Source organism: Mycobacterium sp. Soil_C_30, from assembly GCF_057656995.1.
In genome coordinates, this window is the sequence record NZ_JBDGJH010000008.1 from 1 (window position 1) to 228,568 (window position 228,568).

218 protein-coding genes, 2 tRNA genes and 4 pseudogenes (1 of these 224 cut by a window edge) are annotated in these 228,568 nt (G+C 66.3%); 126 read left to right on the forward strand and 98 right to left on the reverse strand.

The window, feature by feature from the left end:
• Positions 1–93 precede the first annotated feature (93 nt).
• On the forward strand, positions 94–651 hold the full coding sequence (locus AC3A6P_RS16520; protein WP_487692745.1) for a YdcF family protein: 558 nt from the start codon (positions 94–96) through the stop codon (positions 649–651).
• Here AC3A6P_RS16520 and AC3A6P_RS16525 read toward each other — a convergent pair.
• Positions 628–1,143, reverse strand: a complete 516-nt coding sequence (locus AC3A6P_RS16525; RefSeq protein ID WP_487692746.1) for a DUF4383 domain-containing protein — start codon at positions 1,141–1,143, stop codon at positions 628–630. The two genes, AC3A6P_RS16520 and AC3A6P_RS16525, sit on opposite strands and share 24 nt — an antisense overlap.
• A 97-nt stretch (positions 1,144–1,240) precedes the next feature.
• Between AC3A6P_RS16525 and AC3A6P_RS16530 the strand changes: the two genes are divergently transcribed.
• Positions 1,241–2,026, forward strand: coding sequence for an SDR family NAD(P)-dependent oxidoreductase (locus AC3A6P_RS16530; protein WP_487692747.1), 786 nt, complete (start codon positions 1,241–1,243; stop codon positions 2,024–2,026).
• Positions 2,027–2,043: 17 nt separating this feature from the next.
• On the opposite strand, the gene AC3A6P_RS16535 is transcribed toward AC3A6P_RS16530, so the two are convergent.
• From AC3A6P_RS16535 to AC3A6P_RS16560, 6 genes are read right to left on the reverse strand one after another with little or no spacing between them, the layout of a single operon-like run.
• Positions 2,044–2,730, reverse strand: a complete 687-nt coding sequence (locus AC3A6P_RS16535; RefSeq protein ID WP_487692748.1) for a response regulator — start codon at positions 2,728–2,730, stop codon at positions 2,044–2,046.
• On the reverse strand, positions 2,730–5,285 hold the full coding sequence (locus AC3A6P_RS16540; protein ID WP_487692995.1) for a DUF4118 domain-containing protein: 2,556 nt from the start codon (positions 5,283–5,285) through the stop codon (positions 2,730–2,732). Before AC3A6P_RS16540 ends, AC3A6P_RS16535 begins: the two co-directional genes overlap by 1 nt.
• Complete coding sequence (locus AC3A6P_RS16545) at positions 5,242–6,093, reverse strand: potassium-transporting ATPase subunit C (protein WP_487692749.1); 852 nt, start codon at positions 6,091–6,093, stop codon at positions 5,242–5,244. Before AC3A6P_RS16545 ends, AC3A6P_RS16540 begins: the two co-directional genes overlap by 44 nt.
• Position 6,094: 1 nt before the next feature.
• Entirely contained in the window at positions 6,095–8,221 is a 2,127-nt protein-coding gene (gene kdpB, locus AC3A6P_RS16550) for a potassium-transporting ATPase subunit KdpB (protein ID WP_487692750.1), read from the reverse strand.
• A 1-nt stretch (position 8,222) separates the two neighbouring features.
• Positions 8,223–9,893: a potassium-transporting ATPase subunit KdpA gene (gene kdpA, locus AC3A6P_RS16555; protein ID WP_487692751.1), complete on the reverse strand. Its 1,671-nt coding sequence runs from the start codon at positions 9,891–9,893 to the stop codon at positions 8,223–8,225.
• On the reverse strand, positions 9,893–9,982 hold the full coding sequence (locus AC3A6P_RS16560; protein WP_487692752.1) for a potassium-transporting ATPase subunit F: 90 nt from the start codon (positions 9,980–9,982) through the stop codon (positions 9,893–9,895). The genes kdpA and AC3A6P_RS16560 overlap by 1 nt, the downstream gene beginning before the upstream one ends.
• Before the next feature lie 298 nt (positions 9,983–10,280).
• Here AC3A6P_RS16560 and AC3A6P_RS16565 point away from each other — a divergent pair, with 298 nt between their 5' ends.
• Positions 10,281–10,970 (forward strand): hypothetical protein, encoded by a 690-nt coding sequence (locus AC3A6P_RS16565; RefSeq protein ID WP_487692753.1) that lies wholly within the window; start codon positions 10,281–10,283, stop codon positions 10,968–10,970.
• Between the two features lie 68 nt (positions 10,971–11,038).
• Here the strand turns inward: AC3A6P_RS16565 and AC3A6P_RS16570 are convergent, their stop codons facing one another.
• Complete coding sequence (locus tag AC3A6P_RS16570) at positions 11,039–11,449, reverse strand: RidA family protein (RefSeq protein WP_487692754.1); 411 nt, start codon at positions 11,447–11,449, stop codon at positions 11,039–11,041.
• A 264-nt stretch (positions 11,450–11,713) separates the two neighbouring features.
• Complete coding sequence (locus AC3A6P_RS16575) at positions 11,714–12,715, reverse strand: LysR family transcriptional regulator (protein WP_487692755.1); 1,002 nt, start codon at positions 12,713–12,715, stop codon at positions 11,714–11,716.
• 208 nt (positions 12,716–12,923) lie between these two features.
• Between AC3A6P_RS16575 and AC3A6P_RS16580 the strand changes: the two genes are divergently transcribed.
• The 4 genes from AC3A6P_RS16580 (at position 12,924) to AC3A6P_RS16595 (ending at position 16,332) form a co-directional block, all read left to right on the forward strand.
• Complete coding sequence (locus AC3A6P_RS16580; RefSeq protein ID WP_487692756.1) at positions 12,924–13,331, forward strand: hypothetical protein; 408 nt, start codon at positions 12,924–12,926, stop codon at positions 13,329–13,331.
• A gap of 55 nt (positions 13,332–13,386) precedes the next feature.
• The gene (locus AC3A6P_RS16585; protein WP_487692757.1) at positions 13,387–14,253 is read left to right on the forward strand and encodes an alpha/beta fold hydrolase; all 867 of its coding nucleotides are present in this window, start codon (positions 13,387–13,389) and stop codon (positions 14,251–14,253) included.
• Positions 14,254–14,538: 285 nt separating this feature from the next.
• Positions 14,539–14,612 (forward strand) — tRNA-Leu (locus AC3A6P_RS16590).
• Positions 14,613–14,853: 241 nt separating this feature from the next.
• Positions 14,854–16,332 carry an HNH endonuclease gene (locus AC3A6P_RS16595; protein WP_487692758.1) on the forward strand — a complete coding sequence of 493 codons (1,479 nt, stop codon included), beginning with the start codon at positions 14,854–14,856 and terminating at the stop codon, positions 16,330–16,332.
• Between the two features lie 107 nt (positions 16,333–16,439).
• On the opposite strand, the gene AC3A6P_RS16600 is transcribed toward AC3A6P_RS16595, so the two are convergent.
• Both AC3A6P_RS16600 and AC3A6P_RS16605 read right to left on the reverse strand, forming a co-directional pair.
• A complete protein-coding gene (locus AC3A6P_RS16600; RefSeq protein WP_487692759.1) occupies positions 16,440–16,688 on the reverse strand; it encodes a hypothetical protein in 249 nt (82 codons plus the stop codon).
• Positions 16,689–16,690: 2 nt separating this feature from the next.
• Positions 16,691–17,839, reverse strand: coding sequence for a hypothetical protein (locus AC3A6P_RS16605; RefSeq protein WP_487692760.1), 1,149 nt, complete (start codon positions 17,837–17,839; stop codon positions 16,691–16,693).
• A 168-nt stretch (positions 17,840–18,007) separates the two neighbouring features.
• Between AC3A6P_RS16605 and AC3A6P_RS16610 the strand changes: the two genes are divergently transcribed.
• The 4 genes from AC3A6P_RS16610 (at position 18,008) to AC3A6P_RS16625 (ending at position 21,239) form a co-directional block, all read left to right on the forward strand.
• Positions 18,008–18,295, forward strand: coding sequence for a hypothetical protein (locus AC3A6P_RS16610; RefSeq protein ID WP_487692761.1), 288 nt, complete (start codon positions 18,008–18,010; stop codon positions 18,293–18,295).
• Positions 18,292–18,951, forward strand: coding sequence for a hypothetical protein (locus AC3A6P_RS16615; RefSeq protein ID WP_487692762.1), 660 nt, complete (start codon positions 18,292–18,294; stop codon positions 18,949–18,951). Before AC3A6P_RS16610 ends, AC3A6P_RS16615 begins: the two co-directional genes overlap by 4 nt.
• A 731-nt stretch (positions 18,952–19,682) precedes the next feature.
• The gene (locus AC3A6P_RS16620) at positions 19,683–19,931 is read left to right on the forward strand and encodes a hypothetical protein (RefSeq protein WP_487692763.1); all 249 of its coding nucleotides are present in this window, start codon (positions 19,683–19,685) and stop codon (positions 19,929–19,931) included.
• A gap of 306 nt (positions 19,932–20,237) precedes the next feature.
• Positions 20,238–21,239, forward strand: coding sequence for an AAA family ATPase (locus tag AC3A6P_RS16625; RefSeq protein WP_487692996.1), 1,002 nt, complete (start codon positions 20,238–20,240; stop codon positions 21,237–21,239).
• 137 nt (positions 21,240–21,376) lie between these two features.
• Here the strand turns inward: AC3A6P_RS16625 and AC3A6P_RS16630 are convergent.
• From AC3A6P_RS16630 to AC3A6P_RS16640, 3 genes and pseudogenes are all read right to left on the reverse strand, one after another.
• Positions 21,377–21,832, reverse strand: a pseudogene (locus tag AC3A6P_RS16630) (IS3 family transposase); the annotation flags it as partial.
• 36 nt (positions 21,833–21,868) lie between these two features.
• Positions 21,869–23,287 carry an IS30 family transposase gene (locus AC3A6P_RS16635; protein WP_487692997.1) on the reverse strand — a complete coding sequence of 473 codons (1,419 nt, stop codon included), beginning with the start codon at positions 23,285–23,287 and terminating at the stop codon, positions 21,869–21,871.
• A 191-nt stretch (positions 23,288–23,478) separates the two neighbouring features.
• Positions 23,479–24,182: pseudogene (locus AC3A6P_RS16640) on the reverse strand (IS3 family transposase); the annotation flags it as partial.
• A gap of 419 nt (positions 24,183–24,601) precedes the next feature.
• Between AC3A6P_RS16640 and AC3A6P_RS16645 the strand changes: the two are divergent.
• Positions 24,602–24,982 carry a hypothetical protein gene (locus tag AC3A6P_RS16645; protein ID WP_487692764.1) on the forward strand — a complete coding sequence of 127 codons (381 nt, stop codon included), beginning with the start codon at positions 24,602–24,604 and terminating at the stop codon, positions 24,980–24,982.
• A 51-nt stretch (positions 24,983–25,033) separates the two neighbouring features.
• Here AC3A6P_RS16645 and AC3A6P_RS16650 read toward each other — a convergent pair whose 3' ends face one another.
• Positions 25,034–25,357 carry a hypothetical protein gene (locus tag AC3A6P_RS16650; protein ID WP_487692765.1) on the reverse strand — a complete coding sequence of 108 codons (324 nt, stop codon included), beginning with the start codon at positions 25,355–25,357 and terminating at the stop codon, positions 25,034–25,036.
• Positions 25,358–25,483: 126 nt separating this feature from the next.
• Here AC3A6P_RS16650 and AC3A6P_RS16655 point away from each other — a divergent pair, with 126 nt between their 5' ends.
• A complete protein-coding gene (locus tag AC3A6P_RS16655; protein WP_487692766.1) occupies positions 25,484–26,566 on the forward strand; it encodes a tyrosine-type recombinase/integrase in 1,083 nt (360 codons plus the stop codon).
• On the opposite strand, the gene AC3A6P_RS16660 is transcribed toward AC3A6P_RS16655, so the two are convergent.
• The gene (locus AC3A6P_RS16660) at positions 26,563–27,555 is read right to left on the reverse strand and encodes a hypothetical protein (RefSeq protein ID WP_487692767.1); all 993 of its coding nucleotides are present in this window, start codon (positions 27,553–27,555) and stop codon (positions 26,563–26,565) included. The genes AC3A6P_RS16655 and AC3A6P_RS16660 overlap by 4 nt on opposite strands.
• A gap of 127 nt (positions 27,556–27,682) precedes the next feature.
• On the opposite strand from AC3A6P_RS16660, the gene AC3A6P_RS16665 reads away from it, so the two are divergent.
• From AC3A6P_RS16665 to AC3A6P_RS16690, 6 genes are all read left to right on the forward strand, one after another.
• Positions 27,683–27,755: transfer RNA gene (locus AC3A6P_RS16665), tRNA-Phe, on the forward strand.
• Positions 27,756–28,180: 425 nt separating this feature from the next.
• Positions 28,181–29,134, forward strand: a complete 954-nt coding sequence (locus tag AC3A6P_RS16670; RefSeq protein ID WP_487692768.1) for a hypothetical protein — start codon at positions 28,181–28,183, stop codon at positions 29,132–29,134.
• A 3-nt stretch (positions 29,135–29,137) separates the two neighbouring features.
• Positions 29,138–29,884, forward strand: a complete 747-nt coding sequence (locus tag AC3A6P_RS16675) for a hypothetical protein (RefSeq protein ID WP_487692769.1) — start codon at positions 29,138–29,140, stop codon at positions 29,882–29,884.
• A gap of 35 nt (positions 29,885–29,919) precedes the next feature.
• The gene (locus tag AC3A6P_RS16680) at positions 29,920–30,834 is read left to right on the forward strand and encodes a hypothetical protein (protein ID WP_487692770.1); all 915 of its coding nucleotides are present in this window, start codon (positions 29,920–29,922) and stop codon (positions 30,832–30,834) included.
• A gap of 137 nt (positions 30,835–30,971) precedes the next feature.
• Positions 30,972–31,586, forward strand: a complete 615-nt coding sequence (locus AC3A6P_RS16685; RefSeq protein ID WP_487692771.1) for a hypothetical protein — start codon at positions 30,972–30,974, stop codon at positions 31,584–31,586.
• Positions 31,587–31,782: 196 nt separating this feature from the next.
• On the forward strand, positions 31,783–32,709 hold the full coding sequence (locus tag AC3A6P_RS16690; RefSeq protein ID WP_487692772.1) for an NAD(P)/FAD-dependent oxidoreductase: 927 nt from the start codon (positions 31,783–31,785) through the stop codon (positions 32,707–32,709).
• Positions 32,710–32,713: 4 nt separating this feature from the next.
• Here the strand turns inward: AC3A6P_RS16690 and AC3A6P_RS16695 are convergent, their stop codons facing one another.
• A complete protein-coding gene (locus AC3A6P_RS16695) occupies positions 32,714–33,754 on the reverse strand; it encodes a PQQ-dependent sugar dehydrogenase (RefSeq protein WP_487692773.1) in 1,041 nt (346 codons plus the stop codon).
• Positions 33,755–34,262: 508 nt separating this feature from the next.
• Between AC3A6P_RS16695 and fucP the strand changes: the two genes are divergently transcribed.
• The 3 genes from fucP to AC3A6P_RS16710 are packed head-to-tail and all read left to right on the forward strand — an operon-like array spanning position 34,263 to position 37,082.
• Positions 34,263–35,513, forward strand: a complete 1,251-nt coding sequence (fucP, locus tag AC3A6P_RS16700) for an L-fucose:H+ symporter permease (protein ID WP_487692774.1) — start codon at positions 34,263–34,265, stop codon at positions 35,511–35,513.
• Positions 35,510–36,778: an ABC transporter substrate-binding protein gene (locus AC3A6P_RS16705; protein WP_487692775.1), complete on the forward strand. Its 1,269-nt coding sequence runs from the start codon at positions 35,510–35,512 to the stop codon at positions 36,776–36,778. The genes fucP and AC3A6P_RS16705 overlap by 4 nt, the downstream gene beginning before the upstream one ends.
• Positions 36,765–37,082 (forward strand): putative quinol monooxygenase, encoded by a 318-nt coding sequence (locus tag AC3A6P_RS16710; RefSeq protein WP_487692776.1) that lies wholly within the window; start codon positions 36,765–36,767, stop codon positions 37,080–37,082. The genes AC3A6P_RS16705 and AC3A6P_RS16710 overlap by 14 nt, the downstream gene beginning before the upstream one ends.
• 115 nt (positions 37,083–37,197) lie before the next feature.
• Here the strand turns inward: AC3A6P_RS16710 and AC3A6P_RS16715 are convergent, their stop codons facing one another.
• Both AC3A6P_RS16715 and AC3A6P_RS16720 read right to left on the reverse strand, forming a co-directional pair.
• Positions 37,198–38,046 (reverse strand): alpha/beta fold hydrolase, encoded by an 849-nt coding sequence (locus AC3A6P_RS16715; RefSeq protein WP_487692998.1) that lies wholly within the window; start codon positions 38,044–38,046, stop codon positions 37,198–37,200.
• 351 nt (positions 38,047–38,397) lie between these two features.
• Entirely contained in the window at positions 38,398–39,954 is a 1,557-nt protein-coding gene (locus AC3A6P_RS16720; protein ID WP_487692777.1) for a molybdopterin-dependent oxidoreductase, read from the reverse strand.
• Between the two features lie 275 nt (positions 39,955–40,229).
• On the opposite strand from AC3A6P_RS16720, the pseudogene AC3A6P_RS16725 reads away from it, so the two are divergent.
• Both AC3A6P_RS16725 and AC3A6P_RS16730 read left to right on the forward strand, forming a co-directional pair.
• Positions 40,230–40,406: pseudogene (locus tag AC3A6P_RS16725) on the forward strand (hypothetical protein); the annotation flags it as partial.
• Between the two features lie 95 nt (positions 40,407–40,501).
• On the forward strand, positions 40,502–41,998 hold the full coding sequence (locus AC3A6P_RS16730) for an amino acid permease (protein WP_487692778.1): 1,497 nt from the start codon (positions 40,502–40,504) through the stop codon (positions 41,996–41,998).
• A gap of 8 nt (positions 41,999–42,006) precedes the next feature.
• Here the strand turns inward: AC3A6P_RS16730 and AC3A6P_RS16735 are convergent, their stop codons facing one another.
• Both AC3A6P_RS16735 and AC3A6P_RS16740 read right to left on the reverse strand, forming a co-directional pair.
• On the reverse strand, positions 42,007–45,465 hold the full coding sequence (locus AC3A6P_RS16735) for a protein kinase domain-containing protein (RefSeq protein ID WP_487692779.1): 3,459 nt from the start codon (positions 45,463–45,465) through the stop codon (positions 42,007–42,009).
• Positions 45,466–45,895: 430 nt separating this feature from the next.
• A complete protein-coding gene (locus tag AC3A6P_RS16740; protein WP_487692780.1) occupies positions 45,896–47,653 on the reverse strand; it encodes an MOSC domain-containing protein in 1,758 nt (585 codons plus the stop codon).
• Between the two features lie 190 nt (positions 47,654–47,843).
• Between AC3A6P_RS16740 and AC3A6P_RS16745 the strand changes: the two genes are divergently transcribed.
• Positions 47,844–48,746, forward strand: coding sequence for an alpha/beta fold hydrolase (locus tag AC3A6P_RS16745; protein ID WP_487692781.1), 903 nt, complete (start codon positions 47,844–47,846; stop codon positions 48,744–48,746).
• Here the strand turns inward: AC3A6P_RS16745 and AC3A6P_RS16750 are convergent.
• Complete coding sequence (locus AC3A6P_RS16750) at positions 48,721–49,602, reverse strand: AraC family transcriptional regulator (RefSeq protein WP_487692782.1); 882 nt, start codon at positions 49,600–49,602, stop codon at positions 48,721–48,723. The two genes, AC3A6P_RS16745 and AC3A6P_RS16750, sit on opposite strands and share 26 nt — an antisense overlap.
• Positions 49,603–49,834: 232 nt before the next feature.
• Here AC3A6P_RS16750 and AC3A6P_RS16755 point away from each other — a divergent pair, with 232 nt between their 5' ends.
• The 3 genes from AC3A6P_RS16755 to AC3A6P_RS16765 all read left to right on the forward strand — a co-directional run bounded on the left by AC3A6P_RS16755 (position 49,835) and on the right by AC3A6P_RS16765 (position 52,996).
• Positions 49,835–50,485: a TetR/AcrR family transcriptional regulator gene (locus AC3A6P_RS16755; protein ID WP_487692783.1), complete on the forward strand. Its 651-nt coding sequence runs from the start codon at positions 49,835–49,837 to the stop codon at positions 50,483–50,485.
• Positions 50,486–50,824: 339 nt separating this feature from the next.
• The gene (locus tag AC3A6P_RS16760) at positions 50,825–51,388 is read left to right on the forward strand and encodes a hypothetical protein (protein WP_487692784.1); all 564 of its coding nucleotides are present in this window, start codon (positions 50,825–50,827) and stop codon (positions 51,386–51,388) included.
• A gap of 225 nt (positions 51,389–51,613) precedes the next feature.
• On the forward strand, positions 51,614–52,996 hold the full coding sequence (locus AC3A6P_RS16765) for a PE-PPE domain-containing protein (RefSeq protein ID WP_487692785.1): 1,383 nt from the start codon (positions 51,614–51,616) through the stop codon (positions 52,994–52,996).
• Positions 52,997–53,042: 46 nt separating this feature from the next.
• On the opposite strand, the gene AC3A6P_RS16770 is transcribed toward AC3A6P_RS16765, so the two are convergent.
• The 5 genes from AC3A6P_RS16770 to AC3A6P_RS16790 all read right to left on the reverse strand — a co-directional run bounded on the left by AC3A6P_RS16770 (position 53,043) and on the right by AC3A6P_RS16790 (position 62,263).
• A complete protein-coding gene (locus tag AC3A6P_RS16770) occupies positions 53,043–54,323 on the reverse strand; it encodes a glycosyltransferase (RefSeq protein ID WP_487692786.1) in 1,281 nt (426 codons plus the stop codon).
• The gene (locus AC3A6P_RS16775) at positions 54,320–54,943 is read right to left on the reverse strand and encodes a TetR/AcrR family transcriptional regulator (protein WP_487692787.1); all 624 of its coding nucleotides are present in this window, start codon (positions 54,941–54,943) and stop codon (positions 54,320–54,322) included. Before AC3A6P_RS16775 ends, AC3A6P_RS16770 begins: the two co-directional genes overlap by 4 nt.
• A gap of 105 nt (positions 54,944–55,048) precedes the next feature.
• Complete coding sequence (locus AC3A6P_RS16780) at positions 55,049–58,246, reverse strand: AAA family ATPase (protein ID WP_487692788.1); 3,198 nt, start codon at positions 58,244–58,246, stop codon at positions 55,049–55,051.
• Between the two features lie 84 nt (positions 58,247–58,330).
• Complete coding sequence (locus AC3A6P_RS16785) at positions 58,331–59,863, reverse strand: lipoxygenase family protein (RefSeq protein WP_487692789.1); 1,533 nt, start codon at positions 59,861–59,863, stop codon at positions 58,331–58,333.
• Positions 59,864–59,884: 21 nt separating this feature from the next.
• On the reverse strand, positions 59,885–62,263 hold the full coding sequence (locus AC3A6P_RS16790) for a peroxidase family protein (protein ID WP_487692790.1): 2,379 nt from the start codon (positions 62,261–62,263) through the stop codon (positions 59,885–59,887).
• Between the two features lie 155 nt (positions 62,264–62,418).
• On the opposite strand from AC3A6P_RS16790, the gene AC3A6P_RS16795 reads away from it, so the two are divergent.
• Positions 62,419–65,640, forward strand: coding sequence for an adenylate/guanylate cyclase domain-containing protein (locus AC3A6P_RS16795; RefSeq protein ID WP_487692791.1), 3,222 nt, complete (start codon positions 62,419–62,421; stop codon positions 65,638–65,640).
• Positions 65,641–65,652: 12 nt separating this feature from the next.
• Positions 65,653–67,005, forward strand: a complete 1,353-nt coding sequence (locus AC3A6P_RS16800) for an FAD-dependent oxidoreductase (RefSeq protein ID WP_487692792.1) — start codon at positions 65,653–65,655, stop codon at positions 67,003–67,005.
• A gap of 48 nt (positions 67,006–67,053) precedes the next feature.
• Here AC3A6P_RS16800 and gjpA read toward each other — a convergent pair whose 3' ends face one another.
• Positions 67,054–68,442, reverse strand: a complete 1,389-nt coding sequence (gene gjpA / locus AC3A6P_RS16805; protein WP_487692793.1) for an outer membrane porin GjpA — start codon at positions 68,440–68,442, stop codon at positions 67,054–67,056.
• Between the two features lie 411 nt (positions 68,443–68,853).
• Here gjpA and AC3A6P_RS16810 point away from each other — a divergent pair, with 411 nt between their 5' ends.
• On the forward strand, positions 68,854–69,240 hold the full coding sequence (locus AC3A6P_RS16810; protein ID WP_487692794.1) for a hypothetical protein: 387 nt from the start codon (positions 68,854–68,856) through the stop codon (positions 69,238–69,240).
• 6 nt (positions 69,241–69,246) lie between these two features.
• Here the strand turns inward: AC3A6P_RS16810 and AC3A6P_RS16815 are convergent, their stop codons facing one another.
• On the reverse strand, positions 69,247–69,543 hold the full coding sequence (locus tag AC3A6P_RS16815) for a DUF7701 domain-containing protein (RefSeq protein ID WP_487692795.1): 297 nt from the start codon (positions 69,541–69,543) through the stop codon (positions 69,247–69,249).
• A complete protein-coding gene (locus tag AC3A6P_RS16820) occupies positions 69,540–70,019 on the reverse strand; it encodes a RipA family octameric membrane protein (RefSeq protein ID WP_487692796.1) in 480 nt (159 codons plus the stop codon). The genes AC3A6P_RS16815 and AC3A6P_RS16820 overlap by 4 nt, the downstream gene beginning before the upstream one ends.
• Before the next feature lie 259 nt (positions 70,020–70,278).
• On the opposite strand from AC3A6P_RS16820, the gene AC3A6P_RS16825 reads away from it, so the two are divergent.
• The 4 genes from AC3A6P_RS16825 (at position 70,279) to AC3A6P_RS16840 (ending at position 75,143) form a co-directional block, all read left to right on the forward strand.
• The gene (locus AC3A6P_RS16825) at positions 70,279–70,797 is read left to right on the forward strand and encodes a hypothetical protein (protein WP_487692797.1); all 519 of its coding nucleotides are present in this window, start codon (positions 70,279–70,281) and stop codon (positions 70,795–70,797) included.
• A 100-nt stretch (positions 70,798–70,897) separates the two neighbouring features.
• On the forward strand, positions 70,898–73,951 hold the full coding sequence (locus AC3A6P_RS16830; RefSeq protein WP_487692798.1) for a TIR domain-containing protein: 3,054 nt from the start codon (positions 70,898–70,900) through the stop codon (positions 73,949–73,951).
• A gap of 122 nt (positions 73,952–74,073) precedes the next feature.
• A complete protein-coding gene (locus AC3A6P_RS16835; protein WP_487692799.1) occupies positions 74,074–74,772 on the forward strand; it encodes a hypothetical protein in 699 nt (232 codons plus the stop codon).
• A complete protein-coding gene (locus AC3A6P_RS16840; protein WP_487692800.1) occupies positions 74,769–75,143 on the forward strand; it encodes a hypothetical protein in 375 nt (124 codons plus the stop codon). The genes AC3A6P_RS16835 and AC3A6P_RS16840 overlap by 4 nt, the downstream gene beginning before the upstream one ends.
• On the opposite strand, the gene AC3A6P_RS16845 is transcribed toward AC3A6P_RS16840, so the two are convergent.
• Positions 75,138–76,499, reverse strand: coding sequence for an alpha/beta hydrolase-fold protein (locus tag AC3A6P_RS16845; RefSeq protein ID WP_487692801.1), 1,362 nt, complete (start codon positions 76,497–76,499; stop codon positions 75,138–75,140). The two genes, AC3A6P_RS16840 and AC3A6P_RS16845, sit on opposite strands and share 6 nt — an antisense overlap.
• A 303-nt stretch (positions 76,500–76,802) precedes the next feature.
• Between AC3A6P_RS16845 and AC3A6P_RS16850 the strand changes: the two genes are divergently transcribed.
• The 7 genes from AC3A6P_RS16850 (at position 76,803) to AC3A6P_RS16880 (ending at position 81,866) form a co-directional block, all read left to right on the forward strand.
• Positions 76,803–77,696, forward strand: coding sequence for a metal-dependent hydrolase (locus AC3A6P_RS16850; RefSeq protein ID WP_487692802.1), 894 nt, complete (start codon positions 76,803–76,805; stop codon positions 77,694–77,696).
• Entirely contained in the window at positions 77,689–78,825 is a 1,137-nt protein-coding gene (locus tag AC3A6P_RS16855; RefSeq protein WP_487692803.1) for a PDR/VanB family oxidoreductase, read from the forward strand. Before AC3A6P_RS16850 ends, AC3A6P_RS16855 begins: the two co-directional genes overlap by 8 nt.
• 112 nt (positions 78,826–78,937) lie before the next feature.
• Entirely contained in the window at positions 78,938–79,327 is a 390-nt protein-coding gene (locus AC3A6P_RS16860) for a hypothetical protein (RefSeq protein ID WP_487692804.1), read from the forward strand.
• Positions 79,328–79,340: 13 nt separating this feature from the next.
• Complete coding sequence (locus tag AC3A6P_RS16865) at positions 79,341–79,676, forward strand: DUF8129 domain-containing protein (RefSeq protein ID WP_487692805.1); 336 nt, start codon at positions 79,341–79,343, stop codon at positions 79,674–79,676.
• A 42-nt stretch (positions 79,677–79,718) separates the two neighbouring features.
• On the forward strand, positions 79,719–80,903 hold the full coding sequence (locus tag AC3A6P_RS16870) for a DUF7373 family lipoprotein (protein ID WP_487692806.1): 1,185 nt from the start codon (positions 79,719–79,721) through the stop codon (positions 80,901–80,903).
• 63 nt (positions 80,904–80,966) lie between these two features.
• On the forward strand, positions 80,967–81,254 hold the full coding sequence (locus AC3A6P_RS16875; RefSeq protein ID WP_487692807.1) for a hypothetical protein: 288 nt from the start codon (positions 80,967–80,969) through the stop codon (positions 81,252–81,254).
• 57 nt (positions 81,255–81,311) lie between these two features.
• Complete coding sequence (locus AC3A6P_RS16880; RefSeq protein WP_487692808.1) at positions 81,312–81,866, forward strand: hypothetical protein; 555 nt, start codon at positions 81,312–81,314, stop codon at positions 81,864–81,866.
• Positions 81,867–81,882: 16 nt separating this feature from the next.
• Here the strand turns inward: AC3A6P_RS16880 and AC3A6P_RS16885 are convergent, their stop codons facing one another.
• The 3 genes from AC3A6P_RS16885 to AC3A6P_RS16895 form a co-directional block, all read right to left on the reverse strand.
• Positions 81,883–82,182, reverse strand: a complete 300-nt coding sequence (locus AC3A6P_RS16885) for a DUF732 domain-containing protein (RefSeq protein WP_487692809.1) — start codon at positions 82,180–82,182, stop codon at positions 81,883–81,885.
• Positions 82,183–82,271: 89 nt separating this feature from the next.
• Positions 82,272–82,943: a C39 family peptidase gene (locus tag AC3A6P_RS16890; RefSeq protein WP_487692810.1), complete on the reverse strand. Its 672-nt coding sequence runs from the start codon at positions 82,941–82,943 to the stop codon at positions 82,272–82,274.
• A 48-nt stretch (positions 82,944–82,991) separates the two neighbouring features.
• A complete protein-coding gene (locus tag AC3A6P_RS16895) occupies positions 82,992–84,497 on the reverse strand; it encodes a PucR family transcriptional regulator (protein WP_487692811.1) in 1,506 nt (501 codons plus the stop codon).
• A 154-nt stretch (positions 84,498–84,651) separates the two neighbouring features.
• Between AC3A6P_RS16895 and AC3A6P_RS16900 the strand changes: the two genes are divergently transcribed.
• Positions 84,652–86,076, forward strand: a complete 1,425-nt coding sequence (locus tag AC3A6P_RS16900) for a cytosine permease (RefSeq protein ID WP_487692812.1) — start codon at positions 84,652–84,654, stop codon at positions 86,074–86,076.
• Entirely contained in the window at positions 86,073–87,599 is a 1,527-nt protein-coding gene (locus tag AC3A6P_RS16905) for an amidohydrolase family protein (RefSeq protein ID WP_487692813.1), read from the forward strand. The genes AC3A6P_RS16900 and AC3A6P_RS16905 overlap by 4 nt, the downstream gene beginning before the upstream one ends.
• A gap of 84 nt (positions 87,600–87,683) precedes the next feature.
• On the opposite strand, the gene AC3A6P_RS16910 is transcribed toward AC3A6P_RS16905, so the two are convergent.
• Entirely contained in the window at positions 87,684–88,496 is an 813-nt protein-coding gene (locus AC3A6P_RS16910) for a CAP domain-containing protein (RefSeq protein ID WP_487692814.1), read from the reverse strand.
• A gap of 336 nt (positions 88,497–88,832) precedes the next feature.
• Here AC3A6P_RS16910 and AC3A6P_RS16915 point away from each other — a divergent pair, with 336 nt between their 5' ends.
• The gene (locus AC3A6P_RS16915) at positions 88,833–91,583 is read left to right on the forward strand and encodes an AAA family ATPase (RefSeq protein WP_487692815.1); all 2,751 of its coding nucleotides are present in this window, start codon (positions 88,833–88,835) and stop codon (positions 91,581–91,583) included.
• Positions 91,584–91,631: 48 nt separating this feature from the next.
• Positions 91,632–91,922: a hypothetical protein gene (locus tag AC3A6P_RS16920; protein ID WP_487692816.1), complete on the forward strand. Its 291-nt coding sequence runs from the start codon at positions 91,632–91,634 to the stop codon at positions 91,920–91,922.
• Positions 91,923–91,931: 9 nt separating this feature from the next.
• On the opposite strand, the gene AC3A6P_RS16925 is transcribed toward AC3A6P_RS16920, so the two are convergent.
• The 3 genes from AC3A6P_RS16925 to AC3A6P_RS16935 all read right to left on the reverse strand — a co-directional run bounded on the left by AC3A6P_RS16925 (position 91,932) and on the right by AC3A6P_RS16935 (position 93,951).
• On the reverse strand, positions 91,932–92,438 hold the full coding sequence (locus tag AC3A6P_RS16925) for a hypothetical protein (RefSeq protein ID WP_487692817.1): 507 nt from the start codon (positions 92,436–92,438) through the stop codon (positions 91,932–91,934).
• A gap of 193 nt (positions 92,439–92,631) precedes the next feature.
• Entirely contained in the window at positions 92,632–92,820 is a 189-nt protein-coding gene (locus AC3A6P_RS16930; protein ID WP_487692818.1) for a hypothetical protein, read from the reverse strand.
• A gap of 102 nt (positions 92,821–92,922) precedes the next feature.
• The gene (locus tag AC3A6P_RS16935; protein ID WP_487692819.1) at positions 92,923–93,951 is read right to left on the reverse strand and encodes a CobW family GTP-binding protein; all 1,029 of its coding nucleotides are present in this window, start codon (positions 93,949–93,951) and stop codon (positions 92,923–92,925) included.
• Positions 93,952–94,054: 103 nt separating this feature from the next.
• Here AC3A6P_RS16935 and AC3A6P_RS16940 point away from each other — a divergent pair.
• The 3 genes and pseudogenes from AC3A6P_RS16940 to AC3A6P_RS16950 all read left to right on the forward strand — a co-directional run bounded on the left by AC3A6P_RS16940 (position 94,055) and on the right by AC3A6P_RS16950 (position 97,218).
• Positions 94,055–94,868: pseudogene (locus tag AC3A6P_RS16940) on the forward strand (acyl-CoA thioesterase domain-containing protein).
• Positions 94,869–94,949: 81 nt separating this feature from the next.
• Positions 94,950–96,314 (forward strand): acetamidase/formamidase family protein, encoded by a 1,365-nt coding sequence (locus AC3A6P_RS16945; protein ID WP_487692820.1) that lies wholly within the window; start codon positions 94,950–94,952, stop codon positions 96,312–96,314.
• Positions 96,315–96,342: 28 nt separating this feature from the next.
• Positions 96,343–97,218 carry a peptidoglycan recognition protein family protein gene (locus AC3A6P_RS16950; protein WP_487692821.1) on the forward strand — a complete coding sequence of 292 codons (876 nt, stop codon included), beginning with the start codon at positions 96,343–96,345 and terminating at the stop codon, positions 97,216–97,218.
• Here AC3A6P_RS16950 and AC3A6P_RS16955 read toward each other — a convergent pair.
• The 5 genes from AC3A6P_RS16955 to AC3A6P_RS16975 form a co-directional block, all read right to left on the reverse strand.
• Complete coding sequence (locus AC3A6P_RS16955) at positions 97,201–97,965, reverse strand: DUF3060 domain-containing protein (RefSeq protein ID WP_487692822.1); 765 nt, start codon at positions 97,963–97,965, stop codon at positions 97,201–97,203. The genes AC3A6P_RS16950 and AC3A6P_RS16955 overlap by 18 nt on opposite strands.
• Before the next feature lie 39 nt (positions 97,966–98,004).
• Complete coding sequence (locus tag AC3A6P_RS16960; RefSeq protein ID WP_487692823.1) at positions 98,005–98,304, reverse strand: hypothetical protein; 300 nt, start codon at positions 98,302–98,304, stop codon at positions 98,005–98,007.
• Positions 98,305–98,438: 134 nt separating this feature from the next.
• Complete coding sequence (locus AC3A6P_RS16965; RefSeq protein ID WP_487692824.1) at positions 98,439–99,200, reverse strand: DUF427 domain-containing protein; 762 nt, start codon at positions 99,198–99,200, stop codon at positions 98,439–98,441.
• The gene (locus tag AC3A6P_RS16970) at positions 99,197–100,054 is read right to left on the reverse strand and encodes an LLM class F420-dependent oxidoreductase (protein ID WP_487692825.1); all 858 of its coding nucleotides are present in this window, start codon (positions 100,052–100,054) and stop codon (positions 99,197–99,199) included. Before AC3A6P_RS16970 ends, AC3A6P_RS16965 begins: the two co-directional genes overlap by 4 nt.
• A gap of 67 nt (positions 100,055–100,121) precedes the next feature.
• Positions 100,122–101,561 (reverse strand): PE-PPE domain-containing protein, encoded by a 1,440-nt coding sequence (locus AC3A6P_RS16975; protein WP_487692826.1) that lies wholly within the window; start codon positions 101,559–101,561, stop codon positions 100,122–100,124.
• 813 nt (positions 101,562–102,374) lie between these two features.
• On the opposite strand from AC3A6P_RS16975, the gene AC3A6P_RS16980 reads away from it, so the two are divergent.
• Positions 102,375–103,583 carry a YncE family protein gene (locus AC3A6P_RS16980; RefSeq protein WP_487692827.1) on the forward strand — a complete coding sequence of 403 codons (1,209 nt, stop codon included), beginning with the start codon at positions 102,375–102,377 and terminating at the stop codon, positions 103,581–103,583.
• A gap of 37 nt (positions 103,584–103,620) precedes the next feature.
• Here the strand turns inward: AC3A6P_RS16980 and AC3A6P_RS16985 are convergent, their stop codons facing one another.
• The 4 genes from AC3A6P_RS16985 to AC3A6P_RS17000 all read right to left on the reverse strand — a co-directional run bounded on the left by AC3A6P_RS16985 (position 103,621) and on the right by AC3A6P_RS17000 (position 105,774).
• A complete protein-coding gene (locus AC3A6P_RS16985) occupies positions 103,621–103,920 on the reverse strand; it encodes a hypothetical protein (protein WP_487692828.1) in 300 nt (99 codons plus the stop codon).
• Positions 103,921–103,994: 74 nt separating this feature from the next.
• Positions 103,995–104,327, reverse strand: coding sequence for a YnfA family protein (locus AC3A6P_RS16990; RefSeq protein WP_487692999.1), 333 nt, complete (start codon positions 104,325–104,327; stop codon positions 103,995–103,997).
• A gap of 65 nt (positions 104,328–104,392) precedes the next feature.
• Positions 104,393–104,542: a hypothetical protein gene (locus tag AC3A6P_RS16995; protein WP_487692829.1), complete on the reverse strand. Its 150-nt coding sequence runs from the start codon at positions 104,540–104,542 to the stop codon at positions 104,393–104,395.
• A gap of 41 nt (positions 104,543–104,583) precedes the next feature.
• Positions 104,584–105,774, reverse strand: a complete 1,191-nt coding sequence (locus tag AC3A6P_RS17000; protein WP_487692830.1) for a lipid-transfer protein — start codon at positions 105,772–105,774, stop codon at positions 104,584–104,586.
• A 79-nt stretch (positions 105,775–105,853) separates the two neighbouring features.
• Here AC3A6P_RS17000 and AC3A6P_RS17005 point away from each other — a divergent pair, with 79 nt between their 5' ends.
• Together AC3A6P_RS17005 and AC3A6P_RS17010 are read left to right on the forward strand one after the other, a co-directional pair.
• Positions 105,854–106,921: an NAD(P)H-dependent amine dehydrogenase family protein gene (locus AC3A6P_RS17005; protein ID WP_487692831.1), complete on the forward strand. Its 1,068-nt coding sequence runs from the start codon at positions 105,854–105,856 to the stop codon at positions 106,919–106,921.
• 37 nt (positions 106,922–106,958) lie between these two features.
• Positions 106,959–107,231, forward strand: a complete 273-nt coding sequence (locus AC3A6P_RS17010; RefSeq protein WP_487692832.1) for a hypothetical protein — start codon at positions 106,959–106,961, stop codon at positions 107,229–107,231.
• Here AC3A6P_RS17010 and AC3A6P_RS17015 read toward each other — a convergent pair whose 3' ends face one another.
• On the reverse strand, positions 107,232–107,543 hold the full coding sequence (locus AC3A6P_RS17015; protein ID WP_487692833.1) for a protein UsfY: 312 nt from the start codon (positions 107,541–107,543) through the stop codon (positions 107,232–107,234).
• Positions 107,544–107,702: 159 nt separating this feature from the next.
• Between AC3A6P_RS17015 and AC3A6P_RS17020 the strand changes: the two genes are divergently transcribed.
• Positions 107,703–108,560 carry a patatin-like phospholipase family protein gene (locus AC3A6P_RS17020; protein WP_487692834.1) on the forward strand — a complete coding sequence of 286 codons (858 nt, stop codon included), beginning with the start codon at positions 107,703–107,705 and terminating at the stop codon, positions 108,558–108,560.
• On the opposite strand, the gene AC3A6P_RS17025 is transcribed toward AC3A6P_RS17020, so the two are convergent.
• A complete protein-coding gene (locus tag AC3A6P_RS17025; protein ID WP_487692835.1) occupies positions 108,557–109,528 on the reverse strand; it encodes a patatin-like phospholipase family protein in 972 nt (323 codons plus the stop codon). The genes AC3A6P_RS17020 and AC3A6P_RS17025 overlap by 4 nt on opposite strands.
• A 46-nt stretch (positions 109,529–109,574) precedes the next feature.
• On the opposite strand from AC3A6P_RS17025, the gene AC3A6P_RS17030 reads away from it, so the two are divergent.
• Positions 109,575–109,943, forward strand: a complete 369-nt coding sequence (locus AC3A6P_RS17030; RefSeq protein ID WP_487692836.1) for a VOC family protein — start codon at positions 109,575–109,577, stop codon at positions 109,941–109,943.
• Here AC3A6P_RS17030 and AC3A6P_RS17035 read toward each other — a convergent pair.
• The gene (locus AC3A6P_RS17035; protein ID WP_487692837.1) at positions 109,933–111,624 is read right to left on the reverse strand and encodes a CocE/NonD family hydrolase; all 1,692 of its coding nucleotides are present in this window, start codon (positions 111,622–111,624) and stop codon (positions 109,933–109,935) included. The two genes, AC3A6P_RS17030 and AC3A6P_RS17035, sit on opposite strands and share 11 nt — an antisense overlap.
• 63 nt (positions 111,625–111,687) lie before the next feature.
• On the opposite strand from AC3A6P_RS17035, the gene AC3A6P_RS17040 reads away from it, so the two are divergent.
• Entirely contained in the window at positions 111,688–112,293 is a 606-nt protein-coding gene (locus AC3A6P_RS17040) for a TetR/AcrR family transcriptional regulator (RefSeq protein ID WP_487692838.1), read from the forward strand.
• Between the two features lie 35 nt (positions 112,294–112,328).
• On the opposite strand, the gene AC3A6P_RS17045 is transcribed toward AC3A6P_RS17040, so the two are convergent.
• Positions 112,329–112,769 (reverse strand): lipoprotein LpqV, encoded by a 441-nt coding sequence (locus AC3A6P_RS17045; protein WP_487692839.1) that lies wholly within the window; start codon positions 112,767–112,769, stop codon positions 112,329–112,331.
• A gap of 119 nt (positions 112,770–112,888) precedes the next feature.
• Between AC3A6P_RS17045 and AC3A6P_RS17050 the strand changes: the two genes are divergently transcribed.
• Both AC3A6P_RS17050 and AC3A6P_RS17055 read left to right on the forward strand, forming a co-directional pair.
• Positions 112,889–113,443: a cysteine dioxygenase gene (locus tag AC3A6P_RS17050; RefSeq protein ID WP_487692840.1), complete on the forward strand. Its 555-nt coding sequence runs from the start codon at positions 112,889–112,891 to the stop codon at positions 113,441–113,443.
• The gene (locus AC3A6P_RS17055; protein WP_487692841.1) at positions 113,440–113,823 is read left to right on the forward strand and encodes a rhodanese-like domain-containing protein; all 384 of its coding nucleotides are present in this window, start codon (positions 113,440–113,442) and stop codon (positions 113,821–113,823) included. The genes AC3A6P_RS17050 and AC3A6P_RS17055 overlap by 4 nt, the downstream gene beginning before the upstream one ends.
• Positions 113,824–113,827: 4 nt before the next feature.
• Here AC3A6P_RS17055 and AC3A6P_RS17060 read toward each other — a convergent pair whose 3' ends face one another.
• From AC3A6P_RS17060 to AC3A6P_RS17070, 3 genes are read right to left on the reverse strand one after another with little or no spacing between them, the layout of a single operon-like run.
• Complete coding sequence (locus AC3A6P_RS17060) at positions 113,828–115,519, reverse strand: alpha/beta hydrolase (RefSeq protein ID WP_487692842.1); 1,692 nt, start codon at positions 115,517–115,519, stop codon at positions 113,828–113,830.
• Positions 115,520–115,528: 9 nt separating this feature from the next.
• Positions 115,529–116,305 carry an enoyl-CoA hydratase gene (locus AC3A6P_RS17065; RefSeq protein ID WP_487692843.1) on the reverse strand — a complete coding sequence of 259 codons (777 nt, stop codon included), beginning with the start codon at positions 116,303–116,305 and terminating at the stop codon, positions 115,529–115,531.
• Positions 116,306–116,312: 7 nt separating this feature from the next.
• Positions 116,313–117,371, reverse strand: coding sequence for an enoyl-CoA hydratase/isomerase family protein (locus AC3A6P_RS17070; RefSeq protein ID WP_487692844.1), 1,059 nt, complete (start codon positions 117,369–117,371; stop codon positions 116,313–116,315).
• A gap of 166 nt (positions 117,372–117,537) precedes the next feature.
• Here AC3A6P_RS17070 and AC3A6P_RS17075 point away from each other — a divergent pair, with 166 nt between their 5' ends.
• Positions 117,538–118,377, forward strand: a complete 840-nt coding sequence (locus AC3A6P_RS17075) for a Bax inhibitor-1/YccA family protein (RefSeq protein WP_487692845.1) — start codon at positions 117,538–117,540, stop codon at positions 118,375–118,377.
• A 130-nt stretch (positions 118,378–118,507) separates the two neighbouring features.
• Here AC3A6P_RS17075 and AC3A6P_RS17080 read toward each other — a convergent pair whose 3' ends face one another.
• Positions 118,508–119,725 (reverse strand): acetyl-CoA C-acetyltransferase, encoded by a 1,218-nt coding sequence (locus AC3A6P_RS17080; protein ID WP_487692846.1) that lies wholly within the window; start codon positions 119,723–119,725, stop codon positions 118,508–118,510.
• 39 nt (positions 119,726–119,764) lie between these two features.
• A complete protein-coding gene (locus AC3A6P_RS17085; RefSeq protein ID WP_487692847.1) occupies positions 119,765–120,724 on the reverse strand; it encodes an SGNH/GDSL hydrolase family protein in 960 nt (319 codons plus the stop codon).
• A gap of 213 nt (positions 120,725–120,937) precedes the next feature.
• Between AC3A6P_RS17085 and AC3A6P_RS17090 the strand changes: the two genes are divergently transcribed.
• The 5 genes from AC3A6P_RS17090 (at position 120,938) to AC3A6P_RS17110 (ending at position 126,204) form a co-directional block, all read left to right on the forward strand.
• On the forward strand, positions 120,938–121,990 hold the full coding sequence (locus tag AC3A6P_RS17090) for an alpha/beta hydrolase fold domain-containing protein (RefSeq protein ID WP_487692848.1): 1,053 nt from the start codon (positions 120,938–120,940) through the stop codon (positions 121,988–121,990).
• A gap of 31 nt (positions 121,991–122,021) precedes the next feature.
• Entirely contained in the window at positions 122,022–123,416 is a 1,395-nt protein-coding gene (locus AC3A6P_RS17095; RefSeq protein ID WP_487692849.1) for a cystathionine beta-synthase, read from the forward strand.
• Positions 123,417–123,627: 211 nt separating this feature from the next.
• Positions 123,628–124,281: an RDD family protein gene (locus AC3A6P_RS17100; RefSeq protein ID WP_487692850.1), complete on the forward strand. Its 654-nt coding sequence runs from the start codon at positions 123,628–123,630 to the stop codon at positions 124,279–124,281.
• Positions 124,282–124,345: 64 nt separating this feature from the next.
• Complete coding sequence (locus tag AC3A6P_RS17105) at positions 124,346–124,993, forward strand: RDD family protein (protein WP_487692851.1); 648 nt, start codon at positions 124,346–124,348, stop codon at positions 124,991–124,993.
• A gap of 38 nt (positions 124,994–125,031) precedes the next feature.
• Positions 125,032–126,204, forward strand: a complete 1,173-nt coding sequence (locus AC3A6P_RS17110; protein ID WP_487692852.1) for a cystathionine gamma-synthase — start codon at positions 125,032–125,034, stop codon at positions 126,202–126,204.
• Positions 126,205–126,252: 48 nt separating this feature from the next.
• Here AC3A6P_RS17110 and greA read toward each other — a convergent pair whose 3' ends face one another.
• Both greA and AC3A6P_RS17120 read right to left on the reverse strand, forming a co-directional pair.
• Positions 126,253–126,747, reverse strand: coding sequence for a transcription elongation factor GreA (gene greA, locus AC3A6P_RS17115; protein WP_487692853.1), 495 nt, complete (start codon positions 126,745–126,747; stop codon positions 126,253–126,255).
• Positions 126,748–126,996: 249 nt separating this feature from the next.
• Complete coding sequence (locus AC3A6P_RS17120) at positions 126,997–127,431, reverse strand: DUF4307 domain-containing protein (protein WP_487692854.1); 435 nt, start codon at positions 127,429–127,431, stop codon at positions 126,997–126,999.
• Between the two features lie 119 nt (positions 127,432–127,550).
• Between AC3A6P_RS17120 and mca the strand changes: the two genes are divergently transcribed.
• The 4 genes from mca to AC3A6P_RS17140 are packed head-to-tail and all read left to right on the forward strand — an operon-like array spanning position 127,551 to position 131,037.
• Entirely contained in the window at positions 127,551–128,417 is an 867-nt protein-coding gene (gene mca, locus AC3A6P_RS17125; RefSeq protein WP_487692855.1) for a mycothiol conjugate amidase Mca, read from the forward strand.
• Positions 128,414–128,695, forward strand: coding sequence for a hypothetical protein (locus tag AC3A6P_RS17130; protein ID WP_487692856.1), 282 nt, complete (start codon positions 128,414–128,416; stop codon positions 128,693–128,695). Before mca ends, AC3A6P_RS17130 begins: the two co-directional genes overlap by 4 nt.
• Positions 128,688–130,658, forward strand: coding sequence for a thioredoxin domain-containing protein (locus tag AC3A6P_RS17135; protein ID WP_487692857.1), 1,971 nt, complete (start codon positions 128,688–128,690; stop codon positions 130,656–130,658). The genes AC3A6P_RS17130 and AC3A6P_RS17135 overlap by 8 nt, the downstream gene beginning before the upstream one ends.
• A gap of 10 nt (positions 130,659–130,668) precedes the next feature.
• Positions 130,669–131,037, forward strand: coding sequence for a nuclear transport factor 2 family protein (locus AC3A6P_RS17140; protein ID WP_487692858.1), 369 nt, complete (start codon positions 130,669–130,671; stop codon positions 131,035–131,037).
• Here the strand turns inward: AC3A6P_RS17140 and trhA are convergent.
• Positions 131,024–131,797, reverse strand: coding sequence for a PAQR family membrane homeostasis protein TrhA (gene trhA, locus AC3A6P_RS17145; RefSeq protein WP_487692859.1), 774 nt, complete (start codon positions 131,795–131,797; stop codon positions 131,024–131,026). The genes AC3A6P_RS17140 and trhA overlap by 14 nt on opposite strands.
• An 85-nt stretch (positions 131,798–131,882) precedes the next feature.
• Between trhA and AC3A6P_RS17150 the strand changes: the two genes are divergently transcribed.
• The 3 genes from AC3A6P_RS17150 (at position 131,883) to AC3A6P_RS17160 (ending at position 134,509) form a co-directional block, all read left to right on the forward strand.
• The gene (locus AC3A6P_RS17150; protein ID WP_487692860.1) at positions 131,883–132,680 is read left to right on the forward strand and encodes a (2Z,6E)-farnesyl diphosphate synthase; all 798 of its coding nucleotides are present in this window, start codon (positions 131,883–131,885) and stop codon (positions 132,678–132,680) included.
• Between the two features lie 4 nt (positions 132,681–132,684).
• Complete coding sequence (locus AC3A6P_RS17155) at positions 132,685–134,028, forward strand: hypothetical protein (protein ID WP_487692861.1); 1,344 nt, start codon at positions 132,685–132,687, stop codon at positions 134,026–134,028.
• Positions 134,029–134,113: 85 nt separating this feature from the next.
• Positions 134,114–134,509: a hypothetical protein gene (locus AC3A6P_RS17160; RefSeq protein WP_487692862.1), complete on the forward strand. Its 396-nt coding sequence runs from the start codon at positions 134,114–134,116 to the stop codon at positions 134,507–134,509.
• An 81-nt stretch (positions 134,510–134,590) separates the two neighbouring features.
• Here the strand turns inward: AC3A6P_RS17160 and coaA are convergent, their stop codons facing one another.
• Positions 134,591–135,529 carry a type I pantothenate kinase gene (coaA, locus tag AC3A6P_RS17165; protein ID WP_487692863.1) on the reverse strand — a complete coding sequence of 313 codons (939 nt, stop codon included), beginning with the start codon at positions 135,527–135,529 and terminating at the stop codon, positions 134,591–134,593.
• A 75-nt stretch (positions 135,530–135,604) separates the two neighbouring features.
• Between coaA and AC3A6P_RS17170 the strand changes: the two genes are divergently transcribed.
• From AC3A6P_RS17170 to AC3A6P_RS17210, 9 genes are all read left to right on the forward strand, one after another.
• Complete coding sequence (locus AC3A6P_RS17170) at positions 135,605–136,804, forward strand: DUF885 domain-containing protein (protein WP_487692864.1); 1,200 nt, start codon at positions 135,605–135,607, stop codon at positions 136,802–136,804.
• A 34-nt stretch (positions 136,805–136,838) separates the two neighbouring features.
• On the forward strand, positions 136,839–138,329 hold the full coding sequence (locus tag AC3A6P_RS17175) for a glycine hydroxymethyltransferase (RefSeq protein WP_487692865.1): 1,491 nt from the start codon (positions 136,839–136,841) through the stop codon (positions 138,327–138,329).
• 110 nt (positions 138,330–138,439) lie between these two features.
• Positions 138,440–139,267, forward strand: coding sequence for an acyl-ACP desaturase (locus AC3A6P_RS17180; RefSeq protein WP_487692866.1), 828 nt, complete (start codon positions 138,440–138,442; stop codon positions 139,265–139,267).
• 193 nt (positions 139,268–139,460) lie between these two features.
• Positions 139,461–140,774 carry an RNA 5'-3' helicase PhoH2 gene (phoH2, locus tag AC3A6P_RS17185; RefSeq protein WP_487692867.1) on the forward strand — a complete coding sequence of 438 codons (1,314 nt, stop codon included), beginning with the start codon at positions 139,461–139,463 and terminating at the stop codon, positions 140,772–140,774.
• Positions 140,775–140,866: 92 nt separating this feature from the next.
• The gene (locus tag AC3A6P_RS17190) at positions 140,867–141,571 is read left to right on the forward strand and encodes a polysaccharide deacetylase family protein (protein ID WP_487693000.1); all 705 of its coding nucleotides are present in this window, start codon (positions 140,867–140,869) and stop codon (positions 141,569–141,571) included.
• Positions 141,568–142,773 (forward strand): cation:proton antiporter domain-containing protein, encoded by a 1,206-nt coding sequence (locus AC3A6P_RS17195; RefSeq protein ID WP_487692868.1) that lies wholly within the window; start codon positions 141,568–141,570, stop codon positions 142,771–142,773. The genes AC3A6P_RS17190 and AC3A6P_RS17195 overlap by 4 nt, the downstream gene beginning before the upstream one ends.
• Positions 142,774–142,838: 65 nt before the next feature.
• The gene (locus AC3A6P_RS17200; protein ID WP_487692869.1) at positions 142,839–143,768 is read left to right on the forward strand and encodes an oxygenase MpaB family protein; all 930 of its coding nucleotides are present in this window, start codon (positions 142,839–142,841) and stop codon (positions 143,766–143,768) included.
• A complete protein-coding gene (locus AC3A6P_RS17205) occupies positions 143,768–144,355 on the forward strand; it encodes a TetR/AcrR family transcriptional regulator (RefSeq protein ID WP_487693001.1) in 588 nt (195 codons plus the stop codon). The genes AC3A6P_RS17200 and AC3A6P_RS17205 overlap by 1 nt, the downstream gene beginning before the upstream one ends.
• Before the next feature lie 20 nt (positions 144,356–144,375).
• On the forward strand, positions 144,376–144,729 hold the full coding sequence (locus tag AC3A6P_RS17210; protein ID WP_487692870.1) for a DUF732 domain-containing protein: 354 nt from the start codon (positions 144,376–144,378) through the stop codon (positions 144,727–144,729).
• A gap of 57 nt (positions 144,730–144,786) precedes the next feature.
• Here the strand turns inward: AC3A6P_RS17210 and AC3A6P_RS17215 are convergent, their stop codons facing one another.
• Together AC3A6P_RS17215 and glpX are read right to left on the reverse strand one after the other, a co-directional pair.
• Complete coding sequence (locus AC3A6P_RS17215; protein WP_487692871.1) at positions 144,787–146,199, reverse strand: class II fumarate hydratase; 1,413 nt, start codon at positions 146,197–146,199, stop codon at positions 144,787–144,789.
• Positions 146,200–146,219: 20 nt separating this feature from the next.
• The gene (gene glpX / locus AC3A6P_RS17220) at positions 146,220–147,266 is read right to left on the reverse strand and encodes a class II fructose-bisphosphatase (RefSeq protein WP_487692872.1); all 1,047 of its coding nucleotides are present in this window, start codon (positions 147,264–147,266) and stop codon (positions 146,220–146,222) included.
• 54 nt (positions 147,267–147,320) lie between these two features.
• On the opposite strand from glpX, the gene AC3A6P_RS17225 reads away from it, so the two are divergent.
• A complete protein-coding gene (locus AC3A6P_RS17225; protein ID WP_487692873.1) occupies positions 147,321–147,983 on the forward strand; it encodes a DUF4245 domain-containing protein in 663 nt (220 codons plus the stop codon).
• A gap of 22 nt (positions 147,984–148,005) precedes the next feature.
• On the forward strand, positions 148,006–148,806 hold the full coding sequence (locus AC3A6P_RS17230) for a dienelactone hydrolase family protein (protein ID WP_487692874.1): 801 nt from the start codon (positions 148,006–148,008) through the stop codon (positions 148,804–148,806).
• A gap of 17 nt (positions 148,807–148,823) precedes the next feature.
• On the opposite strand, the gene AC3A6P_RS17235 is transcribed toward AC3A6P_RS17230, so the two are convergent.
• Positions 148,824–149,543 (reverse strand): GntR family transcriptional regulator, encoded by a 720-nt coding sequence (locus tag AC3A6P_RS17235; protein WP_487692875.1) that lies wholly within the window; start codon positions 149,541–149,543, stop codon positions 148,824–148,826.
• A gap of 185 nt (positions 149,544–149,728) precedes the next feature.
• On the opposite strand from AC3A6P_RS17235, the gene AC3A6P_RS17240 reads away from it, so the two are divergent.
• Genes AC3A6P_RS17240 through AC3A6P_RS17265 form a run of 6 tightly spaced genes read left to right on the forward strand, consistent with a single transcriptional unit; the run spans position 149,729 to position 155,848 of the window.
• Positions 149,729–151,072, forward strand: a complete 1,344-nt coding sequence (locus AC3A6P_RS17240) for an NtaA/DmoA family FMN-dependent monooxygenase (protein WP_487692876.1) — start codon at positions 149,729–149,731, stop codon at positions 151,070–151,072.
• Positions 151,073–151,103: 31 nt separating this feature from the next.
• Entirely contained in the window at positions 151,104–151,562 is a 459-nt protein-coding gene (locus AC3A6P_RS17245; RefSeq protein WP_487692877.1) for a GlcG/HbpS family heme-binding protein, read from the forward strand.
• Positions 151,562–152,509: a dihydrodipicolinate synthase family protein gene (locus AC3A6P_RS17250; RefSeq protein WP_487692878.1), complete on the forward strand. Its 948-nt coding sequence runs from the start codon at positions 151,562–151,564 to the stop codon at positions 152,507–152,509. Before AC3A6P_RS17245 ends, AC3A6P_RS17250 begins: the two co-directional genes overlap by 1 nt.
• Positions 152,506–153,882: an MFS transporter gene (locus tag AC3A6P_RS17255; protein WP_487692879.1), complete on the forward strand. Its 1,377-nt coding sequence runs from the start codon at positions 152,506–152,508 to the stop codon at positions 153,880–153,882. The genes AC3A6P_RS17250 and AC3A6P_RS17255 overlap by 4 nt, the downstream gene beginning before the upstream one ends.
• Positions 153,879–155,099: an LLM class flavin-dependent oxidoreductase gene (locus AC3A6P_RS17260; RefSeq protein WP_487692880.1), complete on the forward strand. Its 1,221-nt coding sequence runs from the start codon at positions 153,879–153,881 to the stop codon at positions 155,097–155,099. Before AC3A6P_RS17255 ends, AC3A6P_RS17260 begins: the two co-directional genes overlap by 4 nt.
• Entirely contained in the window at positions 155,096–155,848 is a 753-nt protein-coding gene (locus AC3A6P_RS17265; RefSeq protein WP_487692881.1) for an enoyl-CoA hydratase/isomerase family protein, read from the forward strand. The genes AC3A6P_RS17260 and AC3A6P_RS17265 overlap by 4 nt, the downstream gene beginning before the upstream one ends.
• A gap of 71 nt (positions 155,849–155,919) precedes the next feature.
• Here AC3A6P_RS17265 and AC3A6P_RS17270 read toward each other — a convergent pair whose 3' ends face one another.
• From AC3A6P_RS17270 to AC3A6P_RS17310, 9 genes are all read right to left on the reverse strand, one after another.
• Complete coding sequence (locus tag AC3A6P_RS17270) at positions 155,920–156,186, reverse strand: YdeI/OmpD-associated family protein (RefSeq protein WP_487692882.1); 267 nt, start codon at positions 156,184–156,186, stop codon at positions 155,920–155,922.
• A 217-nt stretch (positions 156,187–156,403) separates the two neighbouring features.
• Positions 156,404–157,582 carry an AI-2E family transporter gene (locus AC3A6P_RS17275; protein WP_487692883.1) on the reverse strand — a complete coding sequence of 393 codons (1,179 nt, stop codon included), beginning with the start codon at positions 157,580–157,582 and terminating at the stop codon, positions 156,404–156,406.
• A 17-nt stretch (positions 157,583–157,599) separates the two neighbouring features.
• Entirely contained in the window at positions 157,600–158,358 is a 759-nt protein-coding gene (locus AC3A6P_RS17280; RefSeq protein WP_487692884.1) for an SDR family NAD(P)-dependent oxidoreductase, read from the reverse strand.
• Positions 158,355–159,422: an NAD-dependent epimerase/dehydratase family protein gene (locus AC3A6P_RS17285; protein WP_487692885.1), complete on the reverse strand. Its 1,068-nt coding sequence runs from the start codon at positions 159,420–159,422 to the stop codon at positions 158,355–158,357. Before AC3A6P_RS17285 ends, AC3A6P_RS17280 begins: the two co-directional genes overlap by 4 nt.
• A gap of 60 nt (positions 159,423–159,482) precedes the next feature.
• Positions 159,483–159,629, reverse strand: coding sequence for a hypothetical protein (locus AC3A6P_RS17290; RefSeq protein ID WP_487692886.1), 147 nt, complete (start codon positions 159,627–159,629; stop codon positions 159,483–159,485).
• Entirely contained in the window at positions 159,626–160,501 is an 876-nt protein-coding gene (locus AC3A6P_RS17295; protein ID WP_487692887.1) for a formylglycine-generating enzyme family protein, read from the reverse strand. The genes AC3A6P_RS17290 and AC3A6P_RS17295 overlap by 4 nt, the downstream gene beginning before the upstream one ends.
• Positions 160,485–161,393 (reverse strand): HAD family hydrolase, encoded by a 909-nt coding sequence (locus AC3A6P_RS17300; RefSeq protein ID WP_487692888.1) that lies wholly within the window; start codon positions 161,391–161,393, stop codon positions 160,485–160,487. The genes AC3A6P_RS17295 and AC3A6P_RS17300 overlap by 17 nt, the downstream gene beginning before the upstream one ends.
• Positions 161,394–162,935 (reverse strand): arylsulfatase, encoded by a 1,542-nt coding sequence (locus AC3A6P_RS17305; RefSeq protein WP_487692889.1) that lies wholly within the window; start codon positions 162,933–162,935, stop codon positions 161,394–161,396.
• 91 nt (positions 162,936–163,026) lie between these two features.
• Entirely contained in the window at positions 163,027–163,683 is a 657-nt protein-coding gene (locus AC3A6P_RS17310; protein WP_487692890.1) for a GntR family transcriptional regulator, read from the reverse strand.
• A 60-nt stretch (positions 163,684–163,743) separates the two neighbouring features.
• Here AC3A6P_RS17310 and AC3A6P_RS17315 point away from each other — a divergent pair, with 60 nt between their 5' ends.
• Genes AC3A6P_RS17315 through AC3A6P_RS17325 form a run of 3 tightly spaced genes read left to right on the forward strand, consistent with a single transcriptional unit; the run spans position 163,744 to position 168,248 of the window.
• On the forward strand, positions 163,744–165,174 hold the full coding sequence (locus AC3A6P_RS17315) for an FAD-dependent oxidoreductase (protein WP_487692891.1): 1,431 nt from the start codon (positions 163,744–163,746) through the stop codon (positions 165,172–165,174).
• A complete protein-coding gene (locus tag AC3A6P_RS17320; protein WP_487692892.1) occupies positions 165,171–166,862 on the forward strand; it encodes a dihydroxy-acid dehydratase domain-containing protein in 1,692 nt (563 codons plus the stop codon). Before AC3A6P_RS17315 ends, AC3A6P_RS17320 begins: the two co-directional genes overlap by 4 nt.
• 36 nt (positions 166,863–166,898) lie before the next feature.
• A complete protein-coding gene (locus AC3A6P_RS17325) occupies positions 166,899–168,248 on the forward strand; it encodes an MFS transporter (RefSeq protein ID WP_487692893.1) in 1,350 nt (449 codons plus the stop codon).
• Between the two features lie 9 nt (positions 168,249–168,257).
• Here the strand turns inward: AC3A6P_RS17325 and AC3A6P_RS17330 are convergent, their stop codons facing one another.
• Positions 168,258–169,673 carry a carboxylesterase/lipase family protein gene (locus AC3A6P_RS17330; protein ID WP_487692894.1) on the reverse strand — a complete coding sequence of 472 codons (1,416 nt, stop codon included), beginning with the start codon at positions 169,671–169,673 and terminating at the stop codon, positions 168,258–168,260.
• Complete coding sequence (locus AC3A6P_RS17335) at positions 169,666–170,574, reverse strand: MBL fold metallo-hydrolase (protein ID WP_487692895.1); 909 nt, start codon at positions 170,572–170,574, stop codon at positions 169,666–169,668. Before AC3A6P_RS17335 ends, AC3A6P_RS17330 begins: the two co-directional genes overlap by 8 nt.
• A gap of 112 nt (positions 170,575–170,686) precedes the next feature.
• Between AC3A6P_RS17335 and AC3A6P_RS17340 the strand changes: the two genes are divergently transcribed.
• A complete protein-coding gene (locus AC3A6P_RS17340) occupies positions 170,687–171,565 on the forward strand; it encodes a helix-turn-helix transcriptional regulator (protein WP_487692896.1) in 879 nt (292 codons plus the stop codon).
• Positions 171,566–171,567: 2 nt separating this feature from the next.
• Here AC3A6P_RS17340 and AC3A6P_RS17345 read toward each other — a convergent pair whose 3' ends face one another.
• The 5 genes from AC3A6P_RS17345 to AC3A6P_RS17365 are packed head-to-tail and all read right to left on the reverse strand — an operon-like array spanning position 171,568 to position 176,876.
• Positions 171,568–172,671 carry an acetamidase/formamidase family protein gene (locus AC3A6P_RS17345; RefSeq protein WP_487692897.1) on the reverse strand — a complete coding sequence of 368 codons (1,104 nt, stop codon included), beginning with the start codon at positions 172,669–172,671 and terminating at the stop codon, positions 171,568–171,570.
• Positions 172,668–174,197 (reverse strand): amidase, encoded by a 1,530-nt coding sequence (locus AC3A6P_RS17350; RefSeq protein ID WP_487692898.1) that lies wholly within the window; start codon positions 174,195–174,197, stop codon positions 172,668–172,670. Before AC3A6P_RS17350 ends, AC3A6P_RS17345 begins: the two co-directional genes overlap by 4 nt.
• A 3-nt stretch (positions 174,198–174,200) precedes the next feature.
• Positions 174,201–175,235, reverse strand: a complete 1,035-nt coding sequence (locus tag AC3A6P_RS17355) for an ABC transporter substrate-binding protein (protein ID WP_487692899.1) — start codon at positions 175,233–175,235, stop codon at positions 174,201–174,203.
• A gap of 5 nt (positions 175,236–175,240) precedes the next feature.
• On the reverse strand, positions 175,241–176,074 hold the full coding sequence (locus AC3A6P_RS17360) for an ABC transporter permease (protein WP_487692900.1): 834 nt from the start codon (positions 176,072–176,074) through the stop codon (positions 175,241–175,243).
• Positions 176,075–176,096: 22 nt separating this feature from the next.
• Entirely contained in the window at positions 176,097–176,876 is a 780-nt protein-coding gene (locus tag AC3A6P_RS17365; RefSeq protein ID WP_487692901.1) for an ABC transporter ATP-binding protein, read from the reverse strand.
• A 313-nt stretch (positions 176,877–177,189) separates the two neighbouring features.
• Between AC3A6P_RS17365 and AC3A6P_RS17370 the strand changes: the two genes are divergently transcribed.
• Positions 177,190–178,362: a CaiB/BaiF CoA transferase family protein gene (locus AC3A6P_RS17370; protein ID WP_487692902.1), complete on the forward strand. Its 1,173-nt coding sequence runs from the start codon at positions 177,190–177,192 to the stop codon at positions 178,360–178,362.
• Complete coding sequence (locus tag AC3A6P_RS17375) at positions 178,362–179,132, forward strand: enoyl-CoA hydratase/isomerase family protein (RefSeq protein ID WP_487692903.1); 771 nt, start codon at positions 178,362–178,364, stop codon at positions 179,130–179,132. The genes AC3A6P_RS17370 and AC3A6P_RS17375 overlap by 1 nt, the downstream gene beginning before the upstream one ends.
• A 3-nt stretch (positions 179,133–179,135) precedes the next feature.
• Here AC3A6P_RS17375 and AC3A6P_RS17380 read toward each other — a convergent pair whose 3' ends face one another.
• From AC3A6P_RS17380 to AC3A6P_RS17400, 5 genes are all read right to left on the reverse strand, one after another.
• On the reverse strand, positions 179,136–180,167 hold the full coding sequence (locus tag AC3A6P_RS17380) for a LacI family DNA-binding transcriptional regulator (protein WP_487692904.1): 1,032 nt from the start codon (positions 180,165–180,167) through the stop codon (positions 179,136–179,138).
• 44 nt (positions 180,168–180,211) lie between these two features.
• The gene (locus AC3A6P_RS17385) at positions 180,212–181,315 is read right to left on the reverse strand and encodes a 3-beta-hydroxysteroid dehydrogenase (RefSeq protein WP_487692905.1); all 1,104 of its coding nucleotides are present in this window, start codon (positions 181,313–181,315) and stop codon (positions 180,212–180,214) included.
• 67 nt (positions 181,316–181,382) lie between these two features.
• Positions 181,383–181,610 (reverse strand): exodeoxyribonuclease VII small subunit, encoded by a 228-nt coding sequence (locus tag AC3A6P_RS17390; RefSeq protein WP_487692906.1) that lies wholly within the window; start codon positions 181,608–181,610, stop codon positions 181,383–181,385.
• Positions 181,603–182,823: an exodeoxyribonuclease VII large subunit gene (gene xseA / locus AC3A6P_RS17395; RefSeq protein WP_487692907.1), complete on the reverse strand. Its 1,221-nt coding sequence runs from the start codon at positions 182,821–182,823 to the stop codon at positions 181,603–181,605. Before xseA ends, AC3A6P_RS17390 begins: the two co-directional genes overlap by 8 nt.
• Complete coding sequence (locus tag AC3A6P_RS17400; RefSeq protein ID WP_487692908.1) at positions 182,820–183,374, reverse strand: lipid droplet-associated protein; 555 nt, start codon at positions 183,372–183,374, stop codon at positions 182,820–182,822. The genes xseA and AC3A6P_RS17400 overlap by 4 nt, the downstream gene beginning before the upstream one ends.
• Positions 183,375–183,551: 177 nt before the next feature.
• Here AC3A6P_RS17400 and AC3A6P_RS17405 point away from each other — a divergent pair, with 177 nt between their 5' ends.
• Positions 183,552–184,571 carry a 4-hydroxy-3-methylbut-2-enyl diphosphate reductase gene (locus tag AC3A6P_RS17405; RefSeq protein ID WP_487692909.1) on the forward strand — a complete coding sequence of 340 codons (1,020 nt, stop codon included), beginning with the start codon at positions 183,552–183,554 and terminating at the stop codon, positions 184,569–184,571.
• Positions 184,572–184,595: 24 nt separating this feature from the next.
• Here AC3A6P_RS17405 and AC3A6P_RS17410 read toward each other — a convergent pair whose 3' ends face one another.
• Positions 184,596–185,732, reverse strand: coding sequence for a DUF6542 domain-containing protein (locus AC3A6P_RS17410; RefSeq protein ID WP_487692910.1), 1,137 nt, complete (start codon positions 185,730–185,732; stop codon positions 184,596–184,598).
• Positions 185,733–185,815: 83 nt separating this feature from the next.
• On the opposite strand from AC3A6P_RS17410, the gene ychF reads away from it, so the two are divergent.
• The 5 genes from ychF to AC3A6P_RS17435 all read left to right on the forward strand — a co-directional run bounded on the left by ychF (position 185,816) and on the right by AC3A6P_RS17435 (position 190,205).
• Complete coding sequence (gene ychF / locus AC3A6P_RS17415) at positions 185,816–186,907, forward strand: redox-regulated ATPase YchF (RefSeq protein ID WP_487692911.1); 1,092 nt, start codon at positions 185,816–185,818, stop codon at positions 186,905–186,907.
• Between the two features lie 186 nt (positions 186,908–187,093).
• On the forward strand, positions 187,094–187,492 hold the full coding sequence (locus AC3A6P_RS17420) for a GNAT family N-acetyltransferase (protein ID WP_487692912.1): 399 nt from the start codon (positions 187,094–187,096) through the stop codon (positions 187,490–187,492).
• A gap of 950 nt (positions 187,493–188,442) precedes the next feature.
• Positions 188,443–188,727, forward strand: a complete 285-nt coding sequence (locus AC3A6P_RS17425) for a CPCC family cysteine-rich protein (protein ID WP_487692913.1) — start codon at positions 188,443–188,445, stop codon at positions 188,725–188,727.
• Between the two features lie 64 nt (positions 188,728–188,791).
• Positions 188,792–189,181, forward strand: coding sequence for an ester cyclase (locus AC3A6P_RS17430; protein ID WP_487692914.1), 390 nt, complete (start codon positions 188,792–188,794; stop codon positions 189,179–189,181).
• A 316-nt stretch (positions 189,182–189,497) separates the two neighbouring features.
• Positions 189,498–190,205, forward strand: a complete 708-nt coding sequence (locus AC3A6P_RS17435) for a PE-PPE domain-containing protein (protein ID WP_487692915.1) — start codon at positions 189,498–189,500, stop codon at positions 190,203–190,205.
• 2 nt (positions 190,206–190,207) lie between these two features.
• Here the strand turns inward: AC3A6P_RS17435 and AC3A6P_RS17440 are convergent, their stop codons facing one another.
• Entirely contained in the window at positions 190,208–190,882 is a 675-nt protein-coding gene (locus AC3A6P_RS17440; protein ID WP_487693002.1) for a guanylate cyclase, read from the reverse strand.
• 53 nt (positions 190,883–190,935) lie between these two features.
• On the opposite strand from AC3A6P_RS17440, the gene AC3A6P_RS17445 reads away from it, so the two are divergent.
• Positions 190,936–191,097: a hypothetical protein gene (locus tag AC3A6P_RS17445; protein WP_487692916.1), complete on the forward strand. Its 162-nt coding sequence runs from the start codon at positions 190,936–190,938 to the stop codon at positions 191,095–191,097.
• On the opposite strand, the gene AC3A6P_RS17450 is transcribed toward AC3A6P_RS17445, so the two are convergent.
• Positions 191,094–191,702, reverse strand: a complete 609-nt coding sequence (locus AC3A6P_RS17450; RefSeq protein WP_487692917.1) for a TetR/AcrR family transcriptional regulator — start codon at positions 191,700–191,702, stop codon at positions 191,094–191,096. The genes AC3A6P_RS17445 and AC3A6P_RS17450 overlap by 4 nt on opposite strands.
• 171 nt (positions 191,703–191,873) lie before the next feature.
• Between AC3A6P_RS17450 and AC3A6P_RS17455 the strand changes: the two genes are divergently transcribed.
• Positions 191,874–192,512, forward strand: a complete 639-nt coding sequence (locus AC3A6P_RS17455; RefSeq protein WP_487693003.1) for a maleylpyruvate isomerase family mycothiol-dependent enzyme — start codon at positions 191,874–191,876, stop codon at positions 192,510–192,512.
• Here the strand turns inward: AC3A6P_RS17455 and AC3A6P_RS17460 are convergent, their stop codons facing one another.
• Both AC3A6P_RS17460 and AC3A6P_RS17465 read right to left on the reverse strand, forming a co-directional pair.
• Positions 192,513–193,463: an alpha/beta fold hydrolase gene (locus AC3A6P_RS17460; protein WP_487692918.1), complete on the reverse strand. Its 951-nt coding sequence runs from the start codon at positions 193,461–193,463 to the stop codon at positions 192,513–192,515.
• Positions 193,464–193,496: 33 nt separating this feature from the next.
• Positions 193,497–194,132, reverse strand: coding sequence for a TetR/AcrR family transcriptional regulator (locus AC3A6P_RS17465; RefSeq protein WP_487692919.1), 636 nt, complete (start codon positions 194,130–194,132; stop codon positions 193,497–193,499).
• 482 nt (positions 194,133–194,614) lie between these two features.
• Between AC3A6P_RS17465 and AC3A6P_RS17470 the strand changes: the two genes are divergently transcribed.
• From AC3A6P_RS17470 to AC3A6P_RS17525, 12 genes are read left to right on the forward strand one after another with little or no spacing between them, the layout of a single operon-like run.
• Positions 194,615–195,325: an MlaE family ABC transporter permease gene (locus tag AC3A6P_RS17470; protein ID WP_487693004.1), complete on the forward strand. Its 711-nt coding sequence runs from the start codon at positions 194,615–194,617 to the stop codon at positions 195,323–195,325.
• A gap of 10 nt (positions 195,326–195,335) precedes the next feature.
• Complete coding sequence (locus AC3A6P_RS17475) at positions 195,336–196,184, forward strand: ABC transporter permease (RefSeq protein WP_487692920.1); 849 nt, start codon at positions 195,336–195,338, stop codon at positions 196,182–196,184.
• Positions 196,185–196,201: 17 nt separating this feature from the next.
• Positions 196,202–197,686, forward strand: coding sequence for an MCE family protein (locus AC3A6P_RS17480; protein WP_487692921.1), 1,485 nt, complete (start codon positions 196,202–196,204; stop codon positions 197,684–197,686).
• Positions 197,687–197,717: 31 nt separating this feature from the next.
• Complete coding sequence (locus AC3A6P_RS17485) at positions 197,718–198,746, forward strand: virulence factor Mce family protein (RefSeq protein WP_487692922.1); 1,029 nt, start codon at positions 197,718–197,720, stop codon at positions 198,744–198,746.
• Entirely contained in the window at positions 198,743–200,140 is a 1,398-nt protein-coding gene (locus tag AC3A6P_RS17490; protein ID WP_487692923.1) for an MCE family protein, read from the forward strand. Before AC3A6P_RS17485 ends, AC3A6P_RS17490 begins: the two co-directional genes overlap by 4 nt.
• On the forward strand, positions 200,137–201,480 hold the full coding sequence (locus AC3A6P_RS17495) for an MCE family protein (protein WP_487692924.1): 1,344 nt from the start codon (positions 200,137–200,139) through the stop codon (positions 201,478–201,480). Before AC3A6P_RS17490 ends, AC3A6P_RS17495 begins: the two co-directional genes overlap by 4 nt.
• A complete protein-coding gene (locus AC3A6P_RS17500) occupies positions 201,477–202,607 on the forward strand; it encodes a virulence factor Mce family protein (RefSeq protein ID WP_487692925.1) in 1,131 nt (376 codons plus the stop codon). The genes AC3A6P_RS17495 and AC3A6P_RS17500 overlap by 4 nt, the downstream gene beginning before the upstream one ends.
• A gap of 2 nt (positions 202,608–202,609) precedes the next feature.
• Positions 202,610–204,073, forward strand: coding sequence for an MCE family protein (locus tag AC3A6P_RS17505; RefSeq protein ID WP_487692926.1), 1,464 nt, complete (start codon positions 202,610–202,612; stop codon positions 204,071–204,073).
• Positions 204,037–204,786: an Mce protein gene (locus AC3A6P_RS17510; RefSeq protein WP_487692927.1), complete on the forward strand. Its 750-nt coding sequence runs from the start codon at positions 204,037–204,039 to the stop codon at positions 204,784–204,786. Before AC3A6P_RS17505 ends, AC3A6P_RS17510 begins: the two co-directional genes overlap by 37 nt.
• On the forward strand, positions 204,783–205,481 hold the full coding sequence (locus AC3A6P_RS17515) for a hypothetical protein (protein ID WP_487692928.1): 699 nt from the start codon (positions 204,783–204,785) through the stop codon (positions 205,479–205,481). Before AC3A6P_RS17510 ends, AC3A6P_RS17515 begins: the two co-directional genes overlap by 4 nt.
• 7 nt (positions 205,482–205,488) lie before the next feature.
• Positions 205,489–206,403, forward strand: coding sequence for an alpha/beta fold hydrolase (locus AC3A6P_RS17520; protein WP_487692929.1), 915 nt, complete (start codon positions 205,489–205,491; stop codon positions 206,401–206,403).
• 5 nt (positions 206,404–206,408) lie between these two features.
• Positions 206,409–207,647, forward strand: coding sequence for a WS/DGAT/MGAT family O-acyltransferase (locus AC3A6P_RS17525; RefSeq protein ID WP_487692930.1), 1,239 nt, complete (start codon positions 206,409–206,411; stop codon positions 207,645–207,647).
• Here the strand turns inward: AC3A6P_RS17525 and AC3A6P_RS17530 are convergent.
• Positions 207,614–208,252, reverse strand: coding sequence for a TetR/AcrR family transcriptional regulator (locus AC3A6P_RS17530; protein ID WP_487693005.1), 639 nt, complete (start codon positions 208,250–208,252; stop codon positions 207,614–207,616). The two genes, AC3A6P_RS17525 and AC3A6P_RS17530, sit on opposite strands and share 34 nt — an antisense overlap.
• A 118-nt stretch (positions 208,253–208,370) precedes the next feature.
• Here AC3A6P_RS17530 and AC3A6P_RS17535 point away from each other — a divergent pair, with 118 nt between their 5' ends.
• Positions 208,371–208,886 carry a DoxX family protein gene (locus tag AC3A6P_RS17535; protein WP_487692931.1) on the forward strand — a complete coding sequence of 172 codons (516 nt, stop codon included), beginning with the start codon at positions 208,371–208,373 and terminating at the stop codon, positions 208,884–208,886.
• 74 nt (positions 208,887–208,960) lie between these two features.
• On the forward strand, positions 208,961–210,685 hold the full coding sequence (locus AC3A6P_RS17540; RefSeq protein WP_487692932.1) for a DUF3556 domain-containing protein: 1,725 nt from the start codon (positions 208,961–208,963) through the stop codon (positions 210,683–210,685).
• Here AC3A6P_RS17540 and AC3A6P_RS17545 read toward each other — a convergent pair.
• A complete protein-coding gene (locus AC3A6P_RS17545; protein WP_487692933.1) occupies positions 210,677–211,324 on the reverse strand; it encodes an SDR family oxidoreductase in 648 nt (215 codons plus the stop codon). The genes AC3A6P_RS17540 and AC3A6P_RS17545 overlap by 9 nt on opposite strands.
• Before the next feature lie 152 nt (positions 211,325–211,476).
• Between AC3A6P_RS17545 and AC3A6P_RS17550 the strand changes: the two genes are divergently transcribed.
• Positions 211,477–212,634 carry a thiolase family protein gene (locus AC3A6P_RS17550; protein WP_487692934.1) on the forward strand — a complete coding sequence of 386 codons (1,158 nt, stop codon included), beginning with the start codon at positions 211,477–211,479 and terminating at the stop codon, positions 212,632–212,634.
• A complete protein-coding gene (locus AC3A6P_RS17555) occupies positions 212,631–213,428 on the forward strand; it encodes a crotonase/enoyl-CoA hydratase family protein (protein ID WP_487692935.1) in 798 nt (265 codons plus the stop codon). The genes AC3A6P_RS17550 and AC3A6P_RS17555 overlap by 4 nt, the downstream gene beginning before the upstream one ends.
• Before the next feature lie 63 nt (positions 213,429–213,491).
• Here AC3A6P_RS17555 and AC3A6P_RS17560 read toward each other — a convergent pair whose 3' ends face one another.
• Positions 213,492–214,295, reverse strand: coding sequence for a fasciclin domain-containing protein (locus tag AC3A6P_RS17560; RefSeq protein ID WP_487692936.1), 804 nt, complete (start codon positions 214,293–214,295; stop codon positions 213,492–213,494).
• Between the two features lie 199 nt (positions 214,296–214,494).
• On the opposite strand from AC3A6P_RS17560, the gene AC3A6P_RS17565 reads away from it, so the two are divergent.
• Complete coding sequence (locus AC3A6P_RS17565) at positions 214,495–215,634, forward strand: ABC transporter permease (RefSeq protein ID WP_487692937.1); 1,140 nt, start codon at positions 214,495–214,497, stop codon at positions 215,632–215,634.
• Between the two features lie 32 nt (positions 215,635–215,666).
• Here the strand turns inward: AC3A6P_RS17565 and AC3A6P_RS17570 are convergent, their stop codons facing one another.
• Entirely contained in the window at positions 215,667–216,938 is a 1,272-nt protein-coding gene (locus tag AC3A6P_RS17570) for an MFS transporter (RefSeq protein ID WP_487692938.1), read from the reverse strand.
• Between the two features lie 90 nt (positions 216,939–217,028).
• On the opposite strand from AC3A6P_RS17570, the gene AC3A6P_RS17575 reads away from it, so the two are divergent.
• Positions 217,029–217,985 (forward strand): GlxA family transcriptional regulator, encoded by a 957-nt coding sequence (locus AC3A6P_RS17575; protein ID WP_487692939.1) that lies wholly within the window; start codon positions 217,029–217,031, stop codon positions 217,983–217,985.
• Here AC3A6P_RS17575 and AC3A6P_RS17580 read toward each other — a convergent pair.
• On the reverse strand, positions 217,973–219,019 hold the full coding sequence (locus tag AC3A6P_RS17580) for an aldo/keto reductase (protein ID WP_487692940.1): 1,047 nt from the start codon (positions 219,017–219,019) through the stop codon (positions 217,973–217,975). The genes AC3A6P_RS17575 and AC3A6P_RS17580 overlap by 13 nt on opposite strands.
• A gap of 89 nt (positions 219,020–219,108) precedes the next feature.
• On the opposite strand from AC3A6P_RS17580, the gene AC3A6P_RS17585 reads away from it, so the two are divergent.
• From AC3A6P_RS17585 to AC3A6P_RS17595, 3 genes are all read left to right on the forward strand, one after another.
• Complete coding sequence (locus tag AC3A6P_RS17585; RefSeq protein WP_487692941.1) at positions 219,109–219,705, forward strand: TetR/AcrR family transcriptional regulator; 597 nt, start codon at positions 219,109–219,111, stop codon at positions 219,703–219,705.
• 72 nt (positions 219,706–219,777) lie between these two features.
• Complete coding sequence (locus AC3A6P_RS17590; RefSeq protein ID WP_487692942.1) at positions 219,778–220,941, forward strand: NAD(P)H-binding protein; 1,164 nt, start codon at positions 219,778–219,780, stop codon at positions 220,939–220,941.
• Positions 220,938–221,645 (forward strand): CPBP family intramembrane glutamic endopeptidase, encoded by a 708-nt coding sequence (locus AC3A6P_RS17595; RefSeq protein ID WP_487692943.1) that lies wholly within the window; start codon positions 220,938–220,940, stop codon positions 221,643–221,645. The genes AC3A6P_RS17590 and AC3A6P_RS17595 overlap by 4 nt, the downstream gene beginning before the upstream one ends.
• Before the next feature lie 71 nt (positions 221,646–221,716).
• Here AC3A6P_RS17595 and tet(V) read toward each other — a convergent pair whose 3' ends face one another.
• Positions 221,717–222,940, reverse strand: a complete 1,224-nt coding sequence (gene tet(V) / locus AC3A6P_RS17600; RefSeq protein ID WP_487692944.1) for a tetracycline efflux MFS transporter Tet(V) — start codon at positions 222,938–222,940, stop codon at positions 221,717–221,719.
• Positions 222,941–223,388: 448 nt separating this feature from the next.
• Positions 223,389–224,210, reverse strand: a complete 822-nt coding sequence (locus AC3A6P_RS17605; RefSeq protein ID WP_487692945.1) for an enoyl-CoA hydratase — start codon at positions 224,208–224,210, stop codon at positions 223,389–223,391.
• 100 nt (positions 224,211–224,310) lie between these two features.
• Here AC3A6P_RS17605 and AC3A6P_RS17610 point away from each other — a divergent pair, with 100 nt between their 5' ends.
• The 3 genes from AC3A6P_RS17610 to AC3A6P_RS17620 all read left to right on the forward strand — a co-directional run bounded on the left by AC3A6P_RS17610 (position 224,311) and on the right by AC3A6P_RS17620 (position 227,229).
• On the forward strand, positions 224,311–225,396 hold the full coding sequence (locus tag AC3A6P_RS17610) for a CaiB/BaiF CoA transferase family protein (protein ID WP_487692946.1): 1,086 nt from the start codon (positions 224,311–224,313) through the stop codon (positions 225,394–225,396).
• A 72-nt stretch (positions 225,397–225,468) separates the two neighbouring features.
• Positions 225,469–226,221, forward strand: coding sequence for a 3-hydroxyacyl-CoA dehydrogenase (locus tag AC3A6P_RS17615; protein WP_487693006.1), 753 nt, complete (start codon positions 225,469–225,471; stop codon positions 226,219–226,221).
• Positions 226,222–226,236: 15 nt separating this feature from the next.
• Complete coding sequence (locus tag AC3A6P_RS17620; RefSeq protein WP_487692947.1) at positions 226,237–227,229, forward strand: NAD(P)H-dependent flavin oxidoreductase; 993 nt, start codon at positions 226,237–226,239, stop codon at positions 227,227–227,229.
• 102 nt (positions 227,230–227,331) lie between these two features.
• On the opposite strand, the gene AC3A6P_RS17625 is transcribed toward AC3A6P_RS17620, so the two are convergent.
• Both AC3A6P_RS17625 and AC3A6P_RS17630 read right to left on the reverse strand, forming a co-directional pair.
• A complete protein-coding gene (locus AC3A6P_RS17625; protein ID WP_487692948.1) occupies positions 227,332–227,457 on the reverse strand; it encodes a hypothetical protein in 126 nt (41 codons plus the stop codon).
• Positions 227,458–227,661: 204 nt separating this feature from the next.
• Positions 227,662–228,198, reverse strand: a complete 537-nt coding sequence (locus AC3A6P_RS17630) for a DoxX family protein (protein ID WP_487692949.1) — start codon at positions 228,196–228,198, stop codon at positions 227,662–227,664.
• 182 nt (positions 228,199–228,380) lie between these two features.
• Between AC3A6P_RS17630 and AC3A6P_RS17635 the strand changes: the two genes are divergently transcribed.
• Positions 228,381–228,568, forward strand: the 5' portion of a protein-coding gene (locus AC3A6P_RS17635) for an MMPL family transporter (RefSeq protein WP_487692950.1). It continues 2,086 nt past the right edge of the window; only the first 188 of its 2,274 coding nucleotides appear in the window; its start codon is at positions 228,381–228,383; its stop codon lies off the right edge, out of view.

The following is a 228,568-nucleotide window of genomic DNA, read 5'->3' on the forward strand; positions in this document are numbered from 1 at the left end:
GAGTTTGTAAGAGTCAGACACCAGGTGAAAAGACCCAACCACCGCAACAGCGGCACGTCCACTGTGACACTGAGTGTCTGTACGGCGACACACGTGAAAACACGGACAAAACTGCGCGCTCGCCGGGCGGTCGTTGCGCTCCTCGCCCTGACCGTGGCGCTGGCCGCCGCAGGCTTTCCCGTCTACGTCATACCGCAGGTCGACGAACCCAGGCAGGCCGACGCGATCCTGGTCCTCGGTGGCACGGCGTCAGCGGCACGGTATCTGGAAGGCTTGGAGCTGGCGCAGCAGGGCATGGCCCCGACGCTGGTGCTGTCCAATCCGTACCGCCCTCCCGACCCGGTGCTGGATGGACTGTGCGCTCGCCCGCAGGCCGGTTTCGACATCGAGTGTTTTGCGCCCGATCCCCGGACGACTCTGGGCGAGGGCCGTGAGCTGCGCCGGCTGGCTGACGAACGTGGTTGGCGCACAGTGATCGTCGTGACCTCCACGTCGCACATCTCACGGGCGCGTTACATCATCGGCAAGTGCTTCGACGGGACACTGGTGCTGGTGGACACCCCATCGAGGCTGAGCCCGTGGGGGTGGGCGTGGATCTACACCTATCACTCCGCGGGGTACGTCAAGTCATGGTTGCAGGGGGCCTGCTGACTCTTCCGGCGGAACCAAGACCTCGCCGCGCGCGCCGGTGGGGACCTTGCAGCCGGCGAGGGTGAGTCCGAGGATCACCATCGTGGCGCCCAGCCCGAGGTGCAGCCAGTTGTCGGCGCTGTTCACCGGCAGGAAGTTGGCCGGCGACTGCGTGTCGATGAGCAGTCCGTACCCCCACAACGCCAGGTAGACGACGCCGCCGACCAACAGATACGCCCGGGACCGACGGAACGTTGTCGCCATCGCCAGACCGAGCAGGCCGACAACGATGTGAATCAGATTGTGCAGTATCGAGGTTTCGAAGATCCCGAACAGTTCGGCCTCCGACTGCGGACCTGCCATCTGCAGCGAGTCGAGGTGGCTGGTGACCCCGGGAACGAACCCCAGAACACCGGCCAGCAGGAACAGCGAACCCACGAGAATCGCTGCGCCCTGCACCGCGAGCAACCCCACTTGGGGACGACGCCGCACTCGAGCATGACTGGTGGTCATGGCCGTCCTCCTCCCGACAATTTGACGTCGCCGTAGGCCCCCCGCATACCCCGGCCCGAGCCCGATTAACCGTGCAATCGCCGGGTAGCCGGGCCCCATGGTTGACGCACGACTGGCCCTGGTCACCGGGGCCTCCAGCGGTATCGGATTCGAACTGGCCCGGCTCTTCGCCGAGAACGGCTACGACCTGGTGGTGGCCGCCGACAGCGACAAGATCAACGACGTCCCCCAACGGCTGGCCGACACCGGCGCGTCGGTGCAGGCGGTGCAGGTCGACTTACGCACCCCCGGCGGCGTCGAACACCTTTACCAGAGCACGGTCGCCGGGGGCCGGGTGCTGGCGGCCGCGGCGCTCAACGCCGGCGTCGGGCGCGGTGACATGTTCTTGAAGACCGAACTCGAGGACGACTTGTCCGTCATCGACCTGAACGTGCGCTCCACCGCGCATCTGGCCAAGCTCGTGCTGCGCGATATGGCCAACCGGGGTGAGGGCAAAGTGCTCTTCACCTCGTCGGTGGCCTCGATGATGCCGGGCTCCTATCAGACGGTGTACAACGCCTCGAAGTCGTTTGTGCAGTCCTTCGCCGAGGCACTGCAGGACGAGCTGCGTGACAGCGGCATCACCATCACGTCGCTGATGCCCGGGCCCGTGGACACCAACTTCTTCCACCGCGCCAAGATGGACGAGACCCCGGTGGGCAAGATGTCCAAGGACGACCCCGCCGACGTCGCCAGGCAGGGCTTCGAGGCACTGATGCGCGGTGACAAGAAGGTGGTCGCCGCCTCACCGCTGTCCAAGGTGATGGGAACCGTCAGCCGGGTGCTACCCGACAGTGTGAAAGCCGCCGGGAGCCGGCTCATCTCGGTGCCGCTGCGCCGCTAGCGGGGCTGGCACGCTGCTCACTCCTGGAAGCGGTAACCCATCCCCGCTTCGGTGAGCAGATGTTTGGGCTTGGAGGGGTCGGCCTCCAGCTTGCGTCGCAATTGCGCCAGATACACACGCAGATAGTGCGTCTCTTTGGCGTAGGCCGGGCCCCACACCTCCTTGAGCAGTTCTTCACGGCCGACGAGCTTGCCCCGGTTGCGTACCAACATCTCCAACATGCCCCACTCGGTGGGGGTCAGGTGCACTTCGATGCCGTTGCGGGTGACCTTCTTGGCCGCGAGATCAACTGTGAACGACGAGGTTTCGACGACGGGCTGATCGGTCTCCGAGGCGGCGGCGCCGCGGCGCACGGCGGCGCGCAACCGGGCCAGGAACTCGTCCATACCGAACGGCTTGGTCACGTAATCGTCGGCGCCGGCGTCGAGCGCCTCCACTTTGTCCGACGAATCGGTGCGCGCCGACAGCACGATCACCGGCGCCGACAGCCAGCCGCGCAACCCGCCGAGCACCTCGATACCCGACATGTCCGGCAGGCCGAGGTCGAGGATCACCACGTCGGGCCGGTGCTCGGCGGCCACCCGCAACGCCTCCGCGCCGGTGGCGGCGGTGAACACCTCGTAGCCGCGTACCGACAGGTTGATCCGCAAGGCCCGCAGGATCTGCGGTTCGTCGTCGATCACCAGGACCCGGGTCTTGCCCATCACAAACCTCCTATGGCAGCCGGCAGCTCGACCACCACGGTCAGCCCGCCGCCGGGTGTGTCCGTCACCGAGACGGTGCCGCCCATCGCCTCGGTGAAACCCCGGGCCACCGACAGGCCCAGGCCCACGCCGCTGCTGTTGTCGGAGTCGCCGAGCCGCTGGAACGGTTCGAACATCTGCTCCTCGGTGCCGCGGACCACCCCCGGCCCCTCGTCGACGATGTTGATCAGCACGCGGTCGCCGATGTGTCCGGCGTTGACCCGCACCCACCCCTGCGCCGAATAGCGCAGCGCGTTGTCGATCAGATTCACCAGCACCCGCTCCAGCAGACCGGAATCCGCCAGCACCACGGCGTCGCCCACGTCGACCTTCACACGGTCCAGCGATGCCGTTGTGCCGCGGCTGATCCCGAGCAGGGCCCGCTGCACGGCCTCCTCCACGTAGACGCGGTTGACGCTGGGTTTGACCACCCCGGCGGCCAGCCGCGACGAATCGAGCAGGTTGCCCACCAGTGCGGTCAGGCCGTCGACGGATTCCTCGACGGTGGCCAGCAACTCGGCGGTGTCCTCGGGTGAGAACTCGACGTCGTCGCTGCGCAGGCTCGAGACCGCCGCTTTGGCCGCGGCCAGCGGAGTGCGCAGGTCGTGGCTGACCGCCGACAGCAGAGAGCGGCGCAGTTCGTCGGCTTTCGCGATCGCCTCGGCCCGGCTGGCTTCTTCGGTGAGCTCGCGTTGCCGCACCAGGCCGGCGGCCTGCGTCGCCACGGCGCCGAGCACCCGACGGTCGCGGGCCGGCAGCCGCCGCCCGGACATCAGCAACCAGAACTCGTCATCGCCCACTTCGATTGCGGTGTCGGCGGACTCGATGTCCACGCAGGGGTTGTCTCCCACGCAGGCCACCACGCCGGTGCCCTCGCGCAGCAGCGACACCGACCGCTGCAGGTATGTCTCGCGGACCCGGTCCAGCAGCGACGTCAGGTCCGCACCGCGCAGCACCGATCCGGCGAACAGCGCCAGCAGCTCGGCCTCCTGGGAGGCGCGTCGGGCCTCCCGGGTCCGCGTGGCGGCGCGATCAACCAGCGCGGCGACGGCCACCGCCACCACCAGCAGCACGAAAATGGTGATGGCACTGTCGGGTTCGGAGATGGTCAGGCTGTAACGCGGGTCGGTCAGGAAGTAGTTGAGCAGCATTCCCGACAGCAGCGCCGACACCACGGCGGGTCCGATTCCGCCGAGCAGCGCCACCACCAGTACGCCGATGAAGAACAGTGCACTGTCCCCGCCGATCCCGATGGCCGGGTCCAGGAATGCGTAGATCAGCGCGCAGATGGCCGACGGCACCGCGAAGGCGGCCAGCCAGGACACCACGCGCCGCTCGCGTGGCGCCAGCCGCGCCAAGGTGAACGGCCGTTTGGCTTCTTCGTGACTGACCATGTGGACATCGATCTTGCCGGAATCCTGCACCGTGCGGGCGCCGATGCCTTCGTCGAAGATCCGCGCCCAGCGCGACCGGCGTGAGGTGCCGACCACCAACTGGGTGGCGTTGCGCTCCCGTGCAAAGTCCAGCAGGGCAGCGGTGACGTTCTCGCCGACGACGGTGTGCACGGTGGCGCCCAGACTCGCGGACAGCTCCCGGATCTTGCCCATCTGCGGGGCGGACACTCCCGACAGGCCGTCGCCGCGGACGACGTGGACCACCATCAGTTCGGCGCTGGATTTTGATGCGATCCGAGATGCGCGGCGTACCAGGGTTTCCGACTCCGGGCCACCGGTGACGGCGACGACCACCCGTTCGCGGGCCTCCCAGGTGTCGCTGATCTGGTGATCGGCACGGTATTTCGCCAGCGCGGCGTCCACCTGGTCGGCCAGCCACAGCAGCGCCAGTTCGCGCAGTGCGGTCAGGTTGCCCTGCCGGAAGTAGTTGCTCAGGGCCGCGTCGATACGGTCGGAGGCGTAGACGTTGCCGTGAGACAGTCTGCGCCGCAGAGCTTCCGGGGTGATGTCGACGAGCTCGATCTGGTCGGCGCTGCGGACGACGGCGTCGGGTACGGTCTCCTGCTGCTGGATCCCGGTGATCTGGGTGACGACGTCGTTGAGGCTCTCGAGGTGCTGCACGTTGACTGTCGAGATGACGGTGATTCCGGCGTCGAGCAGCTCCTCGATGTCCTGCCACCGTTTGGGGTTCTTGCTGCCGGGGGTGTTGGTGTGGGCGAGTTCGTCGACCAGCACCACGTCGGGGTCGCGGGCCAGGACCGCCGCCACATCCAGTTCGGCGAAGGTGCCGCCGCGGTAGTCGATGTACCGCGGCGGCACGATCTCGATGTCTTCGAGCAGCTCGGCGGTCTTGCGGCGGCCGTGGGTCTCCACCACGGCCGCCACCAGATCGGTGCCGCGCTCGAGACGGCGGTGCGCCTCGCCGAGCATGGCGAACGTCTTCCCGACGCCGGGGGCCGCGCCCAGGTAGATGCGCAGCTCACCGCGTTTGGATCGGGGGCCGGTGCTCACCTGAACATCATCCACCCAGCCCGTCGAGTGCGAGGTTGACCTCCAGCACATTGACACGGGGTTCACCCATGAAACCCAGCGCGCGACCTATGGTGTGCTCGTCGACGATCCGGCGCACCTGCTCGGCGGGGATGCCGCGCGCGGCCGCCACCCGGTCGATCTGCAGGTCGGCGTAGGCGGGGGAGATGTCAGGGTCGAGACCGCTGCCGCTGGCGGTCACCGCATCGGCAGGCACCACCGCTTCGGCGGACCCTTCGACGGCGACCAGCTGTCCGGTGGCGAGGTCACGGCCGTCGTTGCACTGGACCGGGACTCCTTCGTAGGTGGTCACGAAGGGCCGAGCCGGGCACAACTGATTGACGCTGATCACCTCGGTGGGGTTGACGACGTTGCCCCGCGCGTCACGGGTGCCGTGCACCGACAGCACCGCACCCACCCCGTCGCCGGTGCAGAACGGTCGGCTGCCGTCGACACCGTTGGCCGCCCCGATCTCGAGGCTGCGGGTGCACACCAGAGTCAGCAGGCTGGTGCGGTCTGCCGTGTCGACGAGGTCTTCGGGGCCCAGATTGCTGGCACTGGTGGCCATCGGGTCGTAGCCGTCTCCGGCGGCCGAAGGGCGGGACTGGAAGTACTGCGGCAGCGGGTTGCCCTGGGCGTCGGTGAACAGCTGACCGATCAAGCTGGAGCCCACGGCTTTTCCGTCGACCTGGATGATCGAGCCGTCTGCCTTGTGCTGCAGGCCGGGCACTTGCGCCACGGCCCACACCACCAGCGGGTAGGCCAGGCCGGTGATCACGGTGAGCACCAGCAACGCACGCAGTGCGGCCCAGTGCTGGCGGGCGATGGACGAGAGTTTCATGTCAGGACATCCCAGGGAAGAGTTGAATGACGAGATCGATGAGCTTGATGCCGAGGAACGGCGCGATGATGCCGCCCAGGCCGTAGATGTAGAGGTTGCGGCTCAACAGCTTCGACGCACTGGCCGGGGTGTAGCGCACCCCCTTGAGCGCCAGCGGGATCAGGAACACGATGACGATCGCGTTGAAGATCACCGCGGACAGGATCGCCGACTGCGGGCTGTGCAACCGCATCACGTTCAGCAGGTCCAGGCCGGGGAACAGCGTCACGAACAGCGCCGGAATGATGGCGAAGTACTTGGCGATGTCGTTGGCGATGGAAAACGTGGTCAGCGCACCCCGGGTGATCAGCAGCTGCTTGCCGATCTCGACGATCTCGATCAGCTTGGTGGGATCGGAATCGAGATCGACCATGTTGCCGGCCTCTTTGGCCGCCGAGGTGCCGGTGTTCATCGCGACGCCGACGTCGGCTTGGGCCAGTGCGGGAGCGTCGTTGGTGCCGTCACCGGTCATCGCGACCAGCCGGCCACCGGCCTGCTCCTTCTTGATCAACGCCAGCTTGTCCTCGGGGGTGGCTTCGGCCAGGAAGTCGTCGACACCGGCTTCATCGGCAATCGCCTTGGCGGTCAACGGGTTGTCGCCGGTGATCATGACCGTGCGGATTCCCATGCGTCGCATCTCGTCGAAGCGTTCACGCATGCCTTGCTTGACCACGTCTTTGAGGTGAATGACGCCGAGCACCTCGGCGAGTCCGTTGAACACCCGGCCCACCACCAAAGGCGTACCGCCGGCGTTGGAGACGTCGTTGACGATATCGGTCAGCGCAGGCGGTACGTCGCCGCCCAACGACCGCACCCACTCGGCCACCGACGCGGCCGCACCCTTGCGCAGTGACGGGCCGTCCTCCAGATCGACACCGGACATGCGGGTGGCTGCGGTGAACTCCACCCACTGGGCGCCGGCCAGTTCGCCGGGGTGGCGGGCCCGCAGGCCATATGCCTCCTTGGCATACACCACGATCGAGCGGCCCTCCGGCGTCTCGTCGGCCAGGCTGGACAACTGCGCGGCATCGGCCAGCGCCTCGGCGGTGACACCGGGCAGCGGAATGAAGTCGCCCGCTTGACGATTGCCGAGGGTGATGGTGCCGGTCTTGTCCAGCAGCAGGGTGTTGACGTCCCCGGCGGCCTCGACCGCACGGCCCGACATGGCCAGCACATTGCGCTGCACCAGGCGGTCCATGCCGGCGATGCCGATGGCGCTCAGCAGCGCGCCGATGGTGGTGGGGATCAGGCACACCAGCAGCGCCACCATGACGATGCCCGTCACGCCGTTGCCGTCGAGTGAAAGACTGTCCGGCACTCCGGGATTGTTGGCCTTGGAGTAGATGGCCAGCGGCTGCAGGGTGGCGACGGCGAACACGAAGATGATGGTCAGCGCGCTCAGCAGGATGTTGAGCGCGATCTCGTTCGGGGTCTTCTGCCGGTTGGCGCCTTCCACCAGGGCGATCATCCGGTCGACGAAGCTCTCGCCGGGCTTCTGGGTGATCTTGACGACGATGCGGTCGCTCAGCACGGTGGTGCCGCCCGTCACCGCCGAGCGGTCGCCGCCGGATTCGCGGATCACCGGTGCGGATTCGCCGGTGATGGCCGACTCGTCCACCGAGGCAATGCCTTCCACCACGTCGCCGTCGCCGGGGATGACCTCACCGGCTTCCACCACCACGTAGTCGCCCTGTTTCAGCATCGGCGCCGGCACCGTCTCCTCGGCCCCCGACGGGGTGAGCTTGCGGGCGACGGTATCGGATTTGGCTTTCCGTAGTGAGTCGGCCTGGGCCTTGCCGCGGCCTTCGGCGACGGCTTCGGCCAGGTTGGCGAAGATGACCGTCAGCCACAGCCAGAACACGATCAGCCAGGAGAACCACGAGGGTTCGAGCACCGCGAGCACGGTGGACCAGACGGCGCCGATCTCGACGATGAACATGACGGGGTTGCGCCACAGCGTGCGCGGGTCCAGCTTGCGGACGGCGTCGGGCAGGGAACGCCACAACATCTTCGGGTCCAGTAAGCCGCTCTGGACCGATTTCGGTTTCTGTGCGGTGGGTGCCGCGGATGTCACCATGGTGACGGTCATGTCAGTGGATTCCTTCAGCGAGGGGGCCCAGCGCGAGCATGGGCAGGAAGGTCAGGGCGACCAGGATCAGCGTCACCCCGGACACCATCCCGACGAACTGCGGACGGTGTGTCGGTAGGGTTCCGACGCTGGCAGGTGTTTTGCCCTGTCGGGCAAGCGATCCCGCCAGTGCCAGCACCAGGATCAGGGGCAGGAAGCGGCCCAGCAGCATGGCCAGTCCGAGTGCGGTGTTGTACCACGGGGTGTTGACGCTGATACCGGCGAACGCCGATCCGTTGTTGTTGGATGCGGAGGTGAAGGCGTAGAGCACCTCGGACAGGCCGTGCGGTCCGGTGTTGAGCATGCTGTCGCGTTGCTCGGGCAGGGCCATCGCAATCGAGGTGCCGGTGAGCACCAGCAGCGGGGTGATCAGGAAATAGCTTGCGGCCAGCTTGATCTCGCGGGGGGTGATCTTCTTGCCGAGGTACTCCGGGGTGCGTCCCACCATGAGGCCTGCGACGAAGACGGTGATGATCGCCAGGATCAGCATGCCGTAGAGCCCGGATCCCACACCGCCGGGTGCGATCTCACCGAGTTGCATGTTGAACATCGTCATCATGCCGCCCAGGCTGGTGTAGGAATCGTGGAACGAGTTCACCGCACCGGTGGACGTCAACGTCGTGCTGGCGGCGAACACCGCCGAGTTGGCCACGCCGAAGCGTTGTTCCACCCCTTCGGTGGCGGCGCCGACGGCGGTGGGGATGGTGCCGTGCGCCTGCAGCTGGAAGAACATCGTCAGGCTGACGCTCAGAGTGGCGATGGTGGCCATGACGGCGACGATCGCCAGACCCTGCTTGGTGTTGCCGACCATCTTGCCGAAGGTGCGCGGCAGCGAGAACGCGATCACCGACAGCAGGAAGATCTCGACGAAATTCGTCCAGGCCGTGGGGTTTTCGAACGGGTGCGCCGAGTTGGCGTTGAAGAAGCCGCCGCCGTTGGTGCCGAGTTCCTTGATGGCTTCCTGGCTGGCCACCGGCCCGCCGGGGATGGTCTGCTGCGCGCCGGCCAGGGTGTCGATCACCTGGGTGTGCAGGGCGAAGTTCTGGATCGCACCTCCGGCGATCAGGATGATCGCGGCGATGAACGAGATGGGCAACAGGACGCGCAGAGTGCCCCGCACCAGGTCCACCCAGAAGTTGCCCAGCTCACCGCTTCTGGTGCGGGCGAACCCGCGGACCAGGGCGATCGCGACGGCCATGCCCACCGCCGCGGAGACGAAGTTCTGCACCGTCAGGCCGGCCATCTGTACCAGGTGACCTTGGGTGGACTCGCCCGAGTACGCCTGCCAGTTGGTGTTGGTGACGAAGCTGACCGCGGTGTTCCAGGCCAGCGCCGGGGTCATCTCGGTGCCGGGATCGTTGAGGTGCAGCGGCAGCCTGCCTTGCAGCAGCTGGAAGAAGAACAGGAACAGGATGGACACCGCCGAGAACGCCAGCGCACTGCGGGCGTAGGCGCCCCAGCTCTGTTCGGCCTTGGGGTCGGCGCCGATGGTGCGGTAGATGGCGCGCTCGATCCTGGAGTCCTTGGCGCTGGTGTAGACGCGGTACATGTAGTCGCCCAGCGGCACGTGCACGGCGGCCAGCGCGACGATGAGGGCCAGCAGGAACAGCACGCCGGCTGTTGTGGTGCTCACTAGAACCTCTCCGGGAACAGCAGGGTGGCGATCAGGAACAGGGCTATGAGGACGGCCAGTATCAGGCCGACGCTGTTGGCAAGGCTCATCGCTCGAGCAACCTCACTGCCCCGCCGAGGACCGCGAAGATCGCGACGGTCAGCACGACATAGGCGACTACAGACATCTCTTCCGACTCCGTTTCGTGGCCCACATCCGGTGGGCTCGCTGTGGAGTCAACGCCTGGTGAACGTCGTCTTTACGGGCCTTGACGCTTTCTTGACAGCGGCACTGCGGCTCTTTACGGAGTCCTTGCGGCGGGTGTGATGGCCTGCACTGATGCACCTTTACGGTGCCCTGACGCACTAGGGTCGACAAAAAGAATTCAAAAATGCGGAGGTGGTTGTGGTGCGACTGCACCTGGTGGCTGGCGTGTTGATGACGGCGGCGCTGCTGTCCGGCTGCGGCGGCGAACGTCAGGTGCAGGGGTCGCCGTCGCCGGTCGCGGAAACCAGCACGACGGCGGCCGACCCGGCAGCTGACATCGCGGCAATCAAGGCAGTCTTCGAGCGCTACCGCGCCGAGGTGCTCGCCGGCAACGGCGCGGCCGTGCCCGAGATCGTCAGCCCGTCCACCATCTCGCATTACGACCAGGTGGTGCGGTTGGCGCAGAGCGCCGGTCCCGCCGAGATCGCGTCCGCAGGGGTGATGGACCGGCTCATGATCGCCCGGTTGCGGGTGTCCATGCCGCCGGAGGAACTGGCCGCCTTGGACGGGGCGGGCCTGCTGGTCTATGGCGTCGACAACGGCATGATCGATGCGTCGTCAGTGGAGACCAACAGCCTCGGTGAGGTGCGCGTCGACGGCGACCGCGGGTATGCCGAGATGCTGGTGGATGCGGTGCCCAGCGGGGTGGACTGGGAGTTCGTCCGCGCCGGTGACTGGAAGTTCGATCTGGCCGCCGGCTTCCCGCTGATCAACGACACGCTGTCACAGGTGGCCGCCGAGAACGGCATGACCGAGGACGAGTTCATCTTCGAGGCGGTCACCATGGTCACCGGTGAGCCCGTCGACGAGTCGGTGTTCGAGGCGCCCTGAGCCACTTCCGTCACGCCGGGAGAACCATGGGCCGAAATGCCCGCGTCTGTGCGACTTTCGTACGACGCTCAGTCGAGGACGGCGGTGGCTTCGATCTCGACCAGCAGGTCCGGTTCCGCGAGCGCCGCCACACCGATGCCGGTAAGCGGCGGGACGGGCGCGTCGATACCCATCTGCTCGAAGGCGCGCGCCGCGCCTTCCAGGTAGGCGCCCATCTTGTCCGGCGTCCAGTCGACGAAGTACACCGTCAACTTCACGACGTCGGCGAAGGTGGCACCCGCAGCCGCCAGCGCGGTGCCGACATTGAGGTAGCACTGCTCGACTTGGGCGGCCAGGTCGCCTTCGCCGACCTTGCCGCCGCCAGCGGTACGGGCCACCTGACCGGCGATGAATACCAACTGTGATCCGCTGGCGATCGACACCTGCCGATACAGGCCGACTTCGGGCAGTCCGTCGGGGTTCACCAGGCTGATGGGCATATCGCTCCTCGTCATCGGCGGCAGTTGGTGGCTGCAACCTCGCCTCCGCCCGGGATGTTCCGCGGGGCAGAAGGCGCGCTGGTCATGCCCGGTGACGCTGGGCTGTGAGATAGCGCCTGGGCGGCCGCTCGCAGACGAGACGGCCGATCGATTCATCGCCAGCCGTCTGGGCGGGGGATATCGGCACCATGTCGACGAGGGCGCCCCTCGACCCGATTGCCCCCCACGGCGGCGTGGCGGGGTGGTTCGACGAGCACGGCCCAGCTACTGAACTCGACGCAAATGTGAGACGGCTTGCCAGGAGCCGGTTTTGGTCGGCGGCACTTGGGCTTCTGGGAGCCGGTTGGGAATCCAAGCGCCGGGAATAGGGCTCAGTGATGCGACGGCTTTCGCCGTTTCCACGAAATCCCCCACGACGGGGGAGTCCACGTCCGTGCGCCAGGCGATCGTCAGCGTAGTCGGAGGGATGTCGGTGACGGGGATGAAAGCCAACCCTGGTCGGTCATAAAAACGTTGGGTGGAGGCCTGGGAGAAGGCCATCCCGCGCTCGGCGAGAATGGCCTCGAAACATTCATCGACAGTGGAAGCTTCGGCGCCGAGCTGAACGGGCGTTCCCCGGCGACTGTCCGCGGCGAGCCAAAAAGTGCGCCACGCGTCGGGCGACTTGCGCGCCACGAAAGGCTGGTCCAATACCTGCTCGACACTGATCTCGGTGAGGTCGGCCAACGGTGACGTTGCCGAAACGACGAGGACGCGTGGCTCTACGAACAACGTCTCGATGCCCAGCCAATCCTGCACGAGCACGGGCGGACGTAGAAATGCGACGTCCACTGAACCGTCAGCCAATCCCACATAGGGATCGGAGAAGTCGTGGGAGCGCATGTCGACCTCGATGTCGAGATGGAGGTCGTGAAACGCGTTGAGAATCCTGGGGGTGAGCTCGGCTGCGGCGTTGGCTTGAAAGCCCACCACCAGGGGGCGGCGAGATCCGAGGCGCCCCGCATCTTGTACCTGCCAGGCCAACCGTTCGGCGTCACCGAGTAGCCGCTTGCTGCCGTCGAGCAACAGCTGCCCGACTGCTGTGAGCTCGACATGGCGGCTCGTGCGGACGAATAGCGGCGCGTTGAGGGAGTGCTCCAGCTTTCGGATCTGGGTGCTCAGAGACGGCTGCGCGATGTGCAGGCGGGCGGCGGCATGACCGAAGTGCAGTTCCTCGGCGACCGCGACGAAATACGTCAGAAGTCGCAGGTCCAGTGAGGGGAGCACAGCTCAACGGTAGTTCAGCACATCGGTTACCACCATTAGTTCTTGCCTATCGATCAGTTGGCGATAGGTATTGGACGCCACTACCGATTGCGAGTGTGATGGGGACCATGCACGGCGATTCGTTCGGAACGATTCGTTCCAGGTCGGTCTTGCCCGCATGACGAGCAGAAATTCTGTCTCGGTTTTCACCTTCCGCGAAGGAACCATCATGACTGTCACAACCTCGGCAACGACTGCCGCCGAGTGGGCCGACGCGTTCGCCCACGCGAGCAACAGCGACCCCGAAATTCAGGCGCACGGAAAGTACTTCACTTGTTCGTACCTACTTGACATGACCGAGCGGACCTTCGTCGTCGAGGTCAGCCGCGGCCAGGTCGTCAACGTCGCCATCGATCCCGGCCCCCTCGACGTGGCCTATCAGTTCGCGCTCCGCGCGAGCGTGGACACCTGGCAGAACTTCGGCGTACCGGTACCGGCGCCGATGTATCACGGCATTTGGTCGGCGAGCTTTCAGCGCGACCTGAAACTCGAGGGCGACATCTTGGTGCTGATGCAGAACCTGCGGTGTTTCACCCGCCAATTCGAACTGCTGCGTGCCGTCGGGGTTCCCGTCTAATTCACCACCGTCCAACAACTTCCGCGACACCCACCAAACAGCAAAGGACACAACGATGAGCAAGATTTCCCCCGTCACCGGGCACTACGTCGACATCGACGTCGATGGGCTTCTGTACAAAGTCTTCTACCTCGAGAACGGCAAGGGGCAACCGCTGGTCTGCCAGCACACCGCGGGGTGTCACAACCACCAGTGGCGCGGCCTTCTCGAAGACGACGAGATCACCAAGGACTACCGCGTGATCGCCTACGACCTGCCCCGGCACGGCAAGTCCGACCCACCGGAGAACACCCAGTGGTGGACCGAGGAGTACCAGCTCTCGGCCGATCACTTCGTGAACTTCATCGTGGCGCTCGTCGATGCGCTGGAGCTGGAGAACCCGATCTTCATGGGCTCCTCCTTCGGCGGCAACATCGCCCTGCAACTGGCACTGCGCCATCCCGAGCGCTTCGCCGGCGTCATACCGGTCGAAGGTGCCGACTACTCGCCAGGCTTCTACCTCGATTGGTGGCAGCACCCGCACGCCAACGCAGCCCAGGTGTGTGCCAGTGGCGTGTGGGATCTGATGGCCCCGCAGTCGCCCGAGGCCGATCGCTGGAAGACCTGGTTCTACTACAGCCAAGGCTCGGAGGCGTTCAAGGGCGACCTGTACTTCTACTCTGTCGACCATGACCTGCGCGACCATCTGGGCGAGATCGACGGAGACCGATGCCCGGTCGTCATGCTCACCGGCGACTACGACTACCTCACCACTCCCGAGGACAGCGCGCGGACCGCGGGGCAGATCAAGGGCGGCGAGTTCATCGAAATGACGGAGATCGGGCACTTCCCGATGAGCGAGAACCACGCCGTCTTCCGCACCTACCTGCTGCAGGCACTGGAAATTCTGCAGAAGAAGGCCGGGTCCGCTCTCACCGTATGACCGCTCGGCCGCATCCCACCGACCGCCGCCTGCCCGCACGGAACACCGTGCGGGCAGGTTGGTCTAGCGACCGCTGCACGCCGTGGTGTGCTGATTCCCGCATGGGGTGATCTTTCAAAAGTGCTGTCATTAAACGAAACTCAGTCCTCGCCAACGGTGCCGCCTTGGTCGACATCACCCTCCACCGGAGAACCCGCCGGAAGGACACGCCGACAAAAAACTGCCTAACAGGGATTTAGGGCGCCAGGAGGCTGACACGGGCTGAAGTATGCTCTGAGCCGCAACGCCCCCATAGCCCAATTGGCAGAGGCAGCGGACTTAAAATCCGCCAAGTGTCGGTTCGAGTCCGACTGGGGGCACCGGATAACGGCAGGTAGAGGCGTTGTCGCGCGAAACTCTAGCGCCTTCAGGACCGTTCACCCCGGCGTCGCCCCGGCGGTCGGCGGGGTCGCGGCGGTGAGGTCGGCGTGCTAGCTAAGAGCCGCGTCTGAGTTCTGATGCCTGATGCAAGCGCGGCGCAGAGGGCCGGTCACAAGTCTTTCGCCTCATGTCGCGGCTAGAAGCGGCGATGTTGTCGGGCCGTTTCCCTACTATGTGCCGGTGGCCCCTAGCGACATCGAGCAGAGCGACATTCTGGACGCAATTGAGGAGTACGACAAGCTGCGGCAGAAGAAGTTCCTCACAAAGTATGACTTCGGCGAGAGCATTGACTATCGACTTGTTCATGGGGGCAAGTTCTACGAGTCCAAAGCGATTGTGGGTGTTGCCCACGGTTTCGCTACCGGCGAATTTTGGACCAAGAAGCGACCGAATGGGGGCGTTGGTTCCGGGGGTGCCGTCACCATACTGCGTGATCTCAAATTTCTGGTCGATGATGGCAAGCTGTTCGAGCTATCCGAGCTCAAGGTTGACAGGACCCACGGGAAGCCCGCGCCCTATAAGTATGTCGTCTTGCTATGGGCAATTTCGCGCGCCCGCTCAGGTGCCGCGCGCGTCGTGCCTTTCGCTGATGTCCGCGACGAGCTGACCGGGTTGCTGTCGCCCTTTGCGATCGCGAAATCTGAACCAGACCCCGCAATACCGTGGTTCGCGCTCAGGGGTTGCAGCTGGTGGGAACTCGAACTGCCCGAGAACGCGAGCGCGATCTCTGAATCCCAGGTGGCAACGCTCAATCTTGGTGCAGGCCTGTCAACGGATATTCATAGCCGTCTGGTCGACGATGAGCAATTCGCCAGGGCCGCAATAGACGTAATCGGTCATAAGATCGGTACCGATCCTGGTTACAAGCCGCTGCTTGAGTACTTAGGCCTGTCTGCGTTGGCGAGCGTTTTCGGAGGTCCGAGCCCGCTCACTCGGGTCAACTGGTCGTGGGATGAATTGGTCCTGGCATGCGACATTGTGGCAAGCGCGAACTGGCAGAGCCTTCCGAAGCAGGACCTACGAATCGCCGCACTCTCCGAATTTCTCCGTAGGCAACCTGAGGCGCTGGAGTCAGAGGATTTCCGCAGTATCGGAAGCGTCCAGAACAAGCTTGAAGACATTCGTACCGCCCGTCCTGACTATCCAGGGAGGGCGAAGAAGGGCGGTAAGACGACGCGGAAGGTTGTCGCGGCTTTCTTGGAGGATCCGCACGGCATGCACGAGGCGGCGCAAGCACTGTGGCGAAACGGTGACCTTGCTCGCTTGCCGGCTGGCTCCATAGACGACGAGATGGAGCCTGAGGAGGAATCGCCAACTGATTTCGCGAAGGCGGTCGAAGGACGAATAGTTGAACGCTTGGTAAGGGTGGCCGAACGTAACCCCAAGCTCCGGAAAGCGAAGATTGACCAGTCGCGGAAGGAACGGGGGAACATTTCCTGTGAGACGTGTGAATTCGACTTTGAATCAGTCTACGGTGAACTGGGCGAGGGCTTCATTCACGTTCACCACCGTGTGCCTTTGCACGTCACGAAGGTGGTTACAAACGGTCTAGACGACCTGATTCTGGTGTGTGCGAATTGCCACGTAATCATCCACCGGCGGTCTCCGTGGCAGACTCCCGAGGACCTGCGAGAGATTATTGCCAAGAGCAGGGGGTAACTACCTGGCCCGTGATGACTCGCCCATCACCATCTTCCGAGGCAGCCGGCCACGGGGCGTCGAAAGGACAGTAACTCCGCCCCGTGACCGGGCCGTTCTGGGTGCGCTCAGCCGATGCGCTCGCCGGGGTAACCGCGCGGCGGGTCGCCCCGTCGCCATCGCGTCTCGCGCACCCGCACGCTGAGGTCGTGGCTGGGGGCCAGCTCCACCGGCGGGCACTTGGCCCGGTACACCCCGCCCCGGCTCGGCGGCGCGTTCTCCTTGCCGGGTGGGACTGGCCCCGGTCCCCAGGAGAACTCCGACGAGTCGCCGTAGTTCTTTTCTGGGTCCCGGGCGTTGCGCGATCTATCTGACATGGCTACGTCTGAATCGTCGGCGCTGTGTAGGTGGAGCTTTCGGTCACCTGCATGACGACGGCTGCGCCGCGATGGCGAACGCCGGTGCCGAATGCCCGCGCATAGTAGCTGTCCTGCAACGGATATGGGCCACGACCGGGGATCTGGCGAAGACCGTGGTACGCCGTGTTCACGTGTTGGCGGAAGCCAGCAGGGTTCATGTCGGAGTCCAAACCCCCTGTCGCTGCGACGATGACGTAACCGCTCGGCACGTAATGCGATTCGATGAGCCAGGCGTCACCGTAGCTGCCGAGCACCTGAAGGCCCTCGAATTCACTCGGCGCGACAGAGCCGACGAGGTGTTCGGTGGTGAAGTAAGCCGGGGCGGCTTGCGACGGTACGAAGTCGAACTTCGGCACCTTGCCGGCGGCGTACTCGACGCCTGCCCGCCAGAACGTCATGTCCTCCACCTGATCCGGATGAGCCAGGATGATGATCCGCCCGCCCTGGCTGCCGAACCGGCCATAACCGTGGTGGGTTATGTGCTTGATCATGTCCTCGATGTCGGCGGAGTCGATGTGCGCCGAGCCGCTGGTGAGGTAGTGGGTATGTGCGCCGTCGAACGACCGCCCCATGTGGGACGGCGGGACCATGCCGTCGCCGCTCCAGAGGCCGTAGCACTGGTGACCCCATTCGTTGGTGCGGGGAGCGGGGCTGAGTAAGCGGTTCATGATCGTGCCGGTGACCAGGCGGTTGGCAGCCTCGAAAACGCGCGTCACCTGAGCGGTGACCTGCTCAGAGCTCGCTGCCCGCAACCACTTCCACGTTGCTCCAAGGCGAACGTCATAATCCTGGAAGTTGTAACCCAGGGGCAGTGAGTCGGCGGGCTCACGCAGAGCGCGCGGAATACCCTGCTCGGTGGCGATCTCGAAGCTGCTGCCCTCGACGCTCTGCGGGATGACGTCCGCCACGGCGAGCGTCGGATAGCTGAGCAGCCGGGTGATGGTTGAGCGGTGTTCGTTGTAAAGCTCCAGCGCCTGGGCGATTTCGCGCCAGATGTCGTTTAGGTTGACACCATCGGCGGTTGCGTTGACCAGTACGTCGCCTTCGACACTGACGCCTCTGCGGCCGCTGCCGCCCCAAATGCGGAGCGCTTGCGAAGTGTTTTCCATTGGATTTTCCTTTTCGGATAGCCGTTCCGTCGAGCGTAGCCCCGAGTCGCGGATCGTCGTTCGAATAAGACTTCACCGCAACGATATTGGGCTCGAGTGAGGCCGGTATAGGCCGTCGTAAGTACGAAATCGGACGTAGGCTAGGCGTACCGAGGAGAGGTGAAAGCTATGGCGAGAGTGGAGATTCCCGTACGTGTCCCAGACCCGCCACCGGATCTGAACGTGTCGCCGGTGCCAGACAAGACGGTAAAGGATGCCGTCGACTGGTACGCGGGGATTGGCGTGACTGTGACAGAGCGGTGGCTCAAGACGGTGACCGACCGCCGGGAACTAGCGTGCCGGATCATCGCAGGACGGCGCATCTACTCGACCGCTGAGCTGTGGCGGTTCATCACGACGCGACCAACCCGAACAGCCGGGGCGGCGCGCTACAACCAGAAAGGCACGACCGAATGAACTACCAAGACTTTGAGCTGCGGACGAAGTACGGCATGGACCAGCCACCGCAGGCTGACCACCCGATCGTGGGCGCTGTGCAGGTGGTCGAGCGCACTAGGGCGTTGGTGACGCGCGAGACCGGCGATACCTCCTGGCTGTTCGACCCGCAGTGGAGCCCGCAGATGTGGCAGCTCGCGCAGCGGACAATGCGCGATATGCGGCAGCAGTTCGGCGACCGCATCGAGGCTGCGGCCGATAGCGACACGTTCCTGTACTACCCGTGCATCCCGGAGCTGTATGTCTACAGCGACGGCATGGAACGCTTCGCTTACATGATCACGAGGCGCGTGCCCTTGCCTCATGCTGTCGGGCAGCGCGGCTGCGACGTGCGGCTCGCACCGGAGGGCTGCGACGGGCGGGCCGTGTATCTGCCGCTTGAGTATGCGCCATTCATCGTCGTGTTCAGCATCTGCCGCGCCTGCGACGAATGGGCACGCGAGACCGCCGATATTCGTTTTCGATCTAACGTCATCGGTGCCCAGGTCCACCTACCACCCGGGGCGGCGGTCGATCCCGGGTCGCCGGTCCGACCGGTCCCCGAAGGACGGCGGTTCGGCCCGCTCAACTCGACGGAGCCGCGATGCGACCGGTTCGGCGAGGGATCGGATGGGTAAGGCTCGGCAGCCGGTCTACGGGGTCTTGCGCCTGTCGGGCAAGCAGCGGTATGGTCTCGGCACCAGCGGTGGCCGACAGCCGTACGGTTCAGTTCAGCTCAAGTAATCATCACCGAGCGCAAGCGTCGAAGGTTAACCCCGGACAAGGTCCTTGGTCTCCTGACCAAAAGGGGTGGCCCTTCGGTGCTTGCGCTCTTTTGTGCTCCCCGAGGGTCTGCAGATCAACCCTGAGACTTAGGAGAGAACCATGACGGCAATAGAGGAATGGGTGTCGCCGAGTAACGGAAAGCGCCGTGTTGTGGTCGCCAACCGATTGGAGTGGCGGGAGGACGGCAAGCAGCCGTTCAGTCTGACTGCTCGAAAGTTTCGACCCCAGGATGGGTCTGAACTTTGGGTCGCTACGCATTGCGGCGTCTACGAAGGAGATGAGGCACTCTTGGCCAAGCACCGCGACATGTTGGAGGCGCACGGAAGACGACGCAGCTGTCATCCGGTTCAGCGTCTCGATTGCGGACTGGGAGGGCCGTGCGGCGAGGGGCAGGCGGGGGCTTCATGAGTCGGTGACAGCCAAACCCTTTCCACCGCTGCGCTTCCCGTTCGACCTTACGTCGGCGGGCGCGCGGCGGTTCGGGTAAGGTAGAGGCGAGTAGTTCGGCCCCCGAGGCGCGTCTGTAGACCGGGGACTGCCGTGGACGTAAACCCCATGTCAGAACTGGTGTTTGGAGACGTCCATGGACGATACTGACCTGCCCGTATTAAACGAGCAGCAGCTATTTGAGTATCTGCACAACGATCTCGGTGTCACAGGAGTGACGCGCCGAGGCGTCAAGCATGCGGTGATTCGCCGCGAGATCGTGCCGACTCGAATCGGCAACAAGAATTTCTTCGCCAAGCAGGACGCCCACGACTGGCTCAAGGCCCAGCGACACCTGGTCGCTCGTCGTGGTCGTCCTGATTTCGTTGCGGCGGTGGGTGAGTGAGGGCACTCCGAACATGCGCGGTGCCCGGTTAGGCGAGGAACTAACCGGGCACCGAGTTCTCCCAGAGGCGAGAGAGGACGCTTCATGCCGACGAAACACGAAAGACGCGAAGATGAGTCTACCGAACGAACCGCGCCAGCGAAAGCGCCTTTACCGCAACAATAGTGATCCCTGGACGGTCCAGGAGGATATGCCGGGTACTGCCACAGCTGAGGCAGGCCAAGGACTAACCGCCGAAGAATTCCAAGGGGCCGCAGACCAAGGTCTCAATCCTCGAAGGCGAGCCTGACGTGGGGGAAGTCGGCGCTGTCGCTCACCTTGAGCGCAATCGTGTCGACCGGTCGAGAGTGGCCGGACAGCATCGTGGATGGCGACCTCGTAGCGGCAGCCGCAACGGAGCCCTCGGGCGCCATTTTGGTTGGCGTAGAGGACGATTATGCGGACACGGTGGTGCCTCGATTGATCGCCGCGCAAGCTGACCTGCGCCTGGTCCACGAGGTCGTGAAGCCGCTTGATGCGAAGGGAAATCCAGAGCCGTTCGTGATCCCTGACGACGTTGAGCGGCTGCGGCGGGCTGTGCTGGAAACCCGAGCGAAGCTCGTCATCATCGACCCGATCACGGCGTACCTGTCCACCAAGCAAGTGAAGGCCGGGGATGACCCGTCGACTCGACAGGCCCTGATGCCACTCGTCGCTTTGGCGGCTGAAACGGGTTGCGCAATAGTGCTGGTGCGTCATCTGAACAAGGCCACCGGTATGAGCGCGAAGCACCGAGGCAGCGGGACGATTGCCTTCACTGGGATTACGCGGTCGGTTCTCGTCGCCGGGAAGCTCAAAGAACAGACGCCAGACGGCCCGACACACGCAATCGCGCGGACGAAGGGAAATCTGTCAAAGGAGCCGATGGCTATCGGCTATCGCCTCGACAGTGCGCCCGACGATCCTGATAGTCCGGTCGTGACGTGGTGCGGTCCACTGGACATGAATGCCGATCAGTTGGTCGGTGCGGACGGCGCCAAGGTCTGCGATGCGCGCAAGTCGGCACCGGCCCGTCAGGAGGCTATGGAGATTCTGCAGCAGCTTCTGAGCGACGGGCCTATTGCTGCCGAGGCGGCCATCAAGCTCACGAAGGAGAACGCCGACTGCGGGATCAAGGTCGTCAATGCGGCGGCCAGGGAGCTTGGCGTGATGAAGAAACGGGTCTACGTAGACGGCAAGGTCGACCACTGGACGTGGGAGCTTCCGCCGGACAAGTTCCGCCTGACGGACAACCAGGACGGAGGCGAGATAATCCTAGAAACCCCCTGAGCCCCTTACCTTCCCTAGGGGGTTCTAGGTAGGTCTAGGGACTACTAGGGATCTCTAGACCTAGGAGGCTAGAAGTCCTAGAAACCCCTAGAGACCCGGGACTGCCCCGAGTTCAGTTGACTCGCGGGGTGTGAATTTCAGGCCGCGGTTGCGACTGGTGTGTGGAGCAGTTCGAACTCTATCGGGGTGAGCCGCCCCAGTGCGCGTTGCCGGCGGCGTCGGTGGTAGGTCCGTTCGATCCAGGTCACGATCGCCAGGCGTAGTTCGGCTCGGGTGGCCCAGCGTCGCCGGTCGAGGACGTTGCGTTGCAGAAGTGCGAAGAACGACTCCATGGCGGCATTGTCGCCGCACGCACCTACGCGGCCCATCGATCCGTGTAACCCGTTGTGTGACAGTGCGTGGACGAACTTTCGCGATCGAAACTGACTACCCCTGTCGGAGTGAACGATCGTGGCAACAGGCGAGCGCAGCGCCACGGCGTGATTCAGTGCGGCCACCGCGAGTGAGGACTTCATTCGCGAGTCGATCGAGTAGCCCACAATCCGGTTTGAGTAGACGTCTTTGATCGCGCAGAGGTAGAGCTTGCCCTCGTCGGCTTGAATTCCAGCAGTCGTTGCAACAGTTGCAATTTACGACGCGTTCAGTAAAGCAGCAAGACGTTCTGTTGGGGATTGCCAGTGGAGTGCCTTTCGTGGCCTGGTGTTGAGTTCGTCGGCGACTGCCTGGAGGTTTTCAACGGACTGACGTGATAGGTCAGTTCCCTTCGGGAAGTACTGGCGCAGTAGTCCATTGGTGTTCTCGTTGCTGCCGCGCTGCCACGGGGAGGCCGGCTCACAGAAGTAGACATCCATATTGGTGGCGACGGTGAATGCGCGATGCTCTGACATCTCGGCGCCTTGGTCCCAGGTCAGCGTGCCGCGCAATGCTTCGGGCAGCCGGGCAACGGTCGTGATGAGGGTGTCGCGAACAATCTCGGCGCTGCGGTCGCGCCCGACCGGCCCGAGCATCACAAAGCGGCTCGACCGTTCGACCAAAGTGGCGATCGCAGACCCCTGGTTCGCGCCGATGATGAGATCGCCCTCCCAGTGGCCCGGGATAGCGCGATCGTCAACCTCGGACGGTCGCTCGCTGATTGGCTTCATCGGGTCGACGAACCGCGGCCGTCGCACGTCGGATCTTCTCTGCGGCTTACGAACTCCACGACCGCGACGCAGCCCGCTGGCCATTTCGCGCTTGAGCTCGCCGCGGACATGCACGTAGATCGCCTGATAGATCGTCTCGGTACTCACCCGCATCTCCGGCCGCTCAGGGTGGTCTTTGGCCAGCCGATTGCTGATCTGCTCCGGCGACCACTTTTTCTTCAGTTTGGCCTGGACGTAGGCCATCAACTCAGGGTTGGCGCGCAGTTTCACCGGGCGTTCGCGGATTCGGCGCTTAGCCGACAACCGGTGCGCCGTGTGTGGAAGGTACCCGGACTTGGACACGGTGTTGCGCTTCAATTCCCGGCTGATCGTTGACGGCGACCGCTGCATCGCGGCCGCGATCTTGCGGATCGAAAGACCCGTCGAATACAGGTCCTTGAGGTGCTCGCGCTCGAGCAGGCTCAGATAACGCGAATCAATGACCTCCTCAACCCGGTTCAAGTCGACGGTGCCGCCGATGTGGCGCTTAGGACGTGCAGGTTTCACGGTACTGATTGTGGGCTGCGGGTAGCGCACAACGCGGCCATCCGGATAGACCCGGCCACGGTGGATGATCGTGATGCCTTTGTCCCAGTCGGTCGCTGAACGGTTGTCGGCACCGACTCTCCTGGCGGCTTCGCCGCGGGTGAGCCCCTCAGCTCGCAGCCGCAGGAACGCTTCCCGACGCGGGTTGACCTTGCGGGCCTCGCTGGTGAAGATCCCGGCCTTACGCGCCCAGGCGTACGCCGTCGGTCGATGAATCCCCGTGTCGCGAGCGGCGGTCGAGATGTTCATCCGCTCCGCTGCCAGGCGCAGGAAATCGGCCTTCTCCTGCGCGGTGTACCTGCGCGGCGCACGCCGCTGCATCGCCAGCCCGGCCTGCCGAATCCAGCTATATGCAGCATGGACGTTGACCCCTACCGCATCAGCAGCCGCCCTCACGCTGCCATCTCTGTCGAGCAGCACAAAGAACCGTTCCTTTTGCTCCTTGCTGTACTTCGGCCCTGGCAACATCGCCACCCTTCGTTAGGTGTTGCAACGACTGCTGGAACCCAAGCGGTCCGGTGCTCAGTGATGTCGGTCAGCCATATCTGGTTGGCGGCCTGGGCGCTGAATTGACGGTCTACGAGGTCGTCGTGCACCGGCGGTCCCGACCGACGGTTCAGTCCTCGCTTCTTGGCGAAGATCGACCAGATGCGCTCCTGGGAACACAACCGGGCTACTCGGTTCTCGCCGGCGGTGAACCCGCGTCCTGGTAGTTCATCGGCGATGAAGCGGTAGCCGAAGGCGGGGTCGTCGGCATGGATGTAGCGGGCGGCGTTGATAAGGTGCGCATCATCCCAATCGCGCTGCGACACTGGTGCTTTGCGCCATTTGTAGAAAGCCTGGGTCGAGAACCCCAGGACCCGGCAGGTCACCGTGACGGGAACACCGTCATCAGCAAGGTCGAGGACCAGCGGGTACATCATTTTGGGTTGGCGTCCCGAGACAGATAGCCCACTGCGCGGCGCATCACCTCAGCTTCCTGCTCGAGGAGCTTGATTCGCTTGTGTGCTTCGCGCAGCTGCACCGACACGTCATCAGCGGCCGCAGCAGAGGCTGGCCGATCGGCACCGTCTTCACGATCAGCGATCTTGAGCCAGCGGTGCAGGCAGGCCTCCGAGATGCCGAAGTCCTTCGCGATCTGGCGCAGTGGTGCCTCGCCCTTGCGGGCCACAGCGATGACGTCTGCTCGGAACTCGACAGGAAACGGTTTCGGCACGAGATTGATCCTTCCAGCAAGGACGAATCCTCACAGGTCAGGAGTCAACCAAACTGGGGGCAGTCCCCAGCCCCACACCCCCAAACCCAGCTCGAAAACCACCGAAACGCAAAAACGGTGCTTAGCAACGCCATTGAAACACCATGTATTACAACGAGATTGGAGGGCAAACGATGCCCAGCGAAGCTGTGTACTCGGACGATTGGTGGCTAGATCGCAACGACCAAAACCGTTGCGTAGCAATACGAAGGAATGGTAAGCGCTGCCTCAAGATGGCAGTTCGAGGCGCCACAGTGTGTCGCACGCACGGCGGCGCAGCTCCGCAAGTCAAACGTAAGGCGTTGCAACGAATTCAAGAAGCAGCCGACGTAGTTGCGCGCGAACTGCTCGGATTGGCTACGGGTGCTGAATCAGAAGCGGTGAAGCTCAACGCGATTCGCGACGTACTCGACCGCAGCGGCCTCGGCGCCAAAACCGAAGTCTCCGTGGAGGTTAAGCCCTGGGAGCAGCTCATGGGCGACATCACCGGCGTCGCAACGATCTCCCGCGCAGAGCACCGCGCACTCCAAGGGCGGTCATTCATTGACGCCGCACACTCGGCCCCGCCGATCGACGCCGAGGTAGTCGAGACCCCCGCCGACGACGGCCCCGCGCGCCGCGCTGAGTCGAACGGGAGCGAGATGCGGGACCCCGCCGAGGGCGACGACGACCCCGGCGATATGCCGCCCGGCACCGGCGGGCTGATGAGCTTGGAGGACGCTGCTGAGGCCGTGCGACAAGCGGTACGTCGGAATGGGTAGTACAGAAACACCCCCAACCCTTAACGGGCCGGGGGTGCTTCTGCCGGGGAGCTATTTTGCGGCGAGCTTGGCGAGCCTTTCCTCCAACTTCGCCTTCTCAGCGGCGAGCCGCTTCACACGCTCGGCATTCCGCACCGCCCTGGCGTTCTCACGCTCGGCCTGTCGTTCAGCCTTTGCGTTGTCGCGCTCAGCCGCGCGCTCGGGCGACTTCTGCCACTGCCGGTGGTACTGGAACGTCAGCGCGACAGCCTCAGCGGAGATGTCATGGCCCTGTGCGCGAATGTAATTGGCGAAGCTAGTGCTCGCGGGCGTGACCTTGGTGGGCGCGGGGGTGGTTTTCGGGGCCGACTTCGCGCGGGTCGCGGTCTCGGTCATTGTGGTTCCTCTCGGTGGCGTTGGCGATCTTCGCTAAGCCTACTGAGAGTTGGCTAGAATGGCTATATGTGCACTACAGCGGACTAGTGCAGTTAGCTGAAACCGTCGATCTAGGGTACAGTCTAAATGGCTTACGTACGAACCCATGAGACCAAGCAGAAGCGCAATGGCAAGCCGTTGAAGCGGTACGAGGTTGTCTGGCGGGAGCCGGTGCGGGACAGCTTCGGCTTGCCCACGGGGGAGACCAGGGCACGCCAGGAGACCCACCCGACGCGGGAAGCCGCGGAGGCCCGCCGGGCTGAGCTGAACGCCGCCCGCCACACCACCGGCACCACCGCCCTGGCCGACGCTCGCAAGGCGGGGGAGCTGCCGTTTGGGTACTACGCGCGGGGCTGGCTTGACGCGCAGGCATTGAAGGTCGCGCAGGGAAAGCTCAAGCAGCGCACGGTAGATGAGTACGACCGTCTGCTGCGGACGTACGTCCTCGGCACGCTCGGCGGCACTGCCGTCGCGGCGGTCAGCCCAGCCGCGTGCGAGTCGCTACTGACCGCCCTGGTCCGGCAGGTCTCCCGCCAAGGCGATAAGAAGCCGCTCACGCCCGGCACCGTCAAACACATCTGGGACGTGCTGCGGCGGGTGCTTCGGTACGCCGTCCATCACGGCGCGATACCCACGAACCCAACCGACCGCGTGGACTTCTCGGCCCGCCGTGCGCCCTGGCTGGCAACCCGCATGGCCGACTACCTCGCGGAGGTCCACCCGCGCGCTGACGAGGCGAACGCGCCCCTGTGGCCATCGCGGAACAACGGCGGTGGGTACCGAGCGAAGGGGGAGCGGTATGCGGTGCCGTTGGACTGGTCCCAGCCGCTCGCGATGGGAGCGTTCTACGACACGATCCTGAAGCCCGCCCTGGAGGCTGTCGGGCTACCGGCGAGCCGCCCCGCTACGGCGGATGCGCCTGCGACCCGAGGGGTACGGCTCCACGACCTCCGGCATTCGTTCGCCGTCCTCCAGCTCTCGGCGGGCACCCACTTCATGCAGGTGTCGAAGTGGCTCGGTCACAGCACCTTCACGCTCACGCTCGACACTTACGGCGACTACATCCCGGAAGAGGACGGCGGCGCGCTCAACACGCTGCCCGAACCGCCCGCCGTGGCAAAGCCCGCCGAACTACCGAGCAATGTGGTGCAGCTACGACGGCGGGGTTAAAACGGCGGCTCGTCGTCGTGGGCTGCTGGGGCAATGGCTATTCGATCTACCGAGATTAGTGAAACGGACTCTCCGTTGTTCGAATTGGGGTCTGATTTGATAGTTAGCACGGTATCAGGCAATTCGCCAACGATGTCAACGAGCTTTCCTTTGATTTGCCTATCGCGAGTGCTTATTGTGACGGTGCGACCCCACCCCTCTTTGAGAGCGTCGTACATCGCTCTGAGTGAGGCATTTCTATTCTTCTCCGAACTGATTGAGAGCGTCCGTCGAGGATCGTTTTTATGCGCGCCTGAGGTTGGCTGCGAACCGATCCTAAGCCCTCCCCGCATATTTTCATAGATGGCTTCGGCGTAGAAAAGCTGTTCCTGGGCCATTCGCTCCGACTGCCGAACACGCTCCAAAATCTCGGCCATCAAATCAATGTCATCGCGCTTGCGCTCGGTCTTTCCGGGCTGACCGCCGATCATTTTGATGACTTCATTAACCTTTTCTTCGAGCGCGGGCCATTCGCGCTCAAATGTGGCGTCAAGGATGTCGCTGGAAAGACTTCGGTTACAGTTTTCGTTAATGCTTTCGAGCAAACGACGTACATCCTCCTTGTCCGTCGCCGATGTCAGCTGAAACTCGGATAGCGGATTATTGAGGTCGCTTGGCGATAGATCTATCAATAGCGGGCGAACGCGTGAGCCTGTCGCCTTCGCCAAAGCACCAGCCTCAAAATTGAGCCAAGGCGCGTCGCGATTCTCTGTCGTCACACAGACGATTGCCTCGCTCGTCTCCTCCAGCTTCTTAGCTATCTCGGGGCTCCAGCGGGTTCCCTTGGCGAGGCTGTTCGTGGACATAAAGGGGTCGAGTTCCTGAATGACCTTTTGCAACCATGTCTGGAGAAAGCTAGCGAGGACCTGTGCTGGCCGGCCTGACCAGCTGACGAAGATCTGCAACGAACCCCCAGGATGCTGAATGAGTTTGACGATCAGTCCCAACATGCTATGACATCGACTTTTTAGCACGGTTTCTTGCTGGTCGTCCTGACCGCGCATCTAGCCGCGATTTGCTCACCGCCTCCGACATTCATTGGTATGCTCGCCGCCTGCGCGGGTTCGCTCGTCGCATGGGCCGATAGCTCAGTTGGTAGAGCGCCGAGCTGAAACCTCGGAAGTCGCGGGTTCAAGTCCCGTTCGGTCGGCTTGGATTGTCCCTCCGTGTACCGCGCTCTGCTCCTGGTGCCTCTTGACGCCGACTCGGCGCCATAGCTAACACCGCGCCGGCAGTCTCACCCCGGCGTCACCCCGGCGACCGGGGGCGGTTCTAGGGCGAATCGGGGGCGAACCGGAGGCGTACCGAGAACGCGCAAAAGCGCTGTCCTGCAGTCAAAATGCTCGCTCCGGCGAAGCGTTTCCCGAGGTCGCGGAACGCGGCTCGCCCCTTCTTAAAATCCGCCAAGTGTCGGTTCGAGTCCGACTGGGGGCACCGAGACTTGACATTGAACGGTGCAGGTAGGCGCAGTTTCGGCGCCATCTGAACGCGGGCTCGCCTGGCACTTTAGTCCGCCGCGTCCACACCGCGTCCACAATGAAGACGTTTGCTCAATGTCTCAGCAAAGTCGAACACGTGTTTGATACTCTGTATCTCCGTGCCCGCCGGATGAAGAGTGGTGAAGCGATGGCAGGGGAAGTTGGCGAGGACTACCAGCACCCGAAGTGCTACGCGAATACGCGCGGCGGCTGTTCGACCAAGATCTCTGGCGAACACTACGTATCGCACGGCTTGATCAAGTTGTACGGCGGTAACGACCCGGATTTCACGATCCAGCACAACACCGGCAAGGGCGTAGGTCATCCAGTCAAGCCAAAGAACTTCAAAGCCAACATTCTGTGCCAGAAGCACAACTCTGAGCTCAGTCCGGCCGACTATGCGGCGCTGGAATTTGCGACTTTTCTGCGCCGAAATGCTATGGAGTATGACGCCGGGGCTGGTGAGTGGGGCGGAGCGGAGCAGGTCACTATTTCTGGCGATGACATGCAGCGATGGGTGTTGAAGCTGTTCCTTAACCACGCTGTGACCGGCCACTATGACGTGCAGCAAGATCACACCGTGACGTTCCCGGCTGAGGCTATCGACTTGCTGCTAAATCGCGCCGCGTGGCCGTCCACATGGGGGTTGACGGTGCCCGCAGACCCGAACAACAAAGACGTTCGATACACCCCCTTCCAGACCAAAGACGTCGTTGACAGTCACTGGTGGGGCGTTGCGCCGTTCGTGCACAAGGACAAAACGTGGATCGGTGGCGGGATCGTAGACCTCGCTCACCTCAGTTTCGGTCTGACGCTGTTCAATCCAGGTCGCGAGTCTCCTTTTTTCAACAACCCGGGTAACCCTCTTCGCGGGTCGCTACAGCGTCCCAAATTCATCGGCTGGGAGTTGGAAGGCGTTGAGAAGCGCATCAACTTCACATGGGATTACCCGTTGCACGACATAGGGATTACGTACACGCTGATGCCTCAGAACAAGGCCGACCGATTGGCGGGCAAATTACCTGCCGGACATCACATCTTGCTGGAGTGAGACGTGGACGCAAATTTCTGGGCAGCAATTGCTGCGATCTCGCAGGAAATGACGGTGGCGGTCGCAATATGGGCAGTGTTCTACGCTCGTGGTCAAGTCCGGGAGGCGCGCGAGACGCGCGAGCGAGTGGCGCAACCCGATGTAGTTGTGTATGTGGACCAAAACTCTAATGACTGGCATCACATGGACTTGGTAATCAAGAACTTTGGCCAGACTCCGGCGTACAACATACGATTGGCCCTGCCGCCCTTAGCTCACGTGCCGTACGACAATGAGTCCACCGGTGAGCACGTGACCAGTTTGTCTGTGCCCGCCAGCATTGCGGTCCTGGCTCCGAATCAAGAGTGGCGCACGGTTTGGGAGTCGGGTCTCCGTCGGAGCGAGTACGACGGAGATCTGCCCACAGTGTTTGTCGGTGATGTCACGTTCGACGACAAGATCATCGCTGACAAGCCGAGCTACCGAAATCCAATATCCCTGGATACCAATATGTTTTGGAACTCAATGCGCGTTTCGACCACAAGTAGTAGGTCGGTAGAGAAGGCGCTCTACGAAGTTTCTAAGACCCTCAAAGGCTTCACTAGCCAACATGGCGGGGTATGGACGTACAACGTACCGGGTGAAGACGAGGTGCAGCATTACAGAGGCATTTCAGATCGAATCAGAGCGGCTCAGGAAGCTCGCGGGGCTCGAATCAAGAAGAGGCGGGAGCCCAACGGGGAGACCGCAGGCGGAACGGGCGATAGCTAGCACTGCGTCGGAGCGTCAGTTACAGAAAGGCGGTAATGAGCGCCAATGAACCGGTAGAAGCGCCAAGTGCCTTCTTAATAACTGACGACCCGTCGGGTCAGGTAGAAGCGCTCTTCATTCATATTTCTGATCTATCAGAAGGGGAATACGAGCGTTTCAAACGGGCGTACATGACGCTCCACGACGTTCTATTTTCCAACACGTTCTCATACTTTCGAGGCTCAGCTAAGACATTCGGTTCGATCTGGATGGACGCGAATAGGGCCTTCGCGGCGGGAGAGATACGCCCGACCGAAAACCCCGACAGCGCAGTCATATGGACCACGCAGCTGCGCTCTGTGGCACTTACGCTCTGCCTGTCGCTGTGCTACCACCAAGAACAGACGTACCAGGAGATCTGCGAGAAGCACGGAACGAACAGTGCTGAGCACGAGGCAGCAAAGGTCATTTTCGGCGCGCTGCACGACACCTACCCAGGCTACCGATACATGTACGCATTACGAAACGTGATGATTCACGATGCCATGGACGCAATAGCATTGGAGGCGCACGCCGGGTTCGACCCGAACGGTGAACCGATCGGAGTGTGGGATCTTCAGCTGGACCGAAAGTTCCTGTCACAGTCGAAGAAGTTGAACGCCGCGAAGCGGGCTGAGTTCGCGGCTCTCTCCGAGAACCCAAGTTTGGCAGAACTTTTCACACAGGTCGCTAAACCGATGGTGGATGCGAACTCGAAGTTGTTGACCCTATTGCACCCCGATCTTAGTGATGTATGCGGGGCCGCCGTGGAGTTCGACGACCTATTTGATGGGCAAGTTGGTACTCGCGTCCTCTCCCGCAGTCGCAGCCCAAAACTACAAGCAGGGATGCAAATAGGGTTTTCGTCATGGCCGGAAGAACTGATCAGGTTCGCAAAGGACTATCAGCCAGGACAAGAGATTAACCGCTAGCCGTCCGCCAAGTGTCGGTTCGAGTCCGACTGGGGGCGCCAGGCCGGCGGACTTGACGGATAGTCGCCGTCTCAAGAACCGTCTCAGGTGGATGCGACGCTGAGCTTCTGATGGCTGAGGACGGGAGACGGGGTTCTGTGACCGCTGCTGACTGGACACTAGTCCCCGGCAAGGGGCTGGGCGGGCTGGAGTTCGGAATGTCGCCGTCGCAGGTGGACGCACTCGCCGAGGTCTACGGCCCGCTGGAGTCGCGAATGGGTGACGGGCTTACCGACGATCTGTTACACGAGACTCTGCAACTGTTCGGCGATGGATTGAGCGACCAGGAGAAGCAGGATCTCATCGCCGCTTACGCCGAGCACGGGCCTTCCTCGCAGAGCGTCACGGAAACGCGCAAGGGTTCAGGCTTGATTCTGACGTACATGACAGATCGCCTGACCGAGATCATGGTGCCCGCCACGAGCCCCGTGATGCTGGCCGGTGCCGATCTGCTGTCGCTTGGCCCAGCCCAGGCGTTGGCGCTGCTGGAGCGCCTGAACGGCGCCCCCGGGCGCTACGCCGACACGGAAGCCGCGTTCGACGCCCTCGCGCTGTCGGTGGACGGGTTCTGCGTCACCGACCGGGCTGCCGGTGTGCAGATCCTGGATGCCGCCGATGAGCGGTTTCGGGCGCGGACGATAGTGGCCCGTTCGACGCCGTATCTGCCGGAAGACGAGAGAGAGCGGTTCCGGATCTACTCGGTTCTCGAGTAGCGCCGGCGCACGAGTCCTGCTGCTGCACTTGGTTTTCGGGGTGCACGCGCGACGCAGACCTTCATCTCGGCGTCTGTGGATCCGCTGGCCACCGCGTGTCGGAGACCGGACCCGCACCTACCTTGCGCACCACCGCCAGCACGATTCGCGCGCGGTGCCCACCACGCCCCGATCCACCCCGGCTACCCTCGCGGGCATGGCATCACCACGCGTCGCGGTCATCGGAGCGGGTCTGTCCGGGGTGGCATGCGCACGGGCGTTGCAGGAGCGCGGTGTTGCAGTCGAGGTCTTCGAGCGTGGCCGCGCTCCGGGCGGTCGCATGGCATCGCCGACCCTGCGCGGACGTCGCGTCGACATGGGTGCGGCGTACTTCACCGTCAAGGATCCGGACTTCTCCGCGGTCGTCGACGGGTGGGCAGCCCGCGGACTGGCGCGCCGGTGGACGGACACCTTCGACGTGGTCTCCCCGGACGGCCGCGACGTCACGACGGGGCCGGTGCGCTTCGCGACGCCGGACGGGCTGCGGTCGTTGGTGCGCGATCTGCTTCCCGATGACGTCCGCCTCGAGTCGGCGGTCGAATCCCTGGACGATCTCACTCATGACGCCGTGGTGCTGGCCATGCCTGACCCGCAGGCCGCCCGGCTGGCGCCGCAGGCATGTGAATGGGTGGAGTACGAACCGGTGGTCGCCGTCGCGGCCGGCTGGTCCGAGCGGAACTGGACGGTGGCCGATGCCGCGTTCGTCAACGACGACCCGGACGTGTCGTTTGTCGCCGACGACGGATCGCGGCGCGGTGACGGCGCACCGGTACTCGTCGCGCACACCACCGCGACACGTGCGCGTGCGCACCTGGAGCGTCCGGACGACGCAGTGGCGCCGGTGCTCGCCGCACTTCGCCGATTGTTCGGCACGGCCGGGGAACCGTTGTGGACGCACGCGCACCGCTGGACGTTCGCCAAACCCGCGGGCACCCACGGCGACGCCGAGTTCGGCTTGACGAGCACGGGCCGTCCACTCGGTCTCTGTGGCGATGCGTGGTGCCCGTCGGGTGCTCCGCGCGTCGAGTCGGCCTGGCTGTCAGGGCGGCGACTCGGCGCTGCGCTCGCCGAGATCCTGACCTAGCCGCTCACGGACGGAACTGAAGGATCCGGTCGTCTCCGTCGCGGGGATCACCGCGGCCGTCGCGGTTGCTGGTGGTGAACCACAGCGATCCGTCCGGCGCCGACGTCACCGTGCGCAACCGCCCGAACTGCCCGACGAACCGCGCCGACGGCGATGCCAGCACGCCATCGGCTGCCACCGGGATCTGGATCAAGCGCTGGCCGCGCAGGGCCGCCACCCACAGCGACCCGCTGTGGTACGCCAGCCCCGACGGCGACGCCTCATCGGTGGACCACTGCAGCGCCGGGTCTATCAAGCCGTCGCGTCCCGCCCGGCCCTCGACCGTCGGCCACCCGTAATTGCCGCCCGGCTGGATCAGGTTCAACTCGTCCCAGGTGCGTGCCCCGTACTCGGTGGCCCACAGGCGTCCGGCGGGATCCCATGCCAGCCCTTGCACGTTGCGATGCCCGTACGACCACACCGGTGACTGCGGGTAGGGGTTGTCCGACGGGACAGAGCCGTCGGGGTTGATCCGCAGGATCTTGCCGCCCAACGATGAAAGATCCTGCGCCAGTGCGGGAGTGCCTCGCTCGCCCGTGGCCACGTACAGTTTGCCGTCCGGCCCGAACGCGATGCGCCCGCCGTCGTGGATCGATCCCGCCGGGATGCCGGTCAGCACCGGCGTCTGCGCACCCAACGCCGATCCGTCGAAGTCCATCCGGACCACCCGGTTGTCCGCACCGGTGGTGAGGTAGGCGTACACCGCCTGCCCCGACGTGGCCAGCCCCAACAGCCCGCCTTCACCGCGGGCCACGACGTCGGCCACCCGCCCTATCTCGTTGACGGCTCCGGTCGGCTGCAGGTGCATGACCGCGCCGGTGTTGCGTTCGGCGATCAGCGCGCTGCCGTCGGGCAGGAACGCGATGCCCCACGGCACCGCCAGGCCGGTGGCGACGTCGGTGACACCGCCCGCCGCCGGTTCACTGTGTGAGCGCGGAGCTTCGGTGCAGGCGACGACCAGCAGTGCCGCCACCGCGGCAACCAGGCTGCGAACAGCTATGACCATGCCGGCGGATACCCGGCAGCGTCGGAGTTCACGCCGGCGCATCCGGCCGCCGTCGGGTTCACCATCCCCGTAGACGATGTAAGTGATTGCCCCGCAGGCCGTTCCGTCACGACCTGGCTCGCGTCCATGCGCGTTGCCGGCCGCTACCACTCGCCGTTCCAGGACATCAGGGGGCAGAGTGGCCGCAACGGTGAGGAAGCGCCGTCACGGCGAGCAGAATCAAATGTCGGCCTGTCGAGCGGTGGGGCACCGGATCGGCGGTGACCGCTGACGACGGACGCGCGCCGTCTACTGCAGACCAGGGCAAACGGGCAAAAGGCCACGTTAAACCACATGTCCAATGTGGTCTTTCGGCATCCACAAGCGCGTAGTGTGATTTGGATCACATCGGGGCTGATCTGTTGTCAGCCAACGAGAGGCACTACGAATGACGACGACCGAGCATGCCGATCAGCCCGCCGACGCACCCAACGCCGGTACGGCAAAAGTGGGACTGGTCTATCCAGGGATGGGGCTGTTGTTCGTCGTCCTCATCAGTTGCTTCACCGCATGGGGCATCGCCGCCGACCTCACGACGCCGATGGTCGCCGGCTTCAAGCGCATCTTCGAGATGAACACCTTCCAGGCCTCGCTCGTGCAGCTGGCGTACTTCGGCGCGTACTTCCTGCTGGCGATTCCTGCCGCGCTCATCAATCAGCGGTTCGGCTACAAGGCCGGGCTTCTGTCCGGCGTCCTTCTCGCCGCCGCGGGTGCCATCGCGTTCTATCCGGCGAGCAAGATCATGACCTACGAAGCATTTTTGGTCGCGCTGTTCGCGATCGCCGCCGGGTGCTCGATTCTCGAGACGTCCGCCAATCCCTACGTGCTTTCGCTCGGCCCGGAGGAAACCGCGACCCGTCGACTCAACTTCGCGCAGGCGTTCAACCCGGTCGGCACGAACATCGGTGTGCTCTTGGCCGCCACCCTCATCCTGCCGAAACTGGACGAGCCGGTGAACATGGCCAACGTGACTCCGGCCCAGGAGGCAGCCGTACGCGCCGGCCAATTGGGCGCCGTGATGGGTCCGTATCTCGGCCTCGGCTTCGTCCTCATCGCGATCGGACTGGTGATCGCGATCAAGAAATCTCCGCCCATCGTCGAAGAGTTCCCCGACGCTGACATGGAGGGCCAGTCCCCGCTGAAGATCCTGATGTCGAACAAGCGGTACGTGTACGGGGTCATCGCGCAGTTCTTCAACGTCGCGGCGCAGGTGTGCACGTGGACGTTCCTGATCCAGTATTCGCAGCAGGCGCTGAACGGATCGCTCGAGATGGGCGGCTATCTGCTGCAGGCGAGCCTGATCGTGTTCCTCATCTCCCGGTTCTTCATGACGTGGCTCATCGGGAAGATCCGCGCGACGAAGGTCCTCACGGTCCTCGCCCTGCTGGCTGTCGTGCTCTGTGTGTTCGCGATGTTCTCGCCCAATGTGGCCGGGGTCGGCGCCGTCGTCGCGCTGTCCTTCTGCCTGTCCCTGATGTTCCCGACGATCTACGGCGTGGCTCTCCAAGGGCTCGGGCCGGCAACGAAATTCGGCGCGGCAGGACTCGTGATGGCCATCGTCGGCGGGGCGATCATGCCTTTGGTCCAAGGCTTGCTGCTCGACGCGACGAGCCCGGCGATCTCCTTCATCGTTCCTGCTGTCTGCTTCGCCGTCGTCGCCAGTTTCGCCGTTTACGACCTGAGAGCGGCGCCCAGCACGGTCAAGGAGCTAGCAGCATGAAGCGCTATTGGATCATCCTCGTGGCGGTTGTGCTCGCGGCATGCGGCGGCGGGCAACAGGGCAATTTCTCCGACCAGACCAACCGACTCGAAGTCGTGTCGTGGTGGGTGTCGCCCTCCGAACACCCCGCTTTCGAGTTGCTGCTCAACGCATTCAAGGCCGCGAATCCGGACGTGGAGACCGTCGACGGCACCATTTCCGGCGGCGGCGGAAGCAACGTCCAGGTAGCGCTCGCCGCGCGCCTGCAGGCCGGTGATCCCCCCGACGTGTGGCAGACATTCCTTGGCAGTTCGCTGCGCGCCTGGGTCAACGCCGACCGGATCGTCGACGTGTCCGGCGTCTACGAAAGCTCGGGTCTGGATCGGACCATGCCTCAGGCGTTACTCGACGCGGCCACCTACAGGGTCAAGGCGTGGGGGGTGCCGACAGGGTCTCACCGCGGGAACGTGCTCTGGTTCAGCCAGCGAGCGCTGAAGGAGGCCGGTGTGACGCCGCCGGGTCCCGACTACACAGTGGAGGCCTTCGAGGCCGATCTCGCGAAGGTGGCCGCAGCCGGGAAGACGGCGTTGTGCCTCGGCGGGAAGGACCGGTTCACCTCCACCGAACTGTTCGAGAACACCCTGCTGGGTGTGGTCGGCGCCGACGGCTGGTCGCGGATCGGAGACGATTCGTTCGACTGGCGCGGAGCCCAACTGCGGCAGGCACTGACCCAGTTCGGCGACATCGTCTCCCGGGCCGATCCGGATGCGCCCGGGCTCACCTGGGACGAGGCCGCGAAGAAGCTGGCCACCGGCCAGTGCGCCTTCCTGTCGATGAACGATTCGGTCTACGGCGAGCTCGTCGCGAACAAGGCCGTGGAAGGCAAGGACTTCGGCTACGTCGCGTATCCCGGAACGTCGGGTGCCTACCTTGCGATCGTGGACACGTTCGTCGTGTCTGCCGACGCCGAGGACGGAGTGAATGCCATGAAGTTCTTGGAGACCATCGCCGACCCGAAGACGTCACTGGAGTTCAACAAGCTGAAAGGGTCGGTGCCGATCCGCGACGACGTTGACGTGGCAACGTTGCCTCCCTACCAGCGCCAGGCGTCCAAAGCGCTGTTCGGCGACAAGATCCTGCTGTCGATGACCCATGGCGAGGTCATGTCGACGAACTTCCAGCAGGCGCTCTACGACGCGGTGGCGTCCTTCGCGAGTAGCAAGAACGCGGACGGGTTCATCGACACCCTGCAGGGCTCGATCGAGGTGCCACATGTCGGACCATGACCGCGACGAGCACGACGGGCCGCTGTACCTTGTCGTCACAATCAAGCCGCGACTCGACCGCCTCGCCGAGGCCGAAGCCCAGCTTCGGTCGATGCGCAAGAACACGCTGACAGAGCCGGGGTGTGTGTTCATGCACTTCCTTGCTTCTCAGGAGGATTCGGACACCTGGATGATGCTCGAGATGTTCCGTTCGCGCGCCGCGTGGGACGAACACATGCGCCAGCCCTACAACACCGAAGGCAACAAGATTCTCGAAGACCTGCTCCGCGAACCCTCCGACCTTCGGTTGCTCCGCGAGAAGTGAGGCGTTCCGGTAACCCGCAAAAGCGCTGCCTTACAGTCAAATACCCTCTCACTGTGACAGCAGCACGGCAAAGGCGCGTGACCTGAGCCGGAACGCATGCCAGTGCGCGTTGGGCTCAATCAGGATGCGCGGCGAACCATCCGAGCAACAGGTCGGCCACCGCACCGGGATCCTCGTCCAGCATCCAATGAGACACCCCGTGCAGCACCTCGAAGTGGTACTCGGTACCAACGCCGCGGCCACTGGCTTGCGCACCTTTCATGCTGAGGAAGGTGTCGCCGTCGCTGAACACATGCATTGTCGGGACCGTGATCTTGGCGCGCATGAGGCGAAGAAAACCGTTCAGTGGCAAGGCCCGGTACCAGTTGATGGCGGCTGTGAACGCGCCAGGTGCGGCCATCGCCCGAGCATCGCGCTCGGCGCGCTCGGGTGTCTGCCCATGCGCCCGAAGGAATTTCGACAGGCCGGTGGCAGTGCCGCGGCTGCCCACAAAGACCCGCTCCGGAATGAGGGGCAGCTGAAAGACGTACACATACCAGGACGCGATAACCTGCCGACTGGTCACCAGTGCTTTCAGGCCACCGATGGGATGCGGCGCCGACAACGCTGACGCAGTGACCAAGCGAGCGGGCATCTGCGCCGCGGCGAACCACGTCACGAGGGCACCGCAGTCATGCCCGACAAGGTGTACGCGCTGCGCTCCGCTCCAGTTGATCAGCGTGCGGACGTCCTCGACCAGTTCGGACACCCGGTAATCCCGGCGGCGTGTCGGTCGTGCGCCTCGGGAGTAACCCCGCTGGTTGGGTGCGAGACAGCGATAGCCCTCAGCGGTGAGTTTCGAGATCACGGCGTCCCAACTGGTGTTCTGTTGAGGAAAGCCGTGCAACAAGATCACTACTGGTCCGTCGGCAGGGCCGGCGTCGATGACGTCGAATACAAGCCCGCCGCGACTGTACTGATCCATTCGTACTCGCTTACCAGAGTTTCCCTTTGTGCGGCGGTTATTCGGACATTTCACGATCATCGCCATGGCACCGGCAGGCACACTGTTTTTGTGGTCTTTCCCAGCGCCCATAAATTCATGTTCGACGAAAACCTGACCGGATCACCGCCCGCCCGGTGTTCACGCCGGTGCATCCGGCAGCCATCGTGATCGGCGGTGTAAGCGATTGCCACACAAGGTGTTTGCGCGAACACTCTGGTAACCCTGGTCAGGGGGAACAGGTGTGGCGCGGGCCGAGAATGTCATCACCGTGCACAGCAGCCGCCCGCTGCGCGCGAGGAGTTCTGGATGGCTTGACTTGACTGCAGCAACTCACTGCACCGTGAACAAAATCGAATGCCAGCCGGTGGATCCGTCGGGCACGGGTCCCGGGTTGATCAGCGGCAGCCGTTCCTCGGCCTGCATCATCCCGGAGCCATCGAACGCGCGGCACGACACCATGTGCTGACCAGGAGCCAGCGGGGTGGTGAGCCGGAACATCCGCCAGGTGTTCACATTCACCTCGGTCGCCAATTCGGCTTCCTGCCAATCTCCTTGGTCGATGCGCACCTCGACCCTGCTGATGCCGCGGCCCTGCGCCCATGCGGTCCCCGCGACGGTGACCTCGCCGCCGGGCACCCGCTGAAACGATGCCGGCGCATCGATGCGCGAGGAGATCTTGATGGGCGCCACGCCCGGCGGCCGGCCGTCCCAGCCGCGCTCCACCCAGTACGGCTGCACGTCGTAGGTGGTCAGCTCCAGCTCGGTCAGCCACTTGGTGGCCGAGACGTAGCCGTACAGACCCGGCACGACGGTGCGGATGGGGAAGCCGTGCTCGGGCAGCAACGCCTCGCGGTTCATCCCGATTGCCACCAGCGCGTCCTCACCCGCCTGGCGCAGGAGGTCCAACGGCGTGCCGAGGGTGAACCCGTCGACAGAGTGACCCACCACCTGTTCGGCGCCATCTTGGATCCCGGCCCGGTCCAGCAGCTCCAGCAGCGGCACCCCGATGAAGTTCGACGTCGAAACGTACGGTCCGCCAACCTCATTCGATACGCATGTCATCGTGATCGTCTGCTCCACCAAGGGCATGGACCGCAGCTCGTCGAAAGTGAACTCCAAGGGATTGTCCACCATCCCGGTGATGCGCAACACGGCATCCTCGGCGCGCAGTTGCGGCACCGCCAGGTTGATGTCGATGCGGTAGAAATCCGCACTCGGGGTCAAGAACGTCGGCGTGCCGAGCTCCGGAAAGGCGGCCGAGGCCGGGATCGGCGGGGCCGGTGTGGTCGGAATCAGCTCGCCGACGGCGCGCCGCGACGCTGCGACGTCCACCCGCTTGGTGAGCGCGAAGCCGCCTGCCCCGGCCACCAGTGCCCCCACCGCCGCTGCCAGGGAGCCCACCAGGAACCGGCGCCGATCCATCCCGGCCGACGAAGCCGTCTCACGCGGCTGCGCGCGCCGGTGCAGCCACCAGAACACCGACAACCCGGCGACCAGCGACGCCGCAGGCGCCAGCAGTACCAGTCCACCGACCGACTGCTCGGACACGGCCAGCGCACCCACCACGCCCAGGACGACGATCGCCAGCAGGCCCGGCACCGCGCTGCGGCGGCAGATCAGTCCGATCACCAGGCCGGCGACGGCCAGCACCACCGCCATGCCCACCAGCAGCGCGGGCTTGTCGTTGGTCCCGAAGTTCTCGATCGCGAAGTCCTTCACCGGCGCCGGTGTCCGGTCGATGGTCGCGTTGCCGACCGCCAGGAACGGTGACGCGGCAGGAAGCAGCAGCAGGCCGGACACCAGATGTCCGGTACCGAGCGCGGCGAGCACCGCGATCAGCCCGGTCAGTGCGGCTCGCAGCGCGGGCAGCCTGGGCGAAGACGTCATAGCCCTGGTTCGTAGCGAACCGCCTTTGGGATGGGATCCGGATTGTCGGGGCCTCGTGCGGATGAATGCAACGAACCTGCCCACTTACCCCGCTTCCTGGCGTGCGGGCGAAGTGCCACCAAAAGGCGCTATCGCACAACGCCTTTGCGCAGAGGATGGAATCCACCCGTTTTTGCCCCAGTCAGCGGCGCCCCTGACTTGCGGTTTCGCCGCGCGAGAACCCCGAAAGGTGTTCACTGATACCACCGTCATTCGGGTTTATCGAGGTGAGTCTCATGGCGCGCATTGATCTGTTCGCGAAAATTCCATTGATCGGGATGGCCCTGGTGTTTCTGGCGATGTTCATCGTCGCGGTCACCGCGTACCTGCACGTCGGGTGGTATTCGATCATCGGCTACGCGATCGCGGCGGTAGTCGCCGTGGTCGGCTTCGTCATGACGTTTCGTGATGTCAGGGATGCACCAGGACCTGCCGAGCAGTGGGACGTCCGAGGCACCCCCATCGATCCCGCGTCACCCCAGAACTGACCAGAGGGAGGGCTGGTTCCATGACCACCGCACCCAAGCAGTCTGTCTACGACAACTCCGCGCTGAAGGCGGAGGACGAGGGCTACCACAAGGGTCTCAAGCCTCGGCAACTGCAGATGATCGCGATCGGCGGCGCCATCGGCACGGGACTGTTCCTCGGTGCCGGTGGCCGCCTGGCCAACGCCGGGCCGGGCCTGTTCTTGAGCTACGCATTCTGCGGCATCTTCGTCTTCCTGATCCTGCGCGCCCTCGGCGAACTCGTGTTGCACCGGCCGTCATCGGGGTCATTCGTGTCGTATGCGCGTGAATTCCTCGGCGAGAAGGCGGCATTCGTTGCCGGCTGGATGTACTGGCTCAACTGGGCGATGACGGCCATCGTCGACTGCACCGCCATCGCGACCTACTTCCACTACTGGTCGGGGCTCGAGAGCGTCCCGCAGTGGGTGCTGGCACTGGCTGCGCTCGCGGCCGTGGTGGCCATCAACATGATCTCGGTGACGTTGTTCGGGGAGTTCGAGTTCTGGGCTGCGCTCATCAAAGTGGTTGCGCTGATGGCTTTCCTGGTTGCGGGCACCATCTTCCTCGCCGGACGCTATGAGATCCAGGGACAGCCAACCGGGTTCAGCGTGATCGCCGACAACGGCGGGTTGTTCCCCGCGGGCCTCTTCCCGCTGGTGATTGTCATGTCTGGTGTGGTCTTCGCCTACGCTGCAGTAGAACTCGTCGGAACCGCAGCCGGTGAAACGGCCCACCCGCACAAAATCATGCCGCGCGCCATCAACTCGGTGATCGCCCGTATCGCCGTCTTCTACGTCGGCTCGCTGTTCCTGCTGGCGCTTCTTCTGCCCTACACCGCATACCAGGCCGACGAGAGTCCCTTCGTCACGTTCTTCGGCAAGATCGGGGTGGACGGCGCGGGCAGCGTCATGAACATCGTCGTGCTGACCGCCGCGTTCTCGAGCCTGAACGCCGGGCTGTACTCGACGGGCCGCATCCTGCGGTCGATGGCGATGAACGGCAGCGCACCGAAGTTCACGTCGGTGATGTCGAGCCGGGGCGTGCCGTACGGCGGCATCTTGCTGACGGCCGCGGTCGGGTTGTTCGGCGTGATCCTCAACCTTCTCTTCCCCGGTGAGGCATTCGAGATCGTGCTGAACATGGCAGCTCTCGGGATCATCGCGTCCTGGGCCACGATCGTCATCTGCCAGCTCCAGCTCTACCGCTGGTCGAAACGGGGCATCTTGGAGAGGCCGGCATTCCGGTTGTGGGGCTCGCCCTACACCGGCTACCTCACGTTGGCGTTCCTGTTCGGCGTCGTGGTGCTGATGGCGCTCGACCCACCGATCGGCACCTGGACCGTCGCCACGCTGGTGGTCATCATTCCGGCACTCATCGTCGGTTGGTACGCGGTCCGCGGGCGGGTGCTGGAGGTGGCTCGGGAACGCCAGGGCTTCACCGGCGAGTTCCCGGCCATCGCCAACCGCCCGCCGCGACGCGGCAGGGGCACCAAGAAATGACCCGCTGATCACACACGTTGGGGGACATCGGCACTGAGGGCACGGTCGAGGAACTCGGCGGGGATCTCGGGCCAGTCGGGATGCCACCGGCCGGCCTGCTTGTCGTCACGCAATTCGGACAAGGTGGCGACCACGTGGGGACCGCCGTCGACCAGATACCGCAGCATCTGCAGTCGGGCGCATTGAGCGGCCACCGCGGCGATCGTGGCCTTGGCCTCCTCGGTACGTTCGTCGGCGGCCAGGCAGGCACCCAGCAGCCGATTCGCCCGCAGCAGCGCCTGCGGCCGGTTCAGCGGGACCAGGTGGTCCACCCATTCGCGGGCCCAGCGGCACGCCAGCGCTCGGCGCTGCGGGTCGCCGTCGGCGATCAGACGGCGGATCGCCGAGGCTTCCTCGAACTGCACCGCGATCTCGTCCATCGCGTCGCAGGGTTTTCTGCGCGCCTCGTAGCTGGCCGTCTCGGTGGGGCCGAACTCCGGATGAGGGGGAAGACCCAGCCGGATCCGCTCGTGCTCGGCGAGCGCCCGCAGGCGATTGAGCGACAGGCTCCGAGCAACGCGGGCGGCTTCGTCGAGGCGCTGCGTCGCGGCGAGCCGGTCACCCTGCAAGGCCTTGATCCGCGCGCTGATCACGTACCGGGCGATCTTGAAGTCGACGGATCCCCCCTCCGGGCCGAGCTTGTACCCCTCGTCGAGCATGCGTTCGGCTTCCTCGATATCGCCGCGCTCGTAGAGCAACTCACCCAGCAACGAGCTGGCCAGCCGGGCGGTATAGGAGTGCACACCGCCGGAACGTTTGGCGATCCGCAGGGCCCGGCGGAAGTACTTCTCCGCCTCGGCGTTGTCGAGCATCAAGTGGTGCGCCAGCCCGGTGAAACACAATCCGTTGACCACAGTGAACGCGTCGCCGCTGCGCTCGTAGAACGGGGCCGCCCACGCCTGGATGCGATGCACCTCGGCCAGGTCGTAGTGGTAGGCGGCCTCGAACGTCGCCACATTGGCAGCCGAGGCAACAGTGAAGGGGCGCATGTGATCTCGACGCTGCAGGCACGCCGAGATGTGGTCGGCGATACCGGCCAGCCGGTCCGAGCGCAGGTCCACCACTCCACGCACCACGCCGAGATCTGCCCGCAGGTCGGCGACCTCGTCCTCGGACAGGTCAGAGGCCGCCAGCGCGGACTCCCCGGCCGCAAGTGCCTTCTCGGCGGCCGGGATTCGATGCAGCACGATATTCGCCCACGCCAACGCGAGTTGCATCCGCGGACTCGACCGCACCGACGCTGCGGGGAGTTTGGCGATCAACCCGATCAGGGTGGACATCTGGGAGTTGGCTACCAGGCAGATCCCGTCGTTCTCCACCAGCCGTACTGCGCGGGCGTCGTCCCCGCCCGCCAGGGCGTGGTCGACCGCCTCGCTGACCAGACGGTGGTCGGCGTACCACTCCGAGGCCACCCGGTGTAGCTCGTCGACGCGCTCCGGTTTGTCCCGGCCGAGGCGGTGCCGGAGGAAGTCGCGGAACAGGCTGTGATAGCGGAACCACATCTCGTCGATCCGGTGCAGGAACAGGTCGCGTTCCTCGACCTGTTCCAGGAGTGTCACCCCGTCCTCCACACCGGTCAGCGCCGACGCCAGGTCACCGCAGATCCGTTCGGGGACCGACGTGGCGAGCAGGAAATCGAGCATCGACGGTTCCAGGGTGTCGAGGACGTTCTCGGCGAGGAACTCGCTGATGGCGTGATGCCGGCCCGTCATCGTCTCGATGAGCCGGACGGGATCGTCGCGGTCGCGCAGCGACAGCGAGGCCAACTGCAATGCGGCCACCCACCCGTCGGTCTTGGCGGTCAGTTCTTCCACGTCCGCGCGGTCAAGGTCCAGCCGAGCGATGTCCACGAGGAAGCTCTCCGACTCGGTGACGTCGAAACGCAGTGCGGTGGAGTCGATCTCGATCAGTTCATCTCGCATCCGCATCCGGCTCATCGGCAGACCACTCTGGTTGCGACTGGTCACCAGCACCGTCAGTCCGACCGCGATGTTGTCGAGCAGATAGCGCAGGGCCGCGATGGTCGCGGGATCGGTGACGTGCTGCCAGTCGTCGATCACCAGAGCCATCTGCCTGCCGCTCTGGTGGATGTCGTTGATCAGGGTGGTCAGCACATACCGGCCGGCCTCGTCGCCGTGTTGCTCCAGCACATCACCCAGGTCGGCCGCGAGCGCCGGTGCGACAGTGTGGATCGCCTGGATCAGATGCGACAGGAACCATGTCACGTTGTTGTCGTCGTGGTCGATGGTCAACCAGGCGACCGTCACCCCGTCGGCGACGAGCTGGCGGGCCCACTGCGCCGCCAAAGTGCTCTTGCCGAAGCCGGTCGGGCCGTGGATCACGGTGAGTTTCTTGTTCTTCGGGGCCCGCAGCGCATCGATCAATCGGGCACGTTCGACCAGTGGCTTGGTCGACACCGGTAGCAGGAACCGGGTGGCGGGCGCCGGCGGCGTCGGGGTGCGCAGCGGATACCCGCTCGACGGTGTCCCCGACGCTGACGTCGGGTCGTAACGGATCGCGGGTGCGGGGACGGGAATGGCCATGTCATCAACGGGCAGGCCGTGTCGGCGCTGGAGCTCCCGGCACTGCTCGCCGAATGCCTCCGCGGTGGACGGGCGGTCACCGAGGTCGCGCGACATCGCCTGCTCGATGACCTCGCAGACGTCAGCGGGCAAGGTGGTGTCGCGCAGGTTCGGCATCGGGTCGCGGGTGATCCGCAGGAACTGCGCCACCATCTGCTCGCCCTTGCGGCGCTCGAACACGGCGTGGCCCGTGCCTGCGCTGAACATCGTCGACGCCAGGCTGTACACGTCGGAGGTGACTCCCGGCGTCTCGCCGAACAGGACTTCGGGCGCGGTGTAGGCGGGTGAACCGATGACCGCCCCGTCGCCGGTTTCGAACGCTCCGACGATGCGGGCGATCCCGAAATCCGTCAGTTGTGGCTCGCCGTATTCGGTGAGCAGGATGTTCGCGGGCTTGACGTCGCGGTGCAGGGTGCCCCGCCGATGGGCCGTCTCCAGGGCGCCTGCCATCTTCACCCCGACGCGAAGTGCGTCCTGCCAGCCGAGAGCTCCGGTGTCGTGGATCGCCGACTCCAGCGAACCGTGCGGGTGATACTGCATGACGATGTAGGGGCGCCCGCTGGCGATGGTGCCAACTTGAAAGACGTTGACGATGTTGGGATGGCCGGACAACTTGCCCATCGCCACCTGCTCGCGCATGAACCGGCCGAGATTCTCCGATTCCAGGTCGGCGGTCAAGACCTTGACCGCGACCGTGCGATCCAGGGTGCGTTGGCAACAGCGGTAGACAACTCCGAATCCGCCGCGGCCGATCTCCTCAGGCTCGGAGAACCCGGCCGCTTCCAGTTCCGCCGGAATGCCGGCGGGGAGGTCCCGTTGGGTGGGCAACGGGTCGTTGCGGACCATCGTTCGTCTCGAAACTCCAGGAGCGTCGGTAAAGCTGTTCCGAGGATAGCCCCGGCTGTTTCCGGTAAACCCGGGGAGGTCGGGGTTGTTCGACCGCCTCCAGGGCGGCCTGCATTGCCGATCAAATGGCCATGCCGCCAACAACGTTGACGCCGAGGATGCGTCGAAGCGAGGGAGGCCTGTGCAGACACAAGGGCGGGTTCGGGAGGACATGAGCGCGTCTCATACCGTCCACGCGGTCGGCTTTCATCTCTTGCCGACTCTTTGGAGTGGTCACTCCCGAACCCGTCGTGCCATCGATGCTACGCCGCGTGAGACGCCGACACCAGAAGTAATCCGGTGTAAAAATTACGGTTCCGCAGCGCGTCCGACGGGCGCGAAAGGTCGAGGGCGCGAGGCGGAATCGACGGTTACCGACCGTGGGGCAGGCTCACAGGTCGAGCACGACGGCCTCGGCGGGCTGAGCGCAGCAGATCAGGACATTGCCGTCGGCGGGTGGGTCCAGAGGTTCCGGGTCATAACGGACACTCCCGGACAGCAGTGGGGTCTCGCAGTTGTGGCACACCCCGGTGCGACACGACCACCGGGTCGGCACATCACAGGACTCCGCGAATTCGAGCAGGCTGGTGTTCGGTGGACCCCAGGGCGCGACGAGACTGCTGCGGGCGAAGTGGACCTCTGGACCAGGACCCGGTGGGCCGACGGGCGGATGGGGCGGGACCGTTGTCACGTCGATGCCGGGTGTGAGTGCCGGGGCGACCCCGAACAGTTCGGTGTGTACCCGGGCCGGATCCAACCCGTAGGCGACGAGGCCGGCGCTCAGTTCAGCCATGAACGCAGGCGGCCCGCAGAGATAGGAGTCCGCGTCGTGGGGTAGGTGGAGTTCGCCGAGTCGGGCCACGGAGATGCGGCCGTCTTCGGTGAAGTCGGTGCCTCGCTGGTCGGTGGCGGCCGCTCGGCTGTAGAAGACGTGAGACCGGCTGTGCGGCAGCTTGTTCAGGAGGGCCTGGATTTCGGCTTTGAAGGGGTGCTCGGTACCGTCCCGGGCGCCGTACAACCACCAGACCTGGCGCTCTGGCGATGAGTTGACCAGCGCATGCAGCATGGCGAGCACCGGGGTCACACCGACGCCGACGGAGAGCAGGATCACCGGCGTATCACCCTCGGCGAGGAAGAAGGCGCCGCGCGGCGCGGCCACCTCGACACGGTCGCCGGGTTTCAGCCGGGTGTGGACGTAGTTGCTTGCGGCGCCGTGCGTCTCACGCTTCACGCTGATCCGGAATTCGCTGGAGCCGGCCCGGTTGGACAACGAATAACTGCGAACCAGGGAGCTCCCGTTGTCGATCGCCAGCCGCACCGTGATCGACTGGCCGGCCAACCATCCCGGCAGACCGATGCCGTCCGGCTCGGCCAGCGTCAGCGAGCGCACGTGCCGACTCTCGTCATGGACACCGGTGACTTCGAGCGGGCGGAACCCCGCCCACGCCGGGGGCGGGCTACCGGCCGCTGCGGTGAGGCCGGTGTTGCCTCCGGCGGCTGGCTCGTCCGCCTGTGCCGCCAGACTGCGGAGCGAGGTTTTCCAGCCGGGGCTCAGCGCCGGTATACGCAGGGCGCGGTCGAGAGCGTCGCGCGCGTGGCCGGGCAGATAGAGCAGGGCGTCGATGTCTGCCACCGTCACCCGTTCGGGCCCCGCGGCGATCTTGATGATGTCCTGTCCGGCCTCGACCTCCCCTTCGGTGAGGACCCGGCAATAGAAACCCGGGCGCCGGTGTGCGACCAGGAGCGCCGCCATCTGCGGCACCCCGATACGCATCCCCGCGCGATAGCAGGTGACGCGCGGCTGGGTGACTTCGAAGACCGCCTGCCCGATCTGATAGCGGTCTCCGATGCACACTTCGTCGTCGGGCAATCCCTCGACGGTGAAGTTCTCGCCCAGCGTGCCCGGTGCCAGTTCACCTCGGCCGAACTCGTCGGCCCAGTGGCGATACGACTCGAGCTGGTACACCAGGACGGCACGGTTCTCGCCGCCGTGCCCGTCGAGGTCACCCTGGCCGTCGCCATCGATGTTGAGTCGCCGGACCATTCGGCTGCCGGTGACGGGATCCTTCCACGCTCCGGTGTAGACCGTGCGACCGCGCCAGGCAACGTTTTTGGGCCGGCCGACATTCACCGATACCAACTTGGCCATGGAATTCTCCTCGGGCGTGACCGCTGTCCACAGGCTATCTGCCCATCCTGGAGTCCGCTCGGGTATTCGCTCGGAATGGGCACCTACCGAGCATGATCACGCTATTGGGTTGTCTGGCAACGGCATAGAGTTCCCGTCGAGGCGATACACGTTCGGTGAACGCCACCAGAGCCAATGATTCGAGGAAACCGTGAGTGCTTTTGCGACGCGCTATCAGACCGTCACCGTTGATGGTTTGGAGGTGTTCTACCGTGAGGCCGGCGATCCCGCCAATCCGACCGTCCTGTTACTGCACGGGTTTCCGTCGAGTTCTCATATGTTCCGTAACCTGATCGCGTCGTTGAGCGACAGCTTCCACCTCGTGGCCCCCGACCACATCGGGTTCGGCCGCTCGGCCGCGCCCTCGGTCGATCAGTTCACGTACAGCTTCGACCGGCTGACGGAGGTCACGGAGTCCCTGATCGAACAGTTGGGCCTGGAACGGTTCGCCATCTATATCCATGATTACGGCGCACCGATCGGTCTGCGCATCGCCAGTCGGCGGCCTGAGCGGATCTCGGCGATCATCACGCAGAGCGGCAATGCGTATCTCGAGGGCTTCACCCCCTTCTGGGACATCCTTTTCGCGCACGCCAAGGACCGCGCCGCCAACGAAGCCGGGGTGCGCGAGTACTTCACCCTTGAAACCACTCGCTGGCAGTACACCCACGGTGTTCCCGCCGACCGGCTGGACCGAATCGCTCCCGAGGCATGGCTGCTGGACCAAGCAGGCCTGGACCGAAAGGGCAATGACGCGATTCAGCTCCAGCTGTTCTGGGACTACCAGTTCAATCTCGACGGCTATCCCGGTTTTCACGAGTACTTCCGCACCCATCAGCCACCGCTGCTGGTGACGTGGGGCCGCAACGACGAGATCTTCGGCGTGGCGGGCGCGGAAGCGTTCCGAAAGGACTTCCCCGACGGGGTGTTTCATCTGCTGGATACGGGGCACTTCGCGTTGGAAACACACGGAGCCGAGATCAGCGGATACATCCGCGAATTCCTGGGTCGGGTTGAGCCCGCTGCTCTCACCGAACGGCAGGCGTCGGTCTGACCACACTTGCGTAATCACCTGGCGTGGAACCGAACCGGGCGCGAAACTCCTTGATGAAGTGCGAGCAACTCGTGTACCCGACGGCGCGGGACACCTCCGTCACGCCGAGTCGCCGTGCTTCCAGTAGCTCACGTGCCCGGTTCAGCCGCTTGTCTTTCACGAACTGATAGGGCGAACATCCCATCACCTCGCGAAACAGGCGTGAGAAGGCTGACGGACTCAGGTTGACCTGCTTGGCGAGTTGACCGACCGACAACGGCTCGCCGAGATGGTCGACGATGTAGTCCAGAGCGGCGGCCACCGGGTTGGCCGTAACCTGTTGTGTGGCAATCCGTGTCAGCCGGTCATCCCGATCACGCTGCAGTACCCGGTACACGAGCTCGCGCAGGTACAACGGCGCCAAGACCTGTCTGTCCGACACCACCGACAGTGAGCGCAGAAAACGCAGGGCACTACTCATCAGCTCGTCGTCCAGTGTCGCGACCGCACACTTGATTCCGTCATGGTGGACGCCGTCGACGAATCTGGCGCGGCCCACCATGGAGGCCGACACCTCACAGATCAACTCGGGGTCGATTTCCAGACTCAGGCACAGCGATGGGTGACGGGGTGAACCCTCGGCAATCTGGCAGGTGCGGTCAGGGCAGTCGCAGACCACCAGACAGCGTGAGGCCTGCATGACGATGGCGACCGAGAATTCCGGCGTCTGCGGCTGCAGCGCCGTCGGCGCGGTGAAGCGGTAGAAGGTCAAGCCCGGCCAGGAACCGGCCGTGGCGCCTTCTGTCGGCGCGCCGGCGGCGAGCGCGGCGACGAAATCCGCCGACGGATGGCGGTGTTCGACCGCGGTGACGGTCATGGGTGCCCAACCGGATCGCGCTGGTCTTCTGCCACGCGAAGCCCCAATCACTCGCACTGCACTCACTCGATGTAGTGGCACTGTAGTGGATGAGAGTGTACTCAACAATATGTATGACAGGTTGATTAAATGAACTGGTACCAACGTCGTCTTACGTTGAGTGAACTAACTCCAGTGCAGCTTCCACTGTCTGTTATTCTCGGGCGCATATGAATCGTCAGGCTGGTCCCCGATGACGTCGGACGACACGGGCTCCACTCCGCGCCGCTCCCGTCGTGACGAGTACGCCGAGCAGACCCGACAGGCTGTCGTCGATGCGGCGCGGACTCTCTTCGCCGAACGGGGTTACTTCGCCACCACCGTCAACGACATCGCCGAGGCAAGCCGCGTCTCGGCCGGCACGGTCTACCAGCAGTGCGGCGGCAAGCAGGGCCTGCTACGCACCTTGATGGACATGTGGACCGCCGCACCCCTGGTGCAGCAGACCCTCGATGCCATCAATGCGACCGACAACCTCCAGGACGCGCTGCAAGCTCTCGCAGACTCCTACCTCGAGTTCTGGCGCCAGTTCGACGACATCGTCCAGCTTGTCGTCGCGACCGCTGCGCACGACGCCGAGGCGACGGGGTCACTCACCCAAGCGGTGATCCGCCACCGCAGCGCGCTACATGAAATCGCCCGGAAGATCCGGCACTTGGGAGCGTTTCCGAAGCCGTTCTCCGACGACGACTTCGCGGACATCACCCTGTACCACTACGGGCCGCAGAACGGCTTCCACTACACAGTGACCGTGCTGGGGTGGCCCGAAGAACGGGCCCGGGATTTCATCAGCGCCCAGTTCGCCCACACGTTGTTCGAACTCGGCGGCGCCGGCCGGGGCTGAGCCTCTTCGCAGATGTTCTGACCCGGCACCGCCCACCCGTGGGTGCATCTCGCCTCCGCTGCCGGCGACTGACGGGATAGACGTCAATTTTGATTCGTGAAACACCTGGCTACCGTGTGTTTTCACGCGCGGATGCCGCCCGAATTCGGTACTCACTGTTAACGCGGAGCCGCGGGCATCCGACATACCTTGCGGGGGGACGAGGTGTTGCGTAGTCGTCCAGACATAGAGGCGGCGAGACCGTCGAGCGACGATCGAGCAATTTCCTAAACCGAACGTCACGCGATTTCCGCCGTTGATCGGTGGGTGTCGTCGAGAAGCAAGGCGAAGGAGCGAATGATGGACATCAAGAAACTCGCGGTAACGACCACGATGACCGGTGTGCTGGGCCTCGGCGCACTGGGCTTGGGTGTGGGCCTGGCGCAGGCCGATCCGGCTACGCCGGAGCCGTGGCCCGGTCCGACCGTGCCTCACGTGCAGGTTCCCGATGTGAACGTGCCGAGCGTGAACGTGCCGGATGTGAATCTGCCGGGGGTGAATCTGCCCGACGTGAACGTCCCGAGCGTCAACGTTCCCGATGTGAGTGTGCCGGGTGTGAATGTGCCGGATGTGAACATTCCGAGTGTCAATGTGCCGGACATCAATGTTCCGAGCGTGAACATTCCGGATGTGAACGTGCCGAATGTGAATTTTCCGGAATTGAATGGTTACTTCCAATGGCCGCGTGAAACCATTACTCCCGGACAGTTGAAGGATTTGCCGTCCATAAATGGTGTGTCGAATCCGTTCTTCGGAATTCCTCCCGGTCAGCTGAAGAAACTGCCGACGGTGAACGGCATTGTCAATCCGTTCTTCGACCAGGCGCCAGGTCACTGGGTTGTTCCGGGTGAGCCGCAGTCCTGAACCACCGGGTGACACGATGGCCGCCCTGCCTCCGGGTGGGGCGGCCATCCCCATTCCGGAGTGACTTGGCAGCGCAAAAACCCTGCGGAGGTTCCTCGATGTTGGTATCGATGAACGTCACTTTCACACGGGGGGTTTGCGTTGACACAGACGAGTCCTGCACCGGCACCACGACGGCTGCCGCAAAGGGGCGGCCGATGGATCGCGGCGGCGGTGGTGGCGGCGATGGCGCTGGTTGCCGGCCCCGCGGTGCTGGCCTCCGCGCAGACCCGCATCGGACTCAACGGCGCCCGTCCGAGTGAGTGGCCGATAGTCGATTCGCTGCTGGCCGGTGCCGGCTTCACGCAGGAGGCGTGGCTGCCGTTTGCCTTGCATGTCGGCGAGAACTGGCTGCCCGGAACCACGCCGGTCGCGGTGGACTATCCGGCCCAACTGGGGATTCTGTCCGGACCGTTCGCGCTGACGGTGGATCAGTCGACCGAGATCGGGCGGCAGAACCTGCACGCCACCATCCTCGAGCAGCTCGAGAAGGGCGAACCCGTCGTCGTCGCGGGCCTGAGCGAGGGCACCCTGGTGATCGACCGAGAACTCGAGTACTTGCGAACCGCGGCGGACGCACCCGATGCCGATGACGTCACGTTCCACGTGTTCGGCGACATGCGACGCGGACTCGGCGAGATGTATCTGCGCGGGGTGACGATTCCGTTCGTCGGTCAGACGTTCGGTCCGGTGCCCGAGAGCCAGTACGACGTCGTGGTGGTCAACGAACAGTGGGACGGGTGGGCCAATCCGCCGGACCGCCCGTGGAACCTGCTCGCCGTCACCAACGCCGTCATCGGCGCCTTCATCACCCTCGACGGCTTCAACGATCACTCGCACAGCTCGCTCGCCAGCATGGCCGACGCGGTTCTGGTGTCGCAGACCACCAACTCGCTGGGTGGCACGACGACGACGTATATGATTCCGCGCCAACAACTTCCGATGACACGGGTGTTGCGACAGATGAACGTCCCGGACCCGTTCGTCGATGAGCTGGACAAGCTGCTCATGCCGCTGATCGCGACGGGCTACTCGTCGATGACCCCAGACCTCGGGCCCCGCATCGAGCAGGGCCGATTGGTGTGGACGCCCCCGGCACCGCAGCCGGTGTCGTTCACCAAACCGGGCGCCGTGACGCCGGAGGTTATCGAGGCGAAGACCGCCGGTCCCGCAAAGGACGCCGCGGACGCGGATCCCGGCACAGAGGATCTGCTGACCGAGGCTGCTCCCGAACCGCAGACGGCGACAGATCGGGCAGTCACCACCGGTTCGGTCGACGCCGACGACACTGAGGTACAGGTCGGACCTGCCGACACCGGTGAGACCACAACACAGCATCATGAGCGGCCCAGCAAGGTGGTCGATGTCAGGACGCGTGACGCCGCTACCGAGACGAAATCCGACCGCCGCTCGAGACCGGATCGCGTCCGCGCTTCAGTCGGCTCCTACCGGACCGGCGATCCCTCCGGCCATTCGGACAGCGGCGATTCCGGGGCTGATCGTGACCCCACCCGAGCCGGGGCGGCGGCGGGCGACTCGAAACGCCCTGGAAATCACGGAGGCTTCTGACCTGGGGGCGGCTTGCGCGTCTGCCGGATCGGTTCTGGCCTGGCCCTCAGCTGCCTCCTGACGATCCCACGTCCCACCGGTCCAGGTGTGCCGAGATGAGGTCGGTTGCGGTGCCCTCGCCGTCTTCGGACCGGAGGCAGTGTGAAAGCTGCTGCGCTCGTTGGGTATAGCCCGGTTCAGTCAGCGTTGCGGTCACGGCCTCGGCGAGAGATTTTGTGGTGAGTGCGCTACGCCGCAGTGGAGCCGGCGACGCCCCCAAGGTATGGACCCGTCGAGCCCAGAACGGCTGATCCATGATGCCGGTGACCGGAATCGAGGGCACACCCGCTCGCAGGGCGGCAGCCGTCGTGCCTGCGCCGCCGTGGTGCACGATCGCCGCCATCTGTGGAAACAGCCACGCGTGCGGCAGCTCACCGACGGTGAGGATGTCGGAGCCCTCACCGCGCAGGCCGGCCCAACCGGACTGGAGGATGCCGCGCACACCAGCCTGACGTAGTGCCGAGACGATCAGAGCGGACAGGCGTTCACCCTGTGCGGTGGCCGTGCTACCGAGACCGACGAATACCGGCGGCGGCCCAGCGTGAAGGAACTGGACCACCTCGGTCGGAGGTTGCCACGTCGGTGAATCGATGGGCCACCAATAACCTGTCACGTCCAGTCCGTCGCGCCAATCGATGGGGCGAGCAACAACGTGCTGGGAGAACCCATAGAGGATCGGCCACGTGGCGGCGCGTCGGCGCTGATAGCTGCGCCGGGACTGAGTCGGTAACCCCAGCGTGGCGCGCAGATCATTTATCAAGGGTGTGTAGACCTTTTCGCCGAGGTCACCAAGACGCCACGCCAAGTGGTTACCGCACTGCCCGAAAGAGCGATCCGTCAACGGTGGCGGAGCGAATTGCCCTGTCGCGCTGACTGGTTGGAAGAAGACCCCGATGCTCGGAATGTCCAATGCCTCTGCAACGTGATACCCCAGCAGGGAGCCCACCGGGCCCTCCAGCAGAAGAAGATCGGCGCCGGTGGCCGCGTCGGCGATTGCCTCGCCCACTCCGTGCAGGTCGTCACGCATCTGCGCCAGCACGTCCTTGGACGGCCGCATACGCGCGCCATCGACAACGGCCTGGCCGTACGCGGAGGCTCGGGTGTCGGCCTCGGTGTCGCCAGGCAAGCGTCGGTACTGCAGTCCGGCCGCGGTGATGAGGTGTTCGTACGGGCTTTGCGCGCCGATGACCACCTCGGCTCCGAGTCGCTCGAGGAGCCGGCTACCGAGTCCGGTCAGCGGTGCGACATCACCGCGCGTTCCGAAAGCCGCGATCACGATCCGGGTCATGATGTTCCTCGCGTGGCCAGGTCGAACGCAGTCACCAGTTCTTCGCCGTAGCCGATCACGTCGTAGTCGGGATCGCGGGCCAGCTCCCACACCGCACCGTCCAGCGCGGCGCGCAGCGCGTTCTTCATGAATCTCGGCGACAGCTCCCGAAATTGGCCGCCCGACAGACCGTCGACGAAGATCGGCTCAGGATCCAGGGCTGTTGATCCGGCATCTGATGGCGGCGCCGAAGCTGCGGCCTGATCGAGACGCAAACCCTTCGGTGACCGGTATCCGGTGAGGATCTCGACCATGGCAGTCGCGGCGATCGGATTTTGCTCGATGAATGCAACATTGGAGCGTATGTAGGCCGCGAGACGATCTCCCGGCGAAGCTGCCGCAGCAATAGCGGGAGCCATCTGCGCGGCTGCCGCGCTGAACACCGCGATCACGACGGCTTCGATGATGTCGTTCTTGGTCTTGAAGTGGTACAGCACAACGCTTTTGGCCACGCCTATGTGTTCGGCGATCTTTGCCACCGAGGCTTGGGCGTAACCTGCCTCGGCGATGACCTGTGTCGCAGCAGCGACGATCTGCGCCCGCCGTGCCCGTTCAGTGAAAGTCCCCGGTTCTGACCGCATAGTCAGAATTTAGACCGATTGGTCAGTTGCCCGCAAGGTGTGTCCACCACGTCTCGAGAATTCGCGAACACGGGACACCTGGTCGACAAGCACGCGTGTCTGAAGTCAACGCATCGCTTCGGCCCTTGCCATGTGCCCTTCGAAGCCCAGCGACGTGGCCACCGCGCGATAGCGCTCACGGAACCCCAGGAAGGAACCATCGTCACCCCGTGCCTGTGCCAGCAGTGCCCGCAGTCCGAGCAGCCAGACGTCCCGTAGCACAAGGCCGTCGTCGGCGGGCGCGGCCGCCAACCGGTTGATTGCGGCCTCCGCCTCGGTGATGTCGCCAAGATCCAGCAGCGTTTGCACCAGTACACCGGTGGCAGCGACGCCGTGAAGCAGCAGGCGCCCCTCGCGGAACAGATGCTCCACGGCGGTCCGCATCACGGCGACGGGCTCCGCACCGCCGCCGCAACGCGCCTGCTCGCGTGCCAGATACACAGTGATGAGGGGCAGGTCGCACAGGTTGTGCCGGCGGCGTTGAGACGCCACGCTGACTTCGGCCAGCAGCACCTGCCCACGATCGCGTTCCGCAACCGTGGGGCGGTGCACCAACGCGAGGCCGAGCGTGGCCCGGGCGAAGTCCACCGCGACGTCGTCACCGGAACGTTCGGCGATGCGCAGGGCCTCGTCGATCTCCTGCATCGCGGAATCATCCGGTAACAGAACGCCATTCGGTATTCCGGCCGGATAAACGTAGGTGACCACCGTGACGTAGGCGACCGGTTCGGCGCTGCGGGCCATGGCCATCCCGTGCCGCTGGTCGTCACGCCACCCGGGGTGGCCCAGCCAGTAGCGGGCCCACGCACGTGTCGTCAGCGCCAGCGCCAGCGGGGAGCCGAACAGGAAGTCGCCCTTGGATGGATCGCCGTCGGCCAGGTCGATGACCTCCTGCGACCAGCGGAGCACCGTGGACCATTCGGCACACTCGAGTTTGGCGTAGAGCACCGGCACCGAAAGGCCCACTGCCAGAGTCGGGTCACCCACCGACTCGACGAGTTCCCACACCTCAGAGGCCAGCCGGTCGGCCTCGATGACCCGGTCCTGCCACGCGTGATCCATCAACAGCCCTGCCGTGGCGATGGCCAATGATGCCTTGTCCCCGATGGAGGTGCACATCTGGTGCACTTCGTCGAAATGATCGCCTGCGCTGTCGATCTGGACACGGTGGGCGGTGGCGCACAACATGGTCCGGGGACCGATGGCCATCGGGATGCGGTTCGGGTCATCGGCAGGCAGGGCATCGGCGATCTTCGCCGCGCGTTCCCAACTCAGCCGCGCCGCCCCGATGTCGCGGTTGGCAGCCCACATCGCGGCGCGCAGGTGCCAACCGTAGGCGGCGCCCAGATCTCCTGCAGTTTCCAGGTGTTCGGCGATCAGCGCCGCGTTCTCGTCGGTGGAGGTGGGGTCGCGTGCCTGGATTGCGGCTGCGACGCGCCGATGCAGCTCAGCTCGATCCGATTTGAGCTGAGTCGCATAGGCGACCGTGCGCACCAGCGGGTGATGGAACGCGTACTCGGGCTCTCCGGAGAGGCCGACCGGATCGATGAGCTCGCCGACCACCAGGTCGTCGACGCGCGGTTCGACGCCGGCGGCGGTCAGCAGGTCGAGTCCGAAGCGTGCGCCGATGACCGAGGCAGCGCTCAAGGTGCGCTTGGCAGCCGGTTCGAGACGGTCGATGCGGGCGGCGATGGTCGCCTGTACGGTGGCCGGCACACTGACCTCGGCGGCGCCCACCGTCGAGACGTAGGCGCTGCGATTCCCACGCAGCACACCGCGCTCTGCCAGATCCTGCACGATCTCTTCGGCGAAGAACGGGTTACCGGCTGCCCTGTCGGCGATCGTCTGACCGAGCGCGCTCAGCGACGGATCCGTTCCGACGAGTTCGGCGACAAGTGTCGCCGTCTCCGCCGCGCTGAGCGCGGACAGGGCTATCGTCTCGGCCTCGGGCACCTGCGTCAGCGCACCGGTGTACTCGGGGCGGTAGGTGACCAGCACCAGCAACGGTGTCTGCGGGATCACGGAGAAGAACTCGGCCAGCATCGAGTCGCTGACCTCATCGATCCAGTGGGCATCCTCGACAACAAACACGGCCGGGACGTTCCGGGCCAGGGACGCGGCATTCACCAGAGCGGTCAGGCGTCGCCGGCGGGCATCCGGATCGATCCGGGCCACCACAGCATCGGGATCGCCGATGCCCAACAGGTCATCGAGTAGCAGCAGATCCTCGGCGTCCGCATCACCGGCCCAGCGCCGCAGATGAATTCGGGCGTCCGGCGCGTCGAGGCCTTCGACTCCGGTGATCGCTCGAAGCAAGCGCGCCACGGCATGAAACGGAATCTGGCTGGCATGCGACTCGCAGAAGGCGGTGAACACCTCCAGATCGCGCTCTCTGGCCATCGTCGCGACCTCACGCACCAGACGACTCTTGCCGACCCCTGGGTGCCCCACCACCCCGACCACCGCGCCCCGGCCCTCGACCGCGCGAGTCAACGATCTTTCGACGGCCGACATCTCCCGCCGCCGACCGACCAGACTCGACTCGGTACGCCCGAGTGTGAGACGCCGCTCGCCGATCCCCAGCAGACGGTAGGCGCGGACCGGCTCCTCGGCGCCTTTGATGCGTACCCATTCGGGCTCGGCCAGGGCGACGGAGCTGTCGACCAGTCGTGCGGTGGACGCGCTGAGCATGACCCCACCGGGCGGCGCCACCGACTCCATTCGCTGAGCGAGACCGACCTGCTCACCGACAGCGGTGTAACCCAGTGAACGCGAGCCGATCTCGCCCGCGATCACCTCTCCTGAGTTCAACCCGACGCGGAGTTGCAGGTCGATACCGTCTGCGCGTTGCGCTTGTACGGCGAGGGAGCGGACCTCCTTCTGAATCGCGGATGCGGCCCGGCAGGCCCGGACCGCGTGGTCGTCGAGGGCCGCGGGGGCGCCGAACACCGCCATGAGCCCGTCGCCGGTGAAACTGCCGAACGTGCCGCCGAAGTGCTCTATCACCGCCCGGCAGGTGTCGGTCAGTTCGGCCATGATCTCGCGTAAGCGTTCGTCGCCGACGGCTGCGGCGATGTCCATCGAGTGGACCACGTCGACGAACAGGACGGTGACCTGCTTGTACTCAGCGGGTGGAGGTGCCTGCCGGAGCCGCGTCCCGCATTCGCTACAGAACTTGGCCGTCGAATTCAATTGTGCGCCGCAGGAACTGCAGAGCAAACCCGCCTGGGTCAGTCCACCGCTCTCACCGCTGCCTGTTTCCACGTCAGCGTCGTTTCGCCGGTCGAGCTTCAGATGTTCGACTGTGCATCATTTCCTTGCCGATCGTCAGTCAGTTGGCAAGAGGGATCAGGCGTTGATGTTGACCTCCAGATCTCGCGGGTCGAGCCGCCATACCGGACGGGGGCGGGAGGCGTTTGTTGCCTGCAACGCGACGAGCTCATCTTGGAACTGCCGCATCGCGTTCTTGGCGCGGTTGTCGAGCGCAAGGGCGGTGAAGTCGTTCATCAGCGCACGCCTGCGCACGTTGAGGGTGAAGTTGGCATTGAGCAGCCGCTGATACACATCCAGCGGCTCGGGCTGGAAATGTTCGTAGACCCGCGCCGGCTGACGGTGCGTCCACAGCTGGTAGTCCCACATGTAGCTGCCCAAGATCTCGTGCTGTGCGGTCACCAGATACAGCAACTGCGCCAGCAACCGGGCGAGGCTGTCCCAGGTGACCTCGCCGGGAGTCACGCCAACGCCGTTGGGAACCCGTTCATTCAGTTCCTCGAGCCAGAAGAGCAGTTCAGTGTCGTTGTTGACCGACCTCGGGCCGACAGCCGACGTGCGCGGGTAGTAGACCTCCAGGTAGTTGCGCGCATAGCGGTGCATCACGGCGAACAGTTCTTCGAGGTTGTCCTGCGTGGGTGTGTCGAAGCCGGTGCCGCGCACACCTCGGGCGGCACCGTCGACTTCGGGATCGTTGACCTGGTGTCGGTACAAGAGGTGCGTCTCGTCGAACAGGCGGCACATGCCCTCGAAGGTGAAACTGAAGATGGTTTCGAAATCGCCGCAGCGGCTCATCTGCCCGCGGGTCACGATGTCATTGCTGTGCATCGTGGCGAAGATGTGCGGCCACAGCAATCTGAACAGCGGGTGGTTGGGGGACAGGCTGTTACGGGTGGCGAGGGCCAATTGCGCGCCGCCTGCCAGGTGCACCCAGTTGAAGTGGCGCACCAGCGAAACGTGTGTAGAAGCGGCGCACAAGGCGATCTTGCCGGCTTGGTTCCAGTCCGGGTGCGACGGTGTGACCGAGCCGAGCGCGCACTCGATGCGTCGGGCCCGAAGCGAACGCCGAAGCGGGTCGAGGTCGAACGCCACCCGACAGCCGATCTTCAGCAGCCCCGGGTGATGTTTGTAGTCGTTGAGTAGGCGCAGATCCCATTCCCAGGTGCCGTCGTCGGCGCGGGTGGTGTAGCAGGCGAAGGGCCCGCGTACGGCCAACGATCCGAGGTCCGGGCTACCCAGGTACTCGGCCGGCATCTCGGGTGCCCGGAACAGGCGGCGATGTCGCCGAGTCAGAGCCCTGTCCAACGCCACCTGGGGGTCGGCGTCGATGGACGGCAGACCCCGCTGCATCGGGGAGTACCTGGAGTAGAGCCAGACCTGCACCCGATAGAACAAAGTGCTCTTGCGTACTCTCTCCTCGGCCGGGATGTCGGCGCTGGCACACACCATCACGTTGCGCAGTGGGATACCGCGGATGGCCCTGGCCATCGGAGTCGGCTCGATGACGTGGCGTGTCGCAGGCGGCAGTGGGATGTCGCGCGGTTTGGCCGCTTTGAACTTCAGTAGCGCAACCGCGTTCCAGAAGCCGCGCCGCACAAGCCACCTCAGCATGGTGTCCCTCCCGAGAAGTCCCTATACCCGCCGGCGATACCCGTCACCGAGCCAGGGGTCCCGCTCGGTTTCGCGGTCGTAGGCACGCAGCGGGTGCCGCCAGGGTCTCAGAAACGGCTCCTCGTCCCACGGTTCGAAGGCGTTCTTGATGTTGGCCAGGCCGGTGCTGGCGAGCTCCGGGAAATGGCGTAGAAGAACGGTTTTCAAGTCGCTCTGGTCGATCCACCGCAGACCTTCGGCGGTGTAGACCTCCTCGGTGTAGCAGTCGGTGTAGAACCGATCGGCCTGGAGCCTGCGGCTGGCGTTGAGGATGAAGATCTGGAACATGGTCTCGCCGAATCCGAAGCCGGTGGGCCGGTGGCCTTCGGCCAGCGTGCCGATCAGTAGATCGAGCTTGTCGACGCCATCCGGGTGGCCGCCGTACACCGCCCTCAGCTGCGCGCGGATGGTCGGGTCGTCGGTCAGGTCGTCGAAACTCTCGATCGGAGTGAGTCCCAGCTGGTGCCGGAACTCGTTGTAACGCGGTACACCGCGTTCGCGGGCGCGCACGATGTCCACCGTGCCCATGTCGAAGAAGGGACAGCCGGGAATGCTGAGTTCCTGTAAGAAGTGCGGATAATTGTTGAGCTGCAATGCACCTGGGTGCTGAATGCCGAATGAGTAGAACAGGTCGGGCATGGGATACCGCTGGGTGACGGCCACTGATCCACTCTGGCGCGTGTCGGCAAACGGAACCTCCTCGGCGGTACCCGCGTCGCCGCGGCGGCGCAGATGCAGCGTCTCGGGCAGCATCGAATGCAACCGGTAAACCTCGACGAACTCCTCGGTCAGGCCGAAGGCCGACCCGTGTTTGTCGATCGGGTTCCCGACGATGCCGCCTATTTCGGGGTTACGGATATTGACGTTCGACTTGGCTTTTCGCTTCTTCGCGGCCCTGTGCCAGAAGACGGTGGCCACGCCGTACCAGTTCGCGTTCAGGCCGAGATTCAGTGCAGGGTTGGGAAGGATGGCGGGGGTCCACTCGACGGTATGAACCTTGGCCATCACCGCGGCATTGATCAGCCGCGCGACATTGAAGAGGAGGTTGTCGTCCCCCTCCCAGTCCGGGTGCGCTGTGTGCAGCATGTCGCAGATTGTGTTGTGCTCGAGCACGAACAGGGTGTGCAGCATCGAGAGACCCACCCACCAGTTGCGCCGGAATCCGGTGACCTCGACGCCGGTGTGGTCGACCGGGAGGGTGCCATCCTCGTTCACCCGCATCTTGCCGAGTGTGCCGCTGCGTAGGCAGAGCTGGGTCCTCTGGTCGCTGCCATAGATCTGGGATCCGTCCCACCAATGGGTGACTTCGTTGATCGCGCTGGTGGCCGCGGGCTCCTCGTCGCCACGGGTGGGATCTCGCTGAGTCCTGCCGACCGAGAGTGTGTGCTGCCGGTAACGACTGCAGGCGGGATCGTCCTCAGACAACGGCACGTCGATCATCCTGACGTAGGAGATCTCGCCGTGATTGATCCAGTCCCCGTTCATGAATTGAATCCACGCCGCTGACAGCAGGTTCAGGAACGGCACTTCCTTCATCACCGGCCGGCCGTCGGAACCGACCGGGCGGGTGAGCAGTCGGCGGCTGATCTCGCGCGGATTCGGCGTGAGCAGTTCATCGCCCGACTCCGGGCGGATGGCTTCGGGCTTGACGTTACGTAGGAAGCGCGTGCCGGCGGCACCCTCTCTGGGATCGGCGAGGTTGTTCCAGCTTCCGTCGGCGGTCCGGAAATGGGTGACGCCCCGCGGTGGTTGAAGGCCCGGGCGCTGAAATCCGACCAGCCTTCCGGGCGGATAGCTGCTCTCCAAGTTCTCGGAGTTCAGCTGGTTGCGTATGTAGGCCAGCTTCAAGACCGCGGGCACCATGTGGTGGTAATACCAGCTGGTCCACACCTCGTCCCGGTAGCCGCGACGGCCCACGCACTCGGTGGCCCGGTTGACCAAAGACGTTGCCAGGGCGCCCAACAACGTGCCCGCGCGCAGGCGAGCCCTGGTCAGAAAACTCCCCGGGGGCTTCGGCGGGAGTGGTCGGGGCAGCGCGTCATCGGAAACGGGCGGTGGCTCGAGCAGCGATTCGCGGGTGAAGTAGTCCCGCGCGGGCACGTGGACGTGCACGCCTGCGACGGCGTTGGATGTTGCAAGAGCAAGCATTTCACGCCAGGGGCCGTGATCGCCGTTGGTTTGCAGCGCGAGCGTGTACTGGTGCGCGGCCTCGTTGTAGCGGGCGAGCTGGAAGTTCGCCAGGCCGGCCAGCGCATGCAATTCGGCGTTGGACCCCGCTCGCGAGAGTTCGCCGTTCAGCAGCGCCAGCGCGCGCTCATACTGACCGCGATCCAAAGCCTCCAACGCCTCGCCGGAAGACATAGGAACTCCTCGAATGCGGGAATCTGCCACTGGCAACCTAACTCTCGCCGGTGCCGGTGTTCAAAAAATCGGAGAGAAACACGATTGCCGTCAAGGGTGGTGCCGTGAGCCTTACTGTTGTGTAGGGGCGCAGTTTCACTCGGGAGGGGGCCGGCGTGACGTGTCTGGCATGCGGCAATGCCCTGCGCGAGGGCGCCCGCTTCTGCGACAGCTGCGGAGCGGCGGCACCTCAGGCGATGGAGCAAGCTGAATTCAAGCAGGTGACAGTCATGTTCGCCGACGTGGTCGGTTCGATGGCGATCGCCTCCGCGGTCGGCGCAGAACGCCTGCGGGAGATGATGGCGGACGTTTTCCTGTGCGCGGCTACCGTTACCCGACGCTACGGCGGCACGGTCGACAAATTCACCGGCGACGGCATCATGGCACTGTTCGGTGCGCCGGTTGCATTGGAAGACCACGCGGTACGCGCCTGTCTGGCGGCGCTGGAGATCCAGGAACAGATGGCGCAGCTCGCCGATGAGGTGTTGCGCCGCGACAGCGTGGCACTGAGGCTGCGGATCGGTTTGAATTCGGGCCGGGTGATCGCCGGCGAAATAGGTACCGGCCCTCTGGGTTACACCGCGATGGGCCAGCAGGTGGGGTTTGCGCAACGGATGGAATCGGTAGCACCGCCGGGTGGGGTCATGCTCGGTGAGTCCACCGCGCGCTTGGTGGAACACGCCACCGTGATGGCACCCACAGAGTGGGTGTCTGTCAAAGGATTGGCGGATCCGCTGCCAGCGCGTCGGTTACTCGGGGTCGCCGCCGACCGGGAGATCAGGCGGCGGGAACCGACCCTGGTCGGCCGTGCCCGGGAGTTGAAGGATGTCGCCGCCCTCCTCGACCGGGCGATCGATGGTCCGGGCTGCGTGGTCGGAGTGGTCGGACTGCCCGGCATCGGCAAGAGCCGTCTGGCGCGCGAGGCAATGGCACTTGCCGCCGAGCGCAGCGTCACCGTCTTCACCGTCGGTTGCGAATCGCACGCCCGTGAGGTCCCGTTTCACGCGGTCTCGCGCCTCTGGCGCACCGTGTTCAGGCTCGGTGACCGCGACGCGCAGTCCGCCCGCGCACGGGTGCGGGCCAGTCTTCCGGACGCCGACCCAGAAGACCTGCTGCTGCTCGATGACCTGCTCGGCATCGGCGATGCCGCCGCCGCTCCACCGGCCATCACCGCCGACGCCCGTCGCCGTCGGTTGGCGGCCCTGCTGAGCGCCGTCGCCGTCAACCAGAGCAGATCCGTGCTGTGTGTGATCGAAGATGTGCACTGGATCGACGAGACCGGCGAGGCCATGCTCGCCGAGTTCGTCACGGTGGTGCCGCATACCCACGCGGTGGTGCTGATCACCTACCGCCCGGAATACCGTGGCGTGTTGTCGCGGCTTCCGGACAGCAGGCATATCTCGCTGGCACCGCTGAACGCGGCCGAGACCGCGGCCTTGACTGCCGACCTGCTGGGCAACGATACGTCGGTGCGGACGGTGGCGTCGCGTATCGCTCGGCAGGCCGCGGGCAACCCGTTCTTCGTCGAGGAGATGGTGCGGGATCTCGCCGAACGCGGTGTGTTGGAGGGGGATCGCGGTGCCTACCTGTGCCGTGACACCGCAGCCGACATCGGCGTGCCGGACACCCTGCAGGCGACGATCGCCGCCCGCGTCGACCGCCTGAGCAGGTCGGCCAAGAAGGTGTTGTACGCCGCCGCGGTTGTCGGCGCTCAGTTCGAGCCCGGGCTGCTGGACGTCCTTCTCGAGGGCGAGAACCGGTCCGAGGCCATCACCGAATTGCTGCAGGCCGAGCTGGTGGACCGGGTGGCGGAGACCCCGCGCGCCGAGTTCGTGTTCCGCCACCCGTTGGTCCGAGCGGTGGCTTATGAGTCGCAATTGCATTCCGGGCGCATCACGCTGCATCGACGGTTGGCCGCCGCCATCGAAGAACGCCACTCGGGCGACGTCGAGGAGAACGCCGCGTTGATCGCCGAACACCTGGAGGCGGCCGGGGACCTGCACGAGGCGTTCGACTGGCACATGCGCGCCGGCGGGTGGTCGGCCATCCGAGACAGCCGCGCGGCGCGCGCCAGTTGGCAGCGGGCCCGCCAGGTGGCCGATCGACTGCCTGCCGACGCGGCGGGTCGGGCCTCGATGCGGATCGCCGCTCGGACCTTGCTGTGCGGGACCGCCTGGCGGGCCGGCAGCACTGTTGCCGACACCGGCTTCGACGAACTGCGCGAACTGTGCGCATCCGCCGAGGACGACGTGTCGCTGGCAATCGGCATGGCCGGTTACATCATGGCGTTGACGTTCCACGACCGCTTCACCGAGGCGGCGCAGCTGGCCTCGGAACTCAGCGAGCTGCTGGAGGCGATCGGTGATTCAACACTGACCGTCGCCCTTCTGTTCGCGCCGATCTACGCGAAAACCCAAGCCGGCGAGATGATCGAGGCGCTGCGCCTGTCAGACCGCCTTGTCGAACTGGCCGACGGTGATACCGCCAAAGGCAACCTGATCGTCGGTTCACCGCTGTGCACTGTGGTCGCTATGCGCGGCCACATCAAGATGTGCCTGGGAATGAAGAGCTGGCTGGACGACGCCGCCCACTCGATCAAGATGGCGGCTCCGCTGGACCCGACGAGTTACGTGTTCGCATTGCTGTGGAAGTACGTCGCCTCGATACCGCTGGGGGCGCTGCCGCCCGATGCGACCGCGATGAGCGAAACCGCCGAAGCGTTGCGCATCGCTGAATCCTCCACGGACGACTTCCTTCTCGGAATGGGTCGGTTGAGCCGAGGCCTGGCTCTGGTGACAGGCGAAGGCGAGCAACGCGACGCCGGTCTGGACCTGCTCCGGCAAGCCCGCAACGCCGCCGTCGCAGAGCGATTCTCCCTGAGTGCGTTGACGATCGCGGATCCTGAGTTCGCGGTCGAGACGGCCCGCAGCGGCGATCTCGCGGGCTCCATCGGCATGGCGCGCGCAGTGGTCGACGGTTCCTATCGCAGCGGTGACATGATCTGGCGCGGACGGGCTTCCGCGATTCTAGTGGAACTGCTGGTCCTTCGTGGGTCCGCCTCGGATCAGCACGAAGCCCAGGTGGTGCTCGACCGGCTGGCGGCGGTGCCCACCGATCCCGGTTTCGTGCTCAATGAGATTCCGCTTCTGCGTTCGCGGGCAATGCTCGCGAGCGTGCGCGGCGACGAGGACAGGTGCCGCGAGTTCGTCGCGCAGTACCGTTCGGCGGCGGCCGCGGCGGGTTTCGACGCGCTCGTGGCGTCCGCCACCGTCCTTGCGCCCGCCACGGTGTCCTTGCGACCGGCCCGTCGGTCCGGGACCACCCTCACCGACACTTGAGGAAGGGTTGACATGCCGATGCTGGGTGAGCGCGCCGTGGTTCTCGGCGCGAGTATGGGCGGACTGGTCGCCGCCAGAGTGCTGGCCGATTTCTTCGAGACCGTCACCGTGGTCGAGCGAGATGCCCTGCCCGACAACGCTGGTGTGCGGCGAGGGGTGCCACAGGCACGGCACCTGCACGTTCTCTTGCTGCGCGGCGCGCAGATCCTCGACGAGCTCTTCCCCGGGTTCCTCGATGACCTGGTGGCGCAGGGTGTGCCGGTGTGGAACGACGGGGATCTGTCCAAGATGCACCTGTCGTTCGGGGGTCATGAGGTGATCCGGTCCGGCACGCTGCCCACCGGTCCCAGCGAGTTGGCCGTCTACTCACCGAGTAGGACACTGCTGGAATGGCAAGTCCGGCAAAGGCTCCGCGCGATCGCCAATGTGACGATCCTGGAGTGCCACGACGCGGCTGAGGTGACCTCGACCGCGGATCGCAGCCGCATCACCGGAGTGCGGGTGGTTCACCGCGACGGTGGCGCCGAACGGTTGTTGACCGCCGATGTGGTGATGGATGCGACGGGCCGCGGTGCACGGACGCCGGCGCTGCTGCAAAGTCTCGGTTACGGCCGGCCGGTCGAAGAGAACATCGTCATGCACACCACCTACGTCAGCCAACTGTTGCGGATCCCCAAAGGCGCACTGATGGAGAAGGTGGTCGACATCGGCCCGGCGCCCGGCCGGCCGACCGGGATGTTCCTCACCGGCTACGAGAACGACACCTGGATGTTCACGGTGTTCGGGATGGCGGGCCACGAGCCGCCGCGCAGCTTGGCCGGCATGCTCTCCTTCGCGGAGGGGTACTGCCCCGCGCACCTGCGCGCGGCGGTGCGGGCCGGTGAGCCTGTCGGTGCACCGTCACAGCACCGTATGCCCTCAAGCCAGTGGCGCCGCTTCGACAAGATGGCGCGGTTTCCCGCCGGGCTACTGGTGTGCGGTGACGCCATTTGCAGTTTCAACCCGGTCTACGGGCAGGGGATGACGGTGGCGGCTTTGCAGGCGATCGCGTTGCGAGACTGCCTGAGTCGTGGTGTCGACGACCTGCCCAGGCGGTACTTCCGTGCCTCGGCGAAGCCAGTCGGCGTGGCCTGGCGGATGGCCGCGGTCTCTGATCTGGCGTTCCCGGAAGTGCAGGGGCGGCGGACGGGATCGATGCGCCTGATCGTCCGGCTGGTCGACTGGGTGCTGGCTGCGTGTGAGTCCGATCCTGTGGTGGCCGCCGTCTTCTTCAAGGTCAACAGCCTGATGGTCCATCCTGTGCGCCTGCTGTATCCCACCATCGTCAGTCGCGTGGTGCTGCGGAACATGTTGCGCCGACGGTGATTGGATGTGGCAGCCCCGGGCCGCCGGGACCGGGGCTGCCACAGTCATCTACTCGGCGCCGCCGGTGGACGAGTCGCCGTCGGAGGCCGACTCGCCCTTGTCGCCGGCCGCGGGCCCACCGGAGTCCTTGGTGTCCTCGGCTTTCTCGGAGCTGTCCTCGGCGCCCGATTTCGTGCCGCCGTTCTTGACGGTGCGGTCGGCACGGGTACGAATGCCGCTGTAGGACTTGCCCTTGTCCGGCGACGGACTGGCTTCGGTGTCCTCGGCGGTGCCGTCGGTTTCGGTGTCGGTCGAGGCCTCGCCGCCAGCGGTGACGCCGCCGGTGGGCTCGTCATCGCCGGAGGTGTCCGACAGCGGGGTGGCGGTGTCCGTGTCGTCCTTCACCGGTGCGGTGTCAGCGGTGCCGAGCTCCGCGGTCGCCGATTCCTTCGTCAGATCCAGGCTCACCAGGGTCGCGTTGTCGCTGGGCGTCGACGTGATGGCTGAGGTCTCGGCGTCACGCAGCGTCTCCTGCGGCGTGCGCAGCGGCGGGGCGAGGGGATTGCCCGTGCCGTCCCAGCCGAGGGCCTTGGCGATCTGCTGGGTCAACCCGATCAACGAACCGATGGCGCCCGGACCGACACCGGTCGGTCCGCTGCCGTCACCGAGGTCGATGGTGAGGGCGTTGAAGATCGAACCACCCGGGCTCAGCAGGCCGCCGAAGACGAGCTGGGCCTTGAAGTTCAAGCCGGGGATGGGCGATTCCAATCCCACCGCATTCAGCAGGGGAGTGATGTCGATCGACTGCCCGCCGTTGAGGAACGCGTCGGCCATCGCCGCAGGCGTGTTGAGCAACGTGTTGAGCGCGGCCTCCAGATCGGGAGCCTCGCCGGTGAGGTTCTCGAACACCGCGTTGAGGCTGCCGCCCAGGGCCAGTGCCGGGTTGATCACCGGGCCCACCAAGCCGAGCAGCACCCCGCTGAGGTACGTCGTGCTGAACTGCACCAGCGGTGCCAAGTCGGCGGGTACCACCGGATCGATGATCGGAGGCAACCCGTTGAGGAGCAGGTCGTAGATGGTCGCGTGCAGCTCATCCATCGTGGTGAGATCCACCGCGAACGGCGCCTTGATCGCGGCCTCCGCGTTGGCCGCGATCTCTTCGACGATCGCGGGGAAGTCCGGGAGCTGGCGCAGGTAGCCGATCTGATTGGCGATGACCTGCTGCAACACCGGAGCCGGCGCCTGCAGCCACTTGTCGACGAGGTTGGCGAAGTTGACTTCGGAGGTGTTGAAGACGTTCAGCCACGGCGTGATCGGGTCGACCGCGGCACTGAGCGCGACGGCGGGGCTGGGAACCATGACGTCGGGCACCGGCGGGCTGACCGGGCTGACTGCGATGGCACTGGCGCCGACCAGCGCCACTCCTGCTGCGAGGTAGGAACGGGCAGCAACTTGCATGGGCTTTCCTTTACATGAACGTAACCACGACAGTCGCAGAACCTACCCGAGAGTAAGTTTTGTTGTATTCAATTTCGCAAAATCCGATAGGAAAGCTAAGTGCGGTTCGCCTCGGCGGCTATCCAGCTCCTATGAGTGTTGAAAGACGTTGACTGGTAGGCGGGCTCGCCGCACAGACGGCGGCAGGGCCGGTTTGCCTCACTTGACTGCTCGCGATACCACCACTTGATTCGATTCGGATCTGAACCGTCGTCGCCCCGCTGACCATCCCGAGGGCTGGGCGATGTGCTTGCGAAGGGACATACCCGCGCGCCAGCCAGCTAACAGCCACTGGCGCACTCCGGGGTCGCGGCCGCGGACAAAGCCGCGAAGTTGCGAACGTAGGGGCGGGAGGTCTGCGCATACTCAGCTATGGCAAGAGAACCGTGGGCCGACACGCAGTCCAACGACAACAACGGTGCGGCCACACCGGACGTCGAGGTGATCCTGGCGGCGGTGCCGGTGGGCAAGCTCCTGGTTGTCGAGCACGTCTCGGGAAGGTTGGCTGCCCGCGATGGCGAGGTGGTCCAGTTCCTGCAGGCCGCTGCGCAGGGTGAGAACTCGGTTGTTTTCCTCCCGGTGCAATTCGTCTCGGGCGTCAGTCAATTCAGTCCGGCCCAGGGCGTCGGTCGTTGGCATCAATTCGGCTCACCGGCAAGGCTTTACGTGCGCGGCGGAAACAGTCTTGTGGTCACCGGCGGAGCAAATGCCACTTTCTCGCTGTTCGCTTCGGCGATCGGGTACCTGGTGGATGAGTGAGCTGTCTCAGCCACGTTCGGCGCGAACTCGCGCCGCGCGGCGGATCGCGGTGAGGAATGGCGCGTCCTGGGCCTGCACCGTCGGTGCGAGTTGCTCGTAGGGGCGGATGGATTCGTGGTCGGGTCGGCTCCGGGACATCCACGCCGACCAGGCATCGTGCACATCGGAGGCCTGGGTGTGTTGGCCTTTGGCGCGCATGAGTACGGCGTACAGGACAAACAGGTCATCGCAGTCCTCCGGTAACCCGGTGCCTGCGGGTACGCAACTCCGAATCAGTTCGGCGTCGGCGTCGAGATAGCTCATATCGGCAGTCTGCCGAGCAGCAGGACGACGTACAGCAGTCCGAAAACCACCGGTACCACACGCTCGACACCGCCCAGTTCCCGAAAGACCTTGCCGAGCCGGAAGCGTCGATCGACCACCTGGTCGTCGGGCATCAGCTCTGCCCACTCATCGGTATACGGCTTGATCGGCAGGTGCTCTGCCTCGATCCGGTTGATCACCGCGAACTTGGCGGAGTTCAGCCTGCGGTACACACGAAGGAGGAACCACCAGCACGTGGACACGGCGACGCCCGCGATACACACCGCACCGAACCGCAATGCGGAGTCCGGCTCTGACGTGGACAATCCCACCACCGCGATCAACGTGGTGTTCACAGTCAGGAAGAAGCCGTTGGCGGTTGCCCGCCGCGACGAAACTCGATCCGCCATCTCGACGGCCAATTTGTAGATGTCCAGTATTCGGGGGTCGCTCTGAGGTTGTCGGGGCTCACTCATTGTTCGCCTTTCGAAAATGCCCGAGTTCTGGCCCGCGCTCCGGCATTAGTGGAAAGATGAATACATCACCCGTGGAACCGTCAAAGTGGCGCGCGCTCAGGGAGGCCGGTGTGACCACGGTTCACCTCCATTGTGGTATTCCGTCGGGAGATGTACTTCCCTGCACAAGTAGGCGGAGAAGGTATTCGCTGTGCACCGTCTGCATTCGTAGGTATCGTCGCAATGATCATGCTCGATTGGGGGCGATCACATGGGCGGGATGCGCAAAGTGTCGATCGCGGTCTTGTCTGCATCGACCATGCTTTTCTGCAGTTGTGCCACCGACGACACCCGCAGCTCCTCGCTCGCTGATTACGTTCAGCGGGAATGCGCGATCACTGTCGATTTCAACAACCGGTTTGGCCATCTCACGCGAGAATTTGCCGACAAGTTCGGTGATCAGGCCGCCCTCGCGGCCACAGTCCGCGATATCGCGAGCCTGTATGAGGAGGTGATCGCGAAGGCGAAGGAACTCGGCGACCCGCCCAACGGTGAGGGTGTGGGTGACGACGAGCACGTGGAGCAGGCTGCGCGATCGCTGGTCGAAGAACTCCACGCTGTCGCCACTGACATCGAAACCGCCAGTACCGAAGACGGCGTTCGGGCCGCGATCAACCGAATGAACGATGCGATAGTGGAGTCGTCGAATATTGCGGCCGAATGGAGAAACGCGCACCCCACTCCCGAACTCGACAGCTTGAAGAAGACGTATCCCGGGTGCAGTGACGAACCGGCCTGAAACAGAACAATCACCGTTCGAGTAGCGCTCTACTCGCTCACAACTGTCCCGTCACCGTGAAGATCATCAGTGTCGCGGGGATCGAGAGGAGTGAGGTCGAATGCACCTTCGCAAGAATGCTGCCACCCGACAATCCCTGGTCCATTCCCACTCGCGGGCGATAGCCGGTGACGATGCCGGTGAAACCGACATTCCCACGGATTCCACCGAGGGCAGCATGCGCGACTCATCTGACGGAATGCAGTTCGACGTTTTCATAAGCTACTCCCGTCACGACGCCGCGGTGGCGGACAAGATCGAGCGAGACCTCGAGAAGTACCCATTGCCACGGGAAGTGCGTAAACGGCTCGGGCGAAGACACCTCAACGTATTTCGCGACCTCAGCGATATGACGGGCAACCGTCTGGGCCCGGCACTCGAACTGCATCTGTTGAACTCCAGAACGCTTGTGGTGTTGTGTTCGCCTGCCGCACGCCGCTCCGGATACGTCAGCTTGGAGATCAACCGATTCGCCGAGCTGCGCGACGCCGAACGTATTGTGCCCGCATTGATCGGCGGGGGCCCGAACAATGACCCGAACGTCGATCCAGCGGACTGGGCGTTTCCCGATGCCCTGCAGGTCGCTCTGGGCGACGGCCCTCTTGCGGCGGACCTGACACGGGCGTGGAACAGTAAAGGCAGACGCGCCAAGGTGACCCGTGGCTCGCCCTGGGTGCAACTGGTCGCCGGCATCGTCGGGTCAACCACCGACGACCTGACGCAGCGCATCGCGAAATCAGAACGACGCCGCCACCAAGTGATCGCTGCGATTTTCATGGTGGTGCTGGCCGTCAGTGGGCTGGCCGTGTTCCAGATGCACCGCGCTGACCAACAAGCGCTTCAGGCGGCGGCCACCCGGCTGGCGGAGCACTCGCGAACCGAATTGACCGCCAGCCGTGCGCCTGACACCGTGCGTGCCATCCAAGAAGCCCTTGCCTCACAGAGTCTTTCGCCCTCCGCCGACCCGGGCGTCCTGCTGCGTACTCTCGAACTCACCTCGGACGTCAACAAGGTCATCATCACCGGGAAGCCGATGCTGTCCGGATTTGATGTGGTCCCGGAAGCCATCACGACGCGCGAGCTGAACCCGGTTTTTGATGTGGCCTTCAGCCCGGACGGCCGGCAGATCGCGACCGCTGGATCCCAAGTGCGGATGTGGGACAGTGAGACTGGCAAGCGTCAGAATCTGTTCGACACGAACCTGCTGCTCGACATGAGTATCGCGTTCCGACCGGACGGTCGCCGCCTCGTCACCGGTGGGGCTCAGTTGCGAATCTGGGATGACGCCGGCACGGCCATCGGAGAACCGCTCCGAGGCCACCGAGGTTTTGTCACGAGCGTTGGCTTCAGCCCGGACGGACAGCGCATCGTATCCGGCGGCTCGGATTCGACCGTGCGGCTATGGGACGCCAACTCCGGGGCGGAGATCGGCGCCCCGATGACCGGCCATTCGAGCACGGTCAACTCCGTGGCATTCAGCCCCGACGGGCAGCGAATCGTTTCCGGGGGCGAGGACGGGACCATCCTGACTTGGGACACCGGCACTCAGTCGCGGTACGGACAGCCGGTCGACGTCGGGGCCGACGTCAACGCGGTCCTGTTCCTGCCCGACAACCGACGCGTGGTCAGCGGCGACAACGCCGGCCAGGTCCGGATCTCTGACTCGTCCACCGGTGCACCTGCCGGCATCATCGCCTCTGATCGGTCGGCGGTGACAGCCATCGCGCTGAGCGCGGACGGCCGCCGGATCGCGTTCAGCGGGGTCGACCCGGCGATCAGGTTGGCCGACGTCGAGCAGGGCCGGCCAATGGGCGCCGCGGTAGGGCACACAGGACCGGTCACCAGCCTGGCATTCAGCCTCGACGGCAATCGCATTGTCTCGAGCAGCCACGACGGCACGGTTCGAGTATGGAATGCGGACAACCATCGATCCGGTGGTCGCCAGGTGGTGGGGTCCCCATCGGTTGATGGAGCAGTCCCGTTCGCGAAAAGCATTGCGATATCTCCTGATAGCCGCCGGATGGTAGGAGGCTACGGGGATGGGGCGCTACGGATCTTCGAGACGGAGACCGGCCGGCCGGTGGGAAGCCCGTTGCGGGGCCACCGAGGTGGTGTCGACTTCGCGGTGTACAGCCCGGATGGCCGTCGTATCGCGTCGGCAGGCTCGGACCTCACGGTTCGAATCTGGGATGTCGATTCGGGCCGGCAAATTGGGACGGCGCTTCCCGAGCACTCCGGCACCATCGTGCAACTCCTGTTCAGTTCGGATGGCCGCCGAGTTCTTTCGACGAGCGAGGACAAGACGATTCGCGTATGGGACACCGATACCGGTCGCCCGGTCGGCGAGCCCATGCGCGGGTACGAGGTGTACTTCGGCAACGTGGCGTTCAGTCCTGACGGGCATACGGTCGCCGCCGGCGGAGCCGACAACACCCTGCGGTTCTGGGACGCGAGTACCGGCTTGCCGATCGGCGCGCCGCTGACAGGTCACCGGGACGTCGTCAACAACGTCGGATTCACGCCGGACGGACGGCGCGTCATCTCCTCGAGTTTCGACTCTCTGCGACTGTGGGACGCTCAGACCCGACAACTCATCGGGGATCCGCAGTCGGGCCTGAACTTGTTCGGGAGTCTGGTGGTCAGCCCAAAGGAAGACCTCTTCGTAACCGGAGGAGCGAAGAGCATACGACGGTGGAGCGCTGAAACCGGCGATCCCATCGGTGACCCGATCACCGCGCACGACGATGCGGTGGGCGATATCGCCATCACAGCTGATGGCCGGTTCATCGCGTCGGGAAGCATGGATCACACCTTGCGGTTCTCGGATCTGGTGCAGGGCCGACCGGTCGGCGATCCCTTGGACGCCGGAACAGACAGTGTGGCCGGCGTGGTGTTCAGCGGTGACGACCGCCGAGTTCTCACATTGAACATCGCGCCCGACGAAACCGTCAGCGCCTGGATCTGGCCCGGTCCGGCCGCGTGGCATGACGACCTGTGCAACAAACTGACTCACAACATGAGTCGTCGCCAGTGGTCGGAGTGGGTGTCCCCGGACATCGATTACCGACCGCTCTGCGAAGGGCTGGAGGAACTTCCCGATGAGGGAGTTCCATGACCAGCATCTGCCGCGATGCAGCGCACTGATCCAAACCTCGCGTCCCTACGGCGCGTCAGGAGGAGATCCGACGCCGATCGCGGGATGATGCGCATGTGGTTGATGTTGCAAATGTGACTAACGTGGCGCAGGATGCGCTGACCGCCGCGGCGCCGACGGCGAACGACCAGCCGGTGGAGCCCGCACCGTCGCAGCAAAAGGTCTGGGTGATGCCCAAGACCCCGGTCACCCGCAAACACGCCGACAAGATGGGGCGCATTGCCGTCGACGCCGCGTCGAGCATCGCCAGAGCCGTCGCCGTCGTCGCGCGATTCGCTGGGCGCAACGTCACCCGATTGTGGCGTGCGCTCGAAGCGGTACCACCGGCATTGCTGCTGTTCCTCGTCGCCGGCCTGCTCCTGCTCCTGGGACTGGTCGGTGCGATAGCGCTGCAGAACACCCTGGGCCTGATCTGCACGGTGGTGGTTATCCCGGTGAGCGCCCTCGTCCTCGGTGCCATGGGGCAACGCTGGTACAGCGGACTCGGCGCTCCGCAGGCGTCACGCGAAACCGCACCGGCCACCTCGGAGCTGCACCGTTCCGTCCAGTACATCGACAAGAAGCTCGCCACGGCCCTGACGACGTTCGGCACCGAGCGTCACCAGCAGGCCGTGATCGCCCTCTTCCAGGCCAAGACTGCCGTCGAACTCACGCTCGGCACCGAGCAGGACGGCGCGGAACTCGTCGGCGTATCCCTGCCCGAGGACTCGCGGCCGCGGATCCGCGTCGGATCGACCTCGAAAACGATGCTGCGAGAGAGCAACTCACTGGCGGCTTCGTGAGCGGACTCACCGGACAGATCGCCCTCGTCGAGGACGACTACACACTCGTGATCAACCGTGGCGCCGAGGCCGGTGTGACGCCGGGCATGGTGTTCGCGGTGTACGCAGACGACGGCCAGGTGATCACCGACCCGGAATCCGGCAGGGAGCTGGGCCGGCTCACCCGTGAGCAGCTGCAGGTTCGGGTGTTCGACGTGCATCCGTTGTTCGCCCGCGCCCACACCTTCGTCAGGACCGACGATTTCCATGGCCTGCTCGGGTTGCCGTTCGTCGAGGACCAGCACGTCGTCACCGTGAACATCGGCGACACCGTTGCGCTGGTGGACGGCGAAGCGAACATGTCGGCCGTCGAGTCGACCGGAACCTCATAGCGCGTCATCGGCCGATCTGGTGTGGGCGGGGCGCAGCCGGGCGATGATGCCGTCGAGGTCGAGACGGAACATGTCGGGCCGGAAGATGTGCCCGCCGGGAACCTCATGTGATTCGGAGGGGATGCCGGCCGCGCTGAGGCGTTCGCGGAACTCCCGCTGACCGGCGAGCACCTGGGTTTCGTTCACGCTGTCGAACCAGTTCAGGGGGTCCGGACTGGTGCCGGCGACAAGGAAGATCCGCTTGTTCCGATAGCTCTCGATGCGCTCGATGGGATTGTCGGCGCTGACCCGGGCCTGGTCCCAGAGCGGCGCCCCGTAGACGGTGCCTCCGGCCAGATCCAGCACCGCCGAGGTGATGTTCGCCCAGTGCACCACCAAACCGAAATCACGCCGCAGGCTGGCCGGACCGGAGTGCGCACTCACCGACGCGAAGTGGCCGTAGTACTTGGCCGCGTACTTCAGCGCCCCGAAGCCACCCATCGAGAACCCGGACACCGCCCGCCCGTTGTACTCCGGATACACCCGGAAGTTGGCCTCGATCCACGGAAGCAGCTGACCGATGTGGAAGGTCTCCCAGTTTCGCGGCCCGACGAAGGAGGCGACCGGGTTGCAGTGCCAGCCCGCCCGCCCGCCGTCGGGCATCACGACGATGATCGGCTTTCCGGCGGTGAGGTCGCGGATACCCCAGAAGTCGAACTGCCGGAAGTCGGCGTCACCGCCGTGGAACAGGTACAGGACGGGATAGGACCGGCCACTGGTGCGGTAGTCACCGGGGAGCAGGACGTTGATGCCGGGGTTCCACCCGATGGCCGACGTCTGGAACCTGTAGTACCACAGCCGGGGGTCGTTCTCGTTGCGGTCGACGATCCGTAAGCCGAACCCGTCGGTGCGGCCGACGAAGATCACCAGCACCCGCCCGACGTTGAGTGGGCCGGTAGGGGAGATGCCGTTGACCGTAGCGATCAGAGACGAGAACGAAGCGTCACCGTAGAAGCGGGTCGCCAGCGACGACAAGGTGTCGCCGGCGGCCACTGTGTATTTGGTGAGATCGGGGATGATGAGCCGTTGCCCGGGGGACAGGGCGCTGGATTCGGAGATGCCGCTGCTGCCGGCGATCAACCGGTCCAACTCTGCGTCACCGTAGAAGCGGGATGCCAGCGACGACAGGGTGTCTCCGGCGGAGACCGTGTACCGGGTGAAGTCCGGCATGACCAGCCGTTGTCCCACGTTGACCACGTTGGGGTTGGTGATGCCGCTGGCGGTGGCGATCAACCGGTACAGTTCGGCGTCACCGTAGAAGCGCAAGGCCAATGCCGACAGCGTTTCCCCGGCGACGACGATGTGTGTTCTGACCATTGGTGCGCTCCTCCCGTTGCTGGTGGCGGCGGCTCCTTCCGGCGTCGACACGCCGCGTCACTGTGATGGATACCGGACCAGCCGCACGCCTGGATCGGTTTGGACAAACGAATGCAACCGTGACAATTGGCGCAGGAATGTGCTTGGCGCCGTTCGCTTCCCGATGCAAGAACCATCCGCCGGCCCGTCGGCAACGAATGCATTCAAGAGTCGACCGTTTAAACCCGCGGAATGGGGTTATGCCACGGCGGCGCGTCTGGGACAGTGGAAGGGATAGGAGACATCTTGGGACCGGAGAATGGTGTGACCACGGGTGCGGCTGATCGCATGGCACCCGAGGAGATCGCCCTGCGCCCGCGCAACGTCCACTTCCAGCTGGACGAAGCCCCACTGCACTGGATCCCCGGCGATCCCTACGGGTCGCATGCGGTGACGGCCCTCAACCTCTTCCTGCCCGCCGCCGAGCGATGGTTCAGCAAGCTGCTCTCCGACGCCTTGGAGTACGTGCGCGCTGACCACCTGCGCGAGGAGATTGTCGGCTTCATCGGCCAAGAGGCCGTGCACGCCAAGACCCACGACCGGGTTCTGGTGGACTATCTGCTGCGGCACGGTATCGATCCGGCCCGTTTCCTGGCGCAACTGGAGTGGGTCGCCGGGCAGTACGACCAGCAGATGGCGAAGATCCCGCCCAAGCACCGGCGCCGGGCGCTGGCGTCGGGAACCCATGCACTGTGCGCCGCCGAGCACTTCACCGGAGTCCTCGGGCACTGGGCGCTGAACAACTCCTGGGACGACATGGGTGTGGACCCCACGCTGGCCGACCTGTACCGCTGGCACGGTGCCGAAGAAGTCGAACACCGGCATGTGTCCTACAACGTCGCCAAGTACTTCAACATGGACTACCTGGCCCAGGCCCTCTCCGGGGTGATCGTCAGCTTCGCTTTGGTGGGAATCGTGTTGCGCGGCACCAAGTTCCTGGTGCATGCCGATCCCGCACTACCCAATCTCGGTTATCCGCGGTTGTTGTGGAAGTTGCGTGCCTCCGGCGCGCGCGGAGCCATCCCCACCGGCGGGATGATCGTGCGTGCCGCGGGCCGGCTGTTCAAACGTGACTACAGCCCGGTCGACGAGGGCAGCACCGCTCAGGCGGTTGCCTACCTGGCGACGTCTCCGGCTGCCCGCGCCATCCATGGCTGACGGCCGGGGTCGGCTGGCGCGTCTGCTCAGGCCCTACGTGGGTGAACCGCCGCCCGGTCTGTACCGACCGGGTCGGCCGGACCTGCTGATCCGGGTGGCGGGCATGGCGGTGCCGCACTTCGTGTCGGTGGTGACGCGACTCGGCGGCGATCAGGAGCTGCCCGAGCTTCCGGTGGCTGTCAACCGCAGGGCGGTGCGGGTGGCGGACCGACGCCAGGTGGCCCGCGACCAGGACGTCATCCAACTGACGCTGGCATCGGCGGACGGGACCGCGCTGCGGGCATGGCACGCCGGGGCCCACATCGACCTGCATCTGCCGTCGGGACGGACCCGACAGTACTCGTTGTGCGGTGACCCCGCGAAAGCCGACGAGTACCGGATCGCGGTGCGGTGGATCGGGCGCGACGGTGGCTCCGCCGAGGCGCACACGTTGACCGTGGGGCAGGTCGTCGAGATCAGCGATCCCCGCAATGCGTTCATGATGCCGCTGCCCGGATCGGCGTCGCGCGCCGAGAAGCTGCGGTTCATCGCCGGCGGCATCGGGATCACGCCGATCCTGCCGATGGTGCGCCTCGCCGACCGCCAGGGCGTGCCGTGGTCGCTGTGCTACACCGGCCGCAGCCGGGACAGTCTGCCGTTCCTGGACGAGCTGCTCGCATTCGGTGACAAGGTGCGGGTGCGCACCGATGACGAGTTGGGCCTGCCCACCGCCGAGGAACTGCTGGACGGGGTCGACGGTGCCACCGCGGTCTACGTGTGCGGGCCGCCGGCGATGACCGAGAAGGTGCGCCAGGCAATCCCGGTCGATTCGGGCACCGAGGTGCACGTCGAGCGGTTCTCGCCGCTGCCGGTGGTGGACGGGAAGCCGTTCCACCTGCGGTTGCGCAACGGCGAGGTGGTTCCAGTGGCCGGAGACCAGAGTGCGCTGGCTGCGCTGCGCGCGGCACGACCGAATATCAGCTATTCGTGCCAGCAGGGTTTCTGCGGCACCTGTGTTCAACGGGTGGTGGCCGGCGAGGTGGATCACCGCGACCACACACTGACCGACGAGCAGCGCCGCGCCGGTCAGATTCTGGTCTGCGTGTCCCGGGCGGCACCCGGGGAGCAGCACTTGGTTCTGGATGTCTGATCGTCACGCCGGTGAAAGTCCCTGTCGGGACGACGATCTCACTCATCGGGTTTAGACCGCGCCGTGCAGGCTATCGCTGCACAGGTCAGGCCGCCCGACGTGAGGAGAGAAGATGACCACCGACGACGCCAGCGGCATCACCGCCAATGACCTGGGTGGTGCCGACGACATGCTGAGTCCCATGGAGGCCACCGACTCCGACGAGTTGCGCAACGCCGACGGCGATGACGTGGTGGACCCGCCCGAAGGCTGGAGCGGTGTCACCAAGTTCGGCATCTCCGCGGACGAACAACGACAGGGCGAGTCCCTGGACCAACGGCTGTCCGAAGAGGTCCCCGATGTGACACCGGACGACATTGTTCTGGCCGACGCCGACGGCACGCCAGGAAGCCCGGACGGGGTGATCGGTGCCGACGCCGCGCTGGACGACCCGGGAACCCACCGAGGACAGATCGACGGCTCACCCGAGGACGGCGATTCACTGTTCCAGGTAGTCGAGTAGAGACGGAGCAACGATGAGCGACTCGCACGGATTACCACTGCCCGACTACGACCAGATGTCGCTGGGCGACATCCGCCACCGCATCCGCTCGCTCGACGAGGACGGGTTGAACCAGATCCTCACGCACGAAGCGGGCCACGCGGCCAGAGTGCCGGTGTTCGAGATCGTGGAAGCGCGCCTACGCGAAATCCAGGCCGGGGCGCAGCCTTCCGGCGGAGACCCGACACGGGCGCCGGACATCAGCGGGACGGCCGGCGGGTCGCCCGTACAGGAGGCCACCGCGGCTCCCGCGAACACACCGCTTCGGCACGGGGTGGCCAACCAGACTCCGAAACGCGGCCGCACCTGACCGTCCCTCAGCGGACGCACAGGCTCGGGTAGGTTAGCTGGCGTGACCAACAGAGTCGGGGAATCAGTCCGGTTGTTCGGTGCCACTGCGGTATTGGCGGGGTTCATGGTGGCCTCGGCCGCCGTTGCCAGCGCCGAGCCGGTGGACAGTCCACTCGATGTCGGCAGTTATCCGACCACACCGAGTGCCCCGCTCGGCCTCGCCGGCACGCAGCAGGCGGGCGCGCGGGTCGAAGCGCAGCGCCTGGCGGCCTTCGTCGTCGGCCCGTGGGAAGTGGATCCGACGCTCACCGAAGCCTTCACCAACAGTGCTGGTGTCATCGACGGCGCCGAGTCGCTGTTCGCGGAGCTACCCGCGGAGCTGGCCGAAGTCGGCGCGCGACACAACGTGATCGACGGGTTCGCCAGCGGGCGCCGGGGGCCCGGCAAGGAACTGCGCATAACAGTTCTCCGCTTCGCCGACCCCCAGATCGCCGGCGCTGCCGCGGCGGAGTTCGCGACGGTGGCGGCCGACATTGCGCAGCCGGATGGTCCGGTGATCCCCGCGGTGGTGCCGGGGCACCCCGAAACCCCCGCTGTGAGTTATCCATTCGTCGACGAAGCCGGCCGACACAGCACTCTGGTGCGGTCGTTCACCGCTCACGGCCCGTACGTGATCGTGCAACGGGCGGGTGCCGCCGACGGTGTCGAGGATGCCGCCGCACTGGCCGCTGCGGCGCTGGACCGGCAGGCCCCCCTGATCGACCAGTTCGTGCCGACACCGCCGGCCCTGCTGCCGACCCAGCCGCTTGACGCCACCGGCCTGCTGGCAAAGGCGTTGCCGATCCCGCCCGCCGAGATCACTCCCGAGATGCCGGGTGTGTACGACGCGCGCGCCACCCTCCATTTCGAGGACGACCCGACCGTCGCGGCTGGGCTGTTGGCCGACGCGGGGGTGACGAACTGGGTGAACGGATGGGTGTCGTTCTACGAGGCTCGCGACGGGCAGGCCGCACAACGGATCAGCGACAACCGGGTGGACGCGTTCGCGGAGTACGGAACTCCCGCCGAACCGGTGGCCGGCGTTCCGGGCAGCCGGTGCCTGACACTGGACGTACCGGGATTGCCCGAAATGCGCAGTTTCTGTTCGGCGGTGACCGATCGGTACGCGCTCGACACCTACGGGGACTCGTTGTCGGACACGCAGCAGCAGATCGCCGCGCAATACGCCATTCTGACCGGCCGCTGAAATCAGGCCATACCCATAGCGGACCCTTGGTGCTTCCTTACCTATCGGCAGCACTGTGGAGTCATGTCCGATCTGATCCAGCGCCGTAGCCGCACGGCTACGACGACAAGAGCGCCGCACCGCAAGGCGACCGCACTGCGCTGCGCGCTGGCCGGGGCGTTCGTCGCTCTTCTGCTGGGCATCGCCCTGGCCGGCGAGCAGGGCTCGACACAGATGGTGCCGGCAACACTGGGATTCGCCACGGCCATCACGATCATCGCGGCAGCCTTCATCGGCTGGGAACGTCAGGTCGACGCCGCCGAGTCGGCCGGCCTGGTGAAGCATTACGACCAACACCCCGCCCAAGACTGAGGCCATCACCGGGCTGGTTCGGCCGCGCCACGACGCGGGCGGCGTCACAATGACCGGGTGCTCACCGTTCCGGCCGCCGGTTGGCGAGGGGGTTCACTCCGCCGCGGAGTGACGATCGGCCTCTGCGTCGGCTTCTTCTTCGGCGCACTGGCCTGGCTGGACTCCGGGATGCTGCTCGCGGGCGTCCTCGTCGTCGTCATCCTGGGCGTCGGCTCGGGAACCTGGATGTCACGCCGAATGGTCAAGTACTGGCCCGACTCTCGCGATCTCGACGGGGCCCAGCGAGTGGCCGTGGTGGACGCCGCGCGCCGGGGGCGCGGCATCGGCGACGAGAGTCTGGCTCCCGCGGTGGCCGGCTACCGCGAGGGCCTGCATGCCGCGGCAGCACAGGCCAGACCGCTGCGCTGGGTGATCGTGGTGGTCCTGATCGTGGCGATCGGCACCGCCATCTGGGATGCCGTCCAGGGCTCTGTCGGTAGCGCCATCGTCTCGGTCATCTACCTGATACTCGCGGCGCTGGAGCTGTTCTGGTGGCCCCGACGCACTGCGCAACTATTGGCCAATGCCGACCGTGCCGCCGCGCTGGCGCGGCCGGTCGGGGCCGGCGACTGACCGCCGGCCCACCTGGTCACGCCGGGCAGTACACCTCGGTGGCGGCGCCGACGAAGAAGCCGCTTTGCTCGACGCTCCAGTTGGCCGGACCGCTGATCTCGATGGCCACCTGCTCGGGCGCCTGTCCTGCCGCCACGTAATCACACACGGCGTGGGCCAGAACGATGGCGTTGTCCGCGGACGAATACGGGATCGCCTCGCCGTCGATCACGCTGATGAAGAGGTTGTCGTTCTCGTCTGCAAGTGCAGGGGCGGCCGTCGCGAGCGCCAGGCCGGCCGCGGCGATGCCTGCCGAGAAGATGATCTTGCCGACCATGCCGGCCTCCTTTCGCCTGTTTGCTGACGGCGATACGCTACGCCAAGGGTCACAGTCACGCATCACTTTGGTCGAAATCTGCACGCGCGTCAGTAGGGGGCCGTCACAACCATTCGCTGATCCAGGTCGTTCCAGGCGGACTGGAACACGCTGATACTCACCTGCTCGTCGGCGCCGTCATCGGTGCCGCTGTCGTTGAGATGCACCACCGCGCGGTCGGTGTCGACGCCGGTGACGACGACGGCGTGGGCCCCGCCATCGTCGTCGGGCTCGTTCCAGATCTTGTACGAGTTCACGCTCGCGATCACCGCCCGGCCGTCATCGAGGTACCGATCGAGCGCGGACAGCCCCGTCTGCAGTCCGCCGGCGCCGGCGACCTCATTGTCGGTGTAGGTGGCACGAATACCATAGTGCGCCAGCAGGATTGGCAGGTCTTCGGGATCGGTTCCGCCGACATCCGGGTCATCGGAGTCTGTCACCACGTAGATCGGGCCGTCGTGCTGTCGGCTGGCGATGGTGCCCGCCACCGCCACGATGTCGTCCTCCTCCGGCATGTCGCCGGTCAGGATTCCGATCACGTGCGCCGAGGCCATGATGGCGCAGTCGTCGTAACTCTGCTCGCTCCAGTACTCGGCGGCGGTGTCCGGGTGGCCGTGCAGCCCGGTCTCCTCGGCGCCGGCGACGGCGGGGTGACCGATACCGGCGAGGGCCGCGCCGATCAGGAGCGCGGAGGCGGTGCGGCGAAGCAAGGTCGTGTGCATGGCCCGAGACTCCGGTACCGACCTTGTCGGATTCTTGATGACCTTCGATCATCGGCTGAGGCGACGGCGCGCGGCGGCCAATTCGACGGCCACCGCCAGGGCGCCGGTCGACGCGCCGGCGTCCTCGATCCGCCGGCCCAGGATGGCTTCGATCCGGTGCAATCGCTGATACATGGTCTGCCGGTGGATGTTGAGCTCCTTGGCCGCCGCCACTCGCGAGCCGGTGCGAAACAGCACCGCCAAGGTGGTGATGAGTTCGGTTGACCGGTCGACGGTCAGGAGCTCTCCCAGGACTCCGCGCAGGAAGCGGTCGACCGCGCCGGCGTCGACCTGCGCCAGCAAGTGATCGATCGCCACATCGCGGGCCAGCCCGACGAACTCGGCCTCGGTGGCCAGATGCGCTGCGGTGGCCGCTGTGGACATCGCCTCGGCCAGTGCGGGCAGCTCCCGGGTGGGTTCGGCGACGCCGATCCGCAATGCGCGCGGCAGGGGTGAGGAGTACAGCTGCGCCACCAGCTCGTCGGTCAGCGAGCCGGCGGGTCTGCGGCCGTCGAACCGGACGATCGAGCGGTGCCGGCCGTCGCGGATCTCCGAGAGCACCTGACGGTCGTCACGGTGCAGCACCGCCGCGAGCTCGGAGACCTGCAGCGGGCCGTCGACGCTGAGCGCGACGACGCCGACGTACCAGCCGCCCGGCGCAAACCCGAGCTCGTTGGTGGCACGTCGCAAGGCCGTCTCGGTGTCGACGCGAAGCGCCGCCGGCCTGCTGGTGTCCTCGGCCAGCGTCAGCAGCCGAAAGACCTCGCGCAGATGCTGATCCGAACGGGTCAGCGGACGCCAGCGCAACAGCGCCAGCGCCAGCGATTCAGGGGCCCGGCGGCAGACGGCGGTGACCATCTGTAGGTCAACGCCGGGGCGGGGCAGCACTTCCAGGGTCGCGATGGTGACACCGGCGGACTCGATGGTGGCCACCTGGGCGTACCCGCGCGGGCGGGCACCGTCGACGTCGGCCGACGCCAGCACCGCACCGGAGGCCGAGCGGACGACGATCGAACAACCGCTGAGCGTGCTCAACGCCGTCACCATGTCATCGAGGTCGCCCTGGGCGGCCAGCACGCCGGCCAGCAGGTGGGTGACCTCATCGTTGAAGTGCAACGCCCGCACCGACTCGTTGACGAGCCGGCTGTTGACGGCGCGGGTGACTTCGACGAAGCGCACCACTTCGGTCAGCTCGATCAGTGGGAAGCCGCGGGTGCCGGCGCGTTCGATCAGTGCGGCGGGGATGGCCCCGACCCGCGGACGCTCGACAGCCAGACCGGCGGCCCCCGCGTCGGCCAGGGAATCGATATAGGTGTGCAGCTGCTCGGGGGTGGAGTCGCCCAGGATCACCCCGGCCACCAGCAGGAGTTCGCCGCCGCTGAGCAACTCGGCGATGTCGAGCACCTCACTGGTGTGCACCCACCGGATCTCGGTGTCCAGGCGGTCCCACCCGGCGAGAACCTGCGGTCGCGCCGCGAAAAGCGCCGGGTCGTCGAGCACGTCGCGCAGACTCATGGACGTCTGCATTCGCGACCTCCGTACAGAAGCTATACAACAACCACAAATCTATAGACAGAATGTCTATCACCAATTGACCCCAGCTGCTCAGACGATGGAGGCAACGCACCGTCGCGCTCCGTCCGATGCATCAACCAGACAGGAACGGCCCATGTCAGCTCTCACCACCGGGGAACCGCCCGCGACCGAGCAACTCGAGTCCGAGCTCTCCGTCATCCCGGAATCCAGCAAGACCACCGATCTACGCGGGCAGTTCTGGATCTGGGCCGGCGCCAACATCGCGCCCATCAACTGGGTGCTGGGCGCACTGGGCGTCACCATGGGACTCGGGCTGGTGGAGACCATCGTGGTGCTGGCCGTCGGCAATGTCATCGGAATGTCGTTGTTCGGCCTGTTCGTCGTGATCGGTCAGCGCACCGGCGTCACCGGAATGGTGTTGTCGCGCGCCGTCTTCGGCCGTCGCGGTGCCTACGTGCCCGCCGCCGTGCAGGCTCTGCTCTGCATGGGCTGGTGCGCCGTGAACACCTGGATCGTGCTGGATCTGGTGATGGCGCTGCTCGGCCGGATCGGGCTGGTGGACCCCGACAACGCCTCGGCCGCACCGCGCCTCGCCGTCGCCGCCGTCATCATGACGATCCAGGTGGTCATCGCCTGGTTCGGCTACCGCGTGATCGCGGCCTTCGAACGGTGGACCGTGCCACCCACCGTCCTGGTGCTGGTGGCGATGACCGGTGTCGCCTGGATCGGTCTGGACGTGGACTGGGGCCACACCGGTGACACCGCCCTGACCTCCGGTGAGCACATCGCGGCCATCTCCGCGGTGATGACGGCCATCGGAATCGGGTGGGGCATCACCTGGTTGGGCTATGCGGGTGATTACTCGCGGTTCGTGTCGAGCTCGGTGCCGTCACGCAAGCTGTTCCTGGCCAGTGCGCTCGGACAGTTCATCCCGGTGGTGTGGCTGGGTGCGCTGGGCGCGACGCTGGCCACGCTGAGTTCCTCGTCCGACCCCGGCGAGATCATCGTCGACGCCTACGGCGTGCTGGCCGTGCCGGTACTGCTGCTGGTGGTGCACGGCCCGCTGGCCACCAACATCCTCAACATCTACACCTGCACGGTGTCCACGCAGGCGCTGGACATCCGCATCGACCGGCGTGTGCTCAATGTCGTCATCGGTGTGGTCGCCATGGGCATCGTCGTGGTGTTCGTGCTCAACGGAAACTTCGCGGCCACCATCGACGCGTGGTTGATCGGCATCGTCGGCTGGCTCGCGCCCTGGGCCGCCGTGGTGCTGGTGCACTGGTTCGTCATCGCCCGCCAACAGGTGGACCCGCACGCTCTGCTCGCCCCGCCGGAGGCGGGCCTGCTGCCCTCGGTGCGACCGACCGCGCTGATCGCCTTGGGCATCGGCATCGTGTTCACCTGGATGTTCATGTACGGCATGATCCCGCTGCTGCAAGGTCCGGTGGCCGGGCTCATGGGTGGCATCGACTTGTCGTGGCTGGCCGGCGGTATCGCGGCGGCCACGAGTTACCTTGCGCTGGAAGCCATCGGCGGGCGACGGGCGCAGCGGTGAACCCGACCTACCTGATCGACCAGGCGACGGTCCTCACCATGGACGCGGCCACCGGTGCCGCCCCTGTCACCCGCTCGATCCGGGTGCGCGACGGTGAGATCACCGACATCGCCGACACTCTCGAGATCCGGCCGGGCGACACCGTACTCAGCGGCCGCGACCGCCTGGTGGTGCCTGGCTATGTCAACGCGCACACCCATTCGTGGGAGGCGTTGTTCCGGGCGCGGCTGGACAACCTGCCGCTGGAGCACTGGATGCTGTTGTCCTATCCGGTACTGGGCCTGGCCCCGGTGTCCGCCGACCTGATCCGGTTGCGGTCCCAGTTGGTGGCCATCGAATCGCTGCGCAACGGCGTCACCACCCTGGTCGACGATGTGCTAGAAATCCCCGGCCAGACGGAGGATCAGCTGGCCGCTGTGTTCGAGGCCTACCGCGATATCGGTATCCGCGCCAACATCTCCGGACACGTCATGGATCGCCCCTTCGTCGACCATTTCCCCTTCCTGGCCGATGTACTCGACCCGGATCTGCGTCGCGAGCTGGATGCCGTGGCGGTGATGCGGGTTGATGAGTACCTGGCATACGCGAAGGCGTCGGCCCAGCGCTACGCCGGCTATGCCGATGGCCGGCTTCGTTTCATGCTCGGTCCGTCTGCCCCGCAACGGTGTTCGCCGGAGCTGCTGATCGGGATCGGCGAGATCGCCGAACAGTTCGATCTGGAGTTCCACATCCACGTGTTGGAGACGCGGACGCAGGCGGTGACCGCCGGCGAGTTCTACGGCAAGACCATGGTCGAGTATCTGCACGCGTTGGGCCTGCTGAACGAACGGGTGACGATGGCGCACGGTATCTGGATGACCGACTCAGACGTCGACGTCATCGCCCAGACCCGGGCGTCGGTGTCCCACAATCCCATCTCCAATCTCAAGCTCGGCTCGGGTATCGCGCCGTGGCGCAAGTACCTCGACGCCGGGGTGAACCTCGGTATCGGCACCGACGGCATGTCCAGCAGTGACACCGCCCGGATGTCGGAGGCGGTCAAAGCGGCAGCCCTGCTGCACAAGGTCACCGGACCCGACTACCGGCAGTGGCCCAGCGCGCAGGAGGTGCTGAGCGCAGCCACACTGGGTGGGGCCCGGTCGGCCCGGCTGGCCGGCACCGCGGGCAGTATCGAGGTGGGCAAGCGTGCCGACCTGGTGTTCTACGATATGAACTCCCTGGCCTTCACGCCGCGCAACAAACCCGAGCTACACCTGGTGTATTCGGAGAACGGGTCTTCCATCGCCACGGTGATGGTCGACGGGCGAATAGTGCTGCAGGACAAGCAATTGACGACCATCGACGAGCGCGCCGTGCTCGACGAGCTGCAAGCGCGCGGTCCGCAGCTGCGCCAGTGGCAGGACCATCTGGAGAAACTGAACCGCGCGCTGATCCCGGCGTTCGACCGGCAATACGCGGGAGTGATGGACCGGCGCACCGCCGTGGACCGCTACAGCGGGCGAGGCGAGTGCTGGCTCAACTGAATCCCGCCGAACCCCCCGCGAGCAGACGCGAACTCACCCGTTCCTCCCCAGGTTGGGGTTCTGCGTCTGCCCGCGGGGAAGCATTCAGCCGGACACGTCCTGCTCGTCGCGCCCGAACTGGACCGTCTGGCCTTCATAGGGGCCCGTGCACGAGGTCACGACGTGATAGGTGGTCAGCGGCGGCGGCGCCGGAACGGTGAGCTGGGCCGAACCTCGTGGCGCGATGTTGAAGTTGCGGGTGACGGTGGGCAGCAGAGGGGCATTGACCGGGGTCGCCACGTACGTGCACGAGCCCGCGATGTCCGAGCTGTTGGAGATGTTGACATTCACACTGAGCGCCGCTCTGTTGAACACCACGCTGATGGCGTCCGTCGGGGCGGGCACCTTCTCCGGCGGCTTCTGTGCCTGCTCCTCCGGCTTGGGCTGATCGGGTACCACCACCGGGGGCGGCGGGGGAGGCGGGGGAGCCGCCGGCTTGCCGAACACGATGGTCACCACGTCGACCTCACGGTCCTCGTGACGAACGAAACCGACACCGAATTCGGTGAAGTCGCAGTTGCCGATCAGGTTTCCCGCTCCCCGCTGGTAGGCGCTGGTGGTCGCGGCGGCCTGTGGATCACCGGAACCGAGGAACCCCAGGGTGCTGCCCGCATAACCGGGTGCCTGCGAATCCACGGGATTCTCCGACCTGGCGTAGGTCTGCGCGGCTCCTTCCAGCGCCGGGTTGTAATTGAGCTGGGCGCAACGGGTGTTGGCGCGGTCCTTCTTGACCGTGGCGATGATGTTGTCGAGTGGATCAGCGCTGGCCACCGGTGCCGTCAGTGTCACCGAGAACGCCGACAAGCCGGCGACGACGGTGGCCAGGGCCAGGTGTGTGGACGCTCGCTTGGTTGTCATGAAATCCCCTCTGGTGGTTGACAATCAGGCCGTTGCCTCGCGCAGAAGCGACGTGAAGCCCAACGGTCGTGTTGGAGTCTAGGAGCGCAGGATCGCCGCACCTATAGGGTGTTTCCCTACGATTTCGTGATGTTCGGGCTTGGGCCCCGCCGGTCGGCCCTTGCGCCGTGATGTTCGCGAAAGCTTGCCCAGGCAATGAAGTTGGAGTGACGCCGAGCGGTCAGTCAAGGCGCCAACCTGCCAAAGTGATTGCAGAGTCAATCAATACGTCTGTTGCGGCAACGAATATTGTGGTTTGCCGTGGACGCGAACTGCCGCAGCTGCGATCATTCGACCATGCCCGCCCGGTTCGTCAGCCGCGAAGCGGAAGCCCGCGTCATCGCCGACCTACTGGGCTCCGACAGTGCCGATCCGACAGCCGTTGTGCTTGCAGGGGAAGCGGGTATCGGCAAGACCACCCTGTTCCTGGCCGCCGTGGATGAGGCCGTCGACCGAGGTTTCGCAGTGCTGTCCAGCCGTCCGGCGGCCGCGGAATCGGTACTGGCCTACGCCTCGCTGGCCGATATGCTCGGCTCCGTCGACACCGACATACGTAGTGGTCTGCCCCCGCCGCAGCGCAACGCCCTGGACCGGGTGCTGTTGCACGCCGACGGGACACCGACCGATCAACGTGCCGTGGCAGCAGGTTTCCTCTCGGTTGTCGGTGTGCTGGCAGAACGCACCCAGGTGCTCATCGCCGTCGACGACCTGCAGTGGCTCGACCCGTCCAGCAGGCTGGTCCTGGCATTCGCGGCGCGCCGGCTCACCGGAACGGTACGTGTGCTGGCCACGGTGCGCACCGGCGCAGCAGGGGATATGGGCACGTGGCTACAGCTCTCCCGACCGGAGAACTGCCGGCGAATCACGTTGCCTCCCTTGACCTTGGGAGCTCTCCACGCACTGGTCTCGCAGCGGCTGGGCCGGTCGTTCTCGCGGCCCACCATGGTCCGCATCGCCGAGGTGTCGGCGGGCAACCCCCTCTACGCGCTCGAGCTGGCTCAGGGGGTCGACGATGAACAGTCCAGCGCGGAGTTGTCCTTGCCGCCGACCTTGGCCGAGCTGATCGACTCGAAGATCAGCTACCGGGATCCCGAGGTCTCGGAAGCGCTCCTGGCGGCCGCCTGCCTGGCGGTGCCCACCGTCGATGTGGTGGCCCACGCCGTCAACACGACGCCGAACCAGGTGCTCACCACACTGGCCGAGCCGGAACGCAAGGGCGTCATCCACCTGGAAGGGGATCGGCTACGGTTCGGTCATCCCATCTACGCCCGCGGCGTGTACCACAATGCCGATCAGGGGCAGTTACGTGCGATGCACCGGCGGTTGGCCGATCTGGTCGACGAGTCGGAGCTGCGGGCTCGCCACCTGGCGCTGAGCTCCACCCACGGCGACCCCATGACCTTGCGAGCCTTGGACGCGGCCGCGGAAACGGCCCGCAGCCGCGGGGCGCCCGCGGCCGCGGCCGAACTGATCGACCTGGCGATCGAGCTCGGCGGAGACACGCCGAACCGCAGAATACGTTCTGCCAAGCACTGTTTCGATGCCGGAGAACCGGGCCGGGCCCGGGCGCTGTTGGTGGAGGCGATGGCTCGTCTTCCGCCCGGAGCGTTGCGTGCCGAAGCGGCGAACCTGCTGGGCTACATCCGGCTGCTCGACGACAGTTTCACCGAGTCGGCCGAACTGCTGGAGCAGGCGCTGGCGGATACCGCGGGCCATCCCGATGCCTTGGTGCCCATACTCGTCACACTCACCTTCGCGTTGTTCAACGCCGGCCGACTCGAAGCGGCGATCCAGCGTGCCGACAACGCCGTCGACTCCGCAGAACAGCTCGGCCGCCCCGATCTGCTGAGTCAGGCGCTGAGCATGCGGGTGATGGTGGGTTTTCTGCAGGGGGACGGTGTCGACGAGCCGCGACTGCACCGGGCGCTGGAACTCGAGACGGCCGAAGCGGACATCCCGATTGCGTTGCGTCCCAGCGTCCACCACGCGCTGCTGTTGTCGTGCACCGGACGTCTCGACGAAGCGCACGACTCGTTCTCCGATATCCGCCGCGAGTGTGTCGAGCACGGTGAAGACGGCGAGTTGATGTTCGTGGCGTTCCACGGCGCTCTGACCGCGATCTGGCGCGGCAGGCTGGCCGAGGCGGCGTTGATCGTCGACGACGCAGTGGAACGTGCCCAGCAGCTCGGCGGGGATCTACCGCTGTCGGTGGCGCTGACCAGCAGCGCGTTGAGTGCCGCCTACACGGGTCACGTTGCCAAGGTGCGCGACGAGGTGGCGGCCGCCTATGCCGCCAGCAGGCGGGCCGGATCGGACCGGTTGGGAGAGTGGCCCATCACCGCGCTGGCCTTTCTCGAAGTCTCCCTTGGCGACTACCGCAGGGCACTGAGCACAGTAGAGCCGCTACTGTCCCGGTTTCGTGCCCTGCCGAGGGCCACGGAGATCATCGGATCCTCCTACTTACCCGAGGCCATCGAGGCGATGGTGCATCTCGACCGCTACAGCGATGCGGAGCCGCTGGTGGCGGCGCTCGAGGAGAACGGGAACCGGCTGGACAGGCCCTGGATGCTGGCCAACGGCGGACGTGGCCGCGCGATGCTGCTCGCCGCCGGTGGCCAGGTGGGTGCCGCGGTGGTCGCGGCGACGCACGCCTTGGCCCAATACGAGCGATTGCCAATGCCTTTCGAGCGCGCACGCACCCAGCTGCTGCTGGGGCAGCTGCAACGACGTCAACGCCAGAAGGACGTCGCGGCGGCCACCCTCGAGGAAGCGCTGCGCGCCTTCGACGAGCTGGGCACCCCGCTGTGGACAGCGAAGGCCCGTGCCGAGCTGGGGCGTGCCAATGGCGGCCGTCGGGGCGGCGAACTGACGGCCTCCGAGCAGCGGGTCGCGGAGCTCGTCGCATCCGGTATGACCAACCGCAGCGTGGCAGCGGAGATGTTCATCAGCCCGAAGACCGTCGAGGCGAACCTCGCACGCATCTATGCAAAGCTCGGCATCCGGTCCCGTGCTGAACTGGGTCGATACATCAGCTTGTCGGAAAAATAGGGAAACCCCCGATAGCTCCAGTGGCGCAGCCGGTTTAGCGTTCAGTCGATGAGCACCACCGTGCCGTGTTACCTCGTCGAATGGTACCGATTCGCTTTCGCCGCTGAGTCGCTGGAGCGCACCGCCGCCCGGCTCAGTGCCACCGCGGCGCTGTTCTCCGACCGCGGGGTGCCGGTGCACCTGACGGCCATGCTCGCAGTTCCCGCCGACGAGGTGCTGTTCGGTGTCTTCACCGCCGACTCTGCCTCGACGGTTGCCCAGACCTGCGCCGAGGCGGGTATCCCGGCCCAGCGGGTCACCAACGCCACCGATCTGGATTTCGCGTCCCGATCCGACTGAGCGCTGGTGCTAGTTCGGCAGCAGCGGACCCACCTTGCGCGCCAACTCCACGGCGGCGTTGTCGGCCTGTTCACCGAGCATGCTCAGTACCGCGACCTGAACGACATTGCTGCGCCCGCCGGCCGGGAATTCGACCGTCCCGTTGCCGAGAAAGCGCATCCCGTCCGGCCCCGGAGTTCCCACCTCGGGAAATCCCGGCTCGGCCGGTGGCAGGGTGCCGTTGACCGCAGTGCGGGGATTGCCGATCTGCAAGGAGACCGACTCGTAGTTGTCCGGGTTTTCCCACAGGCAGCCGGCCAGGCTCGGATCGGAGGTCGTGGACACCCCCTCGATCGGCGTGCCCAACAGCGCTGAGATGTCCTGCGGGGAAATGAGAGAGCACGCGTCGATCGGAGCGACCGCCGCGGTCTCCGTCGGGGTGTGCACGGTGATGGTGTTCTCGCCGGGGCTCGATCCACAGGCGATCAGCGCGCTGGTTGCTGCCACCACGCCCCCGGCCACCAGAATGCGTCTCATCGGTGCACCTTTCCGCTCATCGCACGCTATCGGCCGGCGGCCCGGAAACGAATCGGGTGTTTCCCTACGGTCGGCTGACCGCTGGCTAACCGGCGGCGCTCCGTCGGGGGAATGCGCCCCACGACCGGCAGAGCGTCCTGGTTGGAGCGCCGCCACACCGGCTGCGTCTGCACGAGCAAACGGGCGGCCCGGCTCAGAAGGTGTTCATCGCCCGGCGCACCGGAGGGATGCCCTGGGGGGAGTGACCGGTATCCGAGCAGTGCATGAGGACATCGAGCACTGCCGAGCCGCGGAAGGTGCGGCGCTTCCCATTCCACCCGCACTGGCACTGCGCGCGGTTGTTCAACCACGACACCAGCACGTAGGCGCAGAACTCGGCCATGCCTCACACTGTAGCGTGAGCAAATTAGTGCAGGTATAGATCCATCGGTTTAAGTGTCTGTCTTCCTCATCAGTCACTCCAAGTAGCAAATTGCACAGCTGTTCACCGGCGAAGATGGCGCTGCAGCCGCCGGGTGGCAGCCGGCGACGGTGGGGCGGTGGTGGGGCGTAACGCCGAGGCCAGCCGGGCCTCGACTGCCCCGGTGTCCAGGTGCATGCCGATGGCGACCAGGCAGTTACCCGGCGTGCGGGTCGACGAGCGGGTCACATGCACTGCCGAGCCGACGACGTTCACCACAAACGACCGCGTCGACGAGCGCTGGCGAACCGCGACGGTGCCCTTCATCCGGTACACCCCGGCCGGGGGATCCTCGAGCAGGTCCACCAGCGCCAGGGGATCCACCGGTCCGTCGGTGGTTACCGTCACCGCGTCGGCGTGCACGTGGTCGTGGACGTCTTCGGCCGCCGCGGCATCGGTTGCGCTGTCGAACAGCACGTCGCGGAACGACAGTTGGCCGAACTGGTCCTGAGCGGAGGCCACGTCGTACAACAGCGCCGGATCGATGCGCCCGCCGATGGCCCCCACGACGTGGGCACGCGGGTTGCGCGTACGCACGCGCTCCTCGATGTGCCTGACCACCGCGGGGCGCTCCGGTTCGGGGAACTGATCGAGTTTGTTCACCACCACCAGTGTCGCCGCGCCGTACCGGGCCGGCGCGAGGCCGCCGTCGTCGACGGTGTCGAAGTGGGCAACCGCGTCGACGACGTCGATCACGCCACCGTCACGGACCCCGTCGACCCCGCTGAAACCGACCATCCGCGCGATCGACACCGGGTCGGCCAGCCCGCTGGCTTCGATGATGATGGCGTCGAGGCGCAGCCGCGGGTCGGCGAGACGGGTCAGTGCGGCGTCGAGTTCACCGTCGTCGGGCAGGCAGCAGATGCAGCCGCCGGCGATCGACGCGGGTTTATCCACTTGGCCGCTGACCAGGCTCGCATCGACGTTGATATCGCCGAAGTCGTTGACCACCACCCCGATGCGGGCGTGCGGTGTCCGCAACACGTGGTTGAGCAGGCTGGTTTTGCCGGCCCCCAGGTAACCCGTGATGGCGATGACGGGAAGTGGTTCCACACGTGTCCTTTTCGATGGGCCAGACGCTTCGGGCGCACCTTACCGCGTCGAACCCGGCTGACCGCCGGCCAGCCGGAGGCGGCCGCTGTGCGACGATGCGGAAATGAGCCAGCGCCCCGCGCACTTCACCCGGATCGACGAGGACCGCTACCAACCCACCCAGTTTGCGCAGAGCCATTGGGGTGAAGATCACCTCAACGGCCCGGCGGTGGTCGGGTTGGCCGCCCATGCGCTGGAGACGCTGTTCGGCCTCGCGGAGTTCCTTCCGGCCCGCCTGACGGTGGATTTGTTCAAGGCCGCGCGGGGCGTGCCGACCAGTACCAAAGCGGTGTTGATCCGAGATGGCAGGAGGGTGCGCAACTCCGAGTGCGAACTGGTGCAGGAGGGTGTGACGGTGGCGCGCGCGGTGCTGGTGCAATACCGGCGCGCCGAGGCCCCGCGTGGAGATGAGTGGGTACGGCCCTCCGACTTCACCCGGCCGGCGGAACTCGACGAGGAACGCGGTATCAACATCGGCAGCGACGGGCTCGGATGGACCACCGCGATCGTGGACCATCAGAACGCCGCCCGCAAACGCTGTTTCAACCGCACCATCGACGTCGTGGAAGGCCACGGCAAACACTCCGTTCGTGCGTGCCGCGATGGCCGCCGAAGGCACCAGCCTGGTCACCAACCTCGGCACCTCGGGGGTCGGGTACATCAACGGTGATCTCACCGTCGCGCTGTCGCGGTTGCCGCTGGACGAGTGGATCGGCGTGGAAGCGGACTCGCACTGGGCGGCCGACGGCGTCTCGGTGGGTGCGTCCACGCTGTTCGATCACCTGGGCGCGTTCGGCACGGGCCTGGTGACGGCGGTGAGTAACCCCGCGGCGCAGATCGATTTCGGGGACGACCCGTTCCCGTCCCGGACCCGCTGACACCTGCGGGTTTTCCCGGGGGCAACACCGGCGCAACATCACCTGGGTAGCTTCGGGCGGACCTACGATTCTGGAGGTCCCATGAACGAATTCGCGCGCGGCGCTGCCCAAACGCTCATCCACGGAATCGGCAGGCGGGATTTCGTGCGGGCGGTCGCGGCAGTGGGAGCCGGCGCGGGTGTGGCGGGGATCGCCACGGCATGCGGTGCGGGTGGCGGCAACCCCGCACCCGCCGCACCCACCGGCGCGGCCGCGGAAGGATTCAACGTCCTGCAACCGGGTCAGGGCGACGTCAGCGGAGATCACTACCTGCAATCCATGCCCGACCAGGTGCTGTGGGGATATGTACCGAATGTCCATGCCGCGCCCGTACTTCAGATGCGCTCGGGTGAAACGGTGACCATCGACGCGGTATCGCACGAAGGCATCCTCGAGGACCAGGGCCGCGACCCGCTGGAGTACTTCGGCGCGCAGGGAGTGGCGGAAAGTGATGTGCTGCAGGACGCCATCGATATCGCCTCCGATTACAACCGGACCCCGCGCAACTTCGACAAGGACGGCCCGCACGTGGTGACCGGGCCAGTGTTCGTCGAAGGGGCGATGCCCGGCGATGTCCTGAAAATCGAGACCCTGCAGGCACTTCCGCGGGTTCCCTATGGTGTGGTGTCGAGCAGGCATGGCAAGGGTGCGCTGGCCCGGACCTCCGATGGCGGTGCCCCCGCGGGTATCACTCCCGAGGAGGTGATGCCGCCCATCGCCGCGGATGGCAGACCGCACCCCGACCCGACGCAGTACGGCAACGTGTCCACCTTCACCGCCGTCGCCGACGGTCACGGGATGATGCCCTACGGCAACGCTCAGGTGCGCTTTCCGCTGCAGCCGTTCATGGGAATGATGGGGGTGGCGTTCTCCCAGGATCCCGATCCCACCGCGGCGAGCGCCAATTCCATTCCTCCCACCGTCGGTGGCGGCAACATCGACATCAAACTGCTGGGCGAGGGCTCGACGTTCTACCTCCCGGTGTTCGCCGAAGGAGCATTGTTCTACGTCGGTGACCCGCACATGGCGATGGGGGACGGCGAGGTGGCGCTGACGGCGATGGAAGGGTCGCTACGCGGCACCTACCGACTCACCGTGTGCAAAGCGGGATCCGGTGACGCGCCGTCGGTGGCCTATCGCTACCCGTTTGCCGAGACAGCACAGGCCTGGGTGCCGATCGGGTTGTCCGACCCTGACGGCGCGATCGACGCACAGGGCAGCGACCTCGACGTGGCGATGCGCCGTGCGGTGGTCAACGCGCTCGACTTCCTGGAGACCGATCAGGGGATGGACCGGGCAACCGCCTATGCCTACCTGTCTGCCGCGGCGGACTTCTCGGTATCCCAGGTGGTGGACCGCACCGTCGGTGTGCACGGCCAGATCTATAAATCGCATTTCGCCGCGTGATGTCGGCACCTCGCTAAAATCGGCGAGCGTGGCCGCCACACCCCCAGCGCAACAACGACGATGGACCGGTGACCCGACGTGGTTGGCCGAGGTGGTGCGTGCCGAGGGGGTGAACCTCGTCGAGTACCCGGGCTGGCAGACCCGCGGGCACGGCGATTTCAAGGACATCCGCGGTGTCATGGTGCACCACACCGGATCTGACAACACCAGTGCCGCCTTGATCGCCGAGGGACGTCCCGATCTCGCGGGCCCGCTGTCGCAACTGCACATCGCCCGCGACGGCACCGTCACCGTCGTGGCGGTCGGGGTGGCCTGGCACGCGGGGGTGGGGCAGTACCCGTGGTTGCCCACCAACATGGGCAATTGGCACACCATCGGTATCGAGTGCGCCAACAGCGGAACCCGCCCGGGCGCGCCGCATCGGCTGAATTGGCCGGACGCACAGTATTTTGCGCTTGTCCGCTGCTGCGCAGCGATCAACCGCCGCCTCGGTCAGAATTCCAGCCGCACCATCGGCCACAAGGAGTACGCCGGGCGGGCGCAGGGAAAATGGGACCCCGGTGCCATCGACATGGACCTGTTGCGTGCCGACATCCAGGCCCAGATCGGCTCAGGCGACGGGACCGCGCCCACCCCGCGACCGCCGGTGCCGGTCGGCGGCTACGCCGATGTCCTGCTGTACCGCGGGAGCACCGGCATCCAGGTCGCCGAGCTGCAACGTCAGCTCAAGACCGAGTATCCGCTGTATGCCGGTGATCTGCGGGTCGACGGGATCTTCGGACCGCAGACAGAGGCTGCCGTACGGGAATTCCAGCGGCGCACAACGGGTCTGAGAGTGGACGGCGTGGTGGGTCCTGCCACCGCAGCGGCCCTGCGGCTTCGGCTCTCAGCCCCGGTCGACTGAATTGCCGTTGCCGGACTGGGTGATCTGGGGAGCGCCGTCGCGGTAGGTGACGGTGTTGTCGAATCCCGAGACCCCGATGCTGCCCACGGCCTCGATCCTGACCTCGTTGCGCACTCCCGAGACCGTCACCGTGCCGCAGGCCCCGGTCAATTCGACCACGTTGTCGACACCGCTGACCGTGATGTCGCCACCCTGGCACACCAGGGTCCGGTGGGCGCCCACCCCGGACACCCGTCCCACCTCGCCCGGCGCGACGGGTGCCGTCGGTGCCTGAGGGGCATCGGGGATGTCGATGTCGGGAATGACGATCGGCGGGATCTCGATGTCGATCGGCGGCAACGCCTGTGGGGTCTCGGTGAGCGAATCGATCACCGATCGGGTGTCGGTCACGGTGTTGGAGAACCACACCGCGATGCCGACTGCGGCGACGGCCCCGACCACCAGCGCCGGTATGGCGAGCAGCCAGACCGCGCGTGCCCCCGGACCGGTGCGCTGGACAGGGCCGGGGTACGGCGCACCGTACCCGGCCGGCGGCGGCATCGGCGGCAACGGCCCGGTCATCGGGGGCGGCGGTGGATAGGGATCCGCCGGATACGGGTGCGTCGGGTACGTGGCGTAGGGCTGCGTCGGTGGGGGATAAGGATCGGCGCCCGGCGGATCGGTGCCCAGTTCCGACGCGCGGGCGCGGTCGGTGAGGGGGCGTTCCAGATCCCGGATCCGGGCTTCCGGGTCGTCCTGCGGCTCCATGCGCAGATGCTCCCATACCCGAACGCAGCCGGCCTGCGATCAGCGTGAGCAATTCAGGGACACGGTGATGGTGCGCCGCTCGACATCGAAGACGTTGTTGTCGTCATCGTCGAAGTCGGCGAACGAGCGCTGCACCCGGGGGTTGCGAACCGCCGTCACCTCGCACTCGTCGAGTGGTGCGCTGCCCACGCGGTCGATCTTGACGTCGAAGCCCTGCGCCTCGAGCAACCCGATGGTGGTGGATGCCGACCCAGCAGCCAGTGCGGCCGGCGCCGACAGAACTCCGGCGGCGGCGGCGGTGACGGCCAACCCGGCGGCTGCCACGATGAGACTTTTCATGATGAAACCCCTTGTGCGGGAGCCTGTACGGCTCGTTGTTCTGATGAACACATGTTGTCCCAGCAGGGGTGCCTCCAGCTTGGAGGCTGTGTGGAGATTGCCTGGAGATCGGCAGGAGAACGGCTACCCGCGGTTCAGCTGAAATGGGTGCGTGGACGCGTCAGCGGTTCACCGTCGACGGTGATGTCGACCTTCTCGTTGTAGAACGCCACCAGGCCGGCGATCGGCGCCACCGCGGGCAGCGGATAGTGGTAGCTCCAGGCCAGGTCGGTGTGCAGACCGGTGGCGGTGCGCACCGACCAGTACTGCGACGTGACGCCCTTGTACGGGCACAGCGTCTGCGTTTCCGACGGCTCCAGATTGGCGAAGGCCACGTCGGTCTTGTCGATGTAATACCTTGTGGGCAAACCGGTTTCGAACAGCAGGACGGCGCTGGCGGTGTCGGCGAGCGGCACGCCCTCCAGGGCGACCTGCACCCGGCGGTGTGAACGCAGCGCGTCCACCCGCGCGTACGGATTCCGGGGATGCCCGTAGATGGGTTCGTCCTCCTCGAACCAGTCCAACCGGTTCCAGTCGAACCGCACCAGGCCCGCCATGTCGCCGTCGTCGAACACCCGTGCCGCCGCCGGGTAGGTGAGTCCGCCCGCGGTCAGCGTGTAGAGCCGCGACGCGCCGAACTGCACGGTCTGAGGGTGGTTCTCGTCGTGCAGCAGGCCGGGGCGCACATCGGAGCGCGGGATGTAGTACTGCGGGTAGTACGGCACCTCCCACACGTAGCGCGCCGCCGTCGTATCGAAGACGAGCGTGTCACCGCAGAAACCGCGCACACGCCGTGGGGCGGGCTCGACGCGGCCGCGTTGCGCGGCCGCCTGCGGGTAGTCCGGTGCGCTGTTCATCGGGCCGCCGCGATCTCACCGAGAACCGCAAGATGCTCATCTACGGTGGCCAGACCCGCACCCATCGTGTTGACGGACACGTGGGTGGCGCCGGTGTGCTCCCAGGCCGACAGCCCCTGCGCCACCGCGTCGACATCGCCGCGGTAGGACACCCGCCCCTCCATGCCGAGGGTGGCGGGGTCGCGTCCGGCATCGGCGGCGGCCTGTGTCACCACACCGCGGGCATCGTCGAGTTGACCCCCGGGGTCCATCATCGGGAACCAGCCGTCGGCCAGCCGGCCTGCCCGCCGGTAACCCGGGTCGGAGGCGGCGCCGATCCACACCGGGATGGGTCGCTGTACCGGCAGCGGCGCCAGACCGGCGCCCGTCACCCGGTGGAAGTTGCCGTCGAAGGTCACGGTCTGCTCCGTCCACAGCCGGCGCAGCAGCTCGATCTGCTCACCGGAGCGTTTACCGCGGTTGCCGAAGTCCTCACCGAGCGCTTCGTATTCCACCGCATTCCAACCGATCCCGACGCCCAGCCGAACCCGTCCATTGCTGAGCAGGTCGACCTCGGCGGCCTGTTTGGCCACCAGGACGGTCTGCCGTTGAGGCAGGATGACAACGCCGGTGACCAGTTCGACGGCGTGCGTCACCGCCGCCAGGTAACCGAACATCACCAACGGTTCATGAAATGTCGTGTGGACGTCGTACGGGCCACCCCAGCCGGTGTGCACCGCAGGATCCGCGCCGACCACATGGTCATAGGCCAGGATGTGGGTGAAACCCAACTCCTCGACCCGTTGGCCGTAGGCACGGACCGCCCCGGCGTCGCCGCCCAGTTCAGTCTGGGGAAACACCACTCCGACTCGCATGCCTCAGTCCTCTCGGCGCCGTCACCTCTACGACACCAGAATGCGCGCGATGATTCCCGCGGTGGGGTCAGGCCGCCCTGCCGGTCTCGGACCGGTGTTCCCGGGACGGCGAGGTGTCCGGCTCGGTGTCGTCGGAGGTGTCGGGCGCATCCGCGGTGCTCTCCGTCGAAGCGTGCTCGTCACGCGCGTCCTCCGCATCGCCGTGATCGTCGTCGGCCGGGCCGTCGGGTTCGGCCGGGTCGGTACCGGTCGGGGATTCTTCGGCGAGCCGGCGGACCTCAGGGTCGCGTCGGTCGCGATCCGGGCGATGTAACGCAGCAGTGCTGCCCCGCTCGACGGTTGGCTCGATGGCGGTGTCCGGCTCCGGCTCCGGCGCGCTGAGGACGCCCACGGTGGGACGCTGCGGTTGTTCCGGTGGTGGTGGTGTCTGTGCCGCACTGATTTTCGCCTGCGCGTCCCGCAGGCCGGTGTCGAATGCCGTGACCAGATCGGCGCCCAACTCGGCGAGGTCGATGCGCGGGAAAAGCCCGAAGGTGGTGGGGACGCCGTATTCGATCTCGCGGTCGTATCCCAGCTCTACGAGCACCCGCAGGGTGGGTTCGATCAGTGCCACAAGTGGTTCCGTGATGGCGGTGGCACCCAGCGCGACGCCCAGATCCCGCAGCGGCTGTACCAGGGGCAGGTTGCGGATCGGGATCGTCACGTAGGTGGTGTCGCCGAGAGTCTGTCGGTTGTTCGGGTCCTGGATCGCCGCTTGGAACTCCTCCTCGGTGTAGCCGTTGCGGGCCAGCAGGTAATCGCCGTGCACGTTGATGCCGATGATCGTGTTGAGCAGGGCGAACGGATTGAGCGGATAACGCGGGAAATCCGCGGCGATGTCGTATTGGAAGGCGATGTCTGTGGTGGGGATGCCCACATCCGTGGGTGTCCCGCCGCTGGCGGTGAACTCCAGGACGGGAATGGTCAGGGGGTAGAAGCGGGCCAGCAGGCCGCCGTTGGGCCGGTGGGGATTCCCGATCAGGACTATCTCGAGGTTGTCCCGGAGCGCTGGAGGTGCGGAGGCGAGACGGCGCTTCACCTCGGTGACCGATGTCGCGCTCTGCGAGCTGCCGAAGAGGACCACGGCCTCGTCGGGATACGCGGACCGCTGTTCGCGCAGTGCGGTTTCCATACTGACCACGCCAGCGGCTGCGGAGCGGTCGTAGGTCAGTGCTTCCCAGCCGCCCCACTGCGGCACCGGCCAGAACTCGGCCGGGTAGTCAACGCCCTGCAGCCGGCAATCAGCGATCTCGCACGACGTTTCGGGGTCCAGGAAGTACTGGCGAACTTTCGGCAGGTAGTCGCCCAGCTCGGCGGGTCTGGGCTGATCGGTGCCGCCCATGACCAGCGCCGTTACGGCAGCGGCTGTGGGTGTGGGGACCGCTGGTGCCCCGCCGAGCACCACGGCTGCGGCCAGTGCCAGCAACGCACTGCCGATCCGCCGTGGTGTTGCGCCGTATGTCGCCATCCTCGCCTCCGAAAATCACGAGTCAGCGTGAACATAATGCCCGTGGTGGCGGTTCGGCCCGAATATCGTACGAACGGACGACATCAAGACGGCTGTCGTGGCATGTTCCGGCGACGCGGACTTTGCCAGGGTTGTCGCGCCGTGGTCATCAGCTAGGTTTGCCGTTGGCTACGGATTCAGTCTCCGTTCATCACCCTGAAGCGATTTGCGGATCCCGCCTCGGTGCGTCCTGGGTCCGCAATTGCGCCGCGAAGCGCGCGCGGCGCGCTGACCTGCACCGTCGTCGGCTCTGCAACGGCGGCCTGATCCGGACACGCATCCGCGGATTCCCACGGAATCCGTAGCGCCTCCTTCTCCCGGAGGCGGCGGCGCCAGCGAACGACCCAGAAACTCCCTGAGGCGGTCTGCGATACGCCGAATTAGTGGTGACGGGCCCGCTACCAGCGCTGCGGGCGGTGTGCGTCGGACACGCTCGAAACGGGGGGTGTGATTCGCGCCTCATTTTCTTTGCGAAGCTAAGAATTTGATAATTAAGAGTAGTCGAAGAATTTGCGCCGGGCGGTTAGCTGTATCGACGTCAATGCTTGTCAAAGGCGTGAAGCAGATAGCTGCCAGCAAACAACACGATTGCATAACGGCATGGTCTGAGCAGGTCCTGAATGCATTCCGCCCGACTGACCACCAGGTTTGTCAGGAACGGAAATGACGCCGTTTTGCGCGGCTACACTCGACCGGGATCAGCGCCCACGTGGCGCTCTACAAGACGGGAAACGCGACACTGCCGCGACCGTCACCAAGGAAGGCCTGGACAACATGGCAAACAAAGTGGCGAATGTGGACGATGTGACTGATGCGATCAGCGGCTTGGTCGAGGCCGACCGCGGCCAGCGGAAGGCGCACTGGCGCCCCGCCCCGCACACCATGCCGACGAACATGCTGCGGTCGCACCTGCACCGGGTGCCGAAGGTTGCCGCAGAAGTTGCCGAGCCGGTGGTCGGCAGCGCTGCCCGTTCCGTCGACGGCGCCGAGACCAGCTTCGCTGCGGTCGGTCGCGCCGCCGTCGGATCGGGTGCCATCACCGCGATGGCGGCCAACGCTTTCGACGGCCGCCTCTACGTCGCGAACTTCGCCGACGACGCCGTGGCAGTCCTCGACGGTCACACACTCTCGGTGGTGTCGACCATCACCGACGTGCCCGAGCCCTATGCGCTGACCGTCACGCAGGGGCGCGCCTACGTCAGCGCGCTCGACTGCGGACAGGACGTGGTGGCCGTGCTGGACGCCGAGTCGGTGGTGGGTAGCCACCCGTTGAGCGACACCGTGCAGGACGTCGTGGTGGACCGTGAAGGCCGCCAGGTGTACGTCGCCCGGACCGGCGATGACGGCGCCGATGTCGCGGTCATCGACACCACGACCGGCGGGGTCCGGATCGTCGAGCTGATCAGCCGGCCCGGCGAGGCGGCCCACACCCTGCGCCTCAGCGGTGACGGACGCACCTTGTTCGTGACCACCACCGACCAACTCGGCGGCCGCTTGGTGGCGATCAACACCGCGGAGCTGCGGGTCATCGACTCGCTGACCGTTGTCGAACCCATCCGCGGCCTGGCTGTCAGTCACGACGGCGCCACGGTGTGGGTGGCCACCGACGATGCACAGGCCGGGGGACTGGTGGACGCGGTGGACATGCGCTCGCGTCGTCTGCTGGGAACCGTGTCGGTCGGCAGCGCCGTTCGACAGCTGATGCTCAGCGCAGTCGGCGACCGGGTGTACGTCGTCACCGAGGAATCCGTCGTGGTGGTCTGCGCGAACTCCCACGAGATCGTGGACGGTATCGATACCGGAGCGGCGCCGTCGTGTGTCGCCGAGAGCGTGGACGGCAGCCGGCTCTACATCGCCGACTTCGAGGGGCGCGTGGCGCTCTACTCGGTGGCCTCGGCCACGCCGTCGCTGCTGGCCCGGATGGCGACGCCGGAGGCTCTGGCGGGTCCGGCGGCACGAGAGCTGGAGCGCGCGGGGGTCTAGCGGAGCGACCGATGCCGGCCGAGGGACGAGGCCGGCGCTAGGTGCAGTTCAGCGAGACCGAGATCGTCTGGCTGGTGATCACCCGGACCGCGCCGGGTTCATCGTCGCCGACGACGCCGACGTACTCGCTGTTGGTCTGCGGATTCCGCACATTGGTCACCACACAGTCGGCCAGCGGTCCGGCGCCCACCCGGTCGATGTTGACGGTGTAGCCCTGGGCCTGAAGATTCGCAATGGTCTCGGCGGCGGTCTGATCTGCCGCTGCCACCCCGGCCGGACCGGCGAGCAGGCCGAACCCGGCCGTCGCCAGCGCTGCGATTGTCATTGCCGTACGCATAACCGTCTCCTTGGATTGCACCCCGGCGATCACTACTGAAAATACATCGCTGCGCCGCTGTGGAACGTTGCTGTTCAAGCCCCACGCGGTGCGTACATGATGACCGCGACGCCGAGTAGGCAGATGAGGGCGCCGGTCACGTCCCAGCGGTCGGGCCGGAAGCCGTCCAGCGCCATGCCCCATGCCAGGGATCCGGCCACGAACACCCCGCCGTAGGCGGCCAGGATGCGACCGAAATTGGCGTCGGACTGCAAAGTGGCGACAAATCCGTAGATGCCCAGCGCGGCGACACCCAGCCCGATCCACACCCAGCCGCGATGTTCGCGCACGCCCTGCCACACCAGCCAGGCCCCGCCGATCTCGAATACCGCCGCCACTGCGAACAACAGGACCGACTTGGCAACCATCACGGCGGCCAACCTATGCGATCAGGGCCCACCGATAGGCGCTGCGCGGTATCCGCGCGCCGAAATCACCGGTGCGCGGGCTTGGTTTCCGGTGGGGTGTCATCGCCTTCGGCCTGATCCGGCTGGGTGCCGGCGCCGCTGGTCTTCATAGCGGGATCGCCGTCGGGGTCGATGCCGGTGGTGTCGTCCGGACGCCCGCTGTCGTGTGATGTCATGCGCGGCGCGTACCCGCTGCCGCGCGGTCCAACCGGTGTGCTCAGCGTTCGGCGCGTTGATAGGCGGTGACGACGGCCGCCCCGCCGAGACCGATGTTGTGCTGTAGCGCGGCGCTGACGTCGTCGACCTGACGTTTGTCCGCCGTGCCGCGCAGCTGCCAGGTCAGCTCGGCGCACTGGGCCAGGCCGGTGGCCCCCAGCGGATGGCCCTTGGAGATCAGTCCGCCGGATGGGTTGACCACCCAGCGGCCGCCGTAGGTGGTGTCGTTCTTGTCGATCAGCGCCGGAGCCTCACCCTCGCCGCACAGTCCCAGGGCTTCGTAGAGCAGCAACTCGTTGGCCGAGAAGCAGTCGTGCAGTTCGATCACCTGGAAGTCTTCGGGGCCAAGCCCGGATTGGTGGTACACCTGTTGTGCCGCTTGCACATTCATGCCGTAACCGATGATGTTGCGGGCACTGCCGTCGAAGGTGCTGGCGAAGTCGGTGGTCATGGCCTGCCCGACGATCTCGACGGCCTGACCGGCCAGGCCGTGCTTGTCGACGAAGGCCTCGCTGGCCAGGATGGCCGCACCGGAGCCGTCGGAGGTGGGGGAGCACTGCAGCTTGGTCAGCGGGTCGGAGATCATCCGGGCGCCGAGGATGTCGTCGAGGGTGTACTCGTCCTGAAACTGGGCGTACGGGTTGTTGACCGAATGCTTGTGGTTCTTGTGGCCGATCTTCGCGAAGTGCTCGGCGGTGGTTCCGTATTTCTTCATGTGCTCGCGCCCGGCGGCGCCGAACATCCACGGTGCCACCGGGAACGCCATCTCGTCGATCTCGTTGAGCGCCACGATGTGACGCATCATCGGCGACTCACGGTCATCCGCGCCGCCGCCCAGGGATCCCGGTTGCATCTTCTCGAAACCCAGTGCCAGCGTGCAGTCGGCCAGCCCGCCGCGGATGGCCTGTGCCGCGAGGAACAGCGCGGTGGATCCGGTGGAGCAGTTGTTGTTGACGTTGACGATCGGGATGCCCGTCATGCCCAGTTCGTAGAGTGCACGCTGCCCCGATGTCGAGTCACCCGAGCAGTAGCCCACATAGCCCTGCTGGATCTCGGTGTAGTCGATGCCGGCGTCCTCGAGCGCCTTGGTGCCCGACTCCTTGGCCATCTGCGGGTAGTCCCAGCCCTCGCGGCGGCCGGGCTTCTCGAACTTGGTCATACCGACGCCGACGACGAACACTTTGTTGGGCATGAGCACAAAACATACAGATGGCAGCCGGTTTCGTGTAGACCTAAATAGAACGTGTTCTAACTGTCTCCAGGAGGGTTCGGTGGCGCTCAAGGTCGTGCAGTGGGCAACCGGAGGCGTGGGCGTCGCCGCCATCAAAGGGGTGTTGGAACATCCCGACCTCGAACTCGTCGGATGCTGGGTGCACGCGGAGTCCAAAGACGGCAAGGACGTCGGCGAACTCATCGGCACGGAGCCGGTGGGTGTCCGGGCCACCACCAGCGTCGACGACATCCTGGCCCTGGACGCCGACGCGGTGATCTACGCTCCACTGCTGCCCAACCCCGACGAGGTGGCGGCCCTGCTGCGGTCGGGCAAGAACGTCGTCACTCCCGTCGGTTGGGTCTATCCGAGTGAACGCCAGGGCGCCGCGCTGGCTCGAGCCGGCGCCGAAGGTGGCGCCACGCTGCACGGCACGGGTATCGCGCCCGGCGGGATCAGCGAGAAGTTCCCGTTGCTGCTGTCGGTGATGTCCACCGGGGTGACGTTTGTGCGGGCCGAGGAATTCTCTGATCTGCGCACATATCTGGCACCGGATGTGGTGCGCCATGTCATGGGTTTCGGGGACACCCCGGACAAGGCACTTTCAGGGCCGATGCAGAAGCTGCTCGACGGTGGATTCATTCAAGCGGTGCGGATGATCGTCGACGGGATGGGATTCAGGGCAGACCCGAAAGTGCGTGCCACGCAGGAGATCGCGGTGGCCACGGCCCCCATCGACTCGCCGATCGGCGTGATCGAACCAGGGCAGGTAGCAGGCCGCAGATTCCACTGGGAGGCGCTCGTCGACGGCGAGCCCGTTGCCCGGGTGACGGTGAACTGGCTCATGGGTGAGGAAAACCTGGATCCGGCTTGGGATTTCGGCCCCGAGGGTCAGCGCTACGAGATGGAGATCAAGGGCAACCCGGATTTCACGGTCGTGGTCAGGGGCTTCCAGTCGGAATACGGTGCAGACGACGAGCACGAAGCCGGTGTGGTGGCCACCGCCGCGCACTGCGTCAACTCGATCCCGGCGGTGTGCGCCGCCAAGCCCGGGATCGCCACCTACTTCGATCTACCGCTGTTCTCCGCCAAGGCAGCCCCACATCTGGCCAGACCGGCACACCCCTGATGTGGTTGGCGAACGGCGAGGCGGGTATCCGCTCGTCATGTCTTCCAAACGTTGGGGGTGGACACGGCACCTCGCCGTGCTCGGTGGTTTCGAGATGATTTTCGCGGGTGTGGCCGCAGTGGGGATTTTCCTGACCGCGGCGGCGCTCGGAGTACTCAGTGGTGCGGTCGCCGTCGCCGCGACCGCAGTGGTGTTGTTGGTGATGGGCATGCTGCTGCTGCGGTCCAGCTCAAAGGGCGGCGGGCTGTTGGATGCCCGCCGCACCAAGCTGCGCCGGCTGATCTACAAAGCGCAGTACCGGCAGCACTGATCAGCTGCTGGGTGTCTGCCGGTCCGCGTCCGGGTGGGTCTTGACGTACTCGGCCTCGACCCGGCGCACGCGCCGGCGTTCCTTGCTCAGCCAGCCGAAGCCGGCGAACGCCAGCACCGCGGCGATGACGACTGCGACGACCCCCAGGATGGGGTGGCCCGCGGCGAACCCGAACAAGCCGATCACCAGCGACACCACCGCCAGACCGATGGCGATCAAGGCGGGGAATGCCCTGGTGTTCTTCATGTTCTGGCCGGCATGTTTGCGTGTGGTCCGGACATGATCGACAGGATCATCGGCCTTGTTACCCATTGGCTCTCTCCTTGTCTGGACGCCCTTCGATTGCGGGTGTTTTGTGCGTACCCGGCGGCCTTGAATTGAAACGGTGCGCTGAGGGTCGGGCATGACCTTTCATCACGGTGAGGCGAGCGGTCACCGAGCGTCAATTCCGAAGTGGCACACTCGACAACCGTGACGAACAAGCGCGGACTCGTGTTGGCCGGCGGTGGTCTGGCCGGTATCGCCTGGGAGACCGGCGTGCTGTTGGGCATCGCCGACGAAGAACCCGAAGCCGCCGCCGCGGTGCTGCGCAGCGATGTGCTGGTCGGTACCTCCGCCGGGGCGGCGGTCGCCGCCCAGATCAGCAGTGGTGTGCCGTTGCCGGAGCTGTTCGACCGGCAGGTCGCGGGAACGGTCCGCGAGATCGACCCCGGCATCGGAATCGAGGCGATCACCGAGCTGTTCATCACGGCCATGCTGGTGCCGGACACCACCCGCGAGCAGAAGCTGCAGCGCATCGGGGCCATCGCCACCAAGGCCGACACCGTCGCCGAGCCGGTCCGGCGTCAGGTGATCGCCGATCGGCTGCCGTCCCACGAGTGGCCGGACCGAACGCTGCGGCTCACCGGTATCGACGTCGAGACCGGCGAGCTCACGGTTTTCGACCGCCACAGCGGGGTGTCGCTGGTGGAGGCGGTGGCAGCCAGTTGCGCGGTGCCGGGTGCGTGGCCGCCGGTGACCATCGGGGGACGGCGCTACATGGACGGCGGGGTGGGCAGCACCGTCAACATGTCGGTGGCCTCGGACTGCGACGCGGTACTGGTGCTGCTGCCGTCGGGGGAGAACTCACCGTCCCCGTTCGGCGGCGGCGCCGCCGAGGAGATCAGAGCTTTCCCTGTGCCGACGCTGGCGCTGTTCGCCGACGAGGAGGCCTTGTCGGCCTTCGGCGCCAATCCGCTGGACCCGCAGTGCCGCAAGCCTTCTGCAGTGGCCGGACGAGCGCAGGGGCGGCGCTGCGCCGCGGCGGTCGCCGAGTTCATCAGCCGTTAGGCCGACGGCTCGACGTCCGGTAGGTGCAGCGAGTCGAACGCAGCGACCGCCAATTCCTGCCCGATGTCGATCACCTCGGCGGCGCGGTGGAACTCCAGGCTGCGGCACGCGGTGCGGGGAACTTCGATCAGCAGGTCGGGCGGGTACGCCGCCAGGGTGTGCCGGGCCAGCGCGGCCTGGGCGATGTCGATGGTCCGGTTCATCACCTCGAAGCTGCCCAGCTTCGGTGCGGGAGATTCCTTGTCGGCGTCCACCAGCTCGTCGTCGCTGGAGGTGGTGAACCGGCTCAGTACCGACTTGGCCGAGGGGGTGTCGAGTACCGACCGCGCGGCCTTGGTGTCCAGCAGCGCCGATGTGCTGCGCCACACCCGGTTCATCCATTCGGTGCCCGCCCGGCTTTCGACGGCGGCGGCGGGCTGGCGAGGATCGTTGCCCGCCAGGCTGATTGCGATCGTCAGGTCGGCGTTGACCGCGGAGATGGGCGCCATGGGCAGCGGGTCCAGGATTCCACCGTCGGCCAGGAGCCGGCCGTCGAGCACGTGCGGGGTGATCACGCCCGGGATGGCGATGGAGGCGCGGATGGCGGCGTCCACCGGGCCGCGTTGCAACCACACCGATTTGCCGGCGATCAGGTCGGTCGACACCGCGGTGTAGGGGATCGGGAGGTCCTCGATGGTGACGTCGCCCAAGATGTCACGGACCGAATCGAGGATCTTCTCGGCCCGCAGCACGCCGGCCGCGCTGATCGACGGATCCAGTAACCGCAACACCGCGCGTTGGGTCAGCGACCTCGCCCAGTCGGTGTACTCGTCCAACTTGCCTGCGGCGTACAGTCCGCCGACCAGCGCGCCCATGGACGACCCGGAGATCCCGACGACCTGATGGCCGCGGTCGAGCAGTTCGTTGATCACCCCGATGTGGGCGTAGCCGCGCGCCCCACCACTGCCAAGGCACAGCGCCACCCGCATCGCTACATTCTGGCGTGATTCGCCGCAGCCGCAATGGGTAACCCCTGTGTCCGTGATCGGGAAACTTCGCAGCGTGGTGCTCGACTGCAGGAATCCGCGGCTGCTGGCCGCGTTCTACGCCGAGCTGATCGGCGGGCAGGTGCAGATCGACGACGAGACCTGGGTGGTGCTGACGGATCCGCAGAACCGCCGGCTGGCTTTCCAGCTGGCCCCGGAGCACGAACCTCCGGTCTTCCCCGACCGGCGCGGTTCGCAGCAGTTCCATCTCGACATCGAGGTCGACGATATCGAGGCCGCCCAGGCCAAGGTGCTGGCACTGGGCGCCAGCCGCGTGACAGATGCGTTGGACGAGAACGATTTCCGGGTGTTCCGCGATCCGGCCGGTCATACGTTCTGTCTGGTGTTCAACGTCTGATCACCGGGACCAGCAGCCGCGGTTCGCGCCCGTCACCCCACTGCAGCGTGCACGTGCCGCGCGGGCCCGGTGCGTACGCGGCGGGCATCTGGCCGGTCAGCGGGTTCGTCGGCCACAGCCACCGGCCGGCCACCACCAGGCGCACCTGCTCGCCGGCCCGGAACAGCGTCGACGAGGGGCCCAACGGAATGTCCACCTGCACCACCTCACCGGCGTGCATGGGCCGGGGGTGGCGGTAGGTGGGCACCGGTTCGAAGGGGGTCGACGTAGCCTCGTCCAGTTCGCGCATCGACGCCTTCAGCCATCCCGTCGTCACCCGGTCACGGCCGAAGCCGTAAGACCCTTCGAAGGCCACATACTCTGTCCCACGCCACTTTTCGACGCCGACGAAGAGGTCCACATCGTCGGCACCCGTCATCGACACGAACAGCCGGACAGTCATGGGTCCGGTCAGCTCCGTGTCGGACGGGACCGTCCACCCGAAGCGAGCGCCACCGGTGCGGGTGTCGAAACTGATCGCACCCGCGGTCTGCGGTACGGCGGTGGTGAGCCCGTCGGAGCCCAGGTACAGCGGTGTCCACCGCGTCGACGGCAGCGGCCAGCTGTCCTCGTCGCGGACCGCGGCGATCCGGTCCCGGCTTTCGCGCACTTCCAGGCGCACCGCAGGCAGCGGCGGGTCTTCGGCGTTGCGCAGATGCCGGTTCAGGAAGCTGAGCTGTGCGGCTCGGGCCTCGTCGGAGTAGAACGTCGCCCACTTACCGGAGCGGTGGGTGTACAGATGCCGATCGGGGGAGCCGATGTTCTGGTATCCGCGGATCGAGCCGCGGCTGTGCAGGTTGTTGTCCGAGAAACTGCCACAGATCAGGGCGGGCACCTCGATGGCGCCGAGGCCCGGTGTCACCGATTCCCAGAACTCGTCGCGCACCGGGTGTTTCTTGTTCTGCTGCGCGATGTCGTAGGTCAACCGGTTGTTCTTCAGCCCCCGCGCCCACATCTTCACGAAGCCCACCTCTTGGATGCCGCCCGGCCGCAGTAGATCGCGGTACGGATCGGTCATGCCCTCCCACGGCACGATCGCCTTCAGGTGAGGGGGCTTGTGCGCCGCGGCATTCCATTGCGAGATGGCCAGATACGAGACGCCGATCATCCCGACCGCCCCCGTGCTCCACGGCTGGGAAGCCGCCCACTCGATCAGATCGCGGGTGTCCTCACCTTCTGCACCGGTCAACAGCGAGCCCACTCCGTCGGAGGTGCCGCACCCGCGCAGATCGCAGTTGACCACCACGAATCCGTGTCCGGTCCACCAGGCGGGATCGGGTGCCTCCCAGCTGGTCAGTGACGAGAACCGGACCCGCGCGGTCTGTCGCAAGACCCGGTACTGGAACGGAATGGTGTAGCCGCGCCCGAAGCGGCGTCGGCGGGGGAGGTTGTCCTTGCCGTAGGGATGCGCGCACAGCAGCACCGGGAAGGGCCCGTCGCCGGGTGGCCGATACACGTTGACGCGCAGGACGGTGCCGTCGCGCACGGTCACCGCAACGTTGTTGTCGATCACTACCGAACCAGGCGGCGGGTCGTAGACCTCGACCGTGGGGCGGGCGATCCGGTGAATGCGGGTCAGTGCGTATCGCAGCGCGCCGGGCCGGCGCCAGGGGCGATCGGGTGCAGCAGCGTCGGCGCTCATAGTTTCACGCTACGTTGAAACTAGTCTCAACGCAACGGGAAACTCGCGGTTACCATGACAGCCATGGCGAAGAAGCCGGCAACACCCGGCCCCAGGGACGAGCGAGGGGTGTTGGCGGCACGCATCCTGCGGGCCGCGCGGGACGCTTTCGCCGAAACGGGCTGGGCCGGCACCACCATCCGCTCGGTGGCGCGGGCCGCCGACGTCGACCCGGCGCTGGTCTACCACTACTTCGGCTCCAAAGAGGCCCTGCTCGACGCGGCCACCGCACCGGAACCGCGATTCCTCGAGCGGGTCGCAGCCACCTGGACGGTCCCACAGCCCGAACTGGGCCGCGCTCTGGTCGAAGTGCTGCTGGCCAACTGGGCCGACGACGAGATCGGCCCGTCGCTGCGGGCGGTGCTGCAGACCGCGGCACACGAACCCCGCACCCGCGAAAAGCTGCGGCTCGTGGTGGAGCGCAGCTTGATGGGGGTGTCCCAGCTCGGCGCCGACGAGCGCGACCGACTGGTCCGCAGCGGACTCATCGCCTCGCAGCTGATGGGCTTCGCGCTGATGCGGTTCGTGTGGAAGATCGAACCGGTGGCGTCGATGAGCGAAGCCGAGGCGGTCGACGCCCTGGCGCCCACCTTGCAGCGGTACATCGAAGGCGATCTGACGGGTCGTTGAGCGGGCTTCCGCTCAGCGTGATTGGAACTCGCCGATCACCCGCACTCGTCGTTGGCGGCACCGTTGACGGCCATCACCACGCCGGCCTGCTGGGCGGGTGTCAGCTGTGCCCACGTGGTGTCGAACGTGCCGGGACCGACGGCGCCCGGAGCCTGCAGCACCTTGAGGTAGGCCTCGGCCAGAGTTTGCGGGTCGCCTTGCTGACCCTCCATCCACAGCTTGGCTGCTCGGCACGCCTGCCCGTACTGCGATTCCGTGGCGTCGGCCGGAACATCCACCTTGGTGGTGACCCCGCCGGGGGACACCCCGACGGCCTCCGGCGGGGTGGGCTCGGCCGGCAACGGCGGCAGATCCGAGGTCGTCGTGGGGCTCGACGTGGCCGGCGCAGACTCGTCGCCCCGTTCGTCTCCCGAGCACCCGGCGACCGCCAGGATGACCGCGCCGGCCCCGATGGCCGCAAGCACGTGGCTGCACATGCCGACCAATCTATGCAACACTGTCCGACGTGATGAAGCGCATCGGATTCCGGGAGTGTTGTCGGGCTCGTTGAGCCACCCCAACCCCATCCGCTGCCGTCTCCTGGAGCTTCATTCCCATGACCGTCGTCGCGCCGTCACCCCTGCACGTCTCTGATATCCCGTCCGTCTCCGGACCCACCCGCCTGCGTCTGCCGGATCTGCTGCATGCCACCGACCGCACCGCCAACGACGTCCTCGAAGGGCGTTACAACCACCTGTTGCCGCCGGGCGGGGTCCCGACGGACCGGCGCTGGTTCACCCGCGTGCACGGTGACGACGAACTGGACGTGTGGCTGATCAGCTGGGTGCGCGGCCACGCCACCGAGCTGCACGATCATGGCGGCTCGCTCGGTGCGCTCACCCTGTTGTCCGGCGCGCTGGACGAATTCCGTTGGGACGGAGGCCAACTGCGTCGTCGTCGGATCGAGGCCGGCGACCAGGCCGCTTTCCCGCTCGGCTGGGTGCACGATGTGGTGTGGGCGCCCAGCACTCCCGTCACGATCAGTGAGCCCACACTGTCGGTGCACGCCTACTCACCGCCGCTGACCGCCATGTCCTACTACGAGGTGACCGACCGGAGTACGCTGCGCCGCAAGCGCACCGAACTCACCGATCACCCGGAGAAGGAATGACCAGCCGCGTAGACACCCTCCTCGAGACCGCCCGCGCGCGGCTGAACCGGATCGAAGCCGCCGACGTGCCCGAAGCCGTGGACCGGGGGGCGCTGCTGGTCGACATCCGTCCGGCGGCATTGCGCGCCCGCGAAGGCGAGGTTCCGGCGGCCCTGGTGATCGAACGCAACTACCTCGAATGGCGCTGCGATCCCACCAGCGATGCGAAGATCCCGGAAGCCACCGGTGACGATGTGGAGTGGTTGATCCTCTGCTCGGAGGGCTACACCTCGAGCCTGGCCGCCGCAGCTCTGCACGACCTCGGTTTGCACCGCGCCACCGATGTGGTGGGCGGCTACCAGGCGTTGGCCGCGGCCGGGGTGCTGGACAAACTGACGTAGCGGGCTATTCGTCCGAGTGCATCATCGGCCGCAGCCGTGCGGTCTTCTCCTCACTCCAGCCCGGAGGCTGCAGGACCGCCGCCCAGCCGTCGACCACACTCTGCACGTAACGGTGGCCATGCCCGTCGGGCACATCGACGGCCACGGCCATATCCGCCGACACCTGCAGGAACGTCACCACCGGGATCCAGTGCACGCTCGACAGCACGTCGTAACCGCGGCGCTCCTTGAGCCAATCCGGTTCGGAGAACAGCAGATCCGGATTCCACCAGGCGATCGGATCGGAGGCGTGCTGGAGGTACACCACGCGCGGTGTGGCCCACGCTTGATCGGGACGGTTCAGATCCTCGGGGCGTGCGGCGAACCGGACGTTTTCGCCGTTGTCGTAGATCGGTAGCCACTCGGGTGACCCCGGGTCGCGGGTGCGGGTCAGCTCGGTCCACATGGTGTTGTTGAACGTCGGACCGGAGAACAACGCACCATCGGTGCGGGCGATGATGTTGTTGAGGCTCAGGAACGGCGCCTCGCCGCCGAAGGAACCGAGACTCTCGCCGAACACCACCAGCTTGGGCCGCTGCGCCTCCGGCATCTCCCGGATCAGCCCGTCGACGGCCTCGAACAGCGCCTGCCCGGCTTGGCGCGCATTCTCCTTGTCGACCAGGAACGACAGCCAGCTCGGCAGGAACGAGTACTGCATCGACACGATCGCGGTGTCGCCGTTGTACATGTACTCCAAGGCGTCGGCCTCGGCCTCGTTGATCCACCCGGTGCCGGTGGTGGTGGCCACCGCGACGACGGCCCGGTCCAGGCCGCCGGTGCGCTGCAATTCGCGGGCCGCCAGCTCGGCGGTGGCGTAGATGCCGTCGGCGGAGTTCAGCCCCGCATACGCCCGGATCGGTTCGGTGGCGGGTGCCCCGTTGAACTCGCTGAGCTGCGCGACGGTCGGGCCGCTGCCGACGAAATTGCGGCCCTGGTGGCCCAGTGACGACCAGCTGACCAGGGACTCGGGCCCACCCGAACGCAATGTGGTGGCGGGAGCCGGGTTGTCCGGGCTCTCTTCGTTGTTCACGGCTTCGAACGAATTGTTCAGCGTGCTCATGGCGAACCGGACGACGATACCGTTCAGGAGCGCGATGGTCAGCGCCACCAACAGCAGCACCACGACCGTCGCCGAAACCCGCGGCGGCGCAACACGATCCAGCTGGCGGACCAGGAACCGCACCAGCCTGCCGACCAGCTGGCCGAGCTCGACGAACAGGAACAGCACCACGATGCCGATGACCGCCGTCAGAGGATGATCGAGCCGGTCCAGCCGCGGCACCCCCATCAGGTCGCGCACGTCGTCCTGCCAATGGTGGAACCAGATGATCATCAGGATCTGGCCGATGACGCCCACCACGACAAGGGTCAGCCATGCCCACCGGGGAGCCGGCGGACTGGTTTCCTTGGAGCGCATGAACCGCACCAGCCAGACCGTGAAAACTCCGAGGCCGTAACCGATCGCGCCGCACGCACCGCTCACGATGCCCTGGAACAGCGGACCGCGGGGCAGTAGCGACGGGGTGAGCGACAGCCAGATCATGAGCAGGCCGCCGGCCGTGCCGACGAAGGTGTAGTGCCGCACCCACCAGGGCGCCCGAGCGGGTGCGGTGGCCTGTTCTGCCTGGGGTTCTTCAGCCGCGGCCGTGACTGTCACGCATGCACTTTAGCGGTGCGTGAAGTTTGCAGCGCGTTTCTCGGTGAACGCGTTCATACCTTCGGTCTGATCGTCGGTGGCGAACGCCGAGTGGAACAGCCGCCGCTCGTACAGGATGCCTTCGGCCAGGGTGACCTCGAAGGACCGGTTGACGGCCTCCTTGGCCATCCGGGCTGCGGGCAGCGACATCTGGGAGACGGTGGTCGCGACGGCCTTGGCCTCGGTGAGCAGCTCGGCGGCCGGCACCACCCGTGACACCAGCCCGGCGCGGTCGGCTTCCTCGGCGCCGATGGTGCGGCCGGTGAGGATCAGGTCCATGGCCTTGGCCTTGCCGATCGCGCGGGTGAGGCGCTGGCTACCGCCCATTCCGGGCAGGACGCCGAGTTTGATCTCCGGCTGACCGAATTTCGCGGTGTCGGCCGCGATCAGGATGTCGCACATCATCGCCAGCTCGCAGCCCCCGCCCAGGGCGTACCCGGCCACCGCCGCGATGGTCGGGGTGCGGACCGCGGCGAATGCGCCCCAGCCGGCGAAGAAGTCGGAACCGAACATCTCGCCGAACGACTTGTCGGCCATCTCCTTGATGTCCGCGCCGGCGGCGAAGGCCTTCTCGTTGCCGGTCACGATGATGGCGCCGACACCGGGGTCGTTGTCGAGTTCGGCTGCGGCGGTGGTGACTTCGGCCATCACCTGACTGTTGAGCGCGTTGAGCGCCTTGGGCCGGTTCAAGGTGATGGTGGCGACGCGGTCATCGCGCTCGACGAGGATGGTCTCGAAGCTGGACATGGTTCTCCTAGAAACTCAGGTCGGGATCGACGGGCTGGAAGTAGGCGTCGATGTCGGCGTCGGTGACAGCCGCGGAGGACGACGGTGACCACTTGGGGTCGCGGTCCTTGTCGACCAGCTGGGCGCGGATGCCCTCGGCGAAATCGTGGCTGCGCAGCGACGCGCACGAGACGCGGTACTCCTGGATCAGCGCCTCCTCCAGCGTCTCGTGATCGGCGGCCCGGCGGATGGCTTCGCGGGTGACGGCCACCGAGACGGGGGAGCGCCCGGCGATGACGTCGGCGGCGGCGTTGGCCGGCCCGGCGTCGTGGCCGCGCAGACCGGCCACGATCTCGAGCAGCGGCTTGGGGTCCTTGGCGGTGCCGAAGCACTCGTCGATCCAATCCCGTTGCGCGGCAAGGTTGCTGGCCGGAGGCTGCACGGTGTACCGGCTGAGTGCGGCGTCGATACCGTCGGTGGCGATGGCGCTGCTGAACTCGGTCAGCTTGTCATGCGGAACGAAATGGTCGGCGAAACCGAGTTCGATCGCGTCCGCCCCGGTGAACGTCGAACCCGTCAACGCGGCGTAGAGGCCGAGCCCGCCCGGGGTCTGCGCCAGCACGTAGGTGCCGCCGACGTCGGGAATGAAGCCGATGCCGACCTCCGGCATGGCCAGCTTGGTGGTGTCGGTGACCACGCGGACGCTGCCGTGCACACTGAGCCCGACCCCGCCGCCCATCACGATGCCGTCCATCAACGCCACGTAGGGCTTGGGGTAGCGGCCGATCAGCCCGTTGAGCCGGTACTCGTCGTACCAGAACCTGCGGGCCTCGGCGCCGTCCTCGAGGGCGCTGCGCCGCAGTGCCACCACGTCGCCGCCGGCGCACAAGCCGCGCTCGCCCGCACCGTCGAGCACCACCGTCGCGATGGCGTCATCGGCAGCCCAGGCGGTCAGGACCTCGGTGAGGCGGGAGACCATGTTCTGGTTCAGCGAGTTGATGGCCTTCGGCCGGTTCAGCGTCACGAACCCGACGCCGCCGTCGATTCGGGTGAGGATCTCGTCGGTCACGGTGCAATGGTAGGACATCCTAGTAACCCGTGGCCCGGCACCTCGGAACGGCTCCCACAGGTAGCCTCATCACCGAGAAAACACTGAGAATTGACCTTGAAGACGGGAACCGATGGCAGGTTTCTGTTCGTTGAGCCAGTGTTCGTGTAAGACTTCCAGGGACCTCACAGGAAAGGAATCGACGGTGCGGGAATCCAGCAACCCGGTATTCCGCTCGCTGCCCAAGCAGCAGGGCGGGTACGCGACATTTGGCTCCGGTGCTGCCGGCGCCGCGACGGCCCAGGTACATCAGGGCTTTGAGCAGCAGTACTCCACCCCGCCGCAGACCGGTGTCTCGCGGCCTCTGACCATCGACGACGTGGTCACCAAGACCGGCATCACGCTGGTCCTGCTGTCCGCCGTCGCTGCTGTTTCGTATTTCATGGTGGGCTCCAACCCCGGTCTCGCCATGCCGTTCACCCTGGTGGGCGGTCTCGGCGGTCTGGTGCTGGTGCTGATCGCCACCTTCGGCCGCAAGCAGGACAACCCGGCCATCGTGCTCAGCTACGCGGCGCTCGAGGGCCTGTTCCTCGGGGCGGTGTCGTTCCTGCTGACCTTCAACATCCAGGGCGCCAGCGCAGGCGCGCTGATCTCGCAGGCGGTGCTCGGCACCTTCGGCGTGTTCTTCGGCATGTTGGTGGTCTACAAGACCGGCGCCATCCGCGTCACCCCGAAGTTCACCCGGATGCTCGTCGCCGGCATGATCGGTGTGCTCGTCCTGGCGCTGGGCAACTTCGTGTTCGCGATGTTCACCGACGGTGCCGGCCCGCTGCGTGACGGCGGCCCGATCGCCATCATCTTCTCGCTGGTGTGCATCGGGCTGGCGGCGTTCAGCTTCCTGCTCGACTTCGATGCCGCTGACCAGATGATCCGCGCCGGTGCGCCGGAGAAGGCCGCCTGGGGCGTCGCCCTCGGCCTGACCGTCACCCTGGTGTGGCTGTACATCGAGATCCTGCGTCTGCTGAGCTACTTCCAGAACGACTAGCTCCAGACCTAGAGAGGCCCGGTCCCGAAAGGGACCGGGCCTTTTGTATTGCCTTGTATTGCCGCCGAGACTGCTGACAGTGCGGCTTTTGTCGACATCCCGCACTCCCGGCAGTCTCGGCGGGAACGAGTTAGGAGAGGCGCTCCAGGACCATCGCCATGCCCTGCCCGCCGCCGACGCACATGGTCTCCAGGCCGAAGGTCTTGTCGTAGGTCGAGAGGTTGTTCAGCAGCGTCGCGGTGATGCGGGCGCCGGTCATGCCGAACGGGTGGCCCAGCGCGATGGCGCCGCCGGAGACGTTCAGCTTGTCCTCGTCCATCCCGAGCTCGCGGGCCGAGCCCAGCACCTGCACGGCGAACGCCTCGTTGATCTCGTAGAGGTCGATATCGGACAGCGACAACTTCGCGTTGCCCAGTGCCTTCTTGACGGCCTCGATGGGGCCCAGGCCCATGATCTCCGGCGACAGCCCGGACACCCCGGTCGACACCACCCGCGCCAGCGGTGTCAGGCCCAGCTCCTTGGCCTTGACATCGCTCATGATCACCAGTGCCGCCGCGCCGTCGTTCAGCGGGCAGGCGTTGCCGGCGGTGATGGTGCCATTCGGCCGGAACACCGGCTTGAGCTGGCTGATCTTCTCGTACGTGGTGCCGGCCCGGGGGCCGTCATCGGTGGAGACGACGGTGCCGTCGGGCAGCGTCACGGGCGAGATCTCACGCTCGAAGAAGCCGTTCTTGATGGCCTCCTCGGCACGGTTCTGCGACCGCACACCCCAGTGGTCCTGATCCTCGCGGCTGATGCCGGTGAAGTTGGCGACGTTCTCGGCGGTCTGCCCCATCGCGATGTAGACGTCCGGTACCAAGCCGTCGGCGCGCGGGTCGTGCCACTCGTCGGCGCCTGCGGCCTGCTCGGCGGTGCGCTCCTGCGCCTCGTCGAAGAACGGGTTCTTGCTGTTGGGAGCGCCGTCGGCGGCACCGATCCCGAAGCGCGACACCGCCTCCACGCCCGCGGAGATGAACACGTCACCCTCGCCGGCCTTGATGGCATGGAACGCCATCCGCGTGGTCTGCAACGACGATGAGCAGTACCGGTTGACCGTGGTGCCGGGCAGGAAGTCGTATCCCAGCTCGACGGCCACGGCCCGGCCGATGTTGTAGCCGGCCTCACCGGCGGGCTGAGCGCAGCCCATGATCAGGTCGTCGATGTCCTTGGGGTCGAGGGCAGGCACCTTGTCCAACACCGCGCGCACCATCTGGGCGGCCAGGTCATCGGTGCGGATGGAGGCCAGGGATCCTTTGACCGCCCGGCCGATCGGTGACCGTGCGGTGGCGACGATGACGGCTTCAGGCATGGGTGCCTCCTTCACGACTTGAACAAGTGCTTGGTTGCCTCAAACGCTAGCCGCTGTGGCCATAACGGGTGCGGGCACCCCGGTGGTGCGGCGCGGCCACGACCTGGCCAGCATCCGCAGTCGCGTGATCAGCGAGCGGTTCTCGGCGCCGCGCGACTCCCACGGCAGTTCGCCGCTCCACTCGCCGAGCGCGTAGCACAACCCCGGTAACAGCTGCTGGGCCGCGAGGTCATAGCCCGCGGCGGACGGGTGGAAGTGGTCTTCGGAGAACAGCACCTCGGGGGCCTGGTAGAACTCCGGCGAGACCAGGTCGGCGAACGGGACCGGCAGCCCGCCGGCGGCGCGGACCGCCGCGGCCTGCCGCCGCGCGAGGCGCAGCCCGAGGGTGCGGGTGACGAACCGCAGCGGCTGCGGGATCGCGGTGACGACGCCGAAGTCCGGGCAGGTACCCACGACCACCACCGCACCGCTGGCGCGGAGTCGCTTGACGGCGTCCCCGAGACGACGGGCCGAGGCGGCGATGCCGTTGACGGCGGTGATGTCGTTGGCGCCGATCATGATCACGGCGGCATCCGGGGGCGGGCCCGCCACGAACATCGCATCCACCTGGCCGGACAGGCCTTTCGAGGTGGCGCCCACAATTGCCTTGGTGCTCAACCGGATTCGCTTACCCGAGTGTTCGGCCAAACCGCGGGCGATCAGCACGCCGGGCACCTCGTCGGCGTTCTTGCAGCCGTAGCCGGTGGCCGTCGAGTCGCCGAAGATCATCAGGTGGATGTCGAAGGGGACATCGCGTTGCCAGCGCTCGACCGGCCCACCACCGCGGGTGTACACCCCGTCGGCCCGCGGCGGGACATCCCACGATTTCGGGATGACCTCCCGCGCCCGGACGGCCTGACCGCTGAGGAAATTGCGGGCGCCGACCACACTGACAGCCCCGGTCGAACCCACCAACGCGGCAACCGCGAGGGCTGACCGACGCGAGACGCGTGTACCCACGAGCGACAGTTTAGGTGCGAAAGCAACGCGAACATGACCGCCACGAGACCGGAGAATCACGGTCTGATACCAACAGCGGTATCAAAACAGCCTCTTACAACGTTATAAGCGATAGAGATGCCAAGCTAAATAGCCCGGCTACAGGGCAGTCCCATCGCCCCCCGGGAGCACGGCGCTGACAGGCCGCTACAACGACGTAGGGGAGTGTTTGAAATGACTGCACCCAGCAAAGTCGCTGGCGCACCGCGCGCCACCGTCGGCGCCCCGGCCGTCCGCAGGCACCGGAAGTTCCCGGTCAGCGACGGCGCGCCCGTCGAGGTGATCGAGACCGGACCGAGTATTCGAGCCCGCCTCGTGTCGCTGACCTGTCGCATGACGGTCAGACCCACACTCGCCGTGGCCAGTTATGTCCCCAACCTGCCGTGGCCGTGGGGCCTGGTCGATTTCGCCTCGCGCGCCCTGCTGCCACAGGCCGGGACGGTGCGGGCCACCATCGGCCTGCCCAACGCCGACGCCCAGCTGGTCCGTGCACCGGGGGTGTTGCCGGCCGACGGCAAGCGCCGCATCGTGCTCTACATGCACGGCGGGGCGTTTCTGACCTGCGGGGTGAACTCCCACAACCGCATCGTCACCACGCTCTCGCACGCCGCCGATGCGCCCGTGCTGGTGGTCAACTACCGGATGATCCCCAAACACACCATCGGGCAGGCCGTCGACGACTGCCGAGACGCCTACGCCTGGCTGCGGCTGCGCGGCTACGGACCCGACCAGATCGTGCTGGCCGGTGACTCCGCGGGCGGCTATCTGGCGATGGCGCTGTCACAGCGGCTGCAGGCCGAGGGGGAGAAGCCCGCCGCGCTGGTGGCGATCTCCCCGCTGCTGCAGCTGGCCAAGGAGCCCAAACAGGCGCACCCGAACATCAGAACCGATGCGATGTTCCCGCCGAAGGCGTTCGACGCGTTGGTCAGCCTCGTGGCCCGCGCTGCCGCCAGGCACATCGTCGACGGCGAACCCGAACAGGTCTACGAACCCCTCGACCACATCGAGCCAGGCCTGCCCAACACGCTCATTCACGTGTCCGGGTCGGAGGTGCTGTTGCACGACGCCCGGCTGGCGGCGCGCCGGCTGGCCGCCGCGGGCGTGCCGACCGAGGTGCGGGTCTGGCGAGGCCAGGTGCACGATTTCCAGCTGTTTGCGCCCATCGTCCCCGAGGCCAAGCGGTCGCTGCGCCAGATCGGGGAGTACATCCGCGAGGCCACCGGGTAACCACCTCGCCGGGGTAGGCAAAGATGTAGGTATGCGGATCGCGCGGCACATCAGTGAACTCATCGGCAACACCCCGCTGGTCCAGTTGACCTCGGTGGTTCCCGAGGGCGCCGGGACCGTGGTGGCCAAGATCGAGTACCTCAACCCCGGCGGCAGTTCCAAGGACCGCATCGCGGTCAAGATGATCGACGCCGCTGAGGCCGAGGGTCTGCTCAAACCCGGTGGCACCATCGTCGAACCCACCTCCGGAAACACCGGCGTCGGCTTGGCGCTGGTGGCACAGCAGCGGGGCTACAAGTGTGTGTTCGTCTGCCCCGACAAGGTCAGCGAGGACAAACGCAACGTGCTGCGCGCCTACGGCGCCGAAGTGGTCGTCTGCCCCACGGCGGTGGCACCCGACGATCCCGCGTCGTACTACAGCGTTTCCAACCGCCTCGTCGAGGAAATCGAGGGCGCCTGGAAGCCAGACCAGTACTCCAATCCGCACGGCCCCGAGAGTCATTACGAGACAACAGGTCCGGAGATCTGGGCGGACACCGACGGTAAGGTCACCCACTTCGTCGCGGGTGTCGGCACAGGTGGCACCATCACCGGAGCCGGCCGCTACCTCAAAGAGGTTTCCGACGGAGCCGTCAAGGTCGTCGGCGCCGACCCGGAGGGATCGGTGTACTCCGGCGGCACGGGCCGCCCCTACCTGGTGGAGGGCGTCGGAGAGGACTTCTGGCCCAGCGCCTACGACCCCTCGATTCCGGATCAGATCATCGCCGTCTCCGACGCCGACTCGTTCGACATGACGCGCCGGCTGGCGCGCGAAGAAGCCATGCTCGTCGGCGGTTCCTGCGGTATGGCCGTGGTGGCCGCCATCGAGGTGGCCAAACAGGCCGGCCCGGATTCGCTGGTCGTCGTGTTGCTGCCCGACGGGGGCCGCGGCTACATGTCGAAGATCTTCAACGACAACTGGATGTCGTCCTATGGCTTCCTGCGCAGCCGCCTCGACGGTTCCACCGAAGAGGTGACCGTCGGTGATCTACTGCGCGGCAAGTCCGGCGCACTGCCGGATCTGGTGCACACCCATCCGTCGGAAACGGTGCGTGACGCCATCGGAATTCTGCGCGAATACGGCGTTTCGCAGATGCCGGTGGTCGGCGCCGAGCCACCGGTGATGGCAGGCGAAGTGGCGGGCAGTGTTTCCGAACGCGAGCTGCTGTCCGCGGTATTCGAAGGCCGCGCCAAATTGGCCGACGCGGTCGCCCAGCACATGAGCCCGGCTTTGCCATTGGTGGGCGCCGGCGAATTGGTGAGCGCAGCCGCCAAAGACCTGCGTGAATTCGATGCCGTCATGGTGGTCGAAGACGGCAAACCCGTCGGCGTACTGACCCGCAGTGACCTGCTGGGATACCTCTCCGACGGGTCGGCGCGCCGATAGCCGCCCACACCGGGAAAACCGGGTTGGCGGCAGTGGTCAACCGGGCTGTGGCAAAGAATGGCGGCACCCTTCCCGGCCACCGTGAATTCATAACGGTTGCGCTGAATGTCAGCGCGATGAAGTTTGCATTTTGCCGCGCTGTCATGGGCACTCCTCGGGTACTGTAAGGCCGCTCGAATGCAGCTAGCGGTACCCGTGACTGGAAGGCGTCATGACCGAACAACCGCCAGGCCCGCCGCCCGGCAACCATCCGCCTCCGTCATCCAGTGGCGGATTCCCGCCGCCGGGCAGTTTCCCTCCCGGATATCCGCCGCCGGGGGCGTACCCGCCCCCGGGTTACGGGTTCCCGCCGTTCCCCGGTAGCGGTATCGGCCCGCTGCCGACGTCGGCGTACACCCCGTGGATCACCCGGGTGCTCGCCTTCCTGATCGACTACATCCCGTATCTGGTCATCATCGCCATCGGTTGGGGCGTGTTGATGGGAACCCAAGAGTGCGTTGACTTCTCCGACACCGGGTTGGGCGAGATCCTCGGCGAGTCCTACAACAACCAGGTGTGCGGCGCCTCCACCATCGGGCAGACAGCGGTGACACTGGCCGGTCTGATGGGGTTGGCCTACGTGCTGTGGAATTACGGCTACCGGCAGGGCACCACCGGCTCGAGCATCGGCAAGTCGATCATGAAGTTCAAGGTCGTCAGCGAAAAGACCGGGCAGCCACTGGGTTTCGGGCTTTCACTGGTTCGGCAGCTGGCGCATCTGGTCGACTCGCTGATCTGCGGTATCGGCTATCTGTTCCCGCTGTGGGACAACAAGCGCCAGACCCTGGCGGACAAGATCATGACCACGGTCTGTCTGCCCCTCTAGATCCTCGACAACTCGACCCGTGCATCCGCGCGGGCCGCAACCGCACCGTCCATACCAAGGAGCGATGATGACCGAGTACCCGCCGCCTCCGCCCGGCAATTACCCGCCGCCCGGCAATTACCCGCCGCCACCGCCTGGGAATTACCCGCCGCCGCCCCCGTCCGGCGGAGGGTATGTGCCGCCGCCACCCGGGGCCTATGCCCCGCAGGCCGGCTTCCCGCAGGTCCTGCCCAAGGACGCGTACACCCCGTGGTTCACCCGGGTGCTGGCCTGGCTCATCGACAGCCTGATCGTCGGTATCCCGGTGGGCATCGCCCAGGGCATCGCCGTGGCAACTGGGGAGAACGAATGCACCACCGACACCGTTGACGGGTACAGCGCCTACTGCACCTCCACTCCGTCGGCCTTCGGCCTGGTCCTGACACTCGTGGTCGGTCTCGCGGCCTTCGTGTTCGTGATCTGGAATTACGGCTACCGGCAGGGCACCACCGGCTCGACCATCGGCAAGTCCGTGATGAAATTCAAAGTGGTGAGCGAGAAGACCTGGCAGCCAATCGGTTTCGGGCTCTCGATCGTGCGGCAGCTGGCGCACATCATCGACGGTCTGATCTGCTACATCGGCTACCTGTTCCCGCTGTGGGACGCCAAACGCCAGACGATCGCCGACAAGATCATGACGACCGTCTGCGTGCCCACCCAACCCAAACCCTGATCCACGGCGGCCTTGCTGCGTTCATTACGCTGGCTGAAATGAGCGAGCAGCGCAGCAAGGCCGACGCCCACCGCTGGCAGGGACTGGCCACCAAGGCCATCCACGCCGGATACCGCCCCGACCCCGCCACCGGGGCCGTCAACGCGCCCATCTATGCGAGTTCGACGTTCGCCCAGGACGGCGTGGGCGGGCTGCGTGGCGGATTCGAATACGCCCGCACCGGAAATCCCACCCGCCAGGCGCTGGAAGCGTCGCTGGCCGCCGTCGAGGACGGCACCTTCGGGCGGGCCTTCAGCTCCGGCATGGCCGCCACCGACTGCGTGCTGCGCGCCGTTCTCCGCCCGGGAGATCACATCGTCATCCCCGATGACGCCTACGGCGGCACCTTCCGGTTGATCGACAAGGTGTTCACCCACTGGGGGATCAGCCACACGCCGGTCGCGCTCGGTGACCTCGCGGCCGTCCGCGCTGCCTGCACCGACAGGACCGCACTGATCTGGGTGGAGACACCCACCAATCCGCTGCTGACGATCGCGGATATCGCCGGGATCGCCGAAGTGGCGCGCGAATTCAAAGCAAAAGTGTTGGTGGACAACACCTTTGCCTCGCCTGCGCTGCAGCAGCCGCTGAGGCTGGGCGCCGATATCGTGCTGCACTCCACCACCAAGTACATCGGCGGGCACTCCGATGTGGTGGGCGGAGCGTTGGTGACCGACGACGAGGAGCTCGACACCGCGTTCGCATTCCTGCAGAACGGCGCCGGAGCGGTCCCCGGTCCCTTCGACGCCTACCTGACCATGCGGGGCCTGAAGACGCTGGCACTGCGGATGCAGCGGCACAGCGAGAACGGTGCCGCGGTCGCCGAGTTCCTGGCCGGCCATCCGGCCGTCAGTTCGGTGCTCTACCCGGGCCTGCCCGGGCATCCCAACCACGAGGTCGCGGCCCGGCAGATGAGCGGATTCGGCGGCATGGTGTCGGTGCGGATGGCCGGAGGAATCGAGGCGGCCCGGGAACTGTGCGCGAGGACCGAGATCTTCATCCTCGCCGAGTCGCTGGGCGGGGTGGAATCGCTGATCGAGCATCCGGGTGCGATGACGCACGCCTCCACCGCCGGTTCGCAGCTCGAGGTACCCGCGGATCTGGTGCGGCTGTCCGTGGGGATCGAAGAGATCGGCGATCTGATCGGCGACCTGGAGCAGGCCCTGGCCTAGCAGAACGGCGCGGATCCCCGGAGGGATCCGCGCCGTCCTCGGAACAGCTCAGGCGTGGTAGGGCTCGGCGCTGACCAGTGTCACCTTGACGGTGTTGCCATTGGGCACCGTGTAGGTGCGGGTCTCGCCGACCTTGGCGTCGATCAGCGCGCCACCGAGCGGTGAGTTGGGGGAGTACACCTCGAGCTTGCCGTCGTTGACGGCCTGCTCCCGGGTGCCGATCAGGAAGGTCTCGGTGTCGGATTCGTCACCGTCGTAGTAGACCTTGACCACCGAACCGGGCAGCGCGACACCGGACTGCTTGGGGGCCTCGCCGACCTTGGCGTTGTTCAGCAGCTCCTGCAGCTGACGGATGCGGGCCTCTTCCTGGCCCTGCTGCTCACGCGCCGCGTGGTAGCCGCCGTTCTCGCGCAGGTCGCCCTCTTCGCGACGGTCGTTGATCTCGGCGGCGATGACGGGACGGTTGGCGATCAACTGGTCCAACTCGGCTTTGAGCCGGTCATAGGACTCTTGGGTCAGCCAGGTCACCTGGGTATCAGTCATCTCGCGCTCCTGTCATCTGTGTTGGTCCGCGATATCCGCGTTGGTCAGTCTCGTGACGGTCGCTGTATGCCGGGAGGCTGCCGAGGGTGTGGTAGCCGCGTGTATTGACATCTCACAGCCGCGGTTACACGCGCTATAGACGCAATACACGGTCCCAGCAGGAACCGTGTATCAAGCGAGCATACCACCGGCGGGCCAGCCGATTTTCACGATTTCGCCGGACGGCGTTGGTTGTGTGGATGCCGTCGGCTAGGGCGCCACCAGGTAGCCGGGCACATTGGTGCCGCAGCCGTAGACGTCCCCCACCGCGGGAGGAAGGCTGGTCTTCACCAACCCGCTGACCTGCACCGTTGCTTGATCTGACGGTTCCACCAGCAGCTCGCGGCGACCCGTCTCGCTGCCGTCACGAGAGCGGCCCCGAATGATGCACACCGCCGCCTGCGACGGGTCGGACCGGGTGACGTTGAAGGTCACTTCCACGGTCTGGTCGTCGATCAACCGGTACGCCACCATCTCGCCGTCGACGTCGGTGCTGTTGATCCGCTGGAACCCGATCACCGCCGCGATGCCGCCGAGCGTCACCACCAGCACTGCCAGCGCGATCACGAGCCAGCGCCGGGACCGCCGCGCTGTCGGTTGGCGGCCGTACCGGGACTCCGGGCGGATCAACGGGCCGTCGGTCAAGGGAGGATCACCGTGCTTTCGGGTCCCGACCGGCGGAATGGAACGATCGGGATGGAAGTATTAAGCATGAGGGGCCGATCGTATCGGCACCCGGAACAACGGCGAGACGAAGGCGAACGGTGACCGAACTGCGGCTGATGGCGGTGCACGCGCATCCGGACGACGAGTCCAGCAAGGGTGCCGCGACTATGGCCAAGTATGCGGCCGAGGGCCATCGGGTCATGGTGGTCTCTCTGACCGGCGGCGAGCGTGGTGACATCCTCAACCCCGCGATGGACCTGCCCGACGTGCACGGCCGTATCCACGAGATCCGGCGCGACGAGATGGCACGCGCCGCCGAGATCCTCGGTATCGAGCACGAGTGGCTGGGCTACATCGACTCCGGCTTGCCCGAGGGCGACCCGCTGCCGCCCCTGCCCGAAGACGCCTTCGCGCTGGTTCCGCTGGAGGAACCCGTCGGCAAGCTGGTGCGGTTGATCCGCGAATTCAAACCGCACGTGATGACCACCTACGACGAGAACGGCGGCTATCCGCATCCGGACCACATCCGCTGCCACGAGGTGTCGGTGGCCGCGTACGAGGCGGCCGGCGACTACCGGCTGTACCCCGAGGCGGGCACGCCGTGGACCATCTCCAAGCTCTACTACAACCACGGTTTCCTGCGGCAGCGGATGCAGGTGCTCCAGGACGAGTTCGCCAAACACGATCAGGAGGGGCCGTTCGCCAAGTGGCTGGAGAACTGGGACCCCGACGACGATCTGTTGTCCAAGCGGGTGACCACCCGGATCGAGTGCTCCGACTACTTCGAAGTGCGGGACAAGGCACTGCTGGCCCATGCCACCCAGATCGATCCGAACAGCTTCTTCTTCACCACGCCCATGGAATGGCAGAAGCGCCTGTGGCCCACCGAGGAGTACGAGCTGGCGCGCAGCCGGGTACCGGTTGACCTGCCCGAAGATGATTTGTTCGCCGGGGTCCAACCGTGAACGAGATCTTCCTCGCCGCGGTGACGCTTCTGGCGGAGGAAGCGCCGCCCCGCAACACCGGACCCGACTTCGGCAAGGCCAGCCCGTTCGGGCTGCTGGTGGTGGTGCTGCTCCTGGTCGGCACCTTTGCGCTGGTGTGGTCGATGAACCGCCACCTCAAGCGGTTGCCGGAGTCCTTCGACCCCGAACATCCCGAACCTGATCAGGCGGTGGACGACGGCACCGTCGACCCCGATCCGGCGGAGACCAGCCCGCCGCCCCGGGAGCCCGGTGGCTAATCAGCTCGCCACGGCGACCAGCCCGTATCTGCGCCAGCATGCCGACAATCCGGTGCACTGGGTGGAATGGTCGCCGCGAGCGCTGGCCGAGGCCGCCCGCCGCGACGTGCCGATCCTGCTGTCGATCGGATACGCGGCGTGCCACTGGTGCCATGTGATGGCACACGAGTCGTTCGAGTCCGACGACGTGGCCGAGGTGATGAACGCCGACTTCGTGTGCATCAAGGTCGACCGGGAAGAACGACCCGACCTCGACGCGGTGTACATGAACGCCACCGTCGCGCTGACCGGGCAGGGTGGCTGGCCGATGACCTGCTTCCTGACCCCGGACGGCAGACCGTTCTTCTGCGGCACCTACTACCCGAAAACCCAGTTCCTGCAACTGCTTGCTGCCGTCACCGACACCTGGCGAAGCCGCCGCGGCGACGTCGAGACCGCCTCGGAACAGATCGCCGGTGAACTGCGCGCCATGTCCGGCGCTGTCCCCGGCGGCGGCCCGGAGATCACCGCGGCGCTGTGTGACCATGCCACGGCGGCGGTACTGGCCGACGAGGACGGCGCCCACGGTGGATTCGGGCAGGCACCCAAGTTTCCGCCGTCGGCTCTGCTGGAGGCGTTGCTGCGCAGTCATGAACGCACCGGTGCCGCGCATGTGCTGGCGGTGGTGCAGCGCGCCGGTGCGGCGATGGCGCGCGGCGGTATCTACGACCAGCTGGCCGGTGGATTTGCCCGCTACAGCGTCGACTCCGCTTGGGTGGTACCGCATTTCGAGAAGATGCTGTACGACAACGCGTTGCTGCTGCGGTTCTATGCGCATTGGGCGCGACGCACCGCTGATCCGCTGGCACTGCGCGTGACGGCCCAGACCGCGGACTTCCTGCTGCGCGATCTGGCCGACGGTGAGCTGTTCATCTCGTCGCTCGACGCCGATGCCGACGGCCAGGAAGGGTCCACCTACGTCTGGACGCCCGCGCAGCTGCGCGAGGTCCTGGGCGACGACGACGGCACTTGGGCGGCAAGGGTTTTCCAGGTGACGGACACCGGGACGTTCGAGCACGGCAGTTCCGTGCTGCAACTGCCCGCCGATGTCGACGACGACCGGTTGCGCCGAGTCGGTGCGGCCCTGCTGGCTGCCCGCGCGCAACGGGTGCAGCCCGCCCGCGACGACAAGATCGTGACGGCCTGGAACGGTTTGGCGATCACGGCGCTGTGCGAGGCCGCGGTGGCGCTGCGACGGCCCGACCTCATCGAGGCTGCGCGGCGGTGTGCGTCGGCGCTGCTGGACCGCCACCTGATCGACGGCCGGCTGCGTCGCACCAGCCTGGGTGGCCGGGTCGGTGACGGCGCGGCGATCCTCGAGGACCACGCCGCCCTGGCCACCGGCCTGCTCGCTGTGTACCAGCTGACCGGGGAGTTCCTGGATGCGGCGCGCGGGCTGATCGACACCGCCCTGCAGCATTTCGCCGGCCCCGACCGGCCCGGCCGGTGGTTCGACACCGCCGACGATGCCGAGACGCTGGTGGTCCGGCCGGGCGACCCGCTGGACGGTGCCACGCCGTCGGGTGCGTCGCTGATCGCCGAAGCCCTGCTGACCGCCGCGCACCTCGTCGGGTCCGACACCTACGCCAACGCCGCCGCGCAGACGCTGCTGGCGCATTCGAAGCTGCTGGCCGCGGCGCCGCGGTCAGCGGGCCATTGGCTGGCCGTGGCCGAAGCCGCGGTGCGCGGGCCGCTGCAGATCGCGGTGGCATGTGAACCGGGCTCGCCGTTGTTGGAGACCGCCCGACGGCTCGCCCCCGGCGGGACGATCGTGGTGGGCGGGCCGGTGGACAGCTCGGAATTGCTGATCGGACGCGACCGGGTGGGCGGACAGGATGCCGCCTACGTGTGCCGCGGCCGGATGTGCGATCTGCCCGTCACGGGCGCGGTGGAACTTGCTGCCGCGCTGGGTGTCTCCGTGTAGCGTGCGGCCCATGAGTCTCGATCCCGCAGCCCTGGTCCAGCGTTACCTCGACACCGTGGTCAGCGGTAGCGCCGAGGACGTCGCCGCGCTGTACGCCGAGGACGCCACGCTCGAAGATCCCGTGGGCGGCGGCGAGGTGCACATCGGCCGTACCGCCATCGCCGGTTTCTACGGGGCCACCGCGGGCGCCGAGGTGAGCACCGAGCTGTTGCAGCTCCGCGTCGGCGGGCACGAGGCCGCGTTCGTGTTCGCGATCACCGTGACGATGGGTGAGACCAAGGTCCGCATCGAACCGATCGAGGTCATGACGTTCAACGGTGCCGGCGAGATCACCTCGATGAAGGCCTATTGGGGCCCGTCGGACATCAAGCAACTGTAGAGAACACCGCGAACCACATCGCGATGTAGTGGCAGATGGCCGCCACGGCGGTGCAGGCGTGGAAGAACTCGTGATGACCGAACGTCGTCGGCCACGGGTTGGGCCACTTCAGGCCGTACAGCACGCCGCCGATGCTGTAGAGCGCGCCACCGACGATCAGCAGCACCACCGCCGCCACTCCGGCGCCGTCCATGATCGGGCCGATGAACCAGGCGGCCACCCATCCCAGCAGCAAGTAGAGCGGCACTCCCACCCACGCGGGCGCCGACGGCCAGAACATCTTCAGGGCCACACCGGCCAGTGCGCCGCCCCAGACGATCCAGAACAGCAGCATGCCCTTTTCCGCGGGCAGTGCCAGTAGTGCGAACGGGGTGTAGCTGCCCGCGATGAAGATGAAGATCATCGAGTGGTCGGCGCGCTTCATCCACTTGCGTGCGGTCGGCGAGTGCCAGTGCACCCGGTGATAGGTCGCACTGACGGCGAACATGGCGACGATGGTGAAGGTGTAGATCAGCGTCGCCAGACCCGCCAGCGTGGACTCCACCGCCCAGGAGACCGACACCAGGGTGGCCCCACAGATGACGGCGACCACCGCCGAGTACAGGTGGATCCAGCCGCGGGCTCGCGGCTTGCCGAGGAACTCGGCGACACCATCGACGATCGCTTCGGGAAAGTCCTCTGCGGTATCCCTGGGGGTGTCACCGTCGGCGGCGCTGCGGGAGTGCCGTTGCGAACCGTCGGTCCCGGTGGGTGCCGTCATCTCATCTCCACTCCCGGCAGCTGCACGGCTGCAGTTGGTCCGGATCGTTCAGGCATCGCTCTGTGCCACAGTAGTCTGGATTTTCGTGGACATCATTCCCCCGCAACTCAAAGAGCCGGTGTATCGGCTGTATGAGTTGCGGCTGCGTCAGGAGCTGACGCGGTCCAAGTCACAACTGCCGCGACACATCGCCGTGCTGTGCGACGGGAACCGCCGCTGGGCGCGTGACGCCGGATACGACGACGTGAGTTACGGCTATCTGGTGGGTGCGGCCAAGATCGCCGAGATGCTGCGCTGGTGCCAGGACATCGGCATCGAGATGACGACGGTCTACCTGCTGTCGACCGAGAACCTCCAACGCGACCACGACGAGCTCGCCGCCCTGATCGAGATCATCACCGGCGTGGTCGAAGAGATCTGCGCACCCGCCAACCGGTGGAGCGTGCGCACTGTCGGTGACCTGTCGCTGCTCGGTGAGGAACCGGCCCGCCGCGTCCGTGACGCCGTCGAACGTACGGCGAGCACCCAGGCGGCGCGACCGTTTCACGTCAACGTCGCCGTCGGGTATGGCGGGCGCCAGGAGATCGTCGACGCGGCCCGGTCGCTGCTGTCGAAGGAACTGGCCAACGGCACGCCACCGGAGAAGCTCGTCGAGGCGGTCACCGTGGAGGCGATCTCGGAGAACCTGTACACCTCGGGTCAGCCGGACCCGGATCTGGTGATCCGCACCTCGGGGGAGCAGCGGCTGTCCGGCTTCCTGCTCTGGCAGAGCGCGTATTCGGAGATGTGGTTCACCGAGGCGCACTGGCCGGCGTTCCGCCGGGTCGACTTCCTGCGGGCACTGCGCGACTACATCAAACGGCATCGGCGCTTCGGGATCTGATCACATGGCCGCCCTCTCAGCCGTGGTGTTCGCGCTGAGTTGGTGGCTGGGGTTGTATCTGCTGGCCCGCGATCCGCGGAAACCGGTGCTGGGGCTGGCGGCGCTGGGGTTGTGCAGTTTCGCGGTGGTGGTCGCGCTGGATGCGGTTCGGCTCACCAGCCAGGCCGGGTACCTGGGCCGCATCGAGATCTTCCTGGTCGCGGTGCCCGGGGTGGCGTGGTTTGCGGTGCTGTTGGAGCTGGCCCGCCCCCACGAGCGCTGGCGGCTTCGTGAGCTCGGTGCAGTCGGGGTCGTCGCCGCTTTGGCGGTGACGGGGGCCGCGCTCGCCGGTGGCGTCGACGGGCCGCTGCGAGCCGGGCACTGGCTGATGTTCACGGTGATCTCGGTGTCGTCGCTCGGGGCGATGGTGCGGGCCTACCGGCGACCGCAACGCCCGGGATCGGCAATGGGGGTGCTGGTTGTCGCGACGCTGTTCTTCGCACTGGGCAACGCCATCCTGGTGATCCCGCTCGGTCTGCTGCCGAGTTGGCTGGCGTTGGCGTCGACGGGCTTCGATCTGCTGCTGTTGGGCGTGGCCGTCGCGCTGTGGGATGCGTTCGACGAAGGGCAGGCGCTGCGGGCCGGGATGCTGCGGTCGTTCGTCGGCTCGGTGTTGGTGGCGTTGGTGTTCGGCGGGCAGGCACTGATCGGGTTGGCCGTCACCGGCTCGTCGGGCCGGCTGGTGCTGACGGTGCTGCTGTTCACCAGCCTGGCGGTGGCCCTGGCCATCACGGTGCTGGCCGACCCGCTGGCCGGGGTGCTGGACCGGCTGACGTTCTCGCCTGCGTTGCAGGCCGACCGGGCCGCACTGCGGCGCACCGAGGCGGCCTTGCCGCTGCGTTCGGCCAATCCGCTGGACGAGCTGGATGACGATACGTTCACCCGGCTGACCCGTCGCGCCCTCGGCCATTACGGTGACCTGTCCAAGCTCGTCGCCAGCCCGCTGACCGCCCTACCCGTCATCGATGAGCGGCTGGCGGCGCGCGGGGCACCCGATCAACCACTGGAGCGGGCCGCCGAACTCAAGGCCGTGCTGGCCGACCGGATCGCCGCGCTGAAGCCTCGCGATGCCGGCGACTTCGGCACCACCGAGGAGTGGCGGCACTACAACTCGCTGTACTTTCCGTACGTCGCCGGCGTGCGGGCCTACGCGCAGAACGCCACCGCCGCGGGTCTGGATCCGGTGGCCCGTCAGGCGTGGCAGTGGTTGGTCACCGAGGTGCCGCAGCGCTCGCTGCACAACTGGCAGAACGCGGCGGCCCGGGTGATCGCGGCGGATCTGCGTGGACAGGTAGCGCTCTGGCAGTAGTTGGCAGTAGCGTGCGTCGACCTGGCAGTGGCCGCTGAGCAGCATCGATGGTGTCAGAACACTCATCGATGCACAGGAGCGCCGCATGACTGCCATCTCTGCCCCGGCCACCGACTCGCTGCTGCGATTCGCCCTCCGCCTCGACGCCACTGCCACCGGACTGTGCGGTGTGGCGTTGGCTGCGTTCGCCGGACCGCTGTCGTCCCTGACCGGTTTCACGCCCAACCAGGAGTATGTCGTGGGCGCCGCGCTGGTGCTCTACGGCGTGGTGGTGTACAGCCTGGCCGGGCTGGAGTCGGTGCGCCGGGCCGGGATCGGCGTGGTGATCGCCAATCTGGTCTGCACCGCGGCTGCGGTGGCCGTCGCGGTGTCCGGGATGCTGCCGCTGACCGCGCTGGGGGTGACGGCACTGTGGTTCAGCGCCGTGTACACCACGGCGTTCGCGATCGCCCAGTACCTGGGGGTGAGGCGTATGGCGTGATATCCGGGCGCCGGAAGAGGTTACGTCGCCTTGGGATTTCGGCGCGCTGGTAACCGCTCAGCGGTTATGAGCGCGCCGAAATCACAGTTTTCGGAGGCGCAGGCGGTTGATCGAGTGGTCGGAGTCCTTGCGCAGCACCAGGGTGGCGCGCGGCCGGGTCGGCAGGATGTTCTCCATCAGGTTGGGCCGGTTGATGGAATGCCAGATGTCGCGAGCGGCGAAAACCGCCTGCTCGTCGGTGAGGGTGGCGTAGTGGTGGAAGTGTGACGCTGGGTCGGCGAAGGCCCCGGCGCGCATCGCCAGGAAGCGCGAGACGTACCACCCCTCGATGTCCTCGATCCGCGCGTCGACGTACACCGAGAAATCGAACAGATCCGAGACCATCAGCGTCGGCCCCGTCTGCAGGACGTTGAGTCCCTCCAGAATGAGGATGTCGGGGTGGCGCACCACGTGCTTCTCGTCGGGCACGATGTCGTAGAGCAGGTGCGAGTACACCGGTGCGCACACCTGATCGGCGCCGGACTTCACCGTCGTGACGAACCGCATCAACGCCCTGCGGTCATAACTCTCCGGAAAACCTTTGCGATGCATCAGGTTTCGCCGGGTTAGTTCGTGGTTGGGGTAGAGGAACCCGTCGGTGGTCACCAGGTCGACGCGAGGGTGATGACCCCAGCGCGCCAGCAGTGCCTGCAGCACGCGGGCCGTGGTGGACTTGCCCACCGCGACGCTGCCCGCCACGCCGATGACGAACGGAACCGGCCGGTCGGGATTCTGCTGCGGTTCGCCGAGGAACTCCGCGGTGGCCGCGAACAGCCGTTGCCGGGCGGCCACCTGCAGGTGGATCAACCGGGCCAGCGGCAGGTAGACCTCTTCGACCTCCAGCAGGTCCAACTGCTCGCCGAGGCCGCGCAGCCCGACCACTTCTTCCTCGGTCAGCTTCAGCGGGGTCGACATACGCAATGCACGCCATTGACTCCGGTCGAACTCCACGTAGGGGCTCGGCTCGCTCAGGCGCGCCATGCGTAGTTCATACCGCATTACCCCGAGCGCATGACCAGCAGGTGTCGGATGCCGCGCCCAACTAATCTGTCCGACATGGATTCCGACACCCTGATCCGCGAGTACCTGCTGCTCGGTTTGCGGTTCGATCGCATCGAGGAGGGTTACGTCGACTCCTTCACCGGTGATCAGACGCTGCGCCAGGCCGTGGCCAACGAAACCGCCCCTGATCCGGCCGACCTGACCCGGCAGGCGCACCGGCTCCTGGACGCTCTGCCGCAGGCCTCGCTGGAGCCGGCGCGGGCCGACTACCTGCGCGCCCACCTGCGCGCACTGGCCTGTTCGGGGCGCAAGTTCGCCGGTGAGCCGGTGGGGTTCGTCGACGAGGTGCGGGACTACTTCGACGTCACCATCAGCAAGGGCGACACCGACCGCTACGCCGAGGCGCACACCAAACTCGATGCCGCGCTGGGTGGCAGCGGACCGCTGGCCGATCGGATGCAGGCCTACCGGGCGGGCGAGGAGATCCCGCCCGAGCGGCTCGGCGAGTGCATCGAGGCGTTCTCCAGCGCCTTGCGTGACCGGGTGCGCGCGGAGTTCCCGCTCGATGCCCGCGAGACCATCAACTACGAGATCGTCACCGACAAACCGTGGTCGGGGTTCAACTACTACGAAGGCGACTACCGCTCCACCGTCGCCGTCAACGCCGACCTCAAGCAGCAGATGTCCAATCTGCCGCGGCTGGTGGCCCACGAGTCCTATCCGGGGCATCACACCGAACACTGCCGCAAGGAAGCGGGTCTGGTGGAGAAGCAGAATCAGCTGGAACAGACCATCTTCCTGGTCAACACACCACAGTGCCTGATGGCCGAAGGCCTGGCCGATCTGGCGTTGTATGCGGCGGTCGGCCCGGGCTGGGGTGCGTGGGCCACCGAGATCTACGCCGATCTGGGGTTGACGTTCGACGGGGAGCGGGCCGAGGCCATCTCGGAGGCGTCGGCGGCGCTGGCCGACGTGCGTCAGGACGCGGCGCTGATGTTGCACGACGAACACCGCGACGTCGACGACGTCGCGGCCTTCCTGCAGCGGTGGCTGCTGGTCAACGACGCCCGCGCCCGGCAGGCCCTGCGCTTCCTGTCCTCGCCGCTGTGGCGCGCCTACACCAGTACCTATGTCGAGGGCTACCGCCTGCTGCGGGGCTGGCTGGAGGCCCGGCCGGCCGAGGTGAGCCTCACCCAGCAGTTCACCCGGCTGCTCGACGAGCCGCTGATCCCGTCGAGCCTGCGGGCGGCGTGACTGACGCGGGGTCTCGGCGACTACCCTTGACCCCATGACTGCCGAGTCTCTTGCTGCTGGAACCACCGCACCGTACGTAGCTCCGGGAGCCGACTACGCCGCCACCGCCAGCGAGGCCTACCAGGCTGCCCTGCGCGTCATCGAATCCGTCGAGCCCCGCGTCGCGGCCGCCACCCGCAAAGAGCTTGCCGACCAACGTGACTCGCTGAAACTGATCGCCAGTGAGAACTACGCGTCACCGGCCACGCTGCTCACCATGGGCACCTGGTTCTCCGACAAGTACGCCGAAGGCACTGTCGGGCACCGGTTCTACGCGGCCTGCCAGAACGTCGACACCGTGGAGGCACTGGCCGCCGAACACGCCCGCGAACTGTTCGGAAGCCCCTACGCCTACGCCCAGCCGCACTCCGGTATCGACGCCAACCTGGTGGCGTTCTGGGCCATCCTGGCCACCAAGGTCGAGGCCCCCGGGCTGGCCGAACTCGGCGCCAAGCACGTCAACGACCTGTCCGAAGCCGACTGGGAGAGCCTGCGCGCCAAGCTGGGCAACCAGCGGCTGCTGGGGATGTCGCTGGACACCGGCGGCCACCTCACCCACGGCTTCCGCCCCAACATCTCGGGCAAGATGTTCCACCAGCGCCAGTACGGCACCGACCCCGAGACGGGTCTGCTGGACTACGACGCCGTGGCCGCGGCCGCCCGCGAATTCAAGCCGCTGATCCTGGTGGCGGGCTATTCGGCCTACCCGCGCCGGGTGAACTTCGCCAAGATGCGTGAGATCGCCGACGAGGTGGGTGCCACCTTGATGGTCGACATGGCGCACTTCGCCGGCCTGGTGGCGGGCAAGGTGTTCACCGGTGACGAGGACCCGGTGCCCCATGCGCATGTCACCACGACGACCACGCACAAGTCGTTGCGCGGCCCGCGTGGTGGCCTGGTGCTGGCCACCGAGGAGTTCGCCCCGGCCGTCGACAAGGGCTGCCCGATGGTGCTCGGCGGTCCGCTGTCACATGTGATGGCCGCCAAGGCCGTGGCACTCGCCGAGGCCCGGCAGCCGGAGTTCCGGACGTACGCCCAGCGCATCGCCGACAACGCCAAGGCGCTGGCCGAGGGCTTCCTCAAGCGCGGCGCCCGGTTGGTCACCGGCGGCACCGACAACCACCTGGTGCTGCTGGACGTGACGTCGTTCGGGCTCACGGGCCGGCAGGCGGAGTCGGCGCTGCTCGATTCGGGCATCGTCACCAACCGCAACGCCATTCCGGCCGATCCGAACGGGGCCTGGTACACCAGTGGCATCCGGTTCGGTTCCCCGGCGCTGACCACACGCGGGTTCGGTACCGACGACTTCGACCGGGTGGCCGAGCTGGTGGTGGAGGTGCTGTCGAACACCCAGCCGACCGCCGCCTCGTCCGGCCCGTCCAAGGCGAAGTACACGCTGGCCGACGGCACCGCCGAACGGGTGCACGCGGCCGCCGCCGAACTGCTGGCCGCCAACCCGCTGTACCCGGGCCTGCAGGTGCAGTAGCGGCCGTATCGCCGGACCTGCGGAGCACCGGCGAAGGACCAAAGTCACCAGTCCGCCGGACACGCTCCACCGATTTCGGGGAATGTGTGAACTCGGGTTACAGTTATTTCATGGCTGATACACCCGTTGCCAACGCACTGACGCTGGAGCTGGAGCCCGTTGTCGCCGAGAACTACCGGCGTCACGTCGAGACCGCGAACGTGTGGTTCGCGCACGACTACGTGCCCTTCGAACAGGGCAAGAACTTCGCTTTCCTCGGGGGCACGGACTGGGACGAGTCCGAGGTCACGCTGCCCAAGCACGTCGTCGACGCGCTCGAGATCCTGCTGATCACCAAGGACAACCTCGCCGGTTACCACCGCGAGCTGGTCGAGCACTTCATCCTCGAATGGAAGTGGGGCCGCTGGCTCGGGCGCTGGACCGCCGAAGAGCACCTCCACGCCGTGGTGCTGCGCAACTACCTGGTGGTCACCCGTAACTTCGACCCCACGGCCAACGAAGACGTGCGCGTCGAGCACGTGATGAAGGGCTACCGAGCCGACGAGTTCAGCCAGATCGAGACCCTGGTCTTCATGGCGCTCTTCGAGCGTGCCCACGCGGTGTTCTGCCGGCGGCTGGCCGAGCAGATCGACGAGCCGGTGCTCAAGTCGATGATCGAGAAGATCGCCCTCGACGAGGAACGCCACGAACTGTTCTTCTCCAATCTGGTCCGGTGGTGCCTGGAGCACGACGATGCCGAGACCGTTCGGGCGGTCGCCGCGCGTGCCGCGGGACTGCAGGTCCCGGGAGCCGATATCGACGCGTATGCCGACAAGGTGTCCGTTGTCGCCGAAGCCGGCATTTTCGGGCCTGACCAGCTGCGACAGGTGATCTCCGACGAGATCACCGCGCTGGGCCTGGCCGGGGAGCCGGAGCTCACCGGTTTCGTAACGAAGTAGTCACGAGAAAGTCGCGCGCGCCTGCCCGGCGAGATCCCCGCAACGGGGGTAGCGTCGCACTCGATGGCCAGCAACTTGCTTCGCTATCCGGGCGGTACTCCCGTAGTTACTACGGCAGGACCGGCCCCGGTCCTGGTGCCGCAGCGCCCGCCGAAATCTCTCCGCGGGGCCGTGCGGAGTCGAGGAGCGCCACGTGACAAATTCGCTGGTTCGGACGTACGTACTCGATACGTCTGTTTTGCTCTCGGATCCCTGGGCTTGCACCAGGTTTGCCGAACATGAGGTGATAGTGCCGCTGGTGGTGATCAGCGAGTTGGAGGCCAAACGCCACCATCACGAACTCGGCTGGTTCGCCCGCCAGGCACTGCGCATGTTCGATGATCTCCGGTTGGAGCACGGGCGCCTCGATCAGCCCATTCCCGTTGGGACACAGGGCGGTACGTTGCAGGTCGAGCTCAACCACAGCGACCCCACCGTCTTGCCGCTGGGCTTCCGCACCGAAACCAACGACGCGCGCATCCTGACCTGCGCGGCCAATCTGGCTGCCGAGGGCAAACTCGTCACCCTCGTAAGCAAGGACATCCCGCTGCGCGTCAAGGCCGGCGCGGTGGGCCTGGCCGCCGACGAGTACCACGCCCAGGACGTGGTGACCTCCGGTTGGACCGGGATGACGGAACTGGACGTGTCCGCTGAGGACATCGACGGCATGTTCACCGAGGGCGAGATCGACCTGGAAGCAGCGCGGGATCTGCCGTGCCACACCGGTGTTCGGCTGCTCGGTGGCAGTTCGAGTGCGCTCGGCCGGGTGAACCCCGACAAGCGGGTGCAGCTGGTCCGCGGTGACCGCGAAGTGTTCGGCCTCCGGGGAAGGTCAGCCGAACAACGCGTCGCACTGGATCTGCTGCTCGACGAATCGGTGGGCATCGTGTCCCTCGGCGGCAAGGCCGGCACCGGCAAGTCGGCGCTGGCGCTGTGCGCGGGTCTGGAGGCGGTGCTGGAACGCCGCACCCAGCGCAAGGTCGTGGTGTTCCGGCCGCTGTACGCGGTCGGCGGGCAAGACCTCGGCTACCTGCCGGGCAGCGAGAGCGACAAGATGGGCCCTTGGGCGCAAGCCGTTTTCGACACCCTCGAAGGGTTGGCCAGCCCGGCCGTGCTCGAAGAGGTGCTCTCGCGCGGCATGCTCGAGGTGCTGCCGCTGACTCACATCCGCGGCCGGTCACTGCACGACTCGTTCGTGATCGTCGACGAAGCGCAGTCGCTGGAGCGCAATGTGCTGCTGACCGTGCTGTCGCGGTTGGGTGCCGGGTCGCGGGTGGTGCTCACCCATGACGTGGCGCAGCGTGACAACCTGCGGGTCGGCCGGCATGACGGTGTGGCCGCGGTGATCGAAAAGCTGAAGGGGCACCCGCTGTTCGCCCACATCACGCTGCTGCGCAGTGAGCGCTCGCCGATCGCTGCGCTCGTCACCGAGATGCTCGAGGAGATCAGCCCCGGCGCCCTGCCGTGACACGTGAGTTCGGCGCGCTCATCACCGCTCAGCGGCGATGAGCGCGCCGAAATCGTTAGTCTGTGACCGTGTGGATCCGCGCGGTGATCGCGATGCTGATGGTGGTGCTGCTGTGGTTCACCACCCAGGCCGAAGCTGACGCCGACGACGTCGATTGCGCGGTGGTCAAGTGTGTGGCGCTGACGTTCGACGACGGGCCGGGTCCGCACACCGACCGCCTGCTGCAGGTGCTGGCCGCCGCCGATGCCGAGGCGACGTTCTTTCTCGTCGGCGAGAAGGTGGCGGCAGACCCGTTGGCCGCCAAGCGCATTGCCGATGCCGGCATGGAGATCGGCAATCACAGCTGGAGCCATCCCGACCTGACCACCATTCCGGCGGCAGAGGTGGCGACGCAGCTCAGCAGTACCACCGCCGCCATCGAGGCGGCGACCGGGCAGCGGCCGGTGCTCATGCGCCCCGGCTTCGGGATGCTCGACGACGAGGTGATGTCTCAGGCCGGACACCAGGGCCTGGCCGCGATCAATTGGGATGTGGTGCCCTATGACTGGCTGCACGACACCGATTTGGCGGCCAGTCGGGCCCTGCTGATGGCGCACCTGCGGCCGGGTTCGGTGGTGCTGTTGCACGACACCTTCGCCTCCACCGTCGACCTCGTGGAAGAGTTTCTTCCGGTGTTGCGCGCCAACGGATATCACCCGGTGACCGTGAGCCGGCTGCTCGGTCCGCGGCAGCCGGGCAGTGTGTACGGCGGCCGGGACAACGGCCCGCCCGTCCACGACTTGCGCGACGTCCCATGACCCACGAGTCCGCCTTGGTGCTGACCCTGCTGGTGCTGGGCTATGCCGTGGTGTCCGGTCTGGTGGCCCGCTGGTATGTGGCGCCCGCACTGATCTTCATCGCAGCCGGCCTGCTGCTGGGCCCGTCGGGGCTGGGTGTTCTCGACATCGGAGCGGACACAGCCACTTTCACCGTCGTGGCCCAGCTGGCCCTCACCGTGATCCTGTTCAATCAGGCTGCCGAACTCGATCTGCGCTCGGTGCTCAAACGGGGTCACGAGAGTTTCCGGCTGATCCTGATCGGTATCCCGCTGACTCTGGGACTCGGAACCGTCACCGCGCTGGTGGTGCTGCCGGTGATGCCGGTGTGGGAAGCGGTGTGCCTGGCGGCTATCGTCGCGCCGCTGGAGGTGACGCTCATCGAGGCGCTCCTGGAGGACCGCCGGATCCCCGAACGGGTGCGGCACGCCCTGGCGATGGAGAGCGGCTGCTACGACGGGTTCGCTCTGGCAGCGTTGTTCGCCGCGCTGGCGCTGGCCTCAGAACGGTCCGAGACCGCCTCGAACTGGGGCTGGTTCCTGCTGCGCACCGAACTGCTGTCGCTGTGCGCGGGCGCCGCCGTCGGGCTGCTCGGCGGACTGGCGGTCGCGAAGTCGTACGAACACCGCTGGATCAACGGCACCTGGGCGCAGTTGGCGACGGTCGCGGTGGCACTGCTGTGTTTCCAGGTGGGGGAGATGTTCCACGGCAGCGGTTTCGTGGCGGCGTTCGCAGGCGGGCTGGCGACCGCGGTGCTGGCCCAGCGGACCGGCGCCGAGGTGCCGCGTCAGGTGTCCGATGCCGCCGGGCACCTGCTGGAGTTGTTGGTGTTCGCCATGTTCGGTGCGGCCGCGGTGGTGGTCGGCTGGCGCGATGCGGACTGGCGGGTGGTGGTGTTCGCGGCGGTGGCGGTGTTCGTGGTCCGGCTGGTCGCGGTGTGGGTGGCGCTGCTGCGTACCGATGTGCCGACCCGCAGCCGGTTGTTCATCGGCTGGTTCGGGCCGCGGGGGATCGGCACCCTGGTGCTCGGTCTGCTCGTGGTGCAGGAGGGGGCCATCGAGCAGGTGGACCTGATCACCCAGACCGTGGTCGTCGCCGTCACGCTCAGCCTGGTGGTGCACAGCGCCACCGCACCGCTGGGAATCAGGTTGGTGCAACGCGACCGACTGGCGCGCCAGGCGTAATGTGCCATTGACATATTGACACAGCTGGCTAGTCTTTGTTTCAACTTCTGAGGAACGAGGGCACCATGAGTGCGTCAGCAGCAGAAGCCCCAGCGCAGGTGGCGGTGCGGCCATGGGTGATCCGTGAGTTCCGTAAACACACCGGCAGCGCGCTGGCGGGTGTTTTCGGCGGAGCGGCCTTCGACGAGGTTGCGCTGGCCCCGGTGGCCGCGGCCGTCGACCGTACCGGCCGCTTCGCCGGCAATTTCGCCGACCGCGGGGTGCGCAGCGGCGCGGCGACCATGCTGGTGTTCTTCGGTGACGCAGAGGACCGCGCCGCCGAGGCCGAGCGGCTCAAGCGGCTGCACCGGGACGTGAAGGGCAGCGGCAAAGGCGATTTCGTTGATATCCGGTACAGCGCGCTGGCGCCGGAGCTGTGGAAATGGATCGGGGTCAGCGGACTGCTGGTGCCCATCCGCTCGTTCACCCCTGCCACCGGCATCGCCATGACCAGCATGGAACGCGAAACCGCCTACCGGATGCTGGTCGAGGCGTTCAGCGCGCTGGAACTGCCCGCCAGAGCGGGCACGCTGCCGCAGACCTACGCCGAGGCGATCAGCTATTACGAAGACATGGTGGCGAACAAGTTGGGCGCCAACGCTTTTCTGGACCAGGCGGTGGCAACACTCGACAAGTTCCCGTTGCCGACGCTGGGTATCTCCGGGCCGGTGCGGGCGGCGGTGACGCCGGCGTGGCTGTTGGCCCGGCCGGCGATCGGGCGCTTCGTGAAAGTGTGCTCATTCGGCATCATGCACCCGAAAGTGCGTGACATGACCGGCTTTCGATGGTCCCGCAGGCACGACCTGGAGTTCTTCGCCTACACCGCTGCGCTGCAGCTGGCCTGGCGGGTGCTGCCGGAGCGGGTGGTTCTGGTGCCGCTGGCGCACAACCGCCTCGAGTACGAAAAGATCGTCGCGGCATATCGGTCCGTGGGCCTCGATTCCTTTGCCCCGTGATGCGGCGCCAACACAACACCGCGTCACCGTCGGAGCAGGAAGACGCCATCCTCAAAGCCGCGATCGAGGAGATCGAACTGGTCGGGATGGTGCGAGCGAGCCTGGACGTGGTGGCGCGGCAGGCCGGGGTGAGCCGCAGCACGCTCTACCGCAGGTTTCCCAATCGCGAATCGTTGATGTCGGCCGTCGGGCGGCGCACCTTCGAAACAGCGCTGAACCGGCTTGCCACCATCTCGGTGGGCGCCAGCCCACAGGACGCGGCCGTCGCCGCATTCGGGGAGGGTCTGCGGCTGCTGACGACGATGCCGATCCTGCGTCACTTCCTCCAGCTCGACGCGGGCACCGTGATCGTCGAAGGCATGTACGCCGACGCCGGTGAGTTCCTGACCGTCAGCGCCCACGCAATGGCCGCCGGCCTGCGGGCCGCGGGCGCACAGATGCCGGACGCTGAGCTGCTCGCGGTGTCCGAGTTGCACATCCGGCTGGCCTGTTCGCTGGCGCAGGTGCCCACGCCGTCGCTGGACATCGGCGATCAGGATGCGGTGCGTACCTACGCCGCTCGGCATCTGGCACCGCTGGTGTGGTGAATGCTCTACGCTCAGCGGCTATGAGGATGGCGCTGGCTTTGGGTGGAGCGTTGGCCGTGATGGGGATCGGCACTGCGGCCGTCGGAATGGCGCCGGCCGCGCAGGCCGATCAGATCGGGTATCTGGTCAACGTGACGGTGAAGCCGGGCTACAACTTCCCGAATGCCGACGCCGCACTGCAATACGGCTATCTGCTGTGTGACCGGATCCGGGGCGGCGAGCCGTATCCGATGCTCGCCCGGTCTATCAAGGACTACTTCCGCACCGACGAGTACGGCGCGTCGTACCTGTTAAGTCAGGCCACCGGTGAACTGTGCCCGGCCCAGATCTGGGCGCTGCGGCAGTCCGCGGCCGGCTACACCCCCCAGCCCTAGACGGGATTTGGGCGCGATTTCGACCGCTCAGCGGTCGAAATCGCGCCCAAATCGCAACTAATCCCCGTCGCGCACCTTGGCCATCGCCAGCACGTCCAGGCGCTTGTCCAGCTCGGCCTCGGACAGCTTGTCGCCGATCAGGCCGCGGTCGATGACCGTCTGCCGGATGGTCTTCTTCTCCTTGAGCGCCTGCTTGGCCACCGCGGCGGCCTCCTCGTAGCCGATGGCCGAGTTCAGCGGCGTCACGATCGACGGCGACGACTCGGCCAGCTCCAGCAGGTGCGCCTCGTTGGCCACCAGGCCGTCGATGCACCGGCCGGCGAACAGCTTCGACACATTGGCCAGCAGCGTGAACGACTCGAGGATGTTGCGCGCCATCATCGGGATGTAGACGTTGAGTTCGAAGGCGCCGGAGAGACCACCGACGGCCACCGCCGCGTCGTTGCCGATCACCTGGGCCGCGACCTGCGTGACGGCCTCGGGGATGACGGGGTTGACCTTGCCCGGCATGATCGAGCTGCCCGGCTGCAGGTCCGGCAGCTGGATCTCGCCCAGGCCGGTCAGCGGACCAGAGCCCATCCAGCGGATGTCGTTGGCGATCTTGGTCAGTGACACGGCGATGGTCTTGAGCGCACCGGAGGCCTCGACCAGACCGTCGCGGGCGGCCTGCGCCTCGAAAGAGTCCTCCGCCGTGCGCAATTCGGCCAGGCCGGTGTCGTTGACCAACACCTCGACCACCTTGGCACCGAAGCCGTCGGGGGCGTTGAGACCGGTGCCGACGGCGGTGCCGCCGATGGCCAGCTCGCCCAGGCGTGGCAACGTCGCGCGAACACGTTCGATACCGGCCTGCACCTGGCGGGCGTAGCCGCCGAACTCCTGGCCGAGTGTCACCGGCACGGCGTCCATCAGGTGGGTGCGGCCGGACTTGACGGTGGTACGCCACTGCCGGGCCTTGTTGGCCAACGACTCGTGCAGGATCTCCAGCGCCGGGATCAGTTGCCGCACAGCAGCTTCGGTGGCGGCGATGTGGGTGGCCGTGGGGAACGTGTCGTTGGAGCTCTGCGACATGTTCACGTGGTCGTTGGGGTGCACCGTCACACCGTTGGCCGCCGCGATCGAGGCGATGACCTCGTTGGTGTTCATGTTCGAGCTGGTACCCGACCCGGTCTGGAACACATCGATGGGGAACTGGTCGTCGTGCAGCCCATCCGCGATTTCGCCGGCGGCGGCGATGATCGCGTCGGCCTTCTCGGCGTCCAGCAGGCCCAGGTCCTTGTTCACCTGAGCGCATGCCGCCTTCAGCAGTCCGAGCGCCCGGATCTGCGTGCGCTCCAACCCGCGCCCGGAGATCGGGAAGTTCTCCACGGCCCGCTGGGTCTGCGCGCGCCACAGTGCGCGGGCAGGTACCCGGACCTCGCCCATGGTGTCGTGCTCGATGCGGTAGTCGCCGTCGACTGCGCTCTCGGTCATTAGCTCCCTTTGCTCGTTTCTTACGGAAGTGGATAGGCGGCGGACGTGTCCCCGGTGAAGTTCACCGCGGAGTACTCGTTGAGCTTGGACAGGCGGTGATACGCCTCGATCATGCGGACGGTGCCGGACTTGGACCGCATCACGATGGACTGCGTGGTGCAGCCGCCGCCGAAGAACCGGACACCCTTGAGCAGGTCGCCGTCGGTGACGCCGGTGGCGGAGAAGAAGACGTTCTCACCGGACACCAGGTCCTCGGTGGTGAGGATCTGGTCCAGGTCGTAGCCCTTGTCGAGGGCGCGCTGACGTTCGTCGTCGTCGGTGGGGGCCAACTTGGCCTGGATGGCACCGCCCATGCACCGGATCGCGGCGGCGGCGATGATGCCTTCGGGTGTGCCGCCGATGCCGACGAGCAGGTCGGTGCCCGAGTCGGGACGGCAGGCCGAGATGGCGCCGGCGACGTCGCCGTCGGAGATCAGCCGGATGCGGGCGCCCGCGTCGCGGATCTCGGCGACAAGATCGGCGTGGCGGGGCCGGTCCAGGACACAGACGGTGATGTCGGCGACTGAGGACTTGCGTACCTTGGCGACCTTCTTGATGTTGTCCGCGATGGGGGCGGAGATGTCGATGACGTCGGCGGCGTCGGGGCCGACGGCGATCTTGTGCATGTAGAACACCGCCGACGGGTCGAACATGGCGCCGCGCTCGGCCACCGCCAGCACCGAGATGGCATTCGGCATGCCCTTGCTCATCAGGGTGGTGCCGTCCACCGGGTCGACGGCGAAGTCGCAGTCCGGCCCGTCGCCGTTGCCGACCTCTTCGCCGTTGTAGAGCATCGGCGCGTTGTCCTTCTCGCCCTCGCCGATCACGACGACGCCGCGCATCGAGACGGAATTCACCAGCTCACGCATGGCATCGACGGCGGCGCCGTCGCCGCCCTCCTTGTCTCCACGCCCGACCCAGCGGCCGGCGGCCATCGCCCCGGCCTCGGTGACGCGGACCAATTCGAGGGCGAGGTTACGGTCTGGAGCTTCGCGACGACGAGCGGGCGTTTCGGGCGCGGCATTCATGGGGGTGATTGTCCCATTAGCAGAAGCGGCGTAGGGAGCTGGGATACTGGACGCGTGAGTACGGAACCGCAGCAGACGCCGGGCAGCGCGAGCCCCGGCGTTCCGACGCCCAAGGAGGCCAAGCCGCGGGTACTGCAGGATGGCCGCGACATGTTCTGGTCGATGGCACCGTTGATTCTCGGATGCATTCTGTTGGCGGGGATGCTCGGTATGTGCTCGTTCCAGCCCAGCGGCCCGTCACAAGGGCCGATCCCGACCTATGACGCCGAAGGGGCGCTCGGCTCGGACGCCGAGACACTTGGCTTCCCGATCCGGATGCCGGTCCTGCCCGAGGGCTGGAAGCCCAACTCGGGGCGTCGTGACGGCCTTGACGGCGCACGCACCGATCCCGTCACCGGGCAGCCGGCGCGCGCGCTGATCTCCAACGTCGGTTACATCACCCCCGACACCAAGTACATGAGCCTGACGCAGAGCAACGCCGACGAAGACGACCTCGTCCGTTCCATCGCCGCGGGGGCCTACCCGACGGGCACCGTCGAGGTGGGCGGGCGGCAGTGGATCGTCTACGAAGGCGCCGCGGAAGACGGGCCCGACGAGCCGGTGTGGACCACCAGGATCGGCAGTACGCAGTTGGCCATCACCGGCGGCGGTTCACCTGAGGAATTCCGGACACTGGCCAGCGCCACCCAGACGCAGGCACCGTTACCCGCCGCATGATCTGCAAGCCAGGAGGACCCCGTTGAACGCACCCGAGGCTGACCTTGCAGGCTGGAGCGCCGCGCCGTTCACCGGTGGCGGCTACACCCACGACGTCTACCGCAAGGGTGCGGGGCCCGGTGTGGTGCTGATCCCCGAGATGCCCGGGCTGCACCCCGGCGTGCTGGCGTTGGGCAACCACCTGGTGGACAACGGGTTCACCGTCGCGGCGCCGTCGTTGTTCGGCACGCCGGGCGCACCGGCACTGGCTCCGTCGGCGGTGCCGACGCTGGCACGGGGGTGTATCGCCAGGGAGTTCGCGGCGTTCGCCACCAACAAGCAGCGGCCTGTGGCGATGTTCCTGCGCGCGTTGGCGCGCGACCTCAACGCCAGCACACCGGGCAAGGGAGTCGGTGTGATCGGGCAGTGCTTCACCGGTGGCTTCGCTTTGGCCGCGGCGGTCGACGAGAGTGTGCTCGCGCCGGTGCTGAGCCAACCCTCGCTACCTCTTCCCCTGACTCCGAAACAGCGCCGCGATCCCGGCGTCTCCGAGGGAGAGCTGAAGATCATCGAGAAGCGCGCCGCCGAAGAGGGGCTGTGCGCCCTCGGTCTGCGGTTCAGCGCGGACTGGATGAGCCCGGGGGAGCGGTTCACCACCTTGAAGCAGCGCTTGGGTGACGCGTTCGAGGTCATCGAAATCGATTCGGGCCCAGGCAATCCCGACGGGTTCACCCGGGCGGCGCACTCGGTGCTCACCGATCAGGTGCGCGAGGCCGACGGGCACCCGGCCTACGAGGCGCGCAAACGCGTCGTCGAATTCTTGACCGAACGGCTCGCCGGCTGACCTCTGGCCGGGCGCTCTCACTCGGCAATACCGAGCCCGGTTTCGTCTTCGACGTGTAGCAGCGCGTTGACACGCACATCGCGGGTGCGCTGGAGATGGCGGGTGATCAGTGCGCGCGCTGCGGCGGAATCGTGGGCCCGGATGGCCTCGATGATCTGCAGATGCTCGTCATGGCTCTGGGTCAGATTCCCAGTTTCGGCCAGCGACCGGGTTTCATACAGGGCGAGCTGGGACGTCAGGCGCTCCAGCACCTCACCGATGGTGTTGTTGCGCGACGACGTGGCCAGCACGCGATGCCAGCGGGCGTGCAGTTGGCGCGCACGGTCGTGATCGGTCTCGGCGACAGCGTTCTGCTGGATGAGGGTCAACCGCGCGAAATCGAGTTCGCTGGCATGCCGGATCGCCGACTCGACCGCTTCTGCCTCGAGTGCGATACGCACCTGATAGATGTCGTAGATCTCGTCGGCCGTGCGCGTCCGGACCACCGCACCGCGGGGCCCCCGCGCCACCAGTCCGTCGGCCTCGAGCCTCAGCAGCGCGTCGCGCACGGGCGCTCGCGAAACCCCGTGCCGATTGCTCAGCCCGGTCTCGTGCAGCGCCCCTCCGGGAGGCGGGTTGCCGGCCAGGATCTCTTGGCGGATGACCTGATACAGCGTCCCGCGCCCGCCGCCGGTGTCGGCGCCGGGGTCACCGGCGGGGCCTCGGGTGGCCGCCGACTCCGGGTCTTCTCGTAGCACTTGGCCTCCCTGCTGTCGTCCTCGGTTTCTACCCGATGGACCCCACGAACACGAACTTCTCCGGACAAATGCTCACGCTGAGCAGAACCCTTGAGACGACGTTGGTGCGACGCCTTGAATATATGCGTCGACATGTGTCGACAGACGTCGACAGAGCATCTGACCAGCTTCCAGGAGTGAACCCCGTGACCGCACCGCGAGTCGCCGGCACCGCCGCGGACTCGCTGATCCTCATCGTCACCGCGATGGGCGTCGGCATGCACCTCGGTGCCTGGCGCCAGCGTGCGGGCGATCCGTTCGACTACCTGACACTCGACTTCTACAAAGAGGTCGCGCAGACCGCTGAGAGCGGTGTCCTGCACGGACTCTTCCTCGCCGACACGCTGGCCCTCTCGGAGGAGAACCTGGAGCGGCCCAATCTCGGTGCCCTCGACCCCGTCGTCGTGCTCTCCTCGCTCGTCAGCGTGACAGACCGGCTCGGCCTGGTGGCGACCTCGTCGACCACCTTCAACGAACCGTTCAACCTGGCGCGGCGCTTCTCTGCTCTCGACCACCTGAGCGGCGGCCGGGCCGGGTGGAACGTCGTCACCACGTTCGTCCCCGACGTGGCGGCGAACTTCGGGGCGAGCGGTCTGCCGAGGCACGACGACCGGTACGCGCGCGCGGAAGAGGCGCTCGACGTGGTGCTGGCGCTGTGGCGCAGCTGGGGTGAGGATGCCCTGACCGGGGACAAGGCCAGCGGCCGATTCGCCGACCGCAGTCAGGTCGCGCCCGTCGACCACATCGGCCCACACTTCTCCGTCCGCGGGCCACTGACACTGCCCCGCACCCGGCAGGGGCACCCCGTGGTGTTCCAGGCCGGAGCTTCCGAAGCCGGACGCCGGCTCGCGGCCCGCACCGCCGACGTGGTGTTCACCGTGCAGAACACCCGCTCGGCCGCCACCGAATTCCGTACCGACATCCGGCGCCGTGCCACGGCTTTGGGTCGCAACCCGGACTCGGTCAAGGTGATGCCGGGGCTGGTACCGATCATCGGCTCCACGCGGGCCGAGGCGCGCGAGCGCAAACGGGCACTCGATGACCTGAGTGCCGAGGCCGAACTACGCAAGCTCGCTGTGCGCGTGGGCATCCCGGTCGACGCGCTCGAACTCGACAAGCCGCTGCCGGCCGACCTGATCCGCGCGAACGCGTCGTTCAACGCCTCGCACGGATTCCGTGATGCAGTGGTCCGGCTGGCGGCCGAGGAGAACCTGACCGTACGGGAGCTGTTGTACCGCAATGGCGGTGGGCATGTGCAGGTGGTCGGCACGGCCGACGACGTCACCGAGTTGATCGCCGACTGGTACGGATCCGGTGCGGTCGACGGCTTCAACCTGATGATCGATGTCCTGCCTGACGGCCTCCACCGATTCGTCGACGAGGTGGTACCCCGCCTGCACGACCATGGTCTGTTCCGGACCGAATACCGGGGCCAGACCTTCCGCGACGACCTCGGGCTCACGGCCGCTGCTTCGGCCGTGCCTCGATAACCCGGCACGTCCCACACTCGAAGGAGAAGCTGTGCTCCAGATTTCCCGGATCGACCTGGCCGAGGCCAGGGCCCTCATCGCCTCGGCCACCGAACGGTCACTCGAGATCGGCGTGCCGATGTGCATCGCGGTGGTGGATGAAAGCGGCTACCTCGTCGCGTTCGACCGGATGGACACCGCGAAGATCACCAGCGTGTCGATCGCCATCGACAAGGCCTTCACCGCCGCCGGCGCGCGCAACCACACCTCGTTCTACGGCCGGGTGTCGCAGCCCGGCGGACCCGCGTGGGGTATCAACCAAACCAACGACGGACGCTTCAACGTCATTGCCGGCGGCATCCCGATCATTGTGGGCGGCAACGTGATCGGTGGCATCGGCCTGAGCGGGGGGACAGCGGCACAGGACGACGACGTGGCCGCCCACGCCATCAACCGCGCTTCCGTCGGCGAACCCGTCGAGCTGCCGGCGCCTGCAGCCGGGGCGCACTGATGGCCTCCGCTCTGCCCCCCACGGGGATCATCGGCGCCGCGCTGACGCCGTTCACCGAGGACAACGGCGTGGATCAAGAACGTCTCGACGGGCTCCTCGATCTAATGGTGGGCCACTGCGATGCGATCTCGCTGCTGGGCGCCGAGGTCTCCGAGTACCAGATCCTGCGGGCCGCAGACCGTCTCGCGACGCTGCGGGCGGCCATCGACACCATCGACAGGCGGGTTCCCGTGCTGGCCGGCGCGTCGCATCCCGACGTCCTCGAGGTGTTGCGGCTGTCCGAGGCTGCAGCCGACGCCGGAGCCGACTTCATTCAGGTGCTCATGCCCCGCCATCCCGGTGGCAACCCCGCGGGTGTCGCCGATCTGGTCGCGTATTTCGAACGCATCGCCACCGCGAGCGCACTGCCGGTGATCGTGTACCACAATCCATCTCAGGGCACCGACACCGATGCGCCGACCATGGTGGAACTGGCCTGCATCGACGGTGTGGTGGGGTTCAAGGAGAGTTCCCGCGACCTCATCAAGATCGGCCGGCTATGCGCCGAGATCGACTCGGCCGGCCACGCCCGGTACTACACCACCATGCAGGCGTTGCTGCCGACGCTGCTGCTCGGCGGCTCCGGGGCGATGATGCCTCCGCCGGGCACCGCAATCGGCGCACGGGTGGTCGCGGCCCACCGCGAAGGCGACCATACCCAGGCCGCCGAATGGCAACGCCACTTCCGCCAATTCCCCAGCCTGTGGGGGAGATACGGCCTGACCACCACCATGAAGACCGCGATGGCGGCGCTGGGGCATGACCTCGGCGGGCCCGCGGCACCCTTCGGGCCCATGCCCGCCGCCGACGCCGAGCGCCTGGCCCAGCACCTCACCGCAGCAGACCTCGGCTCCCTCCTCCCGGTCCCCACGGGTGCCGGACTCTCTTCGAAAGGTCCCCGACCGTGACCCAGACACTTCCCTCCGATGAACGCGGTGCCGCCGATCGCCCGAACGGTAGTCGGCACGCCTTCGCCGGTGCGTATCTCGGGTGGATGTTCGACGGTTACGAAACATTCGCGACCGTGCTGGTGGCATCCTTCATCGTGAACGACCTGGTGGGCCCGGGAGCCTCCGAGGCCAACCCCCACTACGTCGGCGGCATCCTCGCCATCACGCTGCTGTCCTGGGCGATCGGCGGCCTGGCCTCCGGAGTCCTGGCAGACCGGTTCGGGCGGCGGCGCGTCATGATCGTCTCGATTCTCTGGTACTCGATCTGCGCCGGCCTGACCGCCCTGGCACCGGCCTACGGCGTGCTGCTCCTGCTGCGTTTCCTCACCGGCCTGGGTATGGGTGCCGAATGGGGCGGGGGCAGTTCGCTAGTCGCCGAGACCGCACCCCCACGGCGTCGCGGTCTGCGGATCGCGCTGCTGCAGAGCGGTTTCGGCGTCGGCTTCCTCATCGCCACCGGTGTCTGGCAGCTCGTCAACCAGGGCAACCCCGGAGACTGGCGGTGGATGTACGCCCTCGGCGTGATTCCGGCCCTGCTCGTGCTCTACATCCGCAGAGCCGCATCCGACTCGCCGATGTGGATCAAGGCCGATCAGCAACGGCGCGCGTTGTCCACCGCGCTGTCGTCGGGAGCTTTGCGCAGCGAGCAGGCGGCCGAACTGCTCAAACCCACTATCAGTCAAGTCTTTTCGCACCCGGTGTACCGCCGGCGGGTCGTGATGCTCTCGATCGGTGCACTCGCGTCGATGGTCGGCTGGTGGGCGGTCTCGACGTGGATTCCCGCACACGCCCGCACCGTCCTGGCCGGTGTCACCGACGATGTCCCGAGTGCGGTCACCCTGGTTGTGTTCACCTACAACGCCGCGGGCGTGGTCGGCTACCTCGTCAACGGCTGGCTGGCCGACCTGCTGGGCCGTAAGCCGGTGATCTTCGCGTTCTTCCTGGCGTCCGTCGCGGTCACCCCGTGCATGTTCCTGCTGCCCGACAGTCGGGATTCCCTGGTGTTCTGGGCTGCGGTCAACGGCTTTTTCACCCTCGGCCAGATGACCTGGCTCGCGTTGTACCCGAGTGAACTGTTCCCCACCAATGTGCGCGCCACCGGCATGACCCTGGTGTTCAACTTGGCCCGTTTTCCCGCGGCCATCGGCGCTCTGATCAGCGCGTCGCTGATCAGCACCTTCGGTTCGATCTCCCAGGCTGCCGTCGTGATCGGCTGCGCCGGTTACGGATTGGGAGTCCTCGCCGCCTGGTTCCTGGGACCGGAGACCCGCGGCACGACGCTGCCCGGGCCGGCCGCTGTCGCCGACGTCCCGCAGGGAGTTTCCCAGTGACGAGTCCCACCTCCACCGGGCGTGCCCTCCACCGGCCACCGTCGCCACTGGACGACCCGTCGAGCCCGTTGTCGCGCATCGCGCGGCAACCGCTGATGCTCGGTCTGTTCCTGCCCACCCAGACCGGCGGGTTCTCTCAGTCGACGTACCCGAGGAGCACCCGCTGGGACTTCGCCTACAACCGCGATCTCACCCTTGCGGCCGAATCCCATGGCTTCGACTTCGTTTTCGGTCTCCAGCAGTGGGTCAAGAAGGGCGGATTCGGCGGCGACACGAACTACCGGGAGAACTTCCTGGACCCTTTCATCTCGACGGTCGCGCTGGCACCGCTGACGACGCGGATGGTGACCATCTCGACGGTCCATGTGCTCTACGGATCGTGGCATCCGCTGCATCTGGCCCGGTTCGCCGCGACCGCCGATCACATCGCCGGCGGCCGGTTCGGTCTCAACATCGTGACCGGGTACGACGCCCGCGAACCGCTGATGTTCGGGATGGACCGTATCGAGCACGACGAGAGATACCTGCGCGCTGACGAATTCGCCTCCATCATGGAGGACCTCTGGGCCGGTGAGGAAGACCTCACCCATCACGGCAGATGGTACGACCTGGAGGGAGCGTACGTGTCTCCGCGTCCGGCCTTCGGCCGCCCGATCATGGTGTCGGCGAGCGCATCTGCCGCCGGATTCGACTACGCGGCACACCATTCCGACATCGTCTTCACCTCCAGTCGCTCGGGTGCGCCGTACGCCGACGCGATGAGATCGATCCCGGCGATCACCGCGGAGATCAGCGCGGCCTTCCAACGGACCGGCCGGCAGCACAAAACGATCATCTTCCCGATGGTGGTCTGCCGGGAAACTCGCGAGGCGGCCTACGCCTACCGCGATGCGATCGTGTCCCGGGCGGACACCGCCTCGATCGCCAACTACGACGCGCGCCACCGTGCCGGCGACGCCCACGGTTGGCCCGAGCATGTCCCGGCCGACCGGGTACTCGGCGGGCATCTGCAGATCATCGGCAGCCCCACCGATGTCGCCGACCAACTCGAAGGTCTGCACCGGGCGGGTGTCGACGGGGTGCAGTTGGGCTTCTACGACTACGGTCCCGAACTCGACTTCTTCGCCGAGTCGGTGCTGCCCATCCTGGCGTCGCGGGGACTGCGGGTGCCCGACGTGAACTCACTGCCCACCACCGGAGAAGAGAACGCGCCATGACCATCGAGACGTCCGCCCGCGCGCTGGTCCGCGCCGAGCACGACGGGCCGGTCACCACCGTCACCCTCGACAACCCGGCAACCGCCAACGCGCTGACCTACGGCGCGATGCAGCAGTTCCTCGACGCGCTGCGCGCCGCCCACGCCCACCGCTCGCTGCTGCTCGTGCTACGCGCCGAGGGCGACGATTTCTGTGTCGGACGGGATCAGAAGGAGAAGGTCCCGGGCGTCACCAAGGCGGAATCCCTGGGCCTCATCCTCGAGGCCAACACCCTGCTGCGCGACTTCGCGGGGATCAGCGTCTGCGTCATCCGGGGTCGGGCGTTGGGGTTCGGCAGCGGGCTGGCGGTCCAGTCCGACCTGACGATCGCCGCCGACACTGCGACACTGGGCTTCGACGAGGTGCGCCATGGCCTGGCACCACTGATCGTCGCGGAGTATCTCCCTGCACTAGTGGGACCGCGGACCGCCGCTGATCTCGTCTACACGGGCCGCGATGTACCCGCCACGGAGGCGCTGTCCCTCGGACTGGTCAGCCGCGTCGTGCCGGAGGCCAAACTAGACGACGCCGCGGAACAGCTGTGTGACGGCTTGACGGGCACCGAACCCGGCGCGCTGCGGTTGCTCAAGAGTTATTCGACGAGACTGCGCGCCGGAACTCTGGCCGATCCCCATACCGCGGCCGTGGCTGAACTCGACGCGTGGCTGTCGGCGGGGCGCCCCGAGTACCCGGGCGGTCACGAGGCCTGACCCCCCGTCGAACACGCTGAAACCTCCTGGCGCGCAGATGTTCAGCTAGGTGGCACCCCGTGCACGGCCGTTCAGGCCTTGCCGGTGCGCTCCCGGTGCTTGCATCCGGGCCAGCAACACGGCCGTCGTTTGCCCTCCTCCAGCTCCTCCTGGGTGCGGCGGATCCGGCGCTCGCGGGTCTTGTCCTGTTTGGCGTCCTCGACCCAGCAGATGAACTCGTTGCGCGCCAACGGCGTGATGTCCTGCCAAGCCGTCAGCGCCTCGGTGTTGCCGAGAAGTGCGGCGCGCAGATCTGCGGGCAGCTTGTGCACCGCTCCGCCAGGTACTTGTGGGGGCATGGGTGTGAGGGTAGCGCCCACGGCGTGCTACGCCGAGATGCAGCGTAGGGCGACGGTTCAGGGCCATTCGAGTGGTGACTACCGCCCTACGGTGCACCAGGTAGCTCGTTTCCAGTCGACAGCGGCCCGTGGACGCACCCCAGGGTCGCGGGGGGTTCTGCTGAACCCCCGCGACTGCAGCCGTGGGGTGCGCGCCGGCATAGCACCGCGGAGCCCTTCAGGACACCGGCGTGGCAGCGGGCCTTTTCTGTCGCCGCTCGCCGATCCGCTCTATCAACCGCCGCCAGCGTGAGGGCCCTTTGTCGTCGTCGTCCTCGTCCTCGTCCGGCTGATCCATCGGAATGCCCTTGAACACAGCGAGATAGACGCTGATGGTGGTGACGATCATGATCATGATGACCGGGCCCAGCACGATACCCCAGAAGCCGAACATTCCCAGCCCGGCGAAGACCGACAGCAGCATCAAAGACGGGTTCAGATAGGCCTGCTTCGGCACCAGGAATGGTCTCAGGGCGTTGTCGATGTTGGTCACCACGATGATGTGGAACGCCACTACGAAGATGCCGCCAACCACGTTGCCCGTCAAGGCCATACCGATACCGAGCGGAATCGTCACGATGCCGCTGCCAAGCGGGATGAACGCCAGGGCCGTCAAGAAGATGGCGAACATGAAGAAACCCTCGTGCAAGCCCGCGATGTAGATGGACAGGGCGCCCGCCACGCCTTGGCACACGGCGATGATGAACTGGCCCTTGACCGTTGCCCGCACCATCGCGGCGATCTTGGCCATGTACAGATCGGACACCTCTTCGCCCAGCGGATTGAGCTTACGGATTAGGTTCAGCACCTGGTCGGCATTGGTCAGCAGCGAGAGGAACACGTAGAGGAAGATGATGGCCGCGGCCAGAGCGAAGGCCACCCCGCCGGCGGACGCGCTCGCGAAGTTCAACACCGCTTGCCCGATGGTCTGGCCGGCTTGAGCCGCATAACCGCGCAAGGAATCCGGCGTCAAGTTGATGTCGATGAACGGCACCCTGTTGAGGAGTTCGTTGGCGCTGCCGAGCAGGCGGATGCCCAGCGCGTTGAGGTCGGTGCGCTGGACCCAGTGGCCGATGCTCTCGACCATCTGGCCGATCTGCAGGAATGCCAGAAACCCCACCAGTCCCAGCGGGATTCCGACGGTCGCGACGGCCGCCAGCAGCGTCAGCGTCGCCGAGATGGCGTTGTTGAACCGGGTGTTGAGCCGCACGTACAGCGGGTTGAATAGGTGCGCCGCCACTGCGGCGATCACTATCAGGATGAAGTACCGACGCAGGAAGTACGCGCCGAAGATCAAGGCGATGACCAGCAGAACGGCCAGGGCGCGCTTTTGTGTGCGCGTGAAGTCGTCGAGCATCGCGCCAGTGTAGAGGGCTACGGTGTCTGACCTGCGAACTTCATCAGATGCTCGTGGATGTTGGGGTAGCGCTTCAGGTGGGCGCCACCGTTGAGGTCGATGACTTCACCTGTCAGCCACGAGGATTTGTCCGAACACAGGAACGCCACGGCGTCGGCGATGTCCTGCGGCGTGCCGGTGCGTCCGAGCGGGGTGTTCTCGACGTACTCCTCCACCACGCCGGGGATCATCGCGGCCGGCTCGGTGAGCGGGGTCGGAACGAACCCGGGGGAGACGGCGTTGACGCGGATGCCACGCGGCCCGAGTTCGAGCGCAGCCACCTGCGTCAGCATTGCCAGCCCGGCCTTGGCCGAACAATAGGCGCTCATCCCGACCGCCGGCTGCCGCGCGTTCAGCGATGTCAGCGACACGATCGAGCCACCCTCGCCCATCCGCTGCCCGGCGTGCTTGAGCACCAGGAAGCCGCCGGTGAGGCAGACGTCGACCACCTCCCGGAACTGTGCGACGTCCAGGTCGGTGATGGGGCTGAAGCCGCTGAAGCCGGCACAGTTCACGGTGGCGTCCGGGACGATGCCCTCGAACAGCGCCTGCACGGAGGCTTCGTCGGTGACGTCGACGAACGCGCCCGCGTGGGGCGCACCGAGTTCGGCGGCGCGTTGCCGTGCCCCGTCTACGTTGCGGTCGGCGATGGTCACCGTCGAGTCGGCGGCCAGGGTCTGCGCAATAGCCCAGCCGATCCCGGAGGCGCCGCCGACGACGACGGCGTGCCGCGTCACTGCTGGCCTTTCGCGGTCTCCGGACGCGGGTCGCCCCATTTGGCGGTGACGGCACCCCATGGGTCGGCGTAGATTCCCGGCGCCTTGTAGTAGGCGGCGCGCCGCGTGAGGATCTGATGGGCGATGGGCGCGGCCAGTCTGATCAGCGGCCGCTTCCAGCCCGCGTTCTCGGCCGTCTCGATCAGCATTTCCGGCCACGAATGACGTTGGAAGTCAAGCACTTCCTGTGCCCGGCTGGTGTCCATCCAGTCGGTGGCGAACCACTTGAGGTCACTGTTGGGGTCGCCTTTGCGTCCGATGGGCAGCCCGCCCACCAGACCCATGGCCGCGGCGGTGGCCGGCCCGATGTCGCCCTGGGTCAGCCGGTGGGTGCTGTCGCCGCCGATGAGCAGCGTCTCGCCCAGGCAGTCGGCGGTGGTGGCGTTGGCGAAGGCACGCGCGACATCGCGGACATCGACGGTCTGGATGCGCCCGTCGGTGGGCAGCAGGCCTTCGAAGAAGATGAAATCGGGGTTGAGATCGAATTGCAGTGCCACCGTGAGCACTCCACCCAGGCGCAGGATCGCCCAGTCGAGATCCGAGGCGCGCACCAGTCCTTCGGCTTCGACCTTGTGCGCCCCGTAGATGTCGTACGGCGCCACCGGGGTGTCCGCGGTCAGCACGTCGGTGATGCGGTGCGGGTTGCGCGGCCCGTACACCGCGACGCTGGACGCGAGCACGAATCGCGGTGGCGCCGCCTGCCTGGTGGCGGCGGCCAGCAGATTGGCGGTGCCGTCGACATTCACCTTCTTGGCCAGTGCGTGGCGGCTGTAACAATGCGGGGCGATCACGGCGGCCAGGTGGATGACCGACGTGGGCACGACGTCGGCGAACAGGGCGTCGACGGCGGCCGGGTCGGTCAGGTCGGCGTAGCGCACCAGCACTCCGGGCGGGAGTTTGGTGGCCGCCTCACGGTTGGCGGGGATGTCGAGGTCGGTGGCGACGACCCGGCGCCCCTCGGCGGCCAGATGAGCGACGGTGGCGGATCCGACCAAGCCGAATGCCCCCGTGACCAGTACCGTCATGCGTCTCCCTCAGCCCGATCTGGAACGTGTTCCAGACCCTACTAGGTGAGGCCCGTCGGGTCACTGAGGAAGGTGCGTCTTGGCCTCGTCATAACCTGCGGACCTGCTCTCGCCACCCGGGCCGTAGACCACGTACCGCACTCCTGTGGAGAAGGCCGTCGACGACAGCAGCCGCAACGGCAGCGAATCACCCTGATCAGAATTCATCGCCGGACGCAGCGGAACCCGATGTGGCTCATCCCCGTGTCGACGGCCTGGGGCCGGCGGGCAGCCGGGCGGTAGCGCCGGCAGTAGCTGTCGGCGCACAGGAACGATCCACCCTTGATGACACGACGCGCGACCCCGGACTGCGGGTCTCTGGACTCCTCGGCGCAGCAGGATGCGCTGGCCCGGTCCGAGCTGTAGAAGTCGGTGGTCCACTCCCAGACATTGCCTGCCATGTCGTAGAGGCCGTAACCGTTGGGCGGGTAACTGCCCACCGCCGCCGACTGGCCGTAGCCGGTGTCGGGCAGGTACGGGAATTCGCCGTGCCAGTAGTTGGCCAGCTTCTGACCGGGCGGCTCGGGTTCCTCGCCCCAGGTGTAGGCGGCGTGCGGGAGCCCGCCGCGGGCCGCGATCTCCCACTCGGCTTCGGTCGGCAGGTGCAGGCCCGCCCAGTCGGCGTAGGCCTGCGCGTCCTCGAACGCGATGTGCACGACGGGGTGGTGGTCGCGGCCGCTGAGTCCGGAGCGCGGTCCACGCGGATGGTTCCAGCAGGCGCCGGGTGTCCATGTCCACCACTGCGACAGGTGACGGAGGTCGACGGGCCCGGGCGTGCGCCGGAACACCATGGAACCGGGCTGCAGGTTCTCGGGAGGGGCCCCGGGGTAGTCCGCCGGGTTCAGCGGCCGCTCCGCGACCGTCACGTGACCGGTGGCCGAAACGAACTGTTCGAATTCGGCATTCGTCACCTGGTGGGGCTGGATCCAGAACCCGTCGACCGTCACCTGGTGTGCCGGGGCTTCCTCGGGATAGTGGTCGTCGGAACCCACCATCGCCGTCTGCCCCGGGATCCAGACCATGTCACTCGCTGAAGACATGGGTCCAATCGTCGCGCATGCTGGCCACCGACCACTTGCGAGCCGCCGCCAACTCCAGAGCCTTCTCCGCGCCCGCGACATAGTCGAATTCGCGGGCCGCGTCGTCATGTTTGACCAGCAGCGCCAGCGACGGCAACACACCGGAGGTGGTGTACTCCAGCATCTCGATGTCGCCGTTGGAGTTACCGGCGGCGAAGATCGGGCGGCGGCCGGTGCGGCTCCAGATGCGGACCGGCTTGATGGGGCCGTCGTCGAGGAACTCTGCCTGCGCGGTGGTGAACAGCCGACCGTCCTGGTAGATCAGTCCGACCGAACTGCCGATCACCCGCTCCGGCGGAATGCCGTACATCGGCCCGGTGACCGGCCGCATGAAATCGCGTCCACCGCCGGAGACGATGTAGTTGGTGAACCCGTGCGCCTCCAGGTAACGCAACAACTCGACCATGGGCGGGTAGCCCGTGGCGGTGTAGGGGCGGTCCAGGGTGGGATGACGGATGTCTGCGAAGAACGTGCGCACCCGTTCGGCATGTTCCTCGGTGGAGATCGCCGCATTGGCGGAAAGAATCCCCGCCGCAAGCACTTTCAGATCGCTGTCGTCACCCTCGTAGTGCTTGGTGACGGCGGCGCCGAACCATTGCAGGTCGCCGGCCGCGGCGGCCCGGTACGGTTGGCGCTCGGCCAGCGACGGATCCTCGGCCACCTGTTGCGCGAGCCGGCGCACCAGGAAGTCCAGCTGCACATAGGCCGGTTTCTCACACCACAGTGTTCCGTCGTTGTCGAACACGGCGATGCGTTCTTCCGGCGCCACATAGCTTTCTCCGGGAGCGGTGACAAGCGCGACGAAGTCGACGATGGCCGCCTTCGTGGGCCCGTCTTTCCATGAGTCCAGCATTTAGTCCTTCGCCAGGAATTCGTGGAGCTTCTCCAACGCCTGGTCGATGGTGAAGCTGGCCGGTTCGTGCCGGGGCGGGAACTCCTTGAACGTCTCCAGGAACTGCGTCACGATCGCGCTGGCGTAGAAGACCAAGAAGCCGCGGCGAATCAGCCAGTCCCAGTACGTGTTCGAGGTGATGTCGGCGCGTTCGAACGGATCTGTGCGCAGGTTGAACAGCTTGGGCACCCGCAGCGGTGTGAACGGCTCGGCCCACACCTGCAGCGTGCCCTGGCAGCGCTGTTCCTGGAACACCACCTTCCAGTTGTCGTAGCGCAGACCCAGGACGTCGCCATCGTCGGAGAAGTAGATGAAGCCTTCTCGTGGGCTCTCGTCGACCTCGCCGGTCAGGTATGGCAGCAGGTTGTACCCGTCGATGTGGACTCGGAACTCTTTCTCACCCGCCGCGTGACCCGCCTTCAACTTCTCCACGATGTCGGGTTCGCCGGCGGCGGCCAGAAAAGTGGGAAGCCAATCATGATGCTGCACAATCTCGTTCGAGATCGAGCCGGCGGCGATCTTGCCGGGCCAGCGGATCAACTCCGGCACCCGGAACGCACCTTCCCAGTTCGTGTTCTTCTCGCTGCGGAACGGGGTGGTGGCGCCGTCGGGCCAGGTGTTGGCGTGCGGGCCGTTGTCGGTGGAGTAGATGACGATGGTGTCCTCGGCGATGCCGAGCTCGTCGACCGCGTCCAGAATCTGCCCCACATGGCGGTCGTGATCGATCATGGTGTCGTGATAGGGCGACTGCCAGCGGCCGGCCTGTCCGACGCTTTCGGGTTTGGTATGGGTGAACAGGTGCATGTGCGTCGTGTTCATCCACACGAAGAACGGGGTGTCCGCCGCGGCTTGACGTTTGATGAAGTCGACGCAGGCTTCGGTGGTTTCGTCGTCGATGGTCTCCATCCGCTTGCGGGTCAGCGGACCGGTGTCCTCGATGCGTTGTCTGCCCACCGGTCCCCATCGTGGATGATCGGGCTCATCTGAGACTTCGTCGGTGGCCCAGCACCTCAGGACTCCCCGGGGCCGCGCCGCCTCGTACATGCGGGGGAACTGCTCCCGGTCCGGGTAGTCGGGGTTCTCCGGCTCCTCCTCGGCGTTGAGGTGGTAGAGGTTGCCGAAGAATTCGTCGAAACCGTGCACCGTGGGCAGGTGCTTGTTGAGATCGCCGAAATGGTTCTTGCCGAACTGCCCGGTGGCATAGCCGAGAGGTTTGAGGAGCTCGGCGATCGTGGGATCATCGGCGGCCCAACCGATATCGGCCCCCGGCACGCCGACCTTGCTCATCCCGGTGCGATAGACACTCTGCCCGCTGATGAACGCGGCCCGGCCGGCGGTACAACTCTGCTCGCCGTAGGAGTCGGTGAACCGCATGCCCTCGGTGGCGATGCGATCGATGTTGGGGGTGCGGTATCCCATCAGTCCGTCGCTGTAGCAGCTGAGGTTGGTGATGCCGATGTCGTCGCCCCAGATGACCAGGATGTTCGGTTTGCCGTTCGGCATGCTCGAGTCTCCGTTCCCCACGCGGCCCTGCTTGGGCCAGGCGGGGACAACGCTATTCGGTTGACGGACGTCAGGTGAGGTAGTTCACGAACTACTGGTCTCGTCGTTGCGGCAACGTCGCATAGGTGAAATCGAACAGATAGTCGTTCAGCGCCAGGGAGGCCGTCTCGGCGGCGTCGCCGTCGCCCTCAGCGATCGACGCCAGAATGTCGTGGTGCAGTTTGGCGGCCCGGGCCAGATCATCGGCCGGTGCGGAGAGGTTGCCGAACCAGAACCGCCGGGACAGGCCCTGCAAGGGAGCCATGGCAACTTCGACGAACTCGTTGTGCGTGGCGCTGACCACCAGGGCATGCGCTGATCGCAGGAACCGGGAGAAGTCCTCGACCGACAGCGGTCCGCCCAGTACGTCGTCGGCGAGCCGGCGGGCCGTGGCGCGTTGCTCGGCGCTGGCGCGTAGCGCGGCGAGGCGGACGGCGAACGGCTCGAGCGTGCGGCGCAGCTCCAGCAGCTTCAGCTGCGCCTCGATGGAGGCCACCGGCACCAACACGCCGCGGTTCGGGTGGATCTCGACCAGCCGTTCGCGCGCGAGCCGCTGCAAGGCCTCGCGGACCGGGGTGCGACCCAGGCCCGTTCGCTCCATCAGCTGCTTCTCCGAGACCAGCGTGCCGGGTGCCAGCTCCTGCAACACGATCATCCGCTCGATGTCGAGGAACGCCTGATCGGACTTGTTCGGGGTGACGCCGGTCATGTCGGTGCCTTGTCTGTCACGGGGTAGACATTATCGCGACAGTCCATGTACGGTCCGTCTATGACTGATATATCGGTTGAATGGCGGTTGGATGCCGGTTGTGGGGAGGTGGCTGCTCGCAAATTGCCGGTGCTCGCCGACGTGGACGTCGCCGTGGTCGGAGCGGGTGCCGCCGGTGTCGCCGCGGCCACCGTGGCTGCTGAAGCGGGCGCATCGGTCCTGGTGCTCGAGAAGTACGGATTCGCAGGCGGTGCTGCGGTGGCCGGGATGTCGGGCACCATCTGTGGCATGTACCTGGCGTCGGAGGACGCCGCCAGGCCCCACCAGGTGGTCTACGGGTTCACCGAACGATTCGCCGGAGAGTTGACCGCCCGCGGCGGCCTCACCGAGCCGCAGCGATATGGCAAGACGTTCACCTCCGCCCACGATCCGCTGGTGTGGCGCGAGGCCGCCGATGATCTGCTGACCGCCGCCGGCGTGCGAATCCTGTTCCACACACAGGTGCTCGACGTCGTGACCGAAGGGGAGCAATACCGCGGTCTGGTGGTTGCGTCGAACGCCGGTGTCGCCGTGATCCGCGCCGCCCGCATCATCGACGCCTCCGGCGACGGGGCGGTCGTCGCCCGCGGCGGAGGCGCCTACCGATTCGGCGATGACGGCCGTATCCAGAACCCGACCATGTTCTTCAGGCTGGGCAATGTGGACCTCGAGACGTTCTGGGCCGCTTGGGGTCCCGACACGATCAGCCCGCCCTGGGTATCCAAGGCCATCGAAGTGGCTCGGTCCGCAGGACAGGACCTGCCACGTAACAAGATCTGGGTCTTCGCCACCAGCAGACCAGATGAGCTGCTGGTCAACGCAACCCGGCTGACGGGACCCGATGGCCGGATGCTCAACGTCATCGACCCCGCCGACTTCACCCTCGCCGAGATCGGTGGACGCCGCCAGGTCCGCGAATACGCCCGATTCCTCGCCGAAGCCATCCCGGGGTGCGCCGACGCCTTCGTCGTCGATACCGGTGTCGAGGCCGGAATCCGCCAGACCCGCACCGTGGCCGGGGTGGAGACGCTGCTGGACAGCGACGTGGTCAACGGCACCAAACGGTCCGACACCATCTGCCGGTCACCGTGGCCCATCGAACTGCACGATGGTCAGCGGCCGAAACTGCACTGGCTGCTCGACGATTACTACGACGTACCCTTCGGGACGCTGGTCCCCGAGCGTGGCGAGAACATCATCGTCGCCGGCCGCTGCCTGTCCGCTGAGCACCAGGCACTGGCCTCGGCGCGCGTGACCGCGCAGTGCTTCGAATACGGTCACGCCGCCGCCGTGGCCACCTTGGCCTCGCTCGACTCCGGAGTGGCCTACCGGGAACTCGACGTGCGGACCGTCCAGGACCGCATGATCGCCAACGGAAGTGCGCTCTCGCCCGCGACCCCGGTCGCAGCGCACACGGAAAGCGCAGTGCACAAGGAAAGGGACAGCGCATGACCGACAACTTCGAACGCGCCACCGACGGAGGCTTGCGCAGCAACTTCACCCCGGGCAGCACCCGGTGGGCGGTGCGCCGCGCGCAGTGGAGCGCCATGGGCATCAGCGTGGACGATCAACAGAAGCCGAAAATCGCGGTGGTCAACACCTCGTCGAAACTGTCGGTGTGCTTCGCCCACCTCGACGATGTGGCGGTGCGGGTGGCCGACTCGATCCGTGAAGCCGGTGGCTTACCGTTCGAGATACGCACCACGGCGCCAAGCGATTTCGTCACCAGCGCCGGACGCAAAGCCCGTTACCTGATGCCGACCCGGGACTTGATCGTCAATGACGTCGAGTCCGCGGTCGAGGGTGCGGTGCTCGACGGCATCGTGTTCCTGTCGTCCTGCGACAAGACCACCCCTGCGCATCTGATGGCGGCGGCACGACTGAATCTACCGTCGATCGTGGTGATCGGCGGCTACCAGAAGGGCGGCCGGTACAGCGGCTGTTCGGTCGACATCGACACCGTGTACGAGTCCGTCGGCGCTCTGGCGTCGGGCACCATGACCGTCGACCAACTCGGTGAACTGGCCGACCGAGCCATCGAAGGCCCCGGCGTCTGTGCGGGGCTGGCGACGGCCAACACCATGCACTGCCTTGCAGAGGCGCTGGGCATGACCATCGCTGGTTCGGCGCCCACCCGCGCCAACTCCGAAGCCATGCTGGCCAACGCCAGCTCGGCCGGCCGGCGCATCGTGGCCATGGTCGAGGAGAACTTGACCGCGCGCCAGGTGATCACCGATGCCGCCATCGAGAACGCCATCGAAGTGGCTCTGGCACTGGGTGGTTCGGTGAACTGCATTCGGCACCTCACCGCGATCGCCGCGGAGGCCGACCTCGATGTCGATGTGGTGGGTCTGTTCGAGAAACTCGGCCGCGATGCCGTGCAACTGGCGGCGATCCGCCCCAACGGCGCGCATCAGGTGTGGGACCTCGACGGGATCGGCGGTGTCCAGACGGTGCTGCGCACTCTGCTGCCGCGGTTGCACGGCGACGCCCTGACCGTCGACGGCCGCACCGTGGCCCAACGCGCCGAGCAGGCCCGCGCCGCCGACGGCGACGTGTTGCACGGGCTCGACGACCCGATCAACGACGAGCCCGGCCTGATCATCCTGCGTGGCTCGCTGGCACCGGACGGGTCCATTGTCAAGGTAGCGGGCGTCGGTAAAGCCACCCGGCGTGACTTCACAGGTCCTGCCAAGGTTTTCGTCGGTGAGGACGACGCGATCGCCGCGCTCGGCCAGGGCGGGATCGAGCGCGGCGATGTGATCGTGCTGCGCGGCATGGGCCCACGCGGTGGACCGGGAACGGTGTTCGCCGCCAGCTTCGTGGCCGCGCTCAACGGTGCGGGACTCGGCGGGCACGTTGCCGTTGTCACCGACGGGGAACTGTCCGGACTCAACCACGGTCTGGTGGTGGGGCAGGTCATGCCCGAGGCCGCCGACGGTGGACCGCTGGCCGGGCTCCAGGACGGAGACACCATCAGCATCGATCTCGACGCCCGGCGTGTGGACGTGCACCCTGTCCGCGACGGTGCGCCGGTACGCGCCGCAGGCGATGCCCCGGAGCGGGGCTGGCTCGGTCAGTACGCCGCCCTCGTCGGCCCAATCCAAGGAGGCGCCGTCCTGCGTCGACCTGCTCGCTGACACAACACCTTTCACCTCACCGAAGGACTCCGTCGCATGACAACCGTTGGATCCAAGCAGGCCCGCAAGGCCGGGATCGCCGCTCTGGTCGGCACCACCCTCGAGTGGTACGACTTCCTCATCTACGGCACCGCAGCAGCATTGGTGCTCAACAGCCAGTTCTTCCCGAGCGTCGACCCCACCGTCGGCACCCTCGCGGCGTTCGCCACCTATGCCGTCGGTTTCCTGGCGCGGCCGCTGGGCGGCATCGTGCTGGGCAACATGGGCGACAAGGTGGGCCGCAAGAAGATGTTGGTCTTCACCATCGTGCTGATGGGTGTGGCCACCACCTTGATCGGTGTGCTACCCAACTATGCGGCCATCGGTGTGTGGGCGCCAATCCTGCTGATCGTGCTGCGGCTGCTGCAGGGCTTCGGTGCCGGGGGCGAATATGCCGGCGCCGTGGTGCTTTCCGTCGAACATGGTGACCAGAAGCGCCGGGGACTCGCCGGTGCGTGGGCACCCGCCGGGTTCGCGCTGGCGACGTTGTTGTCGACAGGAGTGTTCCAACTCGCCACCCTGCTGCCCGAGGACGCGTTCCAGAGCTGGGGCTGGCGGGTGCCGTTCCTTCTCGGATCGGTGTTGCTGATCGTGGGTTACTTCATCCGTCGCAGCATCGACGAGACCGACGCGTACGTGAAGGCCGTGGAGGCTGAACAGGCCGGTGTGGTCGAAGCGACGAAGATCCCGGTGTTGGAGGCTATCCGGCGTAACCCGCGCAACTTCCTGGTGGTGATCGGAGCCCGCATGGCGGAGAACGGTTTCGCCTACCTGTTCCCGGTTTTCGCCGTCGGATTCGCGGTGAACACTCTTGGGGTGGAGCGCAGTACCACCCTGTTGGCCGTGGTGATCGCGTCCGCGGTGCAGGTGCTGTTCATCCCGATCTGGGCGCATGTCAGCGATCTGGTGGGCCGCCGCCCGGTGTATGCCGGCGGTGCGCTGCTCTCGGTCATCTGGTTGGTGCCGTTCTTCCTGATGCTGGAGTCATTGAGTGCGCCGCTGCTGATCCTGGGATTTGTTGTCGGACTCGGCATCCTGTACCCGGCGATGCTCGCACCCCAGGCCGCCTACTTCGCCGAACTGTTCGACACGCGCACCCGGCTGTCCGGATTCGCGTTTGCCCGTGAGATCGGTTCGGTGCTGGCCGGCGGCTTCTTGCCGCTGATCGCCACCGCGCTGATCGCCGCGTTCGGGCACTGGTGGGTGATCGTGGTGTACCTGGGAATCCTGACCGCGCTGACGATGGTGGCGCTGGCGTACGGACCGGAGACCAACCGGCGTGACATCGTGGAGGCGGCCGAGCCCGAGGACGCGACGACGGATTCGGCCAAGGCCACCTCACTCTGAGTTGGTGTGTCAACCGGTGAACTCGTGGCGGTGCGTCTGCGCCCACCCGGGATCACCGGTTGACGCGTACTCGATCCATGACCGGTGCATCTCGCTTGCCAGCGCTTGTGGCGGGGTCAGCGGCCCCAGCAGTCCACTGGAGCCGCGTAGCGCGGGCTCGTCGATACAGTCGAAGACAAACGGCAGTTCGACCGCGTGCGCGGCACCCAGCCGTCCGTTGAGGGCCGGCGACCGCCAGATGAACCGATACTCGTGCAGCGGCGCCTCGCCACGTGATGTGTGCGCGTCCACGAGCTGCCGCGTGCCTGCGCCGAAGAGTGCGTCGCTCAGCAGAGCAGAGCGTCTCTCACCCCAAGTCGAATCGGGCAGGCGCGAAAGCAGTTCGGCGACAGTCGCGTCGGGATCTGCGCTGCTACGTGCGGCCAGCTCACGCACATCGGTCTCCGAGGACCTGTCCAGATCACCCTGCGGCGCCAAATAGAGATTGCCCTCCTCGGCGTTGGTGCCGATGAGGAGTGGGACCTGTGCGCCGAACCCCGCCGCGACCACCTCCGCGGGCTGACGCTCCAGCACCACACTGAACGGACTGAGCCCCACAAGAGGATCACAACGGCTGCCTGTCTGCAGATCGACCCCCGTCAGCGCAGCGCCCAGCTCGACCAGCTGACCATCGGAGAAGCTCGAGAACGTGGTCGAACTGGGTGCTGTATCGAGGAGCAGACCGGCACGGTGGGTGACACGGGCGGCTTGCTCGAGATCAAAGGCGCCAACCCCGTTGCCACTCTGGATGATCGCCCGCCGTATCAGCACTCCGATGTCAGGCACGGTCAGGAGAGCCCCGACCATGGTGGCCCCGGCTGACTGCCCGAACAGTGTCACATTGTCGGGATCTCCGCCGAACGCCGCGATGTTGGTCTGCACCCACCGCAGTGCGGCCAACACGTCGAGCATCCCGCGATTGGGCGGGGCGTCAGCCACATCCAGGAAGCCGATGACGCCCAGTCGGTAGGTGACTGTCACCAGCACGACGCCGTCCCGCGCGAAGGTCGCGCCGTCGTACAGCGGCGATCGGGTGGAGCCGGAGACGAACCCGCCGCCGTGCACGAACACCATCACCGGCCGCTGGGTGGCGCCTTCCGGGGCCCAGACATTGACTTTCAGATAGTCCGGATCGCCCACGCGGGCGACCCCGAAGAACGGCGACATGTTCAGCGCACCGAACCCGGTGCGTGGCTTCTGGGGCGCTGCCGGCCCTGGCCGGGTGGCATCGAGAACACCTGTCCATCCCAGATGTGTTGCAGGGGCCGCAAACCGGGCCGGACCTGTCGGCGGTGCCGCGTAGGGAACACCCAGGAACACCGACCCCGCAGCACCGTTGATCCCGCGGACGGCGCCGGTAGCGGTGGCCACGATCACCTCAGACATCGGTCACCCGCGCGAACGCTGCCCATTTCTTGATCGCAAAGCCGTCGCCCTGGTGACGCACCTCGGCACCGCCGTGCCCACCGAGGTGCGCAGGGAACACCAGGGTGTTGGTATCGGCCGCCTGAGCGAGTACCCGCCGCCGGGTGGCCATGGCCTGGGCAGGGTCCTCGCAGAAACAGCTGTTGATGTCAGGGTCGATCACCTGCAGCGCAGTGTGTAGCAGGTCGCCGACGAACACCGCTCGCTCGGTGCCGGATTGGAGGCGCAGGATCGACGATCCCGGAGTGTGGCCCGGGGCCAGGTCGAGCCGAAGATTGCTGTCGATGTCCAGCTGTGTGTCCCAAAGCTGGACTTGTCCGGCATCGTGCACCGGAGCGACGCTGTCCTCGAACACGATCCGGCTTCTGTCACCGAGGCGGGACGGCCGGCCGTTGGCGGGGTTCCAGAACTCGAAGTCGGCGCGCGACATCAGGTACGTGGCGTTCGAGAAGGTCGGCACCCACTCGCCGTCGCGCAGGACGGTGTTCCACCCGACGTGATCGTTGTGCAGATGGGTGTTGACGACGACGTCCACCTCGTCGGGTCGGACACCTGCTCGTGCGAGGTTGCCCAGGAAGTCCGTCTCGAGGTGGTCCCAGACCGTGCCGGGGCGTTCCTTGTGATTCCCGGCGCCGGTGTCGATGAGAATCGTCTTGCCCTCGCTGCGCAGTACCCAGGTCTGCAGGGCGGATACACACATCCCGGAACCGGGGTCGTAGAAGTCAGGCACCAGCCAGTCCTGATTGGCCTCCCACGATTCATGACAGCTGTCCGGGAAGAAGGTTGCCGGCGACAGGTCGACCGATCCGAAGTATTCCATGACGCGGGTGACCGAGACGTCGCCCAGTTCGAGTTTGTCCATGTCTCCCAGGGTCCGGCTGGTGTACCGCCGCAACCAGCCCCGGCGATGCCTATCACTGGCAGGGTCAGGAACCGACGGGGCGCGGATGCGCGCAAAGAGCGATAGTGGAGATATGACGTACACCAGCCTCGGGGAGTTCCTGCGTGCCCGGCGTGCCCAACTCGATCCGCACGACTTGGGGCTGACCATGGTGTCAGGACGACGCCGCGTGGCCGGGCTGCGCCGTGAGGAACTGGCTCAGCTGGCCGGAGTCAGCGTCTCCTACTACACCCGCCTGGAACAGGGCCAGTCCGTCAATGCCTCCGACGCGGTGCTCGATGCGATAGCCAGGGCGCTGCGCCTCGACGAGCACGAACAACGACACCTGCACACGCTGGCCGGCGCCCGACCCAGACGGGCGACCAGGATTCCTGCCGAACGTGTCGACCCGTTGACCAGGGATCTGCTGCTGTCTCTGGGGAACCTGCCTGCGCTGGTGGTCGGCGTTCGCCTGGACATCCTGGCCTGGAACTCGGCGGGGCACGCGTTGCTGGCCGGTCACCTGGACCGCGACGCGGTACATCGTCCTGTGGATCGACCCAATCTGGCGCGGATGCTGTTCTTGGACAACCACACTCGCGAGCTCTACGTAGAATGGCAGCGCAAGTCACGCGCCGTCGTCGGTGCCCTGCGCCACGTCGCCGGTCGTTACCCGGATGATCCGGCGCTGGCTGCTCTGATCGGTGAATTGTCGATGAAGAGCCCAGAATTCGTCGCACTGTGGCGTGACCACCGGGTCAAACCGTGTGAAGCGGACTCATACCAGCTGAGGCACCCGACGCTTGGACCGCTGACCGTCACCCAGCACAACCTGGGGGTGGCGCGGGCCACCGGGCAATCCGTGTGCATCGTGACGGCGAGCCCGGGATCGCCGTCGGCGGACACGCTCGACCTGTTGGCCACCCAGGTCCGGGACAGGCCAGGCCCTGTCGCGGTACCGGCTGACCGCTGAGTTCACTCGAAGATGTCGGTGGGCACCATTGCCGAAACCAGCACGTTCGGTACGTCGACAAGCTGGCTGATCCGGAGGTCGACGGCGACGCTGCACAGCGCATAAGCCTGCGCACGGGTGAAACCGCGTTCGCCGGCGAGGTGATCGACCATGTGACGCAACGCATTGCGGGTGGCGAGGTTGAGGTCCTCGGGATGGATCCGGCCGTCGGCGTCGACCGGGGTGCCCGTCACCGCGAAGTGCGGCCGGCTCGCCACGTCAGGAGGGCCTACGGTCAGCCGCTCGTAGCTCAGGTGCCGCAGATCGACTGCGGATCCCTTGCGCAGGTCGAGGCGTACTACCACCCGTGTAGTGGTTTCCACTGCGGCACCGCAGGATTCACCGTCACCCTGGGCGAAGTGTCCATCGCCCACGGAGAACAGGGCACCGGGTACCCAGACCGGTAGATACACCCGGCTTCCCGCCGTGAGGTGTTTGATGTCGATGTTGCCGCCGGCTTCGGTGGGGGAGATGGTGCGGCGAGCCGGGTCATCTGGGCGGTCCGGCGGCACCGCCGAGACGGGGTTCGGCAGTTCGACCAGACCGCCGTCGTCGGCGGCCCGTCGTTCCGCGGCTTTGGTGCGCTCGAACAGTTCCCGGGACGGCGCCACCCCCATCACGCCCATGAAGGGCGCACCGGGCAACCGCACGCCCGGTAGATCAACGGAACGGGCGAAACCGTCGGCGATCTCCCAGCGCACGATGTGCGGCTCGGTGAACTCGTCACGCAGGAATCCGAATCCGGGAATGTTCAGCGTGGCACCGAAGTCGCCGGTTTCGACCGACAGCACATCGACCACCAGCAGATCTCCCGGTTCCGCGCCCTCGATGTGCACGGGGCCCGTGAGCGGATGAATCCGGGTGGCGTCCATCAGCAGCACGTCGGCCGCAGTGGAGTCCCGGGTGATCTGGCCGTCGTACCCGTCGCGAGCGCGGAGTGAGACGGTGTCTCCAGGGTTGCAATGCAATACCGCCGGGATGTCGGGATGCCATCGGTTGTGACCGGCCCTGGGGTCGTCAACCAGCGGTGAGGTCAGATCGAGTTCGATCTCGTGCACAGCGCTCATGATGCCGTATCCGGGGGAGACGGAAAGCCTCCGCGGGCACGCTCGAAAGTGTGCGCGACGCGTAGCACTGTCGCGTCGTCGAAGTGTCTGCCCACGATCATCATGCCAGTGGGCAGGCCGTCGACCATGCCCGCCGGGACGCTGCACGCCGGGTGCCCGGTGACGTCAAAGGTCGCAGTGTTCGCCATCATCTCCAGGGCCCGCGCCATGGATTCCTCGAGAGTGGCGTCCGCGTCGGGGATCACGCTGGCGAGGATCGGGGTGGTGGGCATGACGAGTACGTCGTAGCGTCCGAGGGCCTCGTCATAGGCAGCACGCAGATGCGGCACCAGGTTGCGCGCCATCCCGTAATGGGCGCCATGATTACGGTCGATGGTGTGGCGTCCGGCGAGCAGGACGAGCTTGACGGTATCCGGGAAGAGGGTTCCGTCGGCCCGCCACCTGCCGCCGTAGTGCGCCATCAACGTGGGATCGTAGTGGCCCTGCCAATTCATGCCGTAGGCGTTACCGTCGACCATCTGGGCGGTGCCGCCCTCGATGGAGATCACGTCCCAGATCCTCTTGCCGTACCGATGCCAGGGCACCGAAACCTGTTCACAGAGAAGGCCTTCGCCGCTGAGTACCTCGACCGCGGCGCGAACGGCCTCGTCCACGCCGGGCACCGACTCCGGATGGCCGAACCCTTCGCGCACCACACCCACCCGCAGTCCTGCCGTGGGCCGCGCGAGCTCGGCGGTGAAGTCAGGCACGCTCACGCCGCCATGTTGCCTGGGGTCCAGCCCGTCCGTCCCGGCGATGACCCCCAACACGAGTGCGGCATCGGCGACGGTCCGTGTCATCGGGCCCACGTGATCGAGGGTCTGCTCGATGGGGAAGGCGCCGGTGTAGGGCACCAGGCCGTGGGTCGGTTTGTGCCCGACGATGCCGGTGAAGGCGGCGGGCAGCCGGACCGACCCGCCCTGATCGCCGCCGAGCGCGACGTCGACGGCACCCGAGGCCACCAATGCCGCACTGCCGCTGGACGAGCCGCCGGTGGTTCGTCGGTGATCCCAGGGGTTGCGGACGGGGCCGGTGGCGGCGGTGTGCGAGGCGCCGGAGAAGCAGAGGTTCTCGCACACCGCTTTCCCGGTGATCATCGCGCCGGCAGCCAGCAACCGGGTGACGACGGTGGCGTCGAGCTGCGGGATGAAGGTGTCGAGTAGCGCCGAGCCGTTCATCATCGGTACGCCGGCCACCGCGATGTTGTCCTTGATCGCCACCGTCCGACCGCGGAGCGGGCCGGTGCCCCGTGCAGTCACTTCACACTGGACGTACCAGGCTCCGAGCGGGTTGTCCTCGGGCTGTTGCCATGTCCTGCTTATCGGCGCCGTCGCGATCTCATGGTGTAGTTCTGCAACAACATCCCACGAATCGAGCACGTCCTTCACCAGCGGGGCGAACGACACGAGGTCGGCCGCGGACAGCCCGAGACCGTATCGGGCGGAAATAGTTTCGAGTTCGGAGACTCCGGGTCGGTGGACAGCCATGGCTCAGCCGACCTCCAGGGTCTCGCGCGCCTTGGTGGCGAGATCGGTGTTGACGTTGTTCTCGTACGAGGTGGCATCGGACGGGTACTCCGCGATGTTCTTGGTGAACAACGAGATCTCCATGTTCTTGTCCCACGACTCCTTGGTCACGGTGATGTCCTCTGCGTAGCCTCTTGCCTCGATCTCACGTTCTACTGCCGCTGCGACGATCTCGCGGGACAGGTCGGGGAAATAGCCGGCGGCGATGTCGATCGTCGCTTCCGGATCTGAGTAGATGAACTTCGACGCCTTGGCGATCGCGGTGACCACGCCTTGCGCCGCTTCGGGGTTCTCTTGCAGGTAACGGTCGGTGGTGGTCAGACTCGAGAACGCGAACGGATACCAGTCCTTGTTCGCCGGGAACGAATACACGACCTCGAGCCCCTGATCGACCACGGCTTGGCTCACTGTCGGCTCGAAGGAAAGTGCGAGATCGGCCTGTCCACTCGCGACCGCTGCGAGTTCACTACCCAGCGCCACATTCACCAGCGTCACGTTTTGCAGACCCTGTTGATCGATCAGGTACTGCATGAATGCCCAGCTGGTGTCCGGTTCGGGGCTGACAACCACTCTTTTACCCTCGAACACCGACGGATTGTCGAGAGTGGCGTTTCCGCCCTCACGGCCGATCACGAATACCGACGGTGCGTTCTGAATGGCTGCGACCACCACTCCGGGGCCACCGTTCTCGTGTGACTTCGGCACAAAAACCGGATCCTGGATCGAGAAGTCGGCGGATCCACCGACCACCGCTGCCCAGGACTGCGTGCCACCACCACCGGTGGCGATCTCGACCGTCACGCCCTGCTCGGAGAAGAAGCCCTGTTCCTGAGCCACATAGAGCGGCAGGTAGAGCAGCGATTGGAAGGCTTGGCTGATCCGCACCGTGGTGGTGCCTGCGGCCGATTCGGTGGCCTGCCCACCGCAGGCTGCGACGAACAGCATCGCGATGGCACTGACGAGTGCAGCGAAGGTGCGCAGGAGAATTCGTGTGGACATGTATCTCAAGACCTTTCCCAATGACCGAGGAACCGCTCGAGGGCGGTGACGAGGAGGTTGAAGACCAGCACCATGGCCATGACAATGGCGATGCCGGCGATGACGAGTGTGATGGTGAAATTGGAGCTGCCCAGTAGGATCATGTGTCCCACACCGGCATCGGAGCTGATGTACTCACCGACAATGGCGCCCACCAGTGCGAAGCCGATGTTCAGCTTCAATCCAGAGACCACCCAGGTCATCGCGGAGGGGACGACGAGCTTGCGAAAGATCTGTGAGCGGGAGGCTCCGAATGACCGCATGAGGTTGATCAGGTCAGGGTCGGTGCGCCGGGCGCCGCGGTAGGAAGTGGTCAGTGAGACCACCACGCACGAAAACGCAACGATGACCACCTTGGAGGTCATCTCGGTGCCGAACCAGATGATGGTCAACGGCGCAACCGCCAGGACCGGGATCGACCCGATGGCCGCGATGAAAGGGGCGGTGAGGTCGGCGACGAAGCGTGAGTACCACAGCAGCAGTCCAAGCGCGGAACCGCCGACCGCGCCGATCAAGAAGCCCAGGACCACCTCGAGACTGGTGACGCCGATATCGGTCCACAACTCACCTGTCAGGGCGCGTTTGTGAAGCACTTCCCAGACCGCGCTCGGGCTGCCGAAGAGGAAGGAACTGATGGCTCCGCTTCGAGCGCCGAATTCCCATGCGGCCAGGAACATCACGACGATCGACGCTTGCAACGTGTGAAGAACGACGCGGCGGAGACGTGCCGAGACCTGGAGCGACCGGCGCCGGCTCGGACGTGCCGCAGCGGTGGACGGCGGGGTGAGGACGGTGGTCATCGGGCCTCCTTCGGGGTGCGTGTCATGCGATTGCCGGGCTCTGACCGATACCGCGCCAGATCTTTTCGTAGAACTCGTTGAATCGGGGCGCCAGGCGTCGCTCGTTGATGTCGGTGCTGGTGGTGCCCAGATCGATGTCGAGTTCGTGGACCACCTGGCCCGGATGCGCTTTCAGGACGTACACGCGGTCTGACATCGTTACTGCTTCCTCGATGTCGTGCGTCACGGCCACAACGGTTTTACCTGTGGCCCGGGCGGTTTCGAGGAGCTCACCCTCCAGCGCGATCTTGAGGGGATAGTCCAGCGCCTTGTACGCCTCGTCCATCAGGATGATGTCGGGGTCGGTCACCATGGTGCGCATGAGCGCCGCTCGCTGCTTCATCCCGCCGGATAGGTCGGACGGATACTTGTCCTCGTAACCTTCGAGTTTGTAGGCGCTGAACAATCCGCGCGCCCGTTCGCGAGCATCCTTCTTGCGTGTTCCTCGGACCTCCAGTCCGAGCACGACGTTTTCCAACACCGTCCGCCATGGGAACAGCAGATCCTTCTGCAGGACATAGCCGATGTGTTGGGACGTGGTACCGGTGACATCTTCGCCGTTAACCTTCACCGATCCGGATGTCGGCGCCACCAGGCCGGTGATGATGTTGAACAGAGTCGATTTGCCGCAACCGCTGGGCCCGACGATCGAGATGAATTCGCCGCGGTCGGCGTGCAGGGTCAAGCCCCGCAACACCTGCGTGACGCCGGTGTCGGCGCGGTACTCCTTATCGATCCCGACGACTTCCAATCGGTGGGTCATGCGCGGTCTCCGGTGCCGTGCGGATGACTCTCAGCAAATCGGTAGTCGACTGATATGTCACTCATGCCTAGCTTTGTCCGTTCCTCGATGGCGGAGTTCTCGGTGTGAAACATGGATGTAAAACTTGGGCGGGGGGCGGCCTGTGAAGCCCGTGAGCCCGTCGCGATGGACATAGCGAAGCACACCTGGACGGGTTGAGCAACCGATTGTTCATTTTCGTTTGTACGGTGGACAACCGATTGCGCAAGCTGATTAAATGCAGCCGGGTCGCATGTCGGCCCGCTTCCCGAAATCGTGTCTATAGGAGACGCCGATGCCTATGCTCGACGGAATCCAGGTCGTGAGCTTCACCCACTTCCTTCAGGGTCCATCCGCTACCCAGCTACTAGCCGACCTCGGCGCTCGCGTGGTCAAGGTCGAGCCGCCCGGCGGGGCGTTCGAACGCTCGTGGTCGGGTCCGGACGCCTACTTGAATGGCGAGAGTGTCTTCTTCCTGCTTGGCAACCGCAATGCCGAGAGCCTGGTGGTGGACCTCAAGGACAGTGAGTGGCTCGAGGTTGTGCTGCGGCTGATCGACGAGGCGGACGTCCTGATCGAGAGTTTCCGTCCTGGGGTGATGGATCGGCTGGGATTGGGATGGAATCGACTGCGCAAGACAAACTCTCGTCTGGTGTATTGCTCGTTGTCGGGGTACGGCAGTGACGGACCCTACAGAGACCGTCCGGGACAAGATGTGTTGCTGCAGTCCATGTCGGGTATTGCGGCAGCAACAGGCACCGCCGCAGGCCCACCGACACCGGTCGGTACCTCGCTGGTGGACCAACACGGCGCTGTGCTCGGTGCATTCGGCATCCTGGCCGCTCTGCACGGGCGCGAACGTACCGGACAGGGGACGCGGGTGGAGAGCAACCTGCTCAGCGCAGCGCTGGATCTGCAGATAGAACCGCTGTCCTATTACCTCAACGGATTCCAGGGCAAGCGCAGCGTTTCAGGAATTTCGTCGCCGTACTACAAAGCGCCGTACGGGGTATTCGGCACTGCCGACGGGTACCTGACCCTCTCGCTCAACGCCCTCGCGCGGCTGGCGGAGGTGTTCGACGACGCCTGGTTTCTCTCTGTCGGCGAGGACCGCTCATACGAAAGGCGCGATGACGTCAACGACCGGGTAGCCAAACACATGCTGCAACGCACGTCGGCGGAATGGAGCACGGTCTTCACCGCAGCCAAGATGTGGTTCGCGCCCGTCAACACCTACGCCGATGTCTGTGAGGACCCTCAGGTCCGGCACAACGGGTCCGTTGTCGAGATCGACCACCCCCGAGCAGGTTCGGTGAAACTCCTGGCGCACCCTGTGCTCTACGACGGCGAGCGGCCCGGTGTCCGGGCCGTGCCGCCTGAACTGGGTGCGGCGAATCGGACCATTCTGACGGAGTTGGGATACGGCGCCGCGGACATCGACCGGCTGCAGGCGAAGGTGGGTAGGTGATGGCTGAGACCCTGGAGTTTCTTCGTCTGGAACGGCAGGCCGACGAGTGCATTCTCACCATCGTCCTCGAACGGCAGGACAAGCGTAATGCTCTCAATGTGGGCATGATTCGGGAACTCACACGTGTGATCGACGCACGAGAGCCCGGTGTCCGGGTGATCGTGATCAGCGGTGGAGGCTTCTTCTCAGCGGGAGCGGACATCGGTGTCTACGGTCGGGGCGACCAAGGTGAGATCGGTGAGATCACCCGGGCAGCCGGGGTGCTCGTCGAGACCATCAGCACCGCAACGGTCCCGGTGATCGCAGCCGTGGAGGGGATGGCGCTCGGTGGCGGATTCGAGGTAGCACTGGCGGCTGACTTGATCATCGCCGGTCAGACGGCGAGATTCGCACTGCCGGAGGTGTCACTCGGGCTGATTCCGGGATGGGGCGGTACACAACGCCTGGCCGCCCAGGTGGGCAGTCGAAAAGCCAAACAACTCATCATGTTCGCCCAGCGACTGACGGCACCCGAAGCTCTGGAGCTGGGACTCGTCAACGAAGTGGTCGAGGACGGGGCCAGCTTGTCGCGGGCGCTCGAGTTGGCCGGGCAGTTGGGGGCATCTTCGCGTACCGCGCTGGCCGCGACCAAGCTGATGGTGTCCGGTGCCGAAAGAGCACTGGCTTACGGTGACGAACGTGCCGTGCTGATGAGCCTGTTCACCTCACCGGACGGTCGAGAAGGGGTGGCCGCCTTCGTCGAGAAGCGGCCGGCGGACTTTCGTCGCTGACTGTCAGTCCCGAGACGGCGCGGCGCTGGTCTCCATGATCACGAGTTCGGGAGCTGGGTCATCGACTGTGACATCGGTCAGCGCCGCACCGCCGAGGTGCTCGATGAGCAACGTGGCGGCCACTTCGCCGAGTCGGCGCAACGGTAGCCGCACCGTCGTGATCGCGGGATACACCGTGTTCGACACCCACGTGGTGTTGATGCCGACGATGGACAGGTCCCCGGGTACGCGCAGGCCGAGACGTTGCGCGGTGGACAAGGCGCCCACTGCGGCGTTCACGCTCGCGACCACTACGGCCGTGGGACCGTCGCGCTGTCCCAGCCGCGCCGTGCGATGCAGTTGGTTGATCGCCGACGCCCCGGCGTCGGCTTCCCAGCCCGCGTCCACGATCCAGGCGGGATCGGACTGGATGCCGGCGGAGGTGACGGTATCGAGATAGCCCGCCTTGCGCCGTGCCGCCGTGTCGTGCATCTGGGTGCCGGAGATGAACGCGATACGTCGATGGCCAAGGGCGATCAGGTGTTCCGTGGCGATGGCCGTGCCGCGGTGATCGTCGAGGATCGCCGATCCCACCCGGTCGGGGATCCGGGAGTTGATGGTGATCGCCGGGACGCCGGGTTGCAACACCGCACTCAGCATGGCGTCGTCGAAGTCTTCGCGCCGCTGGATCAGCAGGCCGTCCACCCGGCCCTCGCGGACCAGGCGGGACAACTGCTGGGTGCCGTCCGGTGGCGCGTCGACCTGTCCGAGCAGCACATCGGTGTCGTGGACCGCGGTGGCCTCCTGGACACCGAGCAGCATATCGGCGAAGACGGCGTTGTTGACGTCGGGAACTATCAGTCCGATTGCGCCCGAACGTGACTGGCGAAGTGCACGGGCTCGCGCGTTCGGGATGTAGTCGAGTTCGGCGGCAGCCGCCAGCACACGCGCCCGTGTCGACTCACTCATCCGTGCACGGACATCGCCGGTCAGCGCGCGAGAGGCGACGGACTTCGAAACCCCTGCAGCTCGTGCCACGTCATCGAGGGTTCCCATGGAGCTCATAGTAAGTGGCGCTTGCCCGCCGACCCGACGGGCCGTCAAGCTGGTGTCGGCGCAGGTTCGCCGGCGGCGGCTTTCATCTTGGCGAACAGCTCGGTGTAGTACGGCAGGCACTCTTGCAAGGCCTGCTCGGTGGTGAACAGCGGCTGGTAGCCGAGGTCGCGGCGCGCCTTGTCGATGGAAAAGTAGTTGTCCAGCGAAATGCGCTCGATGGCAAGTGGTTCCAGTAGCGGCTTGGGCAGCCCGAACCGGAAGTGCAGGAACTGCCACACCGTCATAACCGCGTGCACCAGCTTGCCGGGGATTCGGAACGTCGGCCACGGCTGGCCACAGGCCTGTACCACCGGGCGGGAGAACTCGAACATGTTGATCGGTTCGCCGTCGTTGATGAAATACGCCTGCCCGGGAGCGGTGCCGCCGGGGACGAGATGCTCTGCGGCCAGGATGAACCCGTGCACCAGGTTGTGCACGTACGAGTTGTCCAGCTTGACGTTCTTGCTGCCCACCAGCACCTTGACGTGCCCGGCGAGCACACTTTCGAACACCTTGCGGAACATCGTCTGATCACCGCGGCCCCAGATGCCGCTGGGCCGGATGGAACAGGTCAGCATGCCCTGCTCGCCGTTGGCGGCCAGCACGAACTTCTCTGCCACCACCTTGGTCTCGGTGTAGAGATCGTTGAATCGGCCGGTGTATGGGAGCGTCTCGTCACCGCCGGAGATCTGCTGACCACCCATCACGACGCTGTTGGACGCGGTGTAGACGAACCGCGCCACCCCTGCCCGTTGAGCGGCGTGGACCAGGTTCTTCGTGCCTTCGACGTTGACCGCGAAACTGCGCCGCCGGTAATCCTCGGTGACCGATGCGCCGCCCATCAGGTCGATGATCGCAGCGGTGTGGAACACCGTGTGCACGCCTGCGACCGCGGCGGCGACGTCATCAGGGTTGCAGATATCGCCAACGGAGGTCGTCAGCGCCGCATGGTCGGGCAGCGACGACGGCACCCGGTCGAACGAATGCACCTGGTGTCCGCGAGCCAGGAGTTCGGCCACCAGATTGGCGCCGACAAATCCGGAGCCGCCGGTGACGAGGACTCGTCCGAGGTCGGTGGTCAGCGTTGCATCACCCCGCGAAGAAACCATGGGGGTCAGCATACCCAAGAAACTGGAACCTGTTCCAGTTCTCGTTCGGGGCGGTTCTAGCGGGCCCTCAGTCGTCGTCCTCGTCGCCGTCCGAACCCAGCGCATTCTCGACACGCTGACGGGCTCCAGCTAAGTGCTCTTCGCAGCGTTTTGCCAGCTTCTCGCCGCGTTCCCATAGAGTCAGCGACTCGTCGAGGTCCAGCCCGCCCTGTTCGAGGGTGCGCACGACGTCGATCAATTCATCTCGGCACTCTTCATAGCCGAGTTCACTAATGGGATTAGTCTCTTCACTCATCAACAGCCCCCTTACTGGTCGCCGTCACGGCTCCGTCAGCCACCCTGATCCGCAACCGCGTTCCCGCCGGCGCGTCGGCCACCGAACGCAGCACCTGGGAACCGGCCTGCACCACCGCATAACCACGGGCCAGCGTCGCGGCCGGGCCCAGTGTGGCCAACCGCGCCGACAAATGCTCCACGCGGTCGGTCTCGGCGGCGATGAACCGGGTGATGTCGCGGCGCAGCGCCGCGACGGCGCGGTCGATCTCGTGGCCGCGGTCATCGATCGCCCGCAGCGGATCAGCCAGCACCGGGCGGCTGCGCAGCTGCGCGATATGGCGTTCCTCGCGGTGCACCCAGTTGCGCAGCGCCTGCGCGCTGCGGTGCCGCAGCTCGGCGACCAGCCGCTGCTCGGCCACCGCGTCGGGGACCACCCGCTTGGCGGCATCGGTGGGTGTCGCGGCGCGCAGGTCGGCCACCAGGTCGCACAGCGGGTTGTCCGGTTCATGCCCCACTGCGCTGACCACCGGTGTCGTGCACCTGGCGATCTCGCGGCACAGGGTCTCATCGGAAAACGGCAACAGATCCTCGACGCTGCCGCCGCCGCGGGCCAGCACGATGACGTCGACCTCCGGGTCACGATCGAGGGCACGCAGCGCCTCGACGATCTGAGGCACGGCGTTGGCGCCCTGCACCGCGGCGTTGCGGATGGCGAACCGCACCGCCGGCCACCGCGCGGTCGCCACGGACGTCACGTCGTGCTCGGCGGCGCTGGCGCGGCCGGTGATCAACCCGATCTGCGACGGCAGAAACGGCAACGGCCGCTTCAACCGCGGGTCGAACAGCCCCTCGGCATCCAACAGCCGTCGCAGCCGTTCGATTCGGGCCAGCAGCTCACCGACACCAACCGCGCGAATCTCGCTGATGCGCAAGCTGAACGACCCGTTGCGGGTGTAGAACTGCGGCTTGCCCAGCATGATCACCTGGGTGCCTTCGGTCAGCGGCACCGGGGCATTGGCCACCAGATCCCGGGGACAACTCACCGACAGTGACATGTCCGCCGCCGGATCGCGCAACACCATCCACGCCGTCGACTGGCGCACTTTGAGTTCGGTCAGCTGACCTTCGACCCACACCATGCCGAGGCGGTCGATGTACTTGGCGACGCGCGTCGCCACCGCCCGGACCGGCCAGGGATTGTCGGCGGACTTTCCCTGTTCAGCCTCGGTCACTTGGCAGAGGCGCGAGTGATCCTGTTGGCCAGCAGCGTCTGGAAGGGGGCCCGCGCCTTGGTGGACTCCTCGAACGCAAGCAGGGCCTCGAGTTCGCCGACCGAGAGCGACTGCAGCCGGGCGCGCAACTGAGCCAGCGTCAACGTGGTGTAGTCGATGTCGGCCACCACCTGCGGTGCCTCGCCGTTCACCGGCTCAGGCGTGGACACCGGGTTGGCCGGAACCTCGTCTTCGGACACCGAGTAGAGCGCGAAACGCCCCTCGGTGAGCCGCTCTCCGTTCGGTTCGGTGACTTCGACGTCGGGGATGTCCTCGTCGAACGTTGCCCATTCGGGTTGCTCGTTCTTCGGCGGAAACAGATTCTCCAGGGTCTCGTCACCCTTGTTCACCAGGTCGGCGACGTCCTGCTGAACCTTCATCACCAGTTGGGCGACCTGGCTGACCAGGGTCATCGGGTACGTGACGATGGTTTGCGGCAGCTTCATGGTCTCTTCGACTGCGGTGGCGGCCACGCCCACCAGCAGCCGAACTCCGTACGGTGCAGTCGACATGGCAGCCAGAGTACTTCTGTCCGGTCGACGAGCCCGAGGGACGAGGGTGAAGGAGGGCCGGGCGCATGACGTCTGTCCGGTCGACGAGCCCGAGGGACGAGGGTGAAGGAGGGCCGGGCACATGACTCTGAGCTGCTGAGTGGCCCGCCGAGACCGCGGGAAAGTACCCTGGAGCCCATGCCGCCAACCGTCAACATGGGGATTCCCGGTGCCACCGTCTCGGTCGCTCGATCTTCCGCGGGGCAGGCGGCGGTGAAGCGAGTCCTTCTCGCCGAACCTCGCGGCTACTGCGCCGGGGTGGATAGGGCCGTCGAAACGGTGGAACGCGCGCTGGAGAAGCACGGAGCTCCGGTGTACGTGCGCCATGAAATCGTGCACAACCGCTACGTCGTCGACACCCTGGCCAAGGCCGGGGCAGTGTTCGTCGAGCAGACCGACGAGGTACCCGAGGGCGCCATCGTCGTGTTCTCGGCCCACGGTGTGGCCCCGACGGTTCACGAAGAGGCCGCTGCCCGCAATCTGCAGACCATCGACGCCACCTGCCCGTTGGTGACGAAGGTGCACAACGAGGCCAAGCGCTTCGCGCGCGACGACTACGACATCCTGCTCGTCGGTCACGAAGGCCACGAAGAAGTGGTCGGCACCGCCGGTGAGGCGCCCGACCATGTTCAGGTGGTCGACAACCCGGACGCCGTGGACAAGGTCACCGTGCGTGACCCGAACAAGGTGATCTGGCTGTCGCAGACCACCCTCAGCGTCGACGAGACCATGGAGACCGTGCGGCGGCTGCGGGAGAAGTTCCCGACGCTGCAGGATCCCCCGAGTGACGACATCTGCTACGCCACCCAGAACCGCCAGGTGGCGGTCAAGGCGATGGCACCCGAGTGTGAGCTGGTGATCGTCGTCGGTTCGAAGAACTCGTCGAACTCGGTGCGTCTGGTGGAGGTGGCGCTGGGCGCCGGATCCCACGCGGCTCACCTGGTGGACTACGCCGAGGACATCGACCCGGCCTGGCTGTCCGGGGTCACCACCGTCGGCGTCACCTCCGGTGCCTCGGTGCCCGAAGTGCTGGTGCGGGGAGTGCTCGAGCGGCTGGCCGAATACGGTTACGACACCGTGCAGCCGGTCACCACCGCCAACGAGACCCTGGTGTTCGCGCTGCCGCGCGAGATCCGGCCGTCGCGCCGCAGCAACTGATCGCCGCTCGCTGGCCTTGATCGCTCAGCTGTCGTAGCGCCAGCGATCCGAATCCATGCTGTGCCGCGCCGTGGTGCGCGGGCGGGTGCGGTGCTCGACGCGATCGTCACCCTCGTCGGAGCCGCGGTAACGCACCCGCGACACCGGGTGGTGGGTGCTGCCCGATCCGCTGCCGGCCGCAGGCCGCCGGGGCCGCGGCGGGGGAGCGTCGTAGGACTCTGACGGCTCGTAGGACTCATACCGGTTGGGTCGGCGACGCGGCCGTTCGTACAGATCGGAATCCCGGGGATCGCGATCACGCGGATCCCGCTCCCGGGAGCGGTACTCCCTCGACGACCGCGAGCCGGGCTCGCGGGGTTCTCGTTGCTCCCGTGGGGGGCGGGGGCGGCGCCGCGGTGGTTCGTCCTGCTCGCCGAGATCGCGGGCGGAACGGCGGCGCCGGGGCGGCTCGGCATCCAGGTCGTCGATCGGCGGGCGGGCATGCCGCGAGCGCGTGGGCGGCGGCCGCTTCGGGTTCCGGCTGCCCGCGGTGCGACGGGTGCCGCTCTTGCGGGCGGTCGCGGCAGAACGCTCGACACCGTGCGCGCGGGGGCGCGGCGTGGACTCGTCGGCGTCGTCGAGATCCCCGGGATCGGTGCCGTTGATCAGCGCTGACAGCTTGGCGCGCAGGCCGGCGAAGGCCGGCTTGGCGTCGTCGCCGGCGCTGTCCTGGTCGGCCTCCGGGGCGGCGTGGGAGCCGAAGTACCAGCGAGCTGCGCCGATCACCAACACCGCCACGGACGTGGTGAGCATCAGCAGGAACCGTTCGATCAACGGGTAACCGCAGTTGATCAGGATGTCTTTGATGCCGTTGATGCTGGCGCTGTTGAACAGGTAGTAGGCGCTCGGGACTGCGACGAACAACAGCAGCGGTGGCTGTACCACCGCGGTGAATACGCTGTTCTGGCGCACGGCGAGCACGGCCGCTACACACCCGATGAAGTACAGGGCGCCGAAGACCGAGGTGAGCTCTTTGTTGCCCGAGCCGGCGTCGAACGCGAACCCGATCGTGGTGGCCGTCACGGCGATGACAACGGCACCCCACCACGGCACACCAGGGAAATTCGGGTGGGCCGAGCGGTGAGTGGCCGGCGTCCGCGACCTCGCTCCCTGCACTGACACACGTCGACCGTACCGGCTTTGTATGCGCGACGACGCCCAGCGGGCGTCTACTCCGCATGTCGAGTCTCTACACTTTGGGTCCTGTGAGCTTGAACCTGGGAATCGTGGGCCTGCCCAACGTCGGAAAATCGACGTTGTTCAATGCGCTGACGCGCAACAACGTGCTGGCCGCCAACTATCCGTTCGCGACGATCGAGCCCAATGAGGGTGTCGTGCCGTTGCCCGATCCCAGGCTCGGTGAGCTGGCCAAGGTCTTCTCGTCGGAGAAACTGGTGCCGGCAACTGTGACGTTCGTCGATATCGCAGGCATTGTGAAAGGGGCCTCAGTCGGGGAGGGGCTGGGCAACAAATTCCTGGCCAACATCCGCGAATCCGACGCCATCTGCCAGGTGGTCCGCGTCTTCGCCGACGAGGACGTCGCCCACGTCGACGGCCGGGTCGATCCGAAATCCGACATCGAGGTCATCGAGACCGAACTGATCCTCGCGGATATGCAGACGCTGGAGAAGGCGGTGCCGCGGCTGGAGAAGGAAGCACGCAACAACAAGGACCGCCGCCCGGTGCACGAGGCGGCGGTGGCGGCGCAGGAAGTGCTCAACAGCGGCAAGACGCTGTTCTCGGCTGGTACCGATGTCTCGTTGTTGCGCGAGCTCAACCTGCTGACCACCAAGCCGTTCCTTTACGTCTTCAACGCCGATGAGGCGGTTCTGACCGACGAGGCGAAGGTGGCCTCGCTGCGCGAGTTGGTGGCCCCGGCCGACGCGGTGTTCCTGGACGCCAAGATCGAAGCCGAACTGGCCGAGCTCGACGACGAGTCCGCGATGGAGCTGCTGGAATCGATCGGCCAGACCGAACGCGGCCTGGATGCCTTGGCGCGCGCCGGTTTTCACACGTTGAAGCTCCAGACCTATCTGACGGCCGGCCCGAAGGAGGCCCGGGCGTGGACCATCCACCAGGGTGACACCGCGCCCAAGGCCGCCGGGGTGATCCACACCGATTTCGAGAAGGGCTTCATCAAAGCCGAGATCGTGTCCTATGACGACCTGATCGCCGCCGGGTCCATGGCCGCCGCCAAGGCCGCCGGCAAGGTGCGCATGGAGGGCAAGGACTACGTGATGGCCGACGGCGACGTGGTGGAGTTCCGCTTCCAAGCAACGTCTGGTCACCAGAAGTAAGGCGCGAGGGTGGCTCGCAATATCAGGCAGGCAGTCGCAGCAGACCTGGATGAAGCCTCCCGAACACTCGGTGCGGCATTCGAGTCATACCCCTGGACGCGATGGTCGATTCCAGCAGACGACTATGCACATCGACTCGAACAGCTACAACGTTTGTACCTGGGCTATGCACTCGATGAGGGCCTCGTGCTGGTCACCGACGATCTGCACGGCGTGATCGCTCTGCTGCCGCCGGTCACGTCTCCACCGACAGACGACTTCCAGGAACAGGTGGCCAGGTTGCACGGAGAGCGACTGGCACTAGTTGCGCAGGTCGGTATTCCGGCTCAACCGGAAGGTGCCTGGAACCTGGCCACCCTCGGAGTTCATCCGAGTAGTCAAGGCGAGGGTGTTGGTGGCGCGATGATTCGGGCCGGGCTGAACGCGGTTGACGTCACGCACTCGGGACACTGTGCCTGCGTCGCCTTGGAGACCTCTGATGAGCGGAATGTCCGACTCTATGCAAGAGCCGGGTTCGAGGTGACTGCGACGACACTCATCGAGCACGGGCCGGCGGTCTACTCGATGGTGCGTACCGAGGCATAGATGAAGCGAGACGTGGTGGAGTTTGCATGGAGTCGTAAAACCCTGCGGACCTCTCGTAGTCGAGCACGGCGAACTCGACATGACTGCAGTACCACCCCGGCTATTACGCGGTCTCTTCTTCGACGATCCGATCAATGGGATCCATTGGGAGTTGGCCTGGGTACCCAGAATTCCGAGCCCCCGCCAGGTCTTGGCGTACTACCGGGCACTTCGTGGGTTTGCGAGGGACCGCCAAGATCTGGCGAACACGGTGTCTGGCCTCATCTTGCAGTCAAAGCGCCGACTCCCGCGACGATGACGAATTCGGCCCTGACGATGAGAGGGGACGTGGTGGAGTTCCGGTTCAACGTGTAGGCGCGGTTGCGGCCCCGGCAGGACAACCAATCGCCTGCAGGTCGTCATCAAGTGTTGACGGTCGCGAGTCGGTGGTCAGGCCAGACCGCGGCGAGTCAAGAGTCGGTGTCTTCCCCTTGCGTGTCAGCGATTGATACGCCCGAACGTCTGTGTTCACGGGGCATGGTGCCGCGTAAGCGACTGGCGGCGGCCCGGTGATTGCGGGGGAGTCGTGGCGTTGTTCGACGACGGAATGCCGTGGAGTTCCGCAATCGCCTGCAGGTCGTCATCACATGTTGACGGGTTTGCAGTCGATGGTCAGCCGTTGATGACGACTCGCGAACGTTTGGGTTCACTGAGCACGGTGCTCAGGCGGGTGTGACACCCGAGCTTCCTGCCGTCGTGGAGCGCATCAATGATGCGCGTGGGGGGTGTCGCATGCGGACCACCGTCACGAGGACTTCAGACGCTGATACAAAGCGGGCGGCGTCTTGCGCCGCTCAGTGGAGCGGATTAGCGGCCAAGGCTGCGTCCGCTCACGGAGGTGTCGGTAACGATTGACATTGCTGGACATCGCTATTCGGCGGAGGTGAGGTTCAACGTCCAGGCAGCAACAGATGTATCCCTGCGTGTGTTGCAGGCACCTGACGGTTCCGGAACCGCCCGGGCATATCTCCCTTTGCGAAATCTGCTTCTGGGAGGACGACGTTATCCAGCTTCGTTGGCCGACCATGAGCGGTGGGGCAAATGATTTAGATGAGATCGTCGAGGTTGGGCGGCGACCGCTGGATGAGGCGCGTGACCGTTTCGAGTCGCCGGAGTCGCAGCCCCAAGCGGACTGGCCTGACGACAGCACCGTGCTCTACTGGTGGCGGCCAACCTACTGGAGGCGCGTCCCGTGACGCGTGGCGTGCCGGTGTTCGGGTTGAACGTGGGCCACTTGCGAGCGATGAGATCGGGATAGCGGTGGGAAAACAAGATCTGCTCGCGGTGTACCGCGACTACCTGGCTTGCCTGAACGCACGACGGTGGGACGAACTCGAACGTTTTGTGGGCGAGGAGGTGGTCCACAACGGAAGACTGCTGGGTCTGCGCGGCTATCGGGCGATGCTGGAGGCGGACATCGAGGCGATACCAGATCTCCGTTACGTACCCGAGATCCTGATCGCCGACGATCGCGTGGTGTCCTGCAGACTCTTGTTCCACTGCACTCCGCAGCGAGAATTTCTCGGATTCGAGCCCACGGGTGGGCGAGTCTCGTTCTCGGAGCACGTCTTCTACGCGTTTCGCGAAGGGCGTATAACGGAGGTCTGGTCACTGATCGACAGGGAAGCAGTTCGCGCACAGCTGTCGTGACGTGGTGTGGCGTTGCCCGGCGAGGCTGCGGGCCGTGCGGAAGTGGTTGCGAGAGGAGCTGTTCAGACAACTGCAGATTCCCAGCAACGGTCGGGGTGCGAGCGCGGTTCGCCAACCCGTGTGGTCCAACCCGTGCCGCGGAGTTCTGCAGCATGGGTTGGCAAATCGAAGCTGCCGCAATGTATTTGCGCTGTCAGGTAGGCCGGGGCGCCGCGGCCCCGAACTTGGGTCAAAACCGCCGCAACCTCCCGTCACACTCTTAGTGTTGACGGCGATTGAATACGAAGAGATGTTCACCCGCGCAAAGTGAGAAGCGATGAAGCGACTGGCGGTTGCCACCGCGGTGGCGGCAATGGTGTTCACCATGTCACCGGCAGCGCATGCCGAGGTCGACTACGGGATGGGCTCGGGGGCTCGCGTCGCCGCGCTGGCCGGGGCGTTCGGGACGCCGCAGGTGACCATGCGGCAGTTGCAGGGCAAGGTGTGTGCCGCGCCGAATGTCTGCGAGCCGGTGTATTACTTCAACCCCGGGTCGTTCCTCGGCGGGAACATGGGTTTGATGAGCCTCAACGACGGCGTGGCGAAACTCGACCAGTGGGTCCGCGCCACGCCGGGAAAGAAGATCGCCTATGGCCACTCGCTCGGCTCGTCGGTGATCTACAAGTGGCTGCGACTGCATTCGGCCGACCCGAGCGCGCCGCCTCCGAGCGAGCTGAGCTTCATCACCAGCGGCGCCCCGGAACGTCGGGGGACCGGGTATGTCTACAGCGACCCCACCGGCTTGTATGACTACCGCAAGCAGGAAGGGTTCGGCATCCCGGCCGACACCCCGTATCGGGTCGTCGATGTGTGCCGCAAATGGGACGGCTGGTGCTACTGGATACCGGGTGACGGCCGCTGTGAGAACGGCCGGAACCAACTCCACATCGACTACACCATGGTCGACATCAACGACCCCGTCATGGAGGTCTCCGTCGAAGGCAACGTCACCTACGTACTGGCCCCGACGCCAGGATGGGACTGACGCTAGGTCAGAACCGAAATCTCCTTGCCCAATTCATATCCCGGAAGCAGCGGCAGCTCGTCGCCGCTCCAGAACGAGCCTGGGTCGAAGTAATTCTCGCGCTTGTCGGTAGAGATCAACCCCATCTCCTCGTAGGTGATGGCGACGGTCTCAGCACAGTACGCGGTCTCCAGAGCGGCACGGCGGGTGACCTTGCTGCGCTCGGCGGACTCGCGGACCCGTCTGTGTACCAACGGAAGTCCGCGAGTCCAGTCGCTGACCGTGGGCAGCCGGCCGCGTACCCACCGGCCGGTCAAGCGCGCGGTGGTGGGGAAAGCGGTGCCGTCCATGCGGGCGATCACCCGTAGCATCGCGTCTTCCTGCTCGCGGGTGGCGAACGGGGTGAGCTGACGCAACCAGCACCGCTGCCCGTACTTCGTCGCCCACTGCTGCACGGCGGCGCGCAGGTCATTGAGCTGAACGCCGCGGTGATGACTGCCCGTCCACATGTCCAGCAGTGTGTCGCCCAGTTCGGCATGCCAGATCAGTGGCGGCAGGTCGTCGATCGCGACGGTCATGCCCACGTGGTTGACCGGCGCGTTGGTCAGGGTCTGAATGGCCCGGTCGGGGCCAGACCCGCCGCGGAACAGCCAGAGGTCACCGGTGCGGGTGACCTCGAGGGCCTTCTCCAGGGACACGCTGTGGTTGCCGGTGCTCGCGCTCACCCCGGCAGCTTAGGCACACTGAGCGGGTGCGCAACGTGTGGAAATGGATCGGCCTGGCCGGTGTCGTCGGGGTGGCCGCCGGTGGGGTGCTCGTCGCCCGTGACCAACGCAGGCGAAACGCGTACACACCGAATGAAATCCGAGCTCGCCTGCACCAGCGGCTGGCCGAGTCGCAGGACACCCCCTAGCTGGTCTCGAGTGCCCGCACCCACAATCGGGTCAGGGTCTCGATCAGCAGTTCACATTCCACGGGCTCCCGGGCATCGATGATCGCCGCGTGCACCTGCGCTTCGATTCCGGAGACCACCATCGACGCCACCAGCTTGCGGTTGGTCTTGGCGACGTCGAGTCGCTCGAAATGCCGCTCCACTTCGTCGGCGATCGCCGCGTTCGCGGCGCGCAACCGCTTCAGCAGTTCTTCCGAGCGGGGAGCGCTGTCGTAGAGCAGTCGGTGCAGCTGAGGCTCCTCGACGTGCAGGCGCACGTTCACTTCGATACCCGCCCGCAGGGACTCTTCCAGCCCCGGCGCGGATTCCCGCAGCCGCGCGAACACGGCCATCATCGACTCGCGGGCACCGGCGAGGTGACGTTCGGCCAGGGAGTACAGCAACGCGTCCTTGTCCGGGAAGTAGTGATACAGGGTGCCGATGGAGATGCCGGCCGCTTCGGCCACCTTGTTGGTGGTGGTGCCGGTGTAGCCGCGTTCCTCGAATGTCTTGGCGGCGACATCGAGAACGCGTTCGTAGGTTTCGCGGGACCGTTGCTGTCGGGGGGAATTTCGTGGTTTTGGCATCGAGTTGTATTTACTTCTGGGAGTACGATCTTCGTGATCGGTGCTCACGTCGCTATCGGCAAGGTACCCCACCCGGCAACCGCAGCGCACCAACTCTCGTTTTCAACTATCTGCGCGCAATCGCGGCCTCGGTGAACGGGTATCGGTAGCACTGTGAACCGAATCGACGTCATGGAAATGGCGGCCGCGGAACGGACTGATCTCGCGCGGTTCGTGGAGAAATTGACGCCGCAGCAATGGATTGCGCCGACTCTGTGCTCTGAATGGCGGGTGGGCGAGGTGGTGGCCCATACCGTGGGGTTCGACGGCCTGAGTCCGTGGCAACTGGCGGCGGTGTTCTTGCGGGGGCGGCTGTGGGTGGACCGGATCAACGCCATCGAAGTCGCCCGGTTCAAGGAGTTGTCGCCTGAACAACTGGTGCAGCGGGTACGTGCCCACGCCCACCCAACCGGCCTGGCTTCAGGTTTCGGCGGGAGAATCGCGTTGACCGACAACATGATCCATCATCAGGACATCCGCCGACCGCTGGGTTTGCCACGCGACATCCCGGCGCCGCGACTCGTCGTCGCGCTGGACTTCGCCCGCTGGGCTCCGCTGATCCGGGGGGCGTGGCGGGCCCGGGGTCTGCGTTTGACGGCCACCGACCTGGACTGGGCGGCCGGATCCGGGCCGGTGGTGCGCGGCACCGGGGAAGCGCTGCTGATGGCGATGGCGGCCAGGCCGGCGGCACTGGCCGATCTCGACGGCCCGGGCGTGCCGACGCTTGCCCGGCGCATCGCTCCGCCCGCCCGGCCCGCCGCGGGGCGTTGATCAGCCGCGGGTGACGAACTGCACGACGGCCTCACTGAAGGCGTCGTTGTCGTCGCCGGCGGCGGTATGACCCGCACCGGACAGCTCGACGAACTCGGCCCGCGGCACCTTCTGCAGGAAGTCGTTGACCCCTTCGGTGCTCACCACATCGGAGAGCTTGCCGCGAATCAGCAGGATCGGGATCTGCAGGCCCATGGCGGCGGCTTCCAGCTTGTCCGCCCGCTCGAAGGGATCGTCGGCGGGTTTGGTCAGGAACGCGGGATCCCAGTGCCAGTACCACCGGCCGTCGCGCAGCCGGAGGTTCTTCTTGAGGCCTTCGGGGCTGCGCGGTTTGGTGCGATGCGGCAGGTACTCGGCGACTGCATCGGCAGCGTCTTCGAGCGAGTCGAAACCGTGCACGTGGTTGAACATGAAATCCCGGATCCGGGCGCTGCCGGACTTCTCGAAGCGTGGCACGACGTCGACGAGGACGAGCTTGGCGACGCGCTGCGGGCCGGCCTGGCTGGCCACCAGGATTCCGGTCAGCCCGCCCATGCTCGCCCCGATGATCACCACCGGGGCACCCACCTGCTCGATCAGTGCGTGGACATCGGCAGCCAGGTTCTCCAGTGCGTAGTCGGCGTTGGGGGAGCGGTCGCTGTCGCCATGGCCGCGGGTGTCGACGGCAACCACGTGAAAGTCGCGATCGGCGAGGATCTGCCCGGTCTTCTTCCATGAGTGCCGGTTCTGCCCGCCGCCGTGCAGCATCAGGACCGTGGGATGTTCGGCCCGCGCGGTGTTGTAGGCGCGCGGCTCCTCTTCGCGCAAGCGCTCATCGGCCCGCGCGGTGTTGTAGGCGCGCGGCTCCTCTTCGCGCAAGCGCTCATCGGCCCGCGCGGGACCCCTCCACTCGTCGGCAACCAGCGTGATCCCGTCGGCGCCGGAGAATTCGACGGTCTGTGGTGTGTTCACGGGTGTCCTCTCGATTGCCGCAGGCACCCGACGTTACTGCCCGCCGCTGCCGGCCTGGGGGAGCAGCCGCGTCAGGTGCGCGACGGCCGCATCCATCACCGCAGCCGCGGTCTCGTCGTCGTCACACGTCATCACCTGCGCGGCGGACTCGGTGAGCACCGCGATCAACACCCGGGACAGCAGAGCGCCGGCCGCCGAGGTGTCGAGATCGAGTTCGGCGAGCCAGTCGCGGAACCAGTCGTGCATGCTGTCGCGCCGGATGCGTTCATATCCGGGCGGGACGTCGCCGGCCGACAGGATCACCGCGATATCCCGGTGGGTCCAGATGGCTTCCAGGTAGCCGCGGGCTTGTACACCGAACGACGCTTCTGCCCCGGTGTTCGCGATCTGGTTCTCGACAGTGACGCTGAGCCGGTCGTGGATCGCCAGGAACAGTTCGCACTTGCCGCCGAAATGGTGGTAGATGCTGCCGATGCTGGCACCCGAGGCGGTGACCACCTCGCCGATCGTGGCGGCGGTGAAACCATGCGCGCGGAATACGTCGGCGGCGGCATCGAGAATGCGTTGTTGAGTCGCGCTGGTTTTGGCCCACCGCCTGCGCTTGATCTTGACACGTGTCAATTGTGCGGGCGCGCCCGAAACGCCATCGGCGGTGGCGGGCGCTGTCATGGAGGGACGCTAACTCTTCGTCATCATTCAATGGCGAAATGCGAAATAGCGTTCTAGAACCGTGACCATTTGTGGTCCTAATTTGTCATTGTTCAATTGTCGGTCCGCATTTTCGACAGGGAATTTGCTGTTCGATTCCGCGGCGAGCACGTGTGATCCAGATTGCCCAGAGCCCGCACCTCGCTGCGCTCGGTGTGCGAAGATCGCAGGCGTCACTGGGTGTCCGGAGAGGTCTGTCCGTCGAGGTCAGGCCAAGTGTTGCTCGGCGCGAAATGCGTGGTGTACGTTCTTCGGGCGGTCTGTGTCATGAGTCACAGTTTTAACGCAGGAAGAGGTTCTGTGTCGGAAGGAAATCAGCGGCTCATGCGATTGATGCAGATCCGGCCGGCGCAGTGGGTTCGGGTCAGTATCGGCCGGGCCGCCTAGTGGCCACGCCCGAAGTGATCGCCAAGCCGGTCCGGTCTGTCGGCGGCTTCTTCGCCATGGCACTGGACACCTTCGTCGCGATGTTCCGGACGCCGTTCGCGTGGCGGGAGCTGATCCTGCAGACCTGGTTCGTGGCCCGGGTGTCGATCGTGCCCACGCTGATGCTGTCGATCCCCTTCACGGTGCTCCTGGTGTTCACGTTCAACATCCTGCTGGTCGAGTTCGGCGCTGCCGACTTCTCCGGCACCGGAGCCGCCATCGGCACCGTCACCCAGATCGGGCCGATCGTCACGGTGCTGGTGGTCGCCGGCGCGGGTGCCACCGCCATGTGCGCCGACCTCGGTGCCCGCACCATCCGCGAAGAACTCGACGCCCTGCGCGTCATGGGGATCAACCCCATCCAGGCCCTCGTCGTACCCCGCGTCCTGGCGGCCACCATCGTGGCGCTGATGCTCTCGGCGTCGGTGGTGGTGGTCGGCATCGCCGGCGGGTTCTTCTTCTCGGTGTTCGTCCAGCACGTCACCCCGGGCGCTTTCGTCGCCGGACTCACGCTCATCACCGGTCCCGCCGACGTCATCATCTGCCTGGTGAAAGCCACCCTGTTCGGTCTCTCTGCGGGCCTGATCGCCTGCTACAAGGGCATTTCCGTGGGCGGTGGCCCCGCCGGTGTCGGCAACGCGGTGAACGAGACCGTGGTGTTCACCTTCATCGCACTGTTCGTCATCAACGTGCTGGCGACCGCGGTCGGCGTGGAGGCCAACGTATGAGGGTGCAAGCATGACGGCCGTCCATGGAAACAGTCCACGTCTGCAGCGCACGTTCCGGAGCTGGTCGGACGGCTGGAACCGGATCGGGCTGCAGACCAAGTTCTACGGCTACACCCTCAAAGGCATCGTCGACGCCTTCCTGTACTACAAGACCGAAATCGTCCGCCTCATCGCACAAATGGGCCTCGGTGCCGGTGCCCTGGCCGTCATCGGCGGCACCATCGCCATCGTCGGCTTCCTCACCCTGTCCACCGGTGCGCTGGTGGCCGTCCAGGGGTACAACCAGTTCGCCACCATCGGCGTCGAGGCCCTCACCGGCTTCGCCTCCGCATTCTTCAACGTGCGCCTGATCGCGCCGCTGACCGCGGGTGTCGGCATGGCGGCCACCATCGGTGCCGGTGCCACCGCGCAACTGGGCGCCATGCGGATCAACGAGGAGATCGACGCTCTCGAGGTCATCGGTATCCGCACCATCGCCTACCTGGCTTCGGCGCGCGTGATCGCCGGTGTGGTCGTGGTGATCCCGCTGTACTGCGTCGCGGTGCTGATGTCGTTCCTGGCCGCGCGGGTGGGCACCACTTTCATCTACGGCCAGTCCACGGGTGTGTACGACCACTACTTCCGGACGTTCCTCAACCCCGTCGACCTGATCTGGTCGTTCTTGCAGGCGATCATGATGGCCCTGGTGATCATGCTGGTGCACACCTATTACGGCTTCACCGCCTCCGGCGGTCCCGCCGGAGTGGGTGAGGCGGTCGGTCGTGCTGTGCGCACGTCGCTCATCATCGCCGCACTGGTGACCGTGATGATCTCACTGGCCGTGTACGGCCAGTCCGGCAACTTCAACCTCTCCGGATAGGGCCGGCAGGACTCGTCATGGACTTCGCGGAAAAGGAAAAAGGCAAAGGCCTGCACCCCGGATGGTGGACCGCCATCCTGTTGCTGGTCATCGCTGCGTTGGTGTACGGCACGGCCGCCTTGTTCTCCGGGTCGTACAAGACCTACGTTCCGGTGACCCTGACGTCGGACCGCGCCGGTCTGGTGATGGAGAGCGGCGGCAAGGTCAAGATGCGCGGGGTTCAGGTCGGGCGGGTCAGCTCGATCAAGGGTGGCACCGAGCCCGTCAGCCTCAAGCTCGAGATCTTTCCCGACCAGATCCAGCACATCCCGGCCAATGTCGAGGCAGAGATCAGGGCCACCACCGTCTTCGGCGCCAAGTTCGTCGACCTGATCTACCCGGAGAACCCGAGCTCCGACCGACTGGCCTCCGGTGCGGTGGTGAAATCCCGCAATGTGACCACCGAGGTCAACACGGTGTTCCAGAACCTGGTCGGAGTGCTCGATCAGGTGGACCCGATGAAGCTCAACGCGGTGATCTCCGCGCTGGCCGAAGGTGTCCGCGGCCAGGGGGAGCGCATCGGGCAGGCCACCACCGACTTCAATCAGGTGCTGCTGGCGCTGAACCCGCGCAGTGAGACCATCCGCGCCGATTGGCAGGCGCTGCAAGGCTTCAGCGACGCCTACAGCGGGGCCGCGCAGGACATCTTGGCCACCTTGAGCGCCGCCTCCACCACCAGCACCACCATCGTGGAGAACTCCAAACCGCTGGATGCCTTGCTGCTCAACGTGATCGGGCTGTCCAACAGCGGTATTGCCCTGTTGGCTCCCAACCAGGAGAACCTGATCAAGGGCATCAACAACCTGGAGCCCACCACCAACCTGCTGATGAAGTACAACCCTGAGTACACCTGCATGCTGGTGGGCGCAAAGTGGTTGCTGGACAACGGTGCCTACGACGCCACCGGCGGCAACGGCAAGTCCTTCATCGTCGACGGCGGCGCGCTGCTGGGTGACGACCAGTACCGTTACCCGGACCACCTGCCGATCATCGGCGCCAAGGGCGGCCCCGGCGGCCAGCCGGGCTGCGGCTCGCTGCCCATCCCGGACAAGAACTGGCCGGTGCGGGCGCTGGTCACCAACACCGGCTGGGGTACCGGCGTGGACATCCGGCCGAACCCGGGTATCGGGTTCCCCGGCTACGCCAACTATCTGCCGGTCACCCGCGGTGTTCCCGAACCTCCGAGTGTGCGCAACCTGTTCGGTGGTCCCGCCCCGGGACCGAACGCCGGAAACCCGCCGAAGGTCATCCCGGAACCGGGCGACTACCCCTACGGCGCGCCGATGTACGCCCCCGACGGCACCCCGCTGTGGAACAACCTGCCGCCCGCGCCGCCGCCGATGGATGCGCGGGAGCCGGGGCCGACACCGGGATCGGAGCCGTTCTTCGTGCCGAACCCGGGGCAGACGCCCACCCCGCTGCCCCCGACGCCGGTGCCCAACCCGGCCACACCGGGCCCCTGATCATCACGACGTCAACGAGAGGTAAGCGGAAGTGAAAGACAACCTGGGAGGCGCCATCTGGCGTTTGGGTATCTTCCTGGTGGTCTGCTTGCTGGGGATGTTCTCGCTGTTCGCGGTGTTCGGTCAGTTGCGGTTCGACAAGGAGCAGACCTACCGGGCCGAGTTCAGCAATGTGACGGGGCTGGAGCCCGACGACTTCGTGCGTATCGCCGGTGTCGAGGTGGGCAAGGTGAAGAACCTGTCGATCCGCGACGACTCCACGGTGTTGGTGGAGTTCAGCGCCCAGGATTCGGTGGTGCTGACCGAAGGCAGCCGCGCCGTCATCCGGTACGACGACCTGATCGGCGGCCGCTACCTGCAACTGGTCGAAGGTGCCGGCGGCACAAGGAAACTGAACCCCGGCGACACCATCCCGCTGGCACAGACCGAGCCTGCGCTGGACCTCGATGCGCTGATCGGCGGCTTCCGCCCACTGTTCCAGGCGCTCAACGCCGAGCAGGTCAATGCGCTGACCGGTCAGCTGATCAGCGCTCTGCAAGGCCAGGGCGCCACCATCGGGTCGTTCCTGTCGCAGACCGCGTCGCTGACCAACACCCTGGCCGACCGCGACCAGCTGATCGGCGAGGTGATCGTCAACCTCAACACGGTGCTGGGTTCCCTTGCCGGGCAGAGTGATCAGTTCGGAAAGGCCGTCACGGCGCTGTCCGAACTGGTGCAGGGCCTCGCTGAGCGCAAAGACGACATCGCCACCGGACTGGCCTACACCAACGAGGCCGCCGGCTCCATCACCGCACTGCTTTCCGAAGCGCGGCCGCCGTTGCAGAAGGTCGTCACCGAAACCGATCGCAGCGCAAGCATCGTGCTGGCCGATCACGATTATTTCGACAACCTGCTCAACACGCTGCCCGACGCCTACCAGATCCTGAACCGTCAGGGCATGTACGGCGATTTCTTCAGCTTCTACCTGTGCGATATCGCGCTCAAGCTCAACGGCAAGGGAGGCCAGCCGGTGTACGTCAAGGTGGCCGGCCAGAGCACGGGGAGGTGCGCACCGCGATGAAACCCTTCGCTGAACGCAATTCCTTCGTCATCGGTCTGGTCGGTATTGTCGGCATCGTCGCGATCGTGCTGCTGGCGCTGAACTACAAGAAGCTCCCGCTGATCAACTCCTCGACGTCGTACTCGGCGTATTTCGCCGAAACCGGCGGACTGGACAGCGGTTCACCCGTACAGGTGTCGGGCCTGCAGGTCGGTCAGGTCACCGGTGTCGAACTCGACGGCGCCCAGGTGCTGATCACCTTCAGCGTCAACGACGGTGTGCGCCTTGGTGATCGGGCCGAAGCCGCGATCAAGACCAAGAGCCTTCTGGGCGCGAAGTTCCTGGAGGTCACCCCCCGCGGTGACGGACAGCTCGACGGGCCCATCCCGACCGACCGCACCACCCCGCCGTATGAACTGCCCGACGCGCTCGGGGATCTCACCACCACCATCAGCGGCCTGAACACCGACCAGCTGTCGGACTCGCTGCGGGTGCTCTCGGAGACCTTTTCCCAGACCCCGCCGGACCTGCGGATCGCGGTCGAAGGTGTGGCGCGGTTCTCCGAGACGCTCAACGAACGCGACGCGCAACTGCGGGAACTGCTGGGCAACGCCAACAAGTCCACCGCCGTGCTGGCCGAGCGCAGCGATCAGGTGGTGTCGCTGATCGCCAACACCAACGCACTGCTGGCCGAGTTGCAGACCCAGAGCAGCGCTCTGGATCAGATCTCGAACAACATCTCGGCCGTGAGCCAGCAGTTGGTGGGTTTCATCAACGAGAACCGGTCCACCATGAAGCCGGCACTGGACAAGCTCAACGGTGTGCTGGCCACCATCGAGAACCGCAAGGATCGGGTGGCGAAGTCGATCAACATGTTGTCGACGTATGCGATGGCGCTCGGTGAATCGGTGGCCTCGGGGCCGTTCTTCAAGTCCTACATCAGCAACCTCATCCCCGGTCAGTTCTCCCAGCCGTTCATCGATGCGGCGTTCTCCGATCTGGGCCTGGACCCGAATGTGTTGCTGCCCACCGAACTCACCGATCCTCAGATCGGTCAGCCGGGCACCCCCGCGCTGCCGATGCCGTTCCCGCGCACCGGCCAGGGTGGCGACCCGCGCCTGAACCTGCCCGACGCGATCACCGGTAACCCCGGAGATCAGGGCTGCGGTCCGCCCGGCATCCCGCTGCCCGGCCCCACCGGCTGCTATCCCTACCGCGATCCGGGCCCCGCGCCCGCACCCGGCGGCCCCCCGCCGGGCCCGCCCGCGGCCGCACCGCCCGGCGTCGCGACCACACCCGCACCGTCGGTGGCGCCGGTCGCGGTTCCGGCCCCGGGCCAAACGCCGCCGGTGACTCAGACTCTCGGCCCCGCGCCGGGACCCGTTGATCCCGCGAACCCGGGAGGTGGACAGTGACGCTCTCCCGGAACACCAAGCTCGGGGTCGGCATCGTGCTGGTGCTGATCCTCGTCGCCGGCGTCGCGGTGCTGCTGCGCCCCGGTGGCCCGGCCAACCGCACCAACGTCGTCGGTTACTTCGCCAACAGCAACGGCATCTTCGTCGGCGACGACGTGAAGATCCTCGGGGTGTCGGTGGGCAAGATCGACAAGATCGAACCGGAGCCGCAGCGGGTCAAGATCTCGTTCTGGTACGACAGCAAGCACAAGGTGCCCGCCGACGCGAAGGCCGCGATCCTGTCACCGGCACTGGTCACGGGTCGCGCCATCCAGCTGACCCCGGCCTACACCACTGGACCCGTGATGGAATCCGACGCGGTGATCCCGGAGGACCGCACGGCTGTGCCGGTGGAGTACGACTCGTTCCGCCAGCAGCTGCAGCGGCTGACCGACACGTTGGAGCCCACCGAACCGGGCGGAGTGAGCACGCTGGGTTCGGCCATCAACACCGCCGCGGACAACCTCCGCGGCCAGGGCGCCAACATTCGCGACACAGTCATCAAGCTGTCGCAAGCCTTTTCGGCGCTCGGTGATCACAGCACCGACATCTTCTCGACCGTCAAGAACCTGTCGATCCTGGTGGCCGCGCTGCAGGAAAGCACCAACCTGATGCGCCAGCTCAACCAGAACCTCGCCGACGTCACTGGCCTGCTGGCCGACGACCCCGACGAGATTTCCTCGGCAGTACGGGATTTGAACGTCGCCGTCGGTGAGGTGCAGACCTTCGTCGCGGAGAACCGGGAGACCCTGGGAACCACGTCGGACAAACTGGCGGCCGTCACGAGCATCCTCAACGACAACCTCGACGACGTGGAGCAGCTCCTGCACGTCGCGCCCAACACATTGCAGAACTACATCAACATCTATCAGCCGGCGCAGGGCGCGGCCACCAGTGTGTTGGCCATCAACAACTTCTCCAACCCGATCTCGTTCCTGTGCGGCGCCATTCAGGCGGCGTCTCGGCTGGGTGCCGAGCAGTCGTCGAAGCTGTGCGTGCAGTACCTGGCGCCGATCGTCAAGAACCGGCAGTACAACTTCCTGCCGATCGGGCAGAACCTGTTCGTCGGTACCCAGGCCCGCCCCAACGAGGTGACCTGGAGTGAGGACTGGATGCGCCCGGATTACATTCCTCCCCGGCCGCCGGCCCCACCGGCACCGCCCGCCCCGGTGTCCCCGCTTCCCGCGGAAGCCGTTGCGCCACCTCCGGCAGCGCCGACTTCACCTCTTGCTGCTGAAGCGGTGCCGACCAATCCCGCCGACGGCCTGCAGGGGCTGATGGTTCCGGGAGGTGGACAGTGATCAGGCGTCTGACGAGTGCCGGTCTGGCTGCCGCCGCTGCACTGACTCTCAGCGGCTGCGGCGACTGGCAGGGGCTGAATTCGTTGCCGCTGCCCGGAACCGAAGGTGCCGGGCCCGGGGCGTTCACCATCACCGCGCAGATGCCCGATGTGGACAACATCGAACAGAACTCGCGGGTGCGGGTGGGCGACGTCACCGTGGGCAATGTCAGCAAGATCGAACGGCAGGACTGGCATGCCCTGGTGACCATGACCCTCAACGGTGACGTCGAACTGCCCGCCAACGCGACGGCGACCGTGGGCCAGACCAGCCTGCTGGGCTCGCTGCACATCGAGCTGGCGCCACCGAAAGACGAAGCCCCGCAAGGACGCCTGGGTGAGGGCTCGGTGATCCCGCTGTCGTCGTCGGGGGCCTACCCGACCACCGAGCAGACGCTGGCGGCGGTGTCGCTGATCCTCAACGGCGGCGGTATCGCGCAGGTCCAGGACATCACCGCAGAGCTCAGCACCGCCTTCACCGGCCGCGAAGGTGACCTGCGCTCGCTGATCCAGCAGCTGGACTACTTCATCCAGTACAACAACGACCAGAAGAACGACATCATCGCCGCGGCGGAGAGCCTCAACAATCTGGTGGGGCAGATCGCCGAGCAGAAACCCGTCGTCGACGAGGCGCTGCGCACCATCCCGGACGCGCTCGACGTGCTCAAGGATCAGCGTGAGCAGCTGTCGGAGGCACTGGTGCAACTCGGCAAGTTCAGCGCCTTCGCGGCGAACTCGGTGAACCAGACCCGGGAAGCGCTGGTGCAGGAGCTCAAAGACCTTGGGCCCGTGCTGCAGTCACTTGCCGATGCCGGTCCGGCGCTGACCCGGGCCTTGAGCTTCTTCCCGACCTTCCCGTGGCCGAAGGAAACGCTGCACAACTGGATGCGGGGCGACTACGGCAACCTGAGTCTGGTGTTCGACCTGACGCTGAGCCGCCTCGACGCCGGCATCTTCACCGGAACGCGGTGGGAGGGTGACCTCACCGAGCTCGAACTGCAGTGGGGCCGCACCATCGGCCAGCTGCCGAGCCCGTACACCCGCGCGAATCCACTGGTCGCTCCGTACCGCTGGGATCAGGGGCCGTAGACATGCATCTGAGTAAAAAGATCCTGACGCAGCTGGCGATCTTCGTCCTGATCGCCGTGATCGCCGGTGCGGTGATGATCTTCAACTTCATCAACCTGCCCGCGATGCTGTTCGGTGTCGGCGAGTACCGGGTCACCATCCAGCTGCCCGAGGCCGGCGGAATCTACCAGCGCGGCAACGTCACCTACCGTGGCACCGAGGTCGGCCGGATCGAGGACGTGCGGCTGACCGGCGAAGGTGTCGAAGCCACCCTGGTGTTGCGCTCGAATCAGAGCATCCCCGCCGACCTGGACGCCGAGGTGCACAGCCAGTCGGCGGTGGGCGAGCAGTTCATCGCGCTGCTGCCGCGCAGCGGGGATGGGCCCACCCTGCAGGACGGCGACGTGATCCCGATGGATCGCACCACTGTTCCGACCGACGTCAACACCTTGCTGGATGCGACAAACCGTGGGCTGCAAGCAATTCCGGGCGACAACCTCAAGACCGCGGTGGACGAGGCCTATATCGCGATCGGTGGTCTGGGCCCGGAGATCCAACGGTTCGTCAAGGGTTCGACCGCGTTGGCCATCGACAGCCGGGCCAATCTCAACGAGCTGACCACCCTGATCGACCAGTCCAAACCCGTGCTGGATTCGCAGACGGACACCGGTGATTCGATCCAGGCGTGGGCTTCGCACCTGGCCACCATCAGCGGCCAGCTACGCGACCAGGATGCTGCGGTCGAAGGCGTGATCACGCGGGGTTCACCCGCAGCCGACGAGGTGCGCGCGCTTCTCGACCGGTTCCAGCCGACGCTGCCGGTACTGCTGGCCAACCTGGTCAGCGTCGGCGAGGTGGCGATCACCTATCAGCCGAACCTCGAGCAGCTGCTGGTGCTGCTGCCGCAGGGGACCGCGGTGACCTCCGCGACCGGCGTCGCCAACCGGCACACCAAGCAGGACTACAAGGGCGCCTACCTGAGCTTCAACTTGAACCTCAACCTGCCGCCACCATGCACCACGGGGTTCCTGCCCGCCCAGCAGCAGCGTCCGCCCGCCGCGGTGGATGCTCCGGACCGGGTGGCGGGCAACCTGTACTGCCGGATCCCGCAGGACTCCTCGTTCAACGTGCGCGGGGCGCGCAACATCCCGTGTGTGACGGTGCCGGGCAAACGTGCGTCGTCGGTGCGCGAATGCGAGAGCGACGAGGTGTACGCCCCGCTGAACCCGGGCTTCAACTGGAAGGGCGACCCGAACGCCACCAATTCGGGGCAAGCCGTTCCCGACATTCCGCCCGGCATGCCACCTGCGGAAGCGGCACCACCGCCCGCCCCGCCGCTGCCGCCGATCGCGGCCGCTGAATACGACCCGACCACCGGCACGTACGTTGGACCTGACGGGCATGTGTACAAGCAAGCCGATTTGGCCCGTGGTGCCGCAGAGGAGCAAACATGGCAGACGATGCTGCTGCCCCCGAAGGGAAGCTGAGCGGGAACGACCCCGACCTCACAGCTGATCCCGAGGGGGCGACGGAATCGCCTCGAGAAGCCGACCAGGACGACACACCGACCGCGGTGCAGGACGCGCAGACCGACTCCGCAGCGCCGGAGAATTCTGCCGTGTCGGAGGATTCCGCTGTGTCGGAGGATGGGGTGTCGGATACCGAGGACCCCGAAGACGGGGAACTCGCCGAGGAGCCCGCGCCGGCCAAGGAGCCGATGTCGCCGCTGAAGCTGGCGACGCTCATCGGTGTGGTGGTGGTGCTCGTGTTGGGTGGCACTGTGGGCTGGCTCGGGTACCGCGCGTTGGACTCCCGTGAGACCGCCGAGCAGCGCAGCGTGTTCCTGCAGGTGGGGCGGCAGGCCGCGCTGAATCTGACCACCATCGATTTCGCCACCGTCGATGCCGATGTACAGCGCATCCTGGACTCGGCCACCGATTCGTTCTACGACGACTTCTCCGCGCGGACGCAGCCGTTCGTGGACGTGGTGCGGCAGGCTCAGTCGAAGTCCGTCGGTGAAGTCACGTCGGCGGGATTGGAATCCGAGGACGCCACCGGCGCGCAGGTGCTGGTCGCGATCACGGTGCGGACCTCGAATGCCGGTGCCCCCGAACAGGAACCACGCGCCTGGCGGATGCGCATCAGCGTCAAGCAGGTCGGTGAGGAGACAAAGGTGTCCAACGTGGAGTTCGTCCCGTGACCGCCGATGACAAGACCCGGGAAGCGGACGACACCGCTGTTGATGACACCGTTGTTGATGACACCGCTGTTGATGACGCGGTGTCCGAGGCTTCTGAATCCGACGCCACGGCCGAGGAACTCACCGAGGGCTCCGCACCGGACGAGGCGGACGGATCCGACACAGAGACCACCGATTCGGCTGCGGAACCGGACTCCGACAACAAGGCCGGCATCAACTGGGCGCGGGTGTTCGCCTTCGGCATCCTGCCCGCGCTGGCGCTGCTCCTGGGTGCCGGGGCCGGTTTCCTGAAATGGCAGGACTCGTCGGTGCGGGACACCGACGCGGTGCGAATCGAATCCGTGCAACTCGCCAAGGACGCCACCGTCAGGCTGTTGTCCTACAAGCCGGACACCGTCGAGCAGGATCTCGGCTCGGCTCGTGAACTGCTCACCGGTGAGTTCCGCGATTCCTACACCCAGCTCATCAACGACGTCGTGATCCCCGGGTCCAAGGAACGTCAGATCTCCGCAGTGGCCACCGTTCCCGCCGCCGCGTCGGTCTCCGCGGAGCCGAACAAGGCCGTGGTGCTGGTGTTCGTCAACCAGACCGTGGTGGTGGGCACCGACGCGCCCACCGGCACCACGTCCAGCGTTCAGGTCACCATGGACCGGGTGGGGGATCGCTGGTTGATCTCCGAATTCGATCCCGTCTGAGCCGGCCGTGACCGCTGATCCCCAGTGGACCGATATCGCGGGGTCCGAGGTGAACCTGAAGGCGCTCACCTGGGCCGCCGACGAGCGTGACCGGCCACTTGCATTGTGTCTGCACGGTTTTCCCGATACCGCCTTCGGGTGGCGCAAGGTGGCGCCGCTGCTGGTGGCCGCGGGCTACCGGGTGGTCGCGCCCATGATGCGGGGCTACGCTCCCTCGGGTTTCCCGGTGGACGGCAGTTACCACGTCGGGGCGTTGATGGATGACGCGCTGCGGGTGCGCGAGACGGTCGGGGGAGGCGATCACGATCTGCTGATCGGCCATGACTGGGGAGCGATAGCCGCGGCGGGGCTGACGGCCATGCCGGCGAGCCCGTTCAGCAAGGCGGTGATCATGTCGGTGCCGATGGCCGCGGCGTTCCGGCCGTGGGGCGGTGTCCCGCACCCGCTGCGGCTGGCTGCCCAACTACCCCGTCAGCTCGTACGCAGCTGGTACATCATGTACTTCCAGTTGCCGTGGGCACCCGACCGTTCCGCGAAATGGGTGACGCCACGCCTGTGGCGGCAGTGGTCACCCGGGTACGACGCCGCCGAGGATCTGCAGCACGTGTCCGCCGCGATCGGCGCACCCGAACACTGGCGTGCGGCGCTGGGGCCCTACCGTGCGACGGTGCGCAATTCTGCTCCGCCGCAACGGTTTGCCGAACTCCACCAACACTGGTTGTCGGCGCCGCTGCTGCCGACGCTGTACCTGCACGGCGCCGACGACGGCTGTGCGTCGGCCGAATACACCGAGTGGGTCAGGCGGGTCCTGCCGGACGGCGGGCGCGCCGAGATCATCCCCGGCGCCGGGCATTTCCTGCAGCTCGAGCAGCCCGGCCAGGTGGCCGAGCTGATCGCCGGATTCGCGCCCGTCGCATCCTGAGTCCGGTGGTCATCCGGCTCGCCGCCGCCGACGCCCAGACCTATTGGCTGTCGGCGAAGATCCCCAGCGACCAGTTGCTGCTGTACGCCTTCGACGGTGCACCCGCCATCGAACCGGTGGTGGTACAGCTGCGCCGCCGTGCCGCGATGTGCCACGATCTGCGGCTGCGGATCGTCGACGATTGTGTTGCGGCGTACCCGGCGTGGGCGTACGCCCCGGTGCGGCCCGCCCAGTTCGTGGTCCATGACGGGCGCAACTGGGCGAGCTGCCTGGACGCGGTGGCCGGGCTTGCCGACCAGCCGCTGGATGCGACCGAGGTGACGTGGCGGGTGCATGTGTTCACCCCGGTCGCCGATGTTCCGGATGCGTCCGGCCCGGCAACGGTTGCGGTAGTGCAGGTCTCGCATGCCCTGGCCGACGGTACCCGCGCCGCCGACCTCGCCGGCTGGCTGTTCGGCCGGTCTGTGCCGGTGACGCCGGTGGTCGCTGCCCGCCCGGGCAGCCTGGTGCTGCGTTCGGTGACCGCAGCGCGTGCGCACCGTCACTTGGTCCGCGACACCGCCGCAGGTGTGCTGCCCGCGGCTCCGCCGCCGCGGCCGGCGGCGTTGACCAACTCCGCGCCCGCCGGGCGGCGTCGGGTGCGCACGCTGCTTCGGCCTCGCGCGGCGCTGGGCGGTCCCACCGTCACCGTCGCGGTGCTCGCGGCGATCAGCGAGGCGCTGGACGGGCACCTCGCCGAGCGCGGACAGGACATTCCCCGGCTCGGCGCGGAAGTGCCGGTGGCCCACGGTGGGATTCGGTTCGCGCACAACCACTTCGGCAACGTCGGGGTGGGCCTGTATCCGGAACTCGCCAGCGCAGCGCGCACCGACCGCATTGCCGCGGATCTGGCGGCGGGCCGCGCCCGTGGTGACCATCCGGCCGCGGTGGCGGCCCGGCGTTCCTTCGCGGCCGTGCCGGCCCCGCTGCTCAGGTGGGGTGTGCGCCAGTTCGACGAGACCGTCCGCTCACCCGTGGTGACCGGTCACACCGTGGTGACGAGTGTCAACCGGGGGGCCGCCGATCTGCACTTCGGTTCAGCGCCCGTCCTGTTCACCGCCGGCTATCCGCTGCTCTCTCCGATGATGGCACTGGTGCACGGGGTGCACGGAATCGGTGCCACGGTGGCGATCAGCGTGCACGCCGCCGAAACCGCCGGTGACATCGACGACTACGTGGCCCGGCTGGACCGCGCGCTGGGCTGACTTCCGCGCAACGCCGCGATCCCCGCGTCGAGGGCGTCCTCCAGATAGCGCAGATCGCCGGTGGCCATCAGCACCCCGACCCCACCCTGGATGCCGGCCAGCAGCGCTCGGGCCGTGGCGTCGGCGTCCACCCGTGCGGGCACCTTGCCCGTCGACTGCATGGCCCGGATACCGGAGGCGATCTCGCCGTGCCAGCGTCCCATCAGCGCTGTTGTCACCGCCTGCGCCCCGGGGGTGGTCCGGCCGATCTCCGACATCAGCACCGACAGCGGGCAGTTCTGGCCCTGGCGGCGGTACCGGTCGACCACCACGTCGCGCCAGCGTGTCCACGCCGCCCAGGACGTCAGTTCACCCAGGTAGGGCTGCTGGTCGGAGATCACCTGGCGGGCCTCGTGCTCGGCCACCGCCAGCAGCAGCTCTTCCTTTCCGGCCGGAAAGTAGTGGAACAGCTGGCTTTTCGAGGTCCGGGTGCGGACGCGGATATCGTCGAGGGTGGTGGCGGCCACGCCGTTGGCGCGGATCTCCTCGGCAGCGCCGGTGATGATGCGCTGCCGGGTGACCAGCCCCTTCTTGGTCAGGCCGAGTTGGTGGACCTGCGGGTCCAGTTCCCACGGCCGGCTGTCCGGGCTCATGGGCGCACACAGTACGCGGAACGCCCGGCGGCGAGGCGGATCGGTCGAGGGGGTCGAGCAGCGGCGTGACAGATGGCCTACATTCTGTTACGTGACTGCCTACGACTTCGCGCTGCTTGTCCTCCGGGTCGTACTCGGACTGACGATGGCTGCACACGGCTACAACAAATTCTTCGGCGGCGGGCGGATCCCCGGAACCGCGGGGTGGTTCGACAGCATCGGGATGAAACCGGGCATGTTCCACGCCCGGGTCGCGGCCACCACCGAGATGGCCGCGGGCATCGGTCTGGCCCTGGGGCTGCTGACTCCGGTGCCGGCCGCGGGCTTCGTGGCTTTGATGCTGGTGGCCGCCTGGACGGTGCACCGCAAGAACGGGTTCTTCATCGTCAAAGAGGGCTGGGAGTACAACCTGGTTCTGGCTGTCACGGCGGTGGCGATCGCCGGTACCGGCGCCGGCAAGCTCAGCCTGGACTACCTGCTGTTCTCTCATACCGCGGTGTGGGATGTGGTGCAGGGCTGGTGGGGCCTGCTGATCGCGGTGGTGCTGGGGCTCGGCGGCGGTATCAGCCAGCTGGCGATCTTCTACCGCCCGCCGGTGAAGTCCTAGAAATCCGTCCGCGGATCGCATGATTTTGGGTGTGCTCGCCCACAGGAACTAGAACACGTTCTAGTCTGAACTCCATGGGATTTCTGAAGCAGACCACGCCGGAAATCGACTTCGCGGAATGGAGTAAGGGCACCCGCGCCGAACGGATCAAGCCGATGGCCCGGCACTGGGCCGAAGTCGGCTTCGGCACCCCGGTGGCGCTGCACCTGTTCTACGTTCTCAAGATCCTCGCCTACATCCTGGGTGCGTGGCTGGTGGTCCTGACCACCCGCGGTGTCGACGGGTTCTTCAACGTCGCCGAATGGTTCAACGAGCCCATCGTGTTCCAGAAGGTGGTGCTCTACACCATGCTGTTCGAGGTCGTCGGCCTCGGCTGCGGATTCGGCCCACTCAACAACCGGTTCTTCCCGCCGATGGGTTCGGCCCTGTACTGGCTGCGGCCCGGCACCATCCGGCTGCCGCCGTGGCCCGACCGGATTCCGCTCACCCGGGGTGACGCCCGCACCCCATTCGATGCCGCCGTCTACGGCGCGCTGCTGGTGGTGCTGCTGATCGCCCTGTTCTCCGATGGCGTGGGCCCCGGTGTCGGGGTGCTGCCCGCCTGGCAGCTGTGGGCCGTGCTCGGGCTGCTCGCACTCATCGGCCTGCGCGACAAGGTGATCTTCCTGGCCGCGCGCGGCGAGGTGTACGGATCGCTGGCGGTGGCGTGCCTGTTCGCCAGCCACAGCGTGGTCGACATGATCATCGCCGCCAAGCTGGTGTGTCTGGTGATCTGGCTCGGAGCGGCCACCTCGAAACTCAATAAGCACTTCCCGTTCGTCATCTCCACGATGATGAGCAACAACCCGGTGTTCCGGTCGCCGGCGATCAAGCGCAAGTTCTTCGAACACTTCCCCGACGATCTGCGGCCGGGGCGGCGCTCGCGTTTCCTGGCGCATTTCTCGACGGCCGTCGAGGGTCTGGTGCCGCTGGTGCTGTTCTTCTCCCATGGTGGCTGGGCAGGCGCCGTCGCGGCGTTCATCATGCTGTGCTTCCACTTCGGCATCCTCAGCTCGATCCCCATGGGCGTGCCGCTGGAATGGAACGTCTTCATGATGTTCTCGGTGGTCGCACTGTTCCTCGGCCACCCCGGTGTCGGCCTCGCCGACCTGCAGAGCCCGCTGCCGATCCTGCTGTTCGTGGTGGTCGCCGGCACCGTGGTGCTCGGAAACCTGTTCCCGCGCAAAGTGTCTTTCCTGCCCGGAATGCGGTACTACGCGGGCAACTGGGACACCTCACTGTGGTGCATCAAGCCGTCAGCCGATGCCAAGATCGCCGAAGGCATCGTCGCGATCGCGAGCATGCCCGCGGCGCAGCTCGAAAAGTTCTACGGAAGCAAGGAAGCCGCGCAGATCCCGATGTACATGGGGTACGCGTTCCGGTCGTTCAACACCCATGGCCGGGCGCTGTTCACGCTCGCGCACCGGGCGATGGCCGGGCACAACGAGGACGACTACACCCTGACCGACGGTGAGCGCATCGTGTCCACGGCCATCGGCTGGAACTTCGGCGACGGCCACATGAGCAACGAGCAGCTGGTCGCCGCCCTGCAGAAGCGCTGCCACTTCGAACCCGGTGAGGTGCGCATCGTCATGCTCGACGCTCAGCCCATCCACCGGCAGACCCAGCAGTACCGGCTCGTCGACGCCGCCACGGGCGAATTCGAGCGCGGCTACGTCGAGGTCGCCGACATGGTGACCCGTCAACCGTGGGACGACACCGTTCCGGTGCACGTCACCCGCAGCGACTCCCTAGCGTGAAATGGCCTCGGCGATGGGGGTGTCACCGTTGTTGAACTCGATGGTGCGCCCGATCGTCGAATCCTGTGCCAGCACTGCGGCGGCCACCGCGGCGACATCGGCCCGGGACACCTTCCCGTCGGCTGCCTCCGGGCCGACGGTGATGCGTCCGGTGGGCTCGTCGAGTGTCAGCCCGCCGGGGCCCAGGATGGTCCAGTCCAGGCCGCTGGCCTTGAGGTACTCATCGGCGGCCGCTTTGGCCTGGGCGTACGCATAGAACGAGTTGTCCTCGGGGACACCGTGATCGGGGCCGGCGCCGAAGTAGGACACCATCACGAATCGGCGCACACCGGCCTGCTTGGCCGCGTCGATCACACGGATGGCGGCGTCGCGGTCGACGGCGTAGGTGCGCGCCGGGTTGCCACCGCCTGCGCCGGCGGAGAACACCACCGCATCATGGCCCACCAGCAGGCCGGCCAGTGTCTCGGTGTCGGAGTTCTCGATGTCGGCGACGACGGGGTCGGCGCCGGTGGCGGCCACGTCGTCGGTGTGGTCGGCATTGCGGAAGATCGACGACACCTGCTGCCCGTCGGCACTCAGCGTGCGGGCCAGGTGCAGGGCGACCTTGCCGTGGCCCCCGACGATGGCGATGCGAGACATGTTCCTCCTAGTTCGGTTTCGCGGTGCAACTCGACCTCGCGGGTGAGAAATTCCGACCCACTCGTTCCAAGTACCCACAGATGGTGTTATGAACGACGTAGGCAACCAACTAACCGGTTGGGAGTTCGGAACGAGATCTGGAGGAGAGGTTCATGGCTGAAGCCGTGATTGTCGAGGCAGTGCGGTCCCCAGTCGGCAAGCGCAACGGTGGTCTGTCGGGTGTGCACCCGGGTGAGCTGTCGGCGCAGGTCCTCAACGGGTTGGCGGAGCGCGCCGGCATCGATCCCGAGATCGTCGACGACGTGATCTGGGGCTGCGTCATGCAGGCCGGCGAGCAGGCCCTCGACATCGCCCGGACCGCGGTACTGGCCGCAGGTTGGCCGGAGACGGTGCCCGGCGTGACCGTCGACCGCCAGTGCGGGTCCAGCCAGCAGTCGGTGCACTTCGCCGCCGCCGGCGTGATCGCGGGCCACTACGACGTCGTGGTCGCCGGCGGTGTCGAATCGATGTCGCGCACCCCCATGGGCTCGTCGCTGGCCAACGGCGGACACCCCTACCCCGAGGCCTTCCGTAGCCGCTACAGCCAGACCCCGAACCAGGGCATCGGTGCCGAGATGATCGCCCAGCAGTGGGGCCTCGACCGCACCACACTCGACCAGTTCTCCCTCGGCTCGCATGAAAAAGCCGCGGCCGCACAAGATTCCGGCGCATTCGACGACCAGATCGTCGGCATCAAGACCAAGGACGCCGACGGCAACGACGTCGCCATCACCAAGGATGAAGGTATCCGCCGCGGTGGGTCGGTGGAGAAGCTGGCCGGGATCAAGCCGGCGTTCAAGGAGGACGGCGTGATCCACGCCGGCAACTCCTCACAGATCTCCGACGGCTCGGCGGCCCTGCTGTTCATGTCCGCGGAAAAGGCACAGTCGTTGGGACTCAAGCCGATTGCGAAGGTACACACCGCGGTGCTGGCCGGCGCCGACCCGGTGATCATGCTGACCGCGCCCATCCCGGCGACGCAGAAAGCGCTCAAGCGTTCGGGACTCTCGCTGGACGACATCGGCGTCTTCGAGGTCAACGAGGCGTTCGCCCCGGTTCCGCTGGCCTGGCTCAAGGACATCGGCGCCGACGAGAAGAAGCTGAACCCCAACGGTGGCGCCATCGCGCTGGGCCACCCGCTCGGCGGATCCGGCGCCCGCATCATGACCACGATGCTGTACCACATGCGGGACAAGGGAATTCAGTACGGATTGCAGACCATGTGTGAAGGTGGCGGCCAGGCCAACGCGACCATCCTCGAACTGCTGTGACCGAGGTGCAGGCACCCGCCGCTCTCACCGAAAGGCGGGGCAACGTCCTGATCATCACCCTCAACCGGCCCGAGGCACGTAACGCCATCAACGCGGCGGTCAGCACCGCGGTGGGTGATGCGCTGGCCGCGGCGCAGGCCGACCCGGAAGTACGGGTGGTGGTGATCACCGGAGCGGGCGACAAGTCCTTCTGCGCCGGCGCCGATCTCAAGGCGATCTCGCGGCGGGAGAACCTCTACCACCCCGAGCATCCGGAATACGGATTCGCCGGCTACGTCAGCCATTTCATCGACAAGCCGACCATCGCCGCCGTCAACGGTACGGCGCTGGGCGGCGGCACCGAACTGGCGCTGGCCAGTGATCTGGTGGTGGCCGAGGAGCGGGCGAAGTTCGGGCTGCCGGAGGTCAAGCGGGGCCTGATCGCCGCCGCGGGCGGGGTGTTCCGGATCGTCGATCAGCTGCCGCGCAAGGTGGGACTCGAGCTGATCCTCACCGGGGAGCCCATGTCCGCCGCGGACGCACTGAAGTGGGGCCTGATCAATCAGGTGGTGCCCGACGGCACCGTGGTGGACGCCGCCGTGGCCTTGGCCGAACGGATCGCGGGCAACGCACCGCTGGCGGTGCAGGCCAGCAAGCGGGTGGCCTACGGCGTCGACGACGGTGTGGTCACCGGCGAGAAGGACGGCTGGGCGCGGACCACCAAGGAGATGGTGGGCGTGTTCCGCTCGGAGGACGCCAAGGAAGGGCCGCTGGCGTTCGCCGAGAAACGCCCGCCGATCTGGAAGGCTCGCTAGCCAAACACGAAAACGGGCGTTTGGGCGCGCAATCTGCGCCCAAACGCCCGTTTTCGGCGTTGATCAGGCGGGGGCCGCGGGCGCGACCGTCGTCGGGGTGACGGACGGGATCTCGGCGGGCAGACCCTCGCTCGGGGCGGCCGGCTCGGTGGTCTCCGACGGCGCTGTCGTTGACGTCGACGTGGTGGTCTCCGACGTGCTGGTGGGCGACGTGGTGGTGGTCGCGGTGCCCGGCAGCGCTTCGGCCGGGTTCAGCACGGTGTCGATCATGTAGATCTTGGCGCTCTGGGCGGTGATGCCGCCGCAGACCACCTTGGCCACGTCGTCGACCTTGATGTCGCCGCCGCTGCCGGTGATGGTGAGCTGCGCACCCTGCTGCGAGGTCAGCTTGCCCTCGATGTTGCTCGGGCCCAGGTAGCCCAGCGCCATGTGGTAGTACAGGACGCTGGTCAGCTGCTCGGGGTTGGCCTTGAGGGTCTCGAGCTCGCCCGGCTCCAGCTTCGCGAACGCGTCGTTGGTGGGGGCGAAGACGTTGTAGGGGCCGTTGTCCAGCACACCCACCAGGTTGACGGCGGGATTGACCTGGCCGGAGATGGCCTGGCTGAAGGTGCTGAGCTCGGGGATCGAGGCGATGGCCGCCGAAGCCGTCAAGCCCGAGGTGGAGGCGAACGACCCGGAGGTCTGCGACTCCTTGTAGGTACCGCACTCCGGGCCCTGCGGCTCGGGGACCTCGCCGGTCTGCACCGGTACCGGGGGCGGGGTGGGCAGGGGCGTCGGCTCTGCGAACGCGTTCACCGCGGTCGGGATGGACAGGGCGATGGCAGCAACAGCTGCGGCAACGCCGTAGGTCTTGGTGCGAGTCGTCACGTTGATTAGGGCTCCTCTCGCCTCTTCACGTCTCCGGGCCTTTGTCGTTCGATCTCAGTCGGCCGTTACGCACAGAAGCTGTGTCTTATCCGGTCGGCGAGACGCGACGGAGGCGCATCAAGCCAGGTCAGATCGTAAACTTTGCCTGACAGCCGCTCAAAAGAGGCTGGTCAGCGCCAGCGTGGTCCAGGATGTCGGGGTGAGCGCGAACGCAGGTGAGGCCGTCGATGAACTGCGGGAACTGGCGCAGCTGCTCGGCCGGATCGACACGGCCGCAGCCGCCGCGCCGTGGTCGGCTGACGGCGAGCTGGAACGCCTGGCCGCCGCGGCCCGAAGGGAGTTGGCGGCCGCGCCCGCAGCCGACATCGCCGCGGTGGGCGCCTCGCCCGCCTGGCGGGACCGCGCTCGGCAACACGCACGTTTGGCCCAGCTGACCCGCGAGCCGGCACCGCCGCGGTACGCCGGGCCCGACGCCGTCCTGGCCGTCGGTCTGGCGCGGGCAGCGGTGGCCGAAGCAGTGCTGGCGGTGTCGCGGGCCCAGCGGCTCAGCGACAGCACGGAGGCGCCCGCCCGCCGGCACGTGGTGGCCGGCCTGGGTGCCCGCGTGTGTTCGTTGGCGCCCCGGGTGCTCGACGAGGTGCGCCACATCTGGACCGGCAGACCCCGCTCGATTCTGCTGCGGTTGGTCATCACACTGGCGGTCGCCCTGTCGCTGGTGGTGTTCTACCACTTCACCGGACTGACCCGGTACGACGACGCCGGCCGGCTCACGCTGTATCTGTTCTCCGCGGTGGTGGGCAGCGTGGTGTGCACCAATGCACTGTGTTTTGAAGCGCGGCGGGTGCGCGGCCAGCTTGCGGCCGGTGAACGACTGTGGCGCATCCTGATCGTGAAGAACCTGGCGATGGCGGTGATGGTCACCGTCGCGGCGCTGCCGGTGATCGTGTTCCTGACGATCGCCGACGAGGGAAACCCGGTGGCGCTGGTCGATCAGTTGATCACCATGGTCTTCCTCTGGCTGGGCGTGGGCAATGTGCTGTCGGTGGTGTATCCGCTTCGCCACGAACCGATTTCGGCCCGCCTGAACGACGGCACCTGGAAGCCGTTCCTGCTGTCGTTCGCGGTGTCCTACGGTGTCGGGCTGACGGTCAACCTGATGATCTACTGGCGACTGTGGGCCAAGCAGAAAGCCTCGGCGGAGATGACCGGAGGTACCTGGGCGGCGTTCGCCGTGGTGCTGATCAGCGCCGTCTCGATGTGGATTCTGCTGACGGTGTTCGCGGTCGCCTGCAGTCGTGAACCCCGGCTGCGACGGGTGCTGTCCCGGGAGATGATCTGAGCGATTTCGGCGCGCTCGTAACCGCTCAGCGGTTACGAGCGCGCCGAAATCGCAGAGTCGGACTTGCGCACCGCCAGGCACATCAGCGCCGCCACCACGCACAGCCCGGCGGCGAGGTAGAACGCCAGGTCATAGGTGCCCTGCAGATCGCGGATCCACCCGGCGCCGGCCGCTGCGACCGCCGCGCCCAGCTGATGCGAGGCGAACACCCAGCCGAACACGATGGGCGCCTTGGTGCCGAAGTAGTTGCGGCACAACGCGATTGTCGGCGGCACGGTGGCCACCCAGTCCAGGCCGTAGAAGATGATGAACACCCAGGTGCCGGCCTCGGCATGCGGTGACAGCAGGGCGGGTAACGCCACCAGGGACAGCCCGCGCCCGGTGTAGTAGATGACCAGCAGTACCCGCGGATCCACCCGGTCGGTGAGCCAGCCGGAGAACACCGTGCCCGCCACATCCAGGACACCGACCACGGCCAGCAGTCCGGCAGCCACTGTGGTGGGCATACCGTGATCGTTGGCGGCCGGGATGAAGTGGGTGCCGATCAGCCCGTTGGTGGTCATGCCGCAGATCGCGAAACTGCCTGCCAGCAACCAGAATGCGGGTACGCGGGCGCCCAGCACCAGCCCGGAGAAGGCGGCGCCGAAGCTCGAACCCGGTGGTTTCGGTACCTCCACGGTGTCGGTGGCGCCGAAGGGGAGCAACCCTTTGTCCTGCGGCCAGTTCCGCATGAACACCAGCACCAGCGGCACCACCGCCAGTGCCGCTGCGGCCACCAGCAGCGACGCCCACCGCCAGCTGTGGTGCGTGGTCACCGCCGCGACGACGGGCAGGAAGATCAGCTGACCCGTGGCGCTGGCGGCCGTCAGCACGCCGGTGACCAGACCGCGCTGCGCGTCGAACCAGCGGGTGGCGACGGTCGCCACGAAACCCATCGAGATCGCCCCGGTGCCCGTGCCGACCAGCACGCCCCACAACAGGACCAGCTGCCAGCTCGCCGTCATCGTCACGCTCAGCGCGCTGCCCGTGGCGATCAGCCCCAGTGCCGCCACCAGCACCGGGCGCACCCCGAACCGGTCCATCAGGGCTGCGGCGAACGGGGCCGTCAACCCGAACAGGGTCATGTTCACCGACATCGCCAGCCCGACCACGCCGTGCGACCAGCCGAACTCGTGGTGCAGCGGGTTCATCATCACGCCGGGGACGGAGCGGAAGCCGGCGGCGCCCAGCAGGGCGACGAAGCTGACGGCGGCCACCACCCACGCCCAGTGCAGGCGGCTCTGCTCGGTGCGAACAAGGGTCACCGATCGACTATCGCGGACCCGCCGCCGCTGGGCCAGTGGCAAGAATGCTGATATTCGTCAAAAACACGCCAAACGGGGCACACTGGTTCCATGCACCGCGTTGCCGTCCTGCTGCTCGAGCCGGTCATCGGCTTTGATGCCGCGATCGCGCCGACGTTGTTCGGTGCCGCCACCGACGCCGACGGCAACCCGCTCTACGAGGTGGTGACCTGCGGTATCACCGCCGAGGCGGTCCCGTCCACCCACGGGTTCGCGATGGTGCCGCAGGCCGGCGCCGAAGCGCTGGCCACCGCGGACACCGTGGTGATTCCCGGCACCCGATACCGGCCTGCCCGCGCCGACGGTGTCCTCGGCCCCGACGTCGCGGCCGCATTGGCGTCGGTGCGGCCCGGCACCAGAATGGTCTCCATCTGCACCGGCGCCTTTGTCCTGGCCGCCGCGGGTCTGCTCGACGACCGCCCGGCCACCACCCACTGGCAGCACGCGGACACCCTGAGGGCGCTGCATCCTCGGGTGCGGCTGGACGAGAACGTGCTGTTCATCGACGACGGTGACCTGCTCACCTCGGCAGGCCTGGCCGCGGGCGTCGACCTGTGCCTGCACCTGATCCGCCGTGATCACGGCGCCCAGGTGGCCAATACCGTCGCGCGTTACTGCGTGGTGCCGCCGTGGCGCGAAGGCGGCCAGGCGCAGTTCATCGACCGGCACCTACCCCCGCAGGACACTGCGTCCACCGCGGTCGCCCGCACCTGGGCCACGCAGAACCTCGACCAGCCCCTGAGTATCGAGCAGTTGGCGCGGCACGCCGGGATGAGCCCGCGTACCTTCATCCGGCGTTTCCGCGAGGAGACTGGGGAGTCGCCGGGAGCCTGGGTGCGCGCCCGGCGGGTGGATCGGGCCCGCGAACTCCTCGAGCAACGGGATCTGCCGGTCGACGAGATCGCCCGTCTGGCCGGGTTGGGCACCGGCGCCAATCTGCGCCACCACCTGCGGCGCGGGCTGGGGATGTCACCCTCGAGCTACCGCAAGGTATTTCAGGGGCGCTGAGAAAGCAGCGGCGGGTTGATCCGCGCGAACCCCTCCTGGCGGAAGTACGGGAAATACGGATAGGGCGCCTCGCGCTCGCTGACCGCGTCCAGGCGCGCCACCTGCTCGTCGTCGAGTCGCCACCCCGTGGCCCCGAGATTGTCGACGAGTTGCTGATGCGTGCGTGCGCCGATGATGACCGAGGCGACGGTCGGCCGGCGCAGTAGCCAGTTGAGCGCGATCTGCGGTACCGATCGGCCTGTTTCGGCGGCGACGGCATCGAGCACGTCCACGACGGCGAACAGCAGGTCCTCGTCGACGGGTGGGCCGGCGCCGGCGGTCTTGTGCAGCCGGCTGACGCCGGGCAGTGTGGCGCCGCGTCGGATCCGGCCGGTCAGCCGGCCCCAGCCCAGTGGGCTCCACACCAGTGCACCGACGCCTTCGTCCCGGCCGATGGGCATCAGCTCCCATTCGTAATCACGACCTATCAGCGAGTAGTACACCTGGTGGGCGATGTACCGGTTGCGATGGGCGGCGTCGGCGTAGGCCAGTGATTTCGCGAGCTGGCCGCCGCTGAAATTGGACACCCCGGTATAGCGGATCTTGCCTTGGGTCACCAGAACGTCGAGCGTGTCGATGACCTCGTCGATCGGGGTGTGGGCGTCGTAACCATGCAGCTGGAACAAGTCGATCCGGTCGGTGCGCAGCCGGCGCAGCGCGTTGTCGACAGCGCTGATGAGCCGGGCGCGCGACGTACCCCAGTCGCCGGGGCGGTCTCCGACCGGCAGGGCGGCCTTGGTGGAGATCAGCGCCCGGTCGCGACGGCCCTGCAGTGCCGCACCCAGCACCTGCTCCGAGGCGCCGTCGGAGTAGACGTCCGCGGTGTCGAAGAGGGTGATTCCGGCGTCGAGGCAGACGTCGACCATACGGCGCGCCTCGTCAACCCCCGTGGCGCCCCACTCGCTGAAGAAATCGCCGGATCCGCCGAATGTTGCTGCGCCGAAACTCAATTCGGACACCATGAGCCCTGACCTGCCGACATACCTGTATTCCACCTGACACTCCTTAATGAGACTGAATTCCCATTAGTGACGGTAGCACGGATATGGCGCTAACGAGACCGAGTTCCCATTAGCATGGGGAGGTGACCACCCTCAGTCGGCCCGGCGGCCGCACCGCCGCCGTGCGCGACGCCGTCCTCGCCGCCACCGGCGACCTTCTCGTGGAGCGTGGGCTCGAAGGTGTGGAGCTCACCGAAGTCGCGCAGCGCGCCGGCGTCGGGAAGTCGACCGTTTACCGGCGCTGGGGGACCGTGCCCGCACTGGTGGCCGACCTGCTGCTCGACATGGCTCAGACGTCGTTGCCGCGCGCCCACACGGGCACCCTGCGCGGCGACCTGCTGGCGAACGCCGACCTGATCCGGCGCACGCTGAACGATCCGCGCCAGGGCCGGCTGTTCAAGGCCGTCATCGCCGCTGCCACGTGTGATGCGGATGCGGCCGAGGCGCTGGAAGGCTTCTACGCGGCCCGGCTCGACGAGCTGGCCCCAGTGGTGGCCGACGGTATCGCCCGCGGCGAAGCGCCCCCGGGCACCACCCCCGCGGACGTCATCCGCTACGTCTCGGCTCCGCTGTACTACCAATTCCTCACCACCACCCGGCGGCTCACCCGCCGCGACGCCGAGCGCAGCGTCGACGCCGCCCTGGCCGCCGTCCAGGCCGGGGTGTTTGTCCACACCTGAACCGGACCCGACTCGGCGGCGGTGTCCTAACTCACGTACGTAGCCGTCGGTCCGGCTGGGTAACCCCTGAAGGTGAAAGCAAAGCGGATCTTGGTCACGGGTGCTACCGGCTACATCGGGTCTCGGCTGGTGGCGGCGCTGCTGGCAGACGGTGATGAGGTGGTTGTCGCCACCCGCAACACCGACAAACTGGCGGCGTTCGGGTGGTCCGACGAGGTCCGCTCCGTCACCCTGGACGCCGGCTCGTCCGATTCGGCGGCCCTCGCGCTGGCCGAGGCCGGCCCCGTCGACGTCATCTACTACCTGGTGCACGGGATCGGGCAGCCCGACTTCCGCGAGCACGACAAGGTCGCCGCGAGCAACGTGGCCCGGGCCGCCGCGAGAGCCGGCGTGGGCCGCATCGTCTATCTGGGCGGTTTCGTGCCCGACGAGGACACCCTGTCGGATCATCTGGCCAGCCGCGCGGAGGTGGCCGAGGCCCTGCACGTCGAGGGTGGCCCAGAGGTGGTGTGGCTGGGCGCGGCGGTGATCATCGGCGCCGGATCCACGTCGTTCGAGATGGTTCGCTACGTGGGTGACCGGTTACCGCTGATCCCGCTGCCGTCGTGGGTGGACCACGCCATCGATCCCATCTCGATCCGCGACGTCCTGTACTACCTGCTCGCGGCCGCCGACCCGGAAACGGTGCCGGCCGGCTCCTACGACATCACCGGGCCGGACACCACGACCTACCGCGGGTTGATCGGCGGCTACGTCCATGCCGCGGGCAACCGGCGGGCCGGTCTACCGCTCAACGGCTGGCACGAGGCGCTGATCCCCAAGTCGCTGACGGCCTGGGTGGCCGGCAACGTGGTGCCGGTGCCGACGGGGCTGGCGGTGGATCTGATCGCCTCGCTGGATCACCCGATGACCGCATCCGATTCCCTGCTGCGGGACGTCGTCGCCGATCCTCGCGGGGGTCTGACCCCGATCGATGACGCCATCGCGGCGTCGGTGGCCTCGCCGCCGCCCCGGCCGGTGGACCGCCTGGCGGACCCGCATCACCTGGCCGACAGTGACGCCGCCTGGGCCGGGGGAGATCGGCTACGGTTACGACGGGTGCTCGGCGCTGTCACACCGCCGGTCGCCCGGCCGGCACTCACCCTGCTGTCGGTGGTACCCAAACCGCTTGCGGCGGTGGCACGTACCGGTTTGGACCTGATGGTGGGCCTGATACCCAAGGCGGATCCCGCGTGACCCAGACAATCAGCCTGCGCGACGAAATCCTCGGCGTGCTGACGAATGTGGCTGTGCCACGGACCGAGCCCCCGGCGGTGGTGCGCAGGCGGCGGATCGTCGTCGCGGTGGTGCTCGTGTTCGGTGCGGTGACGTTGGCCGTGTCGTTGAACCAGGAACCGGGTGACCCCGCGTTCTACTGGTTGACCTTCCTGCTCGCCGCGATCTGGGCCGGTGGCGCCTTGCTGTCCGGGCCGATGCACCTGGGCTGTGTGTCCTGGCGCGGACGCAGTCAGCGGCCGGTGCTCACCGGGATCGGAATCGGGCTGCTGGTCGGCGGCGCGTTCTTGATCGGGGCGCTGATCGCGCGGGAGATCGACCCGATCGCCGAATTCATCACGCGGGTCCTCCTTTTCGCCAACCAGGGTGCGCTGTGGCTGGTGGTGGTCATCACCCTGGTCAACGGTGTGGCCGAGGAGCTGTACTTCCGCGGGGCGCTGTACACCGCCCTCGGTGATCGCGCGCCGGTGGTGATCTCCACCGTCATGTACATCATCGCGACCTCCGCCAGCGGCAATCCGATGCTCGGCTTCGCCGCCATCATCCTGGGCGCCGTATGCGCCCTGGAACGCCGCGCCACCGGCGGCGTGCTGGCGCCGATGCTGACCCATCTGGTGTGGGGCCTGATCATGGTGCTCGCGCTGCCGCCTCTGTTCGGGGTCTAGGAACCGCGCGCCGAGACTGCGGGCAGTGTGCAGATTTCGGCGGAAACCCGCACTGTGTGCAGTCTCGGCGCTCAGTCCAGCGGGTGATCCCACTCGTCGCGCGCCATCCGCGCCGACAGCCACGCGATCGCCGCGATCACCACCGGCGTCACGCCCGCCACCAGGAAGATCACCTCCATCGAGATCACCTTCGACAGCGGCCCGGCGATCGCCATCGACACCGGCATGAACGCCAGCGACACGAAGAAGTCCAGGCTCGAGACCCGGCCCAGCATCGCCGGCGGCACCCGCCGCTGCAGCAGCGTGCCCCAGATGACCATGCCCGCACCATCGGTGACGCCCACGAGGAAGCTGGCGATCATCATCCACACGAACGAGTGCGTCCACCCGATCACCACCAACGGCAGGGAACCGGCACCCCACATCAGCATCATCACCGTCAGGTAGCGCCGCGGCAGCTGCCACGACGACACCCCGAGTGCACCGAGGGCGCTGCCGACACCGAACGCCGCCAGCACGAACCCGTACATCTGGGCGCCGTGCTCGAACCGCTCACCGGTGATGAACGGCAGGAGCACCTCGATCGGCCCGATCACCAGCAGCACGAACAAGCTGGCGAACAACAACGTCGCCAACAGCCACGGGGTACGCACCATGAACGTGAACCCCTCACGCAGATCGGCCAGCGGATGCTGCCTGTCCGACTTCTCCACGGTGCTGCGCACGCCGCGGGTCGACACCAGCAGTACCAAGCTGATCGCGAACAGCACCGCGACGATCACCGCACCGACAGTGGGGAAGGTGGCGCCGATCAACAGACCGGCCATCGCCGGGCCCGCCGCCCGCTGCAGCACCGGGCGCATCACCCCTTCGACTCCGTTGGCGGCCAGTAACTGTTCGGCGGGCAGGATCCGCGGCAGGTAGGCACTGTAGGCCGGGAAGAAGAACGCCGCCGCGATGCCGAGCGCCGTCGCTGCCACCGCCATGTGCCAGACCTGCAGGACCCCGAGCAGGCCGAGTGCGGCCACCGCCGTCACCGCGATCAGGTTGACGACCTCGACCGCAATGATGATGGTGCGCTGGGGAATTCGATCTGCGGCGATACCGCCCACCAGAACGAAGGCCACCAGCCCGCCGCCCAGACAGGCCGCCACCAGAGACAGCGCCGCCGGATCGTTGTCCAGTGCGATCACCTGCAGCGCCATCACCACGGCCCACATGCCTTCGGCGAGGATGGTGATCGACACCGCGGCGATCAGTAACCGGTACTCGCGGATACGGAAGGGCGCCAGCACACGCCAACCGTGCGTCGGTGCGGCCGGCCCGTTTTCGCCCTCGTGCCTCGGGCTCGACGACCGGCTGTGTTGGTTTGCGGCCGGCCCGTTTTCGCCCTCGTGCCTCGGGCTCGACGACCGGCTGTGTTGGTTTGCGGCCGGCCCGTTTTCGCCCTCGTTCCTCGGGCTCGACGACCGGCCGTGTTGGTTTGCGGCCGGCCCGTTTTCGCCCTCGTGCCTCGGGCTCGACGACCGGCCGTGTTGGTTTGCGGCCGGCCCGTTTTCGCCCTCGTGCCTCGGGCTCGACGACCGGCCGGCGGGTGCGCGCACGTCGCGCACCTTCGGCTGATGGTCGGTCTCGATACCCATCGTTCGATGGTCGCCGACGGACCCCCAACGCGTCCAACGATTTTCGCGCGGTGTGGGAGTGTGACCGGCGCTGGCGCGGCGGTCACACTCCACACACCCCTCAGCTGTCGGTGAAGGTGGGGGTGCGGCGCTCCTGGAACGCCTTGATGCCTTCCTTGAAATCGGTGCCGTGCAGCAGCGCGATCTGCCCTTCGGTCTCGCGGCCCAGCGCCGGGTCGAACTCGGTCAGTGTCGCGGCGTTGATCGCGTCCTTGGTCTTGGCCAGTGACACCGCCGGACCCACACGCAGCGTCTCCACCACCTTCGCGACCTCGGCGTCGAACTCCGCAGCCGGGTACACGTTGCTCACCAGGCCCCATGCGAAGGCTTCATCGGCCGAGATCCGCTCGGCCAGCAGCGCCATCCGCATCGCCCGGGCCCGACCGACAGACGCCGCCACCAGCGCCGAGGCGCCGCCGTCGGGCATCAAGCCGATCTTGGTGAACGCCAGCATGAAAAACGCCTTGTCGCTCGCGAGGACAACATCACCGGCCAGGGCCAGCGACACCCCCACTCCGGCGGCGGGCCCCTGGACCACCGAGACCACCGGGCGCGGCAGGTTGACGATCGAGCGCACCGCGCGATTGGCCAGGTGCAGCACGTCGACGGGGTCGCCGCCGGCTTCGCTGCTGCCGGGGTCGTCCGCGCCGATACCGGCACCCGAGCTGAAGCCGCGGCCCGCGCCTCCCAGGCGCGCCACCTTCACCCGCGGATCGTTGGCGGCGGCTTCGAAGGTCTCGGCGATACCGGCCAACACCACGGCATTGAGGGAGTTGAGGCTCTCGGGCCGGTTGATCGTCACCGACAGCACGCCGTCGGTGAGATCGACGAGCAGTCCGTCGACGGCTTCCAGGTCATCCAGAACGGCATCGCGCGTTGTCATACGCACACTAAAACACAGCCCACCCGTCGGTTGGTTGGGAGCGATTGACAAGATGCACAGTGATCGCGAATACACACCTTCACCGAAAGGGCGGGACATCGTGGCCGGACCATTACAGGGACTTCGTGTCGTCGAACTGGCCGGGATCGGTCCCGGCCCCCACGCGGCGATGATTCTCGGCGACCTCGGAGCAGACGTCGTCCGCGTCGAACGCCCCGGAGCCGGGCGTAACGGGATCCGCGACGCGATGCTGCGCAACCGGCGCTCGGTGACTGCCGACCTCAAGTCCGAAGAGGGCCGCGAGCTGCTGTTCAAGCTGATCGCCAAGGCCGACGTGCTGATCGAGGGGTTCCGTCCCGGGGTCACCGAACGGCTCGGGCTGGGGCCCGAGGACTGCGCCAAGGTCAACGAGCGGCTGATCTACGGCCGGATGACGGGCTGGGGGCAGACCGGCCCGCGGGCATTGCAGGCCGGCCACGACATCAACTACATCTCGCTCAACGGCGTGCTGCACGCCATCGGCCGCGCCGGTGAGCGGCCGGTACCGCCGCTGAACCTGGCCGGCGATTTCGGTGGCGGGTCGATGTTCCTGCTGCTCGGCATTCTGTCGGCGCTGTGGGAGCGGCAGACCTCCGGCAAGGGCCAGGTGGTCGACGCCGCCATGATCGACGGCTCCAGCGTGCTGATCCAGATGATGTGGGCGTTCCGCGCGGCCGGTCAGTGGTCGGACGTCCGGGGCACCAACATGCTCGACACCGGCGCGCCCTATTACGACACCTACGAAACGGCCGATGGAAAGTACGTCGCCGTGGGCGCCATCGAGCCGCAGTTCTACGCCCAACTCCTGGCCGGCTTGGAGTTGGATCCGGCAGAGCTGCCGGGCCAGAACGACATCACCCGCTGGCCGGAGCTCAAGGCGATCTTCACCGAGACATTCCTGCAGCACGACCGCGATCACTGGGCCAAGGTGTTCGCCGGCACCGACGCCTGCGCCACGCCGGTGCTCTCGTTCGCCGAGGTCCTCGATGAACCGCACATCGCCGAACGCGACACCTTCTACGACGCGGGCACCGACGGGCTGCAGCCCCGGCCCGCGCCGCGCTTCTCCCGCAGCGTGCCGGAGACGCCCACGCCGCCGCGGGAGCCGGGGGAGGACACCGGAGCTGTGCTGCGGGACTGGACGTAAGCCGTAACCACCAGCTAGAAAAGAACCAACCAACCAGTAGGTCGGCGTAGCCGATCAGGAAGGAACATGCCAGTGGAGATCAAGGACGCGGTAGCAGTGGTGACCGGAGGTGCCTCCGGTCTGGGCCTGGCCACCACCAAACGCCTGCTCGACCGGGGTGCCTCGGTGGTGGTGATCGACCTCAAAGGTGAAGACGCCGTCAAGGAACTGGGTCAGCGGGCCCGCTTCGTCGAGGCCAACGTCGTCGACCCGGAGTCGGTGACCGCGGCTCTGGACATCGCCGAAGAGCTCGGCCCGGTGCGCATCAACGTCAACTGCGCCGGCATCGGCAACGCCATCAAGACCCTGGGCAAGGACGGGCCGTTCCCGCTCGACGGGTTCCGCAAGGTGGTCGAGGTCAACCTGATCGGCACCTTCAACGTGCTGCGGCTGGCCGCGGAACGGATCGCCAAGACGGAACCCATCGGTGAAGAGCGCGGCGTCATCATCAACACCGCCTCGGTTGCCGCATTCGACGGCCAGATCGGCCAGGCCGCCTACTCGGCGTCCAAGGGCGGCGTCGTCGGTATGACCCTGCCGATTGCCCGCGACCTGTCGCGCGAACTGATCCGCGTGGTCACCATCGCCCCGGGTCTGTTCAAGACCCCGCTGCTGGGTTCGCTGCCCGAAGAGGCGCAGGCGTCGCTGGGCAAGCAGGTGCCACACCCGGCCCGCCTCGGTGACCCCGATGAGTACGGCGCGCTGGCCACCCATATCGTGGAAAATCCGATGCTCAACGGCGAAGTGATCCGCCTGGACGGCGCGATCCGCATGGCGCCCAGGTAGATCGGGGGGAATTCGATGGCTCTCAAGACGAAGTTCACCGAGGCGTTCGGGGTCGAGCATCCCATCGCCCAGGGCGGTATGCAGTGGGTCGGTCGCGCGGAACTCGTTGCGGCCGTGGCCAATGCGGGTGCGCTGGGGTTCATCACCGCGCTGACCCAGCCGACGCCGGCGGATCTGGCGCGCGAGATCGCCAAGACGCGTGAGCTCACCGACAAGCCGTTCGGGGTGAATCTGACGATCCTGCCGGCGATCAACCCGCCGCCGTATGACGAGTACCGCCAGGTGATCGTCAACGAGGGCATCAAGATCGTCGAGACCGCAGGGTCCAACCCCGCGCCGCACTTGCCGATGTTCCACGACAACGGCATCAAAGTGCTGCACAAGTGCACCTCGGTGCGGCATGCCGTGAAGGCGCAGAGCCTGGGTGTGGACGGCATCAGCATCGACGGGTTCGAATGTGCCGGTCACCCGGGTGAGGACGACATCCCGGGTCTGGTGCTGATCCCAGCGGCGGCCAAGCAGATCGAGATCCCGATGATCGCTTCCGGCGGGTTCGCCGATGCCCGCGGCCTGGTGGCCGCACTGGCTCTCGGCGCCGACGGCATCAACATGGGGTCACGGTTCATGTGCACCGTCGAGTCGTGCATCCACCAGAACGTCAAGGAAGCCATCGTCGCCGGTGACGAGCGGGGCACGGAGCTCATCTTCCGCTCGCTGCACAACACCGCCCGCGTCGCGTCCAACGAGGTGTCGCGCGAAGTGGTCGACATCCTGCGCAAGGGTGGGCAGTTCGAGGACGTCAAGGATCTGGTGGCCGGTGTACGCGGCCGCAAGGTGTTCGACGACGGTGACATCGACGCCGGAATCTGGACGGTCGGGACGGCCATGGGGCTGATCAACGACATCCCGACAGTCGGTGAGCTGGTCAGCCGCATCGTCTCGGAGTCCGAGGAACTGATCACCGGTCGGCTGGCGGAGATGGTGGCCGGCGACAAGGTTCCCGCCTAGCCCCGTTAGGGGGTCGGGCCTTCGGCCAGGCAAACCACATAAGTCGGGCGCGCTCGCACATCCGAGAGGATGTGAGGGCGCGCCCGTTGGTTGTCGGAACTGCTAGCTGGCGAGCGGATGCCAATCTTCGAGCTGCTCCGAAGTCTCGCCTTCCACCAGGAAATCGCCATGGTAGAGGGCGTCGAAGTCAATCTTGATGACATCAGCGTTGGTGTCGTCGATCCACATGACACTGACTTTATGGGTCACTATTAAGAGGACTTTGAGTCACGGTTCTGAAAACGGTGGCAATTATTACTCCCCAGTAGTCTGACTCGGGAGTCAGATCTGAAACGTGACCGTCATCACACAGTTCTGGCAACGCTGAAATCGACAAAAAGTCGGCTCTACCCTCGCAAAAACGCGCCCGTTGTCGCGTGTGGGCGACGCGGCTCAGGAGCCGGGTGGGGCCTCGAGGTGCAGCGGGTTGACGCCGTTGAGCAACCACCAGGTCGCCACGGCCGCAGCGATCGCGACGACCAGCAGCACCACGCACACCAGGGTGGGCCACTGCGCCCGTCCCCACAGCAGCTCATCCAGCGAGAACCTGCCGGCGCCGGTGAACAGCAGGGCGATCGCCCCGACGGCGAGCAGGAACGGAACGTTGAACGGCTCCGCCCACACGACATCCCCGGAGACGTTCGCGGCCCAGGCATCCAGCATCGCGGCCGTCACGGCACAGGCCGCCAGAGGTGTCAGGATGCCGAGCACCAAGGCGATACCGCCCAGGAGTTCGGTGGCGGTCACCATGATCGCCGCGAGTGTCGCGGGCTTCCACCCGGCCTCACCCATGAACCCGGTGACGGTGCCGAAGTCGGTGAGCTTGATGGCGCCGGCCTGGATGACGGCCGCGCCGGCCCCGAGGCGAAGGACAAGCAGCCCGAAATCGCTGGTGGCCGCACTGGTGCGGATGTCGACGTCGCTGACCATGTGGAGAAAGCCTATTGGTGGGGCGACTTTTTTGTCAGGCTTGTGGTGCAACGCAGTCTCTTCATTCAACGCGGTGATTCTGGACGTGGCCACCTACACCAGGTAAGGGTGGGCTATATTCACGCCGTTAACTTATCGTTGATAAGTTCGGCGCCCATCGGGGTGCCGGGAAGGAACCCAGCGTGCTGCACCGAATAGCGCTGATGGCGATCGCCGCCCCGCGGCGGATCCTCGCCGTTGCCGTCTTGTTGATGATCGGCGCGGCAGTATTCGGCGTGCCCGTCACCAAGAGCCTGTCGGCCGGCGGATTCCAGGACCCGACGTCGGAGTCCGCACGAGCCACCCAGGTGCTCAACGACACGTTCGGTGT

Coding starts and splice junctions, on each gene's coding strand:
- AC3A6P_RS16610 (WP_487692761.1), top strand. CDS start 18,008: ATGGCGAGAGTGGAGATTCCCGTACGTGTCCCAGACCCGCCACCGGAT.
- AC3A6P_RS16570 (WP_487692754.1), bottom strand. CDS start 11,449: ATGCCCATCAGCCTGGTGAACCCCGACGGACTGCCCGAAGTCGGCCTG.
- AC3A6P_RS17575 (WP_487692939.1), top strand. CDS start 217,029: ATGCACCGCGTTGCCGTCCTGCTGCTCGAGCCGGTCATCGGCTTTGAT.
- AC3A6P_RS16535 (WP_487692748.1), bottom strand. CDS start 2,730: ATGGGCAAGACCCGGGTCCTGGTGATCGACGACGAACCGCAGATCCTG.
- AC3A6P_RS17545 (WP_487692933.1), bottom strand. CDS start 211,324: ATGTCTCGCATCGCCATCGTCGGGGGCCACGGCAAGGTCGCCCTGCAC.
- AC3A6P_RS17550 (WP_487692934.1), top strand. CDS start 211,477: ATGGCTGAAGCCGTGATTGTCGAGGCAGTGCGGTCCCCAGTCGGCAAG.
- AC3A6P_RS17065 (WP_487692843.1), bottom strand. CDS start 116,305: ATGTCCAGCTTCGAGACCATCCTCGTCGAGCGCGATGACCGCGTCGCC.
- AC3A6P_RS16730 (WP_487692778.1), top strand. CDS start 40,502: ATGACCACCGCACCCAAGCAGTCTGTCTACGACAACTCCGCGCTGAAG.
- AC3A6P_RS17490 (WP_487692923.1), top strand. CDS start 198,743: ATGAAACCCTTCGCTGAACGCAATTCCTTCGTCATCGGTCTGGTCGGT.
- AC3A6P_RS17355 (WP_487692899.1), bottom strand. CDS start 175,235: ATGTCCACACGAATTCTCCTGCGCACCTTCGCTGCACTCGTCAGTGCC.
- greA (WP_487692853.1), bottom strand. CDS start 126,747: ATGACTGATACCCAGGTGACCTGGCTGACCCAAGAGTCCTATGACCGG.
- AC3A6P_RS17090 (WP_487692848.1), top strand. CDS start 120,938: ATGACTGCACCCAGCAAAGTCGCTGGCGCACCGCGCGCCACCGTCGGC.
- AC3A6P_RS16620 (WP_487692763.1), top strand. CDS start 19,683: ATGGACGATACTGACCTGCCCGTATTAAACGAGCAGCAGCTATTTGAG.
- AC3A6P_RS17470 (WP_487693004.1), top strand. CDS start 194,615: ATGGCACTGGACACCTTCGTCGCGATGTTCCGGACGCCGTTCGCGTGG.
- AC3A6P_RS17080 (WP_487692846.1), bottom strand. CDS start 119,725: ATGCCTGAAGCCGTCATCGTCGCCACCGCACGGTCACCGATCGGCCGG.
- AC3A6P_RS17325 (WP_487692893.1), top strand. CDS start 166,899: ATGACAACCGTTGGATCCAAGCAGGCCCGCAAGGCCGGGATCGCCGCT.
- AC3A6P_RS17285 (WP_487692885.1), bottom strand. CDS start 159,422: ATGACGGTACTGGTCACGGGGGCATTCGGCTTGGTCGGATCCGCCACC.
- AC3A6P_RS17400 (WP_487692908.1), bottom strand. CDS start 183,374: ATGTCGACTGCACCGTACGGAGTTCGGCTGCTGGTGGGCGTGGCCGCC.
- AC3A6P_RS16545 (WP_487692749.1), bottom strand. CDS start 6,093: ATGAAACTCTCGTCCATCGCCCGCCAGCACTGGGCCGCACTGCGTGCG.
- AC3A6P_RS17015 (WP_487692833.1), bottom strand. CDS start 107,543: ATGGGTAACAAGGCCGATGATCCTGTCGATCATGTCCGGACCACACGC.
- AC3A6P_RS17275 (WP_487692883.1), bottom strand. CDS start 157,582: ATGCTCGACGACTTCACGCGCACACAAAAGCGCGCCCTGGCCGTTCTG.
- AC3A6P_RS17620 (WP_487692947.1), top strand. CDS start 226,237: ATGGCTCTCAAGACGAAGTTCACCGAGGCGTTCGGGGTCGAGCATCCC.
- AC3A6P_RS16980 (WP_487692827.1), top strand. CDS start 102,375: ATGGCAAACAAAGTGGCGAATGTGGACGATGTGACTGATGCGATCAGC.
- fucP (WP_487692774.1), top strand. CDS start 34,263: ATGGGGCTGTTGTTCGTCGTCCTCATCAGTTGCTTCACCGCATGGGGC.
- AC3A6P_RS16715 (WP_487692998.1), bottom strand. CDS start 38,046: ATGGATCAGTACAGTCGCGGCGGGCTTGTATTCGACGTCATCGACGCC.
- coaA (WP_487692863.1), bottom strand. CDS start 135,529: ATGGCGCGCCTGAGCGAGCCGAGCCCCTACGTGGAGTTCGACCGGAGT.
- AC3A6P_RS17480 (WP_487692921.1), top strand. CDS start 196,202: ATGGACTTCGCGGAAAAGGAAAAAGGCAAAGGCCTGCACCCCGGATGG.
- AC3A6P_RS16785 (WP_487692789.1), bottom strand. CDS start 59,863: ATGCTGAGGTGGCTTGTGCGGCGCGGCTTCTGGAACGCGGTTGCGCTA.
- AC3A6P_RS16760 (WP_487692784.1), top strand. CDS start 50,825: ATGGACATCAAGAAACTCGCGGTAACGACCACGATGACCGGTGTGCTG.
- AC3A6P_RS16985 (WP_487692828.1), bottom strand. CDS start 103,920: ATGCGTACGGCAATGACAATCGCAGCGCTGGCGACGGCCGGGTTCGGC.
- AC3A6P_RS17000 (WP_487692830.1), bottom strand. CDS start 105,774: ATGCCCAACAAAGTGTTCGTCGTCGGCGTCGGTATGACCAAGTTCGAG.
- AC3A6P_RS17050 (WP_487692840.1), top strand. CDS start 112,889: ATGACCGTCGTCGCGCCGTCACCCCTGCACGTCTCTGATATCCCGTCC.
- AC3A6P_RS17200 (WP_487692869.1), top strand. CDS start 142,839: ATGAGTGCGTCAGCAGCAGAAGCCCCAGCGCAGGTGGCGGTGCGGCCA.
- AC3A6P_RS17380 (WP_487692904.1), bottom strand. CDS start 180,167: ATGGGAACCCTCGATGACGTGGCACGAGCTGCAGGGGTTTCGAAGTCC.
- AC3A6P_RS17190 (WP_487693000.1), top strand. CDS start 140,867: ATGCTGATGGTGGTGCTGCTGTGGTTCACCACCCAGGCCGAAGCTGAC.
- AC3A6P_RS16755 (WP_487692783.1), top strand. CDS start 49,835: ATGACGTCGGACGACACGGGCTCCACTCCGCGCCGCTCCCGTCGTGAC.
- AC3A6P_RS17450 (WP_487692917.1), bottom strand. CDS start 191,702: ATGCCAAAACCACGAAATTCCCCCCGACAGCAACGGTCCCGCGAAACC.
- AC3A6P_RS16695 (WP_487692773.1), bottom strand. CDS start 33,754: ATGGTCATAGCTGTTCGCAGCCTGGTTGCCGCGGTGGCGGCACTGCTG.
- AC3A6P_RS17540 (WP_487692932.1), top strand. CDS start 208,961: ATGGGATTTCTGAAGCAGACCACGCCGGAAATCGACTTCGCGGAATGG.
- AC3A6P_RS17345 (WP_487692897.1), bottom strand. CDS start 172,671: ATGAGCGCTGTGCACGAGATCGAACTCGATCTGACCTCACCGCTGGTT.
- AC3A6P_RS16915 (WP_487692815.1), top strand. CDS start 88,833: ATGCCCGCCCGGTTCGTCAGCCGCGAAGCGGAAGCCCGCGTCATCGCC.
- AC3A6P_RS16890 (WP_487692810.1), bottom strand. CDS start 82,943: ATGCACACGACCTTGCTTCGCCGCACCGCCTCCGCGCTCCTGATCGGC.
- AC3A6P_RS17175 (WP_487692865.1), top strand. CDS start 136,839: ATGACTGCCGAGTCTCTTGCTGCTGGAACCACCGCACCGTACGTAGCT.
- AC3A6P_RS17040 (WP_487692838.1), top strand. CDS start 111,688: ATGGCGAAGAAGCCGGCAACACCCGGCCCCAGGGACGAGCGAGGGGTG.
- AC3A6P_RS16965 (WP_487692824.1), bottom strand. CDS start 99,200: ATGAACAGCGCACCGGACTACCCGCAGGCGGCCGCGCAACGCGGCCGC.
- AC3A6P_RS16925 (WP_487692817.1), bottom strand. CDS start 92,438: ATGAGACGCATTCTGGTGGCCGGGGGCGTGGTGGCAGCAACCAGCGCG.
- AC3A6P_RS17425 (WP_487692913.1), top strand. CDS start 188,443: ATGTATCCCTGCGTGTGTTGCAGGCACCTGACGGTTCCGGAACCGCCC.
- AC3A6P_RS16530 (WP_487692747.1), top strand. CDS start 1,241: ATGGTTGACGCACGACTGGCCCTGGTCACCGGGGCCTCCAGCGGTATC.
- AC3A6P_RS16945 (WP_487692820.1), top strand. CDS start 94,950: ATGAACGAATTCGCGCGCGGCGCTGCCCAAACGCTCATCCACGGAATC.
- AC3A6P_RS17435 (WP_487692915.1), top strand. CDS start 189,498: ATGAAGCGACTGGCGGTTGCCACCGCGGTGGCGGCAATGGTGTTCACC.
- AC3A6P_RS17215 (WP_487692871.1), bottom strand. CDS start 146,199: ATGACCGAGAGCGCAGTCGACGGCGACTACCGCATCGAGCACGACACC.
- AC3A6P_RS16735 (WP_487692779.1), bottom strand. CDS start 45,465: ATGGTCCGCAACGACCCGTTGCCCACCCAACGGGACCTCCCCGCCGGC.
- AC3A6P_RS17155 (WP_487692861.1), top strand. CDS start 132,685: ATGGCCGCCCTCTCAGCCGTGGTGTTCGCGCTGAGTTGGTGGCTGGGG.
- AC3A6P_RS16865 (WP_487692805.1), top strand. CDS start 79,341: ATGAGCGACTCGCACGGATTACCACTGCCCGACTACGACCAGATGTCG.
- AC3A6P_RS16750 (WP_487692782.1), bottom strand. CDS start 49,602: ATGACCGTCACCGCGGTCGAACACCGCCATCCGTCGGCGGATTTCGTC.
- AC3A6P_RS16900 (WP_487692812.1), top strand. CDS start 84,652: ATGTCAGCTCTCACCACCGGGGAACCGCCCGCGACCGAGCAACTCGAG.
- AC3A6P_RS17360 (WP_487692900.1), bottom strand. CDS start 176,074: ATGACCACCGTCCTCACCCCGCCGTCCACCGCTGCGGCACGTCCGAGC.
- AC3A6P_RS17160 (WP_487692862.1), top strand. CDS start 134,114: ATGACTGCCATCTCTGCCCCGGCCACCGACTCGCTGCTGCGATTCGCC.
- AC3A6P_RS17180 (WP_487692866.1), top strand. CDS start 138,440: ATGGCTGATACACCCGTTGCCAACGCACTGACGCTGGAGCTGGAGCCC.
- AC3A6P_RS16875 (WP_487692807.1), top strand. CDS start 80,967: ATGTCCGATCTGATCCAGCGCCGTAGCCGCACGGCTACGACGACAAGA.
- AC3A6P_RS16810 (WP_487692794.1), top strand. CDS start 68,854: ATGGCAAGAGAACCGTGGGCCGACACGCAGTCCAACGACAACAACGGT.
- AC3A6P_RS16740 (WP_487692780.1), bottom strand. CDS start 47,653: ATGGCCAAGTTGGTATCGGTGAATGTCGGCCGGCCCAAAAACGTTGCC.
- AC3A6P_RS16560 (WP_487692752.1), bottom strand. CDS start 9,982: ATGAGCCTTGCCAACAGCGTCGGCCTGATACTGGCCGTCCTCATAGCC.
- AC3A6P_RS16660 (WP_487692767.1), bottom strand. CDS start 27,555: ATGTTGGGACTGATCGTCAAACTCATTCAGCATCCTGGGGGTTCGTTG.
- AC3A6P_RS16920 (WP_487692816.1), top strand. CDS start 91,632: ATGAGCACCACCGTGCCGTGTTACCTCGTCGAATGGTACCGATTCGCT.
- AC3A6P_RS17205 (WP_487693001.1), top strand. CDS start 143,768: ATGCGGCGCCAACACAACACCGCGTCACCGTCGGAGCAGGAAGACGCC.
- AC3A6P_RS16655 (WP_487692766.1), top strand. CDS start 25,484: ATGGCTTACGTACGAACCCATGAGACCAAGCAGAAGCGCAATGGCAAG.
- AC3A6P_RS16585 (WP_487692757.1), top strand. CDS start 13,387: ATGAGCAAGATTTCCCCCGTCACCGGGCACTACGTCGACATCGACGTC.
- AC3A6P_RS17110 (WP_487692852.1), top strand. CDS start 125,032: ATGAGCGAGCAGCGCAGCAAGGCCGACGCCCACCGCTGGCAGGGACTG.
- AC3A6P_RS16705 (WP_487692775.1), top strand. CDS start 35,510: ATGAAGCGCTATTGGATCATCCTCGTGGCGGTTGTGCTCGCGGCATGC.
- AC3A6P_RS17320 (WP_487692892.1), top strand. CDS start 165,171: ATGACCGACAACTTCGAACGCGCCACCGACGGAGGCTTGCGCAGCAAC.
- AC3A6P_RS17310 (WP_487692890.1), bottom strand. CDS start 163,683: ATGACCGGCGTCACCCCGAACAAGTCCGATCAGGCGTTCCTCGACATC.
- AC3A6P_RS16930 (WP_487692818.1), bottom strand. CDS start 92,820: ATGGCCGAGTTCTGCGCCTACGTGCTGGTGTCGTGGTTGAACAACCGC.
- AC3A6P_RS17405 (WP_487692909.1), top strand. CDS start 183,552: ATGCCGCCAACCGTCAACATGGGGATTCCCGGTGCCACCGTCTCGGTC.
- AC3A6P_RS16790 (WP_487692790.1), bottom strand. CDS start 62,263: ATGTCTTCCGGCGAGGCGTTGGAGGCTTTGGATCGCGGTCAGTATGAG.
- AC3A6P_RS16830 (WP_487692798.1), top strand. CDS start 70,898: ATGCACCTTCGCAAGAATGCTGCCACCCGACAATCCCTGGTCCATTCC.
- AC3A6P_RS17300 (WP_487692888.1), bottom strand. CDS start 161,393: ATGCTGGACTCATGGAAAGACGGGCCCACGAAGGCGGCCATCGTCGAC.
- AC3A6P_RS16885 (WP_487692809.1), bottom strand. CDS start 82,182: ATGGTCGGCAAGATCATCTTCTCGGCAGGCATCGCCGCGGCCGGCCTG.
- AC3A6P_RS17195 (WP_487692868.1), top strand. CDS start 141,568: ATGACCCACGAGTCCGCCTTGGTGCTGACCCTGCTGGTGCTGGGCTAT.
- AC3A6P_RS17055 (WP_487692841.1), top strand. CDS start 113,440: ATGACCAGCCGCGTAGACACCCTCCTCGAGACCGCCCGCGCGCGGCTG.
- AC3A6P_RS17350 (WP_487692898.1), bottom strand. CDS start 174,197: ATGGCTGTCCACCGACCCGGAGTCTCCGAACTCGAAACTATTTCCGCC.
- AC3A6P_RS17045 (WP_487692839.1), bottom strand. CDS start 112,769: ATGTGCAGCCACGTGCTTGCGGCCATCGGGGCCGGCGCGGTCATCCTG.
- AC3A6P_RS17305 (WP_487692889.1), bottom strand. CDS start 162,935: ATGCCGAACGGCAAACCGAACATCCTGGTCATCTGGGGCGACGACATC.
- AC3A6P_RS16615 (WP_487692762.1), top strand. CDS start 18,292: ATGAACTACCAAGACTTTGAGCTGCGGACGAAGTACGGCATGGACCAG.
- AC3A6P_RS17315 (WP_487692891.1), top strand. CDS start 163,744: ATGACTGATATATCGGTTGAATGGCGGTTGGATGCCGGTTGTGGGGAG.
- AC3A6P_RS17095 (WP_487692849.1), top strand. CDS start 122,022: ATGCGGATCGCGCGGCACATCAGTGAACTCATCGGCAACACCCCGCTG.
- AC3A6P_RS16970 (WP_487692825.1), bottom strand. CDS start 100,054: ATGCGAGTCGGAGTGGTGTTTCCCCAGACTGAACTGGGCGGCGACGCC.
- AC3A6P_RS16990 (WP_487692999.1), bottom strand. CDS start 104,327: ATGGTTGCCAAGTCGGTCCTGTTGTTCGCAGTGGCGGCGGTATTCGAG.
- AC3A6P_RS17505 (WP_487692926.1), top strand. CDS start 202,610: ATGCATCTGAGTAAAAAGATCCTGACGCAGCTGGCGATCTTCGTCCTG.
- AC3A6P_RS17270 (WP_487692882.1), bottom strand. CDS start 156,186: ATGCCCCCACAAGTACCTGGCGGAGCGGTGCACAAGCTGCCCGCAGAT.
- AC3A6P_RS16895 (WP_487692811.1), bottom strand. CDS start 84,497: ATGAGTCTGCGCGACGTGCTCGACGACCCGGCGCTTTTCGCGGCGCGA.
- AC3A6P_RS17385 (WP_487692905.1), bottom strand. CDS start 181,315: ATGGTTTCTTCGCGGGGTGATGCAACGCTGACCACCGACCTCGGACGA.
- AC3A6P_RS16960 (WP_487692823.1), bottom strand. CDS start 98,304: ATGAAAAGTCTCATCGTGGCAGCCGCCGGGTTGGCCGTCACCGCCGCC.
- AC3A6P_RS17375 (WP_487692903.1), top strand. CDS start 178,362: ATGGCTGAGACCCTGGAGTTTCTTCGTCTGGAACGGCAGGCCGACGAG.
- AC3A6P_RS17035 (WP_487692837.1), bottom strand. CDS start 111,624: ATGAGCGCCGACGCTGCTGCACCCGATCGCCCCTGGCGCCGGCCCGGC.
- AC3A6P_RS17265 (WP_487692881.1), top strand. CDS start 155,096: ATGACCATCGAGACGTCCGCCCGCGCGCTGGTCCGCGCCGAGCACGAC.
- AC3A6P_RS17010 (WP_487692832.1), top strand. CDS start 106,959: ATGTCTTCCAAACGTTGGGGGTGGACACGGCACCTCGCCGTGCTCGGT.
- AC3A6P_RS17210 (WP_487692870.1), top strand. CDS start 144,376: ATGAGGATGGCGCTGGCTTTGGGTGGAGCGTTGGCCGTGATGGGGATC.
- AC3A6P_RS17630 (WP_487692949.1), bottom strand. CDS start 228,198: ATGGTCAGCGACGTCGACATCCGCACCAGTGCGGCCACCAGCGATTTC.
- AC3A6P_RS16710 (WP_487692776.1), top strand. CDS start 36,765: ATGTCGGACCATGACCGCGACGAGCACGACGGGCCGCTGTACCTTGTC.
- AC3A6P_RS17365 (WP_487692901.1), bottom strand. CDS start 176,876: ATGACCCACCGATTGGAAGTCGTCGGGATCGATAAGGAGTACCGCGCC.
- AC3A6P_RS17335 (WP_487692895.1), bottom strand. CDS start 170,574: ATGGACAAACTCGAACTGGGCGACGTCTCGGTCACCCGCGTCATGGAA.
- AC3A6P_RS16720 (WP_487692777.1), bottom strand. CDS start 39,954: ATGACGTCTTCGCCCAGGCTGCCCGCGCTGCGAGCCGCACTGACCGGG.
- AC3A6P_RS16855 (WP_487692803.1), top strand. CDS start 77,689: ATGGCTGACGGCCGGGGTCGGCTGGCGCGTCTGCTCAGGCCCTACGTG.
- AC3A6P_RS17390 (WP_487692906.1), bottom strand. CDS start 181,610: ATGAGTGAAGAGACTAATCCCATTAGTGAACTCGGCTATGAAGAGTGC.
- AC3A6P_RS17295 (WP_487692887.1), bottom strand. CDS start 160,501: ATGTCTTCAGCGAGTGACATGGTCTGGATCCCGGGGCAGACGGCGATG.
- AC3A6P_RS16800 (WP_487692792.1), top strand. CDS start 65,653: ATGCCGATGCTGGGTGAGCGCGCCGTGGTTCTCGGCGCGAGTATGGGC.
- AC3A6P_RS16650 (WP_487692765.1), bottom strand. CDS start 25,357: ATGACCGAGACCGCGACCCGCGCGAAGTCGGCCCCGAAAACCACCCCC.
- AC3A6P_RS17100 (WP_487692850.1), top strand. CDS start 123,628: ATGACCGAACAACCGCCAGGCCCGCCGCCCGGCAACCATCCGCCTCCG.
- kdpB (WP_487692750.1), bottom strand. CDS start 8,221: ATGACCGTCACCATGGTGACATCCGCGGCACCCACCGCACAGAAACCG.
- AC3A6P_RS16910 (WP_487692814.1), bottom strand. CDS start 88,496: ATGACAACCAAGCGAGCGTCCACACACCTGGCCCTGGCCACCGTCGTC.
- AC3A6P_RS16690 (WP_487692772.1), top strand. CDS start 31,783: ATGGCATCACCACGCGTCGCGGTCATCGGAGCGGGTCTGTCCGGGGTG.
- AC3A6P_RS16635 (WP_487692997.1), bottom strand. CDS start 23,287: ATGCAGCGGCGTGCGCCGCGCAGGTACACCGCGCAGGAGAAGGCCGAT.
- AC3A6P_RS17465 (WP_487692919.1), bottom strand. CDS start 194,132: ATGACAGCGCCCGCCACCGCCGATGGCGTTTCGGGCGCGCCCGCACAA.
- AC3A6P_RS17340 (WP_487692896.1), top strand. CDS start 170,687: ATGACGTACACCAGCCTCGGGGAGTTCCTGCGTGCCCGGCGTGCCCAA.
- AC3A6P_RS16845 (WP_487692801.1), bottom strand. CDS start 76,499: ATGGTCAGAACACACATCGTCGTCGCCGGGGAAACGCTGTCGGCATTG.
- AC3A6P_RS17105 (WP_487692851.1), top strand. CDS start 124,346: ATGATGACCGAGTACCCGCCGCCTCCGCCCGGCAATTACCCGCCGCCC.
- AC3A6P_RS17025 (WP_487692835.1), bottom strand. CDS start 109,528: ATGCGGGTGGCGCTGTGCCTTGGCAGTGGTGGGGCGCGCGGCTACGCC.
- AC3A6P_RS16540 (WP_487692995.1), bottom strand. CDS start 5,285: ATGTGCTGGAGGTCAACCTCGCACTCGACGGGCTGGGTGGATGATGTT.
- AC3A6P_RS16825 (WP_487692797.1), top strand. CDS start 70,279: ATGCGCAAAGTGTCGATCGCGGTCTTGTCTGCATCGACCATGCTTTTC.
- AC3A6P_RS16955 (WP_487692822.1), bottom strand. CDS start 97,965: ATGGAGCCGCAGGACGACCCGGAAGCCCGGATCCGGGATCTGGAACGC.
- AC3A6P_RS17250 (WP_487692878.1), top strand. CDS start 151,562: ATGGCCTCCGCTCTGCCCCCCACGGGGATCATCGGCGCCGCGCTGACG.
- AC3A6P_RS16775 (WP_487692787.1), bottom strand. CDS start 54,943: ATGCGGTCAGAACCGGGGACTTTCACTGAACGGGCACGGCGGGCGCAG.
- AC3A6P_RS16580 (WP_487692756.1), top strand. CDS start 12,924: ATGACTGTCACAACCTCGGCAACGACTGCCGCCGAGTGGGCCGACGCG.
- AC3A6P_RS17625 (WP_487692948.1), bottom strand. CDS start 227,457: ATGTGGATCGACGACACCAACGCTGATGTCATCAAGATTGACTTCGAC.
- AC3A6P_RS16975 (WP_487692826.1), bottom strand. CDS start 101,561: ATGGCGACATACGGCGCAACACCACGGCGGATCGGCAGTGCGTTGCTG.
- AC3A6P_RS17455 (WP_487693003.1), top strand. CDS start 191,874: ATGGAAATGGCGGCCGCGGAACGGACTGATCTCGCGCGGTTCGTGGAG.
- AC3A6P_RS17140 (WP_487692858.1), top strand. CDS start 130,669: ATGAGTCTCGATCCCGCAGCCCTGGTCCAGCGTTACCTCGACACCGTG.
- AC3A6P_RS16860 (WP_487692804.1), top strand. CDS start 78,938: ATGACCACCGACGACGCCAGCGGCATCACCGCCAATGACCTGGGTGGT.
- AC3A6P_RS16765 (WP_487692785.1), top strand. CDS start 51,614: ATGGCGCTGGTTGCCGGCCCCGCGGTGCTGGCCTCCGCGCAGACCCGC.
- AC3A6P_RS16815 (WP_487692795.1), bottom strand. CDS start 69,543: ATGAGCTATCTCGACGCCGACGCCGAACTGATTCGGAGTTGCGTACCC.
- AC3A6P_RS17330 (WP_487692894.1), bottom strand. CDS start 169,673: ATGTCTGAGGTGATCGTGGCCACCGCTACCGGCGCCGTCCGCGGGATC.
- AC3A6P_RS16680 (WP_487692770.1), top strand. CDS start 29,920: ATGAGCGCCAATGAACCGGTAGAAGCGCCAAGTGCCTTCTTAATAACT.
- AC3A6P_RS17290 (WP_487692886.1), bottom strand. CDS start 159,629: ATGAATTCTGATCAGGGTGATTCGCTGCCGTTGCGGCTGCTGTCGTCG.
- glpX (WP_487692872.1), bottom strand. CDS start 147,266: ATGAATGCCGCGCCCGAAACGCCCGCTCGTCGTCGCGAAGCTCCAGAC.
- AC3A6P_RS17370 (WP_487692902.1), top strand. CDS start 177,190: ATGCCTATGCTCGACGGAATCCAGGTCGTGAGCTTCACCCACTTCCTT.
- AC3A6P_RS16770 (WP_487692786.1), bottom strand. CDS start 54,323: ATGACCCGGATCGTGATCGCGGCTTTCGGAACGCGCGGTGATGTCGCA.
- AC3A6P_RS17070 (WP_487692844.1), bottom strand. CDS start 117,371: ATGTCCTACCATTGCACCGTGACCGACGAGATCCTCACCCGAATCGAC.
- AC3A6P_RS16605 (WP_487692760.1), bottom strand. CDS start 17,839: ATGGAAAACACTTCGCAAGCGCTCCGCATTTGGGGCGGCAGCGGCCGC.
- AC3A6P_RS17170 (WP_487692864.1), top strand. CDS start 135,605: ATGGATTCCGACACCCTGATCCGCGAGTACCTGCTGCTCGGTTTGCGG.
- trhA (WP_487692859.1), bottom strand. CDS start 131,797: ATGACGGCACCCACCGGGACCGACGGTTCGCAACGGCACTCCCGCAGC.
- gjpA (WP_487692793.1), bottom strand. CDS start 68,442: ATGCAAGTTGCTGCCCGTTCCTACCTCGCAGCAGGAGTGGCGCTGGTC.
- AC3A6P_RS16525 (WP_487692746.1), bottom strand. CDS start 1,143: ATGACCACCAGTCATGCTCGAGTGCGGCGTCGTCCCCAAGTGGGGTTG.
- AC3A6P_RS17510 (WP_487692927.1), top strand. CDS start 204,037: ATGGCAGACGATGCTGCTGCCCCCGAAGGGAAGCTGAGCGGGAACGAC.
- AC3A6P_RS16995 (WP_487692829.1), bottom strand. CDS start 104,542: ATGACATCACACGACAGCGGGCGTCCGGACGACACCACCGGCATCGAC.
- AC3A6P_RS16600 (WP_487692759.1), bottom strand. CDS start 16,688: ATGTCAGATAGATCGCGCAACGCCCGGGACCCAGAAAAGAACTACGGC.
- AC3A6P_RS17605 (WP_487692945.1), bottom strand. CDS start 224,210: ATGACAACGCGCGATGCCGTTCTGGATGACCTGGAAGCCGTCGACGGA.
- AC3A6P_RS16820 (WP_487692796.1), bottom strand. CDS start 70,019: ATGAGTGAGCCCCGACAACCTCAGAGCGACCCCCGAATACTGGACATC.
- AC3A6P_RS17475 (WP_487692920.1), top strand. CDS start 195,336: ATGACGGCCGTCCATGGAAACAGTCCACGTCTGCAGCGCACGTTCCGG.